At 66.2% G+C, this 227,568-nt stretch carries 206 protein-coding genes, 1 tRNA gene and 2 pseudogenes (2 of these 209 cut by a window edge); 104 read left to right on the top strand and 105 right to left on the bottom strand.

Features of this window, described 5'->3' with window-relative positions:
* The 3 genes from ACVJ6E_RS16900 to ACVJ6E_RS16890 all read right to left on the bottom strand — a co-directional run.
* Positions 1-1,315 carry the 5' portion of an ammonium transporter gene (locus ACVJ6E_RS16900; protein ID WP_120269970.1) on the bottom strand. The gene continues 29 nt to the left of window position 1, outside the view, so the window shows 1,315 of its 1,344 coding nt (coding positions 1-1,315); the start codon lies at positions 1,313-1,315; its stop codon lies off the left edge, out of view.
* A 23-nt stretch (positions 1,316-1,338) separates the two neighbouring features.
* On the bottom strand, positions 1,339-1,677 hold the full coding sequence (locus tag ACVJ6E_RS16895) for a P-II family nitrogen regulator (protein ID WP_120269969.1): 339 nt from the start codon (positions 1,675-1,677) through the stop codon (positions 1,339-1,341).
* Positions 1,678-2,033: 356 nt separating this feature from the next.
* Positions 2,034-2,594, bottom strand: coding sequence for a DUF924 family protein (locus ACVJ6E_RS16890; protein WP_120269968.1), 561 nt, complete (start codon positions 2,592-2,594; stop codon positions 2,034-2,036).
* Between the two features lie 115 nt (positions 2,595-2,709).
* Between ACVJ6E_RS16890 and ACVJ6E_RS16885 the strand changes: the two genes are divergently transcribed.
* On the top strand, positions 2,710-2,943 hold the full coding sequence (locus ACVJ6E_RS16885; protein WP_245165154.1) for a sulfurtransferase TusA family protein: 234 nt from the start codon (positions 2,710-2,712) through the stop codon (positions 2,941-2,943).
* 9 nt (positions 2,944-2,952) lie between these two features.
* Here ACVJ6E_RS16885 and ACVJ6E_RS16880 read toward each other — a convergent pair whose 3' ends face one another.
* Positions 2,953-3,246, bottom strand: a complete 294-nt coding sequence (locus ACVJ6E_RS16880) for a 4a-hydroxytetrahydrobiopterin dehydratase (RefSeq protein ID WP_120269967.1) — start codon at positions 3,244-3,246, stop codon at positions 2,953-2,955.
* Between the two features lie 131 nt (positions 3,247-3,377).
* On the opposite strand from ACVJ6E_RS16880, the gene ACVJ6E_RS16875 reads away from it, so the two are divergent.
* Both ACVJ6E_RS16875 and ACVJ6E_RS16870 read left to right on the top strand, forming a co-directional pair.
* A complete protein-coding gene (locus tag ACVJ6E_RS16875) occupies positions 3,378-3,827 on the top strand; it encodes a low molecular weight protein-tyrosine-phosphatase (protein ID WP_491676490.1) in 450 nt (149 codons plus the stop codon).
* 130 nt (positions 3,828-3,957) lie between these two features.
* Positions 3,958-4,410 (top strand): baeRF12 domain-containing protein, encoded by a 453-nt coding sequence (locus tag ACVJ6E_RS16870; protein ID WP_120269965.1) that lies wholly within the window; start codon positions 3,958-3,960, stop codon positions 4,408-4,410.
* 30 nt (positions 4,411-4,440) lie between these two features.
* Here the strand turns inward: ACVJ6E_RS16870 and ACVJ6E_RS16865 are convergent, their stop codons facing one another.
* Both ACVJ6E_RS16865 and pyc read right to left on the bottom strand, forming a co-directional pair.
* Positions 4,441-5,649, bottom strand: a complete 1,209-nt coding sequence (locus ACVJ6E_RS16865; protein ID WP_120269964.1) for a DNA glycosylase AlkZ-like family protein — start codon at positions 5,647-5,649, stop codon at positions 4,441-4,443.
* A gap of 7 nt (positions 5,650-5,656) precedes the next feature.
* Positions 5,657-9,124 carry a pyruvate carboxylase gene (gene pyc, locus ACVJ6E_RS16860; protein ID WP_120269963.1) on the bottom strand — a complete coding sequence of 1,156 codons (3,468 nt, stop codon included), beginning with the start codon at positions 9,122-9,124 and terminating at the stop codon, positions 5,657-5,659.
* Between the two features lie 821 nt (positions 9,125-9,945).
* Here pyc and ACVJ6E_RS16855 point away from each other — a divergent pair.
* The 8 genes from ACVJ6E_RS16855 (at position 9,946) to ACVJ6E_RS16820 (ending at position 19,233) form a co-directional block, all read left to right on the top strand.
* On the top strand, positions 9,946-13,053 hold the full coding sequence (locus ACVJ6E_RS16855; protein ID WP_208996812.1) for a helicase-related protein: 3,108 nt from the start codon (positions 9,946-9,948) through the stop codon (positions 13,051-13,053).
* Between the two features lie 83 nt (positions 13,054-13,136).
* The gene (locus ACVJ6E_RS16850) at positions 13,137-13,580 is read left to right on the top strand and encodes an RNA-binding S4 domain-containing protein (RefSeq protein WP_120270212.1); all 444 of its coding nucleotides are present in this window, start codon (positions 13,137-13,139) and stop codon (positions 13,578-13,580) included.
* 324 nt (positions 13,581-13,904) lie between these two features.
* Positions 13,905-14,243: a ferredoxin FdxA gene (gene fdxA, locus ACVJ6E_RS16845; protein ID WP_067224455.1), complete on the top strand. Its 339-nt coding sequence runs from the start codon at positions 13,905-13,907 to the stop codon at positions 14,241-14,243.
* Positions 14,244-14,653: 410 nt separating this feature from the next.
* Positions 14,654-15,235, top strand: a complete 582-nt coding sequence (locus tag ACVJ6E_RS16840; RefSeq protein ID WP_067224457.1) for a CarD family transcriptional regulator — start codon at positions 14,654-14,656, stop codon at positions 15,233-15,235.
* Between the two features lie 365 nt (positions 15,236-15,600).
* Complete coding sequence (locus ACVJ6E_RS16835) at positions 15,601-16,470, top strand: RNA polymerase factor sigma-32 (protein WP_371811440.1); 870 nt, start codon at positions 15,601-15,603, stop codon at positions 16,468-16,470.
* 154 nt (positions 16,471-16,624) lie between these two features.
* Positions 16,625-17,704 carry a GDP-mannose 4,6-dehydratase gene (gmd, locus tag ACVJ6E_RS16830; protein ID WP_120269961.1) on the top strand — a complete coding sequence of 360 codons (1,080 nt, stop codon included), beginning with the start codon at positions 16,625-16,627 and terminating at the stop codon, positions 17,702-17,704.
* Positions 17,705-17,707: 3 nt separating this feature from the next.
* The gene (locus ACVJ6E_RS16825) at positions 17,708-18,688 is read left to right on the top strand and encodes a GDP-L-fucose synthase family protein (protein ID WP_120269960.1); all 981 of its coding nucleotides are present in this window, start codon (positions 17,708-17,710) and stop codon (positions 18,686-18,688) included.
* Positions 18,685-19,233 carry a class I SAM-dependent methyltransferase gene (locus ACVJ6E_RS16820; protein WP_120269959.1) on the top strand — a complete coding sequence of 183 codons (549 nt, stop codon included), beginning with the start codon at positions 18,685-18,687 and terminating at the stop codon, positions 19,231-19,233. Before ACVJ6E_RS16825 ends, ACVJ6E_RS16820 begins: the two co-directional genes overlap by 4 nt.
* Before the next feature lie 5 nt (positions 19,234-19,238).
* Here ACVJ6E_RS16820 and ACVJ6E_RS16815 read toward each other — a convergent pair whose 3' ends face one another.
* Entirely contained in the window at positions 19,239-19,952 is a 714-nt protein-coding gene (locus tag ACVJ6E_RS16815) for a carbonic anhydrase (RefSeq protein WP_120269958.1), read from the bottom strand.
* A gap of 182 nt (positions 19,953-20,134) precedes the next feature.
* On the opposite strand from ACVJ6E_RS16815, the gene ACVJ6E_RS16810 reads away from it, so the two are divergent.
* On the top strand, positions 20,135-21,193 hold the full coding sequence (locus tag ACVJ6E_RS16810; RefSeq protein ID WP_120269957.1) for a MaoC family dehydratase: 1,059 nt from the start codon (positions 20,135-20,137) through the stop codon (positions 21,191-21,193).
* A gap of 4 nt (positions 21,194-21,197) precedes the next feature.
* Here the strand turns inward: ACVJ6E_RS16810 and xerD are convergent, their stop codons facing one another.
* Both xerD and ACVJ6E_RS16800 read right to left on the bottom strand, forming a co-directional pair.
* Positions 21,198-22,133, bottom strand: a complete 936-nt coding sequence (gene xerD, locus ACVJ6E_RS16805; RefSeq protein WP_120269956.1) for a site-specific tyrosine recombinase XerD — start codon at positions 22,131-22,133, stop codon at positions 21,198-21,200.
* 19 nt (positions 22,134-22,152) lie between these two features.
* Complete coding sequence (locus ACVJ6E_RS16800; RefSeq protein WP_199681385.1) at positions 22,153-22,296, bottom strand: hypothetical protein; 144 nt, start codon at positions 22,294-22,296, stop codon at positions 22,153-22,155.
* Positions 22,297-22,458: 162 nt separating this feature from the next.
* Between ACVJ6E_RS16800 and ACVJ6E_RS16795 the strand changes: the two genes are divergently transcribed.
* From ACVJ6E_RS16795 to ACVJ6E_RS16785, 3 genes are read left to right on the top strand one after another with little or no spacing between them, the layout of a single operon-like run.
* Positions 22,459-23,079 carry a shikimate kinase gene (locus tag ACVJ6E_RS16795; RefSeq protein WP_120269955.1) on the top strand — a complete coding sequence of 207 codons (621 nt, stop codon included), beginning with the start codon at positions 22,459-22,461 and terminating at the stop codon, positions 23,077-23,079.
* A complete protein-coding gene (gene aroB, locus ACVJ6E_RS16790; RefSeq protein WP_120269954.1) occupies positions 23,076-24,230 on the top strand; it encodes a 3-dehydroquinate synthase in 1,155 nt (384 codons plus the stop codon). Before ACVJ6E_RS16795 ends, aroB begins: the two co-directional genes overlap by 4 nt.
* A 57-nt stretch (positions 24,231-24,287) precedes the next feature.
* Complete coding sequence (locus ACVJ6E_RS16785; protein WP_120269953.1) at positions 24,288-25,643, top strand: HlyC/CorC family transporter; 1,356 nt, start codon at positions 24,288-24,290, stop codon at positions 25,641-25,643.
* Between the two features lie 27 nt (positions 25,644-25,670).
* Here the strand turns inward: ACVJ6E_RS16785 and ACVJ6E_RS16780 are convergent, their stop codons facing one another.
* Complete coding sequence (locus ACVJ6E_RS16780; protein ID WP_120270211.1) at positions 25,671-25,973, bottom strand: BolA family protein; 303 nt, start codon at positions 25,971-25,973, stop codon at positions 25,671-25,673.
* Between the two features lie 134 nt (positions 25,974-26,107).
* Between ACVJ6E_RS16780 and ACVJ6E_RS16775 the strand changes: the two genes are divergently transcribed.
* The 6 genes from ACVJ6E_RS16775 (at position 26,108) to ggt (ending at position 34,282) form a co-directional block, all read left to right on the top strand.
* A complete protein-coding gene (locus tag ACVJ6E_RS16775; RefSeq protein ID WP_185926327.1) occupies positions 26,108-26,734 on the top strand; it encodes a J domain-containing protein in 627 nt (208 codons plus the stop codon).
* Between the two features lie 293 nt (positions 26,735-27,027).
* Positions 27,028-28,014: a cobaltochelatase subunit CobS gene (gene cobS / locus ACVJ6E_RS16770; RefSeq protein ID WP_120269952.1), complete on the top strand. Its 987-nt coding sequence runs from the start codon at positions 27,028-27,030 to the stop codon at positions 28,012-28,014.
* Positions 28,015-28,025: 11 nt separating this feature from the next.
* Positions 28,026-29,918 (top strand): cobaltochelatase subunit CobT, encoded by a 1,893-nt coding sequence (cobT, locus tag ACVJ6E_RS16765; protein ID WP_120269951.1) that lies wholly within the window; start codon positions 28,026-28,028, stop codon positions 29,916-29,918.
* Positions 29,887-30,981 (top strand): esterase-like activity of phytase family protein, encoded by a 1,095-nt coding sequence (locus ACVJ6E_RS16760; protein WP_120269950.1) that lies wholly within the window; start codon positions 29,887-29,889, stop codon positions 30,979-30,981. Before cobT ends, ACVJ6E_RS16760 begins: the two co-directional genes overlap by 32 nt.
* A 335-nt stretch (positions 30,982-31,316) precedes the next feature.
* A complete protein-coding gene (locus tag ACVJ6E_RS16755) occupies positions 31,317-32,351 on the top strand; it encodes an aspartate-semialdehyde dehydrogenase (RefSeq protein WP_120269949.1) in 1,035 nt (344 codons plus the stop codon).
* 155 nt (positions 32,352-32,506) lie between these two features.
* Complete coding sequence (gene ggt / locus ACVJ6E_RS16750; protein ID WP_120269948.1) at positions 32,507-34,282, top strand: gamma-glutamyltransferase; 1,776 nt, start codon at positions 32,507-32,509, stop codon at positions 34,280-34,282.
* 25 nt (positions 34,283-34,307) lie between these two features.
* On the opposite strand, the gene ACVJ6E_RS16745 is transcribed toward ggt, so the two are convergent.
* On the bottom strand, positions 34,308-35,549 hold the full coding sequence (locus ACVJ6E_RS16745) for an MFS transporter (RefSeq protein ID WP_120269947.1): 1,242 nt from the start codon (positions 35,547-35,549) through the stop codon (positions 34,308-34,310).
* Positions 35,546-36,142: a GNAT family N-acetyltransferase gene (locus tag ACVJ6E_RS16740; RefSeq protein WP_158592732.1), complete on the bottom strand. Its 597-nt coding sequence runs from the start codon at positions 36,140-36,142 to the stop codon at positions 35,546-35,548. Before ACVJ6E_RS16740 ends, ACVJ6E_RS16745 begins: the two co-directional genes overlap by 4 nt.
* A 190-nt stretch (positions 36,143-36,332) precedes the next feature.
* Between ACVJ6E_RS16740 and ACVJ6E_RS16735 the strand changes: the two genes are divergently transcribed.
* Positions 36,333-36,821, top strand: coding sequence for a hypothetical protein (locus ACVJ6E_RS16735; protein WP_120269945.1), 489 nt, complete (start codon positions 36,333-36,335; stop codon positions 36,819-36,821).
* A 32-nt stretch (positions 36,822-36,853) separates the two neighbouring features.
* On the opposite strand, the gene ACVJ6E_RS16730 is transcribed toward ACVJ6E_RS16735, so the two are convergent.
* Positions 36,854-37,273 carry a hypothetical protein gene (locus ACVJ6E_RS16730; protein ID WP_067224488.1) on the bottom strand — a complete coding sequence of 140 codons (420 nt, stop codon included), beginning with the start codon at positions 37,271-37,273 and terminating at the stop codon, positions 36,854-36,856.
* Between the two features lie 142 nt (positions 37,274-37,415).
* Between ACVJ6E_RS16730 and ACVJ6E_RS16725 the strand changes: the two genes are divergently transcribed.
* The gene (locus ACVJ6E_RS16725; protein WP_120269944.1) at positions 37,416-38,123 is read left to right on the top strand and encodes an SDR family oxidoreductase; all 708 of its coding nucleotides are present in this window, start codon (positions 37,416-37,418) and stop codon (positions 38,121-38,123) included.
* A gap of 10 nt (positions 38,124-38,133) precedes the next feature.
* Here the strand turns inward: ACVJ6E_RS16725 and ACVJ6E_RS16720 are convergent, their stop codons facing one another.
* A complete protein-coding gene (locus ACVJ6E_RS16720) occupies positions 38,134-39,210 on the bottom strand; it encodes a YeeE/YedE family protein (protein WP_120269943.1) in 1,077 nt (358 codons plus the stop codon).
* Positions 39,211-39,454: 244 nt separating this feature from the next.
* Here ACVJ6E_RS16720 and ACVJ6E_RS16715 point away from each other — a divergent pair, with 244 nt between their 5' ends.
* The 3 genes from ACVJ6E_RS16715 to ACVJ6E_RS16705 all read left to right on the top strand — a co-directional run bounded on the left by ACVJ6E_RS16715 (position 39,455) and on the right by ACVJ6E_RS16705 (position 42,053).
* Positions 39,455-40,309 carry an alpha-1,2-fucosyltransferase gene (locus ACVJ6E_RS16715; protein ID WP_120269942.1) on the top strand — a complete coding sequence of 285 codons (855 nt, stop codon included), beginning with the start codon at positions 39,455-39,457 and terminating at the stop codon, positions 40,307-40,309.
* 65 nt (positions 40,310-40,374) lie between these two features.
* A complete protein-coding gene (locus ACVJ6E_RS16710) occupies positions 40,375-41,325 on the top strand; it encodes a glycosyltransferase family 2 protein (protein ID WP_120269941.1) in 951 nt (316 codons plus the stop codon).
* A 29-nt stretch (positions 41,326-41,354) separates the two neighbouring features.
* Positions 41,355-42,053 carry an RNA ligase family protein gene (locus tag ACVJ6E_RS16705; protein WP_120269940.1) on the top strand — a complete coding sequence of 233 codons (699 nt, stop codon included), beginning with the start codon at positions 41,355-41,357 and terminating at the stop codon, positions 42,051-42,053.
* Between the two features lie 52 nt (positions 42,054-42,105).
* On the opposite strand, the gene ACVJ6E_RS16700 is transcribed toward ACVJ6E_RS16705, so the two are convergent.
* From ACVJ6E_RS16700 to ACVJ6E_RS16675, 6 genes are all read right to left on the bottom strand, one after another.
* Positions 42,106-42,540, bottom strand: coding sequence for a DCC1-like thiol-disulfide oxidoreductase family protein (locus tag ACVJ6E_RS16700; RefSeq protein WP_208996810.1), 435 nt, complete (start codon positions 42,538-42,540; stop codon positions 42,106-42,108).
* A 73-nt stretch (positions 42,541-42,613) separates the two neighbouring features.
* A complete protein-coding gene (locus tag ACVJ6E_RS16695; RefSeq protein WP_120269938.1) occupies positions 42,614-43,006 on the bottom strand; it encodes a GFA family protein in 393 nt (130 codons plus the stop codon).
* Positions 43,007-43,044: 38 nt separating this feature from the next.
* Positions 43,045-44,538 carry a M48 family metalloprotease gene (locus tag ACVJ6E_RS16690; protein ID WP_491676489.1) on the bottom strand — a complete coding sequence of 498 codons (1,494 nt, stop codon included), beginning with the start codon at positions 44,536-44,538 and terminating at the stop codon, positions 43,045-43,047.
* Complete coding sequence (locus ACVJ6E_RS16685; RefSeq protein WP_147421895.1) at positions 44,535-45,317, bottom strand: nuclease; 783 nt, start codon at positions 45,315-45,317, stop codon at positions 44,535-44,537. Before ACVJ6E_RS16685 ends, ACVJ6E_RS16690 begins: the two co-directional genes overlap by 4 nt.
* 166 nt (positions 45,318-45,483) lie before the next feature.
* The gene (locus ACVJ6E_RS16680) at positions 45,484-46,809 is read right to left on the bottom strand and encodes an aspartate aminotransferase family protein (RefSeq protein ID WP_120269936.1); all 1,326 of its coding nucleotides are present in this window, start codon (positions 46,807-46,809) and stop codon (positions 45,484-45,486) included.
* Positions 46,810-46,939: 130 nt separating this feature from the next.
* Positions 46,940-47,551, bottom strand: a complete 612-nt coding sequence (locus ACVJ6E_RS16675) for a 2-hydroxychromene-2-carboxylate isomerase (RefSeq protein WP_120269935.1) — start codon at positions 47,549-47,551, stop codon at positions 46,940-46,942.
* A gap of 129 nt (positions 47,552-47,680) precedes the next feature.
* On the opposite strand from ACVJ6E_RS16675, the gene ACVJ6E_RS16670 reads away from it, so the two are divergent.
* The 3 genes from ACVJ6E_RS16670 (at position 47,681) to ACVJ6E_RS16660 (ending at position 50,403) form a co-directional block, all read left to right on the top strand.
* The gene (locus tag ACVJ6E_RS16670) at positions 47,681-48,559 is read left to right on the top strand and encodes a phosphatase PAP2 family protein (protein ID WP_120269934.1); all 879 of its coding nucleotides are present in this window, start codon (positions 47,681-47,683) and stop codon (positions 48,557-48,559) included.
* A 268-nt stretch (positions 48,560-48,827) separates the two neighbouring features.
* Positions 48,828-49,511 (top strand): YdcF family protein, encoded by a 684-nt coding sequence (locus tag ACVJ6E_RS16665; protein ID WP_120269933.1) that lies wholly within the window; start codon positions 48,828-48,830, stop codon positions 49,509-49,511.
* A 106-nt stretch (positions 49,512-49,617) separates the two neighbouring features.
* Positions 49,618-50,403 carry a lysophospholipid acyltransferase family protein gene (locus tag ACVJ6E_RS16660; RefSeq protein WP_120269932.1) on the top strand — a complete coding sequence of 262 codons (786 nt, stop codon included), beginning with the start codon at positions 49,618-49,620 and terminating at the stop codon, positions 50,401-50,403.
* A gap of 7 nt (positions 50,404-50,410) precedes the next feature.
* On the opposite strand, the gene ACVJ6E_RS16655 is transcribed toward ACVJ6E_RS16660, so the two are convergent.
* The 3 genes from ACVJ6E_RS16655 to ACVJ6E_RS16645 form a co-directional block, all read right to left on the bottom strand.
* A complete protein-coding gene (locus ACVJ6E_RS16655) occupies positions 50,411-50,872 on the bottom strand; it encodes a translation initiation factor IF-3 (protein WP_120269931.1) in 462 nt (153 codons plus the stop codon).
* Between the two features lie 3 nt (positions 50,873-50,875).
* The gene (gene rlmN / locus ACVJ6E_RS16650; RefSeq protein WP_185926347.1) at positions 50,876-52,126 is read right to left on the bottom strand and encodes a dual-specificity RNA methyltransferase RlmN; all 1,251 of its coding nucleotides are present in this window, start codon (positions 52,124-52,126) and stop codon (positions 50,876-50,878) included.
* Positions 52,127-52,483: 357 nt separating this feature from the next.
* Positions 52,484-52,990: an invasion associated locus B family protein gene (locus tag ACVJ6E_RS16645; protein ID WP_208996808.1), complete on the bottom strand. Its 507-nt coding sequence runs from the start codon at positions 52,988-52,990 to the stop codon at positions 52,484-52,486.
* Between the two features lie 394 nt (positions 52,991-53,384).
* Here ACVJ6E_RS16645 and ACVJ6E_RS16640 point away from each other — a divergent pair, with 394 nt between their 5' ends.
* Entirely contained in the window at positions 53,385-53,996 is a 612-nt protein-coding gene (locus ACVJ6E_RS16640) for a sigma-70 family RNA polymerase sigma factor (protein ID WP_120269930.1), read from the top strand.
* 100 nt (positions 53,997-54,096) lie between these two features.
* Here ACVJ6E_RS16640 and ACVJ6E_RS16635 read toward each other — a convergent pair whose 3' ends face one another.
* The 5 genes from ACVJ6E_RS16635 to mnmE all read right to left on the bottom strand — a co-directional run bounded on the left by ACVJ6E_RS16635 (position 54,097) and on the right by mnmE (position 60,083).
* Positions 54,097-54,993 carry a ParB/RepB/Spo0J family partition protein gene (locus tag ACVJ6E_RS16635; RefSeq protein WP_120270206.1) on the bottom strand — a complete coding sequence of 299 codons (897 nt, stop codon included), beginning with the start codon at positions 54,991-54,993 and terminating at the stop codon, positions 54,097-54,099.
* Positions 54,994-55,045: 52 nt separating this feature from the next.
* On the bottom strand, positions 55,046-55,873 hold the full coding sequence (locus tag ACVJ6E_RS16630; protein ID WP_120269929.1) for a ParA family protein: 828 nt from the start codon (positions 55,871-55,873) through the stop codon (positions 55,046-55,048).
* On the bottom strand, positions 55,870-56,553 hold the full coding sequence (gene rsmG / locus ACVJ6E_RS16625; protein WP_097174360.1) for a 16S rRNA (guanine(527)-N(7))-methyltransferase RsmG: 684 nt from the start codon (positions 56,551-56,553) through the stop codon (positions 55,870-55,872). The genes ACVJ6E_RS16630 and rsmG overlap by 4 nt, the downstream gene beginning before the upstream one ends.
* Positions 56,550-58,469, bottom strand: coding sequence for a tRNA uridine-5-carboxymethylaminomethyl(34) synthesis enzyme MnmG (mnmG, locus tag ACVJ6E_RS16620; RefSeq protein ID WP_491676488.1), 1,920 nt, complete (start codon positions 58,467-58,469; stop codon positions 56,550-56,552). Before mnmG ends, rsmG begins: the two co-directional genes overlap by 4 nt.
* A gap of 243 nt (positions 58,470-58,712) precedes the next feature.
* Positions 58,713-60,083 carry a tRNA uridine-5-carboxymethylaminomethyl(34) synthesis GTPase MnmE gene (mnmE, locus tag ACVJ6E_RS16615; RefSeq protein ID WP_120269927.1) on the bottom strand — a complete coding sequence of 457 codons (1,371 nt, stop codon included), beginning with the start codon at positions 60,081-60,083 and terminating at the stop codon, positions 58,713-58,715.
* Between the two features lie 112 nt (positions 60,084-60,195).
* On the opposite strand from mnmE, the gene ACVJ6E_RS16610 reads away from it, so the two are divergent.
* Positions 60,196-62,289, top strand: coding sequence for a thioredoxin domain-containing protein (locus tag ACVJ6E_RS16610; RefSeq protein WP_120269926.1), 2,094 nt, complete (start codon positions 60,196-60,198; stop codon positions 62,287-62,289).
* A 16-nt stretch (positions 62,290-62,305) separates the two neighbouring features.
* On the opposite strand, the gene ACVJ6E_RS16605 is transcribed toward ACVJ6E_RS16610, so the two are convergent.
* The 4 genes from ACVJ6E_RS16605 to hemE all read right to left on the bottom strand — a co-directional run bounded on the left by ACVJ6E_RS16605 (position 62,306) and on the right by hemE (position 66,154).
* Positions 62,306-62,977 carry a GNAT family N-acetyltransferase gene (locus ACVJ6E_RS16605; protein WP_491676487.1) on the bottom strand — a complete coding sequence of 224 codons (672 nt, stop codon included), beginning with the start codon at positions 62,975-62,977 and terminating at the stop codon, positions 62,306-62,308.
* 67 nt (positions 62,978-63,044) lie between these two features.
* The gene (rho, locus tag ACVJ6E_RS16600) at positions 63,045-64,310 is read right to left on the bottom strand and encodes a transcription termination factor Rho (protein ID WP_067224528.1); all 1,266 of its coding nucleotides are present in this window, start codon (positions 64,308-64,310) and stop codon (positions 63,045-63,047) included.
* 341 nt (positions 64,311-64,651) lie between these two features.
* Positions 64,652-65,077, bottom strand: coding sequence for a protoporphyrinogen oxidase HemJ (gene hemJ, locus ACVJ6E_RS16595; RefSeq protein ID WP_067224530.1), 426 nt, complete (start codon positions 65,075-65,077; stop codon positions 64,652-64,654).
* A gap of 51 nt (positions 65,078-65,128) precedes the next feature.
* Positions 65,129-66,154 (bottom strand): uroporphyrinogen decarboxylase, encoded by a 1,026-nt coding sequence (gene hemE, locus ACVJ6E_RS16590; protein WP_120269924.1) that lies wholly within the window; start codon positions 66,152-66,154, stop codon positions 65,129-65,131.
* A gap of 455 nt (positions 66,155-66,609) precedes the next feature.
* On the opposite strand from hemE, the gene ACVJ6E_RS16585 reads away from it, so the two are divergent.
* The 5 genes from ACVJ6E_RS16585 to dnaQ all read left to right on the top strand — a co-directional run bounded on the left by ACVJ6E_RS16585 (position 66,610) and on the right by dnaQ (position 70,398).
* Positions 66,610-67,461, top strand: coding sequence for a pyruvate, water dikinase regulatory protein (locus ACVJ6E_RS16585; RefSeq protein ID WP_120269923.1), 852 nt, complete (start codon positions 66,610-66,612; stop codon positions 67,459-67,461).
* A gap of 40 nt (positions 67,462-67,501) precedes the next feature.
* A complete protein-coding gene (locus ACVJ6E_RS16580; protein ID WP_120269922.1) occupies positions 67,502-68,098 on the top strand; it encodes a Maf family protein in 597 nt (198 codons plus the stop codon).
* Positions 68,095-68,934, top strand: coding sequence for a shikimate dehydrogenase (locus tag ACVJ6E_RS16575; protein WP_120269921.1), 840 nt, complete (start codon positions 68,095-68,097; stop codon positions 68,932-68,934). The genes ACVJ6E_RS16580 and ACVJ6E_RS16575 overlap by 4 nt, the downstream gene beginning before the upstream one ends.
* Positions 68,931-69,518 (top strand): dephospho-CoA kinase, encoded by a 588-nt coding sequence (gene coaE, locus ACVJ6E_RS16570; protein ID WP_120269920.1) that lies wholly within the window; start codon positions 68,931-68,933, stop codon positions 69,516-69,518. Before ACVJ6E_RS16575 ends, coaE begins: the two co-directional genes overlap by 4 nt.
* Before the next feature lie 175 nt (positions 69,519-69,693).
* On the top strand, positions 69,694-70,398 hold the full coding sequence (dnaQ, locus tag ACVJ6E_RS16565; RefSeq protein WP_120269919.1) for a DNA polymerase III subunit epsilon: 705 nt from the start codon (positions 69,694-69,696) through the stop codon (positions 70,396-70,398).
* A 50-nt stretch (positions 70,399-70,448) separates the two neighbouring features.
* Here dnaQ and ACVJ6E_RS16560 read toward each other — a convergent pair whose 3' ends face one another.
* Positions 70,449-71,435 (bottom strand): 2-hydroxyacid dehydrogenase, encoded by a 987-nt coding sequence (locus ACVJ6E_RS16560; RefSeq protein ID WP_067338418.1) that lies wholly within the window; start codon positions 71,433-71,435, stop codon positions 70,449-70,451.
* 262 nt (positions 71,436-71,697) lie between these two features.
* Between ACVJ6E_RS16560 and ACVJ6E_RS16555 the strand changes: the two genes are divergently transcribed.
* Entirely contained in the window at positions 71,698-72,327 is a 630-nt protein-coding gene (locus ACVJ6E_RS16555; RefSeq protein WP_120269918.1) for an SH3 domain-containing protein, read from the top strand.
* Positions 72,328-72,426: 99 nt separating this feature from the next.
* Here ACVJ6E_RS16555 and fabI read toward each other — a convergent pair whose 3' ends face one another.
* The 3 genes from fabI to fabA all read right to left on the bottom strand — a co-directional run bounded on the left by fabI (position 72,427) and on the right by fabA (position 75,317).
* On the bottom strand, positions 72,427-73,263 hold the full coding sequence (gene fabI / locus ACVJ6E_RS16550; protein ID WP_120269917.1) for an enoyl-ACP reductase FabI: 837 nt from the start codon (positions 73,261-73,263) through the stop codon (positions 72,427-72,429).
* A gap of 86 nt (positions 73,264-73,349) precedes the next feature.
* Positions 73,350-74,567: a beta-ketoacyl-ACP synthase I gene (fabB, locus tag ACVJ6E_RS16545; protein WP_120269916.1), complete on the bottom strand. Its 1,218-nt coding sequence runs from the start codon at positions 74,565-74,567 to the stop codon at positions 73,350-73,352.
* Positions 74,568-74,756: 189 nt separating this feature from the next.
* Complete coding sequence (gene fabA / locus ACVJ6E_RS16540) at positions 74,757-75,317, bottom strand: 3-hydroxyacyl-[acyl-carrier-protein] dehydratase FabA (RefSeq protein ID WP_120269915.1); 561 nt, start codon at positions 75,315-75,317, stop codon at positions 74,757-74,759.
* 376 nt (positions 75,318-75,693) lie between these two features.
* Between fabA and irrA the strand changes: the two genes are divergently transcribed.
* A complete protein-coding gene (irrA, locus tag ACVJ6E_RS16535; protein WP_371811442.1) occupies positions 75,694-76,113 on the top strand; it encodes an iron response transcriptional regulator IrrA in 420 nt (139 codons plus the stop codon).
* A 112-nt stretch (positions 76,114-76,225) separates the two neighbouring features.
* On the opposite strand, the gene nth is transcribed toward irrA, so the two are convergent.
* The gene (nth, locus tag ACVJ6E_RS16530) at positions 76,226-77,011 is read right to left on the bottom strand and encodes an endonuclease III (RefSeq protein WP_120269913.1); all 786 of its coding nucleotides are present in this window, start codon (positions 77,009-77,011) and stop codon (positions 76,226-76,228) included.
* A gap of 22 nt (positions 77,012-77,033) precedes the next feature.
* On the opposite strand from nth, the gene ACVJ6E_RS16525 reads away from it, so the two are divergent.
* Positions 77,034-77,603 (top strand): DUF2244 domain-containing protein, encoded by a 570-nt coding sequence (locus ACVJ6E_RS16525; protein ID WP_120269912.1) that lies wholly within the window; start codon positions 77,034-77,036, stop codon positions 77,601-77,603.
* A 43-nt stretch (positions 77,604-77,646) separates the two neighbouring features.
* On the opposite strand, the gene ACVJ6E_RS16520 is transcribed toward ACVJ6E_RS16525, so the two are convergent.
* Positions 77,647-79,455 (bottom strand): VHL beta domain-containing protein, encoded by a 1,809-nt coding sequence (locus ACVJ6E_RS16520; protein WP_120269911.1) that lies wholly within the window; start codon positions 79,453-79,455, stop codon positions 77,647-77,649.
* A 226-nt stretch (positions 79,456-79,681) separates the two neighbouring features.
* Here ACVJ6E_RS16520 and ACVJ6E_RS16515 point away from each other — a divergent pair, with 226 nt between their 5' ends.
* Entirely contained in the window at positions 79,682-80,578 is an 897-nt protein-coding gene (locus ACVJ6E_RS16515) for a methylated-DNA--[protein]-cysteine S-methyltransferase (protein WP_120270205.1), read from the top strand.
* A 7-nt stretch (positions 80,579-80,585) separates the two neighbouring features.
* Here ACVJ6E_RS16515 and mutS read toward each other — a convergent pair whose 3' ends face one another.
* Positions 80,586-83,366, bottom strand: a complete 2,781-nt coding sequence (gene mutS / locus ACVJ6E_RS16510; RefSeq protein WP_491676486.1) for a DNA mismatch repair protein MutS — start codon at positions 83,364-83,366, stop codon at positions 80,586-80,588.
* A 171-nt stretch (positions 83,367-83,537) separates the two neighbouring features.
* Between mutS and ACVJ6E_RS16505 the strand changes: the two genes are divergently transcribed.
* The 3 genes from ACVJ6E_RS16505 to trpB are packed head-to-tail and all read left to right on the top strand — an operon-like array spanning position 83,538 to position 87,738.
* Positions 83,538-85,820, top strand: coding sequence for an NADP-dependent malic enzyme (locus ACVJ6E_RS16505; RefSeq protein WP_120269910.1), 2,283 nt, complete (start codon positions 83,538-83,540; stop codon positions 85,818-85,820).
* 14 nt (positions 85,821-85,834) lie between these two features.
* Positions 85,835-86,527 carry a phosphoribosylanthranilate isomerase gene (locus ACVJ6E_RS16500; RefSeq protein ID WP_120269909.1) on the top strand — a complete coding sequence of 231 codons (693 nt, stop codon included), beginning with the start codon at positions 85,835-85,837 and terminating at the stop codon, positions 86,525-86,527.
* Positions 86,524-87,738 (top strand): tryptophan synthase subunit beta, encoded by a 1,215-nt coding sequence (gene trpB / locus ACVJ6E_RS16495; RefSeq protein ID WP_120269908.1) that lies wholly within the window; start codon positions 86,524-86,526, stop codon positions 87,736-87,738. The genes ACVJ6E_RS16500 and trpB overlap by 4 nt, the downstream gene beginning before the upstream one ends.
* A gap of 82 nt (positions 87,739-87,820) precedes the next feature.
* On the opposite strand, the gene ACVJ6E_RS16490 is transcribed toward trpB, so the two are convergent.
* Positions 87,821-88,399 (bottom strand): XRE family transcriptional regulator, encoded by a 579-nt coding sequence (locus tag ACVJ6E_RS16490; protein WP_158592730.1) that lies wholly within the window; start codon positions 88,397-88,399, stop codon positions 87,821-87,823.
* A gap of 304 nt (positions 88,400-88,703) precedes the next feature.
* On the opposite strand from ACVJ6E_RS16490, the gene ACVJ6E_RS16485 reads away from it, so the two are divergent.
* From ACVJ6E_RS16485 to ACVJ6E_RS16450, 8 genes and pseudogenes are all read left to right on the top strand, one after another.
* Entirely contained in the window at positions 88,704-89,756 is a 1,053-nt protein-coding gene (locus ACVJ6E_RS16485) for a TRAP transporter substrate-binding protein (RefSeq protein ID WP_120269906.1), read from the top strand.
* 3 nt (positions 89,757-89,759) lie between these two features.
* Positions 89,760-90,311 (top strand): TRAP transporter small permease subunit, encoded by a 552-nt coding sequence (locus ACVJ6E_RS16480; RefSeq protein ID WP_120269905.1) that lies wholly within the window; start codon positions 89,760-89,762, stop codon positions 90,309-90,311.
* On the top strand, positions 90,308-91,672 hold the full coding sequence (locus ACVJ6E_RS16475; RefSeq protein WP_491676485.1) for a TRAP transporter large permease: 1,365 nt from the start codon (positions 90,308-90,310) through the stop codon (positions 91,670-91,672). Before ACVJ6E_RS16480 ends, ACVJ6E_RS16475 begins: the two co-directional genes overlap by 4 nt.
* A 38-nt stretch (positions 91,673-91,710) precedes the next feature.
* Positions 91,711-92,094 (top strand): RidA family protein, encoded by a 384-nt coding sequence (locus tag ACVJ6E_RS16470; RefSeq protein WP_067224563.1) that lies wholly within the window; start codon positions 91,711-91,713, stop codon positions 92,092-92,094.
* Positions 92,095-92,102: 8 nt separating this feature from the next.
* A complete protein-coding gene (locus ACVJ6E_RS16465) occupies positions 92,103-92,669 on the top strand; it encodes an MOSC domain-containing protein (RefSeq protein WP_097174371.1) in 567 nt (188 codons plus the stop codon).
* Positions 92,670-92,690: 21 nt separating this feature from the next.
* The gene (locus ACVJ6E_RS16460; RefSeq protein WP_491676484.1) at positions 92,691-93,635 is read left to right on the top strand and encodes a PDR/VanB family oxidoreductase; all 945 of its coding nucleotides are present in this window, start codon (positions 92,691-92,693) and stop codon (positions 93,633-93,635) included.
* 716 nt (positions 93,636-94,351) lie between these two features.
* A tRNA-Arg gene (locus ACVJ6E_RS16455) sits at positions 94,352-94,428 on the top strand.
* 383 nt (positions 94,429-94,811) lie between these two features.
* Positions 94,812-95,026: pseudogene (locus tag ACVJ6E_RS16450) on the top strand (transposase); the annotation flags it as partial.
* A gap of 56 nt (positions 95,027-95,082) precedes the next feature.
* Here the strand turns inward: ACVJ6E_RS16450 and ACVJ6E_RS16445 are convergent.
* Complete coding sequence (locus tag ACVJ6E_RS16445; protein WP_120269902.1) at positions 95,083-95,973, bottom strand: LysR family transcriptional regulator; 891 nt, start codon at positions 95,971-95,973, stop codon at positions 95,083-95,085.
* 156 nt (positions 95,974-96,129) lie between these two features.
* Here ACVJ6E_RS16445 and ACVJ6E_RS16440 point away from each other — a divergent pair, with 156 nt between their 5' ends.
* Complete coding sequence (locus tag ACVJ6E_RS16440) at positions 96,130-97,374, top strand: MFS transporter (RefSeq protein WP_120269901.1); 1,245 nt, start codon at positions 96,130-96,132, stop codon at positions 97,372-97,374.
* Between the two features lie 401 nt (positions 97,375-97,775).
* On the opposite strand, the gene ACVJ6E_RS16435 is transcribed toward ACVJ6E_RS16440, so the two are convergent.
* Positions 97,776-99,074: a DHA2 family efflux MFS transporter permease subunit gene (locus tag ACVJ6E_RS16435; protein WP_199681383.1), complete on the bottom strand. Its 1,299-nt coding sequence runs from the start codon at positions 99,072-99,074 to the stop codon at positions 97,776-97,778.
* A 161-nt stretch (positions 99,075-99,235) separates the two neighbouring features.
* Between ACVJ6E_RS16435 and ACVJ6E_RS16430 the strand changes: the two genes are divergently transcribed.
* Both ACVJ6E_RS16430 and ACVJ6E_RS16425 read left to right on the top strand, forming a co-directional pair.
* Positions 99,236-99,844, top strand: a complete 609-nt coding sequence (locus ACVJ6E_RS16430) for a TetR family transcriptional regulator C-terminal domain-containing protein (RefSeq protein WP_199681375.1) — start codon at positions 99,236-99,238, stop codon at positions 99,842-99,844.
* Positions 99,845-99,863: 19 nt separating this feature from the next.
* Positions 99,864-100,817: a LysR family transcriptional regulator gene (locus ACVJ6E_RS16425; RefSeq protein ID WP_120269899.1), complete on the top strand. Its 954-nt coding sequence runs from the start codon at positions 99,864-99,866 to the stop codon at positions 100,815-100,817.
* On the opposite strand, the gene ACVJ6E_RS16420 is transcribed toward ACVJ6E_RS16425, so the two are convergent.
* The 14 genes and pseudogenes from ACVJ6E_RS16420 to ACVJ6E_RS16355 all read right to left on the bottom strand — a co-directional run bounded on the left by ACVJ6E_RS16420 (position 100,788) and on the right by ACVJ6E_RS16355 (position 113,482).
* Entirely contained in the window at positions 100,788-101,021 is a 234-nt protein-coding gene (locus tag ACVJ6E_RS16420) for a DUF2274 domain-containing protein (protein WP_120269898.1), read from the bottom strand. The two genes, ACVJ6E_RS16425 and ACVJ6E_RS16420, sit on opposite strands and share 30 nt — an antisense overlap.
* A gap of 3 nt (positions 101,022-101,024) precedes the next feature.
* Positions 101,025-102,194: a TrbI/VirB10 family protein gene (locus ACVJ6E_RS16415; RefSeq protein ID WP_120269897.1), complete on the bottom strand. Its 1,170-nt coding sequence runs from the start codon at positions 102,192-102,194 to the stop codon at positions 101,025-101,027.
* Entirely contained in the window at positions 102,191-103,168 is a 978-nt protein-coding gene (gene trbG, locus ACVJ6E_RS16410) for a P-type conjugative transfer protein TrbG (RefSeq protein WP_120269896.1), read from the bottom strand. The genes ACVJ6E_RS16415 and trbG overlap by 4 nt, the downstream gene beginning before the upstream one ends.
* Entirely contained in the window at positions 103,165-103,854 is a 690-nt protein-coding gene (gene trbF / locus ACVJ6E_RS16405; protein WP_120269895.1) for a conjugal transfer protein TrbF, read from the bottom strand. The genes trbG and trbF overlap by 4 nt, the downstream gene beginning before the upstream one ends.
* Positions 103,851-104,711: pseudogene (locus tag ACVJ6E_RS16400) on the bottom strand (type IV secretion system protein); the annotation flags it as partial. The pseudogene ACVJ6E_RS16400 and the gene trbF, both read right to left, overlap by 4 nt.
* A 75-nt stretch (positions 104,712-104,786) precedes the next feature.
* Entirely contained in the window at positions 104,787-105,107 is a 321-nt protein-coding gene (locus ACVJ6E_RS16395; protein WP_120269894.1) for a DUF736 domain-containing protein, read from the bottom strand.
* Positions 105,108-105,689: 582 nt separating this feature from the next.
* A complete protein-coding gene (locus ACVJ6E_RS16390) occupies positions 105,690-106,106 on the bottom strand; it encodes a hypothetical protein (RefSeq protein ID WP_120269893.1) in 417 nt (138 codons plus the stop codon).
* Positions 106,107-106,253: 147 nt separating this feature from the next.
* Positions 106,254-106,817, bottom strand: coding sequence for a TetR/AcrR family transcriptional regulator (locus tag ACVJ6E_RS16385; RefSeq protein WP_120269892.1), 564 nt, complete (start codon positions 106,815-106,817; stop codon positions 106,254-106,256).
* Positions 106,814-107,350 (bottom strand): dihydrofolate reductase family protein, encoded by a 537-nt coding sequence (locus ACVJ6E_RS16380; protein ID WP_120269891.1) that lies wholly within the window; start codon positions 107,348-107,350, stop codon positions 106,814-106,816. Before ACVJ6E_RS16380 ends, ACVJ6E_RS16385 begins: the two co-directional genes overlap by 4 nt.
* Before the next feature lie 119 nt (positions 107,351-107,469).
* A complete protein-coding gene (locus tag ACVJ6E_RS16375) occupies positions 107,470-108,390 on the bottom strand; it encodes a DUF2493 domain-containing protein (RefSeq protein WP_120269890.1) in 921 nt (306 codons plus the stop codon).
* Between the two features lie 323 nt (positions 108,391-108,713).
* On the bottom strand, positions 108,714-109,778 hold the full coding sequence (locus ACVJ6E_RS16370; protein ID WP_120269889.1) for a toprim domain-containing protein: 1,065 nt from the start codon (positions 109,776-109,778) through the stop codon (positions 108,714-108,716).
* Between the two features lie 67 nt (positions 109,779-109,845).
* The gene (locus ACVJ6E_RS16365; protein ID WP_120269888.1) at positions 109,846-111,969 is read right to left on the bottom strand and encodes a ParB/RepB/Spo0J family partition protein; all 2,124 of its coding nucleotides are present in this window, start codon (positions 111,967-111,969) and stop codon (positions 109,846-109,848) included.
* A gap of 179 nt (positions 111,970-112,148) precedes the next feature.
* Complete coding sequence (locus ACVJ6E_RS16360) at positions 112,149-112,520, bottom strand: DUF2958 domain-containing protein (RefSeq protein ID WP_120269887.1); 372 nt, start codon at positions 112,518-112,520, stop codon at positions 112,149-112,151.
* A complete protein-coding gene (locus tag ACVJ6E_RS16355; RefSeq protein WP_120269886.1) occupies positions 112,517-113,482 on the bottom strand; it encodes a zincin-like metallopeptidase domain-containing protein in 966 nt (321 codons plus the stop codon). The genes ACVJ6E_RS16360 and ACVJ6E_RS16355 overlap by 4 nt, the downstream gene beginning before the upstream one ends.
* A gap of 312 nt (positions 113,483-113,794) precedes the next feature.
* Between ACVJ6E_RS16355 and ACVJ6E_RS16350 the strand changes: the two genes are divergently transcribed.
* The 9 genes from ACVJ6E_RS16350 (at position 113,795) to ACVJ6E_RS16310 (ending at position 130,495) form a co-directional block, all read left to right on the top strand.
* Entirely contained in the window at positions 113,795-114,412 is a 618-nt protein-coding gene (locus ACVJ6E_RS16350; protein WP_120269885.1) for a type IV toxin-antitoxin system AbiEi family antitoxin domain-containing protein, read from the top strand.
* Positions 114,405-115,274 carry a nucleotidyl transferase AbiEii/AbiGii toxin family protein gene (locus ACVJ6E_RS16345; RefSeq protein ID WP_120269884.1) on the top strand — a complete coding sequence of 290 codons (870 nt, stop codon included), beginning with the start codon at positions 114,405-114,407 and terminating at the stop codon, positions 115,272-115,274. Before ACVJ6E_RS16350 ends, ACVJ6E_RS16345 begins: the two co-directional genes overlap by 8 nt.
* 58 nt (positions 115,275-115,332) lie before the next feature.
* A complete protein-coding gene (locus ACVJ6E_RS16340; protein WP_120269883.1) occupies positions 115,333-116,565 on the top strand; it encodes a Druantia anti-phage system protein DruA in 1,233 nt (410 codons plus the stop codon).
* A 39-nt stretch (positions 116,566-116,604) separates the two neighbouring features.
* The gene (locus ACVJ6E_RS16335; RefSeq protein ID WP_199681371.1) at positions 116,605-119,433 is read left to right on the top strand and encodes a hypothetical protein; all 2,829 of its coding nucleotides are present in this window, start codon (positions 116,605-116,607) and stop codon (positions 119,431-119,433) included.
* Entirely contained in the window at positions 119,430-120,506 is a 1,077-nt protein-coding gene (locus tag ACVJ6E_RS16330; RefSeq protein WP_120269882.1) for a hypothetical protein, read from the top strand. The genes ACVJ6E_RS16335 and ACVJ6E_RS16330 overlap by 4 nt, the downstream gene beginning before the upstream one ends.
* 21 nt (positions 120,507-120,527) lie before the next feature.
* The gene (locus tag ACVJ6E_RS16325) at positions 120,528-126,089 is read left to right on the top strand and encodes a DEAD/DEAH box helicase (protein ID WP_120269881.1); all 5,562 of its coding nucleotides are present in this window, start codon (positions 120,528-120,530) and stop codon (positions 126,087-126,089) included.
* Between the two features lie 5 nt (positions 126,090-126,094).
* Entirely contained in the window at positions 126,095-128,059 is a 1,965-nt protein-coding gene (locus ACVJ6E_RS16320) for an AAA family ATPase (RefSeq protein WP_120269880.1), read from the top strand.
* Positions 128,060-128,462: 403 nt separating this feature from the next.
* Positions 128,463-129,797, top strand: coding sequence for a hypothetical protein (locus ACVJ6E_RS16315; protein WP_147421894.1), 1,335 nt, complete (start codon positions 128,463-128,465; stop codon positions 129,795-129,797).
* A gap of 14 nt (positions 129,798-129,811) precedes the next feature.
* A complete protein-coding gene (locus tag ACVJ6E_RS16310) occupies positions 129,812-130,495 on the top strand; it encodes a hypothetical protein (protein ID WP_147421893.1) in 684 nt (227 codons plus the stop codon).
* 152 nt (positions 130,496-130,647) lie between these two features.
* On the opposite strand, the gene ACVJ6E_RS16305 is transcribed toward ACVJ6E_RS16310, so the two are convergent.
* The 3 genes from ACVJ6E_RS16305 to ACVJ6E_RS16295 form a co-directional block, all read right to left on the bottom strand.
* Entirely contained in the window at positions 130,648-131,970 is a 1,323-nt protein-coding gene (locus ACVJ6E_RS16305) for a site-specific integrase (protein WP_120269877.1), read from the bottom strand.
* 545 nt (positions 131,971-132,515) lie between these two features.
* Positions 132,516-133,469, bottom strand: a complete 954-nt coding sequence (locus ACVJ6E_RS16300) for a restriction endonuclease (RefSeq protein WP_199681369.1) — start codon at positions 133,467-133,469, stop codon at positions 132,516-132,518.
* Between the two features lie 134 nt (positions 133,470-133,603).
* Positions 133,604-135,457 (bottom strand): heavy metal translocating P-type ATPase, encoded by a 1,854-nt coding sequence (locus ACVJ6E_RS16295; protein WP_120269875.1) that lies wholly within the window; start codon positions 135,455-135,457, stop codon positions 133,604-133,606.
* Positions 135,458-135,662: 205 nt separating this feature from the next.
* On the opposite strand from ACVJ6E_RS16295, the gene nikR reads away from it, so the two are divergent.
* The 6 genes from nikR (at position 135,663) to nikE (ending at position 141,370) form a co-directional block, all read left to right on the top strand.
* A complete protein-coding gene (gene nikR / locus ACVJ6E_RS16290; protein WP_120269874.1) occupies positions 135,663-136,199 on the top strand; it encodes a nickel-responsive transcriptional regulator NikR in 537 nt (178 codons plus the stop codon).
* Positions 136,200-136,266: 67 nt separating this feature from the next.
* Complete coding sequence (nikA, locus tag ACVJ6E_RS16285; RefSeq protein WP_120269873.1) at positions 136,267-137,892, top strand: nickel ABC transporter substrate-binding protein; 1,626 nt, start codon at positions 136,267-136,269, stop codon at positions 137,890-137,892.
* 4 nt (positions 137,893-137,896) lie between these two features.
* On the top strand, positions 137,897-138,841 hold the full coding sequence (gene nikB / locus ACVJ6E_RS16280; RefSeq protein WP_120269872.1) for a nickel ABC transporter permease subunit NikB: 945 nt from the start codon (positions 137,897-137,899) through the stop codon (positions 138,839-138,841).
* Entirely contained in the window at positions 138,838-139,743 is a 906-nt protein-coding gene (nikC, locus tag ACVJ6E_RS16275) for a nickel ABC transporter permease subunit NikC (RefSeq protein WP_120269871.1), read from the top strand. The genes nikB and nikC overlap by 4 nt, the downstream gene beginning before the upstream one ends.
* Positions 139,740-140,558 (top strand): nickel import ATP-binding protein NikD, encoded by an 819-nt coding sequence (gene nikD, locus ACVJ6E_RS16270; protein WP_491676504.1) that lies wholly within the window; start codon positions 139,740-139,742, stop codon positions 140,556-140,558. The genes nikC and nikD overlap by 4 nt, the downstream gene beginning before the upstream one ends.
* Complete coding sequence (nikE, locus tag ACVJ6E_RS16265) at positions 140,555-141,370, top strand: nickel import ATP-binding protein NikE (protein ID WP_120269870.1); 816 nt, start codon at positions 140,555-140,557, stop codon at positions 141,368-141,370. Before nikD ends, nikE begins: the two co-directional genes overlap by 4 nt.
* 87 nt (positions 141,371-141,457) lie before the next feature.
* Here the strand turns inward: nikE and ACVJ6E_RS16260 are convergent, their stop codons facing one another.
* From ACVJ6E_RS16260 to hmgA, 11 genes are all read right to left on the bottom strand, one after another.
* Entirely contained in the window at positions 141,458-142,684 is a 1,227-nt protein-coding gene (locus ACVJ6E_RS16260) for a lipase family protein (protein ID WP_120269869.1), read from the bottom strand.
* A gap of 132 nt (positions 142,685-142,816) precedes the next feature.
* Complete coding sequence (locus ACVJ6E_RS16255) at positions 142,817-143,317, bottom strand: hypothetical protein (protein ID WP_120269868.1); 501 nt, start codon at positions 143,315-143,317, stop codon at positions 142,817-142,819.
* Positions 143,318-143,326: 9 nt separating this feature from the next.
* On the bottom strand, positions 143,327-143,713 hold the full coding sequence (locus ACVJ6E_RS16250; protein ID WP_199681361.1) for a DUF6152 family protein: 387 nt from the start codon (positions 143,711-143,713) through the stop codon (positions 143,327-143,329).
* 13 nt (positions 143,714-143,726) lie between these two features.
* Entirely contained in the window at positions 143,727-144,365 is a 639-nt protein-coding gene (locus ACVJ6E_RS16245; RefSeq protein WP_120269866.1) for a histidine phosphatase family protein, read from the bottom strand.
* A 131-nt stretch (positions 144,366-144,496) separates the two neighbouring features.
* Positions 144,497-145,039, bottom strand: coding sequence for a VOC family protein (locus ACVJ6E_RS16240; protein ID WP_120270199.1), 543 nt, complete (start codon positions 145,037-145,039; stop codon positions 144,497-144,499).
* 121 nt (positions 145,040-145,160) lie between these two features.
* Positions 145,161-145,385, bottom strand: a complete 225-nt coding sequence (locus ACVJ6E_RS16235; protein WP_120269865.1) for a DUF2783 domain-containing protein — start codon at positions 145,383-145,385, stop codon at positions 145,161-145,163.
* Between the two features lie 46 nt (positions 145,386-145,431).
* Positions 145,432-147,048, bottom strand: coding sequence for an FAD-dependent oxidoreductase (locus tag ACVJ6E_RS16230; protein WP_120269864.1), 1,617 nt, complete (start codon positions 147,046-147,048; stop codon positions 145,432-145,434).
* An 85-nt stretch (positions 147,049-147,133) separates the two neighbouring features.
* On the bottom strand, positions 147,134-148,093 hold the full coding sequence (locus tag ACVJ6E_RS16225) for an MBL fold metallo-hydrolase (RefSeq protein WP_067224581.1): 960 nt from the start codon (positions 148,091-148,093) through the stop codon (positions 147,134-147,136).
* A gap of 72 nt (positions 148,094-148,165) precedes the next feature.
* Positions 148,166-148,702, bottom strand: coding sequence for a hypothetical protein (locus ACVJ6E_RS16220; RefSeq protein ID WP_245165619.1), 537 nt, complete (start codon positions 148,700-148,702; stop codon positions 148,166-148,168).
* A 38-nt stretch (positions 148,703-148,740) separates the two neighbouring features.
* Positions 148,741-149,757, bottom strand: a complete 1,017-nt coding sequence (locus ACVJ6E_RS16215; RefSeq protein WP_120269863.1) for a fumarylacetoacetate hydrolase family protein — start codon at positions 149,755-149,757, stop codon at positions 148,741-148,743.
* A gap of 3 nt (positions 149,758-149,760) precedes the next feature.
* Positions 149,761-151,086, bottom strand: coding sequence for a homogentisate 1,2-dioxygenase (gene hmgA / locus ACVJ6E_RS16210; protein WP_120269862.1), 1,326 nt, complete (start codon positions 151,084-151,086; stop codon positions 149,761-149,763).
* Positions 151,087-151,198: 112 nt separating this feature from the next.
* Here hmgA and ACVJ6E_RS16205 point away from each other — a divergent pair, with 112 nt between their 5' ends.
* Positions 151,199-151,642: a MarR family winged helix-turn-helix transcriptional regulator gene (locus ACVJ6E_RS16205; RefSeq protein ID WP_120269861.1), complete on the top strand. Its 444-nt coding sequence runs from the start codon at positions 151,199-151,201 to the stop codon at positions 151,640-151,642.
* A 33-nt stretch (positions 151,643-151,675) separates the two neighbouring features.
* Here ACVJ6E_RS16205 and polA read toward each other — a convergent pair whose 3' ends face one another.
* From polA to ACVJ6E_RS16190, 3 genes are all read right to left on the bottom strand, one after another.
* Positions 151,676-154,690, bottom strand: coding sequence for a DNA polymerase I (polA, locus tag ACVJ6E_RS16200; protein ID WP_120269860.1), 3,015 nt, complete (start codon positions 154,688-154,690; stop codon positions 151,676-151,678).
* A gap of 63 nt (positions 154,691-154,753) precedes the next feature.
* Positions 154,754-155,815, bottom strand: a complete 1,062-nt coding sequence (locus ACVJ6E_RS16195) for an acyltransferase family protein (RefSeq protein ID WP_120269859.1) — start codon at positions 155,813-155,815, stop codon at positions 154,754-154,756.
* A gap of 105 nt (positions 155,816-155,920) precedes the next feature.
* Positions 155,921-156,442, bottom strand: coding sequence for an FxsA family protein (locus ACVJ6E_RS16190; protein ID WP_120269858.1), 522 nt, complete (start codon positions 156,440-156,442; stop codon positions 155,921-155,923).
* A gap of 331 nt (positions 156,443-156,773) precedes the next feature.
* Here ACVJ6E_RS16190 and ACVJ6E_RS16185 point away from each other — a divergent pair, with 331 nt between their 5' ends.
* The 10 genes from ACVJ6E_RS16185 (at position 156,774) to ACVJ6E_RS16140 (ending at position 169,219) form a co-directional block, all read left to right on the top strand.
* Positions 156,774-157,487 (top strand): Tim44/TimA family putative adaptor protein, encoded by a 714-nt coding sequence (locus ACVJ6E_RS16185; protein ID WP_120269857.1) that lies wholly within the window; start codon positions 156,774-156,776, stop codon positions 157,485-157,487.
* A 103-nt stretch (positions 157,488-157,590) separates the two neighbouring features.
* Positions 157,591-158,652: a murein transglycosylase A gene (gene mltA, locus ACVJ6E_RS16180; protein WP_120270197.1), complete on the top strand. Its 1,062-nt coding sequence runs from the start codon at positions 157,591-157,593 to the stop codon at positions 158,650-158,652.
* Entirely contained in the window at positions 158,649-159,236 is a 588-nt protein-coding gene (locus ACVJ6E_RS16175) for a Smr/MutS family protein (protein WP_120269856.1), read from the top strand. Before mltA ends, ACVJ6E_RS16175 begins: the two co-directional genes overlap by 4 nt.
* Positions 159,233-159,604 carry a helix-turn-helix domain-containing protein gene (locus ACVJ6E_RS16170; protein ID WP_067224598.1) on the top strand — a complete coding sequence of 124 codons (372 nt, stop codon included), beginning with the start codon at positions 159,233-159,235 and terminating at the stop codon, positions 159,602-159,604. Before ACVJ6E_RS16175 ends, ACVJ6E_RS16170 begins: the two co-directional genes overlap by 4 nt.
* Before the next feature lie 149 nt (positions 159,605-159,753).
* Positions 159,754-162,582 carry a [protein-PII] uridylyltransferase gene (locus tag ACVJ6E_RS16165; RefSeq protein ID WP_120269855.1) on the top strand — a complete coding sequence of 943 codons (2,829 nt, stop codon included), beginning with the start codon at positions 159,754-159,756 and terminating at the stop codon, positions 162,580-162,582.
* A 79-nt stretch (positions 162,583-162,661) separates the two neighbouring features.
* On the top strand, positions 162,662-164,272 hold the full coding sequence (murJ, locus tag ACVJ6E_RS16160; protein WP_120270196.1) for a murein biosynthesis integral membrane protein MurJ: 1,611 nt from the start codon (positions 162,662-162,664) through the stop codon (positions 164,270-164,272).
* Positions 164,273-164,541: 269 nt separating this feature from the next.
* Positions 164,542-165,546 (top strand): BMP family protein, encoded by a 1,005-nt coding sequence (locus tag ACVJ6E_RS16155; protein ID WP_120269854.1) that lies wholly within the window; start codon positions 164,542-164,544, stop codon positions 165,544-165,546.
* 84 nt (positions 165,547-165,630) lie between these two features.
* Positions 165,631-167,187 (top strand): ABC transporter ATP-binding protein, encoded by a 1,557-nt coding sequence (locus tag ACVJ6E_RS16150; protein WP_120269853.1) that lies wholly within the window; start codon positions 165,631-165,633, stop codon positions 167,185-167,187.
* Positions 167,184-168,278, top strand: a complete 1,095-nt coding sequence (locus tag ACVJ6E_RS16145; RefSeq protein ID WP_120269852.1) for an ABC transporter permease — start codon at positions 167,184-167,186, stop codon at positions 168,276-168,278. Before ACVJ6E_RS16150 ends, ACVJ6E_RS16145 begins: the two co-directional genes overlap by 4 nt.
* Positions 168,275-169,219 (top strand): ABC transporter permease, encoded by a 945-nt coding sequence (locus tag ACVJ6E_RS16140; protein ID WP_208996802.1) that lies wholly within the window; start codon positions 168,275-168,277, stop codon positions 169,217-169,219. Before ACVJ6E_RS16145 ends, ACVJ6E_RS16140 begins: the two co-directional genes overlap by 4 nt.
* A gap of 9 nt (positions 169,220-169,228) precedes the next feature.
* On the opposite strand, the gene ACVJ6E_RS16135 is transcribed toward ACVJ6E_RS16140, so the two are convergent.
* From ACVJ6E_RS16135 to pcaD, 5 genes are read right to left on the bottom strand one after another with little or no spacing between them, the layout of a single operon-like run.
* A complete protein-coding gene (locus ACVJ6E_RS16135; RefSeq protein ID WP_120269851.1) occupies positions 169,229-170,575 on the bottom strand; it encodes a lyase family protein in 1,347 nt (448 codons plus the stop codon).
* Between the two features lie 36 nt (positions 170,576-170,611).
* Complete coding sequence (gene pcaG, locus ACVJ6E_RS16130) at positions 170,612-171,178, bottom strand: protocatechuate 3,4-dioxygenase subunit alpha (protein WP_120269850.1); 567 nt, start codon at positions 171,176-171,178, stop codon at positions 170,612-170,614.
* Entirely contained in the window at positions 171,178-171,897 is a 720-nt protein-coding gene (pcaH, locus tag ACVJ6E_RS16125) for a protocatechuate 3,4-dioxygenase subunit beta (protein ID WP_120269849.1), read from the bottom strand. Before pcaH ends, pcaG begins: the two co-directional genes overlap by 1 nt.
* Positions 171,894-172,304 (bottom strand): 4-carboxymuconolactone decarboxylase, encoded by a 411-nt coding sequence (pcaC, locus tag ACVJ6E_RS16120; RefSeq protein WP_120269848.1) that lies wholly within the window; start codon positions 172,302-172,304, stop codon positions 171,894-171,896. Before pcaC ends, pcaH begins: the two co-directional genes overlap by 4 nt.
* Positions 172,301-173,092 carry a 3-oxoadipate enol-lactonase gene (pcaD, locus tag ACVJ6E_RS16115; RefSeq protein WP_158592729.1) on the bottom strand — a complete coding sequence of 264 codons (792 nt, stop codon included), beginning with the start codon at positions 173,090-173,092 and terminating at the stop codon, positions 172,301-172,303. Before pcaD ends, pcaC begins: the two co-directional genes overlap by 4 nt.
* A 97-nt stretch (positions 173,093-173,189) precedes the next feature.
* Between pcaD and pcaQ the strand changes: the two genes are divergently transcribed.
* Positions 173,190-174,116 (top strand): pca operon transcription factor PcaQ, encoded by a 927-nt coding sequence (gene pcaQ, locus ACVJ6E_RS16110; RefSeq protein ID WP_120269846.1) that lies wholly within the window; start codon positions 173,190-173,192, stop codon positions 174,114-174,116.
* 11 nt (positions 174,117-174,127) lie between these two features.
* On the opposite strand, the gene ACVJ6E_RS16105 is transcribed toward pcaQ, so the two are convergent.
* The gene (locus ACVJ6E_RS16105; RefSeq protein ID WP_120269845.1) at positions 174,128-175,021 is read right to left on the bottom strand and encodes a MurR/RpiR family transcriptional regulator; all 894 of its coding nucleotides are present in this window, start codon (positions 175,019-175,021) and stop codon (positions 174,128-174,130) included.
* 181 nt (positions 175,022-175,202) lie between these two features.
* Between ACVJ6E_RS16105 and ACVJ6E_RS16100 the strand changes: the two genes are divergently transcribed.
* The 10 genes from ACVJ6E_RS16100 to ACVJ6E_RS16055 all read left to right on the top strand — a co-directional run bounded on the left by ACVJ6E_RS16100 (position 175,203) and on the right by ACVJ6E_RS16055 (position 186,758).
* Positions 175,203-176,015, top strand: a complete 813-nt coding sequence (locus ACVJ6E_RS16100) for an N-formylglutamate amidohydrolase (protein ID WP_120269844.1) — start codon at positions 175,203-175,205, stop codon at positions 176,013-176,015.
* Positions 176,015-176,611: a TRAP transporter small permease subunit gene (locus tag ACVJ6E_RS16095; RefSeq protein WP_120270194.1), complete on the top strand. Its 597-nt coding sequence runs from the start codon at positions 176,015-176,017 to the stop codon at positions 176,609-176,611. Before ACVJ6E_RS16100 ends, ACVJ6E_RS16095 begins: the two co-directional genes overlap by 1 nt.
* Positions 176,611-177,933, top strand: a complete 1,323-nt coding sequence (locus ACVJ6E_RS16090; protein WP_120269843.1) for a TRAP transporter large permease — start codon at positions 176,611-176,613, stop codon at positions 177,931-177,933. The genes ACVJ6E_RS16095 and ACVJ6E_RS16090 overlap by 1 nt, the downstream gene beginning before the upstream one ends.
* Before the next feature lie 136 nt (positions 177,934-178,069).
* Positions 178,070-179,119, top strand: a complete 1,050-nt coding sequence (locus tag ACVJ6E_RS16085) for a TRAP transporter substrate-binding protein (RefSeq protein WP_120269842.1) — start codon at positions 178,070-178,072, stop codon at positions 179,117-179,119.
* A 93-nt stretch (positions 179,120-179,212) separates the two neighbouring features.
* Positions 179,213-180,580, top strand: a complete 1,368-nt coding sequence (locus ACVJ6E_RS16080; protein WP_120269841.1) for a glutamine synthetase family protein — start codon at positions 179,213-179,215, stop codon at positions 180,578-180,580.
* Positions 180,581-180,676: 96 nt separating this feature from the next.
* Positions 180,677-182,065, top strand: coding sequence for an aldehyde dehydrogenase family protein (locus ACVJ6E_RS16075; protein WP_120270193.1), 1,389 nt, complete (start codon positions 180,677-180,679; stop codon positions 182,063-182,065).
* Positions 182,066-182,116: 51 nt separating this feature from the next.
* Positions 182,117-183,280 carry an iron-containing alcohol dehydrogenase gene (locus ACVJ6E_RS16070; RefSeq protein ID WP_067224850.1) on the top strand — a complete coding sequence of 388 codons (1,164 nt, stop codon included), beginning with the start codon at positions 182,117-182,119 and terminating at the stop codon, positions 183,278-183,280.
* 168 nt (positions 183,281-183,448) lie between these two features.
* A complete protein-coding gene (trpA, locus tag ACVJ6E_RS16065; protein ID WP_067224626.1) occupies positions 183,449-184,279 on the top strand; it encodes a tryptophan synthase subunit alpha in 831 nt (276 codons plus the stop codon).
* A gap of 55 nt (positions 184,280-184,334) precedes the next feature.
* The gene (gene accD, locus ACVJ6E_RS16060) at positions 184,335-185,327 is read left to right on the top strand and encodes an acetyl-CoA carboxylase, carboxyltransferase subunit beta (protein ID WP_120269840.1); all 993 of its coding nucleotides are present in this window, start codon (positions 184,335-184,337) and stop codon (positions 185,325-185,327) included.
* A gap of 120 nt (positions 185,328-185,447) precedes the next feature.
* On the top strand, positions 185,448-186,758 hold the full coding sequence (locus ACVJ6E_RS16055) for a bifunctional folylpolyglutamate synthase/dihydrofolate synthase (protein WP_120269839.1): 1,311 nt from the start codon (positions 185,448-185,450) through the stop codon (positions 186,756-186,758).
* A 9-nt stretch (positions 186,759-186,767) separates the two neighbouring features.
* Here ACVJ6E_RS16055 and ACVJ6E_RS16050 read toward each other — a convergent pair whose 3' ends face one another.
* Complete coding sequence (locus tag ACVJ6E_RS16050; protein ID WP_208986700.1) at positions 186,768-187,382, bottom strand: TetR/AcrR family transcriptional regulator; 615 nt, start codon at positions 187,380-187,382, stop codon at positions 186,768-186,770.
* A 121-nt stretch (positions 187,383-187,503) separates the two neighbouring features.
* On the opposite strand from ACVJ6E_RS16050, the gene ACVJ6E_RS16045 reads away from it, so the two are divergent.
* Both ACVJ6E_RS16045 and grxC read left to right on the top strand, forming a co-directional pair.
* On the top strand, positions 187,504-188,031 hold the full coding sequence (locus ACVJ6E_RS16045; protein ID WP_120269838.1) for a DUF417 family protein: 528 nt from the start codon (positions 187,504-187,506) through the stop codon (positions 188,029-188,031).
* 3 nt (positions 188,032-188,034) lie between these two features.
* Positions 188,035-188,304, top strand: coding sequence for a glutaredoxin 3 (grxC, locus tag ACVJ6E_RS16040; protein ID WP_120269837.1), 270 nt, complete (start codon positions 188,035-188,037; stop codon positions 188,302-188,304).
* 41 nt (positions 188,305-188,345) lie between these two features.
* Here grxC and coaA read toward each other — a convergent pair whose 3' ends face one another.
* From coaA to hisB, 7 genes are all read right to left on the bottom strand, one after another.
* A complete protein-coding gene (coaA, locus tag ACVJ6E_RS16035) occupies positions 188,346-189,320 on the bottom strand; it encodes a type I pantothenate kinase (RefSeq protein WP_208996800.1) in 975 nt (324 codons plus the stop codon).
* A 98-nt stretch (positions 189,321-189,418) separates the two neighbouring features.
* Positions 189,419-189,742, bottom strand: a complete 324-nt coding sequence (locus tag ACVJ6E_RS16030) for a phosphoribosyl-ATP diphosphatase (RefSeq protein WP_120269836.1) — start codon at positions 189,740-189,742, stop codon at positions 189,419-189,421.
* A gap of 75 nt (positions 189,743-189,817) precedes the next feature.
* On the bottom strand, positions 189,818-190,597 hold the full coding sequence (hisF, locus tag ACVJ6E_RS16025; protein WP_120269835.1) for an imidazole glycerol phosphate synthase subunit HisF: 780 nt from the start codon (positions 190,595-190,597) through the stop codon (positions 189,818-189,820).
* A gap of 99 nt (positions 190,598-190,696) precedes the next feature.
* Positions 190,697-191,428 carry a 1-(5-phosphoribosyl)-5-[(5-phosphoribosylamino)methylideneamino]imidazole-4-carboxamide isomerase gene (gene hisA / locus ACVJ6E_RS16020; RefSeq protein ID WP_067338592.1) on the bottom strand — a complete coding sequence of 244 codons (732 nt, stop codon included), beginning with the start codon at positions 191,426-191,428 and terminating at the stop codon, positions 190,697-190,699.
* Between the two features lie 31 nt (positions 191,429-191,459).
* The gene (hisH, locus tag ACVJ6E_RS16015) at positions 191,460-192,110 is read right to left on the bottom strand and encodes an imidazole glycerol phosphate synthase subunit HisH (protein ID WP_120269834.1); all 651 of its coding nucleotides are present in this window, start codon (positions 192,108-192,110) and stop codon (positions 191,460-191,462) included.
* A gap of 64 nt (positions 192,111-192,174) precedes the next feature.
* A complete protein-coding gene (locus ACVJ6E_RS16010; protein ID WP_120269833.1) occupies positions 192,175-192,699 on the bottom strand; it encodes a DUF2628 domain-containing protein in 525 nt (174 codons plus the stop codon).
* 21 nt (positions 192,700-192,720) lie between these two features.
* Positions 192,721-193,314, bottom strand: coding sequence for an imidazoleglycerol-phosphate dehydratase HisB (gene hisB, locus ACVJ6E_RS16005; RefSeq protein WP_120269832.1), 594 nt, complete (start codon positions 193,312-193,314; stop codon positions 192,721-192,723).
* Positions 193,315-193,480: 166 nt separating this feature from the next.
* Between hisB and pyrF the strand changes: the two genes are divergently transcribed.
* Entirely contained in the window at positions 193,481-194,230 is a 750-nt protein-coding gene (gene pyrF / locus ACVJ6E_RS16000; protein WP_097174403.1) for an orotidine-5'-phosphate decarboxylase, read from the top strand.
* 10 nt (positions 194,231-194,240) lie between these two features.
* On the opposite strand, the gene ACVJ6E_RS15995 is transcribed toward pyrF, so the two are convergent.
* From ACVJ6E_RS15995 to ACVJ6E_RS15985, 3 genes are all read right to left on the bottom strand, one after another.
* The gene (locus ACVJ6E_RS15995; RefSeq protein ID WP_120269831.1) at positions 194,241-195,431 is read right to left on the bottom strand and encodes an aminotransferase class V-fold PLP-dependent enzyme; all 1,191 of its coding nucleotides are present in this window, start codon (positions 195,429-195,431) and stop codon (positions 194,241-194,243) included.
* A gap of 118 nt (positions 195,432-195,549) precedes the next feature.
* Positions 195,550-196,731, bottom strand: a complete 1,182-nt coding sequence (locus ACVJ6E_RS15990; RefSeq protein WP_120269830.1) for an NAD(P)/FAD-dependent oxidoreductase — start codon at positions 196,729-196,731, stop codon at positions 195,550-195,552.
* Between the two features lie 77 nt (positions 196,732-196,808).
* Positions 196,809-198,029 carry an acyl-CoA dehydrogenase gene (locus ACVJ6E_RS15985; RefSeq protein WP_120269829.1) on the bottom strand — a complete coding sequence of 407 codons (1,221 nt, stop codon included), beginning with the start codon at positions 198,027-198,029 and terminating at the stop codon, positions 196,809-196,811.
* Between the two features lie 190 nt (positions 198,030-198,219).
* Between ACVJ6E_RS15985 and ACVJ6E_RS15980 the strand changes: the two genes are divergently transcribed.
* The gene (locus ACVJ6E_RS15980; protein ID WP_120269828.1) at positions 198,220-199,143 is read left to right on the top strand and encodes a LysR substrate-binding domain-containing protein; all 924 of its coding nucleotides are present in this window, start codon (positions 198,220-198,222) and stop codon (positions 199,141-199,143) included.
* A gap of 268 nt (positions 199,144-199,411) precedes the next feature.
* Here ACVJ6E_RS15980 and ACVJ6E_RS15975 read toward each other — a convergent pair whose 3' ends face one another.
* Complete coding sequence (locus ACVJ6E_RS15975) at positions 199,412-199,783, bottom strand: septal ring lytic transglycosylase RlpA family protein (RefSeq protein ID WP_120269827.1); 372 nt, start codon at positions 199,781-199,783, stop codon at positions 199,412-199,414.
* Between the two features lie 186 nt (positions 199,784-199,969).
* Here ACVJ6E_RS15975 and ACVJ6E_RS15970 point away from each other — a divergent pair, with 186 nt between their 5' ends.
* Positions 199,970-202,024, top strand: a complete 2,055-nt coding sequence (locus ACVJ6E_RS15970) for an EAL domain-containing protein (RefSeq protein WP_158592728.1) — start codon at positions 199,970-199,972, stop codon at positions 202,022-202,024.
* A 7-nt stretch (positions 202,025-202,031) separates the two neighbouring features.
* Here ACVJ6E_RS15970 and ACVJ6E_RS15965 read toward each other — a convergent pair whose 3' ends face one another.
* The 6 genes from ACVJ6E_RS15965 to ACVJ6E_RS15940 form a co-directional block, all read right to left on the bottom strand.
* Positions 202,032-203,117 (bottom strand): Re/Si-specific NAD(P)(+) transhydrogenase subunit beta, encoded by a 1,086-nt coding sequence (locus ACVJ6E_RS15965; protein ID WP_120269825.1) that lies wholly within the window; start codon positions 203,115-203,117, stop codon positions 202,032-202,034.
* Positions 203,118-203,124: 7 nt separating this feature from the next.
* Positions 203,125-204,909 carry a SulP family inorganic anion transporter gene (locus tag ACVJ6E_RS15960; protein ID WP_120269824.1) on the bottom strand — a complete coding sequence of 595 codons (1,785 nt, stop codon included), beginning with the start codon at positions 204,907-204,909 and terminating at the stop codon, positions 203,125-203,127.
* Between the two features lie 145 nt (positions 204,910-205,054).
* Positions 205,055-205,495 (bottom strand): protein tyrosine phosphatase family protein, encoded by a 441-nt coding sequence (locus tag ACVJ6E_RS15955; protein ID WP_120269823.1) that lies wholly within the window; start codon positions 205,493-205,495, stop codon positions 205,055-205,057.
* Between the two features lie 11 nt (positions 205,496-205,506).
* Positions 205,507-206,400 (bottom strand): MBL fold metallo-hydrolase, encoded by an 894-nt coding sequence (locus ACVJ6E_RS15950; protein WP_120269822.1) that lies wholly within the window; start codon positions 206,398-206,400, stop codon positions 205,507-205,509.
* A gap of 56 nt (positions 206,401-206,456) precedes the next feature.
* The gene (locus ACVJ6E_RS15945; protein WP_120269821.1) at positions 206,457-206,894 is read right to left on the bottom strand and encodes a DUF6691 family protein; all 438 of its coding nucleotides are present in this window, start codon (positions 206,892-206,894) and stop codon (positions 206,457-206,459) included.
* Positions 206,895-206,897: 3 nt separating this feature from the next.
* Complete coding sequence (locus tag ACVJ6E_RS15940) at positions 206,898-207,341, bottom strand: YeeE/YedE family protein (protein ID WP_120269820.1); 444 nt, start codon at positions 207,339-207,341, stop codon at positions 206,898-206,900.
* A 164-nt stretch (positions 207,342-207,505) separates the two neighbouring features.
* Between ACVJ6E_RS15940 and ACVJ6E_RS15935 the strand changes: the two genes are divergently transcribed.
* On the top strand, positions 207,506-207,820 hold the full coding sequence (locus tag ACVJ6E_RS15935) for an ArsR/SmtB family transcription factor (RefSeq protein ID WP_245165622.1): 315 nt from the start codon (positions 207,506-207,508) through the stop codon (positions 207,818-207,820).
* On the opposite strand, the gene ACVJ6E_RS15930 is transcribed toward ACVJ6E_RS15935, so the two are convergent.
* Positions 207,772-209,865 carry a bifunctional DedA family/phosphatase PAP2 family protein gene (locus ACVJ6E_RS15930; RefSeq protein ID WP_199681359.1) on the bottom strand — a complete coding sequence of 698 codons (2,094 nt, stop codon included), beginning with the start codon at positions 209,863-209,865 and terminating at the stop codon, positions 207,772-207,774. The two genes, ACVJ6E_RS15935 and ACVJ6E_RS15930, sit on opposite strands and share 49 nt — an antisense overlap.
* A gap of 298 nt (positions 209,866-210,163) precedes the next feature.
* On the opposite strand from ACVJ6E_RS15930, the gene pap reads away from it, so the two are divergent.
* Positions 210,164-211,630: a polyphosphate:AMP phosphotransferase gene (pap, locus tag ACVJ6E_RS15925; RefSeq protein WP_120269818.1), complete on the top strand. Its 1,467-nt coding sequence runs from the start codon at positions 210,164-210,166 to the stop codon at positions 211,628-211,630.
* 9 nt (positions 211,631-211,639) lie between these two features.
* On the opposite strand, the gene ACVJ6E_RS15920 is transcribed toward pap, so the two are convergent.
* Entirely contained in the window at positions 211,640-212,506 is an 867-nt protein-coding gene (locus ACVJ6E_RS15920; protein WP_120269817.1) for a helix-turn-helix domain-containing protein, read from the bottom strand.
* A 118-nt stretch (positions 212,507-212,624) separates the two neighbouring features.
* Here ACVJ6E_RS15920 and pobA point away from each other — a divergent pair, with 118 nt between their 5' ends.
* The 5 genes from pobA (at position 212,625) to ACVJ6E_RS15895 (ending at position 219,287) form a co-directional block, all read left to right on the top strand.
* Positions 212,625-213,839, top strand: coding sequence for a 4-hydroxybenzoate 3-monooxygenase (gene pobA, locus ACVJ6E_RS15915; protein WP_120269816.1), 1,215 nt, complete (start codon positions 212,625-212,627; stop codon positions 213,837-213,839).
* A gap of 248 nt (positions 213,840-214,087) precedes the next feature.
* The gene (gene ppk2 / locus ACVJ6E_RS15910) at positions 214,088-215,143 is read left to right on the top strand and encodes a polyphosphate kinase 2 (RefSeq protein WP_120270190.1); all 1,056 of its coding nucleotides are present in this window, start codon (positions 214,088-214,090) and stop codon (positions 215,141-215,143) included.
* A gap of 126 nt (positions 215,144-215,269) precedes the next feature.
* A complete protein-coding gene (locus ACVJ6E_RS15905) occupies positions 215,270-216,559 on the top strand; it encodes an amidohydrolase family protein (RefSeq protein ID WP_097174416.1) in 1,290 nt (429 codons plus the stop codon).
* Between the two features lie 210 nt (positions 216,560-216,769).
* Positions 216,770-218,284, top strand: a complete 1,515-nt coding sequence (locus tag ACVJ6E_RS15900) for a cytochrome P450 (RefSeq protein WP_120269815.1) — start codon at positions 216,770-216,772, stop codon at positions 218,282-218,284.
* A 13-nt stretch (positions 218,285-218,297) separates the two neighbouring features.
* Positions 218,298-219,287, top strand: a complete 990-nt coding sequence (locus tag ACVJ6E_RS15895) for an LpxL/LpxP family acyltransferase (RefSeq protein ID WP_120269814.1) — start codon at positions 218,298-218,300, stop codon at positions 219,285-219,287.
* Positions 219,288-219,306: 19 nt separating this feature from the next.
* Here the strand turns inward: ACVJ6E_RS15895 and ACVJ6E_RS15890 are convergent, their stop codons facing one another.
* Positions 219,307-220,629: a TRAP transporter large permease gene (locus ACVJ6E_RS15890; RefSeq protein ID WP_120269813.1), complete on the bottom strand. Its 1,323-nt coding sequence runs from the start codon at positions 220,627-220,629 to the stop codon at positions 219,307-219,309.
* Positions 220,630-220,635: 6 nt separating this feature from the next.
* Positions 220,636-221,160 (bottom strand): TRAP transporter small permease, encoded by a 525-nt coding sequence (locus ACVJ6E_RS15885; RefSeq protein WP_067224672.1) that lies wholly within the window; start codon positions 221,158-221,160, stop codon positions 220,636-220,638.
* Positions 221,161-221,461: 301 nt separating this feature from the next.
* On the opposite strand from ACVJ6E_RS15885, the gene ACVJ6E_RS15880 reads away from it, so the two are divergent.
* Positions 221,462-223,201 carry a sulfatase-like hydrolase/transferase gene (locus tag ACVJ6E_RS15880; protein ID WP_120269812.1) on the top strand — a complete coding sequence of 580 codons (1,740 nt, stop codon included), beginning with the start codon at positions 221,462-221,464 and terminating at the stop codon, positions 223,199-223,201.
* Here the strand turns inward: ACVJ6E_RS15880 and nagA are convergent.
* The 4 genes from nagA to hemW all read right to left on the bottom strand — a co-directional run.
* Positions 223,189-224,376 carry an N-acetylglucosamine-6-phosphate deacetylase gene (gene nagA / locus ACVJ6E_RS15875; RefSeq protein ID WP_120269811.1) on the bottom strand — a complete coding sequence of 396 codons (1,188 nt, stop codon included), beginning with the start codon at positions 224,374-224,376 and terminating at the stop codon, positions 223,189-223,191. The genes ACVJ6E_RS15880 and nagA overlap by 13 nt on opposite strands.
* A gap of 88 nt (positions 224,377-224,464) precedes the next feature.
* Positions 224,465-225,334 carry a BadF/BadG/BcrA/BcrD ATPase family protein gene (locus ACVJ6E_RS15870; protein ID WP_120269810.1) on the bottom strand — a complete coding sequence of 290 codons (870 nt, stop codon included), beginning with the start codon at positions 225,332-225,334 and terminating at the stop codon, positions 224,465-224,467.
* Positions 225,335-225,358: 24 nt separating this feature from the next.
* The gene (gene phaZ / locus ACVJ6E_RS15865) at positions 225,359-226,987 is read right to left on the bottom strand and encodes a polyhydroxyalkanoate depolymerase (protein ID WP_208996796.1); all 1,629 of its coding nucleotides are present in this window, start codon (positions 226,985-226,987) and stop codon (positions 225,359-225,361) included.
* A 276-nt stretch (positions 226,988-227,263) separates the two neighbouring features.
* Positions 227,264-227,568 carry the 3' end of a radical SAM family heme chaperone HemW gene (hemW, locus tag ACVJ6E_RS15860; protein WP_208996794.1) on the bottom strand. It continues 853 nt past the right edge of the window, so 305 of the gene's 1,158 nt are visible here — the last part of the coding sequence; the start codon falls outside the window, past its right edge; its stop codon occupies positions 227,264-227,266.

Below are 227,568 nucleotides of genomic sequence, written 5' to 3'. Positions count from 1 at the left end.
CCGGATAGGCCTCGATGCCGACCTCGGCCTTGTCGAGACCAAGGGCCTCTTCCTCGGCCGAAGCGCGGATACCGATCGTCGACTTCAGGATCAGCCAGACCACCAGGCTGATGACGAAGGCGAACACGCCGTAGGCGACGATGCCGATGATCTGGACCGAGTAGGACGCATCGCTGTTGGACAGCGGCACGATCAGCGTGCCCCAGATGCCGGCCACGAGGTGGACCGGGATCGCGCCGACGACGTCGTCGATCTTCAGCTTGTCGAGCAGCGGCACGGTGAAGACCACGATCACGCCACCGACGGCACCCACGAACACGGCCTGCCAGACGGACGGGGCGAGCGGCTCGGCGGTGATGGAGACCAGACCGGCAAGCGCACCGTTCAGGGCCATCGTCACGTCGACCTTCTTGTAGAGCACCTGCGTCAGGATCACCGCCACGACCACGCCGGCGGCAGCCGCCATGTTGGTGTTGGCGAAGATGCGGGAGACGTCGGTCACGTCAGCGATGGTGCCCATGGCGAGCTGCGAGGCGCCGTTGAAGCCGAACCAGCCGAGCCACAGGATGAACGTGCCGAGGGTCGCGAGCGGCATGGACGAGCCCGGCATCGGGTGGACGCCATTGGCCGTGTACTTGCCGTTACGGGCGCCGAGCACCAGGGCACCGGCGAGCGCTGCCCAACCGCCGACCGAGTGGACGAGCGTGGAACCGGCAAAGTCGGAGAAGCCCATGCCGTCGAGCCAGCCCGCACCCCACTTCCAGGAGCCGGCGATCGGATAGATGAAGCCGGTCAGGACGACAGTAAAGATCAGGAAGGGCCACAGCTTGATACGCTCGGCCAGAGTACCGGAGACGATCGAGGCCGTGGTGGCGCAGAAGACCATCTGGAAGTACCAGTCGGAAGCGGTCGAGTAGCCCGTGTCGAGGGCATTGCCGCCGACCGCGTCGAAGGCGTACGGGCCGAAGGAGCCGAGGTAGCCGCCGTCGACGCCCGTGTACATCAGGTTGTAACCGGTGATCCAGAACATCAGGCCAGCAATCGAGTACAGCGTGATGTTCTTCAGGCACTGCATGGAGACGTTCTTGGCGCGGACCATGCCGGCCTCGAGCATGGCGAAACCGGCCGCCATCCACATGACCAGGAAGCCGCCGATGAGGAACAGCAGCGTGTTGAAGATATAGGCCGTTTCGGAGGCCAGCGCGAACTGCGGGGCTTCGGGAGCAGCAGCCGCCGTGTCTTGCGCGAAAGCCGTACCAGCCGCCGCGAGAAGCGCAAGCGAGGCCGTTCCGACAAGCTTCAGAGTTGTTTTCATTGGAATTCCCCTGCTCGAATGGATCAAAGCGCGGTGGCGTCGGTTTCGCCGGTGCGGATGCGCTGAACCTGGTCGAGCGCGTAGACGAAGATCTTGCCGTCGCCGATCTGGCCGGTCTTGGCGGCAGTGGCGATCGCCTCGACCACCTTGTCGGCGAGCTCCGAGGTGACCGCGACCTCGATCTTCAGCTTGGGCAGGAAGCTCACGGCGTATTCGGTGCCACGATAGATTTCCGTGTGCCCCTTCTGCCGCCCGTAGCCCTTGACTTCGGTCACCGTCAGTCCCTGAACGCCGATGCTCGTGAGGGCGTCGCGCACCTCGTCGAGCTTGAACGGCTTGATGATGGCCATCACGATTTTCATGCTCGCTTCCGTTCCTTTCCCTGCTTCGCTTCCCCGGCCCGTTGCGGCAGGCGCGTTTCGGCTGGATTTGGCGGACCGGAGGTTGCCGGCAGGGCCTGACAACCGGGCGATCCGTTTAACGCCGGCTCTCAGGTATCAAGGAGCGTGCCAACTCGTGCTGCGGCGCAAAAAAGCACCGGAAAGCAACGTCGGGAATTTCCAGAAAACCAATGTTTACAAATAGATAAATACTAGCCTCGAGATCGCCTGCAACGGGGCGAATGACGCTTTCCGCCCCCACAGGATTTGCACAAAAAATAGCCACATCCGACAACCGAATGTGGCTAAATTATGTGCACAAGTTTTGGGCAATCCGATCAGGCGCTGAAGCCGCCATCAGCCAGATAGGCTGCTTCCGCTGCCGTCGTCTCGCGGCCCAGTGCCAGGTTGCGATGGGGGAACCGGCCGAACCGCCGGATCACGTCCAGATGGATCAGGGCATAGAGATAGGCCTGCTCTTCGCCGTGACGACGGAACAGGTCGACGCTGCGCTCCTGATCGGACATCTCCTCGGAATGCTCGAACGGCAAGTAGAAGAAAGGGCGCGCCGCCTTCGGGAACGCACGGTCGAAGCCGGCGTCAACCGCCGCCCGGGCGATGCGGCGCGCCCGCTCGTCGGACGCAAAGGCCAGCGCATCGCCGCGAAACAGGTTTCGCGGAAACTGGTCGAGCAGGAGCAACAGGGCGAGCGCGCCATGCGGCGTCTGCGCCCATTCGTCCAGGGCCCCGTCCCGCGCCTCTTCGACAAGCGAAGCGAACTGCTCGCGGATCTTCGTGTCGAAGTCATCGTCACGCGTGAACCACTTCGCAGGCCCCGCCGTCCACCAGAAATCCAGAATGTCGATCGCCTCGGGCTTGCCGCTGCTGGTCACGGGCATATTCTCCTGTCTGATTGAGGATCCACCCACCTGGCCACAGGCAGAGGATGGACGAAAAGCGAGGGCACGCGGGCATCATGCCAGCCTGCCCTCTCATATCGGCGGGGAGCGCGCGTTGGACAAGGTCGATCTGGAGCTGGACCTCAAGGGGCTGAAATGCCCGCTTCCGGTCCTCAAGACCCGCAAGGCCATAACCGGTCTGAAGGCGGGTGCACGGGTGCGCGTGCTGTCGACCGACCCCATGTCCGTGATCGACATTCCGCATTTCTGCCAGGAGGCGGGGCACAAGCTGATCGCGCGCGAAACCGATGAGGACGAGGTGCACGTCTTTCTGCTGGAGCGCGGCTGACACCAAAGGTCACCCCTGGGCAAGCGCGTCCATCTTCCGCGCGAGCCGTATATCGAGGTCGCTGAGACCACCCGCATCATGGGTGGACAGAACAACCTCCACCGTCCTGTACACATTGACCCACTCAGGGTGGTGGTTCATTTTCTCTGCAACGAGAGCCACCCGCGTCATGAAACCGAAAGCTTCGTTGAAATCCTTGAAGACGAAGCTCCGGGTAATCGCATCGCGCCCCTCCACCTCACGCCAACCCGACAACTCGGCAAGCGCATCGGAGCGGGCTTCGGGCGACAGTTTCTCGGTCATGGCGATCTCCTGCAGATATGGCGGCAGCCCTCGACAGCTTCTCCCCGCTCAAGGGATCATGCCTTGCCAGCCATGACAACCGCCCCACCCGAACGCCCGCCGGTGGACCATTCGCCCGGCAAGGAGGCCTTGTGACCGCAATCCTGTTCGTCTGCCTTGGCAACATCTGCCGCTCGCCGCTGGCCGAGGGCATCCTGCGCCATCGCGTCGACGCCGCCGGCCTTTCCGCCGACGTCTCCGTCGACAGCGCCGGCACGGCCTCCTGGCACACCGGCAAGACACCGGATCCGCGCTCCATCGCGGTCGCCGCCCGAAACGGCATCGATCTCACGAGTCAGCGCGCCCGACAGGTGGCACCGTCCGACTTCGAGACATTCGACATGATCCTGGCCATGGATGGCGACAATCTCGCCGAACTTCGCACCCGCGCTACTGCCGGATCGCGGGCGGAAATCCGCCGCTTTCTCGATCGTGACGTGCCCGACCCCTACTATGGCGGTCCCGACGGGTTCGATCATGTCTTCCGCATGCTGGACGAAGGGTGCGTCCCCCTCATCTCCGAACTTTCTGGAAGTCTCTGACGCTGCCCCCATTCAAACCGACGACAAGCGTACCTACGTGTCTCTTGGGGCGGGGATCCCGTTCAGGGCTGGCAACCGGCAAGGTGGCCGCCGTCCGGACGGGCCGAAACGTCACGAAAGGAGGCCTGCTATGAGCGGTCTGCGCATCGAGCACGACAGCTGGGTTCTGGTCGGAGATGGCGAGAAGGCACTGTTCTTCCGCAACCAGGGCGACGCGGACTATCCCAATCTCGAGGTCCTGAGGGTCCTGGAGCAGGAGAACCCGCAAACGTCGGATCAGGGAACGGACGCGCCCGGGCGGCGCAGTGACGGCCCCGGCCCGCATCGCAGCGCCATGGAGCCGACCGACTGGCACATGATCGAAAAGCACCGCTTCGCCAGCCGCATTGCCGATACGCTCTACAAGGAGGCGCACAAGGGCCGCTTCTCCAAGCTCGTCGTCGTTGCCCCGCCGGTGACACTCGGCGATCTGCGCAAGGCCTTTCACAAGGAAGTGGCAAGCCGAGTGGTCGCCGAGGTCGACAAGACGCTGACCGGCCATCCGCCCGACGAGATCGAGCGGATCCTTTCCACCAAGAACTGATCGAAGGTTTGTAGCGGCAGCGGCGGCGCGTCAGCCCAAGGGCTCGCGCCGCCAGCCGTCGGCAAATACCACCCGCTCCATTCCGGTGAAGCGGGCCATGCGGGCGAACTCCGCCTCCAGGCGAGCAAGCCGCCCCTCACCCAGCCGCACGCCCGGCTCCGGCCAGAACGCCGTCACGAACAGCTCCCCTTCCGCACGCCGGCAGATCATGTCGACCCGGCCGATCATCCGGTCCTTCTCCATCACCGGATAGACATAGTAGCCGTAGGTGCGCTTGGGAGCCGGAACGAAGACCTCGATGCGGTAGAAGAAGCCGAACAGCCGCTCGGCCCGCTTGCGGTCCCGCAACACCGGGTCGAACGGGCTGAGGGTGCGAATGCGCGCCGGCGGCTCCGGCGCATCAGCCAGCAGGGAGACGATGTCCGGCCGCGCGACGCTGGCGCGCTTCGGCTGGCCGGGACCGAAATCGATCTCCACCGGCAGGACGGACTTTCCGGCCTCCTGCGTGCACCAGGCTTTCGCCTCTTCCGGCGAAACAAGGTCGTAGAAAGCGGCAATCTCACCGGACGTGCCGACGCCCAGCCGCTGCAAGGCTTCGCGGCAGGCCCAGTCAACAAAGGCCTCGTGGTCGACTTCCTGCTCAAAGTGCTCGCGTGGGATCACCCGTTCCGACAAGTCGTAGATCTTGGCGAAATTGTCCCGCGCCGTGACGGCGATCTCGCCGGTCCGCCACAGATATTCCAGCGCCGTCTTGCCCGGCTGCCAGTTCCACCAGCCGGGCTCCTTGCGGATGCGATCCCCATCGAAATCCCGGCCCCGCGAAGGACCGTTCACCCGCACGTGGTCGCGAACCCGGTCGATCTCGCCATGGAAGTCGTGCCCGTGCCAGTTGGTCCAGCGCGCCTTCAGCCGCTCCTTCTGGCGCGCGAAGCGGTGGCGCCAGTAGGGATAGGCACCGGACGGGATCACCGCTGCATCGTGCGTCCAGTTCTCGAACAACGCCCGGTCCCGCTCCAGCAGCCTGGTCAGCTGCGGTTCCCGGTAGGTCTGGTTGCGGGAGAACAGGATCTGGTGATGGGCCCGGGTCACCGTGTTGATGCTGTCGACCTGAACGAAACCGAGCCGGTCGATGAGATCGCACAGCTCCGCCTGCCCGAGGCGCCGCGAGGGGGCATCGGACAGGCCCTGCAGGTGCAGGAACACCCGGCGCAGGTCGGCAGCGGCGATCCTCAGCACCATCGGCGCATCAGCCCTCAGCCTCGAAGACCACCAGCAGGTCCTTCGCGTCGACCTGCTGGCCCGGCGTCGCCAGCACCTCCGCCACCGTGCCCGCACGGTCGGCATGGAGCGCCGTTTCCATCTTCATCGCCTCGATCGAGACCAGCACGTCGCCCGGCGACACGCTTTGTCCCGCCTTCACCGCGACAGTGGAAATGACACCCGGCATCGGCGCCCCAACATGAGCGGCATTGCCGTCCTCGACCTTGCGCCGTGCCGCGGCCCCGGCTGCTCCATGCGCCCGGTCCGGCACCTTGATGATGCGCGGCTGGCCGTTGAGCTCGAAGAACACCTTGCACTCGCCATTCTCGTCCGTCTCGCCGATAGCCTGGGTGCGCACGACCAGCGTCTTGCCGGGCTCCAGGTCGATCATCATCTCCTCGCCGGCCGGAAGGCCGTAGAAATAAACCGGCGTCGGCAGCACGTTGACCGGACCGTAGCGGTCTCTCGCGGCGGCAAAGTCGGTGAAGACCTTCGGATACATCAGGTAGGAGGCGAGATCGGTATCGGAGATCTCGCCGCCGGTCTTTTCCGCCGCTTCCTTGCGACGGGCTGCGAGATCATCGTCAGCAAGCAGCGAGCCGGGGCGCGCGGTGATCGGGGCCTCGCCCTTCAGCACCTTGGACTGGATGTCCTTGGGCCACCCGCCGGGCGACTGGCCGAGATCGCCGCGCATCATCTGGACGACGCTGTCGGGGAAGGCGACGTCCTTTTCCGGAGCCATCACATCGGCCACCGACAGACCCTGCGCTACCATCATCAGCGCCATGTCGCCGACCACCTTCGACGAGGGGGTCACCTTGACGATGTCGCCGAACATCATGTTGACGTCGTGATAGGCCTGCGCCACCTCGTGCCACCGGGTCTCGAGGCCGAGCGAACGGGCCTGTTCCTTCAGGTTGGTGAACTGTCCGCCAGGCATCTCGTGCAGATAGACTTCCGAAGCCGGCGCCTTGAGGTCGCTCTCGAAGGCCCGGTACTGCGCCCGCGCCGCCTCCCAGTAAAAGGAGATCTCGCGAATGGCACGCGCATCCAGCCCGGTGTCACGCGGCCCGTCGCGCAAGGCCGCGGCAAGCGAGCCCAGCGCCGGCTGCGAGGTCAGACCGGAGAAGGCATCCATGGCGGCATCGACCGCATCGACCCCGGCCTCGACCGCGGCCAGCACCGTCGCGGCGGAAATGCCGGACGTGTCGTGGGTGTGGAAGTGGATCGGCAGGCCGATTTCCTGCCTCAGGGCGGAAAACAGGCGCCGCGCCGCCTCCGGCTTCATCAGGCCGGCCATGTCCTTGACGCCGAGAATGTGGCAGCCGGCCCGCTCCAGCTCCTTCGCCAGCTTCACGTAGTAGGCAAGGTCGTATTTCGGCCGCGCCGCATCCAGCAGGTCGCCGGTGTAGCAGATCGTCCCCTCGCACAGCTTGTCCGCCTCGATCACCGCATCGAGCGAGACGCGCATGTTCTCCACCCAGTTGAGGCAGTCGAAGACGCGGAACAGGTCGATGCCGTTCTCGGCGGCGCGGGAGACGAAATCGCGGACCACATTGTCGGGATAGTTGGCGTAGCCGACGCCGTTTGCGCCGCGCAGCAGCATCTGCAGCAGGATGTTGGGTACGCGCTCGCGCACGGCCCTCAACCGCTCCCAGGGATCCTCGGTGAGGAAGCGCATGGCGACGTCGAACGTGGCCCCACCCCAGCATTCCAGCGAGAACAGCTGCGGCAGGCCGCGCGCATAGGAGTCCGCCACCGCTACGATGTCGAAGCTGCGCATGCGGGTCGCAAGCAGCGACTGGTGCGCATCGCGCATGGTCGTGTCGGTAACCAGCGCGCGCCGCTCCGCCTTCATCCAGTCGGCGAAGCCCTGCGGGCCGAGCTCGTCGAGAAGCTGCTTGGTGCCCTTGCGGATCTCGCCCTCATAGACCGGCGCAACAGGCGCAGGCGCATCCGCGAGGGGCTGCGGCCGGTTGCGGGTCTCCGGGTGGCCGTTGACCGTGACGTCGGCAATATAGGTGAGCAGCTTGGTGGCCCGGTCCCGGCGTGTGACCTGGAGGAACAGGGCCGGCGTCTCGTCGATGAAGCGCGTCGTGTAGCTGTTGGCCCGGAAGTCCGGATGACCGATGACGTTCTCCAGGAACACCAGATTGGTCGCCACGCCGCGGATGCGGAATTCGCGCAAGGCACGGTCCATGCGCTGCGCGGCCTCTTCCGCGGTCGGCGCCCAGGCCGTCACCTTTTCCAGCAAGGGGTCGTAGAAGCGGGTGATCACCGCCCCCGAATAGGCGGTGCCGCCATCGAGCCGGATGCCGAAGCCGGTGGCCCCGCGATAGGCGGTGATGCGGCCGTAGTCGGGAATGAAGTTCTGCTCCGGATCCTCGGTGGTGATACGGCACTGGAGCGCGTGGCCGTTCAGCCGGATCTCCTCCTGCACCGGCACCCCGGAGGCCGGCTCGCCGATCATCGCGCCTGCCGCGATACGGATCTGCGCCTTGACGATGTCGATGCCGGTGACCTCCTCGGTCACCGTATGCTCGACCTGCACGCGCGGATTCACCTCGATGAAATAGAAACGGCCAGTGTCGGCATCCATCAGGAACTCGACCGTGCCGGCACCGCGATAATGCGCTGCCCGGCCGATCCTCAATCCGTACTCGCTCAGTTCCGCGCGCTGATCCGCGTCGAGATAGGGAGCCGGCGCCCGCTCAACGACCTTCTGGTGACGTCGCTGGATCGAGCAGTCGCGCTCGAACAGATGCACCAGGTTGCCGTGCGCATCGCCGAGGATCTGCACCTCGACATGCAGCGCGCGCTCCACCAGCTTCTCGAGATAGATCTCATCCTTGCCAAAGGCCGCCTTGGCCTCGCGCTTGGCCGCCGCCACATCGCGCAGCAACGCCTCCTCGTCGCGAATGACGCGCATGCCGCGACCGCCGCCGCCCCAGGATGCCTTGAGCATCACCGGATAGCCGATCCCGGCGGCGAGGCGGCGCACCTCGCCCATGTCGTCGGGCAGCGGATCCGTCGCCGGCATCACCGGCACCCCGGCCTCGATGGCCAGATTGCGGGCCGCAACCTTGTTGCCGAGCCGGCGCATGGTCTCCGGCGAAGGCCCGATGAAGACGATGCCGGCTTCGGCGCAGGCCTCGGCGAATTCCGGGCTTTCCGACAGGAAGCCGTAGCCGGGATGGATGGCGTCCGCCCCGGCCGCCTTGGCGACGCGCAGGATCTCCGGGATGGACAGATAGGCCTCGATCGGACCAAGCGGCTCGGGTAGATGAGGGCCGCGGCCGATCTGGTAAGCCTCGTCGGCCTTGAACCGATGCAGCGCGAGCTTGTCCTGCTCCGCATAGACGGCAACGGTCCGCATGCCTAGTTCGTTCGCCGCACGGAAAATGCGGATCGCGATCTCCGAGCGGTTGGCAACGAGAATCTTCCGAATAGCCAAGTCAGCCCCTCCTCCTGATGGACGACCCGCAGGGCCGTCCGTGCCTTAGCGTCACCGCGTTCTAGCTGCTGCACCGCAACAAGGGAAGACGGCAGGGACGAGAGGCCCGATAGGCCCGGCAAATAGCAGTCGGCAAACCGTCCCGTAATGAAACGAAGATGTTAACGCGCGTCGAGCAGACCGCGGCAACGCACTCGTCGCATCCTCATCATCCAGTCCGCCGCCCGCGCCGTGCCACAACATACGCCAGGAACATATCAGGAACAATATCCAGTCAGCGATTCGGACGGGCTTCGTTCGCGGTTTCGCCGTTTGATGAATTCGGCCCCGTAAATTTTAATGATTCGATTAACGATATCGAAAGCTTTCGAGCCGCCGGCGCAAATTCGTCCGGATCCGAATCGAATGGCGCAAATCCTTGAGCAGATTCACGATTTCGCCCTACATCAGACCGTCTACACAACATCTCGTAGGGAACGAAACCTGAATCTCCCGGAGTCATCGATTCGGTCCGGCTTTGTTCAGGACTCGTTCTGTTCACCCTTTTTCGGGCCTGCCCGCCCCCGATTTTCGAGCCCGTCCAGCGACAGCCGCAAGTCGGCTCGCAATGCCTTCCGCACCCCCTCGCCCCTTGCGGAAAACAGCAGGCGACAGCCCCGCGCAGACTGTGCTACCTCTCAGGTTAACGGGCTTGCGGTCGCCCGAAGCTTCCGCCGCAAGACCTCTCCGGACCCGGGCGCCTTCCCGTCGCGCGGTTCTACTTAGCAACGGATCTCGGCGGCTTTCGCCGTGGCACGGATCGCACAGCACAGCTGCAGCCAATGCTTCATTCCAGACAATCGAGGCCGTTTTCGGCCGGGGGCTACTCCGCCCCCACCTGGACCACGCTGCCGCCGCAGGCGCGCGCGCGGACGGTCACGGCGGTGCTTGGCCCGACCAATACCGGCAAGACCCACCTCGCCATCGAGCGGATGATCGCCCGCGAAACCGGCATCATCGGCCTGCCGCTGCGCCTTCTTGCGCGCGAGGTCTATGGCCGCATCACCGAGCGTGTCGGCGTCGACAAGGTGGCGCTGGTCACGGGCGAGGAAAAGATCATCCCCTCCGATACCCGCTACTGGGTGTCGACGGTGGAGGCCATGCCGCTCGATCTCGTGGTCGACTTCGTTGCCATCGACGAGGTTCAGCTCGCGGGCGATCTGGAACGCGGCCACGTCTTCACCGACCGCATTCTCAACATGCGCGGAACGCTGGAGACCCTGCTTCTCGGATCGGCGACGGCGCGCCCGTTGCTCGAGCGCTTGTTGCCGGGCCTCAACGTGGTCACCCGGCCGCGCATGTCGATCCTGGCCTATTCGGGCCAGAAGAAGATCACACGCCTGCCCGCCCGCTCGGCCGTGGTCGCCTTCTCCTCCTCGGAGGTCTATGCGATCGCCGAGCTGATTCGCCGCCAGCATGGCGGCGCCGCCGTCGTTCTCGGCTCGCTCAGCCCGCGCACGCGCAATGCCCAGGTCGAGTTGTTCCAGAATGGCGACGTGGAGCACCTGATCGCCACCGACGCAATCGGCATGGGTCTCAATCTCGACGTCGACCACATCGCCTTTGCCGGCATCCGCAAGTTCGACGGCTACCAGTACCGCATGCTGACGCCGGCCGAGATGGGCCAGATCGGCGGACGTGCCGGTCGCCACACCCGCGACGGCACGTTCGGTGTCACCGGCCGAGTCGATCCTTTCGACGAGGAACTGGTCGAAGCGCTGGAAAGCCACCGCTTCGATGCGCTCAAGGTGTTCCAGTGGCGCAACCGCGCCCTCGACTTCGACAGTGTCGAGAGCCTGCGCCGCACGCTGGACGAACCGCCGCGCGAACAGGGCTTGACCCGGGCGCCTCCCTCGGCCGACGAGACGGCCTTCGACCATGCCCTGCGCGATGAGGCCATCCGCCGGGTCGCCGCGACGCCGGAGCGGGTTCGCCTGCTCTGGGACGTGTGCCAGGTCCCCGATTACCGCAAGATCGCGCCGGCCAACCACGCCGACCTGATCGCCGGGCTCTATGCCCATCTGACCCGTAACGGGGTCGTTCCTGACGACTGGTTTGCCCGCCAGGTCGCCTTCGCCGACCGCGTCGACGGCGACATCGATACGCTGGCGAACCGCATTGCACATATCCGCACCTGGACCTTTGTTGCTAACCGTGGCGACTGGCTTGCGGATCCCGCCCATTGGCAAGGCGTGACGCGCGGCGTAGAAGACCGTCTGTCCGACGCATTGCACGACAGGCTCACCCAGCGCTTCGTCGACCGGCGGACGAGCGTATTGATGCGACGGCTGAGAGAGAACGCGATGCTTGAAGCGGAAATTACATCGGCAGGGGACGTGCTTGTCGAAGGACAGCATGTCGGACAACTGCAGGGCTTCCGCTTTGCACCGGATCCCTCGGCTGACGGCCCTGACGTCAAGGCCCTGCGCACGGCTGCCCAGAAGGCCCTGGCCAGCGAGCTCACCCAGCGCGCCGACCGCCTTTCGCGCGGCGCCAACGAGGACTTCGCGCTTGCCTCCGACGGGGCTCTGCGTTGGCACGGCGAGATCGTCGGCCGCGTGATCTCCGGCGAGACGGTGCTGACCCCGGGTCTCATCGTCCTGTGCGAGGACAGCCTCGACGCGGCCGACCGCGAGAAGGTCGAGGCGCGCCTCGTTCTGTGGCTGCGCACGCATATCGACACCGTGCTGAAGCCGCTGCGCGATCTGGAGATCGGGGAAGGCCTTGAGGGGCTTGCCCGCGGCATCGCCTTCCGCCTGGTCGAGGCGCTCGGCATTCTCGAGCGGTCCGAGATCGCCGAGGACGTCCGCCAGCTGGACCAGACGATGCGCGCCGGCTTGCGCCGCCTGGGCGTGCGCTTCGGCGCCTACCACATCTTCGTGCCCGCACTGCTGAAGCCGGCCCCGAGCCGCCTGATTGCCCAGCTCTGGGCGCTCAAGCACGGCGAGCCAGACATGCCAGGCCTCTCCGAGCTGCCCCAGCTGTCGGCCTCGGGCCGCACCTCGATCACGGTCGACCCGGAGATTTCCAAAGCGCTGTACAAGGTCGTCGGCTTCCGCGTCTGCGGGCCGCGCGCCGTGCGCATCGACATTCTCGAGCGTCTGGCCGACCTGATCCGCCCGCTTCTGGCCTGGAAGCCGCTGGACGCGGAAGTGGCCCCGCCCGAGGGCGCGGTTGCCGAAGGCGGCGGCTTCACCGTCACGGTGGCGATGACGTCACTGCTCGGCTGTGCCGGCGAAGACTTCTCCGCCGTGCTGAAGTCGCTGGGCTATCGCTCCGAGACCCGCGAAGTCACGCGCCCGGTTGCCGCGACCGCGGATGCCGCAGCGCCCGAGGCACCTGTGAGCGAAACCCCGGTAGTCGAGGCTCAGGCAGAGACGGAAACGTCTGCGGACGAGCAGGCCGCAGCTCCGGTAGACGCCGAGCCGGAAGCGGCAGAAGCCGCCGCAGCTCCTGCGGAGCCGGATGCCGAAGCTCATGCAGAGGCGGCAGACGCGGTCGCTTCGGAGACGACGCCCGCCGAGACTGCCACCGAAACGGTCGCCATCGAAATCTGGCGGCCAGGCCGGCGCGACCGTCGCCCGCAGGGCGCCCAGCGCGGCGGCCGGCGCCAGGAGGCAACAGGTGGCGAAGCCGCCGAAGGCCAGGGCCAGAAGCAGCGGACCAAGGGACGCGGCTTCGGCAAGGGCGGCAACCGCCAGCAGGGCCGGCCTGACCAGCAGCGCAGCGGCGGCGGTGGCGGCAAGGGCCGGAACGAAGGCTCGCGTCCCGACAACCAGCGCCCGCGCGGCACCAGGCCGGAACGCCCGGCGCGCGAGATGGATCCGGATTCGCCCTTCGCGAAACTGGCGGCTCTCAAGGCCGATCTGGAGAAGAAGCCACGCTCCTGACCGCGAACCGGCAGGGCTGACGGAGGACTGCGGCAAGGGTGAGCGACAACGCGACCACCGGACCGGCCACACCGCCTGCGGACATGACGCCGCAGCGGCTCGACAAGTGGCTCTGGTTTGCCCGGATCGTGAAGTCGCGCAGCCTTGCCCAGAAGCTGGTGAATGGCGGCCATGTGCGGGTCAACCGCGACAAGGCTCAGGCGCCGGCCAAGGCGATCCGCCATGGCGATGTCCTGACCATCGCCGTGGCAAACCGGATCCTTGTCCTGAAGGTCCTGGCCCCCGGCACGCGGCGCGGTCCGGCACCCGAAGCCCGGTTGCTATACCAGGACCTGGATCCATCGCCCAACGCATCACCCATCTCCGACGATGGCGAGGATGAGGACGAGAACACCGCGAGCCCGGGTACGACCAAGGCGAGCCCGGCCGGCCGAGACGGTCCGGCGCCCGGCAGGCGCGAACGCGGCAGCGGCCGCCCGACCAAGCGCCAGCGGCGTCAGATCGACCGGCTCACGGACAAGGCCTGAGCCAGCTCAGGTGCTTGCGCGCATTGCCCTGCGACACATGGTCCGTCGGCGCGACGCTTCAATTGCGGAGAAAAATCTTCTCCGGGAGCTATCATCGGCAACATATTCCGAACTTGAAGCCCATCGCCAAACCCGGTACGCAGGCATCAATAACCGCCCGCACACCGGCCGGCGCCCTTCCGGTCTCTCGTCCGGGACGGAAGCCGGCATCCCGCATCGGACTGCATCCGCGGAACGGAGACCGGGCCTCGATCTGACGGCCGCGACACGGCAGCGGCATGGCCTGCCGGTCGGCGGCAGGAATGGCGCCGCGAGAGGACTGCGATGACCTATATCGTCACGGACAACTGCATCAAGTGCAAGTACACCGACTGCGTCGAAGTCTGTCCGGTCGACTGTTTCTACGAAGGCGAGAACATGCTCGTCATCCATCCCGACGAATGCATCGACTGCGGCGTCTGCGAGCCGGAATGCCCGGCCGATGCGATCAAGCCGGACACGGAGCCGGGTCTGGAAAAGTGGCTGGAGCTGAACACGGAATATGCGTCCAAATGGCCTAACCTGACGGTCAAGAAGGACGCATTGCCCGAGGCCGAGGAGTTCGACGGCAAGCCGAACAAGCTCGAGGCCTATTTCTCTCCGGAGCCGGGTTCGGGCGACTGAGACCCGGCCGCCGCCCCGCGCCTCTTGACATGCCCGATCCCCGGAGCGCGCCCTTGGCGCCCGGCTATCCCTGACGACTGCGGCGCCGGTTTCGGCCGGCTGCCGGGTCCCGTTTTGAAATCCACAAGTTTTGTGCTATAGTCTTTTCCTCAGTAATCGAACCAGTGGTCTCCCCTCCACGCGGAGGTTTTTTTATGGTTGCGAACCCTTCGCCACATGCGAAGGGGGGCGGCATCCCTCCTAGAACTGATCCGAGACCAGAGTTCGGTCGGCTGATCATCGAATAACGAACTCCGACGGGTTGTGGCTCGCCACAAGCCCGGTGGACGTGCGTTCTCTCCATGGATGGGCGACGCATCAGGCGCCGCCCCCGGCTTCTGGCCGCAACTGCGCAGGAGTAGCATAGGCGTATGGCAACAACGATGAAGAAAACCGCGCAGAGACAGGGTTTCAAGACCGGTGAGTTTATCGTCTATCCCGCCCATGGCGTTGGACAGATCACCGCGATCGAGGAACAGAATGTCGCGGGATATGCGCTTGAGCTTCTGGTGATCAATTTCGAACAGGACAAGATGACGCTGCGCGTCCCGGTCGCGAAGATCGCTTCCGTGGGCATGCGCAAGCTTGCCGATGCTCCCGCCGTGAAGAAGGCGCTCGAGACCGTTCGCGGTCGCCCGCGCGTCAAGCGCACCATGTGGAGCCGCCGCGCCCAGGAATACGAGGCGAAGATCAATTCGGGCGACCTGATCGCCATCGCCGAGGTGGTCCGCGACCTGTACCGGTCCGAGAGCCAGCCCGAGCAGTCCTATTCCGAGCGTCAGCTCTACGAGGCCGCCCTCGACCGCATGTCGCGTGAGATCGCTGCCGTGAACAAGTGCTCGGACACCGAGGCGATCCGCCAGATCGAACAGAACCTCGCCAAGTCGGCCAGCCGCAAGGCCGCCGCCGCTGCGACCGAGGACGAGGACGGGGAACAGACCGAAGCCGCCTGATGGCGACAACGGCACCGTCCGACACTTCGACGCCCGGCGCCACCCGCGCCGGGCGTTTTCTTTTGGTGCCCGCAAGATGCGGCGCGCCACCGCAACCTGAGACCCGCCAATCAGGTAAACTTATCGCGATCTCGAGGAACTTCTATTGGTCCTGATCGCATACAGGAGTCATGCTTGGTCCAAGAAACGCTGTCACCGATCTCACCGAGGCGGGCGCGTGCATTCCATGCGCCGGCGAGTTGAACCGAAACCGTGGTGACTGCGTATCATATGTCGATAGCAGACCAGTGGCACCCGAGTGGCAGCTGCATCGCCGCCCGGGGCCGGGCTTCCATCAGGGAAGCCGGGACGCGGAGGGACACACCGTGAGTTATCTTTCGGGCAACCGGCGTCAGATTGTCAGGGCCGCGATGAACGCGCCCTATCTCAGCCGCGAAGAAGAGCAGCAGCTCGCCATCGCCTGGCGCGACCAGGGCGACCAGGCTGCACTCGACCGTCTCAGCCTGGCGCATATGCGCCTCGTCATTGCGGTCGCGGCGAAGTACCGCAACTTCGGACTGTCGATGAGCGACCTCATCCAGGAAGGCCATATCGGCCTGCTGGAAGCGGCCTCCCGGTTCGAGCCGGAGCGTGAAGTGCGCTTCTCCACCTATGCCACCTGGTGGATCCGCGCCTCGATCCAGGACTACATCCTGCGCAATTGGTCCATCGTTCGCGGCGGCACCTCGTCCACGCAGAAAGCCCTCTTCTTCAACTTGCGCCGCCTTCGGGCGAAACTCTCCAGCGGCACCACGCGCATCAGCGAGGACGAACTGGTCGAGAAGATCGCCGAGACGATGGGCGTGAAGGTGCGGGACGTAGCGACGATGAGCGCCCGGCTGTCGGGACCCGATACTTCGCTCAATGCCCCCGTGCTCGAATCCGACGGATCGGGCGCGGACCGGCAGGACTTCCTTGTCAGCGAAGATCCGCTGCCGGAGGAAACGGTCGGCGGCGTTATCGATACCGAGCGGCGCACCCGATGGCTGGAAACCGCGCTCGGGGTGCTCAGCGAACGCGAGCTGCGCATCGTCCGCGAGCGCCGGCTGAGCGAGGAAGGCGAGACGCTGGAAGCGCTCGGGCAGAAGCTCGGCATCTCCAAGGAGCGCGTGCGCCAGATCGAGAGCCGCGCCCTCGACAAGCTGCGCGACGCACTGCTGAAGGTGCAGCCGGACAAGCTCGCCTATTGCGGCTGACGCCTGCGCATCGACTGCACAACGCTGTCAAAAAACGACTTCCGTCGCCGCATCTCCCCTCAGGGAAAGCGGCGGCGGTTGCCCTTGTCCCTTACGTGCAGTAGGAGGAACGACTGACAAGCTCGTTCTTCAGGCATCCGCACAGGGACTTCACATGACCGCACCTCGCGCGCTCATCACCGGCGTGACTGGCCAGGACGGCGCCTATCTTGCCCGCATCCTGCTCGACAAGGGGTACGAGGTTCACGGACTGAAGCGCCGCTCCTCCTCGTTCAACACCGGGCGGATCGATCCGCTGATCCAGGACCGGCACGAGGACGGCAACCGCTTCTTCCTTCACTACGGCGACCTCACCGACAGCTCCTCGCTGATCCGTCTCGTGTCGGAGATCCAGCCGACCGAGATCTACAATCTCGCGGCACAGAGCCATGTGATGGTCAGCTTCGAGACCCCGGAATACACGGCGAATGCCGATGCGACTGGCGTGTTGCGCCTGCTGGAGGCCCTGCGCATCCTGGGCATGGAAAAGTCCTGCCGCTTCTACCAGGCGTCCACCTCGGAGCTTTACGGCAAGGTCCGCGAGACGCCGCAGAGCGAAACGACGCCGTTCTATCCGCGCTCTCCCTATGCGGTCGCCAAACTTTACGGCTACTGGATCACGGTGAACTACCGCGAGGCCTACGGCATCCACGCCAGCAACGGCATCCTGTTCAATCACGAGAGCCCGCTGCGCGGCGAGACCTTCGTCACCCGCAAGATCACCCGCGCGGTCGCCGCCATCGAGCTCGGCCTGCAGAAGCAGCTCTATCTCGGCAATCTCGACGCCCGCCGCGACTGGGGTCATGCCCGCGACTACGCCGAAGGCATGTGGCGCATCCTGCAGCAGCCTGAGCCGGACGACTACGTGCTGGCGACCGGCGAGACCCACACGGTTCGCGAATTCGTAGAACGCGCCTTCGCGCGCGTCGGCCGCGAGATCGTCTGGTCCGGCAAGGACGAGGAAGAGACGGGCCGCGACCGGGCGAGCGGCGAGACGCTGGTTGCCATCGACCCCGCCTATTTCCGCCCGACCGAGGTCGACCTCCTGCTCGGCGATCCGACCAAGGCACGCGAGCGGCTGGGATGGAGCCACACGACCGGCTTTGCCGAGCTTGTCGACGAGATGGTGGATGCGGATCTCGAGCTGCTGCGCGTGGAGCGCCATGCCCGCCGCGCCTATGGCCGCGAGGACTAGGCGATGACTGCAGACAGCACCGCCGGTACGCCGCGCCGCATCTTCGTCGCCGGCCATCGCGGCATGGTCGGCTCGGCAATCTGCCGCCGCCTTGCGCAGGAAGAGGCAGCGATCATCACCCGCACCCGTGCGGAGCTGGACCTCACCGACCAGCGTGCGGTCGCGGCCTTCTTCGCCAGCGAACGGCCCGATGCCGTGATCCTGGCGGCCGCGCGGGTCGGCGGCATTCTCGCCAACGACCGGCAACCCGTCGACTTCCTGCAGGACAACCTGCAGATCCAGACCAACGTGATCGCTGCCGCCGCCGACCATGGCGTCCGCCGCCTCGTTTTTCTCGGCTCGTCCTGCATCTATCCGAAATTTGCCGAACAGCCGATCCGCGAGGATGCGCTGATGACGGGCCCGCTGGAGCCGACCAACCAGTGGTACGCGATCGCCAAGATTGCCGGCGTCTACCTTTGCCAGGCGTATCGCCGCCAGCACGGGCTGTCCTACGTCTCGGCGATGCCGACCAACCTCTATGGTCCCAACGACAATTTCGATCTCGCCACCAGCCACGTCTTGCCGGCCCTGATCCGCAAGTTCGTCGAGGCGCGCGAGACCGGCGCCGAAACGGTCGAGATCTGGGGCAGCGGCACGCCGCTGCGCGAGTTCATGCATGTCGACGACCTCGCCGATGCGATCGTGTTCCTGCTCGACGCCTATAACGGCGACGAGCCGATCAACGTGGGCTCCGGCCAGGAAGTCTCGATCCGCGATCTTGCGACGCTGATCGCTCGCGAAGCCGGTTTCACCGGCGAGCTGCGCTTCGACGCAACCAAGCCGGACGGCACGCCGCGCAAGCTGATGGATTCCGGGCGCCTGCACGCGCTCGGCTGGCGCCCTCGCGTGGCGCTGGAGGACGGCATCCGGCAGACGATCCGCTGGTACTTGGACAACCGCGCCGCTCTCGGCGCCGACGGCAGAACGGGCAGCACCCAATGAAAATCGAGAAACTCCACCTCGGCTGCGGCGTGAAGCACATTCCCGGCTTCTACCACGTCGATGCGCTCGACTATCCGCATGTCGACCGCATCGGACCGGTCGAGGACCTGTCCTTCATTCCGGACGGCACCGTCGAGCTGATCTATGCCTGCCATGTGCTGGAGCATTTCGGCCGCAAGGAGTACCGCGACGTCCTCGCCGAGTGGTGCCGCGTGCTGGCGCCGGGCGGCGTCCTGCGGATCGCCGTGCCGGACTTCCGGGCGGCCGCCGAGCTTTATCTCGACACGTCGAACGACATCGCGCTGCCTCAGGTGCTTGGCCTGCTGGTCGGCGGCCAGCGCGACCAGTACGACTATCACAAGATGGTCTTCGACGAGGAAACCCTGTCGGCGACGCTGATCGATGTCGGCTTTTCGTCCACGCGCCGGTGGGACTGGCGCACGACCGAGCACAGCGGCCTCGACGATTATTCGCAGGCCTATCTGCCGCACATGGCCAAGGACACCGGCCGCCTCGTCAGCCTGAACCTCGAAGGCGTGAAGTAAGCCTCTCAGCCTCCGGACGCAAAGCCGGAGGCGAAGATGGTCGGCGCGGCAACGAAGCGCTCGCTTTCCGGATCGAGCACCCGCAATTCGCCCGATCCGATGTCGAACCAGGCGCCGTGCAGGGCAAGGCGCCCCCGCTCTTCCAGGATCTGCACGCAAGGGAAGCTGCGCAGGTTCACCAGCGACTGGCGAATACCGGCATATTCCATCGCCAGCTGCGGATCCTCGTCGCGCTCCAGCTTCAGGCACTGAAACTGTGCCGCCGGCTCGAGCAGCGTCATCCACTTGCCGATGAAATCGCCCGGCGACAGCGGCACCGCATCCTGGTTCAGGAACGCCTTGACGCCGCCGCACTGGCCGTGGCCGAGCACGACGATATGCCGGACCTTCAGGGCCTGGACGGCGAATTCGAGCGCAGCACTGGTCGAATGGTAATCGTTGTCGGGCGCATAGGGCGGAACCAGATTGGCGACGTTGCGCACCACGAAGAGCTCGCCCGGTCCGGCTGCGAACACGCCCTCCGGCGTCACCCGGCTGTCGCAGCACGAAATCACCATCACCTCGGGCTGCTGCCCATAGAGCGCCAGGCGCTCGTAATCGGTGCGATGCGGCCTGTGCGAATGCTCGCGGTAACTGCGATATCCCGCGAGCAACTCCCTGGGAAAGGAGGGAAAGGACGCGGGCTTGCCGTCCTCCGTCCCGTGCTGCTCGTCTGCCATGATCTGGTCCCTCTTCTTGGCGGCGCCGGAAACATGGCTTCCGGGAGCATCAGCCTTGTTAAGCCCTTGTCGCCGCGCGGGCAACCTGCTCGTGAGCCCCGCAACCACCCAAGGTCGTGCTTGCGCAGCCTCCCTCCAGCCTGTCTTATTGCACCGCGAAAAGCGACGCGGGAGGATGCGGCATGACCAAGAGCAAGACCAGCCCAGGCAATTATTTCGAGGATTTCCGCATCGGCCAGGTCCTGCGCCATGCCACCCCGCGCACGGTGACCCGGGGCGACATCTCCCTTTACAACGCCCTCTACGGCTCCCGCTTCGCGGTGCAATCTTCCGACGATTTCGCCCAGCGCATCCGCTATCCCGAGGCGCCGGTCGACGACCTCCTGGTGTTTCACATCGTCTTCGGGAAGACGGTCCCGGACATCTCGCTCAACGCCGTCGCCAATCTCGGCTATGCCGGCGGCCGTTTCCTTGCCCCCGTCTATCCCGGCGACACGCTCTCTGCGGTCTCCGAGGTGATCGGCCTCAAGGAGAACTCGAACGGGCGCACCGGCGTCGTCTATGTCCGCTCCACCGGCTACAATCAGGACGGCACCGAGGTGCTGGACTATGTCCGCTGGGTGATGGTCAACAAGCGCGACCCAGCCAGCCCGGCGCCGGAGGCGGTGGTGCCGGAACTGCCCGAGGCGATCACGCCGGACGCCCTCGGCGATGCCTGCCCGCTGATCGACGCCGAGGCCTGGGACGACGACCTTGCCGGCTCCCCGCATCGCTTCGACGACTACGAGGTCGGCGAGCGCATCGACCATGTCGACGGCATGACCGTCGAGGAGGCCGAGCACCAGATCGCCACCCGCCTCTACCAGAATACCGCCCGCGTCCATTTCAACCAGTTCACGGAAGGCCAGGGCCGCTTCTGTCGGCGGTTGGTCTATGGCGGCCATGTGATCTCGCTCGCCCGTGCGCTGTCCTTCAACGGACTGGGGAACGCCTTCCACATCGCCGGTCTCAATGCCGGGCGCCATGTCGCGCCGCTGTTTGCCGGAAACACCGTCTTCGCCTGGTCGCAGGTCGTCGAGAAGGCCGAGATTTCCGGCCGCCACGATGTCGGCGCCCTGCGCTTGCGGATGATCGCGACGAAAGACCGCCCCTGCCACGATTTCCCGTTCACGGGTCCGGACGGCGCCTACGACCCGAGCGTCATTCTCGACTTCGACATGTGGGTGCTGATGCCGCGCTGAGACGTCAGCTGCGGCGCGCCAGCGGGTGGTGGCCTTCGACCAATGCCGCCAGCCGCTCGTCGAGCACATGGGTGTAGATCTGCGTCGTCGAAATATCGGCGTGCCCCAGCAACTGCTGCACGACGCGCAGGTCCGCTCCATTCTGCAGCAGGTGCGAGGCGAAGGCGTGCCGCAGCACATGCGGCGAGAGCGCTGAGGGGTCGAGCCCTGCCGACACCGCAAGCTCCTTGAGATCGCGCGCAAAGGCCTGACGGGTGAAATGTCCGCTCTCTCCATGCGAGGGAAACAGCCAGCGGCTCGTGGGAAACACGCCTTCCGCCCGCCGGCACGCCACATAGGCACGCATCGCCTCGCGCGCCGCTGGGCCGAGCGGCACCAGCCGCTCCTTGTTGCCCTTGCCGGTCACCGCGATCAGCCGCTCGTCGCGCAGCGCGGCCGAAAGCGGCAGAGACACGAGCTCGGATACACGCAGGCCCGTGGCATAGAGCACTTCCAGCAAGGCGTACAGGCGCAGCGCCCTCAGCCGCGCGGCCGGGGACAGGCCCTCGACCTCACTCGCCGCACGTGCGGCGCCTAGCAACCGGTCGACCTCCTCCTCGCCGAGCACCTTGGGCAGGGCCGCTCGCCGCTTGGGAGTGGAGATGGTGCGTGTCGGATCGTCTGCCCGCAGCCCGTCGGCGAACAGGTGCCGGTAGAACTGGCGCAGGGCAGATAGCCTCCGGGCTTGCGAACTGGCCGCATAGCCGCGCCGGGTAAGGTCGGAGAGATAGGCGGCGACATCCTCCCGCGAGGCGGTTGCCGCAGATGCCTTGCGCGCGTGCAGGAACCCGGCGAAATCGTCGAGATCGCGGCGGTAGCTTTCCAGCGTGTTGGCAGCGGCCCCGCGTTCGGCCGACAGCATCTCCAGGAAGCTCTCGATCAGCAGGGCGTCGCTTGCCATCCCGTCCTCCTGCCCCGGCCTAACGGCCGAAGCCGTCCATCTGCAGCCGCACCGTGATCTCGTGCGGCTCCGGCTCGACGAACGTGCCAAGGGCGAAGACTGTCCCGGCCGCCACGCCGGCCAGCACGATAAGGACGAACAGCAGTCGGAAGATTGTGGGCATTGGCGTTGTATCGGACTGTGGAACGGCCAGCGGATGCCTTCCTTATCGGCCAGTCCCCACCCGCGATGCAAGTGCCCGATGGGTCCCGGCACCGCAAGCGGACTTGACTAGGCGGGCAGGACAAGGGCAAAGCGATGGGTCACAAGGGGAGAGCGCCATCACATGTCCGTCCTGCCGAATCTCGTCGAGGAAGAGCGTGCCGCCCGCCTCGTGACCGGACTTGGCACGCGCTCCATCGTGCTGGTCGGGATCATGGGCTGCGGCAAGTCGAGCGTCGGCCGCCGTCTGGCCCAGACGCTCTCGCTGCCTTTCGTCGACGCGGACACGGAGATCGAGGCGGCTGCGAACCTAACGATCCCGGAGATCTTCGCCCAGCATGGCGAGGCCTATTTCCGTGCCGGCGAGCAGCGGGTCATCGCCCGCCTTCTGAAGAACGGGCCGCAGATCCTGGCGACCGGCGGCGGCGCCTACATGAACGCCGAGACCCGTGCGGCAGTGCGCGAGATGGGCCTCTCGATCTGGTTGAAGGCCGACTTCTCGCTCGTGATGAACCGGGTGCGCCGCAAGCCGAACCGGCCGCTGCTCAACGACCCGGATCCCGAAGGGGTGATGCGCCGGCTTTTGGCGGAGCGCGAACCGGTCTATGCGGAAGCGGAACTCACCATCCAGTCGCGCGACGTGCCGCACGAGGCCGTGGTCGCCGACATCGTTGCCGCGCTCGAAGCGCATTTCGATTTCGCTCCCGCCTTGAGCGAACAGGCTGAAGGAGCATCACGCCCATGACACCCCAGACCGTGACGGCCGAGACCGAGACTGGGGCCCCGTTGCGCGTTCCGGTCGCTCTTGGCGAACGCTCCTACGACATCCTGATCGGCCGCGGGCTGGTGGAGGAAGCCGGTGCGCGCATCGCGGAACGGCTGCCGCGCTCCCGGGTCGCCATCGTCAGCGACGAGACCGTCGCCACCCATCATCTGGAGCGCCTGCAGGCCTCGCTCGAGGCCGCCGGGATCGGCTTTGCCACCATCCTGCTGCCGCCCGGCGAGGCAAGCAAGCGCTTCAGCGTCTACGAGACGGTTTGCGACCGGGTGCTGGAAGCACGGCTGGAGCGCAATGACGCCATCGTCGCGCTCGGCGGCGGCGTGGTCGGCGATCTCGCCGGCTTCGTCGCGGCCAGCGTCCGGCGCGGCATGCCCTTCGTCCAGATGCCGACGACGCTGCTCTCCCAGGTGGATTCCTCCGTCGGCGGCAAGACCGGCATCAACGTGCGCCACGGCAAGAACCTGATCGGCGCCTTCCACCAGCCCGCACTCGTGCTGGCCGACACCGCAACGCTCGACACGCTGCCGCTGCGCGAATTCCGCGCCGGCTATGCCGAGACCGTCAAGTACGGCCTGCTCGGCGATGCGAGCTTCTTCGCCTGGCTGGAGGACAACCACGCCGCCGTCTTCGCCGGCGGGGCGGAGCGCGAGGAAGCCATCGCCATCTCCTGCCGCGCCAAGGCGGCCATCGTCGCCGAAGACGAGTTCGAGACGGGCGCCAGAGCGCTGCTCAATCTCGGACACACCTTCGGTCACGCGCTGGAAGCGATCGTTGCCTATGACGGCACGCGCCTCGTCCATGGCGAGGGCGTTGCCATCGGCATGCGCCTCGCCTTCGACTTTTCCGTGCGTCTCGGCCTCTGCCCGCCGCAAGACCGGGATCGCGTCGCCGCGCACCTTGCCAGCGTCGGCCTGCCCACCCATATCAGCGATATCCCGGGACAGATGCCGCCGGCCGAGAGTTTCCTCGACATCATGGCGCAGGACAAGAAGGTGAGCCGCGGCGCCCTGACCTTCATTCTGGTGCGCGGCATCGGCGAAGCCTTCATCGAGCGCGGTGTCGATCCCGCCGCGCTGCGTGATTTCCTGACGGATGAACTGGCCGGCCGGTCCTGATCGCGCGCGGCCTTCACCGCCGCGAACCCGGCGCCAACACGAGCGAGACGACAACAGATGAGTGACGCAAGCCTCTGGCTTTCCATCCTCGCGATCATTGTCCTGCTGGTCATGTCCGGTTTCTTCTCCGGCTCCGAGACCGCGCTGACCGCGGCCTCACGTGCCCGCATGCTGCAGCTGGAGAAAAACGGCGACCGGCGCGCAACCGTCGTCAGCCGCCTGATCATGGTCCGCGAACGGCTGATCGGCGCGCTCCTGCTCGGCAACAATCTGGTCAACATTCTCGCCTCGGCGCTCGCCACCAACGTGCTGCTGAGCCTGTTCGGCGATGCCGGCGTCGTCTACGCCACCCTGGTGATGACCGCCCTCGTGCTGATCTTCTCCGAGGTGCTGCCGAAAACCTGGGCAATCTCCAATCCGGACAGCTTCGCCATCGCCGTCTCGCCGGTGGTCCGCGTCGTCGTGATCGTCTTCGGGCCGGTCGTCAGCGCCGTCGAAATGATCGTGCGTGCCCTGCTGCGCCTATTCGGTGTCGACGTGTCGGAAAACCGCAACGTGCTCTCGGCCCATGAGGAACTGCGCGGCACCGTCGACCTGCAGCACCTGGAAGGCGGCCTGGTGAAGGCCGAGCGCGACCGTATCGGCGGCCTTCTCGATCTCGCCGACCTGGAAGTGTCGGACGTGATGGTCCACCGCACCAAGATGAACACGCTGAACGCGGACGAACCGGTCGACAACCTGATCCAGGAAGCCCTGGCCAGCCCCCACACGCGCCTGCCGCTGTGGCGCGGGCAGACCGACAATTACATCGGCGTCCTGCACGCCAAGGACCTGCTGCGCGCCCTCGCGGCGGCCGGCGGCGACACCTCCAGCATCGAGATCGAGCAGATCGTCTCTCCGCCGTGGTTCGTGCCGGACACCACGAGCCTGCAGGACCAGCTCAACGCCTTCCTGAAGCGCAAGGCGCATTTCGCCCTCGTCATCGACGAGTATGGCGAGGTGATGGGCCTGGTGACGCTGGAAGACATCCTGGAGGAGATCGTCGGCGAGATCTCGGACGAGCACGACGTGGAGCTTGCCGGCGTGCGTCCGCAGCCGGACGGCTCGATCATCGTCGACGGCGGCGTGCCGATCCGCGACCTCAACCGTGCCGTCGACTGGCGACTGCCGGACGACGAGGCGACCACGATCGCGGGACTGGTGATCCACGAGGCCCGCATGATCCCCGAGGAACGGCAGGCCTTCACCTTCCACGGCTACCGCTTCACCGTGCTGAAGCGCGAGAAGAACCGCGTGACGCGCCTGAAGATCACGCCGCTGTCCAAGGCCGTGGCCGGCTCGGTCAAGGCCGTGTTCGCCGGCCAGGCGGCCGCGACAGCCCAGGCACCGACCCCCACCGTCCAGCCGGGCTGATCCGCCCGGCCCGGCGAAGGGTCTGGTTCAGGCGAGAGACGCCGGTCCGCCACCGCGCGGATCGCGCTCGTCGGGCGTGCGGACTTCAATCGCCAGCGCATGAAGGCCGGCGTCGAAAGCCGGCTTCAGGCAGTCGTTGACGGCCCGGTGTCGCGCGACGCGACTCTGGCCGGCAAGCGCCTGTGCCACCATGCGAATACGGAAATGGGTCTCGCCGCCCTCGCGCCAGCCGCCATGTCCGCGGTGGCGCTCGGATTCGTCGATCACCTCGAGGCTCTGCGGGGCGAAGGCCTCGCGCAGACGCTGTTCGATCAGGTCCCGGATGCTCATGCCTTCCATGTGACAGACTTTTCGGCGCCGTCAAGACCTTGCCGAAGGTGCCCCCCTCCCCCTATTTATGCGGATCGCCGCGGCAAGAGCCGCGCATTCCCGCCCCGCAGATCACGGAAACTGGACCAGGACCGGTGGCTTCGGACATCTTCGACCGCATCCGCATCAGCCCGAAGCGCAGCCGCGCTGCGGAGGAGGAGTTCGTGTGCGAGCGGACCTGCGACTGGGAAGGCTGCGACGAGCCCGGCACCCACAGGGCGCCTAAGGGGCGCCATGCCGATGGCGAGTACCACCATTTCTGCCTCGCCCATGTGCGGGACTACAACAAATCCTACAACTATTTCGCCGGCATGGACGACGATGAGACGCGCGCCTACCAGCGCGACGCCCTGACCGGCCATCGCCCGACCTGGAAGATGGGCGTCAATGCCAAGGCGGCCGGCGAAGGTGCCCACGCCTGGTCGGATGTCGACCCGCGCCAGGCGGCCAAGGCCCGCGCGGAGGCCCGCAAGCGCCCCGGGCGCGGCGGCCGCACGGAAGGAAGCGGCGCCCGCGCGCCCAAGCTGAAGCAGCTGGAGGCACGCGCCTTCGACACGCTCGGCCTGCCGCACCATGCCCGCGACGCAGAGATCAAGGCCCGCTACAAGGAACTCGTGAAGCGGCTGCACCCGGATGCCAATGGCGGCGACAGGTCGCTTGAAGACCGGCTGCGCGAGATCATCAACGCCTATTCGCTGCTGAAAAAGGCCGGCTTCTGCTGAAGCCACCGGACTGCCTTGTCCTTAAGCAGGCTTGCCAGTTGGTCCGGATAGGCTATGAAATCGTAGACCTCCCGGTTTTGAGGATCGCGCCCGGCCCCGCCGGCCTGCGGTTTCCCGTCGCAGGGAGATCCCTTTCCCGGCGCAATTCGCGCCAGCGCCGCCAGCGACGAGGCGTTTTCACTTGGCCGAACGGGGCTCTGGCAATAGGGTCTGGTTCGAATTTCGCGCCGTGGCGGCATCACGGTGCAGTGCGACATCGCGGATCCCGCCGGCGGCGGGCCAGCGGAGGAAAGATGACTGACAAGACCATGCCCGTCGAAAACCTGCCGGATACCACCGTGTCCGTGCGCGAGACCTTCGGCATCGACAGCGACCTGACGGTTCCCGCCTACAAGGAGCCGACCTCGCATACGCCCGATCTCGATCCCGACTATCTCTTCGACCGGCAGACCACCCTGGCGATCCTCGCCGGCTTCGCCCACAACCGCCGCGTCATGGTCACGGGCTATCACGGCACCGGCAAGTCGACCCATATCGAGCAGGTGGCCGCACGGCTGAACTGGCCCTGCGTGCGCGTCAACCTCGACAGCCACATCTCGCGTATCGATCTGGTCGGCAAGGACGCCATCGTCCTCAAGGACGGCCGCCAGGTCACCGAGTTCCGGGACGGCATCCTGCCCTGGGCGCTGCAGAACAACATCGCGCTGGTCTTCGACGAGTACGATGCCGGCCGCCCGGACGTGATGTTCGTCATCCAGCGTGTGCTTGAGGTCTCCGGCCGCCTGACCCTGCTCGACCAGAACCGGGTGATTCGCCCGCATCCGGCCTTCCGCCTGTTCGCCACCACCAACACGGTCGGCCTTGGCGACACGTCCGGCCTCTATCACGGCACGCAGCAGATCAACCAGGGCCAGATGGACCGCTGGTCGATCGTCACCACGCTGAACTACCTGCCGCACGACAACGAGGTCGAGATCGTCCTGGCCAAGTCGAAGCACTACCAGAACGAAGAAGGTCGCAAGACCGTCTCGCGCATGGTCCGCCTCGCCGACATGACCCGGAACGCCTTCATCAACGGCGACCTGTCGACGGTGATGAGCCCGCGTACCGTGATCACCTGGGCCGAGAACACCGACATCTTCAAGGACCTCGGCTTCGCCTTCCGCGTCACCTTCCTCAACAAGTGCGACGAGATGGAGCGCACGCTGGTGGCCGAGTTCTACCAGCGCTGCTTCGGCGAAGAGCTGCCCGAGTCCGCTGCCAACGTGGTGATGAGCTGACCGGCACTCCCATGCGCAATCCGCCTTCCGAGAAGAGCAAGCCCTCGAGCGAACCGCTGAAGCGGGCGATCGGCGACACGATGCGCGCCATCGCCGCCGACGCCGAGCTCGAGGTGCTGTTCTCCTCCGACAAGCCGTCGCTGTCGGGCCACACGGCCCGCCTGCCGGAGCCCTCGCGCCGCCTCACCGCCGACGAGATCGCCGTCACGCGCGGCCTCGGCGACGCCATGGCGCTCAAGCTCGCCTGCCATGACCCCGGCCTGCACCGCAGGCTGGTCCCGCAGGGCGAGACGGCCCGCGCCATCTTCGACGCGGTCGAGCAGGCACGCTGCGAGGCGGTCGGCGCCAACCGCATGCCCGGCGTTTCCGACAATCTCTCCGCCATGCTGGAAGAGCGCAGCCGCAAGGCCGCCTATGCGGACGTCGCCAGCCGCGAGGATGCACCTCTGGAAGAGGCGATCGCCTACATGGTGCGCGAGCGCCTGACCGGCCGGCCGGCGCCCAGGAGCGCGGAACCGATGATCGCCCAGTGGCGCGGCTGGATCGAGGAGAAGGCGGGCGACGCGCTCGACCTGCTCGCCGACCGGATCGAGGACCAGCAGGATTTCGCCAAGCGTCTGCGCAAGGTGCTGACCTCTCTCGAGATGGACGAGGACATCGGCCAGGAGAGCGAGAACGAGGACGGCGAGAACGAGGACGCCGAAGGCCGCAACGAACGCGGCGAGACCTCCGCCGACGGCGAGGAGGAAAGCGGCGAGGACGAGGGTGCGCCGCAGGAGATGGAACTCTCCGGCGAGGAGACCGAGGCGGGCGAAACCGAAGGTCTCGATGGCGACCTGCAGGAACTCACCCAGGACGACCAGGCGGATCAGGCCGAGGAGCCGGGCGAAAGCCGGCGCCGCGAGCTGCCGTTTTCCAACCTGCCGCCGACCTCGGACTACAAGTTCTTCACCAGCCGCTTCGACGAGACGGTTCCGGCCGAGGAGCTGTGCGACACCGCCGAGCTCGACCGCCTGCGTAGCCATCTCGACAAGCAGCTGGTCAACCTGCAGGGCGCCGTCGCCCGGCTGGCCAATCGGCTGCAGCGCAAGCTGCTGGCCCAGCAGAACCGCTCCTGGTCGTTCGACCTGGAGGAAGGCATGCTGGACACGGCCCGCCTCACCCGTGTCGTCACCGACCCGATGCAGCCGCTCGCCTTCAAGCAGGAGAGCGACACCAATTTCCGCGATACGGTCGTCACGCTGCTGCTGGACAATTCCGGCTCCATGCGCGGCCGGCCGATCACCGTTGCCGCGACCTGCGCCGACATCCTTGCCCGTACGCTGGAGCGCTGCGGCGTGAAGGTCGAGATCCTCGGCTTCACCACCCGCGCCTGGAAGGGCGGGCAGTCGCGCGAGGCGTGGCTTGCCGCCGGCAAGCCGGCCCAGCCGGGCCGCCTCAACGACCTGCGCCACATCATCTACAAGTCCGCCGATGCGCCCTGGCGCCGTGCCCGCCGCAATCTCGGGCTGATGATGCGCGAGGGCCTGCTGAAGGAAAACATCGACGGCGAGGCGCTGGACTGGGCGCACAAGCGCCTGCTCGGCCGTCCGGAGGCGCGCAAGATCCTGATGATGATCTCCGACGGCGCCCCGGTCGACGACTGCACGCTGTCGGTGAATCCCGGCAACTATCTCGAGCGGCACCTTCGCTACATCATCGAGGAAATCGAGACCCGCTCGCCGGTGGAGCTCATCGCCATCGGCATCGGCCACGACGTCACGCGCTACTACCGCCGTGCCGTCACGATCGTCGATGCGGAGGAACTGGCCGGCGCCATGACCGACCAGCTCGCCGATCTCTTCGACGAGCAGACGCAGGCGACGTCGCGCGGTGGCCGCGGACGGCGTCGCGCGGCCCGCTGACGCCATGATCCGCCTGCCGGCGATCGGGCTTTCCGCACAGCGCGGCCTCGCGCTGGCGGCCTCCCTGTTCACCGCCCTGCTGGTGGTCGAACCGGCCCCGGCGCGCGCCGTCATCGACGTCCCCTTTCAGGACGTGACGGTCCGCAGCAAGCGGATCGAGGCCTTTCGCATCGGCCGCGCCGACGAGCCGCGCTTCGGCGAACTCACCTTTCTCGGCGGACTGGAGCTGCTGTCCGGCAATCGTCACATGGGCGGCCTTTCGGGACTGGTGCTGAGCCCCGACGGCAGCCGAATGACCGCCATCGCCGACAACGGCCTGTGGTTCACGGCAACCATCGACGCGGAGCCCGACGGGCGGCCGCTTGCGGTTCGCGACGCCCAGCTCAGCGCCATCGTCGGTCCTGACGGCCGGCCGCTGATGGATCGCGGCCGCGGCGATGCGGAGGCCCTGACGCTGCGCCGCAATCCGGACGGTACCGGCGAGCTCTACATGGCGACCGAGCGCTACCACGCGATCTACGCCTTCCCCTACCCGCTCGCCGACCTGCGTACGCCCGGGCGCGAACTCGACCTGCCTCCCGCCCTGCGTCAGCTGCGCCACAACAAGGGCATGGAGGCCATCGCCTTCGCCAATTCCGGCCCGCTTTCCGGCACGCTGGTCGTGGTCTCGGAGCGCGGACAGACCTTCAACTCGAACCTGCCGGGCTTCCTGCTCGGCGGACCGACGCCGGGTACCTTCACGGTTCTGCGACAGGACTCCTACGACGCGACCGACGCGACCTTCCTCGACAATGGCGACATGGTGCTGCTGGAGCGGCGGTTCACCCTGCGCCATGGCGTCGGCATGCGGGTTCGCCTGCTGCCGGCAGCGGAGCTGAAGCCCGGCGCCATGGTGGTCGGCCGCGTGCTGCTGGAGGCGGGCTTTTCCGAGCAGATCGACAACATGGAAGGCGTCGCCATCCACCGGAACTACGCCGGAGAGACCATCCTCACCATCATCTCCGACGACAACCGCTCGATCCTGCAGCGCACGCTGCTGCTGCGCTTCCGCATCGACGGCTGACCCCGCCGCGACGCGCATCCGCAAGGCCATGTTGACAATGGCCGCGCATGACGGCATCTAGACGCCGTCGAGGTCCGGACACTTCCCGTCCGGATCCGCGAGGGATCCCATGCCGAAGCCGTGCGCCCTTTCCAACGCCCCGTTCACCGCGACGAAAGCCGCGAACGGTGTCGCGTGCGCCGGCACGACCACGACGACGACCCGCAAAACGACCGCCTGACGGCCCTCTCGACCCGCGCTCCCCCGGGTCTGACGGGGGACCGAACGGACCTGAGGCTCCCGCAGGGATGGCAGCTTCGGGTTGGCGGGGAGCGGCAAAAGAGGACTGAATAACAATGGCTTACAAGATCGCAGTGGTCGGCGCGACCGGCAATGTCGGCCGCGAGATGCTCGACATTCTGGACGAGCGCGGCTTTCCGGCCCGCGAGGTCGTGCCTGTCGCCTCCCGCCGTTCGCAGGGCGTCGACGTCTCCTTCGGCGACCGGACGCTGACCTGCCAGGCCATCGACCATTTCGACTTCTCGGACGTCGACATCTGCCTGATGTCCGCCGGCGGTACCGTGTCCAAGGAGTGGTCGCCGAAGATCGCCGCCAAGGGCTGCGTCGTCATCGACAACTCCTCGGCCTGGCGTTACGACTCCGACGTGCCGCTGATCGTTCCGGAAGTGAATGCCGATGCCATCACCGGCTTCACCAAGAAGAACATCATCGCCAACCCGAACTGCTCGACCGCGCAGCTCGTCGTCGCGCTGAAGCCGCTGCACGATGCGGCCACCATTCGGCGTGTGGTCGTGTCCACCTACCAGTCGGTGTCCGGCGCGGGCAAGGACGGCATGGACGAACTGTTCAACCAGACCCGCTCGGTCTTCGTGAACGACCCGATCACCCCGGAGAAGTTCACCAAGCGCATCGCCTTCAACGTCATCCCCCATATCGATGTCTTCATGGAGGACGGCTACACCAAGGAAGAGTGGAAGGTGCTGGCCGAGACCAAGAAGATGCTCGACCCGAAAATCAAGGTCACCTGCACCGCCGTGCGCGTGCCGGTGTTCATCGGCCATTCGGAGAGCGTCAACATCGAGTTCGAGCGCCCGATCACGGCCGAGGAGGCCCGCGACATCCTGCGTGAGGCGCCGGGTGTGCTCGTCGTCGACAAGCACGAGGATGGCGGCTACGTCACGCCTTACGAGAGCGCCGGCGAAGATGCGACCTATGTCAGCCGCATCCGCGAGGACGCCACCATCGAGAACGGGCTTAACATGTGGGTTGTTGCCGACAACCTGCGCAAGGGCGCGGCGCTGAACGCCGTGCAGATCGCCGAGGTCCTGGTCAATCGCGGCCTGATCACCCCGAAGAAGGTCGCCGCCTGAGGCCTCCTTTCTTCCGATCCGTTTTCCGCGCGGCGCGGCCCCCTGGGGCCGCGCCGTTTTTCATCCACTCCCCGCAATCCTGACAGGGCTGGCCGCGCCGGACAAAAGCCGACAGACTGCCCGTCCAGAACATCATCCGGGGAGTGAGTGAGACGATGAACAGGACACCGCCACTGGCATCGGCGCGCAGGATCGCCAGCGCCGCCCTTGCCGCCTGCCTCTTTTGGGCTGGGCCCGGCCTTGCCCAGACGGCAGCCCCCTCCGCGCCGCAGCCCGCGCCGATCCTCTCCGGCTCGGACCGTTTCCACCCCGTACTCGCCCGCAGCGGCATGGTCGCCAGCCAGGAGGCGACGGCGACCCGCGTCGGCCGCGACATCCTCGCCGCCGGCGGGAATGCCGTAGATGCGGCGGTGGCGGTCGGCTTCGCCCTCGCCGTGACCCTGCCGCGCGCCGGCAATATCGGTGGTGGCGGTTTCATGCTGGTCCACATGGCCGGTAGCGGCGAGACGCAGGCCCTCGACTATCGCGAGCTTGCCCCCGCCGCGGCCAGCCGGGACATGTTCCTCGATGCGGACGGCAACGCGGATAGCGAGAAATCTCGCTACTCGGGTCTCGCCGTCGGCGTTCCCGGCACCGTTGCCGGCTTCCACGCCGCCCATGCCCGCCATGGCAGCGGTCGCTTCAGCTTCGCAGACCTGATCGCGCCTGCCATCGCGCTTGCCCGCGACGGCTTCCCCGTTTCCGATGACCTCTCCAGCTCCCTGAAGCAGGCCCATCCTCGCCTGTCGAAGGATCCGGCCGCGCTCGCGACCTTCTACAAGCCCGATGGCGGTTTCTATGAGCCCGGCGAGACCCTGCGCCAGCCGCAGCTCGCGGCAACGCTGCAGAAGATTGCCGAGGAAGGCCCGGACGGCTTCTACAAGGGTCCGGTCGCGGAGGCGATTGCCGCGAGGGTCCGCGAAGGCGGCGGCGACATGACCGCCGACGACCTTGCCGCCTACGAGGCGAAATGGCGCACGCCTGTCTCGGGCACCTATCGCGGCTACGAGGTCGTCTCCATGCCGCCACCCTCCTCCGGCGGCGTGCATCTCGTGGAGATCCTCAACATGCTGGAGCCCTTCGACCTTGCCGCATCCGGCTCCGGTTCGGCGGCAACGCTCCATGTCATGGCCGAAGCGATGAAGCGGGCCTATGCGGACCGCTCGGAGTTCCTCGGGGATCCCGACTTCGTCGACATTCCGGTGAAGGGCCTGACCTCCAAGACCTACGCCGCCTCGCGGATGGCCGACTTCGACACGGCGAAGGCGACGCCCGCCGACGGGCTCTCTCCCGGCAAGCCAGCGCCTTACGAAAGCGAGGAGACCACGCACTATTCGGTGGTGGACGGTCAGGGCAATGCGGTGTCGAACACCTACACGCTCAACTTCTCCTACGGTGTCGGCATGATGGCCGGCGACACCGGCATCCTGCTCAACAACGAGCTGGACGACTTCTCCGCCAAGCCCGGTGTGCCGAACGCCTACGGCCTCATCGGCGGCGATGCCAATGCCGTCGCTCCGCGCAAGCGGCCGCTCTCCTCGATGAGCCCGACGCTGGTGTTCCGCGATGGCCGGCTGGTGCTGGCCACCGGCTCGCCCGGCGGCAGCCGCATCATCACCACCGTGCTGCAGATCATCCTGAACGTGGTCGACCACGGCATGAACATCGCGGAGGCGACCGCTGCCCCGCGCATGCACCATCAATGGCTGCCGGACGAAATCCGTATCGAGGAAGGCTTCTCGCCGGACACGCTGGCGATCCTGCGTGAACGCGGCCATACGGTCGAGGAGCGCGCCACCATGGGCTCCACCCAGTCGGTGATGGCGGTCGAGAACGGCCTTGCCGGCGCCTCGGACCCGCGTGTGCAGGGTGCGCTCGCCGCAGGCTACTAGGGAGAGCCGCAGATCGCCGGCGGGCTCAGCCCCGCCGGCGGGCCAGCGTCGCTGTCAGCAGCAGCACGTAAACGCCGCCGAGCAGCATCGGCAGCCCGTTGAGCCCGGCCGTATCGATGGCAAGACCGGAGATCGCCGGCCCGGCAAAACCGCCAACGCCCCACATCACGGCGAACCCGGCATTACCTGCGATCAGCATGGCCCCGGTGAAGCGGCGGCCGAGCTCCATCAGCGCGATGGTGTAGACGCCATAGGCCGAGGATCCCCAGACGAAAAGCATGGCCCAGAGCGGCCACTTGGTTTCGATCAGAACGGGCAACAGGGCGGCACCGGCAATCGTCAGCAGGCACAGCACCACCATGACGAGGCGCGGTCCCCAGCGGTCGGCGACGGTCCCGATGGGCACCTGGAAGACAATGTTGCCGACGATCAGGATGGCAAGCGCCGTGGCCACCGCCGCCTCGTCGAGGCCATGCCCCAGGCCATAGATCGGGAACAGGGTCAGGATCGCCTGATCAAACGCGGCAGCGATTGCGGTCACCACCAGCAGGAACGGGATCAGAGGCGCGACGGTGCGGATCGACCCGGTTTCTCCGGCGGCAAAACGCGGCAGCCGATGGCGGATCGTGGCGATCAGCACCGCACATGTCAGACAGACCGCGATGCAGAGGAAGAACGGCGCGAGCGTTCGCGTGCCGGTAACGGCAAGCGTTGCCGGGCCGAGCGCAAAGCCGCCGGCGAGCGCCGTCGCATAGAGCCCGAGCATGCGCCCGCGGATCCGGTCGGGCGCCAGCTGGTTCACCCACGTCTCGCTCGAGATGTAGAGCCCGTTGATGCCGACGCCGAGCAGGAAGCGCGCCGGAAACCAAAGCCATAGCGACTGTACCATTCCGATCAGCGCGAACAGGACCGCAAGCAGCAGCGCGCAAGCAATCGCCAGCCGCGCCGCCCCGAAACGGATCGCCAGCTGCGGCACCAGGGGTGCGGACAGGATCAGGCCCAGCGCCATCATCGCGGCATTGCTGCCGATCAGCCAGGCCGGCGTTCCCTGCCGCTCCAGGATGAAGGACAGCAACGGATACGTCAGGCCCTGCGCAAGGCCGAACACGGCGATCAGCAACAAGACCACCGCGATCGCGGCCCGGTCGATCGTCTGCGGCGCACCGGGCAGATGCTCTGCCACCTCTGCCACCTGCGGCCGGTCGGGCACCGGGGCGGTCGGCGCCGGGATCAGGTCGGGCTTGTCGCGTTCGTCGATCCCGCTCATGCGCTCCCGTCCGCCCTGCCAAGGTGATGCCGCATCGTCGTGACTGAGGCGAAGCCGAAAATCGGTCGCAGAAAGTCGAGCCGGCGGCGCCCCTCCTCCACGAAGCCGCAACGCAGATACAACGCCTTCGCCCGCGGATTGGTATCGACCACATCGAGCCTTACCGCGCGCTTGCCGGCGCGCCGGGCAATGGCCAGGATCTCGGCAAGCAGCGCGCTGCCGACACCGGCGCCACGTGCTGCCTCCCCGACCGCGATGCCGTCCATCGCCAGCACGTCCTCGTCCTCTTCTTTGTCGAGCAGCGCGAGACCCGCAACCCGGATCGCCGTGCCCATCAGGCTGAAGCGCTCGCGGAAATGCCGCCATTTCGGCTCGAACAGCCCATGCCCGTCGAGGCGATAGCCGGCAATGCCGACGACGCGGCCGTCGATGATGGCGCTGACGCCGCGATCATGCTGCAGATGCGGCGCAAGGAATTCTGCCGCCGCATCCGCCGTTCCGAAGAACGGCCGCAGCTTCTGGAACAGCGCCTCGCAATAGATCCGCGTCGCCGAAAGCTCATCGCCGGGTCGCACATGGGAAAGCACGTTCATCGCCAGCTCCTGTCGCCTTGCCGTAATTTCACCCTGAGGTTGATCGGACAATTCGAGAGGTAATCGCCCTGCCGGGCCTTGCAAGAAAAATCGCATCGCAGGACATGAAACCGAAAGGCTTGCGCCCCGCTTCGCGGAGAATCAGGCTATCGGGGAGAGACGACAGCCTTTTGGGAAAGTGCTTCGGAACATGCCGGATATCGCCCCGCTCCTGGAATTCCTCGCCAGATCGCAGCTTGCCCGCGCGATGGCCGGCTCGGCGGACCTGCGCGAAGCCGCCGCTGCAACCCACCTTTTCGGGACATTGATGCTGATCGGCGCGGTGTTGCCGCTCAACCTGCGGCTGATCGGGTTCTGGCGCTCGGCCCCGCTTGCGGACCTTGCGCGCGTGCTCGGCCAGACGGCTTTTGTCGGCCTGCTGCTCGCCCTGGCCAGCGGCATCGCGCTGATGTCGACGCGCCCTGTCGCGATTGCCGGCGACCCCGCCTTCCAGGCAAAGGCCGTCCTTCTTGCCGCGCTCGCCGTCAATGCCTTGCTGCTGCGGCTGGTTCCGGCCTGGCGCCTGCTGGACCAGGTCGACTCGCGCGGCACTATCTCACGCTTCCGCCTGGCCGGCGTGCTGTCGCTCGTCCTGTGGGGCGGGGTCCTGGCCCTGATGCGCTGGCCCGGCCTGATCTGAGGGCCGCAGACGCCGCCAGGCCGTGACCTGCCCTACTGGGCGCGGCGATAGATGCCGGTATTCACCACCGAACCCTGCCCCGGCACCTCGACGCTCTGCTCCACTTCCAGGCTCTGCCCGTCGTCGGACAGGCGCCGCCGCGCCGTCATCAGGGTGAGATTGCCGCGCTTGGCCTCCGAGGTCAGCGTTTGCTCGTCCTCGAAATAGAGCAGAAGCCGGTCGGCGAGCCCGCTTTCCGACAGCCGCGCCCCCGGCGCTCCCGGCACGCCGGTGATCTCGCCGGAGATCTCCTCGCCGCTCGCCGAAATGATCGACATGCGGATGGTCACCAGGCCGAATTCCTCGTCGATCCGGCAGGTCGCCGCCTGCGGCAGGTCGCTCTGGTCGAATTCGCTCTCGTCCAGGTCGAGGATCCAGGTTCCGAGAAAAGGGCCAATCTGCTCGCTGCTCATCGCTGCATTCCGCTTTTTGACATTCGTGCCGGGATCGTGACCCGGCAACCGCTTGCGCGACCTTGTAGCCGCGTTTACCACCCCTGTCATCGCCCCGCCCCTCCTCCGCCGCCCGCGGAGCCTCTCCAGCCGGAGCCGTCCCATGAGCCTGCCCGCCACCTCCACCCTCGTTCTCACGGGTGCCAATCGCGGCATCGGACTGGAACTCGCCCGCCACTTCCTGTCCGAGGGCGGATGGCGTATCCATGCCGGCTGCCGCGCGCCGGAAAGCGCCGATGCGCTTGCAGAGCTCGCCAATGCTCATCCGGACCGCTTGGTCGTCCATCCTCTCGAGGTGACGGATGCCGCATCGGTCTCCGCCTTCGCGCAGGCGCTCGGCGACACGCCGGTCGATCTGCTGCTCAACAATGCCGGCATGCTCAATCCGCACCAGACGCTCGACGATCTCGATTTCGACGCCTGGGAGCGCGAGTTGCAGGTGAACACGCTCGCCCCCATACGCATGGCGCTGGCGCTGCGCCCGCAGCTGAGGCGCGCCGCCAACCCGCGCATCGTCACGATTTCCAGCCAGATGGGCTCTCTCGCCCGTCCGCGGGGCGGCAGCTACGCCTATCGCAGCTCCAAGGCGGCGGTGAACAAGGCCATGCAGGGGCTCGCGCTCGACCTTCACGGCGAAGGCATCTGCGTCGTCGTGATGCATCCCGGGTGGGTCCGCACGGACATGGGCGGCGCCAGCGCCGAGATCGATCCGCAGGAGAGCGCAGCCGGCATCTTTTCCGTCGCGACCAAGCTCACCCTGGCCGATACCGGCCGCTTCCTGCAGTGGAACGGCGAAGAGCACCCCTGGTAAGGCGGCCGGCTCAGGCGGCGGCAGCCGCCGCCCGCCGCTCCGCCATCCGGTCGACGACGAGATCCGTCAGCCCGGCCGCGGCCCACATGGCAAACAGCGTCGCCCAGGCGGTCAGCGCGAAGATCGACCCGCCGGTGACGCCCGCGCCCACGGCGCAGCCGCCGGCCAGCATGCCGCCGAACCCCATCAGAACGGCCCCGACGATGTAGCGGCGCATCGAGTGGCCGTCATGGAAGCCCTGCAGCCGCCATTCGCCGGCCAGCAGCGCGGCTAGCGCCGCCCCCGCAAAGACGCCCGGCACGAGGCCAATGTCGAAGTCGAGCGCCTCGCCCGGAGGCGTCAGAACCAGCATCAAGGTGTCGGCGGACGGCCCGGTGAAGGTCATGCTCTTCACCGTCATCGGCTCGAAGGCCTGTCCCGCAAGCTGGTAGGTGAACCACCAGCCGGCCGCCACCGTCGCCCCCACCCCGGCAGCCCCGATCCAGCCCGAAAGGGACAGACGGGCGCGAAAGGCGAAGACCATCGTCCCGGCGATGAACAGCAGGCCGATCCAGAGCCCTGCCTCGGGCGGCAGCTTCAGCAACAGCAGCAGATCGAGCGCCTCCCGCCCGCTGACGGTCCACATCCCGGCGATCCGGTCGCGCAGCGGCGAGAGGATGCCGTGGATCGAGGCTTCCGCCGCCACCGCGAAGATCAGTCCCGAGAGTAAGGCGCGAAGATTGCCCGTGGCCGAAAGCACCAGCAGCCGGCTGGCGCAGCCGCGTGCGAGCACCATGCCGATCCCGAACAGCGCACCTCCTGCAATGGCGCCGGACAGAGACCCCCGCGCCGCGAACTGCCGCGCCTCTGACACGTCGAGCGCTCCGGAAAAGATCAGCCATTGGGTCAGCAGGACCGCGCAGGAGAAGGTCACCAGCCACGTCGCGACCTTGACGCCGATGCTGCCGCGGGCAAACTCCACCACCGCAGCTCTCAGGCAGAACCGGCTGCGCTGCGCAAAGGCGCCGAAAGCCATCCCGATCAGCATCCCGCCGAGCGCAGAGGTTTCCGCCTCGCCGAGGGTCTCCAGAAGGCTAGTTATGTCCATTGCCGCGTCTCCGGGTTCTCCGGACACCCGTCCGGCCCTTCCATATTCGCATCCATGAATACATCGAACGCGCCTCGCCGACCTTGACCTTGCTCAAGCTTTCGCGCGGCTTCGCGCGCCGCGCTTGTCCGTTTCGGCGATGCCGACTAACAAGAGCGGATCAGCAAGGGCGGGGCGAGAGATGACAACCGGAGAAAGGCAGCAGGCGGAAGCCGCCGGAGCAAGCGGACAAGACCCGGTCTGCATGCGGATCTGGGGCGGGCTCGGCAACCAGATGTTCCAGTATGCCGCCGGCCATGCGCTGGCGAAGCGCCTCGGCGTCGAACTGCTCGTCGACCCGCTCGATCTCGATTTCGCCCATGCCGCCTTCGGTCTCGACCTGTTCGGCCTTTCCCCGCGCATCTGGCAGCCGGACACCGGCTCCCTGAAGGCGCGGCTGCTCGGCGCGCTGGGGCGCGGCGAGGGCAAGAAGCGGCAGAAGCTCTGGCCGGGGCCGAGCTATTTCCAGAAGGACTTCTGCCACGGCGATGAAGTCTTCTCGCTCGGGGCTGGTACCTATCTTGCCGGCTATTTCCAGTCCGAGCAGTTCTTCGCCGACTGCCGCGAGGAGATCCGTTCCCTGTTCTCGCTCGACCACGTCGCGGCGACCATCGACCCTGCCCGCCTGGCGCTCGCCGACGCCCCCGCCAGCGTCTCGCTGCATGTGCGGCGCGGCGACTATGCCGCCAACGCCAAGACCACCGCCACCCACGGCCTGCTCGGCGCGGAGCACTACATGCGCGCGGCCGGGCTGATGGCGCAGCTGGTGCCGGACGCGACCTGGCTGGTCTTCTCCGACGATATCGCGGCGGCCGACGAGCTGACGCGCGACCTGCCCCGCCGCACCCTGGTCGAGGGACAGAGCCGCGAGCAGGATCTGCACCTGATGAGCCGCTGCGCCCACCATGTTATCGCCAATTCCAGCTTCAGCTGGTGGGGCGCCTGGCTCGGCCGCAACCCGGACCGCCATGTCATCGCGCCGCGAAAGTGGTTCGCCCGCGACGAGCTGCGCCGGGTCTATGTCGACGAACTCTTCCCCTCCGGCTGGATTCTCGTCTGAGAAACAGGTACTCCCCTGACGGAAACAGGCCTCTTGCGGGCCAGGACACGGGGACCTGCGCGCTCATGAAACTCTGCGTCGCCATCTGCACGAGAGAACGGCCGAAGATGCTGCGGGCGTGCCTTGCCTCCGTCTGCGCGCAGTCGGTTCCGGACTGGGTGCAGGCAGAGATCGTCGTGGTGGAGAACCACGACCGCGAGACCTCGCGCCATGTCGTGGAAGAGGTGGCGGCGGAGACCGGCTGGGCCATCCACTACGTGCTGGAACCCGAACTCGGCATTCCCTTCGCCCGCGACCGCTGCGGCACCTTTGCCGAGAGCGCCGGTTTCGACCGGGTGCTCTATATCGATGACGACGAGATCGCCCATGCCGGCTGGCTCGAGACCATGGTTGAGGCGACCCGCGCGCTTCCCGCCGAGGTCCACTACGGCCGCGTTCTCTACACCTGGCCGCCCGAGACCCCCTCCTGGATGGTCCCCGAACAGGTCAACAAGCGCCCGTCCGGCACCGTTCTGACCAAGGCCGAGGGCCACAACACGCTGGTCGAGACGAAGGTGTTCCGCGCGCGCGAGGCCGGCGGCTTCGGCCTGCATTTCGACGGTTCCATGCGCTTTACCGGCGGCAGCGACACGGATTTCTTCACCCGCGTCCACGATGCGGGCGGGCGCATCGTCTGGATCCCGGATGCGCTGGTGGAAGAACTCGTTCCGGTCAATCGCACGACCCTGCGCTGGCAGCTGAACCGCACCTTCCGCGTCGCCGGCAACATCTCGCGCCTGCACGAAAAGCGCGCCGGCAAGCAGAAAGCCGCCCTGCGCAGCCTCTTGAAGGGCCTCGGCCGTATCGTCGGCGGCACCTTCCTGTTCATTCCCGCCGCCGCCAGCTTCGCCGTCTCGCCCGAGGGCGGGCGCCGTCGCGCCTTCAAGGCCGCCAAGCAGATCGCCTCCGGCCTCGGCTCCCTCGCCTATCTCGCCGGCCACCAGCAGCAGCCCTACGCCAAGGTCGATGGCGGCTGACGCCACCGCCGAAGACAGAACCATCGGTCATGAGCGACTTCTTCCGTTTCCCCTCCACTCCGCACCTTGCATGGCTGGGCGACAGAAGCGCACTACGCGATGACAAACTGCTGAGTGCAGAGCAGGCCGATGCCCTGTTGGCTCGACCTGTTGTGGTGGAAGAGAAGCTGGATGGCGCCAATCTCGGCCTGTCCCTGGATGCAGACGGCAACCTGCGCGCCCAAAACCGCGGCCAATATCTCGCCGAGCCCTATGGCGGACAGTTCTCCCGCCTTTCGGCGTGGCTCGGGCAACACGGCCAGGCTCTAAGGAGCGTCCTGAAACCGGATTTGATATTGTTCGGCGAATGGTGTGCGGCGCGGCACTCGCTCGACTACGGCGCCTTGCCCGACTGGTTCCTTGCCTTCGATGTCTATGATGGTGCCAGCGGAAACTTCTGGAGCGCGCAGCGGCGAAATTCGCTGGCCGCGGAAGCCGGACTGACCGTCGTTCCCCGCATCCTCGAAGGACACACCTCGCTGCCCGACCTGCTACGCCTCGTCGCCGAGACCCCAAGCCGCTATCGCGCCGGTCAGCCGCTTGAGGGCGTGGTGGTTCGCCAGGATACAGCGCTGACCTGCGAAGCGAAAGCCAAATTGGTGCGAGCCGATTTCGCTCAAGCTATCGAAGAGCACTGGCGCAGTCGCGCCATCGAGTGGAACTCGGTCGACTATACCCTGCGCGATTGAAGCGGTTGCCCGAGCAGCGATACGACCGTTTCGCTGGCACATGAGCCGGCGGCTAGCCATCAGCAGGCTCTTTCCTGCCCAGCAGCCGCTTTCGAAAGGCGGGATCCGGCAGGGCGCACATGTCGCTGCGCCCGAACAGGGCATAGCGGTTGCGGGCCAGCCATCCGTAGAGCCCGTCGCGCAGCGGCCGCGGCAGCACGAGGAAAACCGCCGTCAGCCGGCCCCAGCCGCCGAAGCTGCGACCGGCATGGATGATGGCTTCGAAATCCGCATGCGCCACGCCACGATCGATGAAAAGCCATGTCGAGGGATCGTCGGGCGCCAGCCCGTAATGCTCCAGCAGCGCAGCGCCGAGCGGGGTCTGTACCGGGCAGATGCGAACCCGTCCCGACCGGTCGAGCCGGTGGATCATCCGTGCGCCCCAGCTGCAGACGGCGCATTCGGCATCCATCACCGCCAGCGGATCCGTATCGTCGAACGGCGGCACGCGAGGATCGCTGCGGAAGGAAAACGGGTCTCTCGCCTGTCGCACCGACATCCGCCCTGCCCCCGGTTGCCCGCTAGTCCTCGGTGCGGCCGTCGTCCGGACGGTCGTGCTCGTAGCGGTGTTTCAGCGGAAACGCCGGCAACCAGGCTTCCCGCCGCACGGTCCACAATTCGTAGGTCGGCGTGAACTGGTCCGGCGCGTCGAGCGCACCGAGATTGATAATCACCTCGTCCTCGCTACGCCCGAAAACGGGCGATCCGCAGCGCGGACAGAAAAACCGGCCCTGATAGTCTGCGGCCTCTCCCTCGGTGGTCACCGCATCCGCCGGAAAGATCGCCGAGGCGTGAAACAGCGAGCCATGGTTCTTGCGACAGTCGAGACAGTGGCACAGACCGACGCGATAGGGGCGCCCCCTTGCCACGAACCGCAGATCGCCGCAAAGGCATCCGCCGGTGTGCTGTTCCATCACCCGTCTCCCATTGTCGGTGCGCCCTGCCCGCCGTCCTAGTCAACCACCAGCTTCAGCGGTGTGCCGGCCGGGATCGCCTGCCCCGGCGGGGTCTGGTTGAGGATCGAGAACAGCTCCAGCCGGCGGGCGGGCTCCACCCCGCTCATGCCGACAGCCAGCCGCTCCGGCGTGTCGCCGGCGTCGGCCCGGATCACCTTGATCCGCAGCGGCCGTAGCCGAGCGACTTCCGTCGGTGTCAGCTGGCGGAAGCTCTTCACCGTCGCCTCGTAGTCGCGGGTGAATTCCTCGCCGCCCGAGCGGGACGCGAAGATGAAGCGGTAGCCGGTGCGCCCGATACGCACCACGGCGATGCGGAAGGACCAGCCCTCGGTCACAGCCGAGGCCGTGACCGCCGCAAGTCCGTTCACCGTCTCCTCGCGCACGCTGTCGCGGATAAGACCGTTGATCCAGCCGCTGGTCATGTAGGCGGTCAGCGAGGGGAAATCGGTCAGGTCCGCGCCGTCGAAGCGCAGCGCCGTACCGTTCGGATTGCTGGCAAGAACCGCCTCCGGCGAGTTCTCGAGAATATAGCCCGGCGGTGCGGTGAAGCTGATGCCCAGCGCCTTGTGCAGGAACGACCGGCCGCGGATATAGCCCTCCAGCGGATCGTCGCCGTAGAGCATGCCGTCGATCTTCGTCAGATACGCATCGCGGTCGCGCTCGCCGAGACCGGGCGCACCGATCTGCCGCGCGGCACGCACTGCCGTCTGCACGCGCTCCGGCGTCGTCGGGTGCGAGGACAGGAAGTCTGGGGCGCCCTTGCCCGCACCCTGTGCGGACTGGAAAGCCGCGAACTGGCCCATGGCCGTGAGGAACCGCGCGGCGGCAAAGGGATCGTAGCGCGCCTTGGCGAGCGTGCGCACGCCGACGGCATCCGCCTCCAGCTCCTGGATCTGCGAGAAGCGGGCGAAGGACAGCTGCGAGGAGACGATGGCGGCCCGCTGCTGGTCCGGGTCGCGCACCACATTGCCCAGCACCCGGCCGGCAAGCTCCGTCGCCTCGGCCCGCTGCTGGCGCTTGATCGCGTGGCTCGCCGTGACATGCGCCATCTCGTGCGCCAGCACCGCCGCCACTTCGGACGTATCGGTCGCCAGCGCCAGGAGGCCGCGCGTCACATAGAGATAGCCGCCCGGCAAGGCGAAAGCATTGACCGCCGGCGAGTTCAGGATGGTGATCCGGTAGCTCTGCGAGGGATCGTCGGACGCCTCGACCAACCGGCCGACCACCTGCGCCACGGCTCGTTCCGCGCCGCGATCCTCATAGACGCCGCCATAGGTCGCCACCACGCGCGGATGCTCGCGCGCGCCCAGATCGTTGGAAATGCCGGGCCGCAACGTGCCGGGTGCCGGCGTGCCGATCTCGATCGGCGACGACCCGGAAAACTGGCAAGCGGAAACGACCAGCGCCGCGGTGAAAACCGCCGCGAGCCGGAGAGGGCGCGCCGCCCGGTGCCGAACCGGACGCGCTGCTGTTCTGGACAAGCTCTTCACCGCTGATCGCCATTCCTGTCGAGCCGCTCGATCTGCGCGGGATGCACCAGTTCGATGGACGGACCGCCCGCCTGCCGCACCATGCCGCGCAGGCGAATAGCTGCCCCGTCAAGGGACGTGACGTCAAGCCCGGCATCCGCGAAGGCAGCCTTGCGCTCGGCGCTGATCGTCGCAGTGAAGTCGCGGCTCCAGCGGCCGCCGAAATTCAGGTAGACCATCGAACGGGTCTCTCCGACAGAAATCACCCGGCCCGCCACCAGCGTATAACGGCCGGTGCGCTCGGACAGCGCCTCCGGATCATGCGCCGACCACACCCGCTCATGCGCCCACTGGCCGGCCTTGCGTTGGCGCGCGAGCGCCTCTTCCTTCAGAAGGTGGGCAAGGCAGTCGCGCGCGGCAAGCCTCGGGGCGACGATGGCCCGCCCCTGCCGCACCAGTTCGCGGGCAAGCCAACGGTCTCCGGGGGTGAGCATCAAATGGCCGGGACGGCGCTGCCAGCGGTCCGTCTCCTCGCCCAGCGCCACGAACCGCACGCCCGCCGCGCCGGTCTCGGCGTTGGAGCCGGCGCCTGGAGGATCATCGACGGCCAGGGACACCAGCTCGGCCTGGCGCAGCAGCCCTCCGGTCGCGGTGCGCCACACATGCGGCTCGCCCGGCTCGGCCCTTGCCTCCACCAGCTCCGTCGCCGCAGCGCCCAGGCAGGTATCGGGGAGCCCGCTTTCGCCGGCATTCGCCGCAGGAACGCTTCCCCAGACGCTGACGCCAGCACCAAGCATCAAGGCGCAAACGACCGCTCCCACGCCGTGAAGCGCGGGCCATGCCGCCATTGCAGTGTCGCTGCGCATCGCCATGGTTGCGGGGCGTGTCTCCCGATCCTTGATCCCGTCGCCGGATTGGTTTCATCTTGCCGCAAATGGTGGCGGGAAGATGTCGCAGGCCTCGCCCTCACGCCGCCAGCGCATCCTCCAGCGCACCGGAGAGTTTGTCGACGATCTCGCCGATCTGGGCGTCTTTCAGGATGAAGGGCGGCGCCAGCAGAACATGGTCGCCCTGGCGGCCGTCCAGCGTCCCGCCCATCGGATAGCAGACGAGCCCGCGCGCGAAGGCTGCCTTCTTCAGCACCGCATTGAGCCGCCGCTCCGGGGCGAACGGCGCCTTGCTCTCCCGGTCCTCGACCAGCTCGAGCCCCAGGAACAACCCGCGGCCGCGAATGTCGCCGACATGCGGATGCTGGCCGAACCGGTCGACAAGAGCGCCCATGAGCCGCTCGCCCATCTCGGCCGACCGCGCGACGAGCCCCCGGTCGACAAGGGCGCTGACCACCGCGTGGCCGGCGGCGGCCGCTGCCGGATGGCCGATATAGGTGTGTCCGTGCTGGAAGAAGCCGGAGCCTTCCTCGATGGCGCGGTAGATGCGCCCGCTCGCCAGCATCGCGCCGATCGGCTGGTAGCCGGCGCCGAGCCCCTTGGCGATGCACAGGATATCGGGCGCGATCCCGTCCGCCTCGCAGGCGAACAGGTGCCCCGTGCGGCCCATGCCGCACATCACCTCGTCGAGGATGAGAAGCACGCCGTAGCGGTCGCAGATCTCGCGGATGCGGCGGAAATAGCCCGGGACCGCCGGAACCGCGCCGAGCGTCGCGCCCACCACCGGCTCGGCGATGAAGGCTGCTACCGTCTCGGGCCCGCGCGCCAGGATCTCCGCCTCCAGCTCGTCGGCAACGCGCAGGCCGTAGGCCTCCTCGCTCTCGCCATCCTCCTGGCCGCGATAGGCGTAGCAGGGCGAGATATGCGACATGTCGACCAGCAGCGGCGCGAACGGCTCCCGGCGCCACATGTTGCCGCCGGCCGACAGCGCGCCCAGCGTGTTGCCGTGATAGCTCTGCCGGCGGGCGATGATGCGCGCCCGCGACGGTTCGCCGTTCTCGATGTGGAACTGCCGCGCCAGCTTGATCGCCGCTTCCGTCGCCTCCGAGCCGCCGGAGACGAGATAGACCCGCTCCAGCCCTGCCGGCGCGTGGGCGATCAGGAGATCGGCGAGCCTCTCCGCCGGCTCGCTGGTGAAGAAGCCGGTATGGGCAAAGGCGATGGCGTCGAGCTGCGCCTTGACCGCCTCCGTCACCTCGCGGTCCGAATGGCCGAGGCAGGAGACGGCCGCCCCGCCCGAGGCGTCGAGATAGCGCTTGCCGGTCTCGTCGATGATGTAGCAACCGTCGCCGGCAACGGCGCGCGGCGGGCGCATGGCGGTATGGCGGGGGAAAATATGAGACATGGCAAGGCGTTCCCGGCGGATCGATCCCGAATGCGGTCCGGCACCATGGGCCCGAACGGGCTCGGCCCGACCGCTTCACGACAATAGGAAGCCCGCGCCGCCTTGGCCAGCCATTCCAGTCACTGCCCAGTCACTGCGTTGCGTGGGTCGCCAATGCGTGATCCATCGCCTGTTCCAGCCGGTCGTTGCCCCAGAACAGCTCCCCATCGGCACAGGTGACGCTCGGCGCGCCGAAGAGGCCGAGCGCCTTGGCTTCCTCGACGCTGGAACGCAGGCGCGCCTTCGCCTCGTCGCCTGCCGACAGTTTCAGGATCTCATCGGCATTCGCCCCGGCGCGCGTGATCAGCGTCGCCAGTATCTTTTCGTCGTCGATCCGCCAGCCCTCGCCGAACTCGGCCAGATAGACGGCGCGCGAGAACAGCGGCACCAGATCCGGTGCCAGCGCGGTGGCAATCCGCGCGGCCTTGAGCCCGTTCTGCGGAAACGGGTCGGGCCGGACGAACGGCAGCCCGGAGGCGGAGCAGATCCGCTCCAGATCGCGCCACATATAGGCGCCCTTCACAGGCAAGAGGTTGAAGGGCGATGTCGTCCACCCGGCCTCGGCGAAGATCGGTCCGAGCAGAAACGGCCGCCAGCGCAGCTCGACGCCGCGTCGCTCCGCCAGATCCTCGATCCGCATGGCCGCCGGGTAGCTGTAGGTGGAGGCGAATTCGTACCAGAACTGGACGACCGGACGGGGCATGGCGACTTCCTCTCCTGAACGCGGCTGCGACCGGCAGCCGCACGCATGGGGCCCGCCCCTTGGACAGGATGGGCCGGATCGCTATAACCCCTCAACCGCCCCAGGTAGACAACCGCAAACGCAGGTTCGATGACAGATACGCCCCCCTCGCCTGCGCCCTCCCCGGCTCCGCCCTCTGCCCGCAAGCAGACGGGTTTCGTCGCGCGGCTCGCAGGTGGAGAAACCCGAGCGCTTGCCCTTGCGGCGACCGGCTGCCTGATCGTCCTGTCGCTCTTCTTCCTGGCCTTTCCTGCCGTCGATATCGCCGCCTCGCGCCTCTTCCACGACCCGGCCGGCGGTTTCGTCCTGTCGCAGACCCCCTTCCTGCAGCGGCTGCGCGAACTCGGCCCCTTCCTGGTCAAGCTGATCGCCATCCTGTGCGTCGCGATCCTGCTGTGGCCCTTCGTCGTCGCGCCGCTGTCGCGGCGCCTGCCGCTGCGCGCACCGGTCTTCCTGTTGTCGACGCTGATCCTCGGCCCCGGCCTCCTGGTCAATGCGGTGCTGAAGAACAACTGGGGCCGCCCCCGGCCCAATGCGGTGGACCTGTTCGGCGGCGATGCGCCCTATGTCCGCGTCTGGCAGATGACGAACCACTGCGACACCAACTGCTCTTTCGTGTCGGGCGAGGCCTCCTCCAGTCTCTGGCTGGTGACGCTGGCTTTCCTCGCGCCGCCGTCCTGGCGCCGAGCGATCCTCGCGGTCGTCCTGCCGCTCGCCGTGATCCTGTCGGCCAACCGCGTCGCCTTCGGCGGTCACTTCCTCTCAGACACGCTGATTTCATGGTGCCTGACGCTGCTGGTGATCCTCGGCGTGCATCATCTTCTCTGGCGCGTACCGGGCGCGGAGGCGCGCGCCGCCCGCTGGCGCAGCGCCTATGACGGGGCCGCCGATGCGGTCCGTGCCCGCGCGGTCGGCCTGCGGCAGCGCCTTGCCGCCTCCCTGCGCGCTTTCGCCGCGATGATGCGCTAAGGCCAGCGGCAGGCTCCCTTTTGCGCCCTTGGCGACGCCGCGTTTCCAACATTTTGCTGCCGCGAAGCTCTGGCATGGAAAAATGTCGGCACCTGCCGGCGGAACTCCGCCCCCATCCCCGCACCCTCGTGCGCGCGGGGGTGGAAAATCCGGCCGGCTTGCGCCTTAGTTAGCCGAGAGACGCATGCAAGCGATTCGCCCTCTTGCATCCGCCCGCCAGGCGGATATCAGACCGCGTGAAAGGAAGGCCGAGGGGCAGGCTCAGCCGATGAGTTCGCAGGACGATCAGCACACCGCGGCCGAGGGTACGGCCGGGGCCGACCGGTCCACGGCCGGGCGTTCCCGTTCGCGCGGGCGACGGCTGCTGCGCATCCTGGTCTGCGGGTTCCTCGTCGCCGGTCTTGCCTTCTATGGCGGCTCCTTCCTGCGCTTTGCGGCCACCGTCGCCGGCTACCAGAACAACGACGCGGCCCGCGCCGACGCGATCGTCGTGCTGACCGGCGGCAGCGAACGGGTCAAACACGCGCTGAACCTCCTGCAGGCCGGCAATGCCGAACGGCTGCTGATCTCCGGCGTGCATCCCGAGACCACCCCGAAACAGATCGTCAGTTCCACGGCGAGCGACCTGTCGCTGTTCTCCTGCTGCGTCGATCTCGACCGCAATGCCAACAACACGCTGGAAAACGCGTCCGAGACCGCGAAATGGGCCCGGGAAAACGGCTTTTCGCGCCTGCTGGTGGTCACCAGCGCCTATCACATGCCCCGCGCCCTGCTCGAGCTGAACTCGACCATGTCGGATCTGGATCTGGTGCCCGTGCCGGTGCAGACGGCGGATCTCGCCTTCGATCGCTGGTTCGAAGATCCCCGCACAACGCTGCTGCTTGCCCGCGAGCACCTGAAATATCTGCTTGCCTGGGCGCGTATCGCGGTTATGGAAACGTCGGCGCCCTGATGGCACCGGCCTCGCGACTTGCCAGCGAAGCGGTCCGCGCGGCACCATGGCCGCAAGGTGCCCGTGTGCGGGCCCGGTCAGCCCGTCCCGCAACCGGTTGAGATCGATGCTGCTTCTTCGCTCGCTTGTGTTCCAGGTCCTGTTCTACCTCAGCACCTTCGTCCTGATGATCCTCGGCTCGCCGGTCTTCCTGCTGCCGCGCCGCCTCGGCTGGCCGCTGGTGCCGTTCTGGGCAAGGGTCGAGCTGTTCCTGCTGAAATGGATCGTCGGCATGAAGGTCGAGTACCGCGGCCTGGAGAACATTCCGCAAGGGGGCTACATCGTCGCGGCCAAGCACCAGTCGGCCTGGGAGACCTTTGCCCTTTTGCCGCTCTTCCCCTCGCCCACCTACGTGCTGAAACGGGAGCTGCGCTACATCCCGATCTTCGGCTGGTACACGGCGAAATTCCGCCAGATCCCGGTGAACCGGGGCAAGCGCTCGGCCGCGCTTGCCGCCATGACGGAGCGTGCCCGCGAGGCCGTCGCCGAGAACCGCCAGATCCTGATATTTCCCGAAGGAACCCGCAGGGGTGCCGGCGAGGAGCCGCGCTACAAATACGGCGTCGCCCATCTCTACCGCTCGCTCAGCGCACCGGTCCTGCCCGTCGCGCTGAACTCCGGCATCTTCTGGCCCCGCCGCGGCTGGTGCCTCTATCCTGGAACAGTGGTGGTGGAATTCCTGCCGCCGATCATGCCGGGCCTCGACATCGAGACGTTCCATGCCCGGCTCGTCGAGCAGGTGGAGACCGCCTCCGACCGGCTGATCGACGAGGCTGCAGCCGAGGCGCCGGCCTCTCCGGTCGTCCGCCGGGCGCAGCAGCGCCGCGCCGCACGCGGTCTTCAATCTGCGTGAGGAATGATCAGGGCCGGGTCGAAGCGCCGGAAGACGGCGGCACGCGCCAGCAGCCGGACTGGCGCCCGGCGATCAGCCAATAGACGAAACCGGCCATGAAGCCGGTCGCCGCGGCGATCAGCGTCCCCGGCCGGATGTCCGCATGCGGGCCTCCCGGCCCCTCGCCGGACCACCACAGGAAGGTGGCAATGGCGCCGCCTGCCGCCAGGTGGAAGACAACCCCGCGCAGTCGCATCAGCTCTGCAATGGCGATCGCCACGAGCGCCGGCACGAAGGCCAGGCCGCCGATCACGCTCGCACCCACCAGCGACCAGCCGAAGGTCATGCCGACCACCACCGGATCTCCCGACGGATCCGCGAGCCCGCGCAGCAGGCCGAAGGCAACGAAGGCCGCCGCCGCCAGAAAAGCGAGGATCAGCCCCAGCACGATGCGGATGGACTGGGCCAGCAGCTGCCCGCCGTCGACCATCGCCTAGCTCGCAGCCGCAGCGGTTTCCGCCGCTGCCCGGTCCCGGGCGCGCATGCGCTCGGATTCCGACTTGAGCTGGCCGCAGGCCGCGAAGATGTCGCGGCCGCGCGGCGTGCGGATGGGCGAGGCATAGCCCGCCCGGTTCACCACCTCGGCAAAGGCCTCGATCTGCTCCCAGTCGGAGCATTCGTAGGGAGAGCCCGGCCAGGGATTGAACGGGATGAGGTTGATCTTCGCCGGAATGCCCTTGAGCAGGCGCACCAGTTCGCGCGCATCCGCGAGGCTGTCGTTGACGCCCTTCAGCATCACGTATTCGAACGTGATGCGGCGGGCATTGTTCAGCCCCGGATAGGCCCGGCAGGCGCCCAGCAGCTCGGCGATGTTCCACTTCTTGTTGATCGGCACCAGCTCGTCGCGCAGCTCGTCGCGCACCGCGTGCAGCGAGATCGCCAGCATGCAGCCGATTTCCGCGCCGGTGCGCTCGATCATCGGCACCACGCCGGAGGTCGACAGGGTGATGCGGCGCTTCGACAGCGACAGGCCCTCGCCGTCCGAAGCGATCAGCAGCGCCTTCTTGACGTTGTCGAAGTTATAGAGCGGCTCGCCCATGCCCATCATCACGATGTTGGTGACGAGGCGCCCCTCGCTCGGCACGGCCGCTCCCGCGGGTGTCTCTCCCTTGGGGAAGTCGCCGAGCCGGTCGCGGGCGACCAGGATCTGGGCAAGGATCTCTTCCGCCGTCAGGTTGCGCACCAGGCGCTGCGTGCCCGTATGGCAGAAGGTGCAGGTCAGCGTGCAGCCGACCTGCGAGGACACGCAGAGCGTCCCGCGCCCCTCCTCGGGAATATAGACGGTCTCGATCTCGACCGGACGGCCGGCTCCGCGCGGGGGGAAGCGGAACAGCCACTTGCGCGTGCCGTCGCTGGAGATCTGCTCAGACACCATCTCCGGGCGGCGGATGCTGAAGGCCTCGGCCATCTTCGCGCGAAGGTCCTTGGCGATGTTGGTCATGTCGGAAAAGTCCGACGCTCCGCGCACATAGAGCCAATGCCACAGCTGGGCGACGCGCATGCGCAGCTGCCGTTCGGGCACACCGATGCCGGCCAGCGCTTCGGCCAGCTCCGTGCGGTCGAGCCCGATCAGCACAGGCTTGTCTCCGGGCGCTTGCGCCACGGAAGGGACCTGCGCGGCCACGGAAGCTGCCGGGGCGTCCTCGGGCGTGCTGGTTGCGGTGTCGTGCTGCATCAGGCTCATGTCGTCGGTCCGTGATGACGTGGGTTTGCCGGGGCGCCCTGAAAGGATGCGGTCCGCCCGCCCTCTTCCGCAAACGCCGAAAAGGCGGCACCAAGCTGGCTGCCGCCGGTGCTGTCCGGTCCTGATCTGCTTCCGCCCCATGCCGGAGCCGAAGACCGCAGTCCGGAAACGCCCGAACCGTCCCGCCCCTTAGCTAAGGGCGAGACGGTTCGTGTTTCGGGGGTCTTATACAGCAAGCCGGGCCGTTTGTGAGCCCCAAAGCGCATGCACCCCGCGCGGAGCGGGGTCGCTCCGAAGGGGTATGCTGGCTCGGAAGGGCCCGGCCACCGGCCGGACATCCTGGCTTGCTTGCAGGCGCTACTGGCAGGCCCTGTCCGCGGCGGTGACCGCAGCCGTGATGCCCGACAGGGAGAACTCGTAGGTGGTCTGCGTACCGCGCGCCGAAACGCCGGTAACGACCATGCCACGACCGGCCTTCATCGCGGCGACGAGCTGGCGCTCTTCGGTCGCGTTGGCCATCCAGGCGCCGTCGTTCTTCGTGAACATCGTGAACTTCTGGCCGTCCACGTCGACGGAAACCGACGACTGTTCCTTGAAGGCGTAACCGACGATCACGCTGGGCTCGTTGTTGACGTTCTCGCCAGGCCGGTTCGACACGAAGAAGAACACATCTCCGTGATTGCGATCGCTCGGCGAGAGCTTGGTCGGCTTGGACAAGGCATAGCACACCTTGCCCTTGGAACCGCCATAGGAGTAGGCGTCCCAATTATTGTGCTGACTGACAAGAGTCGGCGTCTGGGCATGCGCCGACGCGCCCGTGAGGACGAGTGCCAGAAGAGCCGGGAAGAGCGTTCTTGCTTGCATCATCTCCTAAACCGCTACTGCTAACTATCCGGAATGGATCGAATTTGCTGAGCAATCGTCACCTTGTCTTAAGGTTATCGCCCAGCAGGTTACGAAAGGGTTGATAAACTCGAAAAGCCGACAGGCAGCTTCGCAAACCCGCTACGATCACTGGATGGCGCACGCTGGCCGCACAAATCGGGCAAGAGTGTGACACTTTTGCCAAGCTGTCCTTACCCCTTCCGGGGATTGACGAAACCGCCCTGCCCGGTCTGATGTTAGGAGGAGGCGTCCGGCCGGCATATGCACATCGACGCAATGCCCGACATCCGCTATTTGGACAGTAGCTATCGGAACCCCTGTCGCAGCACACAGACCCGGACGAAGAAAGACAGATGAGTCAGGCCAACCCGACATGTCGGATGCGTTTCGGCCGGATGCGGACGGGAGTAGCGTGCGCGTGACCGGCGACGACCGTTTCTCCCGGCTTATCGAGCGGGTTGCGCTAGACCGCGACCGCACGGCCTTTGCCGAGCTGTTCGATCATTTCGCGCCGCGCCTCAAGGCCTATCTGATGCGCCTGGGGTCGGAGGCCGCCACCGCCGAGGAACTCACCCAGGAGGTGATGATCACCCTCTGGCGCAAGGCGGGACTTTTTGACGCAAGTCGCGCCACTGCCGCAACCTGGCTGTTCCGCATCGCCCGCAACCGGCGGATCGATTCCCTGCGCCGCGACCGCTCCGCCCTGCTCGATCCCGAGGATCCGAGCCTGCGGCCGCCCGTGCCGGAAGACCAGGACGAGGAGCTCGATGCGCGCACCCGCGAGGACCGCGTGCGCGAAGCGATGAAGGAGCTTCCCGAGGAACAGGCGGACCTGATCCGTCGCGCCTTTTTCTCCGGCCTGTCGCACAGCCAGATCGCCGAGGAGACCGGCCTGCCGCTCGGCACCGTGAAGTCGCGCATCCGTCTCGCCTTCACGCGCCTGCGCCGCATCCTGGAAGCCGACGACGCAATCGATACGCAATGACCCCGCACAAGCCTATGCGGGGTCATTAATTCTTCTTTGAAATCAGATATTTATCTGAAAATCACTTCTTCGGGAGCGGGTCGAACCGCTTCCGAATCGATCAGCCCTGAACGCCGAGCAACCGGCAGATTTCGTCGAGCTGTTCGAGCGAGGCATACTTGATCTTGAGCTCGCCCGCGCCCTTGTCCTGCTTGTGGGCAATGGCGATCTTCAGGCCCAGCGTATCCGTCAGCCGCTTTTCCAGCGCCTTGGTATCGGCATCCTTCTCCGGCTTCGCCGCCTTGCCGGCATTCGTCCGGGAAAGCGCCTGCGGGTCCTGTGCGAGCTTCTCCGCCTCGCGGACGTTCAGCCCCTTCTCGACAATCAGCTCGGCCAGGGCGGCCGGGTCCTGCGCCGTGATCAGCGCGCGCGCATGGCCGGCGGTCAGCAGGCCCTCCGCGAGGTAGTCCTTGACCGAGTTCGGCAGCTTCAGCAGGCGCAGCGTGTTCGCCACATGGCTGCGGCTCTTGCCGATGACCTTCGCCAGCTCGCTCTGGCTGTAGGAGAACTCCTGCACCAGCTGGTCGTAGCCGAGCCCCTCCTCGATAGGATTGAGATCGGCGCGCTGGACGTTCTCGATGATCGCCAGCTCCAGGGCTTCCTGGTCGGTGACCTCGCGCACCACCACCGGCACCATGTGCAGGCCGGCGCGCTGCGCGGCCCGCCAGCGGCGCTCGCCGGCGATGATCTCATAGGCATTGTCGCGGCCCGCCACCGGGCGCACCAGAAGCGGCTGCACGATGCCCTTTTCGCGCACCGAGCTGGTCAGGTCTTCCAGGTCGCTTTCGGTAAAGGTCTTGCGCGGGTTGCGCGGATTGGCGGTCAGGAACTCGATCGGCACCCGGCGCGTGTCGCGGGGCGGACGCGGGTCCGCCGGCGGCTCCGTTCCCACTTCGCCGATCAGCGCGGCGAGCCCCCGGCCCAGCCGCTTCTTCTTTCCGCTGTCGTCATCCGCCATCGTCATTGCCTGTTCTTGTTGTCGGCCGCCGAACCGTTGCGCATCCGAATCGTCATGCGGCAACGCCGCGCAGCGTACGCTCGCGCTGAATGATTTCCGAGGCCAGACGCAGATAGGCCTGGCTGCCGGAGCATTTCAGATCGTAGAGCAGCGCCGGCTTGCCGTAGGACGGCGCCTCGGACACCCGCACATTGCGCGGGATGATCGTGTCGTAGACCGCATCGCCCATGGTCTCGCGCACATCGGCGACCACCTGGGCGGAAAGGTTGTTGCGGCTGTCATACATGGTCAGGACGATGCCGTGGATCGACAGTTCCGGGTTCAGCGCCGCCTTCACCTGCTCCACCGTGCTGAGCAGCTGGCTGAGACCCTCCAGCGCGAAGAACTCGCATTGCAGCGGCACCAGGATCGAGTGGCTCGCGGACAGCGCGTTGATGGTCAGAAGGTTGAGCGAGGGCGGGCAGTCGATCAGCACATAGGTGAAATCCGCAGGCGCGGCCTGACGCCCCTGCCCTGCCAGCTCGGAGATCGCCTTGCGCAGCCGGTGCGCCCGGTCGGAGCGGCTGGCGATCTCCAGCTCGACGCCGAGCAGATCCATGGTCGACGGGGCGACCCACAGACGCGGCACCGCCGTGTCCTGGATCGTTTCGGCCAGCGAACAATCGCCGATCAGCACGTCGTAGGTGGAAAGGTCGCGGTTGCGCCGGTCGATGCCGAGGCCGGTCGAGGCGTTGCCCTGGGGATCGAGATCGATCACCAGCACCCGCTCGCCGATGGCCGCAAGCGCCGTTCCCAGATTGATGGCCGTTGTCGTCTTGCCGACGCCGCCCTTCTGGTTGGCAAGCGCGAGGACGCGTGGAGACTGAGGAAGCATGCTCATCCGGTCTGGCCTTTCCCTGTCGCGCCGCGTGGCCTTAGCCCCGAGATCATGAGGAGCCGGCTGTCGGGATCGATGAGGCTCTCCCTTTCTACCAGATCGAACTCCCAAGCGTGAGCGGCACGCGCGACCTCGTCGCGGAAATTTTTTCCTTTGTGGAAAATCGCAGGCGCGCCGTGATTCTGGAAGGGCTCCGTATAGGCCAGCAGCTCGGAAAGATCGGCCAGCGCCCGCGCCGATACCGCGTCGATCTCGCCCGCAAGCTCTCCCGACACGTCCTCGATCCGCGAGGCATGCACCGTCGCCGGGCAGCCGGTCTCGCGGATCACCGTGCGCAGGAACGCGGCCTTGCGGCTGTTGCTCTCGATCAGGTGGACATGCGCCCCGGGCAGACGCTCCATCTGCACCATCGCCGTTACTAGCCCGGGAAAGCCGGCGCCGCTGCCCAGATCCGCCCAACGCGCTGCGTCGGGCGCCATCGCCACCACTTGCAGGCTGTCGGCCACATGCCGCCGCCAGGCCTCCGGCAGGGTCGAGGGCGCCACCAGGTTCTGCGCCTTCTGCCAGTGCAGGAGCAAATTCACGTAAGTGGTCAAGCGCTCCACTGTTTCACGTGAAACTTCGAAAATTCCGTGAAGCACTTCCGGGCCGTCCTCGACGGCGAGCCGCGCCGGCCGGCTCATGCCACGGCCTCCCGGCCACCGGCACGCGACACCGCTTTCTCCGCCTTGCGCACATGCGACAGCAGCAGCGTCAGCGCTGCCGGCGTCACCCCGTCGATCCGCGCCGCCTGTCCCAGCGTTTCGGGCCGAGCGGCCTCGAGCTTCTGCCGCGCCTCATTGGACAGGCCCTTGACCAGCGCATAGTCGAGGCCCGCCGGCAGCATCAGGTCTTCATCCCGGCGCAGCGCGTCGATGTCGGCCTCCTGCCGCTTGAGATAGACCGCATAGAGCGCGTCGATCGCCACTTGCGCGCCGATCTTCGGATCCAGCGCACCGATCTCCTGCGGCCACACGCCGGCCAGCTTGTCGAGGTCGATATCGGGATAGGACAGCAGCTCGAAGGCCGAGCGGCGCACGCCGTCCTGGTTGATCGGCAGGCCCGCGCGCCTCCCCTCTTCCGGGGTCACCACCAGCCCAGACAGCACCTCGCGCGCCCGCGCCAGGTCCCGGCACTTCGCCTCGAAGCGCGCAGCGCGCTCGGCCGACACGCAGCCGATCTCCATGCCGATCGGCGTCAGGCGTTGGTCGGCATTGTCCGCCCGCAGCGACAGCCGGTACTCGGCGCGCGAGGTGAACATGCGATAGGGCTCGTTGACGCCGCAGGTCACAAGATCGTCGATCATCACGCCGAGATAGCCCTTGTCCCGGCCGAAGACGACCGGTGCCTTGCCGCCGGCCTTCAAGGCCGCGTTCAGCCCCGCGACAAGGCCCTGCGCGGCCGCTTCCTCATAGCCCGTGGTACCGTTGATCTGGCCGGCCAGGAACAGCCCTCCGACCCGGCGCGTTTCTAGCGTGCGGCCCAGCTCGCGCGGATCGATGTGATCGTATTCGATGGCATAGCCCGGCCGCAGCACGGCGACGTCCTCGAGCCCGGGAATGGTCCGCAGGAATGCAAGCTGCGCATCCTCCGGCAGCGAGGTCGAGATCCCGTTCGGATAGACGGTCGGATCGTCGAGCCCTTCCGGCTCCAGGAAAACCTGATGGCCATCGCGGTCGCCGAAGCGGACCACCTTGTCCTCGATGGAGGGACAGTAGCGAGGCCCCCGGCCGACGATCTCGCCGGAATACATCGCCGAGCGATGCAGGTTCTCCCGGATGATGTCGTGGGTGCGCAGCGTCGTGCGGGTGATATGGCACGAGACCTGCGGCGTGGTGATCGCCTCGGTCAGCTCCGAAAATGGTTCCGGATCCGAATCGCCCTTCTGCTCTTCCAGCCGGTCCCAATGGATCGTGCGCCCGTCGAGACGCGCCGGCGTGCCGGTCTTGAGCCGCCCCAGTTCGAACCCGTGCGAGAGCAGCGAGGCAGACAGCAGGTTCGAGGGCGCCTCGTCTGCCCGGCCGGCAGCGATCTTGCGCTCGCCGATATGAATGACACCGCGCAGGAAGGTGCCCGTGGTCAGCACCACGGCGCCCGCGATGAGCCGTCGCCCGTCCGCCAGCATCACCGCGCTGACATGCCCGCCCGCCGTGGTCAGTCCGGCCGCCTCCCCTTCGACGACCTCCAGATTGGCGGTCTCGCGGATCGCCTCCTGCATCGCCTCGCGATAGAGCTTGCGGTCGGCCTGGGCTCGCGGCCCGCGCACGGCCGGTCCCTTGCGCCGGTTGAGCAGGCGGAACTGGATGCCGGCGCGATCGGCCACCCGGCCCATCAGCCCGTCCAGTGCATCGACCTCGCGCACCAGATGCCCCTTGCCCAAGCCCCCGATAGCCGGGTTGCAGGACATCACGCCGATTGTGGAGAAGCTGTGGGTGACCAGCGCCGTGCGTGCGCCCATCCGCGCGCTTGCGCTCGCGGCCTCGCAGCCGGCATGACCGCCACCGATGACGATCACATCGAAGACAGGCTCGGCGGCGGATCCGCCCTTCATCCTGGTCATGTGTTTTGGCCTCTGCCCGAGCCGGCAAAAATCGGGCCCGGGATCTCAGGGCGGCAGCGGAGAAGAAGGCCCGCGACCTCGCCCTTGCGTGGATAACTCGTGAGGCTGGTGATACCCGAAAACCGGCGCGCCGGTCAAAGACAAGCAGCAATGCAAGCTCGCTTCGGCCATCCGTTTCGGATGAGTCTTCATTACGGTTTTGAATCGATCCTCGATTCCTGCTGTTTCACGTGAAACGCTCGTTTACTTCCCGATACAAAATTCGCGGAAAATCACGTCCAGCAGGTCCTCTACACCGACACGGCCGGCAATTCGTCCGAGCGACTCCCCGGCCCGGCGCAGGTCTTCGGCACGGATTTCCAACGACCGCCGCTCGACCAACGCATCTCCCAAAGCCGCCAGGCACACTTCCAGATGCCGCCGGTGCCGCTCCCGCGCAGCCAGCGGCTCGTCCAGCCCGCCGACATGCGCGGCGGCAAAAGCTGCCAGCGCGGACATCAATGCGTCGACCCCTTCGCCGCTGCGAACCGACAGGCGGAACGCTTGCTCCCCGGTTCCGGCGTCCGGCCAGATCTCTCCCGCATCGGCCTTGGTCTCGATCCGCCACAGCGCGGTCGAACCCTCCGGCGGACCCGTCACCGTACCCGATGCATCCGTCTGCGGCGCCACCAGCCACAGCAGCAGGTCCGCATCCCCGGCGCGGGCCAGTGCCCGGCGAATGCCCTCGCGCTCGACCAGACCCGCCTCCTCGCGCAGCCCCGCCGTATCGACCAGCGTCACCGGATAGCCGTCGAGGTCCATATGCACCTCGATGACGTCCCGGGTCGTGCCTGCCTCCTCGGTGACGATGGCAACGTCCCGGCGCGCAAGCGCGTTCAGCAGGCTCGACTTGCCGGCATTCGGCGCGCCGAGCAGCACCACCTGCACGCCGCTGCGCAGCCGCTCGGCCCGCTGCGACCGCTCCAGGTGCCGGGCGATTTCGACCCGCAGGCGCGCGACCTCTTCCCACACCGCGGCCGAAACATCGTCCGGCACATCCTCCTCGTCGGCAAAATCGAACTCCGCCTCGATCAAGGCCCGCGCCCGGGTCAGCCGGTCCCGCCAGCCGTCGTAGATGGCGGCCAGCGCGCCCCCGGCCTGGCTCATCGCCAGACGCCGCTGGGCCTCCGTCTCGGCTGCAATGAGATCGGCAAGGCCCTCCACCTCCAGAAGATCCATGCGGTCATTGTCGAAGGCCCGGCGGGTAAACTCCCCCTGCTCTGCCATCCGGCATCCCGGCACCATGGCTAGCATCTCAAGAACGGCGGCGACCACGGCCCGCCCGCCATGGCAATGGAGTTCGGCAACGTCCTCCCCGGTAAAGCTGGCCGGCCCGGGAAACCACAGCACCAGGGCCCGGTCGATCACCGCGCCATCGGCCGGTCGCCGGAGGTCGCGCAAGGATGCCCGCCGCGGGGCGGGACAGGCACCGCAGATCGTTTCGAGGGCGAATCGTGTGCGCGGGCCGGAAAGCCGGATTACCGCGACGCCAGCCGGCACCGGCCCGCTGGACAGGGCGAAGATCGTATCCCCGCCTGCCCCGCTTCCGAGGGTTCGAATCCCTGCCTCATCCATCGGCTTTCCCTTGGCTCCCGGCATCGACTGACCTAGCTTTCCAGACACGAGATGGCGAGTGCGCGTCGGACCTCCGACGCATCACGCTCATGCCCTGATATCGGAGAGGTCCATGACCGACAACCGTCTGGCCGACGCCACCAGCCCCTATCTGCTCCAGCACAAGGACAATCCCGTCGCCTGGCGGCCCTGGGGACCGGAGGCGCTGGCCGAGGCCCGCGCCACGGACAAGCCGATCCTGCTCTCCGTCGGATATGCGGCGTGCCACTGGTGCCATGTCATGGCGCACGAGAGCTTCGAAGACCCGGACGTGGCGGAGGTGATGAACCGCCTCTTCGTCAACATCAAGGTCGACCGGGAGGAGCGCCCGGACATCGACCAGATCTACATGAGCGCCCTGCATGCCCTCGGCGAACAGGGCGGCTGGCCCCTTACGATGTTCCTTACCAGCGAGGCCGAGCCGTTCTGGGGCGGGACCTATTTCCCCAAGACCGCCCGCTGGGGCCGGCCGGGGTTTACCGATGTTCTCGAAGCCATCGCCGGCATGTACCGAACGGACCGGGGGCGAATCGATACCAACCGCAAGGCCTTGATGGACCACCTCCGCAAGGCGCCGCTCGGCGCGACCGCCCGCCTGCCGGCGGACCTGCCGATCACCGCCGGGCAGCGTCTGGCCGGTCTTTACGACAAGACCCATGGCGGCATTCGCGGTGCACCGAAATTCCCGCAAGCCTGCGTCAGCGAGCTCGTCTGGCGCACAAGCCTGCGAACCGGCGACGCCGAGACCCTGCGCACCTGCATCCTCACGCTCGAGCGCATGAGCAACGGCGGCATCTACGATCATATCGGCGGCGGCCTTGCGCGCTACTCCGTCGACGAGCGTTGGCTGGTGCCGCATTTCGAGAAGATGCTCTACGACAATGCGCAATACGTCTCCCACCTTGCCCGGGCGCTCGCCCTCCCCGGTCTGGCTCCGCCGGTCGCCGAACTGTTCCGGACCCGACTCGACGAGACGGTCGCCTGGCTGCAGCGCGAGATGATGAACGGCCCGGCCTTCGCCGCCAGCCTCGATGCCGACAGCGAGGGCGAAGAGGGACGCTTCTATGTCTGGACGCCCAACCAGGTCGCCGCAGTCCTGGGCGAGACCGAAGAGGCCCTGCTCTTCTGCGAAGCCTACGACATCACCGCTCCGGGCAACTTCGAAGGCTCGAGCATCCCCAACCGCCTGATACCGCCGGAGGACGACGGGGGCAACGTGCTCACACGCTTCGCCCAGGCCCGCCATACGCTTCTCGCCGCGCGCGAGACACGGGTGCGCCCCGGTCGCGACGACAAGGTTCTGGCCGACTGGAACGGGCTGATGATCGCGGGCCTTGCCGAGGCCGAGTACATCTTCCGCATCGCCGGTGTTTCACGTGAATCCTGGCGACGGCTCGCGCTCGGAGCCTACCGGTTCGTCATGGAGGAGATGCGCGACGACACCGGACGGATGGCTCATGCCTGGCGGGATGGTCGAAGCACCCGGCCCGGTTTTGCCAGCGATCTTGCCATGATGATGAAAGCCGCGATCACGCTGGCCGAAACCTCGGCCTCCATATCGGAGGCGAATCGGTTCCTGGCCGACGCGAAGGACCTCGCCGCGCAGCTGGATCGGGACTTTGCCGCCGAAGGTGGCGGCTATTACCTGTCGTCCGTGGATGCCGGCGACGTCATCCTGCGCCCCCTCTCCCCGATGGACGAGGCCGTGCCGAATGCCAATGGCGTTGCCGCAGAAGCGCTGCAGCGTCTTTGGCATCTGACCGGAGACCAGGATGCGGAGGCCCGCTCCGAAGCCATCGTAACGCGGTTCGGATCCGAGATCGCCGGCAATGTCTTCGGGACCGCAAGCCTGCTGAGCGCCATGGACACCGGCGTCAATGCGTTGCTGGCGGTCCTGGTCGTGCCCGTAGAGGGCGATGCGTCGGATGGTGCGATGGCCTTGCGCCGCGCGGTGGCGGGTCTTGCCGACCCCGCCGTCCTCCGCCTGGAGGTCCCGACCGGTCATCCCTTCCCCGCTGGCCATCCGATGGAGGGGAAGAGCGCGAAAGACGGCCGACCTACGCTCTATCTCTGCCGGCAGGGCGCGTGCAGCGCGCCCGTGACCGAGGCAGCAGATATCGAGGCGGCGCTCATCCAGCTCCTGGTACCGAGAACAAGAGCCTTTTAGGAGACGTGCCAGCCGGTCATATGCCCGCCTGCATTTCCCGCCACCGCTCCGCCTTCAGGCGATAAAGCACATGGCGCATCAGCGGGTGCCCGATGGGAAGGAGCGGGTGATCGAAGTCGCCATGCTCGTCCCGCTGCATGCCGAGACGGTCCATCACGCGCCTTGAAGGAGAATTCGTCACCGTGGTGAAGGAGACGATCTCTTCAAGGCCCAGAGTTTCGAAACCGAATCGAAGCCAGGCACGGGCCGCCTCGCTCGCATAGCCCATGCCCCATGCCGACCGGGCCAATCGCCAGCCGACCTCGACGCACGGCGCAAAGGGCACCGCGTAGCGTGGCCGGCTGAGCCCGACGAAGCCGATGAAAGCGCCGCTCTGCCTGACAACCACCGGCTGGAAGCAGAACCCGTCCTCGCGGCTTCGCTGGCGCGCAGTCTCGATCAAGGCGTCGCTTTCCTGCCGATCAAGCACGGAGGGAAAATAGCGCATCACCTCCGGATCCGCGGTCATGGCTGCAAAGGGCTCCCGGTCTTCGTCGGTCCAGGGCCGTAGCAGCAACCTCTCCGTCTCGATCACCAGGCTGCCGTCGCCCGGACGCAAGCGTGTGAAGTTCGTCATCGTTCCATCTCCGAATCGACCTGATTCACGTGAAACATGCGGGCCTTGAAAAGCAACACCCGCGGAAGCCATTCGGCATCCGCGGGTGTTTCACGTGAATCTTTCAAGATGGCGCGGGGCCGTGCCCCACCCCGCTCCGTCAGGTGTTCATGCTGTCGAAGAAATCGTCGTTCGACTTGGTCTGACGCAGCTTGTCGAGCAGGAACTCGATGGCGTCGACGGTACCCATCGGATTGAGGATACGGCGCAGGACGAACATCTTCTTCAGGTTCACCGGCTCGACAAGGAGCTCTTCCTTGCGGGTGCCCGAACGCTGGATGTCGATGGCCGGGAACACGCGCTTGTCGGAGATCTTGCGGTCCAGGATGATCTCCGAGTTGCCGGTGCCCTTGAACTCTTCGAAGATGACCTCGTCCATGCGGCTGCCGGTATCGATCAGCGCGGTCGCGATGATCGTCAGCGAGCCGCCCTCCTCGATGTTACGGGCCGCACCGAAGAAGCGCTTCGGGCGCTGCAGCGCGTTGGCATCGACACCGCCGGTCAGCACCTTGCCCGAGGACGGGACGACGGTGTTGTAGGCGCGGCCGAGGCGAGTGATCGAGTCCAGCAGAATGACCACGTCGCGGCCGTGCTCGACCAGGCGCTTCGCCTTCTCGATGACCATCTCGGCCACCTGGACGTGACGCACCGCCGGCTCATCGAACGTGGACGACACCACTTCGCCGTTCACCGTGCGCTGCATGTCCGTCACTTCCTCCGGCCGCTCGTCGATGAGCAGCACGATCAGGTAGCATTCGGGATGGTTGGTGGTGATGGACTTGGCGATGTTCTGCAGGAACACCGTCTTGCCGGTCCGCGGCGGCGCGGTGATCAGCGCGCGCTGGCCCTTGCCGAGCGGGGCGACCAGATCGATCACGCGCGAGGAGAAATCCTTGCTGGTCGGGTTCTCGACTTCCATCTTCAGCCGCTCATCGGGATAGAGCGGGGTCAGGTTGTCGAAATGGACCTTGTGGCGCGCCTTCTCGGGGTCTTCGAAATTGATCTTGTTGACCTTGAGAAGCGCGAAATAGCGTTCGCCTTCCTTGGGGCTGCGGATCTCGCCTTCGACCGTGTCGCCCGTCCTCAGCGAGAAGCGACGGATCTGCGACGGCGAGATGTAGATGTCATCGGGGCCCGGCAGATAGTTCGCGTCCGGCGAACGCAGGAAACCGAAACCGTCCTGCAGCACTTCGACGACACCCTCGCCGATAATGTCGACGTCCTGGGCAGCCAGCTGCTTGAGGATGGCGAACATCAGCTCCTGCTTGCGCATGGTGCTGGCGTTCTCGACCTCATGTTCCTCGGCGAAAGCAAGGAGTTCGGTCGGCGTCTTGATCTTCAGATCTGAGAGTTTCATTTCCCGCATGGGCAATGGATGGTCTTCTGCTAGAGGGGTGGAGAGGTAGATGCGTGTGATCCCGCGCCGCATATGGGCAACCCGGATCATCAGGAAAAGGGAATGGCTGCGGGTCGACAATCGGAGCTGTCGTTCCGACCTGGTGCTTCTCCAGTTCCGGTTTCGCACGCGGGTCAAGACCGCCGCTCCGGAACTTCGCCAACACCATGCCCGCAGGATGTGAGGTTGACGGAATCTACATTTTTAAATTCGTCAGGGCAAGCACCATTCGTCGAGTGCTCGCAATATTGTCACGTCGGGCGCAAGACTAACCCTCTCCGCCCGACGCAGGGTTATCACAGCTTAACCGCTCAAAACGGCTTGATCACCACCAGAATCACGATCAGCACCATAAGTACGGTCGGCACTTCGTTGACGATCCGATAGTGGCGAGAGCTGTGCGTGTTGGCATCCGCGGCAAATTGGCGCACGCAGCGCGCAAGGTAACCGTGCAATCCGCTCATCACGAAAACCAGCATCAGCTTGGCATGCAGCCAGCCCGACGAGAAGAACCCGCCCTCATAGGCAACCCACAGGCCGAAGATCCAGGACGAGATCATAGCCGGCGTCATGATCGCCTTGAGAAGGCGCCGTTCCATGACCTTGAAGGTCTCGCTCTGCGGCGTGCCCGGCACTGTCTCCGCGTGATAGACGAAAAGCCGCGGCAGGTAGAACATCGCGGCCATCCACGCGATGACCGAGATGATGTGCAGAGCTTTCAGCCAGAGATAGAGCATCGATCATCCGTTTCCAGAGGGAATTCTGCCAGGGCCAGGCCCTGGCAGCCGTCAGGACGCTTCGAGAGGATCGGGAGCCTGACGCACGCGTTCGATCATGCGCGCGACGTTCTCCGGATCCGCGTCCGGTGTCACTCCATGCCCCAGATTGAAGACGAGCGGACCCTGTCCAAGTGTCGCAAGCACCTGGTCGACGCCCTCGTCCAGCGCCCGGCCACCGGCCACGAGCCGCATCGGGTCGAGATTTCCCTGCACCGGAACCAGCTTCTGGATCTCGCGGGCAAGCCCGCCCGGCACGGTCCAGTCGAGGCCGACCGCATCGACGCCCGTTCCCGCGATGTAATCCGCCAGCCGCGAGCTTGAGGCTTTCGGGAAGCCGATGATGCGCGCGCCCGGCACGGCCGCGCGAACGCCGTCGACGATTGCCCGCGTCGGCGCGATCGACCAGCGGCGGAAACCCTCGTCATCCAGGACGCCCGCCCAGGTGTCGAAGATCTGCACCGCGTCGGCGCCGGCCTTCAACTGCCGCACCAGATAATCGATGGAGGCGGTGACCAGCTGGTCGATGAAGGCTTGCATCAGCTCAGGATCGCGATAGGCGCCGATCCTGGCGGCCGTTTGCTCCTGGGTGGTGTGACCGGCCACGGAGTAGCAGGCGACCGTCCAGGGGGCTCCGCAGAAGCCAAGCAGCGTCACCTCGTCCGGGAGTTCCCGGCGCAGGCGCGCCACGATCTCGATGACGGGGTCGAGATGCCCGACCGCGCGCCTCTGATCGAGATTGCCGACGAGCTTGTCGCTGAGCGGTTCCAGCACCGGTCCGCGCCCTTCCTCGAAGCGAACGGGATATCCGAGCGCATCGGGAACCACGAAAATGTCCGAGAAGAGAATCGATGCGTCGAAGCCGTAGCGCCGGATGGGCTGCAAAGTGACTTCCGTTGCAAGCTCTACGTCGTAACAAAATTCAAGAAAGTTAACTCTTTTTGAACGGGTGGCACGGTACTCGGGAAGATACCGGCCGGCCTGTCTCATCATCCAGATCGGAGGCGGCCAGAGCCTTTCGCCGGCCAGCACCTGCATGATCCGTCGCGACGCCGTCTGAGACACGAGACCCCCTTTAAAAAAGAAAAGAATCCTTGAAAGAGGATTCTGTTGTTTTTGTTTGGCACTGGACAACCGGGATTATCGGTTGTCGACACGGCTCCACATGACCTGTTCGCTCACTGCCTGTCGAGGGGTTTCGGGCATAAGCCCTTTTCCCCATGATGGTGATAACCCGGATTTCGCTTTCAAATCAGACGACTGAAGCTTTGTTAACCATCTGTTAACCTTTAAGGCACGGTCGAACAATCTGGGGACGGGCGAAGAACAATCCGGTTTTCCCCGTTATGGGCGATCCTTCCGTCTCCGGCTCTTGCCCGCCTGTGCAGTGTTGATTGTTTTCGCGCTTCGGGCATGGTTTTGCGGGTCCGGCCTCGAAAGGGCCTGTTTGACCACACTAACCAGCACAAACGCCGCGGGCAGGGGATAACAGCTTGGGTAAGACTCGTAACTTCTTCCACCTGCACATGGTTTCGGACTCCACCGGTGAAACTTTGATGACGGTGGCACGCGCCGCGACGGCCCAGTACGAGGACGTGCAGGCGATCGAGCATGTCTATCCGCTGGTGCGTTCGACGCGGCAGCTCGACCATGCGCTCGACGAGATCGAGCATGCGCCGGGCATCGTCCTCTACACGCTGGTCGACCCGGAGCTGGCCGGCCGCCTGGAGCAGGCGGCGCGGGCTGCCGGCGTTCCTTGCGTGAACATCCTCTCGCCGGTCTTCGCGGTCTTCCAGTCCTATCTCAATGTCCGCCTGACCGGCCGTATCGGCGGCCAGCACGCGCTCGATGCCGACTACTTCCATCGCATCGAGGCGCTCAATTTTACCATGCTGCATGACGACGGGCAGATCCCGGACAATCTCGACGAGGCGGATGTGGTGCTTCTGGGCGTCAGCCGCACCTCGAAAACGCCGACCTGCATCTATCTGGCCAATCGCGGCATCAAGGCGGCGAACATTCCCATCGTTCCAGACATCCCCCTGCCCCGCCAACTCGGCGAGCTGCGCCGGGCGATGGTGGTTGCCGTGGTCGCCTCGGTGGAGCGCATCCAGCAGGTGCGGCAGAACCGCATTCTCACGCTGAACGCGGGCGGCTTCGAGAACGAGACCTATGTCGACCGCCGGGTGATAGCCCGTGAGATCGCGGTAACGCGCAAGATCTGCGCCGAGCACGGCTGGCCCCTGATCGATGTCACCCGCCGCTCCATCGAGGAAACCGCCGCGGAAATCATGAGCTTGTACCGGGCTCACAAGAGCACTCTGGCAAACGGCGGCGTGGCCTGATATCGCCTGAAGCGGCCTTCAACAGCTTGCGGATGGGTTCATGACCGACATCATTCTCGCCAGCGGCAGCCGGATCAGGGCCGAGCTGCTCGCCAATGCCGGCCTTGCCTTCCGGGTCGACCCGGCACAGGTGGACGAGCGCGCCGTCGAGGCGCCGCTGCTGGAGGCCGGCTTTCCTCCGGAGGACATCGCCCGGGTTCTGGCCGAGGCCAAGGCTCAGGAAACGAGCGCCCGCAATCCCGGGGCCCTGGTCATCGGCGCCGACCAGGTGCTCGAGTTCGACGGCCGCCGCCTGACCAAGCCCGAGGATATGGAGGCGGCCCGCCGTCAGCTTCTCGCCATGTCCGGCAAGCGCCATCAGCTGCATTCCTCGGCCGCGATCGCCCTCAACGGCGAGACCGTGTGGTGCGGTACCGCGACCGTGCACATGAAGATGTGGCCTTTCGGCCCGGAATTCGTCGGCCGTTATCTCGCCGCCACCGGCGATATCGTCCTGTCGAGCGTCGGCGCCTATCAGCTCGAGGGGCGCGGCGTGCAGCTCTTCGAGGCCATTGAGGGCGACTATTTCACCGTGCTCGGTCTTCCGCTCCTGCCGCTGTTGAAGCAGCTGCGCGAGATGGGAGCAGTCGAGACATGACGCGCCGTGCCGCGATCACCGGCTATCCCGTCAGCCATTCCCGCTCGCCGCTGATCCACAACCACTGGCTCGCCCTTCACGGCATCGATGGCACCTACGAGCGCATCGCCGTGGCGCCGGATGAAGCCCATTGCTTCTACGAGTCTCTTGGCGACCAGGGTCTCGTCGGCTGCAACGTGACGGTGCCCAACAAGGAGGCGGCTGCCGAGGTCTGCGCGACCCTCGACGAGGCGGCCCGCGCGATGGGCGCGGTCAACCTGTTGTGGGTGGAGGGAGACGGCCGTGTGCACGGCGCCAACACCGACGGCCTCGGCTTTCTTGGCAATCTCGACCAGATGGCGCCCGGTTGGGACGAGGGCCTGCGCGAGGCGGTGGTCCTGGGCGCCGGAGGGGCGGCCCGTGCCATTGTCTGGGCCTTGCTATCGCGCGGTGTGAAAACCGTGACAATCGTCAATCGCACAAGGTCGAAAGCCGAAGAACTCTGCGCCCGTTTCGGGTCCGACTCGAAGGCTGCCGACTGGGGAGAACTCACCAGTCTTCTGGGGAGCGCCGGGTTGCTCGTCAACACGACCTCGCTCGGCATGCAGGGCCAGCCGCCGCTGGAGATCGACCTCTCCACGCTTCCCGTCTCCGCGCTGGTGACGGATGCGGTCTATGCGCCGCTGGAAACGCCGCTGCTTGCGGCGGCACGGGCCAGGGGCAACCCGGTGGTCGACGGGCTCGGCATGTTGCTGCACCAGGCGGTGCCTTCCTTCGAACGCTGGTTCGGTGTGCGCCCGCAGGTGACCGACGAGCTGCGCGCCCTTCTGCTCGCGGATCTGGGAGTGGCTGCGTGATCGTCCTCGGCCTCACCGGCTCCATCGGCATGGGCAAGAGCACGACGGCGCGCATGTTCGCCGAGGCCGGTGCCGCGGTCTACGACGCGGATGCGGCCGTACATCGGCTCTATTCCGGCAAGGCGGCGCCGCTGATCGAGGCCGGGTTTCCCGGCACCGTCGTGGACGGCACCGTCGACCGTGTCCGGCTCGGCGAACGGGTGATCGGCAAGCCGGACGAGATGAAGCGGCTGGAGGCGATCGTGCACCCGCTGGTGCGCGAGGCGGAAAACGCCTTTCTTCAGGATGCCGCGCGCCGGGGCTGCCGTGTCGCCGTACTCGACATTCCGCTGCTGTTCGAGACGGGCGGCGAGCGCCGCGTGCGGGCCGCCGTCGTCGTCACCGCCTCGGCCGAGGTCCAGCGCGAGCGGGTGCTCGCCCGCCCCGGCATGAGCGAGGCGCGCCTCGAAGGCATCCTCGCCAAGCAGATGCCGGACGCGGAAAAGCGTCGCCGGGCTCATTTCCTCATCGATACGGGTAAGGGGCTGGAGCCCGCGCGCCGCGCGGTCGGCGCGGTCCTGCGGGCCGTCGCCGCCCTTGCCTGAGGAAAAGCGCGCGCACAAACCGCGCAAAAGCGGTTGATCAACCGGGTATCAGCTGGGGAAAACCGGTGGGTGACGGCATGTCGCCATGCGCCTTGCTGTCGCGGCCGGGCCTGATCTGAGACACTGATATCGGCCGCCTTGCGGGCCGGCCGGCACGAAAACGGGGACCTCAACCTTGCGGGAAATCGCCTTCGATACGGAAACGACCGGCCTTGATCCCAGGAACGGCGACCGCCTTGTGGAAATCGGCGGCGTCGAGCTGATCAACCACGTGCCGACGGGCCGCACCTATCACGTCTACATCAATCCCGAGCGCGACGTGCCGCTGGAGGCGTTCAACGTGCACGGGCTGTCGACGGAGTTTCTGGCCGACAAGCCGAAATTCGCCGAAGTCGCGCAGGAGTTCCTGGATTTCGTCGGCGACGCGGTGCTGGTGATCCACAACGCCTCGTTCGACATGGGCTTCATCAACATGGAGCTGTCGCGCGTCGGCATGGGGCCGATCCCGCCGGCGCAGGTGCTCGACACGCTGGCGATCGCCCGGCGCAAGCATCCCGGCTCGCCGGCCTCGCTGGATGCGCTGTGCTCGCGCTACGGCATCGACAATTCGCGCCGGACCAAGCACGGCGCGTTGCTCGACTCCGAGATCCTGGCAGAGGTCTATATCGAGCTGATCGGCGGCAAGCAGGCGGGCCTTGCCTTCAGCGCCGAGGAGGAAACGCGCACGGACACCGTCGTCCATGAGCGCACGCGCGCCCAGCCGCGCCCCGTGCCGCTGGCGCCGCGCCTCACGGCGGCCGAGATTGAGGCCCATGCCGGCTTCATCTCGGGCATGGGCGACAAGGCCCTGTGGAAGCGTTACGAGCCCGGCGAGGCCTGAAGACGGCCATCAAAAGGACGGGCAGGGACGGGTTCCCCCGTCCCTCATCCTCACAGCATGGACGGCAGGACGCGATCCGGCGGACGGTGGCCGTCCATGAAGGTCTTGATGTTGATGATGACCTTCTCGCCCATGTCGACGCGGCCCTCGACCGTTGCCGATCCCATATGCGGCAGCAGCACCACCTTGTTGGAGGCGACCAGCTTCGGGTTGACCGCCGGCTCGTGCTCGAACACGTCGAGGCCGGCACCGGCGAGCTGGCCGGCATCGAGCTGACGGATGAGGGCGGCCTCGTCGATCACCTCGCCGCGCGCGGTGTTGACGATATAGGCTTCCGGCTTCATCAGCTTCAGCCTCCGGGCCGAGAGCAGGTGATAGGTCGCCGGGGTATGCGGGCAGTGGATGGACACGACGTCCATGCGCGCCAGCATCTGGTCGAGGCTTTCCCAGTAGGTCGCCTCGAGCGACTCTTCCACCGCCTCGGAGACCCTCCGGCGGTTGTGGTAGTGGATCGACATGCCGAAGGCCTTGGCGCGCCGGGCCACGGCCTGGCCGATGCGGCCCATGCCGATGATGCCGAGCCGCTTGCCCCAGATCCGCCGGCCGAGCATCCAGGTCGGCGACCAGCCGCTCCACTCGCCATGCTCCAGCACCTTGATGCCTTCGGCGATGCGGCGCGGCACGCCGAGCATCAGCGCCATGGTCATGTCGGCCGTGTCCTCGGTCAGGACGCCCGGCGTGTTGGTGACCGTGATGCCGCGATTGTTGGCGGTGATGACGTCGATATTGTCGACGCCATTGCCGAAATTGGCGATCAGCTTGAGATTGGGGCCGGCCTGGGACAGGACGGCGGAGTCGATGCGGTCGGTGACCGTCGGCACCACCACGTCGGCCGTCTTCACCGCCTCGACCAGCTCGGCCTGGCTCAGCGGCCTGTCGGCTTCGTTGAGGCGCGTCTCGAACAGCTCGCGCATCCGCGTCTCGACGACGTCGGGCAGTTTGCGTGTCACGACGACCAGTGGCTTCTTCCTGGGCATGCTCCTCGCCTTTTCGCGCTCTGTTGAGGGCTCCTTAACCCTACCTGTCCGAAATTGCGTCGTCGTCGCCGCAGCGGCCGGGCCGACGCTTCAGTTCTCATTACCAGATGGTCCGGTCAAAACAAGGGACCGGAGTGCGCGATGGCGCCGGATGGCGGGCTCAATGCGGCCCTGCCTTGAAAATGTGCGATTCTCGGTCTTTCGCTGAACCCGCCGCGCGGGCAGCGGCGATACGGATGTCGAGGGAAAGGACAGGAACCCCATGCGAGGACTGGCAAGGCGGTGCAGCGATCACGACAGGCAGCTGGCGGACGACGCCGGCCGGTCGCACGCGCGCCCTGCGCCGCCCCGCATCCGCAGGCCCCTCACCCGCGTGCTTGCCGCCGCGAGCCTCTGCCTGCTCCTGCTGGTGCAGGTGCTCGCCGGACCCGGTGCAGCCCTTGCCCAGAGCACCACAAAGGGCCCGAGCGGCTTTCCCGTGCCCCGTTTCGTCAGCCTCAAGTCCGAGCGCGTCAATGTCCGCGTCGGCCCGACGCTGGAGCACCGCATCGGCTGGACTTATGTCCGCGCCGGCCTGCCGGTCGAGATCGTCCAGGAATTCGAGAACTGGCGCCGTATCCGCGACTGGCAGGGCGAGGAGGGCTGGGTGTTCCATTCGCTGCTCAGCGGCCGCCGCACGGCGCTGGTGACCCCCTGGGAACAGTCCGGCACCACGCCGCTGCGTGCCGAGCCGCGCTCCGATGCCCGCCTCGTCGCCGAGCTGGGGCCGAACGTTTTGGCCAATGTCGGCAGCTGCCGTGAGGGCTGGTGCCGGATCAGCGGAGAGAAGTTCGCCGGCTGGATCGACCAGACGCGCCTGTTCGGCGTCTATCCGGACGAAACGTTCGAATAAGCTGACTTTCTGCAAGATACTGGAATACAAAGAAAAACGGCGGCCACGCTTTTGCGAGGCCGCCGTTTTCGTTTCCTTGTTCGGACGCGAAAGCCGGTTTCAGACTTCCTCGATCTGGCGTGCGGCCTGGGCCTCGGCTTCCTGCGTCTTCAGCGCGTCGAGTCGGGGCATCGACACGGTGTTGTAGCCGCTGTCGACGAAATGCACCTCGCCGGTGACACCGGAGGACAGGTCCGACAGCAGGTAGAGCGCGGAGCCGCCGACCTCGTCGATGGTGACGGTGCGGCCGAGCGGCGAGTGCTGCTTCTGATAGTTGAACATCACCCGCGCGTCGGAGACGCCGGAACCGGCCAGCGTGCGCACCGGGCCGGCGGAGATCGCGTTCACGCGAACGTTCTGCAGGCCGTAATCCATGGCGAGATAGCGCACGGAGGACTCAAGCGCCGCCTTGGCCACGCCCATGACGTTGTAGTTCGGCATCACCTTGGTCGAGCCGCCATAGGTCAGCGTCACGATCGAGCCGCCGTTCGGCATCAGCTCGGCCGCCCGCTTGGCGATCTCCGTGAAGGAGAAGCAGGAGATCAGCATCGTGCGGGTGAAGTTCTCCCGCGTCGTGTCGGCATAGCGGCCGCGCAGCTCCGACTTGTCGGAAAAGGCGATGGCATGCACGAGGAAGTCGATGCTGCCCCACTCGGCCTTCAGCGTCTCGAACACCTGGTCGACGGTCGCGATGTCCTCGACGTCGCAGGGGATCAGCAGATTGGCCCCGACGCTGTCGGCCAGCGGCCGCACGCGGCGGCCGAAAGCCTCGCCCTGATATGTGAAGGCGAGCTCCGCCCCCTGTGCCGCGAGCGCTTTGGCGATCCCCCACGCGATGGAGTGATCGTTCGCGACGCCCATGACCAGACCGCGCTTGCCCTTCATAAGCCCGCTCATTCCCAACTCCTTCAGAGAAGCGGACGGGGCCTTGCCCCGCTCCGCCCGGTCCAGCCGTTGCCGGCCGGATGTGATTTGCGTGAAGATCAGCCGTTGTAGCGGCGGAAGACGAGCGTGGCGTTGGTGCCGCCGAAGCCGAAGCCGTTGGACATGATGGTGTTCAGGCCCGCATTGTCGATGCGCTCGCGCACGATCGGCACGTCGGCGAAGATCGGGTCGAGCTCCTCGATATGGGCCGACGGCGCGATGAAGTCGTTCTGCATCATCAGCAGCGAGTAGATCGCCTCATGCACGCCGGCTGCGCCCAGCGAGTGGCCGGAGATCGCCTTGGTGGCCGAGATCCGCGGCAGGTCCTTGCCGAACACGCTGCGCATCGCCTCCACCTCGCGCTCGTCGCCCACCGGCGTCGAGGTCGCATGCGGATTGATGTAGTCGATCGGCTCGCCGACATTGGCCATGGCCAGCTTCATGCAACGGGCAGCGCCCTCGCCCGAGGGGGCGACCATGTCGTAGCCGTCGGAGGTCGCGCCATAGCCGACGATCTCGGCATAGATGGTCGCGCCGCGCGCCTTGGCATGCTCGAGCTCCTCGAGCACCAGCACGCCGCCGCCGCCGGCGATCACGAAGCCGTCGCGGTTCTTGTCGAACGGACGGGACGCGTTGTAGGCGCTGTCGTTGTACTTGCTCGACATGGCGCCCATGGCGTCGAACAGGTTCGACATGGTCCAGTCGAGATCCTCGCCGCCGCCGGCGAAGACGATGTCCTGCTTGCCCCACTGGATCAGCTCGGCGGCATTGCCGATGCAGATGTTGGTGGTCGCGCAGGCCGCGGAGATCGAATAGTTGACGCCGTGGATCTTGAACGGGGTCGCCAGCGTCGCCGAGGTGGTCGAGCTCATCGCCTTGGGAACGGCGGTCGGTCCGATGCGGCGCGGGCCCTTGTCGCGGGTGATGTCGGCCGCTTCGACGATGGTGCGCGTCGACGGGCCGCCGGAGCCCATGATGATGCCGGTGCGCTCATTGCTGATGTCGCTCTCTTCGAGACCGGCATCGGCGATCGCCTGCTGCATCGACATGTAGGTCCAGGCCGCGCCCGGTCCCATGAAGCGGGTCGTGCGGCGGTCGAGCACCTCGAACGGGTCGACGGTCGGGGCGCCATGGACCTGGCAGCGGAAGCCGAGCCGCGCATAGTCCTCGGCCGGAACGATGCCGGACTTGCCTTCGCGCAGGCTCGCCGTCACTTCCTGGGTGGTGCCGCCCAGCGACGACACGATTCCCATTCCGGTTATCACCACCCGCCTCATCGCGGTCTCCCATGCTGTCTTTCGGATCCGGTCGCAGAAGCCGGTCCGGTATCATTCAAAATGTCGACCCTCGGCGCGGTCTCGCCATGCAGCAGTGCTGTCCGGGGGGCGCCTGGCCGTTTGCGCGGCCGGGCATGCCTTCACCAGATAGGCGCTGCCGCGCCGGCGATCAATCGTCCGCGTCGGGTCTCACTCGGCCTTGAACAGGCCGACCTTCAGGTCCTTGGCCTGATAGATCGTCTCGCCGTCCGCCTTCAGCCAGCCGTCGGCGATGCCGAGCACGAGGCGGCCGCGCCGCACGCGCTTCAGGTCGACGCCGTACTCGACGAGCTTGGTTTCCGGAGTGACCATCTTGGAGAACTTGATCTCGCCGGTGGAAATCGCGCGTCCGCGGCCCGGCTCGCCGAGCCAGCCGAGGAAGAAGCCGGTCATCTGCCACAGCGCATCGAGCCCGAGGCAGCCCGGCATGACCGGGTCGCCATGGAAATGGCAGGGGAAGAACCAGAGGTCGTCGCGGATGTCGAGCTCGGCGCGGACCTGACCCTGGCCGTGTTCGCCGCCATCCTCGGAGATCGAGGTGATGCGGTTGAACATCAGCATGGGCGGAAGCGGCAGCTGCGCATTTCCGGGGCCAAACAGCTCGCCGCGTCCGCAGGCAAGCAATTCATCGTAGGAGTAGCTCGATTGCCGCACGTTCTTCCCATTCCCGCAGGTTGATCGGTTGTCCCGTATGCGCAAGGCGGCCGCCATTGGCCGTCCTCGGACCGGGATCTGGTTCTGCCGCGCTTACTAACATAGCACCTTGCGCTCCGGAAACCCGTGAAGTGGCTTCCGGAATGAGCTTTTTCGCACTCCTTTAGGTCGACTTGCCACATTTTCTGCCCCAAGCGACCGTTCGGGCCGTCATTTTGACCCTTTTTCTGGCCACCTTGGCTGCGGCGGACAGGGCGAAGCTTGCAAATCGGGCGCGATCCGTGGCAGAAAACTGCCATGGAACTTGCGTGCCGGTGGGGGCAGTCCCCACATGAATGGCAGGCAAGGTCCCCGGCAGGGACGCCGATGACGACCGAAAACCGGTTCCCCGGCGAGCCGGGATGCAACGAGAACGGAAAGCGAGCGGGAAGACGTGGGCGAACTGCACCGGCATCGTGAGGTACAGGAAATGCTTCGTTCGGCTGGTTTGAGGCCGACCCGTCAGCGCGTTGCGCTGGCCGAACTCCTGTATTCCAGGGGTAACCGGCATATCTCCGCCGAGCTCCTGCACGAAGAGGCCGAAGCCGCCAACGTTCCGGTGTCGCTGGCCACCGTCTACAACACGCTGCACCAGTTCACCCAGGCCGGCCTGCTGCGCGAGGTCGCCGTCGAGGGCACCAAGACCTATTTCGACACCAACACCGACGACCACCACCACTTCTTCATCGAAGGCGACAACAAGGTGGTCGACATTCCCGGGTCCGGCGTGTCGATGGCTCGCCTTCCCGAGGCGCCGGAAGGCATGGAGATCGTCCGCGTCGACGTGGTGATCCGCCTGCGCCGCAAGGACTGAGCCGCGCGGCCTGCCGCTTCCCTCTTGAAATATCCGTGATTTGTGACAGGCCGAACGCGGGCGTGATCGCCCGCGGCATTTGCGTTGTCGTCCGGGGTCTGCCTTGCCCTATCTACGCTGCAGGGCGGCGCGTGTTTTCCGGGCTCTTGCACAGATCGGCGATCAGGCATTTCTCGCAGTCCGGCTTGCGGGCCTTGCAGATATAGCGGCCATGCAGGATCAGCCAGTGATGGGCGTGCAGCAGGAATTCCGAAGGCACCGCCTTTTCCAGCGCCTTCTCCACCTCCAGCGGGGTCTTGCCCGGCGCCACTCCGATGCGGTTGCCCAGACGGAAGAGATGCGTGTCGACCGCGATGGTCGGCTGGCCGAAGGCGATGTTCAGCACCACGTTGGCGGTCTTGCGTCCGACGCCCGGCAGCGTCTCCAGCGCCTCGCGGTCCTGCGGCACTTCGCCGCCGAAGCGGTCGATCAGCAGCTGCGACAGGGCGATGACGTTCTTCGCCTTGTTGCGGAAGAGCCCGATCGTCTTGATCGCCTCGCGCAGCCGGTCTTCGCCGAGCTCGACCATCTTCTGCGGCGTGTCGACGGTCTCGAACAACGGCCGCGTCGCCTTGTTGACGCCGACATCCGTCGCCTGCGCCGACAGGGCCACGGCGACCAGCAGCGTGTAGGGGTTGACGTAGTGCAGCTCGCCGGTCGGCTCCGGATTGGCGGCGTGGAAGCGCGCGAAGATCGCGTAGAGCTCGTCCTTGCTGTAGCGCGGACGTGCCGCGCGGCGGGGCTTGGCCGCCTTCGGCTTGGCGGTGGCTTTGGTCGCTTTTACGGCCTTTGCGGCCGATGTGCCGGCCTGTAGGGCGGGCTTGCGCGACTTGCGGGGATCGGGCTGGTTCGCGGTCATTCCTCCTCTATAATCATCGCTCATGACGAGCGGCAATCCGAAAACCGAGCGGCCCGATCCGCAAGACCTGGCCTCCGATCCGTTGCATGCGGATCCGGACAGGCCTTTCTTCGCGGCCCTCCTGACGCCCTACCGGTCGCTCGGGCCGGAGGGCTTCCGCATTCTCATGCTGGTGGTCTGCGCCATCTGCCTGAGCGCCGGCCTGTTGTTCCTGTCGCTCGGCGCCTGGCCGGTCTTCGGCTTTCTCGGCCTCGATATCCTGCTGATTTTCTTCGCCTTCCGCTGGAACTACCGGGCGGCTCGAGCTTATGAGGAGGTGCAGGTCTCGCGCACCGAAATCCGCATCCGCAAGGTGCTGGCCTCCGGGCGCGAGCAGCTCTACTCGTGCAACCCGTTCTGGGCGCGCCTGCATGTGCGCGAGGAGGAAGACGAGGGCGTCGTGCGCATCACGCTGACCGCCCGCGACATGTCGGTGGACATCGGCGGCTTCCTCAATCCGGAAGACCGCACCAGTTTCGCCGGTGCCCTGCGACAGGCGGTGGCACTGGCCCAGGCAGGCGGACCGAGGCCCGACCTGCCGGCGACCGCCTGAACGTCCCTTTCCCGTCTTGCGGCGGCAAGCAGCGGCTGCCGGATCAGAAGATCCGGCAGAACTGCGGAGGCATGCCCGGCCGCTGCCAGGTGACCGTGTTGCCCGTGCCGGTCAGCGCGTAGCCGCGCCCGACATAGTTCAGCTCGCCGCCGCCGCCCGAGCGGTCGGGCAGCGTTACCGGCGAGAGGCCGCGCTCGCGCACGGTCGCGGTGCGGCGGTCATTGTCGATCGTCACGTCCAGATAGGCGCCGCTGTCGCAATCGTAGGAGAGCGGCAACACGTCTCCGGCCGGCGGCAGCGGTTCGGGCGGCAGATATTGCGGCGGCGGCGCCGGCTGGTAGACCGGGCCCGGCTCCGCATCCGCGCGGCCCGGCAGGATCGTGACCGTGCGCGTGCCCCCGCCCGCCAGGTAGATGCCGAGGCACCGTCCGCGCAGGTTCGAGACCAGCCAGGGGTGGCCGGCCAGCGTGTCCTGGATCATCCGTCCGCCCGGCGGCACTTCCGCCTGGGTCTGGCGCAGCCCGTCGAAATCGAGCCAATGCACCACCACCGGCCGGTTGCGGTCGTTGACGAAGATCATCCGCGCGGGCTGGTCGCTGGGCACCGAGGTGATCTCGCCTTCCTCGAAGCAGCTGAGGCTGCCGGCGCCGCCCGCCACCGGCAGGCCGCGGGTCGTCTCCGGGGCCGGCGTTGCCACCACCGGTGCCGGGGTGGCGCAGGCCTGCTGGAAGCTGCGCACCGGCTGGGCGCTGCCCGACAGCGACACCCGGTAGCGCCAGTTGCCGGAAATGCCCACGTCCAGCGTCTCGCCGCGGATCATGCCGGTCCAGATCGGATCGTCCGCCGCCAACGTCACCACCGGCTCGGACTGGCCGGCCTCGTTGTTGGCGCTGGAGCCGCGCCCGGTATAGCTGCGCGATACGTCGCGGGCCGACAGCTGGACGGAAACCTGCTGGTTCTCGACAAGCGGGTCCGCGGTCGCGGCGAGCTGCATCTCGATGCGGTTGGAGCCGCGCCGGCAGCTCGCCCGGAGCGCCCGGTCGTCGGTCTGGCGCTGGCCGTAGACCAGCTGCAGCTGGTCGCCGCCGGCATCCTCGACATACCAGGTCCGCCCCTCGAACAGCGGCAGCTCCTGCCGGATGCCGGCCTGGCTCTGCGGCTGATCCGCATCGCGGGCCTCGTCGCGGCCGGGGCTCTCGTTCGCCTGGGCCGTCGCTGCAGCCTCGTCCTGCTGTCCTTGGGCGTCCTCGGCGGCGGTCGTGCGGGTCTCTGTGGTGCCCCGCGCCTCGTCGCGGCTGCCGCGCAGGCCGTCGTCCCCGCTCCCGTCGACGGACGGGCGCCGGATGCCGCCCGAACGCGGCGGCGCGCTCGGCCCCTGCCCGGACGGAACCGCCTGGCGCACGCCGTTTCCGCCTGCATCGGCCTGGCGGGACGTCGCGCCCTTCGTGGCCAACGTCACCTTCCAGTCACCGCAGATGTCGACGTCGTCGCGCAGGATCCGCCCGTCGGCGAGCACCAGCCGCAGCGAGCGCCGGCAGTCGATCTGACCGTCGTTCTTGGCGTCTCCCTCGACTTCCACGAAAACGCGCGCCTGCGAGCGGCGGCGCACCTGCATCGCTTGGCCGTCCATCTGCACTTCGCGGATCGCGGTGTCGTCGTCGGTCTGGATCATTACCAGCCGGCGCTGCACGCGTGGGCTGGACTGGCCGCCGGCCTCCTGTCCGCTGCCTTGCGCATGGACCGGCAGCGGCGTCAGCGCGGCGGCGATCAGCGCCGTCAGGCCGGCGGCAAGGGCCGTCCTGGCGAGGAGGCGGGTCGCGGGCAGGCAGGCAGCGGGGCGAAACTGGTGCATCGGCAGGTCCGTGTCTTTCTTCGCAATCGGCGCCGGGCGCCGTTCAACGCCGCACAGTGGCCCGCGTTTTTGACCGAAGCAAGACGCGCTGTCCTGGCCCGGCCGTCGCAAATCGGGTGGCGATGCGTTTCTCTCGCGACTAGGCTCCCGGGTTCATGACGAGGGTCGCATGAGCGGCCGGACAGCGAGCGTGACGGGAGATCCGGCAATGACGGTGATGCGCAACATGGACGAGGCCCTGCCGGCGGTGCCTGCGGCCAGCCTCCCCGAGGCGGCGAAGGACTACGACACCGTCCGCCGCACCCTCAAGGTGATCACCGAGACCTGGCGCGACCAGCCGGCGCTGGAGACCCTGGCGGCGGAAGCGGGCCTCGACCCGATCCAGCTGCAGCGGGTGTTCTCGCGCTGGGCCGGCATAACGCCGAAACAGTTCATCCAGGCGATCACCCTCGACCACGCCCGCGCCCTGCTGCGCCAGTCGGCCACCGTGCTCGACACCAGCTACGAGGTCGGCCTGTCGGGGCCCGCGCGCCTGCACGATCTCTTCGTCACCCACGAGGCGATGACCCCCGGCGTCTACCGGGCGCGCGGCGAGGGCGTCGAGATCCGCTACGGCTTTCACCCCTCGCCCTTTGGCCTCGCGCTTGTCATGGCGACGGAGCACGGCCTTGCCGGCCTTGCCTTCGCCGATCCGGGCGAGGAGCGCGCCGCGCTGGAGGACATGACCGGCCGCTGGCCGCGCGCTGCCTATATCGAGGACACGGCCTTCACCGCGCCGATGGCGCAGCGCATCTTCGCGCCCTCGCAATGGTCGGCGGAGCAGCCCCTGCGGGTGGTGCTGATCGGCACGGATTTCGAGATCCGCGTCTGGGAAACCCTGCTGCGCATCCCGCTCGGCCGTGCCACCACCTATCGCGACATCGCCGAGCGGCTGGGCAAGCCGACCGCCTCGCGCGCCGTCGGCCGGGCGGTCGGGCGCAATCCGATCTCCTTCGTCGTGCCCTGCCACCGGGTGCTCGGCAGCACCGGAAAGCTTTGCGGCTACCACTGGGGCCTGACGCGCAAGCGCGCGATCCTCGGCTGGGAGGCCGGGCTCGCCGGCCCCGTGCTGGAAAGCGTGTAAAGGCGGCTCAGGTCTTTTTGCGCGCCTGTTTCAGCTTGTAGAGCGCCTCTAGCGCCGCACGCGGCGTCAGGTCGTCCGGGTCGATGGCATCCAGCGCCTCCAGCACCGGATCGGGCGCGGCTTTCGCGGCCGGGGCGCTCGGTCTCGGCGCTGCGGCGGCGAACAGCGGCAGGTCGTCGATCAGCTGCTCGCCCGGCGCGCGCCGATCCTGTTCTTCCAGCTGCGCCAGCACCGCCCTCGCCCGCTCGATCACCACCGGCGGCAGGCCGGCGAGCTTCGCCACCTGGATGCCGTAGGACCGGTCGGCGGCGCCGGCGACGATCTCGTGCAGGAACACCACGTCCCCCTGCCATTCGCGCACCCGTACCGTGGCGTTGGTCAGCCGCGGCAGCCGGCCCGACAGGGCGGTCAGCTCGTGATAATGGGTGGCGAACAGCGCCCGCGAGCGGTTCACCTCGTGCAGGTGCTCGATCGCCGCCCAGGCGATGGACAGCCCGTCGAAGGTCGATGTGCCGCGGCCGATCTCGTCGAGGATCACCAGCGCCCGCGCGCCCGCCTGGTTGAGGATCGCCGCCGTCTCGACCATCTCCACCATGAAGGTCGAGCGTCCGCGCGCCAGGTCGTCCGCCGCGCCGACGCGCGAGAACAGCCGGTCGACCACGCCGATGCGGGCCGAGACCGCCGGCACGAAGGCGCCCATCTGCGCCAGGATGGCGATCAGCGCGTTCTGCCGCAGGAAGGTCGACTTACCGGCCATGTTGGGACCGGTGATCAGCCAGATGCGGCCGCCTGCCTCGCCCTCGCTCGGCCCCAGGTCGGCGTCGTTGGCAACGAAGCTGCCGCCGCCCTCGCGCTTCAGCGCCTGTTCGACGACCGGATGCCGGCCGCCGCGAATGTCGAAGGCCAGGCTGTCGTCGACCACCGGCCGGCACTGGTTCTCCGCCTCGGCCAGGTGCGCAAGGCCCGCCGCAACGTCCAGCACCGCCAGCCCGTCGGCGGCGCCCTTGATGGCCTCGCCCGCCTCGATCACCGCCTCGCACAGCCGGCGGAACACTTCGCTTTCCAGCGCCAGCGCCCGCCCGGCCGCATTGGCGATGCGGCTTTCCAGATCGGCCAGCTCTGTAGTGGTGAAGCGCATCGCGCCGGCCATCGTCTGCCGGTGGATGAAGCGCGCCGGATCGGCGGTCAGCTTCTCCGCATGGGTTGCCGGCACCTCGATGAACCAGCCGAGCACGTTGTTGTGCTTGATCTTCAGCGCCCGGATCGCCAGCTCGTCGGTCAGCGCGCCCTGCAGCTGGGCGATCACCTTGCGGCTGTCGTCGCGCAGCCGCCGCACCTCGTCGAGATCGGCAAGATAGCCCTCGGCGACAAAGCCGCCGTCGCGGGCAAGCAGCGGCGGCTCGTCCACCAGCGCCCGCTCCAGCTCGCCGGCAAGCTCGGCCGGAGCTGCCGCGATCCGCGCCAGCGCCACACCCAGCTCCTCGCCTTCGCTGCTTGCGTCAGCGAAGAGGCCGGCGATGTCGCGTGCCGCACCCAGACCGCTGGCGATGGCCAGCAGGTCGCGCGGACCGCCGCGCTGCATGGCGATGCGCGACAATGCGCGTGCCATGTCGGGCACGGCCTTGAGGCTTTCGCGCAGCCGCTCGCGCAGGTAGGTGTCGCCGACCAGCCGCGCCACCGCGTCCTGCCGCTTGCGGATCTCCTCCACCTCCGTCAGCGGCCCGGCCAGCCGGGCGGCCAGCAGCCGCGAGCCGGGGCCCGAGACGGTGCGGTCGATCACCGACAACAGCGATCCGGCGCGGTCTCCGGCGAGCGTGCGCATCAGCTCCAGGTTCGCCCGCGTTGCCGGGTCGATCAGCATCCGCCGCGAGGTCGCCTCGTGCGAGGGCGGGTCGAGCGGCGGGCGCTCGCCATATTGCGTGCGCTCGACATAGGCGATGGCGGCGGCCGCCGCCGTCATCTCCAGCCGCGAGAAGGTTCCGAAGGCCTCCGGCGTCGCCACGCCGTAATAGCGGGCCAGCCGATCGCTGGCGGTCGCCCCGTCGAACAGGCTGCGCGGCACCGGCGACAGCGCCGCCCCGGTCTCGGTGAGCTGCCGGCGCAGCTCCGCATCGTCGAGCAGCACGTCTGCGACGATGATCTCGCGCGGGTCGATGCGGGCAAGGTCCCCGGCCAGCTGCCGCGCATCGCTGGTGGCGACGCGGAAGGCGCCGGTGGAAATGTCGGCCCAGGCGAGGCCGTAGCTCGCCTCGTCCTCCAGCGATCCGGTGCGCGCCCGCGCCAGCGTCAGCAGGAAGTTGTTGCGCGCCGCCTCCAGCAGCCGGTCCTCGGTCAGCGTGCCCGGCGTCACCAGCCGCACCACTTCCCGCCGCACCACGGACTTGGAGCCGCGCTTCTTCGCCTCCGCCGGATCCTCGGTCTGCTCGCATACCGCGACGCGGAAGCCGAGCGAGATCAGCTTCTGCAGATAGTCGTCGGCCGCATGCACCGGCACGCCGCACATGGGGATGTCCTCGCCCAGGTGCTTGCCGCGCTTGGTCAGCGTGATGCCCAGCGCCCGCGAGGCCTCTTCCGCGTCCTGGAAGAACAGCTCGTAGAAATCGCCCATGCGGTAGAACAGCAGGCAATCGGGATTGGCCGTCTTGATCTCCACATATTGCGCCATCATCGGCGTCATCGCGGAGAGGTCCGGCGCGGGGGACGTTGCGCCGGAGCGCTCCGGCACCGAGGCGTCGTCGCCCTCGCGGAGCTGTGCTGTCGTGTGGGATATCTGCATGTCGTCGGCCATGCGGCAGACCCTAATGCGGCGGCGTGCGGGACGGAAGAGCCCGCGGACCTGCCTGCGCAGATCCTCCCCGGTTTCCGTCGCCGTGGGGCCCACCCGGCTTGAGCCTTGAATTCTCCGGGGATATGGTCTCCGTCCGCCGCCGTGACGGCGCAATGATTTGGAGGAAACCGCATGCCGACGACGGACAAATCGGGCAAGAGCAACGTCAGTTTTACCGATCAGGAGGCATTGCAGTTCCATCAGCAGGGCCGCCCGGGCAAGCTGGAAGTCACCCCGACCAAGCCGATGGCGACCCAGCGCGACCTGTCGCTGGCCTATTCGCCCGGCGTTGCGGTTCCCGTGCGTGCCATCGCCGAGGACCCCTCGCGCGCCTTCGACTACACCACGCGCGGCAATCTCGTGGCGGTGATCACCAACGGCACCGCGATCCTTGGCCTGGGAAATCTCGGCGCGCTCGCCTCCAAGCCGGTGATGGAAGGCAAGGCGGTGCTGTTCAAGCGCTTCGCCGACGTCGATTCCATCGACCTTGAGATCGACACGGAAGAGGTCGACGCCTTCGTCAACTCCGTGCGCTATCTCGGCCCGTCCTTCGGCGGCATCAATCTTGAGGACATCAAGGCGCCGGACTGCTTCATCATCGAGCAGCGCCTGCGCGAGCTGATGGACATTCCGGTCTTCCACGACGACCAGCACGGCACCGCGATCATCGCCGCCGCCGGCCTCATCAACGCGCTGCACCTGACGGGCCGCGAGCTCGCTACCACCCGCGTGGTGTGCAACGGCGCCGGTGCGGCCGGCATCGCCTGCATCGAGTTGATCAAGGCGATGGGCGTGCCGCATGACAACGTCATCCTCTGCGACACCAAGGGCGTGATCTACAAGGGCCGCACGGAAGGGATGAACCAGTGGAAGTCCGCCCATGCGGTGGAGACGGAGGCGCGCAGCCTCTATGACGCGATGAAGGGCGCCGATGTCTTCCTCGGCGTGTCGGCCAAGGGCGCCTTGACCGAGGACATGCTGCGGGCGATGGCGCCGAACCCGATCATCTTCGCCATGGCCAACCCGGATCCGGAAGTCACCCCGGAAGAGGCCCATTCCGTGCGCGACGACGCCATCGTGGCGACGGGCCGCTCCGACTATCCCAACCAGGTCAACAACGTCCTCGGCTTCCCCTACATCTTCCGCGGTGCGCTCGACGTGCAGGCGACGACGATCAACGACGAGATGAAGGTCGCCTGCGCCCATGCGCTGGCCGAGCTGGCGCGCGAGGAAGTGCCGGACGAGGTCGCCGCCGCCTATCGCGGCAACCGTCCCAAGTTCGGCCCCGAATACATCATCCCGGTGCCCTTCGACCCGCGCCTGATCTCCACCATTCCGCCGGCGGTTGCCCAGGCGGCGATGGACAGCGGCGTCGCCCGCCGGCCGATCGTCGACATGGAGGCCTACCGCCACCAGCTCTCGGCCCGGCGCGATCCGGTCGCCGGCACCCTGCAGCGGATCTTCTCCAAGGTGCGCCAGCAGCCCAAGCGCGTCGTCTTCGCCGAAGGCGAGGAGGAGCCGGTGATCCGCGCGGCGGCGAGCTTCGTCGCACAAGGGCTCGGCGAGGCGATCCTGATCGGCCGCGAGGACGAGGTGCGCGAGGTCGCGGCCAGCGCCGGCGTCGATCTGGAGCGCGGCGGCATCCGCATCCTCAATGCGCGCCTGTCGACCCGCAATTCCGACTATGCCGAGTATCTCTACTCGCGCCTGCAGCGCCGCGGCTACCTGCTGCGCGACTGCCAGCGGCTGGTCAACAACGACCGCAACTACTGGGGTGCCATCATGGTGGCGCGGGGCGATGCCGATGCCATGGTCACCGGCCTCACCCGTAACTATTCGGTCGCCCTCGACACGGTGCGCAGCGTCATCGACACCAAGCCCGGCCACCGGGTGATCGGCGTGTCGCTGGCCCTGTGCCGCGGCCGCACCGTCCTGGTCGCCGACACGGCGGTGATCGACATGCCGACCTCCGAGGAGCTGGCCGACATCGCCGAGGAGGCCGCCCATGTCGCCCGCCGTCTCGGCTACGAGCCGCGCATCGCCATGCTCGCCTATTCCACCTTCGGCCATCCGCGCAGCGAGCGTTCGGAAAAGGTCATCGAGGCGGTGAAGATCCTCGACCGGCGCCGCGTCGACTTCGAATATGACGGAGAGATGGGCGCCGATGTCGCGCTCAACATGGACAAGATGGCGGCCTATCCGTTCTGCCGCCTGACGGCCCCGGCCAACGTGCTGGTCATGCCGGCGTTCCACTCGGCCTCGATCTCGACCAAGATGCTGCAGGAGCTCGGCGGCTCGACGGTGATCGGCCCGCTGCTCGTCGGCCTCGACAAGCCGGTGCAGATCCTGCCCATCGGCGCCAAGGACAGCGACATCGTCAACATGGCGGCCATCGCCGCCTACAACGTGACGTGACCGGGACAACGGCCATGAGCGCGCGCGGTCTCGTCAAGATCTGCGGTCTGTCGACCGAAGAGACGCTCGATGCCGCGCTTGCAGCCGGGGCCGACATGATCGGCCTCGTCTTCTTCGAAAAGAGCCCGCGCAACGTGTCGATGGAGGCTGCCACGCGGCTTGCCGGGCGCGCGCGGGGCCGGGCGGAGATCGTGGTGCTGACGGTCGATGCGGACGATGCGCTGGTGGAGGCCATCGTCTCGGCCGTGCGACCCGACTGGCTGCAGCTGCACGGGCACGAGAGCCCGGCGCGCTGCGCGGAGCTGAAGGCGCGGCACGGCATCAGGATCATGAAGGCGCTGGGCATCTCGGCGGCTGAGGACCTTGCAGCGGCCGCGCCCTATGTAGCCCATGTCGACCGGCTGCTCTTCGATGCCAAGCCGCCGAAGGGTGCGGTGCTGCCGGGCGGCAACGGCGTCAGCTTCGACTGGCGCCTGCTCAAGGGCCTTGACCTCGGCGTTCCGCTCATGCTTTCCGGTGGGCTGGATGCCGCGACGGTCGGCGAGGCGATCCGCATCGGCGGGATCCGCGACGTCGACGTCTCCTCGGGCGTGGAGCGCGCGCGGGGCGTCAAGGACACGGAACTCATCAGGGCGTTCGTCGCGGCTGCACGCCGGGCGGTGCCGGGCGCGGCGTCTGACGCCGCCGAACAGGGACGCAGCGCATGACGATCCAGCAGAACACCTTCCGCTCCGGTCCGGACGAGCGCGGCCATTTCGGCATTTTCGGCGGCCGCTACGTCGCCGAGACCTTGATGCCGCTGATCCTCGATCTCGAGCAGGCCTACAAGGATGCCAAGGCCGATCCCGCGTTCCAGGCCGAGATCGACAATCTCAACACCCATTACACCGGCCGGCCCTCGCCGCTCTATTTCGCCGAGCGCCTGACGGCCGAGCTCGGCGGCGCGAAGATCTATTTCAAGCGCGACGAGCTCAACCACACCGGCAGCCACAAGATCAACAACTGCCTCGGCCAGATCCTGCTGGCCCGGCGCATGGGCAAGACCCGCATCATCGCCGAGACCGGCGCCGGCCAGCACGGCGTCGCCACCGCCACCGTCTGCGCCCGCTTCGGCCTTCCCTGCGTCGTCTACATGGGCGCCACGGACGTCGAGCGGCAGAAGCCCAACGTCTTCCGCATGAAGCTGCTCGGCGCGGAGATCGTCCCGGTCACCGCCGGTGCCGGCACGCTCAAGGATGCGATGAACGAGGCGCTGCGCGACTGGGTGACCAATGTCGCCGACACCTACTACCTGATCGGCACCGCTGCCGGTCCCCATCCCTATCCGGAGATGGTGCGCGACTTCCAGTCGGTGATCGGCGCGGAAACCCGTGAGCAGATCATGCAGGCCGAAGGCCGGCTTCCGGATGCCATCGTCGCGGCCGTCGGCGGCGGCTCCAATGCCATCGGCCTCTTCCATCCCTTCCTCGACGATCCGCAGGTTGCCATCTACGGCGTCGAGGCGGGCGGCAAGGGGCTGGAGGGCGAGGAGCACTGCGCCTCGCTCAACGCCGGCAAGCCCGGCGTGCTGCACGGCAACCGTACCTATCTGCTGCAGGACGACGACGGCCAGATCCTCGAGGGTCACTCGATCTCGGCCGGCCTCGACTATCCGGGCATCGGGCCGGAGCATTCCTGGCTGCGCGACACCGGCCGCGTCACCTATGTGCCGGCGACCGACAATGAGGCGATGGATGCTTTCCAGCTGCTGACCCGCGTCGAGGGCATCATCCCGGCGCTGGAGCCGGCCCATGCGCTGGCCCAGGTGATGAAGCTGGCCCCGACCATGGACAAGGACCAGATCATCGTCATGAACCTGTGCGGGCGCGGCGACAAGGACGTGTTCACGGTCGGCAAGCTGCTCGGCTTCGACCTGTAAGCCCTCTTGGGCGACCCTTGAAAAAAGGCCCCGGCGAGGAGATCGCCGGGGCCTTTTGTATGTCCGCTCGGTTGGCGCCTTCTCAGGGACCGCTGACGGCGATCAGCACGCAGGTGTTTTCCTCCAGCCGGCGCACCTGGTGGCGCAGCGGGCCGGGAAACTGCACCGAGTCTCCCTTGTCCAGCACGATGTTCTCTTCCGGGAAGGAGATCTCCACCCGCCCAGAGACGACGAACAGCAGCTCCTCGCCCCGGTGCTCGGCCTCGGGCTCCTCGCGCAGCTCGTCCGGCGGATACATCAGGAACACTTCCAGTCCCGAGCTGCCATGGCCCTGGGTCAGCAGCCGCATGTGATAGCTGTCGTCGCGGGCGGTCAGCTCGCCGCGCGCATCGGCGCGGGTGACGAAGACCAGCTTGTGCTCCTCCGCCGCACCGAACAGCTGGGCAACGGACACTTCCAGCGCTGTCGCGATGCGCAGAATGATGGCGATGGACGGCACCTTGATGCCCCGCTCGACCCGCGACAGGTAGCCCTTGTCGAGCGTTGCATCGAGCGCCAGCTGCGACAGCGACAGGTTCTTTTCCTGCCGCAACGTCCTGATCGCCCTGCCGAGACCGATCCCGGTCGGCAGGGTCAGCTTTTCCGCCGCTTCGCGTGCCATCGAAAACGTCATCCTCTCCTGCCGGGCGCCGCCGCCTCCTCGCGGGGGCTGTCCCGGCCCGGTCACTATACTTGCACCCGGCCGGGAAAACAGACGCAGCGGTTTGCGCGCGAGGCCGGGCAAAATCACGAGCTTTGTCCTATAGGCAACGATGCCCGGGGCGTCCAGAGGGCGCTTCCCGGTAAATCTGGCATGTCCCTTGCTCATATTGCCGCATCGGCCGTGAAAACGCCCGGCGGTCGATTTTCTGGTTGCCTATTAGGCAACGTTGTCTACAAATCGGGCATGCAGGGGAACAACCCACATGAAGATCACTGGACTTCTGCGTGGAGCCGCGATTGCGCTTCTGGCGACGACCGCATTCGTGACCGGGGCAAAGGCCGAGGATGCCAAGGTCAAATGGAAGATGGCGGGCACCTTCTCCAGCTCGTTGCCGCAGCTCGGCACGCTCGGCAAGCGGCTGGAGGCACAGATCGCCAAGGTGTCCGGCGGCAGCATCGAGATCCGCTTCTTCGAACCCAGCGCCCTGGTGCCGCCGCTCGAGACTTTCGACGCGGTTTCCGTCGGCGCCATCGACGCGGCCTTCTCCACCCCCGGCTTCTGGGGCGGCAAGGTGCCCGCGCTCCAGGTCTTCGCGGCCCTGCCCTTCGGCCCGTCCTCGCCCGAATACATGGCCTGGTTCTATTTCGGCGGCGGCAAGGAGATCTTCGACGAGATCTACGCGAAATACGGCATCAAGTCGGTGATGTGCGGCATGCTGGCGCCCGAGGGCTCCGGCTGGTTCCGCAACGAGGTCAAGAGCGTGGAGGACCTTGCGGGCCTCAAGCTGCGCTTCTTCGGTCTCGGTGCCAAGGCGCTGGAGAAGTTCGGCGTCTCGGCCCAGCTTCTGGCGGCTCCCGACGTCTATCCGGCGCTCGATCGCGGCGTCATCGACGGCCTGGAATTCGTGCAGCCGGCCATCGACCTCAACATGGGCTTCTGGCAGATCGCCAAGCACTACTACTTCCCCGGCTGGCACCAGCAGTCGACCTTCTTCGACCTCATGATCAACAAGGACCGCTGGGACGCCTTGAGCGAGACCCAGCAGGCCCAGATCGAGGCGGTGTGCGGCGACAACGTGCGCTACGGCATCGCCGAGGGCGAGGCGATCCAGCTGCCGGCGCTCAAGGAGCTGCAGGAGAAGGGCGTGCAGCTGCACCGCTGGTCGGACGAGGATCTGGCCAAGCTGAAGGCGGCGTCCGACGAGGTCATCGCCGAGCAGGTTGCGGCCGATCCCGACTTCAAGCGGGCCTACGAGAGCTTCTCCAGCTTCCGGGCGGACTACGCCACCTGGAAGGAGCTGGGGTACCTCAAGTAAGCCATGACCCTCCTTCTGGCTTCGGCCCATTTCCTGAAGGCGTTCGCGCGGCGGTTGGGACAGGCGGCGGCGTGGTTCGTCGTCCTCCTGATCCTGACCGTCGTCGTGGATGTGATCACGCGCCGCTTCGTGGTGCTCGGCTCGACCAAGCTGCAAGACCTGGAGTGGCATTTCCATGCCGCTCTGTTCCTCTTCTCCCTCGGCTATGCCTATGTCGAGGGCGAGCATGTGCGCATCGACGTCCTGCACACCCGCTTCGGCGAGACGACCGTCGCGGTCATCGAGCTGATCGGCGCGCTGCTCTTCGTCGTGCCGTTCTGCGTGATCGTCCTCTATTACGGCTGGACCTTCGTGGAGCGCTCCTACCTGCTCGGCGAAGCCTCGGCCTCGCAGACGGGCCTCACCCATCGCTGGATCATCAAGTCGGCCCTGCTCATCGGTTTCGCCACGCTGCTCTCCGCAGCGCTGGGCGTCATCGCCGAGCAGATCGCCCGGCTGATGGGGGCCGCGCCCCCGCCGGCACCTCCCTCCCGGCACGAGGAGGTGGGCCTGTGAGCACGTTCGAAGTCGTTCTGCCGCTGACCATGCTCGGCGGTCTGGTGCTGATCCTGTTCTCCGGCTTTCCGGTCGCCTTCTGCCTTGCCGGCGTCGGCCTTGCCTTCGCCGCCCTCGGCGGCGCGTTCGACATGTTCTACCCCATGCAGCTCTTCCTCATCGTCAGCCGCATCTGGGGGTCGATCGCGGAGAACCTCGTCCTCGTCGCGATCCCCATGTTCATCTTCATGGGGATCATGCTGGAAAAGAGCGGGGTGGCCCGCCACCTGCTGGAGATCCTCTCGGTGCTGATGCGCCGGGTGCCCGGCGGACTGGCGCTCGCCGTCGTCCTGATGGGCACCATCATGGCGGCGACGACCGGCATCGTCGGCGCCTCGGTGGTGATGCTGGCCATGCTTGCCCTGCCGGTGATGGTCGACCGGGGCTACGACAAGGGCATGACCTCCGGCGTCATCGCCGCCTCCGGCACGCTCGGCATCCTCATCCCACCCTCGATCATGCTGGTGGTGATGGGCGACATGCTGGCGATCCCGGTCGGCGACTTGTTCGCCGGCGCGGTCATTCCCGGCCTGCTGCTTTCCGGCCTCTACCTGGTCTTCATCGTCGTCATGGCGCTGATCCGGCCGGACCGCATGCCCCGGATGGCAAAGCCGGGGGACGAGGCCGCTGCCGACATCTGGATGTTGGTGCTCAAGGGCTTTGTGCCGCCCACATTGCTGGTGGTCTTCGTGCTCGGCTCCATCGTCGGCGGCCTTGCCACCCCGACGGAGGCCGCCGGCATCGGCGCCTTCGGGGCAACGCTGCTTGCCCTGTTCAACGGCCGGCTGTCCTTCCGCCTCCTGCGCGAGGTGGCACGCGGCACCGCGCTCACCAATGCGATGATCTTCGGCATCTTCTGCGGTGCGACGCTGTTTTCCTACGTCTTCCGCGAGCTCGGCGGCGACGATGCCATCATCCATGTGATCGACCTGCTCGACCTGCATGACTGGACGCTCGTCGTCCTGCTGATGGCGATCATCTTCCTGCTCGGCTTCTTCTTCGACTGGCTGGAGATCACCCTGATCATCCTGCCCGTCTTCCGGCCCATCGTCCTGTCGCTGGACCTCGGCGACACGGTGCCCTCCGACCAGCTTCTGCTATGGTTCGCCATCGTCGTCGCGGTCAACCTGCAAACCTCCTACCTCACCCCTCCCTTCGGGCCGGCGCTGTTCTACCTTCGGCAGGCAGGCCACGCCCATCTCACCCTGGGAGACATCTACAAGGGGGTGATCCCCTTCACGCTTCTCCAGCTCACCGGCCTCGGGCTTTGCCTGCTGTTCCCGGCGCTGGTTCTCTGGCTGCCCGGCGCCCTCGGTTACTGAACCAGGCACCGGGCCCGGCCCAACCCGAAAGGAAACGCATGTCCCGTACTGTCATCGCCCCTCCGTCCGTCACCGTTCCCGGCGTGCCGCTGTCGCCGGCCGTCGCCTATGGCGATCTCGTCTTCGTCTCCGGCCAGCTGCCCATCGACCCGGCGACAGGCCAGCTGGTGGAGGGCGTCGAGGCGCAGACGCAGGCCTCGCTCGACAACCTCAAGACCGTGCTGGAAGCCGCCGGCGCCTCGCTCGCCTCGGTGCTCAAGACGACGGTCTTTCTGAAGAACATGGACGATTTTGCCGCCATGAACGGCGTCTATGCCAAGGCCTTCCCGAGCGAGCCGCCCGCCCGTTCGGCGATCGAGGTCGCGCGCCTGCCCAAGGATGCGCTGGTCGAGATCGAAGCCGTCGCCGTCCGGGTGAAGTGAGGTCCGCCATGGCAAGCGAAGCACCCGAAATGATGGAAGCCTTCAGCCACCCGGCCGCCATCGACGCGCTGGGCCGGCAGGGCGGCGTCACCGGCTGGACCGGCGAGCTGCTGCACATCCACATCGCGCCGGAAGCCAGCTTCGAGATGGAGGAACTGGACGAGGCGGTCTGCGTTGCCGGCCGCGGCATCGAGGGGGACCGCTACTTCCTGGGCACCGGCACCTATTCCGCCCGTCCCGACGTGCGCGAGGTGACATTGATCGAGCAGGAGGCGCTGGATGCGCTGGCCCGCAACGATCCCCCGCTCCAGTCCGGCCCGGTGGTGCTGGAGCCGGTCGACCACCGGCGCAATCTCACGGTGCGCGGCGTGCCGCTGAACCATCTGGTCGGGCGGCGCTTCCGCGTCGGCGAGGTGATCCTGCGCGGCGGCCGGCTCAACTTCCCGTGCAAGTACCTGGAGACGCTGCTGGGCATGGAGGTCTTCTTGCCGCTCTACAACCGCTCCGGCCTCAATTGCGGCATCGAGAAGGGCGGCACCATCCGCCCCGGCGACACCATCGAGATGCTGGACTGAGCCATGGTCGCGAGGCTTGTCATGAAGCTCCGGGTCGCGGAGCTGCGCCGGGATGCGGGCGATGTCCTCGCGATCCGTCTCGAGCATCCGCGCCGGCCGCAATTGCCGGCGTGGACCGCCGGGGCGCATGTCGATGTGCATGTGCCCGGGCTCGGCGTGCGGCAATATTCGCTCTGGGGCGACCCGGACGACCGCAGCCACTACCTCATCGCCGTGCGGCGGGAGGAGGCCGGGCGCGGCGGCTCCGCCTGGCTGCACGCGGCGCTGGCGCCGGACGCCTTGCTGACGGTCGCCGCCCCGCGCAACCATTTCGAGCTGCCGGAGGTGCCCCGCCGCACGCTTCTCGTTGCCGGCGGCATCGGCGTCACACCGCTGCTGGCGATGGCGCGCCGGCTTGCTCACCAAACCGCCCAACAGAATGCCGACTTCGCCTTCCACTATTGCGCAAGGTCGCGCGCCGCCGCCCCGTTGCTGGACGAGGTCGCGGCCGTCTGCGGCGACCGTCTCGTCACCTGGTTTCCGGACGAGGGGCGCCGGTTCGATGCGTCCGCTGTGCTCGCGGCCGAGCCTGCCGAGGCCGACGTCCTCGTCTGCGGCCCGCCGCGCCTGGCCGAGGCCGTCGAGGCGGCGGTGGCGGCGCGCGGCTGGCCGGCCGAGTGTTTCCATACCGAGCGGTTCGCCGCGCTCGATCCCGGCGAATTCGTGCCCGAGCCCTTCGAGGCGGTGATCGCCTCCACCGGCGCGGTCCTTCCCGTCCCGGCGGAGCGCAGCCTCGTTGCCGTGCTGGCGGAAGGCGGCATCGAGCTGCCGACCTCATGCGAATCCGGCGTCTGCGGCTCGTGCGAATGCGGCTATCTGCAAGGCGAGGTCGTCCACCGCGACGTGGTGCTCGACCCCAGGCGCCAGAAAACCCGGCTGATGCCCTGCGTCTCCCGCGGCCGCGGCCGCATCGTCCTCGATCTGTAGAAGGGCGCTCGCCCGTTCGGCACGAGGACGCAGTCCAGCAGGGAAAGCGCGGGATCCAAGCGTTCCTGCCCGGCGCACCAACGAGGCGCTTGCGGTCTGTTTCGGTGCATCGACCGCCCGCACCTCACCGGCCGGTCTGCAATCCAGCCGCTGAGGGCCGATCCCTCTCCCCTCCGCCGGCGGGTCGCCGAAGTAGATGGCAGCGGCAGAGGCGGACTTGAGGTCTCTGCGGGTCTCCGCCAGTCATGCTGGCGGCCTCCCGTCTTCCTGTAGCGGGCAACCGGAGCTGATGGACGGCGGCAGATCGGCAGCCTGCCGGCTGGCCGCGTCTTCCGGCCTTTGCCGGCCGCTCTGCCCGGCCACGGCAGCCCGCCTGCCGACCTTGCCGCTGCCTGCGCGCCGTGGCGGCGTGCCACCGGTTATCCCGTGCGGCGGGAGGGGCCAATTCGCTGGTTGAAGCGGCTGGCGCGATCCTGTAAGAACGCTTCGCATCCCCGGTGTCGAACTGGCACCGCGTCCGCGGGTCCACCCCGCCGGAAGCACCCGTAGCTCAGCTGGATAGAGCGCTGCCCTCCGAAGGCTGATGTCAAGGGGCTGGGCGACAAAGAGGAGACGAAAAGAGATAGTTAGAACAAGGATTTGCGAGGCCCTCGTTCTGATCTTTCAACTCGCGAAAAGTTCACGTAAGCACTGCGTAAGCAGTTGCGACACGGCAAGCACCCGTAGCTCAGCTGGATAGAGCGTCGCCCTCCGAAGGCGAAGGCCACAGGTTCGAATCCTGTCGGGTGCGCCATTTCTCAAAAGTTTTTGAAACCGAGCACTGCTAAAGGTGTGCGTTGCGGCCTGTTGGCAAGTGGGAGCAAAGCTATCCGGTGCAACACCTTTGAGGCTAGCCCGAATCCCTGATGATTGTTGGGTTGATAGGACGGGCAGCTATCATGCTTTTGTCGAAGACCAGCTTTTCTAAAGATCAATCGCGACGGCATCGGGCATAGGCTCACGCGGTCGTCGTGACGTCGTCATGGGAACCTCTACGAAGCTGTTATCTTAACGCTTCAGCCGAGCTCCTCGCCGGCCCATGCCAGGCCGTTTCGACATTGTTGCCGTCCGGGTGGAGACTAAATAGCTTCTAGATTTGTAGACGCCTTCTTCCCTAATTGTCAGGCAAGGAGGCCTATGGGCAAAGGCAATTTCAGCGAAGATTTCAAGCGTGACGCGTCGCGTCAGATCACCGAGCGAGGATATCCGGCTTCGGAGGTGTCGCAGCGTCTGGGGATGAGTGCCCATTTGCTCTACACGTGCCGCAAGAACTACGGGTCGGAGGTTCCAAAGATGGGGATCAGGCCGATGAGAACCGGCAGCTGAAGCGGGAGCTAGCGCGTGTCATCCAGAGCGTGTCATCCTAACATTCGTCCCCAATCCTTCTCCGGACGTGGATCGTGCTGGATTATCGCTCAGTAAACAGATGTTTGCCCATGAAGTCCACAAAAGCCCGAAGTTTGGAGGACATATGACGGCTCGACGGCCACAAAATACGGAATATGCCCTCGTGGTAGGCATGCTCGTTAAGCACCACCTTGAACTCGCCACTCCTTAATTGCCCTTCGACGGCAAAGTCAGGGAGGCAGGCGATGCCGAGGCCTGCCGCCACCATATCGATCAAAGGCTCAATAGTATTCGCTACCGCAGTGCGCGGGAGGTCGATGTCGATCGGTTGGCCATCTCTGAGAAGCGGCCAGCGTTCCAGCTTTCCGCTCGATGCGAATCGATGATGAAGACAAGCATGGTTCTTGAGATGCTCAATCTCGGAGGGCATTCCGTTACGGTCGATATAATCGGACGAACATACCAGTATGAGGCGGAACGGCCCCAGAGTGCGTGTCATTAGGCGCGAGTCTTTAACTTCACCCGCGCGAATGACTGCGTCAAAACCCTCTTCAATCACGTCGGTGAGCCGATCTGTGAAATCAAGATCGAGGTCGATCGCGGGATAAGCCTGCATGAAGGCAGTAAGTGCCGGCATCATTAACATGCCAGCGAGTGGCAAGCTTACGCGCATTGTACCGCTTGGCGTGGTCCGCGCTTTGGAGACTTCCATCTCGGCGATTTCCAGCTCGCATAAGATGCGCCGGCTGCGTTCTAGGAAGCACCCACCCTCCGGGGTCAGCGTGACCGTGCGTGTAGAGCGATGAAGAAGGCGCACGCCAAGATGCTCTTCCAGCCGTGCGATCGCTTTTCCCACTGCGGATGAAGACAGGCCCAGCTGTCGTCCGGCGACGGTGAAGCTGCCCGAGTCCGCTGCTTGGACGAAGATCCTCAAGGTTCCAAGCGTATCCATCTGAACACCATTTCCGAATTATATTCCGCATTGTTTGGAATTGTAGCGCAATTGTCCGCACTCAGCATCAGATAGATGATAGGCCACAGCGATGGGGTGGGGCTGATACGACCCACCTCTCACCGCTATCAGTACAATCAGCGGCAAAGGCTCCCTATGACTTCGACAGATCAGGCATACAAAGCTCCGATCGACTGCTTCCCAAATTCTCCAGTGGACGCTGAACCGCAGGAGCAACTGCCAACGGTGAAGCTTTTAGCGCTCGCGCTCGCCACCTTCGTCACTGTATTAACGGAAGCGCTCCCCGCGGGCATTCTGCCGGCAATGAGTCGAAGCTTAGCTGTTTCGGAAGCCTTGATAGGTCAACTAGTTACCGTCTATGCCGCCGGGACGTTGCTTACGGCAATTCCTCTAACAGCGGCTACGCAAGGCTTTCGGAGGCGGCCGGTATTGCTAATCGCAATTGGCGGCTTCGCCGCAGTCAATCTGGTGACGGCTCTGTCGACAAGCTATCCTCTAACCATCGTCGCACGGTTTATTGCTGGGGTTTTTGCCGGTTTATTGTGGGCGCTCGTCGCCGGCTACGCCGTACGAATGGTTCCCGACCACCTCAAGGGACGGGCAATAACACTAGCGATGGTCGGAATCCCTTTAGCTCTTTCAATTGGAATCCCAGCATTCACTTTTCTGGCCTCGGTCACGGGATGGCGCGAGGTCTTTGGCCTGTTGAGCTGTCTGGCGGTGATCCTGTATGTATGGGCAGCAAGGCAACTTCCTGATTTCCCCGGCCAAGCGAGTGAGCAGCGGCTTTCCCTAATGGATGTGGTCAGAATACCGGGAATACGCGCTGTCTTACTCGTCACTTTCGCATTCGTGCTTGCTCATAACACGCTCTACACATACGTCGCACCCTTCCTAAAGCCGTCCGGGCTAGGCGACAGTGTTGATATCATACTTTTGATTTTCGGCGTAGTTGCGCTGGCGAGTATCTGGATCGTCGGCACTTTCATCGATCGCTGGCTTCGCGAACTAGTACTTGGCAGCACAATGCTATTCCTTGCATCCGCACTCGTTCTCGGCCTTCTAGGCACGAGCGATACTGCGGTAATCATCGGCGTCGGGATGTGGGGACTGGCCTGGGGCGGTGCCGCTACGCTATTTCAGACTGCCTCGGCAAAGGCCGCTGGAGAAGCCGCCGATATCGCACAGTCCATGATCGTCACCATCTGGAACCTTGCCATGGCGGGTGGTGGCATTGCTGGTGGACTACTTTTAGAGAAGGCCGGTGTCGGGGTACTTCCGTGGACGCTGATTGGTATACTTCTGTTCGCCCTGACAGTCGTTTGGGTCAGTCGACGTCACGGCTTCGCTCCGGCGGCGCGACGTAATTTGTCAGAGTGAACGTATATGGCGAAACGTGCCACCTGCGATGACGCATTCCCTTGTTCAAGCTCGCTCCTCATTTCATGCACTACCTGAATCGTGCGGCAGCCCGACGGTTCTACCCCAGTCCATTCTTGTGATCTCTGAAGCAGATGGGGTGCGGAAGGCAAGCGTTTGCTTAGGTGTCCGGCAGTCGAGGACCTGCCACATCCTCGAAACCGGAAACGACAGCTTCCGCTTCAAGAGCAGCTCGGCGCACGCGCCATCAAAACTGAGGGAGAACCAGACCCTTGACCGCAACAGATCCCGGCATCACTTGAAGTGTAGGCACGTCTCGTGTTCCACATCGAACGGAAGGTCCAAGATCTTCCTGCATCAGTTTACGAAGACGCCTGAGTTGATGCCGCGGGACTCAATGCTCACCTTCCTTGGCGAGGCGCCGCGATGCGTGTCGCAGCCAGCAGTGCGCCGACCGAAACGAGGATCAAAGCGCCGAACGCGACCTGATAAGCCGGCCCCAACGGAGCATCGCCCAGTTGCTCAATGACCGCCACGATGGCGATCGCGCCCAATGCCCCTCCGATGCGCTGACTTATGTTTATCAAGGTCGCGGCGTCACCGGTCTCCGCCTCGTCAACTTCGTTATACGCCGCGGTAATCGCCGGCATTTGGGCCAAAGCCAGCCCCGCTCCGCGGACAACGAGAATAATTGCGATGCCCGCAGTGACTAGCGGCCCTGACGAGACGAACGGGATTGTCGTCAAAATCAGCAATCCAGCCCCGGTCAGTGATACCCCTCTTGGTCCGTAGCGATCGGTGAACGATCCGGCCGCCGGCAGAATGCAGGCGGACCCGAGACCCATAGCCATGAGCATGAAGCCTGCTTCCGTCGGAGTCTGACCCAGGCTGCGCTGCAAGAAGATCGGCAGAAGGAGCAATCCGCCGTACATGGCGGCGCCGGTCAATCCCGCGGTCAAGACTGGTGCCGCGAAACCCGAACGCGAAAGAAGAGTGACATCAATCAGGGGAGCGGGAGTTCGGAGGGCGTGGATGACAAAGATGGTCGTCAATCCAATCCCAAGGCTCAAGATGGCGGCGGACGACATACTGATACTGCTCGATCCGATCTCCGCCGCACCATAAAGCAGCAGCGGGAGACCGAAACCGGCGAGGGTCAATCCGCGAAGGTCTATTTGAGCGTTCGGCGACGTCTCCCCGGGCGGCACCAGGCGCGCGGCGCCGATCAGGGCGACGCCACCCACCGGCACGTTGATCAGGAACAGCCACCGCCAAGAAGCTGTGTCAATCAGGGCACCTCCGAAAGCTGGTCCCAATGCTGGCCCAAGGGCGATGGCGAAACCCACGACCCCCATGAGCCGACCCAACTGGCGTCGTTCGGCGGTGGATGCCAAAACCGCTTGTCCGGCGGGCACCATGAGGCCCGCAGCCAGCCCCTGAAAGCAGCGCGCAACAATTAAATGCGTCACTGTTTCCGCCAGCGCGCAACCGATCGAGGCGAGTACAAAAGCCAGGATGCTGCCCTTCCAAAGGCGACCATCTCCAAATCGTCGACTCAGCCAGCCGGTAAGTGGCAGAGAGACGGCGAGTGCTATCAAGTAGCCGGTGGCGACCCACTGAACAGACGATAAGGGCGCGCTCAGTTCAGAACGGATTGTTTCTAAGGCCAGGTTGGCGATGGTTGAATCAAGCATTGCCATGAAAGCGCCTGAACCAGTGATGGCAGCGACGATCCAGAGGCGGCGCGGAATCTTGGGAGGCGATAACAACATGGCGTTCAGCTCTTACAAAAGATGACGACGGAGATTCGTTGTGATACACTTGTATCATAACGAATCGTTGTAAGCGAAGCCAGCCGCTAATGCCACGCACTGTCGATCACCACGAACGACGTTCCATAATCCTAAAGGCCTTTATGCGTGTCGCCGCGCGCGAGGGCTTGCATTCTGTTTCATTGCGCGCCGTTGCCGCAGAAGCGAATATTTCACTGCGATCGGTGCAGTATTATTTCGATACTAAGGCAGGGCTGATGCAATCGGGCCTTACCGCTCTGGAGAAGACCAGCAATGAACGATTAAGGGCCAGTCTTCTCGCGCTGGGGCCGGGCCCCAGCGCGCGCGCCACGCTTGAGGCGTACTTCGCCGTTGCACTCCCTACAGATCATGAAAGCCGCCAGTTTCATCTGCTCTGGACGTCCTACGCGATGCTCGCGATGACCGACCCGGAAATTTCCGACCGGACATTCGTGAATGGTCCCGACCGGCAACAGGAGCGGATCGCTTCGCTGTTGGAAAAGGGCAAATTCGATGGTGAATTTCCTGGCTCAATCGATCCCGAGATCGAAGCAAAGATCATTATATGCCTGATACATGGTCTAGGAACCGCCGTTCTCGTCGGCCAGGAGACAGCAGAAAGCGCGGTTTCGAGCTTTCGGCATTACCTCGACCGCTTGGCAGAGAAAAAATTCTAGACGAGTAGATCGGATCGCGATGAAGATTGGTCAGCTTCGCTATCTAATTGCTGCGGCAGAGAATGGAAGTTTTCGGCAAGCTGCCGAAGCTTTACGTGTAGAACAGTCCAGCATCAGCCGTGCCATCAGTCAGCTTGAGGATGAACTAGGCGTCTCATTATTCGAACGGAGATTCACTGGTTCATACCTGACGGATGCTGGAAAACGCCTGCTTCGCGAAACGAAGCCAGCTTTGGAGCAACTTGATCTCGCCGAAAAGATGGCGGCGGTTGCTGGCCGAGCAGAGGTTGGCGTGGTCCGCGTCGGCATTCTCACCTCACTCGCCGGAGGCTTCCTGCGTGAACTTGTTAGCTGCTACGCAACAGAGAATCCAACCATAACAATCGACATTCGAGATGGCGGCCGTGACGAGCATGTTGCCGCTATCAGACGGCGGCGATTGGATGTGGCATTCGTGACTGGACATTGCGAGATCGCGGGCTGTCAGGCGTCGCCACTTTGGGAGGAGCGTGTCCATGTCGCCTTGCCAAAAACTCACGTTTTGGCCGGCAGTCGGCAAGTCGAATGGCAGCAACTGAGGAGTGAGTGTTTTATCGTCAGTCGGTCAGCGCCCGGACCAGAAGTGCATGATTATATCATTCGCCGGGCGGCGGACTACAGTACTTATCCCAAAGTTCTTTATAAAGCAGTCGTCCAGGAGACGTTGATGAATCTTGTGAGCCTCGGACAGGGGATCACGCTGGTGTCTGCTGCCTGGGCCGACGTGAAGCTTCGCAATCTCGTGCTGCGTCCGTTGGTTGACCCCGCCGACATGGTTCCTTTCAGCGCCGTCTGGTCTCATCAGAATGACAATCCCGCGCTGCGCCGCTTCATCAGTGTTGCTCATACGTTAGCTGGACGTGTTCGACGCGGAACTTCTGATTGGGCGCCCAAGGAAATGAATTCACACCTCTCGGGAGCACGCCTTCCGTAGGCGAGCAAAAACTCGATCCGTTGCCATGAATCGCTGAAGCATGGGCGCGATCAGTTTCGCCGGTTCGGGCGCTGCCTGTCCGGTTTCGCGCGCCATCACGGCGGCATAGTCGAGAAGATCGCGGTGTACGTCAGATGGAAGCTCCACACTCAGCTTGACGGGTTTGTTATCTGGAACGGATGAGAGCTTCAGCTTGGCTGTCATGGCTCAGCCTCCATAGGGTTCAAGGATGAGATCGCGGGTGACCATGACACGCACCGGGAAGCCCGGCCGGATCGTTAGCGTCGGTGCGACCTGCAACTGGCGCTGGACGTTCTGCTGGCCTGCATCGTTGAACGTGTCCTGCGCGCCATTGCGGATGGCCTGAATCAGACGGTCGTCGTCATCCATGGTGAGTTCGGCCCCGGCCGAAAGCAGGGTCGAGAGGCCGGCCGCCTTGGCCAGGTCCCACCAGTGATAATCGACCCCGTCTTCAAGTCCGGCATAGCCTTGGGTATCGGCGCCAGGCTGGCGTTCAAGAACGATCGAACGGCCGTTGGGGAAGATCAGCCGGTTCCAGACGAGAAGCACACGCCGGTCGCCGAAGGTGACGTCGTTGCTGTACTCGCCGATGATGCGCGTACCCTGCGGGATCAGCACCATGCTGCCGGTGGGACTGTCGTAGATGTGCTGGGTGACCTGTGCCGTTATCTGACCGGGACGGTCGGCGCGGATTCCGGTAGTCAGCGCTGCCGGAATGACGGACCCGGCCTGCAGCACGAAGGGCGATGCCGGTGGGATGACGCGGTCGAGTGCGACGGTACGCCGGTCCACCGGGGCGTTGAGGAAGGCGAGATCGTTGTTCTGTGTGGCGCCCGGTTGGTTGCCGAGATTGAGCCCAGCAAGGTTTGCCGCTGATGTTTCCCGCGCCGCGCCAGGTGCAGTCTGGAAGAACACCCGGCTGGTGCGCGCCGCTTCCTCTTCGGCAAGCCGTCGTTGTTCCTCCGGATCGACGGCTGGCGCGTTGATCGCTGGCGGCGGAACCGGCTGTCCACGCTCCTGGGCGTCGAGGATCGGACGGCCGAGGTCGCCGGGAAGAGGTGGACCAAGCACGGGACCAGTGTAGTCGCTGGGCAGGTCGTTCAATCCATCGGCGGTATTGCGGTTCTCGGTCGAATAGAGCTCGCCTCCGCCGGTTCCGTTGTCCGGCGTCTGAAGCGCGTAGATCAGGGCTCCACCCACACCGAGCGCTCCGACCAGACCGAGGCCCGCGAGAGCCCGGCGCGAGAGCCGCGTCACACGCGGCGGGGTTCCGCGGAGCCGCATCGGTTCGGCGGTGTCGGCGGACGGTGCTTCGAGCGGGACATCTTCCTCCCTGGTGTTATCGATGTCGCTCATGATCCGGGCCTCCCGTCGGTACGCACGATCCTGACGGTCTGCTGACGGTCGCCTCCGCCAAGCCGCAGCTCGGCCGCCGCGAAGATACGATCGACGATCAGGATGTTTCGATAGATGCGGGTGTTGACGATCTCCGGCTCGCCGTCCGCACCGAGGACGAAGAGCGGCGGCATCTCGCCCTGCACGATCCCGGCGGGGAAGACGATATAGACCCGCCGCCCGTCGTCGAAGACCGAGACCGGCCGCCAGGGCGGGCTGTCGCCCTGCAGTCCGTAGCGATAGTGGCGCGCCGACGCGACCGGGATACTCGGTGTTGTCGGCGTTGCGCGCTGTGTGGCGGGCGGCGGGGGATAGGCCCAGGCGACAGCGGGCATGTAGGGATCGTCGCGCGACCGCAACTCGATCATGTAGGTCCTGCGGTCGGTGGTGATGACGAGATTGGTCACGATGTCTGGCCGCGTCGGTTTGACGAGGATATGGACGCGGCGCGACGTTCCCGCACCGCTCTCCGTGTCACCGATGATCCAGCGAGCGGTGTCGCCGGCGGCGATCGGTCCCGCCCCGGTCAGCGCCTCGCCCGGTTCGAGCGCGATGTTGGTGATCTGGCCGGGCGCGGCATAGACCTGATAGAGCGCTCCCTCGCTCCAGGGATAAATCTGGATGGCGTTGTAGTAGCCTTCCCGGCGGGGCTCGACGCGCGCGGCCGCATTGGCGTTCTCCACCTGGCCGGTCGGCGTCGCCGCATCCGAACCACCTCGTGCAACGGTCCAGGTCGGCGGCGTGTGAAGCGGACGCGGACGCTCGTCGGCCTCGGGTCTTTCGACCCTCGGCAGCGGCGGCACGCTGTCATCGTAGCTTATCTCCGGCGGGCGATAGGTGGCGCATCCGGCGAGCGCCGATGCGGAAATCAGCACAAGCGGCAATGCGGCTATATGGAAAACCGGGAACGCAGATTTGCGGGTGATCGTGCTCATTGACCCATCTCCCGCGACCAGTTGATGGCATTGACGTAGATGCCGAGCGGGTTGGCGCGAAGCCTCTCGGCGTCGCGCGGCGGCTGGATGACGATGGTCAGGATTGCGGTCCATCTCTCGGTCGTCGAGAGCTGGCCGTTCTCGTAGAGCCGTTCCGTCCAGGCCACGCGGAAGGAATTCGGCGAGGCGCGGATGACGCTGGAGACCTCGACGGCAACTTGTTGCTCGCCAACTCGTGTGAAAGGGTCGTTGGCGCGCGCATAGTCATTGAGTGCCAGCGCGCCGCGGTCGGTGGTGAACTCGTAAGCGCGCAGCCAGTTCTGGCGAACGATGATCGCGTCGGCCGGGATCGCACGCACCTGCTCTATGAAGCGGGCCAAATGGAATGCGATTTGCGGATCGCTCGGCTCGAAGCTGGCGTCGGCCGGTCCGACCGCATGGGCCTCGCCGAGATTGTCGACCTCGACGACCCAGGGCACGACATTGCCGGTGGTGGACTGCCAAACCAGGGCGCTTGCGAAGCCGCCGGAGAGGATCAGGCAGCCGAACGCCATCAGACGCCAGTTGCGGGCTTGCACGCGGGCGGAACCGATGCGTTCGTCCCAGACCTGGGCCGCGCGTTGATATGGCGTCACCGGTTCGGGGGCTTTGCCGTAATGGGTGGTGGATCGTTTGAAGAAGCTCATGAGCGATTCCCCTCGGAAAGATTGACAGAACTGGCGCCGCCGTGGCTGTCGCCGGAGCGCACGGCATGCGCGGCGGCCTGGACGCCGTGGGAGAGACGCTGCGAGCGCTTCATGCGCTTCGCCCAGTCAGGCGCGCCGTCCGTTGGTGCGGATGGAACTGCGGCGGAACCCGCGGCGCTGGCGGTATTGCCCAAGGTTCCGCCGGTCGTCTCGAAGGCTGACCGGGCGCCCGACTGAAAACTCTGTCGCATAGCGCCGGAAGCATTGGATGCGGCGCGCCGCAACGGCGACGCGGCAGCTTTCGCGCCGGTGCTCGCAACCGCACCGAGACCGGAGGCGACGCCGGCTGCGCCGGACTGACCGGCCGATCCGAGACTATAGGCAGTCGCGGCTCCACCTGCGGCCGATGCGCCGCCGCGCGCGGCGGCGGCCGTGCCGGAGAGTGCCATGCCGCCGCCTCTCGCTGCGAGACCCGCAGCACCGGCACCCGCCAGGGCAGCGCCACCAACGGCAAGCCCGGTTCCGACCGCAGCACCCGCGCCGAGTTGTGGCCCTCCGGAAACGATGCCATTGGCGATGCCCGGCCCGAAAATTCCGAGGCCAAGCAGTGACAGTGCCGCGAGCACCACGGCCATGGCCTCGTCGATCGTCGGCGTGACGCCGCCGAAGCCAGCGGTGAACTGTGAGAACAGGGTCGAGCCGATCCCGATGATGACAGCGAGGACCAGCACCTTGATGCCCGACGAGATCACGTTGCCGAGCACACGCTCAGCCATGAACGCGGTCTTGCCGAAGAGGCCGAAGGGGATGAGGACGAACCCGGCGAGCGTCGTCAGCTTGAACTCGTTCTGCCGGATGATCAGGCGTAATCGGCCTTGATGGAAGGCAAGAAAGGTCCCGCCCGGCTTTACCGGGCGGGAACCTGTCGGGCCTCACTCGCCGTTGCGGCGGGTGGGACGGGACCAAATGAGGCTGTACCCGTCGTCCTCGTCGTCGAAGAGGTTGGCATAGATCGGAGCGGTGAAGCTCGGATCGTCGAGCTTGAGGCCGAGATAGTCGCGGCCCTCGTTTGACTGTTTGGACCATGCGGCCCCGATTTCGGCGCGGCCGACCAGGACGCGGTGGCTGGGCGCGTTCTCGCTGGTCTGATTGGTTTCAGGGACGATGCGAACGTTCTTTGTCTGCACGTTTAGGGTGACGATTTCGCCGGTGTATTCGTTACCGGACTTCTTAAAGGTGCCGATGGTCGCCATGGTAGTTCTCCTTGATCACTGGGTTCGAGCCCGCACCATTGCGGCCTCGATGGCGATCGGAGAGGCCGGAGGCGATCGACGGCGCATCGCTTGCGACCGCAGCGTCAGCGAAGGATGGCGATCCGGCGGGTTTCTTGACTCGCGAGGAATGGCGGCGCAGCCGGCAGGGGAAGAAACTTGACGCATGTCATTGCGTCATGGGCGATCGAGGCGCAGCCGGTCTTCGGCCAGATCAGCCCATTGAAGAGGCCGTTTGGAGCGGTCGGCTCACAGGGATCGTTCAAGGAGGGAATGGCAGCTCTGAGTGCCCCGGGTTATGTCCGGCGAAGGCACGGAAGTCGTCTCTGCCCTGCCGGCCAGTTCGTTGCATACCTAGCGATGCAGTCCGATGCGAAACCAAAGCCAATGTGAGTTCGACACCGGTCGCGCTGTTCGGGGCAGACTACGCCATGCCGTCCGGGCATGCCGGTTCTCGACCGAAATCGTCGATGCGTTCCGCACCGAGTCTCTGCTTCGCTCAGCCTTCGATACGGGCGCGGCAACAGATCTCGGCCCCTGTCCTCGCTTCGCCTGCAATGGCATTCAGATGCTGGCAGGCGTCTGTCCGACAGGCCCGGACGGGGTCATTGAGGTCACGCGCACGAACGCCGTGATGCCGACCGCCACCGCACCGACCACGGAGAAGACGGTCTGCCAGGTCTCCGCCGGCATGAGATGTTTGACGATGCCGTGGGTGGTAGGTGCGACGAAGGCGAGCGCAACGGCGAGCTTCACCCACATGGGCCGCGCGAACAGGATGAGGAACTGCACAAGGCCGAACAAAAGGACTGCGCCGACAAGTCCGACAAGGACGCTGCCCGGCAGGCCTGCACCGGTCTGATAGGCCCACAACGCTGCCGCCACTCCGGCGAACGCGGGCAAGGCATAGATGGCGAGCGTGAACAGCAACCAACTGAGGACTGCAATTGCCGTGATGGTTCCGAGGATAGCAACAATCATGGTGGCATCTCCGTAAGACGAGGTTTGAATGGTCGCGCCTCCACCACCACCATGACGCAATTCAGCAGTATAGCACACTCGTCGACGAGCCTAACGAGACCAATCATCCAACGGCATAGGGCCCTCCGCCGTCGCTGGCTGTCGCGGTCAGGTCTCCATTCCTTTGAGCAACTCCGTGAGCGTATTGTCGTAATCGTCCTTTGCGCCCGAGACGGCGGAGTTTGACCTATCGCCCATCGCGGCTGCGATAGCCGCGCCATGCGTGAAATCAACAAGTATGTTCAGCCAAAGTCTGGACCGCGATGACGGCAATCCGGCTTCTACCAGGAGTTGGTCAATGTCATCGGTTATCCGCTGTGCCTGCCGGGGAAAGACTGCGGGTTGCCTGAAGATGAGCAATGTAAGGCCAGGGTAGCTTATCACGCGGTCATGATAGGCATTCAGAAGCGATCTGATCCGGTCGTGAAACGTGCCAGCGGCTGGCGTGGAAACCTCTGCATAGACATGTTCGGACAAGGCGTCGATCAAGCCGTCGCGATCTCCGAAATGATGGTAGATGGTCATCGGATTGACCCGAAGTCGGTCGGCAAGCGCCCGCATCGTGAAGGCCTCGACGCCGCCGGTATCCAATAGTTCGAGCGCGGCCGTCAGAATCTGCTCGCGCGAGGCGGGCGCCTTGTCCCGATGCGGGCGTCCTCGCGGACGGGTCATGTGGCGATCCGGTAGCGTGACTGGACGAGACCGGAGGCGAAGCTCTTGGTATCCTCATGCGTGAGCGGTATGTCCGAGGCGGTGGCGCCGAAGAGACTGCGGCCCTCGCCAAGCAGCACCGGAACCTGCGTGATGGTCATGTCGGCGATCAGCCCCGCGCGCAAGAACGACTGGATGACCTTTCCGCCATCGACATAGACGCGCCGGTGCCCCTCGGCTTCGAGCATCTCCATCACCTGTTGAGGCGATTTGTCTGAAATCCGCACCTTGCCGGCAAGGTCTGCCGGTAGGTCCTGGTCTTTCAGCGACGCTGAGAGGACAAGAACCGGGCGTGTGTAGAACCACGGGCGTTCATCGCGCATTTTTTCGAACGTGCCGCGACCCATAACGATGACGTCAATCTTCTCGATAAAATCGTCGTATCCGTGATCCTCCGCCGGTTCGTCGCGCTCCAGCAACCAAGCTATGTCCCCGTCCTTGCGGGCGATGAAGCCGTCCAAACTGGTCGCGATGAAAACGTGCCCGGTGATCATCTCAATCTCCTTATTTATACGTTGTATAAATACCTATCGCTCGGACCTTTGCAGGTCAAGGTGCCGCGTCGGTGAAACGGCCTGATGCCGAGCAAATATGGCTACGTGCAAATGGCGGTTCATTCGAACCGCCAGACCGGGATACCGAGCTTCCTCGCCTTGTCGGCAAGGTTTTCCTGGATGCCGGTGCCGGGGAAGACCAGGATTCCTATCGGCAGGATGTCGAGCATCTGGTCGTTGCGCTTGAACGGCGCGGCGCGGCCGTGCTTCGTCCAGTCCGGCGCGAAGCCGATCTGAGTGACGTTGCGGTGATCGGCCCAGCGGGCGGCGATCTTCTCGGCGCCTTTTGGCGACTTGCCATGCATCAGCACCATGTCGGGGTGCTTGGCATGGACCTGGTCGAGCTTGTCCCAGATCAGCTTGTGATCGTTGAAGTTGGCGCCACCGGAGACGGCGACCTTCGGACCTGCGGGCAAAAGCACCTCGCGGTTGGCGCGCTTGCGCTCCGCGATGAAGTCCCGGCTGTCGATCATGGCAGAAGTCAGTGCGCGATGGTTGACCTGCGAGCCGGTGCGTGGCGACCAGGGTGAGCCGGTAGTGCGCAGATAAAGCTCGGCGGCGCGGTCGCGGAAGACCTCCAGGCTGTCGCGGCGTTCGATGAGGCTTTGCCCGATCTCGATGAGGCGTTCGAGCTCGACGGCCTTGATTTCGGAGCCGTCCTGTTCACGCTGCCTTTGCTTCTGCGCCTGTTCGTTGTCGTCGAGCTTGCGTTCGAGCCGGTCGGCCGCACGGTGGAACATGTTGACCGTCGACCAGAGCAGATCGTCGAGTTCGCCATCGAGGGCAGTATCCGCCATCGTGGCGATCAGGGCGTCGAAGATGTCGGAGACGGCGCCGGCGATGACGTTGTCCTCCGGGACGAGGCGCGGGTCCGGGCCGTGGCCGTCGTGGCGGTAGCCGTGAAGTTCCAGTGCGTTCAACGCGTGCTCGGTCGGCGAGGATTCGTGATGGGGTTCGAAGGTGTCGTCGTCGAGTGTCATCGGGTGGCTCCCTTTGTCGGTTGGCCGCGCCCGCCGCGGCCTTCATGGCGCCGAAAGACGGCGGGCGGGCCGGGCCTGCATCCTGGAGCGGCAGCGCAAGGACCGGAGAGTCAGCGGAGGATGGCGAAGGCCGGCGATTTTGTTTCGCGATGGAAAGGCCCGCAGGGCCGCCGGAAAATCGTTGGCCGTAGCCATTGCCGGACCGGGCCGCCTGCTGTCCGGTCGCCCTCTGAAGAAGGCCGGGGCGCGGCCCTGTCCGACATCCATAGGAGCCGTTGACAAAGGCTCCGACGTCACCGCCATAGCCCGCCCCGCAACCCCGTTCAGGCGGACAGAACAGACTCCATGAACCTGGCGACATCCTGCGGGGCGAGTTGGACCCGGATCGACGCCCGGAAGGCGTCGAGACCACGTAGGCGCAGATCCTCGTTGAGATCGCCCAGCATCGGCGAGAGTGGCAGCGCCTCTATGCCGAGCGCGTCTGCCCGTTCGACGAGCGTGTCCCTTGCGCCGTCGCCTGCCGGATCGTCATCGTGCACGATGTAGAGCCGGCGCAGCGTGTCGGGGAACAGGATGGCGGCAAGATGGGCTGCCGAGAGCGCGGCTGCCATGGGCATCTCGGGCACGACACACCGCAGCGACAGCATGGTCTTGATGCCTTCGCCGGCAGCCATGACCTCGCCCGCCACGCCAAAGCGCACTGCATGACCGAACAGATCGCCCATTGCCCGCCGCGGTGTCTCGATCGGGGCTTTGCCGAGGGTCGCCTCGTTGAACCCGTTCGGATCGAGCCAGGTGCGATGCGCGCCAGTCTGGTGACCGTCGAGATCGGTGACCGAAGCGATCAGGGCCGGCCACGTCTCTGTCGGGCTATGCTCGTCGGGCCGGTAGTAGCAGCGCGGATGAAACCGCAGCGACCCGGTTCCGTGCAGAGCCGTAATGCCGCGTTTACGGAAATACGATTCCGCCAGTGTGCCCGCAATCGGCTGCGCCATGGAGAACAGACGTTTGGCCGCCAGTAGTGAACCCGTTGGTGCGGGCGATTTGCGTCCGTGTGATGATGCCCGAGCCGGCTCCGGGTGCGGCAGGGCCAGGAAGCGACGGGCTTCGTCGGCCACGTCCCTGAATTCCGTCAAACCGCAGCTCTCGCAAATGACGTCGAGCAGGTCGCCATGCTCTCCGGTTGCGGCATCGGTCCATTTGCCCGCTGCGCCCTTGCCGGAGTCGGGACCGGTTAGGCGCACGAACATCGAGCGGCCCGGCGCGTTGCGCACATCGCCCACCATCCAGTAACGGCCCTCCCGCCGTCCGGCAGACAAGTATTCGCGGCACACCGCCTCGGCCTGCCGGGCGAGACGCTGCGCGAGTTCGGATGCGTTCTCCGGCATCGTGTCCTCCGAACGAAAAAGGAGCCGCCATCGCTGGCGGCTCCTGACAGTGCAGTTGGCTCCTTGGTTATTCGGCCGCGGTCGCGAGGCGTTCGAGCGCGACCGAGTCATCCTCGGCCATGTCCTCGTCTTCGGCCATGGCCGATTCGCCGCCGTTCGCCGCCGTTTCTTCGACCGTCGTATCGGTGCTCGCTTCGACGAGATCGGTGGCGTCGGTTTCCACGGCCTCCGGTGCATCGCGGCCCGGCGTGCGCAGCGGCTCCGGGAGCCACCTGGTTTCGGCCAGCAGCGCCTCGGCCTGTTCCGCCATCTCGGCCTTCTTCAGGTGCTCGATCCGGTCGGCGTCGCGCTGGCCTTTGGCTTCAGCGACGGCTTGGAGAATGCGGGCCTTGGTGACGCGGCCAAGGAACGCGTCGATCGTCGGCCGCCACCCAGCCGCAGCCATGTCGAGTTCGACAGCTTGCGCCAGTTGGTCGGCGTGATCGAGCGCGCGCGGCCGCCGGTTCCAGGCTTCGTGCACGGCGTTGACCGACAGGCTGACGACATGGGCGAAGAGCATCGCCTGGCTGTCGCCATCCCACTCCTGGAGCGCGTTCCAGAGATTGGCGGAGTCCTTCGGCAGGACCTTCGTCCAGGTCTCGTGCCGGGCGCGGATCGCCTCGGCCGAGGCGCTGTCGTTTAGCCCCGGCGCCTGGGTACCGAAGCCGACGCTCTTCAGGTCCAGTTCCAGGCAACTGTCCGACCCATAGTGATAGAAGACCTTGAGCGTCAGCGCGTGGAGCGCCGCGTGGAAGGCGACCTGCGGCTGCTCGCCGAGCGCGTGCCGCAAGCAGAGAGTGCGATGAGCGGTCAGCTCCGTCATCAGCCGGTCGGAGATTGGCGACAACCCCTCGTCCTCGGGCTCCGGCGCGGAGGTATCGGCCTCAGTCTCATGATCCTCCTCGCCGTCTTTGCCGCCGACGACGCCAGGGCCCTGGCCGCGATCGTCCTCCTCGGCCTCCGTCTCGACCGGCCGTTCGTCCTCGGGGCGGACATAGCCGCGCTCGACGCGGAGCCGCCCATCGGGCGCGATGCTGATGAACGCGCCCGCCCGTCCGATCTCGTCGGGATCGAACGACAGCGGCCGCCCCGCAAAGGCCTCGAGCGCCGTTTCCAGCTCGCCGAGCCGTTCATCGACATCGTCCGGCAGTTCGTCGGCGTCCTCGTGCTCGGCGACCAGGCGATCGTATTCGGCCTGCAGGGAGTCGTGCGTGGATTGCTCCTCGGCCGTGAGCGGCACGGGCTCGCCGCGTAGCTGACGAAGGCCGAAAGTATGGCCGTAGGCGAAGTCCGGTGCGACCTCGATCCACTTCCAGCCTTCCACAGCGATCGCCTTGGATTCCGCCTTCAGCTTGGCCGCGACCATCTCGTCGACCAGCGCCACGTCCTGAAGCCATCCGCCGTCGTCGCCCTGGAACAGATCGCGAAGCACGGTGCCGCCAGCCTCGATGTAGGCATCGACGCCGATAAACTCGGCGCGCTTGTCAGACGCTCGCACCGCGCCCTCGGTCAGCATGCGGCGGATGACGTAAGGCTGCTTGTTGTAAGACGCCTTCAGACGCTCGAACACCTGTTCCTGGCGCTCGTGGTCGCCCGAGACGTTGAAGGCCATGAGCTGGTCGAGCGTCATGCCGTCCTCGGCGTAGATGTCGAGCAGAGCCGGCGAGACCGTGGCAAGCTTCAGCCGCTGCTTGACCACGTTGACCGAGACGAAGAACGCGGCGGCGATCTCCTCCTCGGACTGGCCCTTCTCGCGAAGCGCAAGGAAGGCGCGGAACTGGTCGAGCGGATGCAGTGGCGCGCGCTGGACGTTCTCGGCCAGCGAGTCCTCCTCGGCGATGCCGCCCTCCCGGATCACGCAGGGCACCGGCGCCGTCTTGGCGAGGCGCTTCTGTTTCACCAGCAGTTCGAGAGCGCGATAGCGCCGTCCGCCGGCGGGGATTTCGAACATGCCGGTCTCGGCGCCGGTTTCGTCGACAACGGCCCTTACGCTCAGCCCTTGCAGCAGCCCGCGCCGGGCGATGTCCGCCGCCAGCTCCTCGATCGACACGCCGGCCTTGACGCGCCGGACGTTCGACTGGCTGAGCACGAGCTTGTTGAAGGGGATATCGCGCGAAGACGACAGGGCGATTTTCGTTGCAGCAGTAGCCATGGGGATTTGCTCCGCGACGGGCGCCGAGAGCCTCTCTCTCAGCCTCCAACCCGTCACGAAGCGAAGCGCCGCCCTCTTACTCTGAGGACGGCGCCGCCTGCCGGCGATCCGGAGACGCGCAGACCCGGAGATGCGGATGTGCGCATCCCCGGCTCTGCGGATTTCAGGAAGGAAGGCATTCACCCGCCATCACGAAAAGGCTGCGCCGCGCGATAGAGGATACGTTCGGCCGCGCGAATGCTCCCGGCCTTGCGGGCCGCTTCCGCCCAGACCGAGATCGGGAAATCGCCGGTGAAGTGGATGTCGCGCTCGATCCCAATGCGGAAGGGCAGGCGAATCGAAGTCAGTTCCTCAAGCGAGAAGCTGCCGAGCTCCGGATAACCGATGTCGGCGAGGCCGAAGAGCGTATCGCCGTCCGCGTCGAGCTCGGTCGCGAGCCAGACGCCTTCGCCCAGCGGGTTGAAGAACTTGACCACCGGCATGTGGTCGACATCGCGCTGCCGACCATTGGCAAGCAGGAGATCGCGTTGGTCGTCGGTCAGGAGGATCATGCCCCCCTCCTGTCGAAAGAGAGATCTTCCTCATCGCGCCGCCGCTGCTCGTCTTCAGGCAGGAAGGCCAGAAGCCAGTCGGCGGCCTTGCTCGCCTGGCTGGCGGCGCGGACGATGGCGCGATTGTCCTCGCGCAGCACCTCCAGCCAGGACCCGATGTAGTCGGCATGCCGAACCGTAGGCTCGATGCCGAGCGACGCGCAGCAGAAGGCGGCGTTGATCTCGGCGATCAGTTCCTCGAAGGCATATTTCTTCGATCCGAAGGAGCCGGAGAGGTCGCGGCTGAGCCGGTGGGGCGCGCCGCTGGCGTGACCGAGTTCGTGCAGCGCCGTGCGGTGCCAGTTGATCGGCTCGAAATAGGCCTGCGGCGGCGGCACCTGCACATAGTCATGCGCCGGGACATAGAAAGCCCGGTTGCCGCCGATGCGGAAATCGATCCCCGTCGCCGCGATCAGCGCCTCGACGCGCGGTTCGATTAGTCCTGTCGGCACCGGTGGCGCGGCGGCCGCTACGTCCTCCGGCAGGTTCTCACACTGGTCGGTATTGAAGACGGTGAAGCGTTTGAGGAAGGGGATCGCCTGCGCGTCCTCGCCGGCCTCACGCGCACGGCGCTTTTCGTCCTCCGGCACAAAGCGGTCGGCATAGACCACGGTGGTGCCGCGTTCGCCCTTACGGACATTGCCGCCCAGCGACAGAGCCTGGCGGAAGGTGAGCCAGCTCTGGCCGAAAAAGCCACGTTCGATTACCGCGCCCCAGAGTAGCAGCACGTTGATTCCGGAATAGGTTCGGCCGGTCGAGGCGTTCTTCGGCAGGCCGAGCGGCGCCTTCGCCGCCGCCGTGCCCCATGGCTGGACCCAGGGCACCCGGCCGGCTCCCATCTCGGTGATGATCTTGTCGGTGATCTCGGAATAGAGATTGGCCCGGTCGCGCTTGACGCCCGATTTGCGGTTCTGTCTGGACATCGCGGTTCTCCGCGACGGGCGCCAAGGGCCTCTCCCTCGGCTTTCAACCCGTCACGGCAAACCGGTCCGCACTATCACTCTCGGGGCGTTGCGGGGTGTCCCCCGCAGAAGGGGTCGGTCGAGACTACAGGCTCGACCGCAGGGGAACGCTTTCCCCTCCCGGGCTTTCCACGTCGCGGTTCATACGCTTCCAATCAGCGGCACGGTGACTTCCAATCAGCCGATCCAACAACCTCGTTGGTCTTTTCCTTTACTGCCCTATATGATACAAAACCTCACACCATGGATGTTGAAGTGCGAGAGTATGTATCTATGCCTCAGGCCCGGTCCCAGCGCGAGATAGCCCGCGATCTCCTCGCGGCGCGTGGGATTCTGCGCCTTGCGGAACTCAGGGATGCCGGCGTGACCGCCGCAACCGTCAGCCGTATGGAAAAGGATGGCGAGGTCATCCGACTGGCGCGCGGGCTCTATCAGCTTGCCGACGCAGAACTCGACGCAAACCATAGCCTTGCCGAGGCGGTCAAGCGTTTCCCCAAGGGCGTGATCTGCCTCGTCTCGGCGCTCGCCTTTCATGGAATAACTGATCAGCTTCCCAGGAAGGTGTGGATGGCGATCGGCCGGAACGACTGGACGCCGAAGCCGAGCGACATGCCGATCCGCGTGTTGCGTTTCTCGGACGATCTGCTTGCCGACAGCGTCGAAACCCATATGATCGAAGGCGTATCGGTAAAGGTGTTCGGCGTGGCAAAGACCGTTGCTGACTGCTTCCGGCATCGCGGCAAGATCGGTCTTCCTGTCGCGCTTGAGGGCCTGCAGGAATCCCTGCGTCAACGTAAAGCCACGCCGGCCGAGATCGCGAGGGCCGCGGATACAGGTGGGGTCGGCACGGTGATCCGCCCCTATCTGGAGGCGCTGACAGCCAATGGCTAAGGAGATCAAGAACATCGGCGCCTCGGTGCGCGCCCGGCTCCTCAACCTCTCCAAGGCGAACGGACAGAGCTTCGATCTGGTGCTCACGCGCTTCGCGCTGGAACGCCTCCTGTTCCGGCTCAGCCAGTCACTCCATGCCGAGCGCTTCGTGCTGAAAGGGGCCATGCTGATGATGAGCTGGTTCGACGATCCGCACCGCGGAACGCGCGATCTCGATCTGCTGGGTTTCGGCGACCCGAGCGAAGCCGCGATACTGGCGACATTCCGGGACATCCTCGCTCAGAACGCCGAAGACGGCGTCGTGTTCGATCCGGAGACGCTGCGTGTCGACCGCATTCGCGAGGAACTCGACTATGGCGGTCTCCGGCTACGCGCCATCGCCTCGGTCGGCGGCGCCCGGATCAACCTCACGATCGACATCGGCTTTGGCGATGCGCTGGAGCCCGGAGCGGAAGTCGTCGACTACCCCGTTATGCTCGATCTGCCCGCGCCGAGACTGCGCGCCTATGCGCGGGAGACGGTCATCGCCGAGAAATTCCAGGTGATGGTGGCGCTGGGCCGGGCCAACAGCCGGATGAAGGACTTCTACGACATCTGGCTTCTCAGCCGGTCGTTCACCTTTAACGATGATAGGCTAGCCCGCGCGATTGCAGCGACCTTTACGCGCCGCGAAACGGTGATCCCGACCGAGTTGCCGGATGCCCTGACGCTGGAATTTGCGACCGATGCACAGAAGCAAAAGCAGTGGCGAGCTTTCGTTGAGGATGTAGACTTCAATGCACTAGATTTATCGGCGGTCGTTGAAGACCTTGCCATCTTCCTCTTGCCGCATGCTTCGCGGGCTAGAAAACTGATTTCTTGAAACGTCGTAATATGTACGCGAAAAAAGACATTGCAAATTTCGGGGGGCACAACTGAGAATGTCAAAAAGCAAGGGAAATGTCGTTAGCATTGCTTCTCGTGAAGCCCACATTAAACGAAAGCTGCGCCGACATCTGCATTCACTAGGTTTCGAGAAGTCTGAAGAAGGTGCGCTTCGCATTGAAGGGTCCGGAAAGGACATTGTTCGTACGCTACACCGCGCGCAGCGGCAAGAGCGGCTCCATCTAAACCGCGAGTTCATTGCCGCCAAGGCCGAGAAGCTGTTGAGGCATTTTGCGTCTGGCAAGGAAATTGATCCCGATAGAATTTCGCCGGTACTCGAACGTGTATCAGCGGGGACTCCGCAAGGTGATCTGTTTCGCCTCGCATCGCTGACATGGTCGGTTCCAGTTTCAAATGGCTTCGGCAGGCGGCTGCGGTATCTCGTCTGGGATGAAAACAATGGCAAGCTCATGGGCCTCATTGCCATCGGAGATCCGGTCTTCAACCTCGCGGTGAGGGACAAGCTCATTGGTTGGGATACCCATGACAGAAGCGCCCGGCTCGTCAACGTGATGGATGCTTACGTTCTTGGAGCCATCCCCCCCTACAACGAATTGCTGGGCGGGAAACTTGTAGCCTGCCTGCTTCGGAGCCGAGATTTATATGACGATTTTGCGCGCACCTATGGCGGTTCCACCGGAATAATCTCGAAAGAGGAGAAAAAGGCGCGTCTGCTCGCTGTTACCACATCGTCTTCAATGGGGCGTTCGTCGGTCTACAATCGCCTCAAGCTCGGGGGTCAACAGTATCTGAAATCTATCGGCTATACGGGTGGATGGGGACATTTTCACATCCCGGATCGGTTATTTGCAGAATTGCGAGATTACCTGCGCGATATCGACCATACCTATGCAGACCAGCACCGTTTTGGCCAAGGACCAAACTGGCGTCTGCGAACCACAAGAGCAGCACTTTCGGCGCTCGGTTTCAAAGAAGATATGCTGCGACACGGAATTCAGCGCGAGGTCTTCATTTGTGAACTTGCCAAGAACGCCGCCAAGATATTGCGCACAGGAAAGGGGAAGCCTGACGTCGAAGACCTACTCACTGCCAAGGAAATATCCGAGTTGGCGCTCGAGCGGTGGATGGTGCCTCGGGCCGAGCGCATGCCTAAATTCAAGGACTGGAATTCAAACGACATTGTCGATCTCTTTGGTAATCAGACCCGCATGCTCCGCAACCAGCTAAAAAGCTCTGATTTGTTCAAGGAAACGGCCTCGAGGTCATAGTTGGTCATGGCTGTGCCTTTGGACCAATGGCAGGAGCGAATGGAGCAGCATTTTGCGGCGCTTGCAGAGCGTCGCGCGGCGTCCGGCTTTCCTATTTTTGCTCTGGAGCACGGTCTGGATGATGGTAAATTGGAGGAGATTGCCGAGCAGCTACGGGCGCGCCTGAACACCGGACTGAGACTAGCTCCACACTGGTTGCTCTGGACAATCTATGCGGCAGAGAGGGGATATACTTACGAAGGCGGTGAATATTGGCAGTCCTTCGAGGATGTTACACCCGGCTGGGATTCCCGAGACAGGTATCGGGTTACGGCGTGGTTCTCGAAATTCCAGTCAACCTACAATGGCGTAGTTCCTTCCGGACCGTGGGCGTCGCATTTCAGCATAATCGCCTGGCCGACCACCCATGCAGTCTTACCCCGCTATTTGCAGCAGCAGTTTGCCCGGACATTATATGATTTGCGATTCACGCTTGCGCGGCTGACGACGATCGAGCCTGCGGCAATTGGCCGTTTGATAGCCACAAATGTCTACTACGCGTCCACACGTTTCGAGCAGTTTCTCCAGCAAGAGGAACTGGTCGGCCGTATCGTCCTTGCGCTTCTGCACCAAGATCCACGTGAAGGTGAAGAGCCGCTTCTGCCCGCTACGCTCGATCGGATCGTTGCCGATCTCGAGCAGATGCGACATGCTCGCGGTTGGCTAAGAGAGGCGAGTCGCGTTGTAGCTGACCGCTTCAAAGGCATTGGTCGGGGCGCCGCGCCTCCATCTTCCGGCGAAGGCCAGGCTTCAGTAGAACAGCGGCTGCAGGAAACTAGGCCTGATATTCGGCCCGATTTGCGCTTGCGATATGCCGGCGACGGGCGTTGGACGCTCGTGATTGATGTCCCCAATTTCAAGGGGATTGCCGCGCTCAATCCGGATATCCGGCAGTTTCTTCGGCAGACCCGCTCGAAGTTGAATGGCGATGATGTCAGACGGCCGGCGGGCTGGGTCCTTTCCGGCAACCGCCGTGCGGTCCTCAAGGCTTGGCCTGACCCGTCTAGGCCGTTGGTCAGTTTCGAGTCTCCAAACGGAGTCGTCGATCATCTTCTTGAGAGCGAATGCCGAATGAGTCCGGGTCCGATCTGGCTCTTCCGCATTGGCGCTGATGGCATCGCCCGCGAAATTGCTAGCCGCCTCATGCGACCCGGTTATGATTACATCCTGGCGTCGCCCGATGAATTTGAAGACCTGCAAGATGGCATGACACGTTGTGCCATCGAATGCAGCGATATCTGCGCTATTCGAGTATCTGTGCCTTCCGATGTGTCCAGCGCATACATGCAGTGGCTGCGGATACGGAATCTCGAACTTGCCCGAACCGTCCGTGTCTGGCCTGCCGGTCTGCCCGGACGAAAATGGGATGGAGAAGGGCGTAGCGAATGGCTGACAACCGAGAGCCCGTGTTTCGGAATCGTTCCCGATCACCCAGTGGACTCCTACTTGGTCACACTCAACGACGGCGCGGCAACGGCCTTCCAGGCCGGAGAACCGGGAGAACCAACCTTCATTCAGTTGCCGCAACTGGCGGCGGGGACACATCGGCTCAGCGTCAAGGCGCGCCGCAGTGCGGCTCTGGATGGACTCGGGGCGCCGCCCACGCATGAGGGTTATCTGGAACTCAGGGTACGCGAACCTGAACCGTGGACCCCCGGGACGACCTCGCATGTGGGACTCGCGGTCATGAGTAACCCGCATGACGCCACACTGGACGTGTTTTGGGAAAATGAGTTGGACCTCACGGTTTTCGGACCCGAAGGCCGTCAGGTCATCCCGCATGTAAGCCTTGAGGATGCTAAAGGCGTGGAGATCTACAGCGCCCAGGTCTGTCCACCGATGGACCTGCCGATCTTCCCGGAAACTTGGAAGAAGCGATTTCTGGAGTACCTGCGGCGGGAAAATGCGGAGTGGCGCTACCTTGAAGCCGCTTCTGGCCTTCTCACTATCGAGGGGCAGGAACTTGGGCGATTCGTCGTCCGGTTCGATCATGATGCACTGCCGGTCCGCTGGGTGCTGCGTCATCGAGGCGAAGCCGTTTCGCTTCGGCTTGTCGACGACACGGGGCAAGAATACGTGGAACCGAAATGTCGATTTTTCAGCTTGGAAACGCCAACTCGAATCGAGCGCGTCGACGCTGGGAGTGCCCTTACGGGATTCGATGTTCAGCCCCCAGGCGGGCTGTTTATCACCCAAAACGGTAAGTTCCGGGACTTGGTCATCGTGAGCACCGGGCTGTCCGACATCGGCCTGGAGGGCTTGGGCGTTCAGCCTGTCTACGACAGTATTGCCGATAGTCCCAAATCTATAATCAAGCATATGAGAATATTGCGCTACTGGAGGTCAGCGCGGCTCGCCGGTTTTCTTGCTAACGCGCGGCGGGCTCAGGTGGTGATTGGCCTGACCACTCGCCTTTACGGCGCCCTGGCCGGGCGAGACTGGGGCCGAGCCGAGGCCGCTTTCATGAGAAGCAATGATCGGGAAAGAAGTTTCGATCATCTGCAATCGTTGCTTGATCACAGGGGTGGTTTTCCGGCCGTGCTGCGCCGCGATGCCGTGAGCATCGAGGGCGGAAGAAGGGCGATCGCAAGCTGGTATGCCGAGTTGGCTGGGCGCTATGGCGTTTGCTCCGATCAAGCGCTTTGCACCCTGGCGGTCGACATAGCCAGCCGGCCGTACGAGGTGCCGCGCCTTTACCGTGACAGGCTGCCGACACTTCTCAAACGCATCATGGCGAAGCCACTGTTGCTGCGCGGCGCTCGGGTTGTCGCGCTCAGCCACGCCAGCGCGGACAATCGACCCGCAGAATTGCTGCCGAGGTGGGAATGACGATCACCGAACTCACGCCGGACGAGGTTCTAGGCTACTGCCGGGCTTCGCTTGGAATGGGGAGCGAGCCTTCTGAGCTTGACGACATTCTGCTGGCCGGCCTCTTGCGTCGCGCAGCAGGAATACACTGTCCATGTTCAAGGTCCGCGCTGCGTGCTGCCCTCACGGAAAGTCTCGTATACTTGCAACCGGATCGCGGCGCACTTGCTGATCTGCTGGACAATCTGATAGAGGCCATGATCGTCGCCGGCGACTTGTTGGAGCTACCCGACGTCGCGACCGATGATCCTGAGGTCAAGGGAACTTGGGTATTTGCAGCGCCACCATCTTTTGTAGCTCGCCGGACCGGAAGCATCTTCCTGACCGGAATCGCTCCCGATCAGGACGCCGCCCTGCCGGAACACCTGGCCCGGCGCGTGATCCGCTCTCACGTGACGCAGTTTATCGTGCCCGAACCCGGCGAGGATCTGATCGATCAATTGACCGCGCACGGGTTGCATCAGTTATCTGAGGCGGTCTGGCTCCGATCGCCTAAGGCGCAAGCCCCGGAACAACTGGTCCAACGTTTCGAAAACCAACTGGCATCTCAGCCGACGTGCGGCCCGGTATCCGGTCTCGAAATACTCGATCGGGATACCAAGGTCACTTACTATCGCGGCCGATGGAACACACCGCGTGGTCAGACCGGAACATTCGTCGCCCGCCGACCGCAGGAGTTCGGAGCGCCGCTCTGGAGCTTTGCCGAACTCATTGACGGCACGCTGAAGCGCATCGTTGATCTTCCCCCTAAGCATTATCGTTGGCGCGGATGCGACGCCGCGTGGCATCTACAAATGGCGATCGACCACCGTGCGGGGCAGCCACAGCAATACCAGCGCAGTTCGACAGATGCCGGTGTCCGTTTCGATTTCTTTTCGCCGCTGCCACTCTGGGCGCAGCGCCGATTGATGGTTCTCGGTCACGAACGTCCACGCAGCAGCAGCTTGCTTGCGTACGAGATCCCCGCGGCAGAGGCGGCAGAAGAAGAAAAAAACCTTCAGGAAAACTTGTGGCTGGTGCCAACGGACGCGTAAGAATGTGGGAGGGGGATAAGTATGCAGACAATTAAAGAAACCATAGAGAATCTGCACGGCTCGCTGAGTGACTACATCGAGGCGACCTACCACATCAGTGCCCCGTCGTTGATTGCGCAGCGGCAACGCCTTCTTGAACGTGACGGCGTAATTCATCGCGTCCCTTATCTTGAGTCGACGCCCAAATACCAAACGGGCGATACATTCGGCTCAATGATTGGACTGCCGCCGGCCGCGCAGACGCTCTTTTCACGATTGAGTTCACCGAGCGATGACCTTCCCCGGTTGATCTACGACCCTCCCTACAAGCATCAGGCCGAATCGCTTCGTCACAATCTCATCGACGGAAAAAACCTGGTCATTATGACCGGGACTGGTTCGGGAAAGACGGAATCCTTCCTTCTTCCGATCCTGGGCAAATTTGCGCAGGAGGCGCAGACGCGTCCTGGCGTCTTCGCCGAGCAGCCGGCGATGCGGGCGCTGATCATGTATCCGATGAATGCGCTCGTGAACGACCAATTGGGACGCCTTCGCGCATTGCTGGGCGATCCGCGTCTTGTCAGGACGTTCAAGGAGTGGTGCGGCCGCCCGCCTCGATTTGCCCGGTATACAAGCCGCACCCCGTATGCGGGCATTCGCACGTCGAAGAAGGATTCGTCACGACTGCAAGCCTTCGACAGCTTCTACGTCGATGTTCTCCGGCGTGCGGATAGCGACGATGCGGATGAGAAGGCACAGGCTGTAGAATTGCTAACCGCCTTGAAGGATCGTGGCAAATGGCCGGCAAAGCCCGACCTTGAAGCCTGGTACGGGCAAAAGGGCAGCGCCTGGCAAGACCGGAAGACGGGAGATTTCGTCAGGGCGGTTACGCTACCGGACGACTCCGAATTGCTGACGCGACACGAAGTCCAGGCCGCGCCGCCTGACCTGCTCGTCACAAACTATTCAATGCTCGAATACATGCTCATGCGACCGGTTGAGCGGCCAATCTTTGACAGGACGCGTGAGTGGCTTGCTGACAATCCGGATGAGACCTTTCTGGTGGTGCTCGACGAAGCGCACCTCTATCGCGGCGCCGCCGGCGCGGAAGTCGGATTGCTACTAAGACGGCTGCGCGACCGGATCGGCGTCCCCGAGGAACGTTTCAGCGTCATCTGCGCGACAGCCAGTTTCAAAGATGCGGAATACGCTCCGGCGTTTGGATCGCAGCTCTCAGGCATCCCGGCTCATACCTTCGTTCCAATCGAAGGCACGCTTGATCTCAAGGAAGGTGCCGGGAAGGGAACCTTGGCTGACGCCGAAGCCCTATCCGGGATTGATCTGAATGCGTTCTACGAGGCGGATACCGACGATGCCAAGCTGGCATTACTCACGCCGTTGCTCGACTATCGATGCGTCACGGGTGCGGATTCAACAGAACGCGGGCTCTTCGATGCGCTAAAATCGTTTCCTCCGATGTGCGCGTTGATCAACGCGACGATGAAGGAAGCCCGGCCGATCGCCGAACTTGGCACCTTTCTGTTTGCCGATGATGTCCCGTCCAAAATGGCCGACGAAGCCGTCACTGTCTTGATGGCGCTCGGTAGCATTGCGAGGCCGGAGCCAAACCTGCCCGGACTGCTGCCTTGCCGCATACATAACTTCTTTCGGGGCCTGCCCGGTCTTTGGGTTTGTATGGACCCGGACTGCAGTGAGCTCTCGGAGAGTCAACGTGATGGCATCTGCGGGAAGATGTACGCGCAACCGTCAGAAGAATGCGGTTGCGGGGCTCGGGTGCTTGAGCTGTTCACCTGCCGAAACTGCGGAACCGCTTACGCTCGCGCTTATACCGACGACGTCGATTCACCTCGTGCTCTCTGGTCCGAGCCGGGAGAGCAGTTACGCATGGCGAGTGGCGAGACAAGCCCGTTGCTGCCTATCGACTTGCTTCTCGAGCAGCCTGCGCACGACGATGGCGCGGAACCTGCCGACTACGATCTGGAAACAGGACAACTGAATCCGCTCTCCCCCGGACCCCGCATGCGAACGGTCTTCATCCGGCAGGACCGGCTCACCGATACGGCCGACGACGAGAATGAGAACGATACCAGTTTCGAGTCGCGCGGCCAGTTCACGCCGTGCGCCGTTTGCGGCAAGACCGCGCGCTTTGGGCGAAGCTATGTGCAGGACCATCAGACCAAGGGCGACCAGCCCTTTCAGGCGTTGCTAGCCCGACAAATTCAAATTCAGCCCCCTGGGCCACAGGAAGCTACACCGTTTGCTCCGCTGCGTGGCCGCAAAGTGCTCGCTTTTTCGGACTCCCGGCAGGTGGCAGCTCGTCTGGCGCCAAATCTACAGATGTATTCCGAACGGGATTCTCTCCGCCCCCTGATCATCAGCGGCTTCAATTGGCTCAAGGAACAGGATGCAGTCCGCCCTCACCTGAACCTCGACGACTTATATTTTGGTGTGTTGCTCGCCTCCAAACGCCTGAACGTGCGCCTGCGTCCGGAAATGAGGGGAGGAGAAAACTTTGATGCTGAAGAAGTTGTAGACGAGGCGGTCCACCAAGATGATCTGGATGATCCGTCGACCTTATTGAGCCTGCTGCTGGAAATTCGGGCACACCGCCCTCCGGAGTCGCTGCTTAGCAGCATGCTGACCACCTTGACCGACAGGTTTTGGGGAATGGAACCCTTGGCGCTCGCAACGTTGAAAGAAAGCGATCGCCACACAAAGAAAATACTGGGCCTACCGTCGATACCCGGGGTCGCTGAAACCGATGAGGTCAAACTGGCGCTCGCGCGCTACTGGCTGCGGTGTTGGAACAACAACGGGTTCAGGCTGGCGCAGATGCCAGGCGCCTGGATCAATCGCCCGCCGTCAGAAGGATTTCGGGTCAAGCCTCGAAACCCGAAATCAAAGATCAAAGCGATCGAATCCGTCATTGAGGATAAGGCCGCGAGGAAGGTCTTTTGGGATAGCTGGTCGCCGGAGTTGCTCAAGTGGTTCACACAATCGGTGGAGAGTGGGTATCGTTGCCTGAATGGCAGTGAGCTTTCGCTCCAATTTGATGGCGAGTGGGTGCATTGCTCGAGTTGCAAGTCGGTCCATCGTCCTATCCCGGGCATTGAATGCTGTCTGGACTGCAGAAGTGATACCGTCTCTGCCCTTGATCCGGACGCCGACCGGGTCTTCCTTGCGCGCAAAGGCTTTTACCGGAAACCGGTTACGCAGGCCCTTGAGGACCCGCCGCGGCAGCCGATGGCACTCATTGCCGCTGAGCACACCGCCCAGCTCAACGCACCGCAAAACGAAGATGTGTTCTCCAAGGCGGAAGAGAATGAGCTCCTATTCCAGGATATCGTGCTGAGCGGAACCGGCCTGGGCGGGCGTTCCAGCGCGATCGACATTCTGTCCAGCACGACGACGATGGAAGTCGGTATTGACCTCGGGGCCTTGTCGGGCGTGGCCCTGCGGAACATGCCACCCGGGCGAGCCAACTATCAGCAGCGGGCAGGCCGCGCGGGCCGCCGCGGCAACGCTGTGGCCACAGTCGTCGCGTTCGGGAGCGCCGACAGCCACGATGAGCACTATTTCTCCCGGCCCGACGAGATGATCCGGGGAGATGTCGTCGACCCGAAGTTGACATTGGACAACCCTGAGATCGTGCGCCGTCACATCCGCGCGTTCCTTTTGCAGAACTATCACCAGGATCGTCTTCCGATCATCGACCCGGACCAGCCACACGACCTGTTTTCGGTTCTGGGAAGCGTTTCCGGCTTTCGAAAGGCGGATTCACCTTTGAATCGGGACGACTTCGCCGCATGGCTTGCCGACAACGAGGAGACCTTGCGCGCACGCATAGCCGGCTGGATTCCGGAGCAACTGTCCGACGAAGATCGGGCCTTTCTCCTCGGCGGGTTCGTCAATGATTGCCTTCAAGCTGTGGATGAGGCCATCGCTCCTGGTCCTGGCGAGGAGGATGAGAGTGAAGATGGAGACCATGAAGCCGGGGGCGATGAGGACGCGGCCGAAGAGGGAGAAGAACGGCCGCAGCAAGCGTCCAGTCCAGGTAAGATGCTGGACCGGCTTCTTTATTGCGGGAAGCTTCCCCGATACGCGTTTCCGACCGATGTTGCGACATTTCATGTTTTCGATCGCGATCGATCGTCGAGGCATCGCCACATCATGAAGTTCGCGCCCTCTCAGGGCTTGCCGATCGCGCTTTCCCAATATGCTCCGGACAAGCAGGTCTGGATTTCGGGCAAATGTTATACGTCAGGTGCCATCTACTCGGTCATGAAGGACGATCGCTCTCAGGCATGGGAGAACAAGCGTCTCTACATGGAATGCAGCGATTGTGGTTTTGCCCGGACGTTCGACACGGGCGAAGTCGTCCGCAACGACACGACTGATTGTGAGGCCTGCGGCGGTGAAAGCACATTTGGTCCCGCTCGCTACTGGATGCGGCCGCCGGGCTTCGCGCATCCGGTGAGCGTCGAAGAGATGACGTCGCCTGATGAGATCCCGGAAACCAGCTATGCCACGCGCGCAAAATTGACGATGGGCACGCCCGGAGACGATGAGGGCTGGACCGAAGCCAACGAGCGCATTCGTAGCCTGAAAACCCGGCGGCATCTCTTGGTGTCGAATACCGGCCCGCAGCAGGAGGGATATAACTACTGTGTCAAATGCGGGCGAATAGAAGCGAGCAACACACCCTCGCCGATTCTGGCGGCGCCGCATCGCAAGCCTTTCCCGGACGATGACGACAAGCTCATGTGTGACGGAATCGGACCGACCCGCCACCTAGTGCTTGGGACAGATTTCATCACGGACATTGCTCTGTTCTCAATGCGGGTGACCGCGCCACTCAAGCTGAAGCCGGGGCACTATTCGACGGATGTCGCGTTGCGAACTGTCAGCGAAGCACTTGCGAAGGCGGCTTGCCAGATTCTGGAGATCGAGCCTGGCGAGTTGATGGCCGAGTATCGGCCGGCGCTTACCCCGGCCGGCAAGAGCGGTTTGGAAGCAGAGATCTTCCTCTATGACACGCTTCCTGGCGGCGCCGGTTTTGCGAGTCAGTTTGCAGATCGGGGACTTGAGCTGTTTCAGCGCGCACTCCACTTGCTGAAAACCTGCCCCGAAGACTGTGACGGTTCGTGCTACCGCTGTTTGCGGAGCTTCAAGAACAAATTCGAACATCGCCTGCTCGACAGGCATGTCGGAGCTGAACTGCTGGAATATCTGCTGACAGGACAGAACCCCGGATTTAGTGCTGAACGCCTCAAGCGATCTACAGCCTTGCTGCTGAACGATCTCCTCCGGCGCGACGAAGGGTTGGCGACATTCGAGGCTGGCCTAAAAATCACATATGGGAATGGGAAATCAATCACAGCTCCAATTCTAGCTGAATGCAAAGGGCGGAAGTTCGTCATTGCGCTTTCGGGGCCATTGACGACAGGTCATCCCGCTGATCCGGCGATAGCTGAATTTCGCGACAGCGGCACTGAATACCAGGTCATTGTCGAGAATGAACTTGTCATACGGGGGAACCTTCCAACCGCAACGCGCACCATCTATCAGCAGATCACCGGTTGAAGTAGATGATAGAACTGGTTGGCGTCGGCGAAGGGAAGGAACACGAGGCAGCACTGCATTTGCGTAAGCAACTGCTTGCCGTATGGCCCGACCTCAGCCAGCATCCCGACGATCATGTGAAGATCTTCGTTGGGCTCAAGCTTTACGGACATCCGATCGAAGACATCGACCTTTTTGTGGTAGGGCAGTTCTCCGAGCCACGCGAGTTTGGCATCGAGTTCAAATTCTATCCCCGCGAGGGGGAGCCTTTCGTTCCGCGGCGCGCTTCGGTGCGCAACTTCGCCCTTGTCATTGAGGCCAAATCACACGACGCGACGGGTGTCAGATTCGACGACAAGGTTGCTTCGGTAAAGTATCCCAGAGGTTGGGAGTGCGTGACCGAGAAGGCCCGGCAGCAGGTATTCGAGCTCAAGAAGTACCTTGCGCGGAACGGTGTGCCGAAGATTTATCTCCAGGATCTGATTTTCTTTTCCGGACTGCGTGAACCCGACCTACCCAAACGGCCGCACAACTGTTTCGGCATCGATGCGAGCTTCGAACGCATTCTGAACATTTTGGGCCAGGTGTCGTCTCCGGCGAACAATAACCGCCGAGTAACGCTCAGCTTTGGCTCGGAGGAGATCTTCGCTTCAATCTTCTCGCCGGAGACCACTTTGCTTCAAACCATGGAGCCCACGCCGCTCGACCGGCGGCGCATGGACCGCATTGTTAAGGCTGCACTGCCCGAGGCCTGGCTCGATGACCTAACACATAAGCAAATTGTAGTCCGTGGCAGGGGCGGCGTTGGGAAGACCGTCATCCTTCTTCAGATGGCGTATCGTGCCTATGACAGTAATCGGATGCGGTCGCTCGTGCTGACATACAACAAAGCACTCGTCGCCGACATGAGACGCACGATGGCACTGCTCGGTGTACCTCACCAGATCGAAAAGGGTGGCATTCGGATTGAAACGGTGCATGCGTTCGTCGGCCGTCTGGTGCATGAACTCGGCATCATCAAGACGTACGATAGCTTTTTGGAGCGTTACGAGGAACACAAGGAAACTCTCCTGGACTATATTCGTAACGGAGCGCTTTCCCGTGATGACCTTGAGAGCGTCCTCCAGGACAACGCCGATGATTTCGCCTGGGACGCAATCTTCGTCGATGAAGGGCAGGATTGGCCATCCAATGAAATCGAGATCCTGCGGGCAGTCTATCAACCGGACCGCATTGTTGTGGCCGACGGAGTCGATCAGTATGTGCGGGCGTCCGTAGCGGATTGGTCATCGGGGCTTGCACGGGATAAGTTGCGGCCGCGCCGGTTGCGGCGGTGCTTGAGAATGAAGGCCAATCTCGCGCATTTCGTAGCCGATTGTGCTGATTCCCTCGGCCTTCAGAACTGGGACCTCGAACCAAACCCAGACGCCAATGGAGGACGGGTTATCATCGTTGAGGGTGACATGGCCGGTCAAACTGCGTTGTTGGATCGGATATTCGGGGAGGCGGCGAAACTCGGAAACTACCCCGTCGATCTGCTTGCCTGCGTTCCGCCATCGTTGGTGGTCCGCGATGGTGAAGATATCTACTCGGTTCCGGGCTGGACTATCCGTCAGAACGGAGGCGCCGTCTGGGACGCATCATCGTCTGACGTCCGGGAAATTTATCCAACGGAACGCGATGCTCTGCGGATCGTGCAATACGATTCCTGCCGCGGTCTCGAAGGTTGGACCGTGATCAACTACGCCTTTGATGATTTCTATGATTACAAATACCAACAATGGTTGGCATCGCCGCCGGATCTTGGGGGGTTATTCGAAACGAAGGATGATCTTGCGGCGGCTTTTGCCGCGCAATGGACGATGATCCCACTGACCCGAGCGATGGATACACTGGTCATCAACGTGTCGAAGCGGCCCTCGGTCGTGAAAGATGCGCTCATGAAGGTGTATAAGCGCAGATCTGATTTTGTTGAATGGGTAGGGCTGTAATTTGAGCTCCGCCCCCGCTGCGAACACTCATACCATCCAGATAATGGTAGGTACCGCGAGAGCGAATATCTACGCGTATTGCCCAAGCCTGCATCCCATTGTCGTCAATCTCGCTGAATGCGACGATTGCGGCGGCAGCGCAGCGCTTCCAACTTCTACGCGACAATGAAAAAGGAAGAACTCGTAGATGTCTCTCCACTTGGATCGCGGCAATTTCGTGTTTGCACGCACATCATTGGCAGCCGTTGTTGGGCGTGCTGCGCCTATAAGAAAGCGTTTGCTCACAAGTTCGTGCGAGGAGATTGGTGAATGACAGGAGATCGCACGGCGACCGTCACGAGAGGTAGTAGCCGCTTTGAATCGAGATTAACATACTGGTTAGTACATTCGGGTCTGGCAACATATGACCGTTGATGTTCAAGCACGAGTATCCGAAATCGAAGCGGCGTACCGGTTAGCCGATGGATGCTACCTTTTGGGGAGCTTGGAGCGAGGCGTCACCGTCTATAATCAACAGGTCCGCGCTCATAATCTTGCATGGGCATTGTGGGAGCGACGGAAAAGCTATCCGATCAAGAATATCGCTGTAGTCGGTGGCGGCATTGGTGGTCTCACGATGGCCGCGTGCCTTCTATCTCTGTTTGAGCCGACTACAAAAGTCACTATCTTTGAGAAACTGTGGGATTTGAGCCCGATTCAGCAAGGCGCTGACGGGCGTTGGCTACACCCCAGAATTTATGATTGGCCATATTTCGGGAGTCGGGCGCCGGGTGCGTCTCTACCTGTGCTCAACTGGTCTGAAGGGAGGGCATCAGACGTCGCCCGGACCATTTTGAACGAGTTCGGCCAGTTTTGCGATGGTTTCGCAGCGGACGGTGACCGTATCTCTGTCTACCTAGGACTCCGCAATTTCAAGCTGAACGTCGGTGACAAAACCATCGACTACGTCGGCACGCGATCGAAAAGAACCGGATCCTTTTTCGACTTGGATCAGCCCGAAGGTGGCACATCGACGTTCGACTGTATTGTTCTAGCCAGTGGCTTCGGCCTTGAAAGTGGGGCCGATGAGTTCCCTGTGTCATCTTATTGGCGAAATGATCAGTTGGCACAGCCGGCGCTCAACGGAGCGCACCACCGCTATCTTATTTCTGGATTTGGTGATGGCGCTTTAGTCGACCTTTGTAGGCTGACTGTCGAACGTTATCGCCAGGATACGATCCTGTACGAGCTGTTTAGGGATGATCTTGAACCCTTAGAGGAGGTTTTCAGGAATGACATCTCTAAGATTGGTGACGACGCGAACATATATGAGCTTCTCACCGGATACGATCAAAACCGGCTCGTCCGCGCGAAACAGGAGATATCCAACAGGGTGCGCAAAGACACATCCGTTGTCCTGCACATTGCTGGCAGAGATGGAAAGATTGCGCGATTCTCAGAAATATTTGGTCGGCGGAGTTCGGTTCTGAATCGGCTGATGACGTTCCTCTTGTATCGATGTGGAGCGTTCTCGCTGAGTTTCGATGAGCCGAGCGAATTTGCCTCGAAAAACGGCATTGCGCGCGACCGCGTGCTTTGCCGCTACGGGGCAGACACCTTACAGCATCTCCGTGATATAATCGCGGATTATACTGATTTGGAGACTCGCCTGACGGAAATGAAGGATAGTCGGAAACAGGTGACTAGACGCCTTTGGCGGCCAGGTGTGTTCCCGAACCCCTGCTCAAGAATCGATTAGAAAAGGATCTCACCATGGCGGAAAATCTCTATAAGCACCCCGAACCGGTGCCGCCCGCCTCCCAACTGGCTGTTTTGCCTTTCTTGGCGGCCGTGGACGGCTACCTCCGCGAAGACGGCGATGTTCCCGGTCTTCGGATTACGATGCATCGCGCAGTGAGTCGTGAGGGAGATGGATATCTCCAGCAGGTTTGCGCATACCTTCAGGAATCCGGAGTCAATGCCAATGGTACCGTAGGCCGGTTTTTTCCGGTAAATGATCGTATCATGGGGGCCGCTTATGGCTCGGGAAAGATCTGGCGCACACACCACTACGACAGTGTGGAGGCGCTCCACACCGACCTTCGCGACACCGAAAAAGGTGATCTCAGCAAGATTCCAGTGTCCTACCTCGCCATTCCGTTCTTAGGCCCCCAAGACCAGGTTGTGCTGATCCTTTATGCGGACTGCAACCAATTGAACTTTTTTGCAGACGACGAGCGTGTTGCTAGACTTGTTGCTATGAGCAACGGCCTTTGCAGGCTGTTTGATTGGCTTCAAAGGGAGCCCTTCCCCGCGCTGCGAAACTTTCCGCTTCAAAAGGGTGAACCTATTACCGGTAAAACCGAGCTCTACAACATACACGAAGCGCTGCCGACTCTGGCGGCGCCAAAGTTCGCGGAAGTCTTCTCCTTCAACTATGAGGCTGCCATCGCATGAGTTCGAATGGCTCGGTACTAAGGGATTGTGATTGACTGAAAGCCTTGGCTTTGAGCGGATTAAGCGAAGGCCTTCTGGCCGCTTCCCGCCGTGCTCCCATTCGCTGACAACACCTTTTTGGGCGACGATCCTACGCTGGAACAACCTGTTGTCTACCTCGCAGGTCCTGAACTTATAAGCATTTGCTCGATGGCACTTTCCCGGGACCGTCGATCGAGAGTGTAGGTGTTTCGCCTGAACTTGACGCCTTCGAGCAGGGCCTTCACGTAACCTGACACCGTGTCCACGGCCATGATGAGCGTTGAGTCGAGCGTGTGGACATACTTGCTCGTGACCGACCCCTTTGCATGCCCGATGAGCGCAGCGATCGTGATCTCGGTGAAACCCAGATCGTTCGCGATGCTCGCGAAACTGTGCCGCAGTACGTGAGGCGTCACATCCCAGAGCGGCGTGTCCTTGAACAGTTTCTTCCAGCTCTGCGGGAAGTTGCCGACGGCGTTATCGATCCCCTGGCCGGGAAAAACATAGGTGCCGGCTCTCCCCGGTCGTTCCTTCTCCAGATATTCTACGACTGGCAGGCCAACAGGGCGAACCGAGGAGCCTTCCTTGCTATCGACTAAGCGCAGGCAGCTACCTTCAAGATCGACCTCGCTCCATTTGAGGTTGACGATTTCTCCGCGCCGGCAGCCGGTCAGCGTAATCAGCCTGAGGATCTCGGCATGTATCCTGTAGCGGTCGCTTTGCTGAGCCTGACGAAGGATGTCTCCCAAAGTACGGTACTCAGCTTCGCTGAGGCGACGCTCGCGAACCTGGTATTTCGGTTTGCGGAGACCATGCGTGGGATTGTGCTCGATCACCCCAGCCTCGACTGCGTATGAAAAGATGCCGCCAAGCAGACCCATCGTCCGGATCGCGGTGCCGCGGCCGCCGCGGACAATGGCCTTGCCGCGGAGCTTTTCGGTCTTCATGGTCACGCGCGTCTTGCCGCCAATGATGTCCTTCATCAGATTGTTCATGTCCGGCTTGGTAATGTCCCGCACACGTCGTGTCCCGAGAAGGGGAATGATGTGCCTGCGGATGCGGCCGACATCGGTGGCGATGGTGGTGTCCTTCTTCGGCCGGCCGCCCTTTCCCAGGATGAGGCCGGCTTCCATGTCGGCGATGTACTGCTCGCAGAGCTGCTTGATGGTCAGCGCCTTGCGATCTTCCTCGCGCTCTTCAGCAGGATCGCCGCCATGGGCGACCTGTCCAAGCAGGGCCTTGGCTTCGCGGCGTGCAGCCTCGGGCGTCCATACGCCATGGAGGCCGATCGTGTAGCGGCGTGAGCGACCACGGGACCGGTACTGGACGATGTAGCTGCGCTTGCCCGAGGGATAGACGCGAAGACCGAAGCCGGGAAATTCGTCGTCCCAGACGACGTGGCCTTTGCTCTGCGGCTCGACGGCTTCTACAAACCGTTTGGTCAGTTTGGTCATGCTCCCGTCCCTCGGAAACCCCGATTTCGAGTAAGCACCACGCAAGCACGCGGGCGGAAATCAAGGCGTATTCTCGGATAGAGACTTCGGAGCTCCGATTCTGAAAAGCAATATATTTCAGATGCTTAGAGTGTCCTGGCGTGCCCTATCGTGCAATTCGGATGGGTCCTTAGACCAGCTCCGAAGGCAGAGGTCACAGGTTCGAATCCTGTCGGGTGCGCCAGTTCCTCCTTCAGTCAAATTTTGGCTCCACTCCTGAGGATGAAGTGGCCCCTATCGTGTTGCGCGCTCCGCGCGGGGCCGCAAATAGGTTTAGTATACCCCAAAATTTAATTCGTGATTTTTGCAGAAGCCGTTCTTGGCGTTTGTCGAGGAGTACAGAAATTACGCTTTGATCAGCGGAAAGGTGCTAGTTCGACCCCGGACCCAAGTAGGCCCGATTTACGAGGCAATGGCATTCTCTCAGGGAAGGTTGTTCTTTGGGGGGCGATGCATCGATCAAAAATAAAATTAGAAGAATGATCAATCAGTATTTTGAAGATATTTCAATCATTTCCCATTGGGCCCGGCACATAAATACGACGAAGCGGAATAATCCTCTGCGTTGAAGGGGCGAACTTGGTGTAGTGGCGATAAATTAGGTCTGCGAGTTCAGGACCATCGATCAAACGCAGGTTCGGCTTCATCTGTTCATACGTCCGTGCCTCGTTGGAATACCCGCCAAGAGTGACGAACATTCCGAATTCGCCGTGGGCGATAGCGCCGTCGAGCTTTTGAACGTCCGGACGTCCAATCGTGCTGAACGTCTGTTTGCACTGGACCTTGATAAGCGGTGGTTCGAAGCCGAGCTCATCGCGGTGAGCGATCACATCCACACCGCCATCGCCTGTCTTCCTCGTCACCCGCGCATGGTATCCCATTGCCACGAGCAGGCTGGCTACAAAATGCTCAAATTCTTCGTCGTTGATCGCGGACTTCAGTCGCTTGAGCACATAGTCGTCAGTGTTTTCGGCAACTTGTTCGGAAACCGTTTCCGCGCCTTCGTCGTCAAGCGCCGCAACTTCTTCAACATTGCCTGCAAATGCGCTGAGGAATTCGTCGGCATTGTTGGCGACCTGGAACAGCGTTAAAGCCGAGCCGATTTCATGCAAAGCAGACTGCGAAAATGCAGCGCGTGACAAGTGCGCCACCCACCGCACGCTTCGACGCTGCAGTGTTGCTTCGAGGCGTGCATTTGGCTGGAAAGTGCAGGGGCCTTCTACGATGCCCAGATTAATCGTCCGGTCGTTCTTCGACGGGTAGATCACTCCGTCACCGGGCTGGATTTCATGCGCAAACCGGAAAAGAACGCCCGCCCAAACCGGAATGGCTCCTTTCTTGGCGCGCGGGTAGGCCTCCAGGAGCTTTGCCTTTATCGCTTCGCGATTGTTCGGGAGGTCCAGGACATTGCCTACCTCACGCCAACCCAGCCCGACGAAGCCGTCTTCGATCGGTGCCATGCCGACTTCACGTGGCATGTGTATGCCCCAAAGGGTCTTAGGTTCCATTCAGGCAAACTCTCGATACAAATGTTCACACTCAGAGTATCTTTGCTTCGTGCCGTATTCTCAATCCGTTTGCAAACTTGTCCCCCTCACTCCGGCCGGATGCGAAGGGCCCGCAGGGCGTTGAGGATCACGGCGACGTCGATCGCCTCCTGCAGCAGGGCGCCCTGCACCGGCGTCAGGTAGCCGAAGGCGGCGGCGATCATGCCCAGCACCGACAGGCCGATGCCGGCGACGACGCTTTCCAGCGCGATCCGCCGGGCGGCGCGGGCGATCTCCATCCCGGCGCCGAGCCTCTCGATCCGGTCGACCAAGAGCACCACATCCGCCGCCTCGGCCGAGGCCGCCGCCCCGCGCGCGCCCATGGCAACGCCCACATCGGCCGCCGCCAGCGCCGGCGCGTCGTTGACGCCGTCGCCCACCATCATCACCGGGCCGTGCTTGTGCTCGCTCAAGACCAGCAGCACCTTCTGGTCGGGCGACAGCCCGGCGCGCAGCCCGTCGAGGCCGAGACCTTCCGTCACCTGCTCGGCCACGTCCGCCCGGTCGCCGGTCGCCAGCAGGATCCGCTCGATGCCGCCGCGCCGCAGCCCGTCCAGCATCGCGCCGACGCCCTCGCGCAAGGGGTCGGACATCACCAGATGCCCGGCCATCCGCCCGTCCACCGCCACCGCGACGACCACCGCCCCGGCGGCGGCGTCGGGCAGCGCGCCGCGCGGCTTGCCCGCGCCCTCGCCTGCAACTTCACCCGCGACGAAACCGTGGCCGCCGACCACGACCGCGCGCCCGGCCACCTGTCCGATCACCCCTTCGCCGGCCCGCTCCACCACCTGCAGGGGCACTTCGAGCGCAAGGCCCCGCTCGCGCGCGGCGGCGACGATGGCCTGGGCGACCGGGTGTTTCGAGGCCTGGTCCAGCGAGGCGGCAAGGCGCAGCAGCTCCGCTTCGCCCAGGCCGTCCTCGGCCTCGATGGCGACGATCTGCGGCCGCCCGTCGGTCAGCGTGCCGGTCTTGTCGAGGATCAGCGTGCGGATGCGCGCCATGGTCTCCAGCGGCCCGGCGCCCTTGATCAGCACGCCGAAATGCGCCGCCCGCGACAGGCCGGCGACCAGCGCCACCGGCACGGCGAGGATCAGCGGGCAGGGTGTTGCCACCACCAGCACGGCGACGGCGCGGATCGGGTCGCCCGTCGCCCACCAGGCGCCGAGCGCAATGACCAGCGTCACCGCCAGAAAGCCCAGCGACCAGCGGTCGGCGAGCCGCGACATCGGCGCCTTGGAACGCTGCGCCTCCTCCACCAGCCGGACGATGCCGGCATAGGTGCTTTCCGCCGCGCGGCGGGCGGCGGTCATGTCGAACGCCTCGCCCGCATTGGTCGCCCCGCTCATCGCCTCATGGCCCTGCGACAGGCGCTGCGGCAGGGATTCGCCGGTCAGCGCCGAGGTGTCGAGGAAGGCAGTTTCGGAAGCGAGCGTGCCGTCGACCGGCACCACGTCGCCCTGCCGGATCAGCAGCCGGTCGCCGGGCTGGATCTCATTGAGCGGCACATCCTCCAGCGCGCCGCCGCGATAGCGCGTCGCCGTGCGCGGCACCCGCGACAGCAGGTCGTGCATCTCGCGCCGCGCCCGCCCTTCGGCAAAGCTTTCCAGGAAGGTGCCGCCCGAATACATCACCGCGACGACGGCCGCCGCCAGCGTTTCGCCGAAGGTGAGCGCCGCGCTCATCGACAGCGCCGCGACGATGTCGAGGCCGACCTCGCCGCGCCCGATGCTGCGCGCGATCTCGACAACCAGCGCGACGAGCGCCGGCACCACGCCGGCGAACCAGACGATGCGGGCGATGTCGCCCTGGTCCGCGACATATAGGACGAGCCCGCCGGCCAGTCCGGCGACGGCAAGGATCAGGATCGCCGTCTTGAAACGGTCGCTCGCACTGCTCTCCACACTCTATCCCCTGGCTGGCGCGGCCGGCCGCCATGGCCCCCTTGCGCGTGGCTGGCGGCATCATTGCGCGCGCCGGCGGGTCCGTCGAGGCCGCGCGGCGTCGCAGACCTGTCGCAGACAGGTCGTTTGCTGACGCCTTCGCGGGGCAGCATCGCCCGTTCGCTTCTGCTATGGTCGCGCCGCTTGGCGGAACGGACAAGGTTTCATGGAACGTATCACGATCACGGTCGACGGGGATTTGTTGCGGCAGATCGATGCCCTCAGCGAGAAGCGCGGCTATGCCAGCCGGTCTGAGATCTTCCGCGACATGGCGCGCGAGGCGCTGGCCCGCGAGGCGATCGGTCCGGACGGGGAGCTGGACAACGACCGCCCCTGCTACGGCGCGCTTACCTATGTCTACGACCACGGCATCCGCGACCTGCCGAACCGACTGACCGACAACCACCACGCCCATCACGCGCTGTCCGTCGCCACCACCCATGTGCATGTCAGCGCCGAAAACTGCCTGGAAGTGTCGATCCTGGCCGGCACCGCGGGCGATTTGCGCCGCTTCGCCGACAGCGTGACCAGCCAGCGCGGCGTGCGCCACGGCAGCCTGCATGTCTTTCCCGCCGCCCCCGGCGAGACGCTGCTGGTGCGCGGCCAGCCGCACACGCATGACCACGATCACGAGCACCATCACGGGCACGATCATCCCCATCACGATGGTGATGTGCCGGAGAGCGACCCCGTCAAGCCTTGACCGCACAGGGCAGTATGATGTTATTGAAATAACTCATACTGTGATCCTCCTGCCCTGAAAGCGACCGATGTTCGAGGTTTTCCGCGGCGCAGCGCGCGTCCTTGCCCGCTCCGCTCTCCTTGCCTGCCTGATTCTCCCCTCGAGCCTAGTTTCCTTCTCGTCGGCGCCCGCTGCCGCGGACGGGCTTGACCTCGCCTTTTCCTGGCCGCTCAATGTCGGCCCGCTCAATCCGCATCTCTATTCGCCGAACCAGATGTTCGCGCAGAACATGGTCTACGAGCCCCTGGTGCGCTACCGCGCGGACGGCACCGTCGTGCCTTGGCTCGCGGCCTCCTGGGACGTGTCGGAGGGTGGGCGCGTCTATACTTTCGCGCTGCGCGAGGACGTGACCTTTTCCAACGGCGAGCCCTTCGATGCCGCCGCCGCCAAGGCGAATTTCGACGCCATCCTCGCCAACCGCTCCCGCCATGCCTGGCTGGAGCTCGCCAATCAGATCGTCTCGGCCGAGGTTGCCGGTCCGCATCTTTTGCGGCTCACCCTCAAGGACGCCTATTACCCGGTGCTGCAGGAACTGGCGCTGCCCCGCCCCTTCCGCTTCATCGCGCCCTCGCAGTTCGTCGCGGGCGGCACGAAGGACGGCATCACCGCTCCCGTCGGCACCGGCCCCTGGATGCTCGCCGAGACCTCGCTCGGCGAGCGCGACGTCTTCACCCGCAACGAGGCCTATTGGGGCGAAAAGCCCGCCTATGCCTCGGTCACCGTCAAGGTCATCCCCGATCCCAACACCCGCGCCATCGCCTTCGAGACCGGCGAGATCGACCTGATCTACGGCAGCGACGGGCCGATCTCGCCCGACACGTTCGAGCGTTTTCGTTCCATGGGCGAGGCGGCCGGCATCACCGCCGCCCTGTCGGAACCGCTGGAAAGCCGGGTCCTGGCGCTCAACACCAATCGCGGGGCGACGCGCGATCTTGCCGTGCGCCGGGCGATCAACCACGCGGTCGACAAGGACACGATGATCGCGACCGTGCTCTACGGCACCCAGCGCCGCGCCGACACCCTGTTCGCGCCCAATGTGCCCTATGCCGATATCGGCCTAGCGCCCTACGCGTACGACCTCGACGAGGCGCGGCGCCTGCTGGAAGAGGCCGGCTGGACGGCGGCGACCGACGGCGGCATTCGCGAGAAGGACGGCGCGCGGCTCAGCATCGAGCTCTGCTTCGTCGGCACGGATGCGGTGGCCAAGTCGATGGCCGAGATCATCCAGGCCGATCTGCGCCGCGTCGGCATCGAGGTCCTGCTCACCGGCGAGGAGGAGAGCAGCATCTACGCCCGCCAGCGCGACGGCCGCTTCGGCATGATCTTCAACCGTACCTGGGGCGCGCCCTACGATCCGCACGCCTTCGTCAGCTCCATGCGCCTGCCCTCTCATGCCGATTACCAGGCCCAGCTCGGCCTTGCCGACAAGGCGGAGATCGACGCGATGATCGGCCGGGCGCTGGTCAGCACCGACGAGACGGCGCGCCAGCAGATCTACCGCGATCTCCTCACCCGCCTGCACGATCAGGCGGTCTACCTGCCGCTGACCTATGTCACCGCCATCGCGGTGGCGCGCCGCTCGGTCGGCCCGGTGCCCTTCGGCGCCATGTCGAGCGAGATCCCCTTCGACCGCCTGATCCCGGCGGCGGACTGATCCGATGGCCGGTTTCATTCTCCGCCGCGTCCTCCTTCTGGTGCCGATGCTGCTCGGCGCCTCGCTGGTCATCTTCCTGATGCTGCGGCTGGGGCCGAGCGATCCGGCGATGGACTATCTGCGCCTGTCCAAGGTGCCGCCGACGCCGCAGGCGCTGGAGGATGCGCGCATGATGCTCGGCCTCGACCGGCCGATCATGACCCAGTATCTCGACTGGCTCGGCAAGGCTGTGCGGCTCGATTTCGGAACCTCCTATGCCACCCAGCGCCCGGTTCTGCCCGACCTGCTGCACTTCCTGCCGGCAACGCTGCAGCTGGCCGGTGTCGCGCTGGCGCTCACCATCGCCCTGTCGGTGCCGCTCGGCATCTGGGCGGCCCGCTACCGCGAGCGCTGGCCGGACCACCTGGTGCGGCTCATCGCCTTCGTCGGCGTGTCGATGCCGAATTTCTGGCTCGGTTTCCTCCTGGTGCTGCTGTTCTCGGTCCATCTCGGCTGGCTGCCGGCGATGGGGCGCGGCGGGCTTGCCCATCTGGTGATGCCGGCGCTCGCCATCTCGTTCATGTCGCTCGCCATCAATGCCCGGCTGCTGCGCGCCAGCATGCTGGAAGCCGCCGGCCAGCCGCATGTGCGCTACGCCCGGCTGCGCGGCCTGCCCGAGCGGCGGGTCGAGCGCGCCCATGTGCTGCGCAATGCCTGGCTGCCCGTCATCACCGCCATGGGCATGCATGTCGGCGAGATGATCGGCGGCACCCTGATCATCGAAAGCATCTTCGGCTGGCCGGGCGTCGGCCGCTACGCCGTCTCGGCGATCCTCAACCGCGACTATCCGGTGATCCAGTGCTTCACCCTGGCCATGGTCGCCATCTTCATGCTGTGCAATCTCGTGGTCGACATCGTCTATGCGCTCGCCGACCCGCGCATCCGCCTGTCGGCGGAGGGGGTGGAATGACCGACCTGCCGCTCTCTGCCCCGTCCCCTGGCCCCTCAGCGCGCCCTTCCCGCCGGCTTCTCTCCCGGCTGGCCGCGCCCTTCTCGGGCCGCTGGCCGGTGCGCATCGCCCTCGCCGTCGTCGTCCTGCTGCTGGTCGCGGCGGTGGCCGGTCCCTGGATCTCGCCGCACGATCCGGATGCGATCGACCTGACCCAGCGCCTGCAGGGCGCCGATGCCGCCCACTGGCTCGGCACCGATCATCTCGGCCGCGACATCCTCTCGCGGCTGATCGCCGGCGTGCGCGTGTCGCTCGGCGTCGTCGCGCTGACGCTGGCGCTCATTCTCGTGCTCGGCATCGTGGTCGGCGGCGCCTCCGGCTTCATCGGCGGGCGCATCGACCAGCTGATCATGCGCGTCACCGACGTGTTCCTCACCTTCCCCACCCTGGTGCTGGCGCTGTTCATGATCGGCATGCTCGGCACCGGCCTCGTCAACGTGGTCATCGCCATCGCCCTGTCGCACTGGGCCTGGTATGCGCGCATCGTTCGCGGCATCGTCCTGTCGCTGCGTCATCGCGACTACCTGCTGGCCGCCCGCCTTGCCGGGGCCAGCCGGCTGCGCATCTTCGCCGCGCACCTCCTGCCCGCCACCTTGTCGCAGCTCCTGGTGCTCGCCACGCTCGATATCGGCCACATGATGCTGCATGTCTCCGGCCTCTCCTTCCTCGGCCTCGGCGTCGCGCCGCCGACCGCCGAATGGGGCGTGATGATCGGTGATGCGCGCCAGTTCGTCTGGACCGCGCCGATGCTGATCTTCTGGCCGGGCCTCGCCCTCTTCGTCTCGGTGATGGCGTTCAACATCCTGGGCGATGCGCTGCGCGACCGTCTCGACCCGCATCTGAGGGCGGACCATTGTCACTGAATCTCGCCCCCACACCCTCATCCGCATCCGGCCTCCTCTCCATTGAGGGGCTGACGGTCGCCGCCGGTTCCGGCTCCGGTGCCGACGGCGCGGTCCTGGTCCGCGACCTGACGCTGGAGGTCCGGCGCGGCCGCGTCCTGGCGCTGGTCGGCGCCAGCGGCTCGGGCAAGTCGATGACCTGCATGGCCGCGCTCGGCACCTTGCCGCCCGGCACCAGGGCGCTGTCCGGCCGCGTCCGTCTCGATGGTGCCGAGTGCGCGCCCGCCGCTCTTCGCGGCCGGCAGGTCGCGACGATCCTGCAGAACCCGCGCAGCGCCTTCAATCCGGTGCGCACCATGCGTGATCATGCGCTGGAGACGCTTGCCGCGCTGGGCCTTTCCGGGCCCGATGGCGAAGCCCGCATTGCGGCGGCGATGGCCGAGGCCGGGCTCGACGAGCCCGCCCGCATCCTGCCGCTGCATGCCTTCGAGATGAGCGGCGGTATGCTGCAGCGGATGATGATCGCGCTGGCGCTCCTCGCCGACGCGCCGTTCCTCTTCGCCGACGAGCCGACCACCGATCTCGACCTCGTGGTGCAGATGCGCATCCTCGAGCTTCTGGAGCGTCTGGTTGCCGCGCGCGGCCTCGGCGTCCTGCTCGTCACCCACGACATGGGCGTCGTCGCCCGCCTCGCCGACGATGTCGCGGTGCTCGATCAGGGCCGCCTGGTCGAATGCGCGCCGGTCGAGGAGGTGTTTCAGGCGCCGCGCCATCCGGTCACCCGGATGCTGGTTGCGGCGCATCTTGCCCTTTACGGACTGGAGCTTGCCCCATGACGCTGATCCGCGCCGATGGCGTGTCCCGGATCTATCGCAGTGTCTCGCTGGTCGGGACGGGCGCCGCGCGCACGGCGCTGGACGGCGTCTCGCTTTCAGTCGCAGCCGGCGAGACCGTCGCCCTGCTCGGCCGCAGCGGCTGCGGCAAGAGCACGCTGGCGCGCCTGCTCTGCGGGCTGGAGCGGCCCGACGGCGGCACCGTCGCCTTTCGCGGCACGCCGCTGGACCGTCTCGACCGGGCCGGCCTGCGCCGGTTCCGCCGCGAGGTGCAGATGGTGTTCCAGGACGCACCTGGCGCGGTCAATCCCCGCTTCGATATCCGCTCGATCATCGCCGAGCCGTTGCGTTATCTGACCTCGCTCGATGCTCCGGCCCGCGCCCGACGGGTCGACGAACTGCTCGAAATGGTCGAGCTTCCGGCCTCGCTTGCCTCCATGCTGCCCTCGCAGGTCAGCGGCGGCCAGCTCCAACGCGTGTGCATCGCCCGCGCCCTCGCCCCAGAGCCGGCCCTCGTCGTCCTCGACGAGGCGGTCTCCAATCTCGACCTGCACCTTCAGGCCGCGACGCTGGCGCTGCTCAAGCGGCTTCAGCAGGCCTCCGGCATCGCCTGCCTCTTCGTCACCCACGACCTGCGGCTGGTTGAGCGTTTCGCCGACCGCACCATCGTCATGCAGCGGGGACAAGTCGTCGAGGAGACGGGGACAAGTGCTTTGGCCGAGCTCCGCCATCCCGCCTCGCTGGAGCTCAAGGCGGCGATCCTGCCGCCGCTCCCGGCACGCGTGCGCCCCGTGAAGGTCGCCGCCGCCGGCTGATCGGCGGGATTGCGACGGCGCTCGCAAGTTTTCGGGAAATTGAGACGGAATTTCGCAAAATCCGTCTCGAAAATTCCCGAACGGATTTTATCTTTTGGAACAAGTGTTTGACGCCGGTTTTCCGGCAAAGCGGTCCTCGGTCCAGGCCAGCAGTTGCGGCGTCAGCGCCGAGCCCGGTTCGACCAGGCTGACATGGGTGAGCCCAGGATATTCCCGGTAGTCGATCGCCTGGCCGGCGGCGCAGCGCCGCGCGACATAGCCATCCTGCAGCCTCGGATCGATCACCTCGTCGGCCAGACCCTGCGCCAGCAGCACCGGCGCGTCGATGGCCCCGTTCGGGTCGTTCTGCGCCAGCCGCTCCCCGAACGGGCCGTCTGAAATCGGTTGCAGGAACAGCCCCTGATCGGGCAGCAGCCGGGTCAGGGCGAGCGACCAGGCGGTGCGCCAGTCGAGGATGCAGCGGCGGGATATGTCCTTGGCCACCATCGCGTGGAAGCGGCTGATATAGGCCTCGCCAATCTCCGGGTAGAGCCGGTGATAGGCGGTGTAGAGATAGGCCGTGATGATCTCGCCGAAGCTGCTGCGGGCGCCGTAGCCGATCATGGCGGCAAGCTCGGTCGCCGGCGCCATCGCGGCGACCCCGGCGATCTTCAGGTCCGGCGCGTCCGTGCCGGCCCGCATGCCGGTCCACAGCGCTGCATGGCCGCCCTGGGAATGGCCCCAGACGACGACGCGGTCGCCGAGCTGCCAATCCGCCATCTGTCTGGCGGCATTGACGGAATCGAGCACCGAATAGGCCGCGACCTGCCCGACCAGATAGGCGTGATGTCCCGGCGTTCCCATGCCCGCATAGTCGGTCGCCACCATCGCCCAGCCGCGCTTGACCACCTCGTCCATGCCCGGCGTGCCGCCGAAGGGGGCGGGCGAGATGGAGGGCGCGCAGCCCCGGGCGATGCCGGTGGTGCCGTGCGCCCAGGCGATCAGCGGTCGCGGTCCTTGCGCGGGGATATCCGGCAGCACGACGATTGCGCTTGCGACCGTCGGCGAGCCGTCTTCCAGGCGGCTGGTATAGAGGATACGCCAGCCCTTCGCCCCGGCCGGAATGTCGGTGTCGTAGGCTTCGCTGCGCAGGAGCATGCCCGGTTCGGCGGGCACGGTTTCGGGCGGGGTGTAGAAGGCGTCGGGCCGATCCGGCAGGGTCAGCCACCAGCCCGCCGCCAGCGCGATGAGTACCAGCAGGCCTAGCCCGCCCAGCCACCGGCCGACCGCGCGGCCTCGCCCGCCCTTGCGGGCGCCGTTCTTCTCGTCCTGCATCTGTCCCCCTGCCCCAAGCCGGTGCAACGCACCATCCTTGTCACGACGGCAAGGCACAAGGCAATTGTCACATGCAGCGGTCCATCGTGGCGGCGGGGATTTCCGGCCTCCGCCCGCTCGGGACCGGCCGGATCAATCCCCGGTGAAGGCGAGCATCCGTCCGCAGACCAGCGCAGCGGTCCACAGGATCAGCGACAGCGCCCCGGCAAGCCGCAGCCGGGCCGACGAAAGCTGTGCCAGCCGGTCGGCCATGTCGCCATCCGCCGCACCTTTTGCCGCCGCCCTGTGGGTGACGAGGGCCGAGCCCGCTCCCAGCAGGACGAGGCCGATCTTGGCGAGGAACAGCGGCGCGCTGGCGTAGTCGGCGGGCGCCGAGAGAAACAGCAGCGCGCCGGTGACCAGCGCGAGCGCCAGCCCGCCGGCAGCAACCGGCACCAGTGCCCGGGCGAGCCCGGCCAGGGGAACACGGCCGCGCCACAACCCGAGGAGCCGCAGGTCCAGCGGTACGATGGCGCCGAAAAGCAGCGACAGGCCAATCACATGCAGCGTGTTGACACCGGCATAGCCCCAGCGCGAGACTCGCATCCACTCGGCCAGCGGCAGCCCCGCCAGCAGGTCTACAAGCGTCTGCATCGGGGCGAACTAGTCGCGGCCGGGATAGAGGTCGTAGCTGCGTCCGGAGATGCTGATCCGCTCCGCCTTCATCAAGCGGTCCTCGATATTCGCCGAGGGCTCGCCGATGAAGGTCGCCTCGACGCCGGGCGCCAGGTCGCCGTCCTTCAGTCCGGCGCGTTCGTTGCGCCACGGCTGCCCGACCTCGACCTGCCAGCTCTCGCCTTCCGCGTCGACCGTCAGCACGCCGTGGGGGTTGCCGAGCCGCGCCTCGCTGATCACGCCGGTCAGCTCGATGTTCTTCCCCGTCGTCCAGCGCCAGCCGTGATGGGCGAGAGCGGGGATAGCAAGGGTTGCGGCAACGCCGAGGCAAAGGGCGGCGGTGAGGGCGCGCCGGGTCATTGTGCTCAAGCTCATTGGGTTCTCCTCGTCATGATCCCCCGCCCGGGGCGGTAAGGGCAATGCGGCCGATCACCGTGAACAACTCGCCCTCCTGCCGGCCGACGATGATCTCGCCGGACGCGGGATAAACGCCGCTCAGGGCCGTGATGTTGACCTGGTGGGTCACGAGGACAGCGACCGTTCCTTGCGGCAGGGCACGGATCGCGGCCGCAAGGCGCTGGGTCTGGCTTTCCGCTTCGCGCCTGTCGGCGAAGAAGGAGTTGAGGTCCGGCAGTTCCTGCGGTTCGCCGAGGCCGAGAAGCGCGGCCGTCTCCCGCGCGCGGCACCACTGCGAGGTCAGGACCTGTTCGACCGCGATGCCGCGTTCGCGAAAGGCGGCGCCGATGGCCCTGGCCTGCGCCCGGCCGCGGTCGTCGAGATTGCGCTGGGTGCTGCAGTCGCCGAGCCGGAAGCCGGCGGGGTCGCCGGTGCCGGGGGCGAGCGCGTGCCGCATCACGGCGATGGCACCGCGGTTCGAAGAGAGCGCCGCCCAGGCCTCCGCCTCGCCGCTCGCCCGCGCCGCCTCGATGGCGGGCCCGGTCAGCACCAGCAGGGCAAGGAGCGCGAGGACAAGCCGGCGAAACCGGCCTTTCGCGTGGCCTGTCGCAAACGGGAGCAAGTGGATCATCGTCCGGTCCGCTGTCGGTCTGGCGAAAGGGGGATACCTTGCGCCAGACCCAGCAGTTAGGGCGGCCGGTGCGCCCGTCAAACCGGATCGCCGCGCGGAGCGGCGATCCGAAGGCGAGAGACGGGTTATCCTCAGGCCTTGCCGAGTTCCTTGGCATGCAGCCAGGCGGCATGCTGGGGCGCCCGCTTGGTCTTCGACCACTCCTCGAGCATCTCCCACTTCACCGCGTCGAGCTTCTGCAGCATCTCTTCCTCGGCCGGATCCGGGCATGCCAGCTCGATACGGTGGCCGTTCGGATCGAAGAAATAGATCGAATGGAAGATCGAGTGATCGGTGACGCCGAGCACCTCGATGCCGTTCTTCTCCAGCCGCTCCTTGTAGGCGACCAGCGTGTCGCGGTCCTTCACCTTGAAGGCGATGTGCTGCACCCAGACCGGGGTGTTCGGGTCCCGGCCCATTTCCGGCTTGGTGGGAAGCTCGAAGAAGGCGAGTACGTTGCCTGCGCCGGCGTCGAGAAAGACGTGCATGTAGGGGTCCGGCTCATGGGTCGAGGGCACCTTGTCCTCGGCGATGGCCAGCACGAAGCCCATGTTCAGGTTGTCGACATACCAGTTCACGGTCTCCTTCGCGTCCTTGCAGCGATAGGCGACGTGGTGGATCCGGTCGATCTTCAGGTCCGGTTGGACAGTCATTGCGGGCACTCCCGTTTTCATCGTTGAAACGGAACGCCCCGTCCGCGTTCGGCAGGGTCGCAGCAGCCACGGGCCCCTCAGCCGCAGGCCGCTGCGGAAAGGATCAAGCGCTTGATGCGCCTTGCAGTCTGGCGGCGGCAAAGGCTGCGCGCAGCACGTCCCGGTCGCCGATATGGTTGGCCAGCACCAGCACCAGCCGGGCGTTCAGCGCCTCGCTGTCCTCGCGCGACAGCCCCTCGTGCAGTGCGAGCAGCTCGGCATAGAAGCCGTCGGGATCGGGAAGGTTGGGGCCAAGTCGCAGGCCCGTCTCCTTGGTGGTTTCGCTCATCTCGAGTTTCCTTGAGTTCCGGCCGGTTCCGGCCTCAATCCCCGGCTTACTTTCCGTCTCTGGCGGTGGCGATCCGCAATGCCCGCGTCACCTCGCCGGCATCGAACGTCTCCCAGCGGGCCGCCACATGCTGGTCGGGCCGCATCAGGTAGACGGCGCTCTTCGCCTCGCCGAGATAGCGCGCGGCCAGCGCGCCGGTCGGATCGTCGGCGGCCGACAGTGCCACCCGTTCGACCGGGATGCCGTCGACCGTGAGCGTGCCAGGTGCCTCCACGTCGATGGTCACCAGCTGGAAGCGGTCGCCGAGCCGGTCGATCAGCCATCCGCCGGCAACCGGTGCGTCGCTCGCCGGTGCGCCCGGCCGGGTGCGGGCCGGCATCGCGGCGCAGTTCGGGCCATTGAGCGGCGAGCCGTCATAGGTCGCCGGCAGCGACAGGCGGCCGGAATTGACCAGCGGCCGCGCGAAGGCGTGATGCTCGGCCAGCTCCAGCACCGCGTCGCGGAACACCCGGCTTGCGTGGCTTTTCGGCGTGATGAAGTCGGTCGAGCGCGACGAGTTCAGGATGTTCTCGTCCGCGGCGAAGACACGCTCGGCATCGTAACTGTCGAGCAGGGCCTCGGGCGCGGTGCCCTCGACCACGAGCTTCAGCTTCCAGGCCAGGTTATCCGTGTCCTGCAGGCCGGAATTGGCACCCCGCGCGCCGAAGGGCGAAACCTGATGCGCGCTGTCGCCGGCGAAGATCACCCGGCCGTGGCGGAACTTCTCCATCCGCCGGCACTGGAACGTGTAGATCGACACCCATTCCAGCTCGTACTCGATATCCTCGCCCAGCATCGCCTTCAGCTTCGGCGCGATGCGCTCCGGCTGCTTTTCCGCCTCGCGGTCGATGTTCCAGCCGAGCTGCAGGTCGATGCGCCAGACGTCGTCCGGCTGCCGGTGCAGCAGCGCCGACTGGCCGCGGTTGAACGGCGGATCGAACCAGAACCAGCGTTCGGTGGGAAAGTCCGCCTTCATGACGACGTCGGCGATCAGGAAGTTGTCCTCGAACACCCGGCCGCGGAAGTCGAGATCCAGCATGGCGCGGGTCGGCGAGCCGGCACCGTCGCAGGCGACCAGCCAGTCGGCGATCAGCCGGTACGGCCCCTCGGGCGTTTCCACGGTAAGCTCGACGCCATCGGCAAGCTGCGCGACCGCGCTCACCTTGTTGCCGCCACGCAGCTCCAGAAGCCCCGTGTCGCGGCCGATTTCCAGCGCCCGCTCGACCAGATACTGCTCGAGATAATACTGCTGCAGGTTGATGAAGGCCGGCCGCTTGTGCCCGTCCTCGGGCAGCAGGTTGAAGTCGTAGACCTTGCGCTCGTCGAAGAAGACCTTGCCGAGGTTCCACACGACGCCCTTGTCGACCATCTTCTGGCCGCAGCCGAGCCGGTCGAGGATCTCCAGCGGCCGCTTGGCGAAGCAGATCGCCCGCGAGCCCCAGCTCACCTTGTCGTTCTCGTCGAGCACGGTGACGGCAACACCCTGCTGGGCAAGGTCGATGGCCAGTGCCAGGCCGACCGGCCCCGCGCCGATCACCACCACCGGATGGCGCGTCGGCTCGGCGGCGTCCTGATCGCGGCAGCGGACATAAGGGTAGAGCGGCGTTTCGAAGATCTTCGTCATGTGACCTCCCGGGGCGACCTTGCATCGGAAAAGGCCGCCGCGGACCGCGCGCCTCCCGGCACGCATCCCGCGGCGGCGGGTGTCGTCAGCCCTGCAGGGCTTCCCACATGTCCTTGTCGCGCTGGGCCGTCCAGATGCGCGGGGTATCGATGCCGAGCGCCTCGTCATAGGCGCGCGCCACGTTGAACGGCAGGCAGTGCTCGTAGATGGCGTAGGACGAGAACTTCGGGTCGCAGGAAGCGCGGGCCGCGTCCCAGGCTTCCTTCAGCGAGCCGCCGCGCGTTGCCACCTGCGCCACCGGACGGAAGGTCGAGGTGACGAAATCGGCGGTCGCGTCGAGCGCCGCGTTGACCATCTCCTTGCCGACCAGCGCATCGCCTCGGCCCGGCGCGATGGCGTCGACGTCGAAGGCGCGGATGCGCTCGAGCGTGCCCGGCCAGTCGCGGAAATGCCCGTCGCCGCAATAGCAGGCGGAGTGGTACTCGACGATATCGCCGGTGAACATGACGTTCTGGTCCGGCACGTGGATGACGATATCCCCGGCCGTATGGGCGCGGCCCAGGAAGCTGAGGTCGACGCGGCGCTTGCCGAGGAAGACGCTCATCTTGTCGGTGAAGGTGGTCGTCGGCCAGGTCAGCGGCGGAATGTCGGCGACATTCTCGTAGCCCTGGAACAGGCGCGGGAAGCGCATGAACTCGGACTCGCGGTCCTCCGCGCCGCGCTCGGCGACCATCGAGCGGGCCTTGTCGCTCATGATGATCGTCGGCGCCTGATAGGCGGCCGCGCCCAGCACGCGCACGGCGTGGTAGTGGGTCAGCACCAGATGGCTGATCGGCTTGTCGGTGACCTCGCGCACCTTCTCGATCACCTTGCCGGCAAGGCGCGGGGTGGCCTGCGCCTCGACGATCATGACGCTGTCATCGCCGATGATGACGCCGGTGTTCGGATCGCCTTCGGCGGTGAAGGCCCACAGGCCCTCGCCGATCTCGGTGAAGGAGATCTTCTTCTCGGCCATGTCGCCCTGGGAGGCGAATTTCTTGCTCACGGGAGATAATCCTCTTGGTTTGAACGGGTTGGGTCGGCGGAAGCACGGCCGCTCCCGCCGAGGGAGCGGCTCTCAGCCGGCCTCCGCGGCGATGATGTCGAGCTGGTCCTTCAGCGACTGCGCCTCGCCGTCCATCGGCGTGACGATGTCGTCGATGACGGCACGCCCGCCTTCCTCGATGACGAGGAAATGCGCCTCCTGGAAGCCCTGGTACTCCGCCTCGGAGCCGAAGCAGGTCAGGGCACGGAAGCGGGCGACGACGCGCGTCGCCCCGTTTTCCTGACCGGCCGGCGCGATGGAGACGTCCTGCAGCGGGCAGCCGTCCTGCGCGTTGACGACGACATCCCAGTCGAGCGGGGTGCCCATCTCCTTTGCCGATGGCGTGTCCGCCGCCTTGCGGTAGCGGGCAGCCAGATCGGCGCTGTAGAGGCTCGCAAGGCGCTCCTCGGAGAAGTAGTCCTGGAAGTCCTGCGGCGGATCGGCCCAGTTGGCCTCCGCTGCCGCCATGACCGCGCGCACCGGCTCGGTCGCATCGGCGGCCAGCACCGGCGTTGCCGCCGTGCCAAGGGCTAGAGCGGCGATTGCCGCAAGCATCCGCACAGTCTTCATCACGAACTCCCTCCCTCGATTGGCGCCCGTGCGGGGCCTCAGGCCTTCTCGTATTTCTCGACCGTCTGCTCGATGGCGCCGAAGACCGAATGGCCGTCCGCGTCCTGCATCTCGATCCGCACCGTGTCGCCGAAGCGCATGAACGGCGTCTTGGGCGCGCCGTCCTCGATGGTCTCGATCATGCGGATCTCGGCGATGCAGGAATATCCGACGCCGCCTTCGGCAACCGGCTTGCCCGGACCGCCGTCCATCTTGTTCGACACTGTGCCCGAGCCGACGATGGCGCCGGCCGACAGCGGACGGGTCTTGGCTGCATGGGCGATCAGGGTCGGGAAGTCGAAGGTCATGTCGACACCGGCATTGGCCCGGCCGAAGGGCTGACCGTTCAGGTCGACGCGCAGCGGCAGGTGCACCTTGCCGCCGTCCCAGGCCTCGCCCAGCTCGTCCGGCGTCACCGCGACCGGCGAGAAGGCGGAAGAGGGCTTGGACTGGAAGAAGCCGAAACCCTTGCCGAGTTCGGCCGGGATCAGGCCGCGCAGCGACACGTCGTTGACCAGCATGACCAGGCGGATGGCCGCGCGGGCCTCCTCGGGCGTGGCGCCCATCGGCACGTCGCCGGTGATGACGGCGACCTCGCCCTCCATGTCGATGCCGAAGGCCTCGTCGGCCATGCGGATCGGCTCGCGCGGGGCGAGGAAGGCGTCCGAGCCGCCCTGATACATCAGCGGATCGGTCCAGAAGCTCGCCGGCATCTCGGCATTGCGCGCCTTGCGGACCAGCTCCACGTGATTGACGTAGGCCGAACCGTCCGCCCACTGGTAGGCGCGCGGCAACGGCGACAGCGCGTCGTGCTCGTGGAAGCGCAGGCTCGGCACCGCGTCATGCTCGAGGCTCTCGGCGAGCGTCGCCAGCTTCGGTGCGACTTCGTCCCAGTTGTCGAGGGCGGCCTGCAGCGTCGGCGCGATGTGGCTGGCCTCGGTGCAGCGGGTCAGCGACGAGTTGACGACGACGAGCTTGCCGTCGCGGCTGCCGTCGCGAAGTGTAGCGAGTTTCATGGCTTAGTCCCAGTTGCCCTCGAGGGTGCCGTCGAAGCGCTTTTTCAGCTGCGACCAGCAGTCGAGGTAGTTGTCCTGCAGGGTGTCGAGTTCCGCCGCGAAGCGCGTGAGGTGCTGCGGGAAGCGGGTCTCGAACATGAACGCCATGGTGCCCGTCAGCTTCTGCGGCTTCAACTCGGCGCGGCTCGCCTTCTCGAAGCCGTCGGCATCGGGTCCGTGCGGCAGCATCATGTTGTGAAGGCTCATGCCGCCGGGCACGAAGCCTTCCTCCTTGGCGTCGTAGCGGCCGTAGATCAGCCCCATGAACTCCGACATGATGTTGCGATGGTACCACGGCGGGCGGAAGGAATGCTCCGCGACCATCCAGCGCTCGGGGAAGATGACGAAGTCGATATTCGCCGTGCCTTCCTCGCCGGACGGGGCGGTCAGCACCGTGAAGATCGACGGATCGGGGTGATCGAACAGGATCGCGCCGACCGGCGAGTAGGTGGTGAGGTCGTACTTGTAGGGCGCGTAGTTGCCGTGCCAGGCGACCACGTCGAGCGGCGAGGCGTCGAGCTTCGTCTCGTGGAAGCGGCCGCACCACTTCACCACCAGCCGGCACGGACCTTCCTTGTCCTCGAACCAGGCGACCGGCGTCTTGAAGTCGCGCGGGTTGGCAAGGCAGTTGGCGCCGATCGGGCCGCGGTCCGGCAGGGTGAACTTGGCGCCGTAGTTCTCGCAGGCATAGCCGCGCGCCTTGCCGTCCAGCAATTCGACGCGGAACACCATGCCGCGCGGGATCACGCAGATCTCCTTGGGCACCACATCCATCACGCCGAGCTCGGTGGCGATGCGCAGCCCGCCTTCCTGCGGCACGATCAGCAGCTCGCCGTCGGCGTTGAAGAAATACTCGTCCACCATGTCGGTATTGGCGACATAGACATGGCTCGCCATGCCGGCCTGGCCGTTGACGTCGCCGGCCGTGGTCATGGTGCGCATGCCGGTGAGGAACGTCACCGGCGTCTCGGGGATCGGCACCGGGTCCCAGCGCAGCTGGCCGAGCGCCAGCGAATGGTCGTCGACCGCCGGCGCGCTCTTCCACTCGGGCAGGGAGACGGGCGAGAAACGGCCGGAATGCTTGACCGACGGGCGGATGCGATAGAGCCAGGACCGCTCGTTGGTACCGCGCGGGGCGGTGAACGGCGAGCCGGACAGCTGCTCGGCATAAAGACCGTAGGGTGCGCGCTGGGGCGAGTTCTGCCCCTGTGGCAGGGCACCGGGCAGGGCCTCGGTCTCGAAATCATTGCCGAAGCCCGGCATATAGGCCGGGGTGTTCGAAAGCGTCATGCCTGATCCCTCCTGATCCAGACAGTTGATAGTTGCATGTGTAACTGTTTTGTCTGAAACTATCAATGTGCGAACAGCCTGTCGGCTGATTTTGTCCGAAAAGGGGGTCGCGATGACCGGACGCCTGCTGCTCGACGAGTTTCTGCCCTACCGCCTGGTCAGGGCGTCCGAACTGGTCAGCCGGCGTTTCGCCGCCCGCTACCGGGCCACCTACGGCATCAGCCGGCCCGAATGGCGTACTTTTGCCATCCTCGGTCAGCTCGGCAACACCACGGCGACCGAGATCGGCCGCCGCTCGACCATGCACAAGACCAAGGTGAGCCGCGCGGTGGCGGCGCTGGAAAAGCGCGGCTGGCTGTCGCGCGCCACCGACGAGGCCGACCGCCGCGCCGAGCAGCTGGAGCTGACGGAGGAAGGCGCCAAGGTCTATGGCGAGCTGGTGGCGCTTGCGCGCTCGTTCCAGGCCGAACTGCTGCGCGACCTCGGGTTCGAGGCCGCCGACCGGCTCGACGCCGGCCTTTCGGCGGTGGAGAAGCGGTTCATCCGCGAGGGGTGAGCCGCGCCCGCCGGGCGGGCGCGGGCCTGGGCGTCAGTGCGCCTCGTCCCAGTTGTCCGCCGCGCGGGCGTCCACATGCAGCGGCACGGACAGGGTGACCGCCGGCTCGGCCGCCGTCTCCATGACCTCGCGCACCAGGGCGATGGTGGGGTCCACCTCCGCTTCCGGCACCTCGAAGATCAGCTCGTCATGCACCTGCAGCAGCATGCGGGCGGCAAGCCTTGAGGCCGACAACCGGTCCTCCATCCGCACCATCGCCCGGCGCAGGATGTCGGCGGCAGACCCCTGGATCGGCGCGTTGATCGCCGCGCGCTCATAGAAGGCGCGGTGGTTCGGGTTGGAGGTGTTCACCTCCGGATAATGCGCCCGGCGGCCGAAGATCGTCGTCACGTAGCCATTGGCATGAACGAACTTCTTCGTCTCCTCCATGTAGTCGCGAATGCCCGGGAAGCGCTTGAAATAGGTCGAGATGTACTCCGCCGCCTCGCCGCGCGGGATGCCGAGCTGGGCGGCGAGACCGAAGGCGGAGATGCCGTAGATGATGCCGAAATTGATCGCCTTAGCACGGCGGCGAACCATCGGGTCCATGCCCTCGATCGGCACGCCGAACATTTCCGAGGCGGTCATCGCGTGGATGTCCAACCCTTCGGAAAAGGCCTGCTTGAGCTGGGAGATGTCCGCCATGTGGGCAAGCACGCGCAGCTCGATCTGGCTGTAGTCGGCCGAGACCAGCTTCATGCCCTTTTCGGCGACGAAGGCCTTGCGGATCTTGCGGCCCGCTTCGGTGCGGACCGGGATGTTCTGCAGGTTCGGCTCGGACGAGGACAGGCGGCCGGTCGTCGTCGCCGCCAGCGCGTAGGACGTGTGCACGCGCCCGGTCTGCGGATTGACGAAACCGGGCAGCGCGTCCGAATAGGTGGACTTGAGCTTGGAAAGCTGCCGCCATTCGACGATGCGCGAGGGCAGCTCGTGCCCTTCGGCTGCCAGGTCGTCGAGCACGGAGACCGAGGTCGACCAGGCGCCGGTCTTGGTCTTCTTGCCGCCGGGCAGGCCCATCTTTCCGAACAGGATGTCGCCGAGCTGCTTCGGGCTGCCGATGTTGAAGCTTTCGCCGGCAAGCTCGTGGATCTCGGATTCCAGCGCCGCCATGCCTTGTGCGAAATCGCCGGACAGGCGCGACAGCATCTGCCGGTCGATGGAGATGCCACGCTCCTCCATGCGGGCGAGCACCGGCACCATCGGCCGCTCCAGCCGCTCGTAGACGCCGGCCATGTGCTCCGCCGCAAGCCGCGGCTTGAGCACCTGCCACAGGCGCAGGGTGACATCCGCATCCTCCGCCGCATAGGCGGAGGCCTTGTCGAGCGGCGCCTTGTCAAAGGTGATCATCGACTTGCCGGAGCCGGCGACTTCCTTGAACGGGATCGGCGTATGGCCGAGCCAGCGCTCGGACAGGGCGTCCATGCCGTTGCCGCCCTTGCCCGCATCCAGCGCATAGGAGAGCAGCATCGTGTCGTCGAAGGGAGCGACCTCGATGCCATGGCGCTTCAGCACCAGCCAATCGTATTTGAGGTTCTGCGCGATCTTGAGGACGCCGGGGTCCTCCAGCAGCGGCTTGAGCACGGCGAGCGCCTCGCTCATCGGGATCTGGCCGGGGATCAGCCCGCCGCCGCCCAGGAGGTCGCCCTCGCCGTCCACATGGCCGAGCGGGATGTAGCAGGCGCGCCCGGGCTGCGTCGCCAGCGACACGCCGACGAGATCGGCCTGCATGGCATCGAGCGATGTGGTTTCCGTGTCGACCGCCACATGGCCGAGCTCGGTTGCTTCCGCCACCCAGGCCTTGAGCCGGTCGAGATCCATCACCGTCTCGTAGCCGGACGGGTCGACCTTCTGGGCTACGGCCCGTTCGGCAGCGGCCTCGGCAACCGCCTGCGGGCGCCACAGCCCGCCCTCGCTTGCCGCGGCAGCAGCGGGTGCCGGCGCCGTGCCGACGGTCGGCGCTGCGCTGCCGGGAGCGGCGCTCTCCGGCTGGGCCCCGGGGCCGCCCTCCATCATCCGGCCCTTGCCGTCCGGCTCGTGCCAGCCGCGCACGACAAGGTTCGCCGGCTCGACGCCGGCAATGTCGAGGCCGGTGACCTCGCCGACCCGGCGGGTCAGGGTGGTGAACTCCATCGCCTTGAGGAAGGCGATGGCGCGGGCGCCGTCGAGCCCGTTGACGGTCAGCGCCTCGACCGGCTGCTCGACCGGCACGTCTTCCTTCAGCGTCACCAGCTGCTTGGAGATGCGCGCCTGGTCGGCGAAGGCGATAAGGTTCTCGCGGCGCTTGGCCTGCTTGATCGTGTCGGCCTTGGCCAGCAGGGCTTCCAGGTCGCCGAACTCGTTGACCAGCAGCGCGGCGGTCTTCAGGCCGATCCCGGGCACGCCGGGCACGTTGTCGACGCTGTCGCCCGCCAGCGCCTGCACCTCGATCACCTTGTCCGGACCGACGCCGAATTTCTCGAACACCTCGGCCTCGCCGAAGATCTTGTTCTTCATCGTGTCGATCATGCCGATGCGCGGACCGATCAGCTGCATCAGGTCCTTGTCGCCGGAGGCGATGGTGACGCGCGCGCCCGCCGCCGCCGCCGCACGGGCATAGGTGGCGATCAGGTCGTCGGCCTCGAAGCCTTCCTGCTCGATGCAATGGACCGAAAAGGCGCGGGTGGCCTCGCGGATCAGCCCGAATTGCGGGATCAGGTCCTCCGGCGGCTCCGGGCGCTGGGCCTTGTACTGGGGATAGATCTCGTTGCGGAACGTCTTCGCCGAATGGTCGAAGATCACCGCCATATGGGTCGGCTCGTCGCCCTTCTCCGGCGTCAGCCCTTCCTGCAGCAGCTTCCACAGCATGTTGCAGAAGCCGGAGACCGCGCCGACCGGCAGGCCGTCGGACTTGCGCGTCAGCGGCGGCAGCGCGTGATAGGCGCGGAAGATGAAGGTGGAGCCGTCGACCAGGATCAGGTGGTCGTCGGCGGTGAGGGCGGAGGCGGCTTCATTCGACATGGCGCGGATCATGCCCGCGTTGGCCGCGCGAGAAAAGCCTGCTTCTCGCGCCCTGCCCCGCTTATTTCACCTGTCTCATTCCGCCGCCTGGGCGACCGGGCGACGCGGCGGGTCGCGCTCCAGCCGTGCCCAGCCGGGCCGGCGGAACAGGAACCAGCCATAACCGGTGCGTTCGATCATCCACAGCAGCACCAACGGGGCGATGACGCCGGCGGCGGTGACGATCACGGAGATCGTGCCGATATCGGGAATGATGCCTGTCTTCAGCAGCACGACGCGGGTAACCGCCATGGGGAAGAAGAAGGCGAGATAGATGACGATGGAGTTGCGCCCGCAATAGGCGAGCGGCGCGGACGCACCCGCCTGGGTCAGCAGCGCCGAAGTGACGATCACCGCCAGCGCGCCGGCGGTGCCGAGCGCCAGGCTGACCAGGGGCAGGTCGGCAAGGCCGTTGAACACCAGGAGGCCGTTGACGACGCCCCAGGCCAGCAGGCCGGCGATGCCCACGGTCATGTTGCGGCGGGCCCAGTCGGCAAGGGCGAAGGCCTGGGTGGCGAAGATGTAACCGGCGTAGAAATAGACGTAGCGCGAGCTGAACTCGTCGATCAGCACCGAGCCGGTCGAGATCGGGGCGATCTGCAGCAGGGCGGCTGCGGCCAGCACCAGCTGCCACGGTACGCCGCGGTCGTGCAGCACCTTGGTGACCACGAACATTACCGGCAGCATGTAGATGAACCACAGCGTGCCGAAGGGCTGCACATAGGCGAGAAGATATTCGCTGAAAACGCTGCCCCAGCCGGTTTCGGCGGCCATCGGCGGCGCCTTGACCACGAACTGGATGGTCAGCCAGAGCACGTAGAAATAGGCGAAGTGGACGACCTTGCGGTCGAGATAGCGGCGCCAGGGCCGGTCGATGACCAGCGCCAGGAACAGGCCCGAGATCATGAAGAAGTCCGGCATGCGGAACGGGCGGGCGAATTCCACCACCAGTCCCATCCAGCCTTCCAGGCCGGCGGATTTCTCGACGCCCAGCGTCGAATGCATCATCACGACGAAGATGATGCAAAGCCCCTTGGCCGTGTCGACCCAGTCGACGCGCCCGCTGGCGGCGGCAATGTCCCTCTCCCGACCGGTCATGTCGTCCAGCCTCCTGCTTGTCTTCCCCGAGCGGGCACCTTGCAGAAAGCGGGTATATCGCGGGTTAACCCGATCTCACGATTTGGTGAGGCGGCTCGCCGCGCGTCAGGAACGGTCGTTCCGGCCGTCGCCGATCTCTCCCCGCCACGGCGAGGAGCCGTTCGGTCCGCCCTTGCCGTTGTCGTCGAGGTCCGCCCAGTCGTCGCGGTCGAGATCGACCACGCCCTCGCCCTGGCTTTTCCGCCGGGCACCGGCCCGCACCACGGTCACCTGCGCGTTGCGCACCATGATCCGGGCGATGGCCGCCCGCAGCGGCGGCACGAAAAGCAGCAGGCCGAGCGCATCGGTAAGGAAGCCGGGGATCAGCAACAGCACGCTGGCGACGACGATCAGCGCGCCCTGCATGATATCCTCGCCGGGCACCTGGCCGCGATCCATCTCGGCGCGCACGCGCCGCAGCAGCGACAGGCCCTGCAGTCGAAGCATCAAGCTGCCGGCGACCGCCGTCGCGATGGTCAGGAGCACCGTCGGCACCGCGCCGATTTCCGAGCCGACCTCGATGAAGACGAGGATCTCGAGAAGGGGGAGGCCGATGATGGCGAGAAGGATGAACAGTCCGATGGGCATGGCGTGCGTGACAGTGTCCCGTGGGGTTGCGCGTTCAGGTTCCGTATCCCGCGCACTCGCGATGCCGTCGCGGGAACATCGCCCTCAGTTAGGGACCAAATGACGCGAATGCGAGCTTTATGTGCTATCGGACGACGAAAACTGCGTCCGACACTTGTGTTGGAGGCTGGATGTTGGTTCAAGGGGGCTTACATAAGCTACGATGGGCGATGCTGCGGCTTGCCCTGCGGGGCCGCCGGTATCGGCCCGCCGCGGATGCCGCAACAAGCCAGACGGGCGGAATGCCGTGACCGCGTCTGCGACGCACCCGGCCGGATGTGAAACGGATCATATGTTCAACGACATCACCACTATCATCTTTCTGGTCCTGGCGGTCGTGATCTTCTTCAGGCTGCGCAGCGTGCTTGGTCGGCGCACCGGCAACGAGCGCCCGCCCTTCGATCCCTATTCGGCGCCCGAGCGCGACAACCGCGCCGGTGCCCCGGCCCAGGACGACAACGTCATCCCCTTGCCCGGACAGACGGCCCCCCAGGGCGGCCCCTCCCAGGCGCCGGCGGCCGCGACCCTCGACAAGGTTGCGCCGGAGGGAAGTGCCCTCAACCAGGCGCTGCGGCAGATCCTGTCCGCCGACCGCTCGTTCGAGCCGCAGGGCTTCCTGCAGGGCGCCCGCGCGGCCTACGAGATGATTGTCACCGCCTTTGCCAATGGCGACCGCAAGATGCTCAAGAACCTTCTCTCCAAGGAGGTCTACGAGGGCTTTGTCGCGGCGATTTCCGACCGGGAGTCGCGGGGCGAGACGATCGAGTCCACCTTCGTCGGCATCGAAAAGGCGGACATCGTCGAGGCGGCGCTGAAGGGCACGACCGCCCAGGTCACCGTCAAGTTCCGTTCGGAGCTGATCTCCGCCACCCGCGACCGCAACGGCGCCATCGTCGACGGTGATCCCAACGCGGTCAGCGAAGTCACCGACATCTGGACCTTCGCCCGCGATACGACGTCGCGCGATCCCAACTGGCGTCTGGTGGCGACCGAATCGGTCGAGTAACTTGCGTGCCGCCGGCCGGATGGCCCGCGCTGCCGGCCTGGCGGCGGCACTGCTTGCCGGCATCGCTGCGGCGGGCCCGGCTCTGGCGCGCGGAAAACCCCTCATGCTGTCTGCGCCCCTGACTTTCGCGGAGCTTCCCGGCTGGGCCGGCGACGACCACCGCGCAGCCCTGGCTGCGTTCCTGCGCCATTGCCGGGACCGGGCGGCAGATCTCCCCGCCGACCTGGCGCGGCTGTGCGCGCCGGCACAGGCCGCCTTCGACAGCGGCGGGACGCAGGCGGCTCGCACCTTCCTGGAACAGCACTTCGAGCCGCGCCGCATCCTCGCCGACGGCTTCGTCACCGGCTATTTCGAGCCCGAGTACAAGGGTTCGCGTCACCGGGGCGGCGGCTACGACACGCCGCTTCTGGTTCGGCCGCCGGAGCTTGTGCCCCTGGCCGGCCGGCCGGCGCCGGAGGGATTGCCCAAGGATGCGCCCTTTGCCTTTTCCAGCGGCAACGGCCACCTGGTCGCACCGCCCGACCGGGGGGCGATCATGGACGGGGCGCTGGCCGGCCGGGGCCTCGAACTTGTCTGGCTGGCCGACCCGGTCGATGCGTTCTACGTCCATGTGCAGGGCTCGGCCCGCATTCGCCTGCGCGAAGGCGGCAGCCTGCGTGTCGGCTATGCCGGCAAGACCGGGCACCCCTACAGCGCCATCGGCCGGGTGATGATCGAGCGCGGCCTTGCCGAGCCCGGCACCGTCACCATGCAGGTGCTGCGCAAGTGGCTGTCCGAAAACCCCGACGAGATCGACGGGGTCCTGCGCCGCAACCGCTCCTACATCTTCTTTCGCGAGGTAACGGAGGCGGGCGAGCACGAGGGACCGGTCGGGGCCGCCGGACTGCCGCTGCTGCCCGGCCGCAGCCTTGCCGTCGATGCCGCGCATCACGCCTATGGGGCGCTGGTCTTCGTTTCCGCCGATCTTCCCTCCGGCCCGGAGGGCGCGCGCGAAGCTTTCCGCCGGCTGATGATCGCCGAAGACACCGGATCGGCCATTGTCGGCCCGGCGCGGGGCGACATCTTCTTCGGCTCGGGCGAGGAAGCTGGAGAACAGGCCGGCCGCATCCAGCACCGGGCGGACATGGTGCTGCTCGTGCCGCGCGGGCGGGAGGCAAGGCCGTGAGCCGGCGCCGTGGCCGCCAGCCGTCGCCCGAGGAACGGCGCCTGTGGGAGCAGGTGACGGCCGATGTCGATCCGATTGCCCCGCGAGGGCGTGCGCGCGCCGAGGCCCCCAGCGCCGAGCCGGACGAAACGCCTGCCCCGGTGCCGACAGCGGCCCTGCCGGCCGGCCCTGCCTCATCCGGCGCATCCGCGCTGCGCCCGCCCGCCCCGCCGTCTCCTCCGCCGCTGTCGCCGCTCGAGCCGCGCCAGCGCCGCCGCATCGCCCGCGGCACCCGCGCCATCGACATGCGCATCGATCTGCATGGCCTGACCCAGGCGGAGGCGCATGTGCGGCTGCGCGGTTTCCTGTCCTATGCCCAGTCGAGCGGCGCGGCCCTGGTTCTCGTGATTACCGGCAAGGGCGCGCCGGGCGGCAGCCCGGTGGCCGGCGAGCGCGGCATCCTGCGCCGCGTTGTGCCGCAATGGCTGTCCTTCCCGGAGTTCCGCCCCTTGGTGGTGGGTTTCGAGGAGGCGCATGCCGCCCATGGCGGCGGCGGCGCGCTCTATGTCAGGATCCGCAAGAGCGGAAAGTGGGGGGGACGATGACGCCGTTCGGTGCGAAGCTGCGCGAGCTGCGCAAGAAGCGCGGCATCACCCTGTCGGAAATGGCCGAGGCGCTGGGCGTTTCGGCGGCCTATCTGTCGGCGCTCGAGCACGGCAAGCGTGGCCGCCCCACCTGGTACACGGTGCAGCGGATCATCGCGTTCTTCAACGTCATCTGGGACGAGGCGGAGGAGCTGCAGCGCCTCGCCGAGATCTCCGATCCGAAGGTGTCGATCGACACGGCCGGCCTCCAGCCCGAAGCGACGGAGCTGGCCAATTTGCTGGCGGCGAAAATTTCCGGCCTGTCGCGCGACAGTCTGGCCCATCTGTTGCATCAACTGCGCGTCGCGGCGGCGCGGGACCGGATCTAGGGTCCCGGGCACGGACTTTCGTTCTCTTGCTGCGCCCCTTGAGCGGCGCGGGCGGCAGGCGTAGGGTCCGCAATCGCTGCCGCAGGCAAGGCGTCACGCCGGCATGGTGCCCGCGCGACGCTGCGGCAAGAAGGACTGCGCTGGAAGTGATGACGCCGAAGACCCCCGTCCGTAACGCCGACCCGTTCGCCGATCTGATCGACGCCGATGCCCTGCGTCACCGGCTGACGGCGCTGACCGCGGCGAGCGACGGCGACGGTTCCGATCTCACCGTTCGCGGCCATGTCCTCAACGAGCTGAAGACGGCAATGCGCGATGCGCGCACCCGCGTGGAGGAACTGCTCTTCGCCGATGGCGGCGGCACGCTCTGCGCCCAGCGGCTGAGCCATGTGCAGGACGAGATCTTGCGGGTGATCTTCGATTTCGCCATCCACCACGTCTACCGGGTCAAGAACCCGTCCGCGGCCGAACGCATGTCCATCGTCGCCGTCGGCGGCTATGGCCGGGGCACCCTGGCGCCGGGCTCGGACGTCGACCTGCTGTTCCTGCTGCCTTACAAGCAGACGCCCTGGGGCGAGCAGATCGTCGAATACATTCTTTACATGTTGTGGGATCTCGGCCTGAAGGTCGGCCACGCCACGCGCAACATCGACGAGTGCCTGCGCCTCGCCCGCACCGACATGACGATCCGCACCGCGCTGCTGGAAGCGCGCCATGTGTGGGGCGAGGAGCCGCTGACCGACGAACTGATCGAGCGGTTCGACAAGAGCGTCGTTGCCGGCAGCGGCCCGGAGTTCATTGCCGCCAAGCTCGCCGAGCGCGATGCCCGCCACACCCGGCAGGGCACCTCGCGCTATCTGGTCGAGCCCAACGTGAAGGAGGGCAAGGGCGGCCTGCGCGACCTCAACACCCTGTTCTGGATCTCCAAGTACTTCTACCGCGTGCGCTCCGGCTCGGGTCTGGTGAAGGCCGGGGTCTTCACCCGCTCCGACTTCCAGCGCTTCAAGAAGGGCGAGGACTTCCTCTGGGCGGTGCGCTGCCACCTGCATTTCCTCACCGGCAGGGCGGAGGAACGCCTGTCCTTCGACGTCCAGCGCGAGATCGCCGTCCGCCTCGGCTACACCCAGCATCCGGGGATGAAGGACGTCGAGCGCTTCATGAAGCACTATTTCCTGGTCGCCAAGGATGTGGGCGACCTGACCCGGATCTTCTGCGCAGCGCTGGAGGAGCAGCATGCCAAGGCGCCGCAGCCGCTATCCAAGCTGATCGACCGCATCGCCTCGCGCGCACGCCGCCAGATCCAGACCGGCACGCCCGACTTCGTCATCGACAAGGGGCGCCTGAACACCGTCTCGGATGCGGTGTTCGAGAAGGATCCGGTGAACCTGATCCGCCTCTTCGCGATTGCCGACCGTCATGCGGTGATGCTGCACCCGGAAATGCTGAAACTGGTGCGCCGGTCGCTGAAGCTCATCACGACCCAGGTGCGCGAGGACCCGGAGGCGAACCGGCTGTTCCTGCAGGTGCTGACCTCGCGCAACGATCCCGAGACCGTGCTGCGCAAGATGAACGAGACCGGCGTGCTCGGCCGCTTCGTGCCCGACTTCGGCAAGGTCGTGGCGATGATGCAGTTCTCCATGTACCACCACTACACGGTGGACGAGCATCTCATCCGCTCCATCGGTGTGCTGGGCGAGATCGAGCGCGGCGAGGCCGGCGAGGACCATCCGCTCTCCACCGATCTGATCAAGACGATCCAGAACCGCAAGGTCCTGTTCGTCGCCATGTTCCTGCACGACATCGCCAAGGGCCGACCGGAGGATCACTCCATCGCCGGTGCGCGCATCGCCCGCCGCCTGTGTCCGCGCCTCGGTCTGACGCCATCGGAGACGGAAACCGTCGCCTGGCTGGTCGAGCATCACCTCGACATGAGCACGATCGCGCAGTCGCGCGACCTTGCGGACCGCAAGACGATCGAGGATTTCGCCCGCGAGGTGCAGAGCGTCGAGCGGCTGAAGCTTCTGCTGATACTCACCGTTGCCGACATCCGCGCCGTCGGGCCGAATGTCTTCAACGGCTGGAAGGGTCAGTTGCTGCGCACGCTCTACTACGAATGCGAGCCCGTGCTGACCGGCGGCCACAGCCTGCTGCCGCACGACATGCGGGTCGAGGCGGCCAAGCGCGAACTGGCCGAGGCGCTGGGCGCCTGGCGCAAGGAAGAACTCGGCGCCTATCTGGAGCGGCATTACCCGGCCTATTGGCTGCGGGTGCCGCTGGAGCGCAAGATCGCCGACGCCGAGATGATCCTCGCCGCCGACCGGGCCGGAACCGGCTTTTCCTCGCGCGTCGTCACCCACGCCTTCGAGGGGGTGACCGAGATCACCGTGCTGGCGGCCGACCACCCGCGGCTGCTGTCGACCATTGCCGGGGCCTGTTTCGTCGCTGGCGCCAACATCGTCGATGCGCAGATCGACACCACGACCGACGGTTTCGCCCTCGACACGATCTACATTTCCCGCGAGCTGCCGGGAGATGACGACGAGATCCGCCGTGGCGAGCGCGTCTGCCGGCTGATCGAGAAGGCGCTGCGCGGTGAGGAGCGGCTGCCCGACAGCGTTGCCCGCAAGGCGGCATCGCGCGGCCGGGTGAAGGCGTTCCGCGTCGAGACTGAGGTGCTGGTCAACAATTCCTGGTCCAACCGCTACACGGTGCTGGAAATCTCGTGTCTCGACCGGCCCGGCTTGCTCTATGACCTGACGCGGGCGATCTCCGGCCTCAATCTCAACATCAATTCAGCTCATATCGCGACCTTCGGCGAGCGGGCGGTCGACGTGTTCTACGTCACCGACCTGACCGGCCAGAAGATCGGCAATATCGGCAGGCAGGACGCGATCCGCGAACGTCTGCGCGAGGCGGTCGAGGGGGAGGCGGCGGAAGAGCCGATCCGCCGCCGGCCGCGCCGCGCCGGCATTGCCTGATGAGACTTCCGAACGACTGCCTGCGTTCGACATGCCTTCCCGTCCCCTTTGAACGGAACTTCCGCCCATGGCCGGCTCGATGAGTCTCCTGCGCAACTTCGTCACCGTCGGCGGCGCCACGATGGCGAGCCGTGTCCTCGGCTTCGTCCGCGATGTGATGATCGCCGCCTTCGCCGGCGCCGGTCCGGTGGCGGATGCCTTCTTCGTCGCCTTTCGCCTGCCCAACCTGTTTCGCCGGCTGTTCGCGGAAGGGGCGTTCAACTCCGCCTTCGTGCCGCTGTTTGCAAGGGCGGTGGAGGAAGGGGGCGATGAGGGCGCGCGCCGCTTTGCCGGCGAGATCATGGCCGCGCTGCTGTGGACGCTGCTGGCGCTGACCGCCATCGCCTTCATTGCCATGCAGGGGCTCGTCTTCCTGCTCGCTCCCGGCTTTACCGAAGACCCGTCGAAGTTCGACCTTGCGGTGCTGCTCTCGCGCATCACCTTCCCGTATCTTTTGTGCATGTCGCTGGTCGCGTTCCTGTCCGGCATCCTCAACACCTATCGGCGTTTCGCCGCCGCCGCGTTTGCCCCCGTGGTCCTCAACCTGGTGATGATCGCCGTCCTCACGGGCATCTGGTATGCGGGACTAGAGCCGGGTACGACGCTCGGCGTGGTACTGGCCGGGGGGGTTGCGGTTGCAGGTTTCGCCCAGCTGGCGCTGCTTGTCGTTGCCGTGCGCCGCATGGGCTTTTCGGTGCCGTTCCGACGTCCGCGCCTGACCGCTGGCGTGCGCCGGCTGTGCAAGCTCGGCGTGCCGGGTGTGCTGGCCGGGGGCATTACCCAGATCAACATCGTTGTCGGCACCGTGATCGCCTCGGCCCAGGCCGGCGCCGTCTCCTATCTCTATTACGCCGACCGCATCTACCAGCTGCCGCTCGGTGTCGTCGGTATCGCCATCGGCGTGGTGCTCCTGCCTGACCTGTCGCGCTCGCTGCGCGCCGGGGAGGACGGCGAGGCCAACGGCACGCTCAACCGGGCGATGGAATTCGCCCTCGCCCTGACACTGCCGGCGACCGTCGCGCTGATCGCGGTGCCCGAGCCGATCGTCTCGGTGCTCTTCCAGCGCGGCGAGTTCGGCGCGGAGGCGGCCAGCGCGACCACGGCCGCCCTGATCGCCTTTGCCTTCGGCTTGCCGGCCTTCGTGCTCAACAAGGTGTTCTCGCCGGGCTTCTTTGCCCGCGAGGACACGGTGACGCCGATGTGGTTCGCCGGCATCGGCATGGCAGTCAACGTGATCGGCGCGCTGGCTCTGGCGCCGATCCTCGGCCATGTCGGCATTGCGCTGGCCACGTCGCTGGCCGGCTGGGTCAATGCCGGCCTGCTGGGCGCGGCCCTGTGGCGGCGCGGCCATTTCCGCATGGACCGGGGCGCGCGCCGAAGGCTGCCGCTGTTGGCGCTTGCCAGCCTTGCGATGGGCGCCGGCCTGCTGCTGGGCGACTGGTTGATGGCGCCGCTGATCGGCGCACCTTCTGTGCTGGTGCGCTTTGTCGCCCTCGGCCTGCTGGTGCTGGCCGGCATGGTGCTGTTCGCTGGCTTCGTGCAACTGACCGGCGCGGTCGATCTGAAGGGCTATGTTGCCCGCGCCAGGGCCGCCAGGGCCCGCCGCCGCGCGGCTCCCCCGCCGCAGGCGCCGGAAGACCCGCTCGGATAGGCTGCAGGGCGACCTGCGGTGCAAGGTCAGGGGGAGGCCGGTTGCCGCGCGAAAAAGCGAAGCCGGCTCAATTTTTGACCAAACGATCAAAATTTGTCCATTTGTTCAAGAAAGCGCTGCGGCCGGCATCTGCCTCCATTGTGGGCGTGCCTGGAATGTGGTCCAATTTGCCCCGCCGCGCGAAGAGCCGCCCACGCGCCTTCGCCGGTCGATGCACACCGGCCCGTGCCTGTCGCGCATGAGCGCCGCATCCTGCGAGGGGGAGTCAGATGACAATCAACGATCATTTCGCCTGGACGCGACGGGCCGTCCTCGGACTTGTCGCATCGCTTGCCGTCATGGCGGGCGGCCTGCCGGCAATGGCCAAGGACAAGCCGTTGAAGGTCGCGGCGATCTACACCGTGCCGGTCGAGCAGCAATGGGTCGGACGCATTCATCAGGCGCTGCAGGCGGCCCAGGCGCGCGGCGACGTGACCTATACCTACTCCGAGAACGTCGCCAACACGGACTATGAGCGCGTCATGCGCGAATACGCCGAGGGCGGCATGGACCTGATCATCGGCGAGGCCTTCGCCGTGGAGCGCGCGGCCCGCAGCGTGGCGGCCGAGTATCCCGACATCGCCTTCCTGATGGGCTCGTCCTTCGGTCCGGCACAGCCGAACTTCGCCGTCTTCGACAACTGGATCCACGAGCCGAGCTACCTGACGGGCATGATCGCCGGCAAGGCGACCAAGTCGAACGTCATCGGCATGGTCGGCGGCTACGCGATCCCGGAGGTTAACCGCTTGATGAACGCCTTCATGGAAGGCGCGCTGGCGGTCAATCCGGACGTCAAGTTCCTCGTCACCTTCATCAACTCCTGGTACGACCCGCCGAAGGCCAAGGAGTCGGCCTTCGCGATGATCGACAAGGGCGCGGACATTCTCTACGCCGAGCGCTTCGGCGTCTCTGATGCGGCCAAGGAGAAGGGAATCCTGGCCATCGGCAACGTCATCGACACGGCCGGCGACTATCCCGGCACGATCCTCGCCAGCGCCCTTTGGCACATGGAGCCGACCATCGACCGGGTGATCGAGGCCGTGGCCACCGACAGCTTCGAGCCTTCCGATTACGGCCAGTTCTCCTTCATGTCCTATGGGGGCGGCAGCTTCGTCGTCGACGAGAGCCTTGCCGATGCGGAGGCCGTCAAGGCTGCCCGCGAGAAGGAGAAGGAGATTCTCGACGGGCTGTTCCGCGTCAACGTCAACGACGCCGAGCCCAAGTCGACGATGTGATCATCTGATCGCGGCCCGCCCCCTGTTCTCGGCACGAGATCGGGGGCGGGCCGTCCTTTTGTCCAGCCCTGCCCCGGAGTGGAGATGAGCGACCCGCTGCACGCACGGCCGCACGAGCGCAAGGTCGTGCTGTCGCTTGCCGGCATCACCAAGCGCTTCGGCGCGATGACCGCCAACGAGGCGGTCGATCTCGACCTGCATGCCGGCGAGATCGTCGCGCTGCTCGGCGAGAACGGCGCCGGCAAGACCACGCTCATGAACATCCTGTTCGGCCATTATGTTGCCGACGAGGGGGAGGTGCGCATCGCCGGGCCGGATGGCGGGCTCGTGCCGCTGGAGCCCGGCTCGCCCCATGCGGCGCTCAATGCCGGCATCGGCATGGTGCACCAGCATTTCGCGCTGGCCGAGAATCTCACCGCCTTCGAGAACATCGTGCTCGGCACGAGACCGTTGCTGTCGCCCTCCACCTCCTCGCGCGCCGACCGGCAGCGGCTGGAGGCGTTGATGCGTGACAGCGGGCTGACGGTGGATCTCGACCTTCGCGTCTCGCGCCTGTCGGTCGGCGAGCAGCAGCGGGTGGAAATCCTCAAGGCACTCTATCGCGATGCCCGCGTGCTGGTCCTGGACGAGCCGACTGCCGTGCTGACGCCGCAGGAATCCGAAGGCCTGTTCGCCACCCTGCGACAACTGGCCGGCAACGGCCTCGCCATCGTCTTCATCTCGCACAAGCTGGCCGAGGTGCTCAGTGCCTCCGACCGGGTGGCGGTGCTGCGCATGGGCCGCAAGGTCGCAGACCTGCCGACCGTCGAGTGCGACCGCCAGAAGCTCGCCGAGCTGATGGTCGGCCATTCGCTCTCCCAGAGCCGGCGCGAACCGCGCGCGCCTGGTGATGTGCTGCTTGCGCTCGAAGGCGTCTCCGCCGGCACCGGCCGCGAGGCGGTCAGGGACCTGTCGCTGGCCCTGCGGTCGGGAGAAATTCTAGGTGTTGCCGGTGTTTCCGGCAACGGCCAGACGATGTTCGCACGCCTCGTCTCTGGGCTGGAGCGGGCAACCTCCGGGCGCATCCTGCTCGCCGGAAACGACGTCACGGCGCAGGACGCGCGCGCGATGATCGCCGCCGGCATCGCCCGGATTCCGGAGGACCGCCACCGCGATGGCATCGTCGGGGCGATGAGCGTCGCTGAGAACCTGGTGATCGAGGAGATCCGGTCCGCCCGCTACCAACGCTTTGGCTTCCTCGATTTCTCCGCCATCGCCGCCCGCGCCCGCGAGGCGATCGCCGCCCACGACATCCGCTGCCGGGGCGGTTCCGCGATCTCGCGGCTGCTGTCTGGCGGCAACATCCAGAAGATCGTGCTGGCCCGCACGCTTGACGCCGAACCGGCGGTGGTGCTGGCCGCGCAGCCCTCGCGCGGGCTCGACATCGGCGCCACCGGCGAGGTGCATCGCCGCCTGCTCGCCGCCCGCGCCCGCGGCGCCGGCGTCATCCTGATTTCCGAGGATCTCGACGAGCTCTTCGCCCTGTCCGACCGCATCGCGGTGATCCATCGCGGCCAGCTGAGCGCGGCGCGCGATGCCGACGAGCTCGACCGCGCCACCGTCGGCCTGATGATGGCCGGCCACGCGGAGGAGGCCGCATGATCCGCTTCGAACCGCGCGAGACCGTCTCGCCGGTCCTGCGCGCCGGCGTACCGGTTGCCGCGGCGCTGGCGGCCCTGGCGCTGGCGGCCCTGCCGATCATGGCGGCCGGCGCGCCTGTGCTGCAGGCCTATGTGCTGATGGCGAAAGGCGCCTTCGGGTCGTTCTTCGCCGTTTCCGAGTTGCTGTCGCGGGCGACCCCGCTGATTCTGACCGGCCTGGCCGCCGCCCTCGCCTTCCGGGCGCGGCTGTGGAACATCGGCGGCGAAGGCCAGCTCTATGCCGGCGCGCTGGCCGCCGTCGCCGTCGGCTCCGGCGCGATCTCCGCCCCGCCGGCGGTGATGATCCCGCTTGTGCTGCTGGCCGGTGCGATGGCCGGGGCGATGATGATGCTGGTCCCGGCTCTGTTGAAGTTAAGGCTCGGCGCCGACGAGGTGGTCACCACCCTGCTGCTCAACTTCGTTGTGGTGCTCTTCGTGCAGATGATGCTGGAAGGGCCGATGAAGGATCCGATGGGCATGGGCTGGCCGCAATCCGAGCCGATGGCGGACGCGGCGATGCTGCCCAAGCTGTTCGACCGCATGCGCGTCCATGCCGGGCTGATCGTCGCGCTCGTTGCCGCACTGCTGGCCCATATCCTGCTGGCGCGCACGGTCTGGGGCTTCGAGATCCGTGCCGTCGGCGAAAACCAGGAAGCGGCCCGCCATGCCGGCATCCCGGTCACCGCGACCTTCGTCCGCGTCGCTCTCCTCAGCGGCGCGCTTGCCGGGCTTGCCGGCGTCGGCGAGGTGGCCGGCCTCAAGGGCTATCTCACCGCCGACCTGTCGCCCGGCTTCGGCTATGCCGGCATTGTCGTTGCCATGCTGGCCGGCCTGTCGCCGCTCGGCGTCGTGGTCGCGGCGCTGTTCATCGCCGGCGTCTTCGTCGGTGCCGACAGCATGAGCCGGGCCATTGGCGTTTCCAACTATCTGGCCGACCTGGTGGTCGCCACATCGCTGATCGCCGTGCTCGTCTCCGGCCTCTTCGTGCGGTTCCGCGTGCGGCTGGTCGGACCGGGGCGCAAGGCATCCGCCGGCAAGGACACCGGGGCATGATGGAAATCCTCGACATCCTCGTTTCGGCGAATTTCTGGGCGGCGGCACTGCGGATCGCCACGCCGCTGATCTTCGGCGTGCTCGGCGCGCTCCTGTGCGAGCGTGCCGGCGTCCTCAATCTCGGTATCGAGGGCATCTTCACCGCCGGGGCCATGGCCGGCTGGATGGCTGCCTGGCTCGGCGCCGGCCTGTGGGGCGGTGTGCTGGTTGCCGCGCTCGCCGGTGCCAGCTTCGGCCTGCTGCATGCGGTGCTCACCGTGCCGCTGGGCCTGTCCCAGCACGTCTCGGGCATCGGCGTGACGCTGTTCGCCACCAGTCTCAGCTATTACGCCTACCGCACGGCGCTGCCGGACGTCACCTCGCCGCCGCGCATCACCGCCTTCCAGCCGCTCGATATCCCGGTCCTGTCCGACCTGCCCTTCCTCGGTACGGTGCTGTTCCAGCAGACGGCGCTGACCATGTTGGCGCTGGTGATGGTCGTGGTGGTCGGCTTCGTGCTCTACCGCACGCCGCTCGGCCTTGCGATCCGCGCCGTCGGTGACAATCCGGCGGCGGTGGAGGCGCAGGGCCTGTCGGTGATGGTGCTGCGCATGGGCACCGTGGTCGCCGGTTCCGCGCTGATGGCGCTGGGCGGGGCGTTCCTGACCATGTCCGCCTTCGACGCGTTCTTCTTCGGCATGGTCAACGGGCGCGGCTGGATCTGCATCGCGCTCACCGTTTTCGCCTCCTGGCGTCCCGGCAAGGCGCTGATCGGCGCGCTGTTGTTCGGTGCGTTCGACGCCTTCCAGGTGCGGCTGCAGACCGAGGTCGGTGCCTTCGTGCCCGGTCAGGTGTTCCTGATGCTGCCCTACCTGCTGTCGATCCTGGCGCTGGTCATGGTCGCCCGCAAGGCGGACTACCCGCGCGCGATGCTGAAGCCTTATTTCAAGGGCCAGCGCTAGGCGTGACCGTCAGTCGCCGTGCGCAAGCGCGGCGATCTCGGCCAGCATCTCGTCGGTCATCGCCGCGGCCGCGCCCGAAATGGACGACGGGTCGGCCAGCGCCTGCCAGTCGAGCGGCGCATCGCTCAACTTCGACAGCGCCTCTGCCAGCGTGCCGCCCTCGGCGCGCACCAGGCCGGCAGCCTTCTTCACCAGATCCTGCGCAGCCGCGCGGCCGACATGGGGCAGCAGGGCGAAGGAAAAGCGCTCGGCGAGCGACAGCCCGCCGCCGCCGCCGGTGGCGGTCGCCGCCATCCGCGTGGCATCGGCCTCCATGCCTGGGGCAAGCGCGCATGCACGGCGCAGTGCCGCCCCGGTTGCCAGCATCACCTGGGGCAGAACCAGCCACTCGCCCATCCAGGCGGCGCCGTCCCGCTCCTCGCGGTGCAGGGCATCGGCGGAAAGCGCGGCCGCCTGTGCGGCGGCAAAGCGTGCGAGCGCCACCAGCGCCTCGGCCCGGACCGGGTTCTGCTTCTGCGGCATGGTCGAGGAACCGCCGGCCTCTGCCAGCCGGATCTCGCCGACTTCCGAGCGGGCGAGCAGGATCACGTCCTCGCCGATCTTGCCGAGCGCCAGCGCGATCTCGCTCGCTTCGCGGGCGATCCGGCGCAGCGGCTCCCGGTCGGTCATCCAGGGAAGGGAGGGCGCAAGGCCGAGCTCGCGGGCAAGGGCACCGGCCAGCTCCGCGGCGCGTCCCGGCACGTCCATCGCGCCGAGATCGCCGGAGGCTCCGCCGAGCTGCACGACCAGCGCCTCGCGCCGCAGCCGGGCAAGGCGCCGCCGCGCCTTTGCCAGCGGCAGGGTCCAGATCGCGACCCGTAGGCCGAAGCTGACGGGCGTCGCGATCTGGCCGCGCGTGCGGCCGGCCATCGGCGTTGCCCGGTGCCGGGTAGCCAGCGCGGAAAGCTGCGCCACGATGTCCGCAAGCCGCGCCTCGAACAGCGCAAGCGTGCGGGCGAGGCGCAGCATCAGGCCGGTGTCGACGATGTCCTGCGAGGTCGCGCCGAAATGCAGGTAGTCGGCCGCCGGCCGCGACAGCTTCTGCCGCAGGGCCGCCACCAGCGCGGGTACCGGGACGCCGGCCGCGGCCGTTCCGGCGGCAAGCTCCGCAGATGTCGGCAGGAGGCCTGAGAGCTCCCGGTCGATGGCGTCGGCTGCGGCTTGGGGGATCAGGCCGGCGCTTCCCTGAAGGCGGGCGAGCGCCCGCTCCACCTCCACCATCGCGGCGATCTCCGCCTCGGCGGAGAACAGTGCTGCGGTTTCGTCGTCGCCGAACAAGCCGGCAAGGAGCGGCGAAACGAGGGGGATGTCGGCCATGATGCGCCTGTCCTGTCGCCCGGTGGCTGCCGGGGCTCAGATGTCGAAGAACACCGTTTCGTTTTCACCCTGCAGGCGGATGTCGAAGCGGTAGAGCGGCAGCCCGTCCTCGGTCTTGCCGTCCTCGGTGGCGATCAGCGTTGCCACCGCCTCCGGCTCGAGACGGCGCATGTCGGGATCCTTGGCCAGCGCCTCGCGATCTTCGGGAAAATACATGCGCGTGTGCAGGTGGATGTTGATGCCGCGGGCGAAGATCAGCACGGCCACATGCGGGGCGTGGCCCTCGGCATGCTGGCCTGGCCGCACGGTCCTGAAGCGGAAGGTGCCGGTATCGAAATCCGTCGTCGCGCGGGCGAAGAGGCCGTATTCGCCGACCCGGCCCATGCCGTCGGCCTGCCAGATCTCCAGCATGGCGTCGCGCACCGGAGCGCCCGAGCCGTCGCGCACCAGTCCCTCGATGACGATGGCCTCGCCGGTGTTGCTCTCGATCACCGGCCCGGGCTGGTTCGGCAGCGCCGGTCGGCCGATCGCCTGCGGTGCGGTGCCGATATGGACGTAAGGTCCTGCCGTCTGGGAGGGGGTTTCCTTCAGCCGGTCGTTCATCACAGGCCCTCCGTCCGGTTCTCGAAATGGGTTTGCCGCCGCCCGCGCAGCACGATGTCGAACCGGTAGGCGAGGCAGTCGAACGGTTCCTGGTTGCGCAGGTCGAGCCGCGCGACAAGCCGGTCGATGGCGTCCTTGTCCGGGATCGTGTTGACGATCGGGCACAGCGGGATCAGCGGATCGCCCTCGAAATAGAGCTGGGTGATCAGCCGCTGGCTGAAGGCCTCGCCGAACACCGAGAGGTGGATATGCGCGGGCCGCCAGTCGGAGCCGTTGTTCGGCCACGGATAGGGGCCCGGCTTGATGGTGCGGAACAGGTAGCGCCCGTCGGCATCGCTGACGCAGCGCCCGCAGCCGGAGAAATTCGGGTCGAGCGGCGCCAGGTAGCCGTCGCGCACATGGGCGTAGCGCCCCGCAGCATTGGCCTGCCAGACTTCGATCAGCGCGTTGGGTACCGGTCGGGCGTTCTCGTCGAGCACCCGCCCGAAGACGTAGATGCGTTCGCCGAGCGCGTCGCCCGTGGTTGCCGCATTGCGGATCAGGTCATGGTCGAGCGGCCCCAGCGGCGTATGGCCGAGCGCCGGCCCGGTCTGCTCCAGGCTGGTCTGCTCGAGCGCATGCAGCGGGCGGACCGGTGCACGCAGGACGGTGCTCTTGTATCCCGGCGACAGCGGCAGCGGTTGCTGCGAGCGGTCGCGCCGGTAGAAGGCGGTGGTCACGGCTTGTCTCCTCCCGGCCCGTCTTGGGGCGTCTCGATTTCGGCGAAGGCGGCACGGGCGATGCGGATCGCCCGGTTTGCGGCCGGTACGCCCGCATAGATTGCCACATGCAGCAAGGCTTCGCAGACATCTTCGCGGCTTGCGCCGGTGCGTGCGGTGGCCCGGCAATGCATCGCCAGTTCCTCGTCATGGCCGAGCGCGGCGAGCAGCGCGATGGTGATCATCGAGCGCTCCCGCCGGCTGATCGTGTCGCGCGCCCAGACCCCGCCCCAGGCGCCACGGGTGATCAGGTCCTGGAACGGCCCGTCGAACGCATCGCGGGCGGCCTCGGCGCGCGCCACATGCGCCTCGCCCAGAACGGCCTTGCGGGTCGCCATGCCCGCCTCGAAGGGATCCTGTCCGCTCATGCCGTCACCCGCTCCACCAGAGTGTCGATCAGGTCCGCCACCCTGTCCGGCACCTCGATGCAGGGCAGGTGGCCGACGCCGGCGATTTCCTCGCATGTTGCGCCGGGAATGGCGGCGGCAAGCGCACGCAGCGTCTCGGGCGGCGTCGCGCTGTCCTCGCTGCCGGCGATGCACAGGGTCGGGACCGCGATGCTGCCCGCGTGGTCGCGGTAGTCTGCATCGCGAATGGCGCTGCCGAGCGCGATGTAGCTGTCGGCCGGCGTGTGCACGAGCATCGTCCGCCAGCGCAGCAGCTCGGCCGGACGCCCCTCGCGGAAGGCGCGGGAGAACCAGCGCTCCATCGTCGCATCGCCGATGGCATCCATGCCGCCTGCGCGGATCGCCTCGGCGCGGCCGTTCCAGATCTCGGGCGTACCGATCTTCATGCCGGTATTGGACAGGATCAGTCCGGCGACCCGCTCGCCATGGCGGATCGCTACCGACTGGGCGATCAGGCCACCGACCGACAGGCCGACGATCACCGCCTTTTCGATGCCGTAGCTGTCGAGCAGCGCGACCAGATCGTCGCCATGGTCGTCGATGCTCATGCCGATGCCGCCCGGCGACAGTCCGTGTCCGGCCGTGTCGTAGCGCAGCAGGCCCCAATCGTCCGGCAGACGCGCGAGGAGATCGTCCCAGATGCGGAAGTCGGTTCCGAGCGAATTGGAAAAGGCAAGGACGGGAGCTGCCCCGCGTCCCGGCCGGAAGGCCGCGTTGAGAATGCGCCCGTTTCGTGAGACCGCCTGCACGATCCATCCTCCCTGGCTCTGTGGAGCTTCAGGATGGACGCGGCAATTGGTAATGTAAAATGAGAATTTTGCCGTTTTGTATAACCGGAGGTGCGAAATGCCAGTCGGAGCAGGGATCAAGCTGCGCCATCTGCAGGCCTTTCTGGAGGTGGCACGGCTGCGCAGCCTGACGGAGGCGGCGAGCGCCCTGAACGTGACCCAGCCGGCCGTTTCCAAGACGCTGAAGGAGCTGGAGGCGCTCGTCGGCGTCAGCCTGATGGAGCGGGGGCGTTCGGGGGTGACGCTGACGGCGGAAGGCGAGATCTTCCGCCACTATGCCGGCCTGTCGGTCGCCGCGCTGGGTGAAGGGCTCGACGGCATCGACCAGGTGCGCATGGGCTCGGAGCGGCAGCTGCGCATCGGCGCCCTGCCGAGCGTTGCGGCGAGCATCGTGCCGCTGGCTGCCGGGCGCTATCTGGAGCGTGGGCGCGGGGCCACGCTCGATATCGTCACCGGGCCGAACGGCCATCTCCTCGACCAGCTGAGGACCGGGGCGCTGGATGTGGTGATCGGGCGGCTCGGCCAGCCGGACGCCATGCAGGGGCTTGCCTTCCAGCAGCTCTACAGCGAGCAGGTGGTGCTGGCCGTGCGTCCCGGCCATCCGCTGATCAGCGACCCGGACCTTGCCCGCCTGCCCGAGTTTCCGGTGCTCTATCCGAACCGCAGCGCGGCGATCCGGCCGTTGGTGGAACGGTTGATGGTGGCCAACGGCATTGGCCGCCTGCCCCGCCGGATCGAGACGGTGTCGAACGCCTTCGGCCGGGCCTTCACCCGTTCCAGCGACGCGGTATGGATCATCTCCAACGGCGTCGTCGCCAACGACCTTGCCGAGGGGCAGTTGGTGGCCCTTGCCGTCGATACCCGGATCACGCTGGGGCCGGTCGGCATCTCGACCCGCGCCGCGGAGGCGCATACGCCCGACCTGCTCCTGTTCATGGCCGCCATGCGCGAGGCGGTCGACCAGCGCGGCCTTGCGCGGGGCTGATCCGCAGCCTGTCAGCCGGCCGTCGGCGGCTCGTTCTTGGGCGGGCCGGCCCGCTTGCCGTCTTCCTCGTCGCGATAGGCCTCCAGCGCCGACATGCGCCGTTCGCTGCGTTCGGGATCGCGCGCGGTGACGCCGGCAACCAGCGTTTCGGCGATCACCATCAGGGCGGCGGAGGAATCCCAGGGTGAGGGCACGGAGATGCGGGCGGGCAGCACATGGGTCGCGACGCTGGCGATCGGCGACAGCCAGCTGTCCGTGATCAGCACCACCGTCGCCCCGCGCTTGGCCGCGGCGGTCGCCATGCGGACCAGGTCGGCCTGATAGCGGCGGATGTCGAAGACCACCAGCACGTCGCGCCGCCCGATATCCAGCAGGGCGTCGCGCCAGTTGCCCTCCTGTCCGGCCATATGCATGACGCCGCAACGCAGGATGCGCAGATGCGCGGCCATGTAGCGGGCCAGCGCATCGGTGAAGCGGCCGCCGAGCAGGTAGAGCGTGCGGCGTTCGTCGGACAGCAGCGAGACGACGGCCTCCAGCTCGGCCGCCGGTAGATGGCGGAAGGTCTCGCCGATATTGGCGCGCACCGCCTCGGCGACGGCACCGATCCCCGCCGCGGTGGCCGCACTGCCCGCCTGCGTGCCGTCCTTGGCCTTGGCCAGCGGCGATTTAAGCTGGTCCTCCAGCTCCGTGCGCAGCCGGGTCTGGAGCGCTGCATAGGTGCCGCAGCCCATGCGCGCGGCAAAGCGCAGGATCGTCGGCGAGCTGACACCGGCGGCGCTGGCGAACTGCGCGACCGTGCCCAGTCCCAGCATCGGGTAGTTGGCGAGCAGGGCGAGCGCCGCGCGGCGCTCCGTCGCAGTGCATTCGCCAAGTCTCTCGCGGATTTCTTCGGCAAGGGATGTCATGGTCGTGAGGCCGCCTCCCCGGCCGGGTGCCGCGCCGCCGGGGCGGGCGCTCTCGGAAACCCGATTGACATCGGTCCAGGGTATGTATCAAATCATACAGAAAGCGGAATTCAACGCAATTCTGTAACAAATAGAACAGGATTTGCGGTTTTTCGCCAAGGTAACCGGCTGGGGGACAGGGATGGAGCCGACAGCGGCACGCGACGGCGAGCTATTGCCCGGTGACACGGCGCCGGCGGGCACGGTCGTGGTCGCGGAGAATGCCGGCGGCCGCGGCAAGATCATCCTTCTATGCGACCACGCCTCACGCCGGCTGCCGCCGGAATACGGCGATCTCGGCCTGGACGAGGCGGCGCGGCGCGCCCACATCGCCTGGGATCCCGGTGCGCTCGGCGTCTCGCGGCATCTGTCGCGGCGGTTCGATGCGCCTCTCGTCTATCCCGACCTGTCGCGGCTTGTTCTCGACTGCAACCGCGATATCGCAGCCCACGACCTGATCCCGGCGATCAGCGAGACGACCGAGATCCCCGGCAATCGCGACCTGGGCGCGGCCGAGCGGGCCCGTCGCATCGCCCTTGCCCACACGCCTTTCCATTCCCGTATCGAAACGCTGCTCGACGCGCGCGCGGCCGCCGGCCTCGACAGCATCGTCGTCTCGGTTCACAGCTTCACGCCGCTCTACAAGGGCTTCGACCGCCCCTGGCCCGTCGGCATCCTGTCCAATCGCGACCGCAGGGTCGCCGAGGCGATGCTGGCCGATCTTGCGGCACAGGGCATCGCCGATCTCGGCGACAACGAGCCCTATGCGCCGGGCGACGGGGTCTACTACACGGTCGGCCGCCACGGGGAGGCGCGCGGCCTGCCCTGCGTGATGATCGAGGTGCGCAACGACGAGATCGCGGACGACGCCGGCGAAAGCCTGTGGGCCGACCGTCTCGGCCGCGCGCTCGATGCCGCGCTGGCGCAGCTCGCGGCGGAAGGGAGGTCCGGATGATGACCTCCCTGATGCGCGGCTATGTGAGGGTCGTTGACGCGATCAACTACCGCCTTGGGCGGGTGGTGATGTACGGCCTCTTCGTCATGGTCGCCGTGCTGTTGTGGTCGTCGATCTCCAAGACCTTCTTCCTGCCGTCCCTGTGGACGCTGGAGGTCGCCCAGTTCGCGATGGTCGCCTACTACATTCTCGGCGGGCCCTATTCGATCCAGCTCGGCTCGAACGTGCGCATGGACCTCTTTTATGCCGGCTGGTCGGTGAAGAAGAAGGCCTGGTTCGACGCGTTCACGGTGCTGGTTCTGATCTTCTATCTTGGCGTCCTGCTTTATGGCGGCGTCGGTTCGACCGCCTATTCTCTGGGCCATTTCGGCACTGAACCCTTCGTCTTCCTGAAGGATCTGGCCGTCGCCTTCATCACCGGCGGCCCTGACGCTGCGGCCGAGGTGATCGGCCATGTCGAGCGCAGCCCGACCGCCTGGCGGCCGGTGATCTGGCCGATCAAGGCGATCATGTGCCTGGGCTTCCTCTTGATGCTGCTGCAGGCCGTCTCCGAGCTCATCAAGGACATCGCGCGCATCCGCGGAGAGGAAATCTGATGTCCTATGAGATGATCGCGCTGCTGATGTTCTCGTCGATGATGCTGATGCTGCTGACCGGTCAGCGCGTTTTCGGTGCCATCGGCGGCGTGGCGGCCGTCGCGGCGCTGGCGCTGTGGGGCACCGGCGGGTCCGACATTCCCTTCGCCTCGGCCATGAAGCTGATGAAGTGGTACCCGCTTCTCACCCTGCCGATGTTCATCTTCATGGGCTATGTCCTGTCGGAATCGAAGATCGCCGACGACCTCTACAAGATGTTCCATGTGTGGATGGGGCCGGTCTCCGGCGGTCTCGCCATCGGCACGATCGGCCTGATGGTGCTGGTCTCGGCTATGAACGGCCTGTCCGTCGCCGGCATGGCCATCGGCGCCACCATCGCCCTGCCCGAGCTGCTGCGCCGCGGCTACGACAAGCGCATGGTCACCGGCGTCATCCAGGCCGGGTCCTCGCTCGGCATTCTGGTGCCGCCGTCGGTGGTGCTGGTGCTGTACGCAATGATTGCGCGTCAGCCGGTCGGCCAGCTCTGGCTCGCCGGCGTGGTGCCGGGTCTGATGATGGCGACGATGTTCGTCGTCTACATCTATGTCCGCTGCCGCATCACGCCCTCGCTCGGCCCGGTCCTGCCGGTGGACGAGCGCAACGTTTCGGGTGCCGAAAAGATGCGCCTGCTCGGCGCCGGCATCCTGCCGCTGGTGATCTTCGCGGCGATGATGGTGCCCTTCGTCAACGGCTGGACCTCGCTGGTCGAGAGCTCCGCGATCGGCGCCATGACCGCGTTCGTCGCCGCCGTGCTCAAGCGCCGGATGACCTGGAAGGTGTTCGAGACCTGCCTGCGCCAGACGCTCGCGATCTCCTGCATGTTCATGTGGATCATTCTTGCCGCGCTCGGCTTCGGCGCCGTGTTCGACGGTCTCGGTGCGGTCAAGGCGATCGAGACCCTCTTCACCGAAAGGCTCGGCCTGTCGCCCTGGATGATCCTGATCCTGATGCAGGTGTCCTTCCTGGTGATGGGCACCTTCCTCGACGACACGGCGATGCTGGTCATCGTCGCGCCGCTCTACGTGCCGCTGGTCGCCGCGCTCGGCTTCGACCTCGTGTGGTACGGCGTGCTCTACACGGTCACCACCCAGATCGCCTACATGACCCCGCCCTTCGGCTACAATCTGTTCCTGATGCGGGCGATGGCGCCTCCGGAAATCACCATGCGGGACATCTACGGCTCGATTGCGCCCTTCGTGCTGGTCATGATCCTCGCATTGGCATTGATAATGGTCTTCCCGCAGATCGCCCTGTGGCTGCCCGACTACATCTACGGCCGCTGATCCGGAAGATCAGACGAGATCCCTCACCACCGCAACACAAGGAGCTTCGCCACCGGACACCGAACGCCGCGCCACCACAACAATCAGAAAGGGCGCGCTCTTGCATCTCTTCAACGAATCCAAAGGGGAATGAGACATGACCAACAGACGCGACTTTCTGAAGAAGGCAGGCCTTGGCACCGTCGCCGCTGCCGGCGCCTCGACGCTGGCCGCTCCTGCCGTGCTCGGCCAGGCGCCGATCAAGTGGCGGTTGCAGACCTATGCGGGCGCCGCGCTCGCCGAGCACGTGATCAAGCCGCATATCGACGCCTTCAACAAAGCGGCCAACGGCCAGATGGAGATCGAGCTGTTCTTCGCCGATCAGCTGGTGCCGACGGGCGAGCTGTTCCGCGCCATGCAGCGCGGCACGATCGACGCGGTGCAGTCGGATGACGATTCCATGGCCTCGCCGACGGAAGTGACCGTGTTCGGCGGCTACTTCCCCTTCGCCAGCCGCTATTCGCTGGATGTGCCGGTGCTGTTCAACCAGTACGGCCTGAAGGAGATCTGGGAAGAGGAATACGCCAAGGTCGGCGTCAAGCACATCTCCGCCGGTGCCTGGGACCCGTGCCACTTCGCCACCAAGGACCCGATCCGCAGCCTTGCCGACCTGAAGGGCAAGCGCGTCTTCACCTTCCCGACCGCGGGCCGCTTCCTGGCCCAGTTCGGCGTGGTGCCGGTGACGCTGCCCTGGGAGGATATCGAGGTCGCGGTGCAGACCGGCGAACTCGACGGCGTCGCCTGGTCGGGCATCACCGAGGACTACACGGTCGGCTGGGCCGACGTGACCAACTACTTCCTGACCAACAACATCTCCGGCGCCTGGGCCGGCTCGTTCTTTGCCAACATGGACAAGTGGAATGAGCTGCCCGACCATCTCAAGACCATGCTGCAGCTGGCCATGGATGCGTCCCACTACTATCGCCAGTGGTGGTACTGGGGCGGCGAGGCGAGCCTTCGCGTCAACGGCACCAAGATGGAGCTGACCTCCATTCCGGACGCCGAGTGGGCCACCGTCGAGGAGGCCGCCGTGAAGTTCTGGGACGAGATCGCTGCCGAGTCCGAGATCAAGGCGAAGGTCGTGGAGATCTTCAAGAAGTACAATTCCGACATGCAGAAGGCCGGGCGGCCCTACCGCTACACCTGATGCCGGCGGGCCGGGGCGGCGTTCGTCGCCCCGGCCTCCCTTTCCCGACCGCGCCCGCGCTTTCGCCCCGCTTAACCGAAAATGATGGTTCCAATGGCTGGCAATCTTTCTTTCGACGCTCTCAAGGCCGCCGTCGCCGACGGCGCCATCGACACGGTGCTGGTCTGCGCCGTCGACATGCAGGGCCGCCTGATGGGCAAGCGCTTCCATGCGCGCAACTTCATCGAGCACTCCTTCGAGGAGACCCATTGCTGCAACTACCTGCTGGCGACGGACCTCGAGATGTACACGGTCGAAGGCTATGCATCGACCAGCTGGGCCGGCGGCTACGGCGACTATGTGATGAAGCCGGACCTGTCGACCCTGCGCCCCGTGCCTTGGCTGGACGGCACGGCGATGGTGCTGTGCGATGTTCTCGACCATCATCACCACGAGGCGGTGCCGCATTCGCCGCGCGCCCTGCTCAAGGGCCAGATCGCCCGTCTCGATGCCATGGGCCTCGAGGCCAAGATGGCGACGGAGCTGGAGTTCTTCCTGTTCGAGAAGAGCTTCGACGATATCCGCCGCTCGGGCTTCCGCGATCTGGAACCGATCTCGGCCTATAACGAGGACTACCACATCCTCCAGACCACCAAGGAAGAGGAGGTGATGCGCCCGATCCGCAATCACCTTTATGCCGCGGGCATTCCGGTGGAGAATTCCAAGGGTGAGGCCGAGGCCGGCCAGGAGGAGCTGAACATCCGCTATGCGGATCCGCTCGGCTGCGCCGATCACCACACCATCGCCAAGCATGCCACCAAGGAGATCGCCTGGCAGCATGGCCGCGCGGTGACCTTCATGCCGAAATGGCATCATGCCCGCGTCGGTTCCTCGTCCCATGTGCATCAGTCGCTGTGGAAGAAGGACGGCTCCAGCGCCTTTTTCGATCCGGATGCGCAGCACGGCATGTCCCAGCTGATGCACCACTACATGGCGGGCCTGATCCGCTACGCTTCGGATTACACCTGGTTCCTGGCGCCCTATGTGAACAGCTACAAGCGCTTCCAGAAGGGCACCTTCGCGCCGACCAAGACCGCATGGTCGGTCGACAACCGCACCGCCGGCTTCCGGCTGTGCGGCGAGGGCACGAAGGGCGTACGCGTCGAATGCCGCATCGGCGGCTCGGACCTCAACCCGTATCTGGCCCTTGCCGCGCAGCTTGCGGCCGGCATTCGGGGCATCGAGGAGAAGCTGGAGCTGGAGGCGCCGGTGACTGGCGATCTCTATCAGTCGCGGAGGCTGAAGGAGATCCCGCGCACCCTGCGCGCGGCGACCGAGACCCTGCGCAAGTCGAAGATGCTGCGCGAGGCCTTCGGCGATGCGGTGATCGACCATTACGTCCGCGCGGCGGAATGGGAGCAGGAAGAATTCGACCGCGTGGTCACCGACTACGAGCTGGCCCGCGGCTTCGAGCGCAGTTGAGGATTTCGGCCCGCCGCAGCGGGCCGGATCCACTTGGAATATCTTGCAAACATGCAGAGGCAGGCCGCCAGCGCGGACCTGCCCGAAAGGTGTGACATGTCCGACGTGATCAAGCTGATTTCCCCGGTTGACGGCTCCGTCTATGCCGAGCGTCCCGTGGCGAGTGCTGCCGAGATCGACCAGGCTGTGGCCGAGGCCCGCGCCGCGCAGGCCGCCTGGGCGGCCACCCCGCTGTCCGAGCGCTGCTCGGCTGTGCTGGCCGCCGTTGCCGCGCTCGAGGCGATGAACGACGAGATCGTGCCCGAGCTGGCCTGGCAGATGGGCCGGCCGGTGCGCTATGGCGGCGAGAAGGGCGGCACGCGCGAGCGCACCGACTACATGGTCAAGATCGCCGAGGAGTCGCTCCGGGCCCGCCACCACACGGACCGTCCGGGCTTCACCCGCTACGTGCGGCCGGAGCCGCTCGGCATCGTCATGGTCATCGCGCCGTGGAACTACCCGTTTATGACCGCGATCAACACCATCGTCCCGGCGCTGATCGCCGGCAACGTGGTGATCCTCAAGCACGCGGCGCAGACGCTGCTGGTCGGCGAGCGGCTCGACAAGGCGTTCAAGGCGGCGGGCCTGCCCAAGGGCGTCTTCCGCAACATCGTGCTGAACCACGGCCAGACCGAGGCGCTGCTCGGTTCGGGCCGCATCGACCATATCAACTTCACCGGCTCGGTCGCCGGCGGCCGCGCCATCGAGAAGGCGGCAGCCGGAACCTTCGCCACGCTCGGCCTGGAGCTCGGCGGCAAGGACCCGGCCTATGTCCGCGAGGACGCCGACGTCGCCTTCGCGGTCGAGAATCTGGCCGATGGCGCCTTCTACAATTCCGGCCAGTGCTGCTGCGGCATCGAGCGCGTCTATGTGCACGAGAAGCACTATGACGCGGTGGTCGAGGGTCTGGCGGCAGCAGCCTCCGCCTACACGCTCGGCAATCCGCTCGACGAGGCGACGACGCTCGGCCCGATGGCGCAGGCGCGCTTTGCCGCCCATGTGCGAGAGCAGACCGCCGAGGCGCTGCGCAAGGGCGCCAAGGCTCTAGTCGACCGCGCGCGCTTCCCGCAGGACAAGGAAGGCACGCCCTACCTGATGCCGCAGGTGCTGGTCGACGTCGATCACCAGATGTCGGTGATGCGCGAGGAGAGCTTCGGCCCGGTTGTCGGCGTGATGAAGGTGCGCTCCGACGAGGAGGCCATCGCGCTGATGAACGACAGCCCCTACGGCCTGACCGCCTCGATCTGGACCGCCGACGAGGAAGCTGCCATCGCCATCGGCGACCGCGTTGAGACCGGTACGATCTTCATGAACCGCTGCGACTATCTCGACCCGGCGCTGGTGTGGACCGGCGTCAAGGACACCGGCAAGGGCGCGGCCCTGTCGGAAATCGGATACCTGTCGCTGACGCGGCCGAAGTCCTTCCACCTGCGCGCCCGCTCGTAACGGCGCGCAGCCATCTCCGCTTCGCATTCCTTCCTGTCAGGATCTGAGGACATGACCACCACCCCGTCCGCCAACTGGAACTATCCGACCTCCGTGCGCTTCGGCGCCGGGCGCATCAAGGAGCTCGGCAAATGTGCCGCCCTGCTCGGCATGAAGCGGCCGCTCCTCGTCACGGACCCGGGCCTCGCCCGCCTGCCGATGACCGCGAACGCACTGGAACTGCTGCGCCAGGCCGGCCTGGAGCCGGACATCTTCAGCGACATCAAGCCGAACCCGACCGCGTCCAACGTCGAGGCGGGCGTTGCCGCCTACCGGGCCGGCGGTCATGACGGCGTCATCGCCTTCGGCGGCGGCTCCGGTCTCGATGCGGGCAAGGTCATCGCCTTCATGGCCGGCCAGACCCGGCCGATGTGGGATTTCGAGGATATCGGCGACTGGTGGACCCGCGCCGATCCGGACGGCATCGCGCCGATCCTCGCCGTGCCGACCACCGCCGGCACCGGTTCCGAGGTCGGGCGCGCCGGCGTCATCACCAACGAGGAAACACACACCAAGAAGGTCATCTTCCATCCGAAGATGCTGCCCGGTATCGTGATCTGCGATCCCGAGCTGACCGTGGGCATGCCGCGCTACTTCACCGTCGGCACCGGGATGGACGCCCTCGCCCACTGCCTGGAGGCCTATTCCTCAACCTTCTACCACCCGATGGGCGACGGCATCGCGGTCGAGGGCATGCGTCTCGTCTTCGAGAACCTGAAGCGCGTCGCCGAAACGCCGGACGATCTCGTGGCGCGCGGCCACATGATGTCGGCCGCCGCCATGGGCGCGGTCGCCTTCCAGAAGGGCCTCGGCGCCATCCATGCGCTGTCCCATCCGGTCGGCGCCCTCTACGACACCCATCACGGCATGACCAACGCGGTCTTCATGCCCTATGTGCTCGACTTCAACCGCTCGGCCATCGCCACCAAGATCGATCGGCTCGCCGGTTATCTCGGTATCTCCGGCGGCTTCGACGGCTTCCTGCAAGCGGTGCTCGACCTGCGCACTGCGCTCGATGTGCCGCATACGCTGGACGGTCTGAAGGTCGACGGCGCCAAGGCCGCTAAGATCGCCGAAATGGCCATCGTCGATCCGACCGCCGGCGGCAATCCGATCGAGCTGACCCTCGAGGGCGCGGCCGAGATCTTCGACGCGGCACTCACCGGCCGCCTCTGAGGCAGGCGTCGGCGGTCGCCGACGCTTCGCCAATTGACAGGGGGGTACTCCGCCCCCTACATCCCCACTGGCTTTCGCGGGCAGGAATGGCCTGCGAAAGCCGCGAGCGGCCGGCCTCGACGGCAGGCCGGCGCCGGCAGGACAGATGACAGGGTGGGACCGGGCAAGATGAGTGACACGCGGATCGACCGCCGCTTCGCGGCATTGCAGGCGGCGAACCGTCCGGCGCTGGTGACCTTCGTTACCGCCGGCGATCCGGACCTTGCCACCTCCCAGGCGATCCTCGATGCGCTGCCGGCCGCGGGCGCCGACGTCATCGAGCTCGGCATGCCCTTCTCCGATCCCATGGCCGAAGGCATTCCCGTGCAGCTCGCCAACCAGCGCGCGCTGGCTGCCGGGCAGACCATGGACAAGACGCTGGACATGGTGCGCGCCTTCCGCCGCCACGACCAGGACACGCCCATCGTGCTGATGGGCTACTACAATCCGATCTACGTGCGTGATCCCGCCGTTTTCGTCAAAACGGCGGTCGAGGCAGGCGTCGACGGGCTGATCATCGTCGATATCCCGCCGGAGGCCGACGACGAGCTCTGCCTGCCGGCCATGGCCGCCGGCCTCAATTTCATCCGCCTGACCACGCCGACGACTGACGACAAGCGGCTGCCGGCCGTTCTCGCCAACACGTCGGGTTTCGTTTATTACGTATCGGTGACCGGCATCACCGGTGCCACCATCGCCAACCGCGATCGAGTGACCGAGGCGGTCCGCCGCATCAAGCGCCATACCGCGCTGCCCGTGGCGGTCGGCTTCGGCGTCAAGACGGCGGAGGATGCCGAGGTGATCGGCCGCGACGCCGATGGCGTCGTCGTCGGATCGGTGCTGGTGGAAGCGGTGCGCACGAGCCTCGACGGCGAGGGCCGGGCGACGGATGCGACGGTCGAGGCTGTGGCCTCGGTGGTGCGTTCGCTCGCCGAGGGTGTTGCCCGGGCCCGCGGCTGAGCCGCATCGGCCGCATGACGGCCGGGAACATGCAAGACAACGGACGGTATCTGCCTTGAACTGGATCAACAACGTCGTTCGCCCGAAGATTCGTGGCCTGCTGCAGAAGCGGGACGTGCCGGAGAACCTCTGGATCAAGTGCCCCGAGACCGGCGAGATGGTCTTCCATCGCGATCTCGAGGCGAACCAGTGGGTGGTGCCGAATTCCGGCCACCACATGCGGATTTCCGGCACCCGGCGGCTCGAGCTGTTTTTCGACGGCGGCACCTTCGAGAAGGTGAAGACCCCCGAGGTCGTGGCCGACCCGCTGAAGTTCCGTGACGAGAAGCGTTATACCGACCGTCTGCGCGATGCGCGGGCCAAGACCGGTCTCGACGACGCCGTGACGGTTGCGACCGGCAAGCTGCGCGGCATGGACATGACCGCCGCCGTGCAGGACTTCGCCTTCATGGGCGGCTCGCTGGGCATGGCCGCCGGCGAAGCGGTGCTGACCGGCATGCAGACGGCCGTTGCGCGCAAGACGCCCTTCGTGCTCTTTGTCGCCTCGGGCGGCGCGCGCATGCAGGAAGGCATCCTGTCCTTGATGCAGATGCCGCGCACCACGGTCGGCGTGCAGATGCTGCGCGATGCGGGCCTGCCCTACATCGTCGTCTTCACCAACCCGACGACCGGCGGCGTGACCGCGTCCTACGCGATGCTGGGCGACGTGCACATGGCCGAGCCGGGCGCGCTGATCGGCTTTGCCGGTCCCCGCGTCATCGAGCAGACCATCCGCGAGAAGCTCCCCGAGGGCTTCCAGCGCTCCGAGTACCTGCTCGACCACGGCATGGTCGACATGGTCGTGCATCGCCACAAGCTGCCGGAGACCATCGCCCGCGTCTGCTCGATCCTGATGAAGGCCGAGGTCAGCCTGCCGGACGAGGAAGAGCTGATGACGCCGCCGCGCGAAGCCGACGAGGCCAAGGTCTCGGCGGAACTCGCCCAGGGCCGGGAGACCTCTGCGGTCGCCGACAGCGGCAGCCGCGAGGCCGACGGCGAGAGCCGCTGACGGAGCTGTCGCAGGCGCGACACGGGCGGACGCAGCAACGCTTGCCGCGTCCGCGCATGATCCCGTAACCATGATGGCTGCTGCAGCCGCGGACCTTCCCGCGGCAGGACGGGCAGGACAATGGACCAGGTAACAGCGATCCTCGACCGACTTCTGGCGCTGCACCCGCGCGAGATCGACCTGTCGCTCGGCCGCATGGAGCGTCTGCTCGATGCGCTGGGGCGGCCGCAGGACCGTCTGCCGCCGCTCGTCCACATTGCCGGCACCAACGGCAAGGGCTCTACCACCGCCTTCATGCGGGCGATCCTGGAGGCCGCGGGCCTCAAGGTCCATGTCTACACCTCCCCGCATCTGGTGTCCTTCAACGAGCGCATCCGCCTTGCCGGCCGCATCGTTTCCGACGCGCGGCTGATCGAGGCGCTGGACACCTGCGAGCAGGCCAATGCGGGTGCGGAGATAACCTTCTTCGAGGTCACCACTGCCGCAGCCCTGCTGCTCTTTGCCGAGGAGCCGGCGGATGTGCTGCTGCTCGAGGTCGGCCTTGGCGGCCGGCTCGATGCCACCAACGTCGTCGACGCACCGCTCGCGGCCACCATCACGCCGCTGTCGATGGACCACGAGCGCTATCTCGGCGAGACGCTGGCCGACATCGCGGCGGAAAAGGCCGGCATCCTCAAGCGCGGCTGCCCGGCGGTGATCGCACCACAGCCGGACGAGGCGCTTGAGGTGATCTCGCGCATCGCCGCGCGACTGGGCGCGCCGCTTCAGGTTTTCGGGCAGGATTTCACTGCCTTCGAGGAAAACGGCCGTCTCGTCTACCAGGACGAGGAAGGTCTGATGGACCTGCCGCTGCCGCGCCTGTTCGGCCGGCACCAGATCGTCAACGCGGCGATGGCCATCGCCTCGCTGCGCGCTGCCGGGCGCCTGCCGGCGCCGGAGGCCATCGAGGCCGGGCTCCTGGCCGTCGACTGGCCGGGCCGCATGCAGCCGCTGACGGAAGGGCCGCTGCTCGATCTCTGCCCGCCGGGCAGCGAGCTCTGGCTCGACGGCGGCCATAATCCCGGTGCCGGGATCACCATTGCAGAGGTGATGGCGGAGCAGGAGGAGCGCCGCCCGCGGCCGCTCTATCTCATCTCCGGCATGCTCAAGACCAAGGATCCGGTCGGCTTCTTCAGCCCCTTCGCAGGGCTGGCGCGCGAGGTCGCCTGCGTGCCGCTGACCACCACCGATGCCGGCCGCGATCCCGCCTGTCTTGCCGGCTCCGCGCGCGAGGCCGGCCTTGCGGCCGATGCCCATGCCTCGCTTGTCGACGCGCTCGCCCATGTGCGCGAGCAGGCCGCCGGGGACGACGTGCCGCCGCGCATCCTGATCTGCGGCTCGCTCTATCTCGCCGGAGAGGTCCTGGCCCGCAACGGCATGAAGCCGGTCTAGGGTTTCCGGCTAGTTCCCGGATCCTGCGGTCGCCAACCGGGCAAGGTTGGCCATCGCCGCGTCGCGCGCGCCTTCCATCCGCTCGCGCCCCGCTCCGCTGCGCGCCATGACCCGCAGTCCCACATAGACCGACAGCAGCATCGTCGCCGTCGACTGGATCTCCGGCGGCGCAAGCTGCGGTGCGAGTGCCGCGACCGCCTCCGCAAGTGCCCGTTCCAGCTTGTCGAAGCCGCGCGACACCATCGCCTGTGTTTCGGCGTCCTCGCTCGCCTTGTCTGCCGAGGCGTTGCAGAGAAAGCAGCCGCGCCGGTCTCCCTGGCTCCAGGCCGCATCGATCGGGACGGAGAGGAAGGCCGAGACTCCCTCCATCGGCGCGACCGCCCGCAGATCGTCTGCCGCGCCATCGACAACCAAGGCTTCGTAGCGGGCAATTGCCTTCAGATACATGGCGTGCTTGTCGCCGAAAGCGGCGTAGAGGCTGCCCTTTCGCAGGTCGGTTGCCTGCATGATGTCGCGCAGGGATGTCCCTTCGTAACCATGCTCCCAGAACAGCGACATGATCTTCAGCAGGATTTCGTCCTCGTCGAACTCCCGGGGTCTGCCCATCGCGGTGGTGTCGCGCATTCGTGATTTCCTGTTTGTTGACCGATTGGTCACAAAGTCACATGTTCACCGCAGCTGACCCGCGCCGAAGTTTCGCGGCCACAAAATGACCTATCGGTCAAAAATAGAAAGGAACGACGAGATGTCCAATAGCACTTTATCCCATGAGACGGTTCCCGGCGCTGCCGGAGCGGGCGAAACGATCGGCCGCATCGGTCATGCCGGACTTCGGGTCTCCCTGGTGTTGGTCCTCGGCTGGATCGGCGCGATGAAGTTCACTGCCTACGAAGCGGGTGCCATCCAGGGGCTGGTGTCGTCGAGCCCCTTCATCAACTGGCTGAACGGCATTCTCGGTGTCCAGGGCGTGTCGAACCTGATCGGAACGATCGAGATTCTGACCGCGTTGGCGCTGGTTCTCGGCATCTGGTCCGCCCGCATCGGCGCGCTTGGGGCCCTGATGGCTGCCTCAACCTTCGCGCTGACGTTGACTTTCCTGTTCAGCGCGCCCGGCTGGGAGCCGAGCCTTGGCGGCTTTCCCGCCCTGTCGGTCGTGCCGGGCCAGTTTCTGCTGAAGGACGCGGTCTTGCTCGCCGGCGCCCTGGTTCTGCTGGGTGAAGCGCTGCAGCGTCTTGCCCGGACAGGTGCGGCCGATCCGCTTGCGAGGACCTGATCCATGGCCGATATCACGATCTATACCAAGAGTTACTGCCCCTATTGCCGGGCCGCCAAGGCCCTGCTTCGGGAACAAGGCGCTCGTTTCAAGGAAATCGAGATCTCCGACGAGGAGGCTCTGCGCCGTGAGATGATCGCCCGGTCCGGACGCCACACCGTGCCGCAGATCTTCATAGGCCGGCGACATGTCGGCGGTCATGACGACCTCGTCGCGCTGCATCGCCGCGGCGGCCTGAAGCCCCTGCTCCTGCAGGCGCAGGCGGCGGGCTGAGCAAGGTTCCGGAGCGGCCCTTTGCCGGGCGGCTCCGGCCCCTAGAGCTTGCGCAGCCGCACCTCGTTGATCGCGTGGGTATCGGCCTTGCGCAGGATCAGGTCGGCGCGCGGTCGCGTCGGCAGGATGTTTTCCCGCAGGTTCACGAGGTTGATCTCGTTCCACAGGCCTTCGGCGATGGCCAGTGCCTCGTCGTCGCCCACCTTGGAATACTTGTTGAAGTAGGAGCCGGGATCGCGGAAGGCGGTCTCGCGCAGCCGCATGAAGCGCGACACGTACCACTCGTGCAGCACGTCCTCCTCCGCGTCGATATAGATCGAGAAGTCGAAGAAGTCGGAAACGAAGGGCACTTCCTTGCCGTCGCGCGGCAGGTTGGTCGTCTGCAGGACGTTCAGCCCCTCGAGGATCAGGATGTCCGGCCGGTCGACCGTGACGAACTGCCCTGGCATCACGTCGTAGTAGAAGTGGGAATAGACCGGTGCGCGCACATGCCGCCGCCCCGCCTTCAGATCCGACAGGAACTTCAGCAGCGTCGCGCGGTCGTAGCTTTCTGGAAAGCCCTTGCGCCGCATCAGGCCTTCCGCTTCCAAGACCGCGTTGGGATAGAGAAAGCCGTCGGTGGTGACGAGATCGACCTTCGGGCTTGCCGGCCAGCGGGCCAGCAGCGCCTGCAACAGGCGCGCCGTCGTCGACTTGCCGACCGCGACCGAGCCGGCGATGCCGATGACGAAGGGGTTCTTGACGTCGTTTCGACCGAGAAAGCGCGAGGTGGCGCGGTGCAGCTGCTGGGTCGCCTCCACGTAATAGGCAAGCAGCCGAGACAGCGGCAGCAGGATCGATTCCACCTGGCCGATGGAGACAGGGTCGTTGAGCGACTGCAGGCGCCGGACCTCCGTCGCCGTCAGCGTCATCGGGGTGTCGGCCCTGAGCTTTGCCCATTCTGCCTCGGTAAAGACCCGGTAGGGCGACAGATCGTCCTCAGTGAACCTGTTGAGGCTGTGTTCCATGGCGACCATGCAATCCTCGATCCCGCCGGATGTCCGGCCGTTCGCTCGGGAGGCCCGGGGATGATCCCGCGGGTCGCGCCGGGCAGTCCGTCGCAAGGCCCGTCCCGTCAGTCGGGCTTCCGCGACGCCTTCTCCTCCAGGCCCGTCTGCGCCGTGCGGCGCTCCAGTTCTGCCATCACGTCGGCCAGCGGCACGTCGCGCGCCTTGAGCAGCACCAGGAGGTGGTAGAGCAGGTCGGCGGCCTCGCCGGTCAGCTCGCGCGCATCGCCTGCCACGGCCGCGATCGCCGTTTCCACCGCCTCCTCGCCCACCTTCTGGGCGATCTTCGCCGTGCCCTTGCCCATCAGCTTGCGGGTGTAGGAGCTCTCGTCCTCGCTCCGGGCACGCGCCGCGATGATGCGGTCAAGGTCGGTCAGTGTGAAGCCGGTCATTGGTCGGACGTCTCCTGCGGCCCTGCGCCGCCCGGCTGGGGCTTTGCATGCGGGCCGGTGTGGCGGGCCAGGGTATCAGGCCGCGTCGAGCCGCATGGGGATGCCGGCCCGGGCCATGTGTTCCTTGGCCTCGCGGATCGTGTGGGTTCCGAAATGGAAGATCGAAGCGGCGAGCACCGCCGTCGCATGTCCGTCTCGCACGCCTTCGACCAGATGGTCGAGCGTGCCGACGCCGCCGGACGCGATCACCGGCACCGGCACCGCATCGGCGATGGCGCGGGTCAGCGCCAGGTTGAAGCCTGTCCGGGTGCCGTCGCGGTCCATCGAGGTGACCAGCAGCTCGCCGGCGCCCAGCTCCACCGCCTTGCGGGCGAACTCGACGGCGTCGATGCCGGTCGGCTCGCGCCCGCCATGGGTAAAGATCTCGAAGCGCTCAGCCTCTCCGGGCGCGTTGACCTGCTTGGCGTCGATGGACACGACAATGCACTGGGCGCCGAACTTTTCGGCCGCCTCGCGGATGAAATCGGGGTTCTTCACCGCCGCGGTGTTGATCGACACCTTGTCGGCGCCGGCCACCAGCAGCTTGCGGATGTCCTCGACCCGGCGCACGCCGCCGCCCACGGTCAGCGGCATGAAACAGGCCTCCGCCGTCCGCCGCACCACGTCGAAGATCGTGTCGCGGTTCTCGTGACTTGCGGTGATGTCGAGGAAACAGAGCTCGTCCGCGCCGGCCGCATCATAGGCCTTCGCGGCCTCCACCGGATCGCCGGCATCGACCAGATTGACGAAGTTCACGCCCTTGACGACGCGGCCGTCCTTGACGTCCAGACAGGGAATGACACGTGCTTTCAGCATGTTAGGCGATTACCCGACGTATTTCGCGGTCGCAGCATACAGCTCCCGTACCGCCCTGCAAAGCCGGGAAAGCTTGCAAGGGTGTCGGGATCCGGCGGCTTACCCAGCGGCAAGGACCTTGAGGGCTTCGGTGGGATCGAGACGGCCGTCATAGAGCGCCCGGCCCGAGATCGCGCCTTCCAGCACCGCGCAATCGGGTGCGGCGAGGCGCTTCACGTCCTCGATGGAGGCAAGACCGCCCGAGGCGATCACCGGGATCGAGGTCGCGCCGGCCAACTCCAGCGTGCCGTCCCAGTTGATGCCGGCGAGCACGCCGTCGCGGTCGATGTCGGTATAGATGATCGCGGCAACGCCCGCGTCCTCGAAGCGGCGGGCGAGCTCGATGGCCGACAGTTCGGACGTCTCCGCCCAGCCCTCGACCGCCACCTTGCCGCCGCGTGCGTCGATGCCGACGGCAACCCGGCCCGGGAAGGCCTTGCAGGCGGCCTTGACGAGATCGGGATCGCGCACCGCCACCGTGCCGAGGATCACTCGGGCGATACCCTTGGCGAGCCAGGCTTCCACATGGGCAAGGGTGCGGATGCCGCCGCCCAGCTGCACCGGATTGGTCGTCGCCTTCAGGATCGCGTCGACCGCATCACCGTTGCGACTCTCGCCGGCGAAGGCGCCGTCGAGGTCGACCACATGGAGGTAGCTGAAGCCCTGCGTCTGGAAGCTGAGGGCCTGTGCGGCCGGGTCGTCGTTGAAGACAGTGGCCTGCGCCATGTCGCCGAGCTTCAGGCGGACGCACTGGCCGCCCTTCAGGTCGATGGCGGGAAACAGGATGGGCATGGGTGGCGTTCCGTGTCGTGATGGCGGCCGCTTACGGCGCCCACTCGATGAAATTGGCGATCAGCGCAAGGCCGAGCCGCTGGCTCTTTTCCGGGTGGAACTGGGTGCCCACCATCGTGTCGCGCCCGACGATCGCGGTGATCGACCCGCCGTAGTCGGCGGTTGCGATGACATGCGCCGGGTCCGCCGCCTGCAAGTGGAAGGAATGGACGAAATAGGCGTGGAGGCCCTTCTCGCCCGTCTCGATTCCGGCGAGCAGCGGATGATCGGCGAGCTTGCGCACCGTGTTCCAGCCCATATGCGGGATCTTCAGCTCCGGATCGTCCGGCGTGATCGCGGTGACGTCGCCGGGGATCCAGCCGAAACCCTCGGTCGTCTCGAACTCCAGGCCGCGGCTCGCCATCAGCTGCATGCCGACGCAAATGCCGAGGAACGGGCGCCCCTTTGCCTCCACCGCCTCGACGAGTGCGGCCTCCATCCCGTCGACCGCGCGGATGCCGCGCCGGCAATCGGCAAAGGCGCCGACGCCCGGCAGCACGATCCGGTCGGCGCGCGCGACCACGTCCGGATCGGCGGTCACCCGGATGGTCGCACCGTGGCCATGGGCATGCGCTGCCCGCTCGAAGGCCTTTTCGGCCGAGCGCAGGTTGCCGGAGCCGTAGTCGATGATGGCGATCAGCATGGGGTCGTTCCGTCAGGCAGAAATGCGGGAAAGTCGAAAGATGCGGCGCCGCCTCGGCGGTGGGTCAGCTTCGATGCGGGGCAACGCTCAGGCCCACGACGCGCTCGGCGCCGATCCGCGGTATGGGGTAGCCGGGTCGATGCGGTGGCGGAGCGTCCGGTTGCGGAGCGCTGCCGCCGGCCTGCAGGTCCTGTGCCTGGCGCTGATGGGCGGCGAGCCGTGCGAAGAAGCGGCGCTCCGCCTCTTCGCGCCCCTGCGCCTCGACGACGGTGACGAAGCGCCAGCCGCGCCGCTCCAGCGTCCAGCGCCACAACCCGCGCGCCTCGAAGGCGAAGAGGATCGACAGCCCCGCCATGGCGATGCCGGGCATCGGTCCGCCGATGAACCGCGATGCGAGCTCCAGGGCGAGGCCGGCAACCAGATAAACGAGCAAAACCAGCCAGAGCCGCTTCACCAGCAGCCAGGGGAGGGTGAAGAGCAGCGCCAGCCAGCTGAAGCCGTCGCGGATGAAGACCGTGCGCTGCGCCTCGGCCTCGCCCATCGTCTCGGGCGAGGAACCGGGCGGGATCAGCACCATGTAGATCGCCATCTGTCCCTCCGTCCGGCGGCCTCAGCCGCCGAGCTGGCCCTTGGTCGAGGGCACGCGCCCGGCCTGCCGCGGGTCCGGCTCGATCGCCTTGCGCAGCGACCGCGCCACGGCCTTGAAGCATGTCTCGGCGATGTGGTGGCAGTTGCTGCCCGTCAGGTTGGCGATATGCAGCGTGATGCCGGCGTTCATCGCGAAGGCGCGGAAGAACTCCTCGAAGAGCTCCGTGTCGAAATCGCCGACCTTGTCGCGCGGGAAGGTTACGTCCCAGACGAGAAAGGGGCGGCCCGACACATCGAGGGCGCAGCGGGTAAGCGCCTCGTCCATGGCCAGGTGGCAGTCGGCGTAGCGGGTGATGCCGGTCATGTCGCCGAGCGACTGGCGCAGGGCCTGTCCGAGCGCGATGCCGACATCCTCGGCGGCGTGATGGAAGTCGATATGGGTGTCGCCGCTGGCACGGATCGTCATGTCGATCAGCGAATGCCGGGACAGCTGTTCCAGCATGTGGTCGAGAAAGCCGACTCCGGTCTGCACCGAATAGGCGCCGGTCCCGTCGAGGACGATCTCGACGTCGATGTCGGTTTCCTTCGTCTTGCGCGAGATCTTCGCGGTGCGCATGGGCGAGCCTGTCCTTCTGTGGCCGGCCTGCTGCCGGCTGCGAAGCCTTGTAACAGGACGCTTGCCGCAATGAAATACCTGCGCGCGCGGCGCCGCGATCTGGTCAAGATCGCCCTGCACGGGTAAGACGGAAATTCGACACTTGCAACGTTCCGGAGACCTGCCGATGCAAAGCGCTGCCCTTCCGCTGGACGAGGACCCGTCCCCTTTCGCGCCGGCGAGCGCCCGCGACCGCCTGATTGTCGGCCTTGATGTGCCGACGGTGGAGGAGGCACGCGCCATCGTGCGCGAGACCGCGGGTGCCGTCGGCACCTACAAGATCGGCATGCAGCTGCAGTTCGCCGGCGGCCTGGAACTGGCCGCGGAACTGGCTCGCGATGGCCACAGCATCTTTCTCGACGTCAAGCTTCTCGACATCGACAACACGGTGATGAAGGCGGTGGAGAACATCGCCCGCATGGGCGTGCGCTTCGTCACCATTCACGCCTATCCCAAGGCGATGCGCGCGGCCGTTGCCGGGCTTGCCGCGGCCGGTGGCGATGTCTGCCTGCTCGGTGTTACCGTGCTGACCTCGATGGACGAGGACGATCTGCATGATGCCGGCTATGCCGGTGGCGTCGACGACCTGGTGATCGCCCGCGCGGCGGATGCGCGCGCCGCCAACATGGGCGGTATCGTCTGCTCGCCGCTGGAGGTCGCCTCGCTGCGGAACGTGGTCGGCCCGCGCCTCGTCACCGTGACCCCGGGCATCCGTCCGGCAGGGTCCGAGGCGGGAGACCAGAAGCGCATCATGACACCGGCCGACGCGATCTCGGCCGGCGCCGACTATCTGGTGGTCGCACGCCCGGTGATCATGGCCCCCAACCGCCGCGCCGCGGCGGAGGCCATCGTCGAGGAAATCGGTCGGGCGCTCTAAAATCGGCCTGTCAGCGGGGCTCTCTGAGCCCTGCTGCCAGGCACTCGACTGCGGCCTGAACGCCGCCCGCGCCATGCGGTACGCCGAGCGCCTTCAGCGCCAGCTCCAGCACCCCGAGCGTGCCCAGCACCGTCGGCGCGTTGACATGCCCCATATGGCCGATGCGGATGCCCTGGCCGGCGATCTCGCCGATGGTGCCGCCGATGGTGACGTTGCAGGTCTCCTGGCACCAGCGCCGCAATGCGGCCGGGTCGAGCCCGGGTGTCAGCACCACGGTGACCGAGTTGGAGCGCTGGGCCTCCTCCAGGATGTTGAGCTCCATCGCCCCGCCCTCGGCCCATTTCGTCACGCAGGCGCGCACCGCTGCTGCCAGCAGCGCATGGCGGCGATGGGCGGCGTCCAGCTCTTCCCCCAGCAGCAGGTCGAGAGCCTGGCGGAAGGCGAAGAGCAGGTGCTCCGGCGGCGTGCCGCAATATTTCTGGTAGTGCTCGCTGCCCTGCCGGAACGTCCAGTCCCAGTAGAATGTCTTCAGGTCGGCCGTCTCGTGCGCGGCGAGCGCTCTGGCATTGGCAGCGACAAAGGCGAGGCCCGGCGGGGTCATCAGTCCTTTTTGCGCGCCGGTGACGGTCACGTCGACGCCCCACTCGTCCATCTTGTAGGGCACGCAGCCGAGCGAGGCGATGGTGTCGACCATGAACAGCGCCGGATGGCCTGCCGCATCGATGGCCTTGCGCAGGGCGGCGATGTCGTTGAGCACGCCCGAGGCCGTGTCCACCTGCACCACCAGCACCGCCTTGATCTCATGCGCGGTGTCCGCGGCAAGACGGGCGGTTACCGCCGCCGGATCGACGGCGCGGCGCCAGTCGCCCGGCAGCACCTCGACCTCCAGGCCGGTCATCTTCGCCATCTCACCCCAGCCGCGGGCGAAGCGGCCGGAGTCCAGCACCAGCACCCGGTCGCCGCGCGACAGCGTGTTGGTGACCGCCGCTTCCCAGGCGCCATGTCCGTTAGCAGCGTAAAGGAACGCCTTTCCCGTGGTGCCGAAGACCTTCGGCAGGTCGGCGAGCAGGCTGTCCGTCAGCCCGACCAGCGAGCCGGTGTAGATGTCGATTGCCGGGCGGTGCATGGCCCTGAGCACTTCGTCCGGCACGGTGGTCGGTCCGGGGATCATCAGGAATTCGCGGCCGCTGGCGAGCGTCATGGCAGGCTCCGGAGAGGTTGCGCGGCTGGGCAGCCCGGAATGTGAGGGCGAGCCCGCCGCGCTGGCGGGTGGGATCGATCCTTCCCGGCCGCGCATGACAGGTGCGGCCCGGCGAGGATCAGACCACGTTCTTTTCCAACACCGGGCGCCCTTGTGCAATCCGCTCGTGCGACAGCGCACCAAGATCGAGGCTGCGCCAGGCGCCATGGAGGATCAGTTCGGCAATGCCGCGGCCGACCGCCGGCGACTGCTGCAGCCCATGGCCGGAAAAGCCTGTGGCAAGATAAAGGCCCGGATGGCCGTCGACCGTGCCGAGAATGGCGTTGTGATCGAACAGGTTCATGTCGTAGTGGCCTGCCCAGGCCTGCCCCGGCCGGATCGCCTCGAAGGCCGGAACGCGCGTAGCGAGCACCGGCCACAGGTACTCGTCGAAGAAATCGTGCTCGACGTCGAAGTCGCGGGTGTCCGGGTCGCGCTCCTGCGGCGGGGCGGAACCGCACAGGAAGCCGGTGCCTTCGGGCCGCACGTAGCTGCCCGTCGGGTCGATCAGCAACGGACAGCCGGCAACGGTCTCGCGGCAGTCGAAGGTGAAGATCATCCGCTTGCGGCTTTCCACCGGCAGGTCAATGCCGAGCTGGCGGGAAAGGCGGGCAGCCCCTTCTGCCCCGGCGGCATTGACCAGCTTTCCGGCCGAGATGGTGCGGCCGTCCGACAGCTGCAGGCGGAACCCCTCGCCTTCGCGCGCAGCGTCCAGCACCTCGGCCGCCAGATAGGGCACGCCGAGCGCGCGTGCCTTCTTGCGGAAGGCCTGCATCAGGCCGTAGCCGTCGAACCAGCCTTCGCCGGTTCTGCCCCAGCAGCCGGCGGCGATGTCCTCGACATTGAGCCAGGGAAAGCGGGCGAGAAGCTCGTTCGGCTCCAGGAAGGCGATATCCGCGCCCATGCGGGTCTGCAGGGCGTGGTTTTCCTCCAGGATGTGCCGCTTGTCGGCGGTCGCCAGGAACAGGTAGCCGCCTTCGTGCAGATCGATTGCGGGCCGCTCGTCGCCGACGGCCAGCCGGGTGCCGATCTCGCGCAGGAACTCGATGCCGTAGAGCGAGATGGCGATATTGGTCGGCTCGGAGAACTGCTGGCGGATCGAGGCCGCCGACAGTGCCGAGGCGCAGGTCCGATAGGACGGATCCTTCTCGATGACGACGACCCGGCCGGTGAAGTCCGGGTCCATGGCAAGGTGGCAGGCGATGGAGGAACCCATCACCGCACCGCCGACGATCGCGACGTCGAAAGTCTCAGCGCTCACGTCGATGCCCGTCCTGTGGCAAGCGGTTGGCTCTAAAAAGAGGGCGGGAGCCATCGGCCCCCGCCCTTTTGGACTGATCAGAAGAACGCCTGCAGGCCGGTCTGGGCGCGGCCGAGGATCAGCGCATGGACGTCATGCGTGCCCTCGTAGGTGTTCACCGTCTCCAGGTTCTGGGCGTGCCGCATGACGTGGTACTCCTCCTGGATGCCGTTGCCGCCGTGCATGTCGCGGGCCTGGCGGGCGATGTCCAGCGCCTTGCCGCAATTGTTGCGCTTGACGATGGAGATCATCTCCGGCGCGACGCGGCCCTCGTCGAACAGGCGGCCGACGCGCAGGGAGGCCTGCAGGCCGAGCGCGATCTCGGTCTGCATGTCGGCGAGCTTCTTCTGGAAGAGCTGGGTCTGGGCCAGCGGCTTGTTGAACTGCTTGCGCTCCAGGCCGTAGTTGCGGGCCCGGTGCCAGCAATCCTCGGCCGCACCCAGCGCACCCCAGGAAATGCCGTAGCGCGCGCGGTTGAGGCAGCCGAACGGGCCCTTCAGGCCGGCGACGTTCGGCAGCAGCGCGTCCTCGCCGACCTCGACATTGTCCATGACGATCTCGCCGGTGATCGAGGCGCGCAAGGACAGCTTGCCGCCGATCTTCGGTGCGGACAGGCCCTTCATGCCCTTGTCGAGGACGAAGCCGCGGATCGCTCCGTCATGGGCGTCGGACTTGGCCCACACGACGAAGACGTCGGCGATCGGGGCGTTGGAGATCCACATCTTGGAGCCCTTCAGCCGGTAGCCGCCGTCGATCTTCTCGGCGCGGGTGCGCATGCCGGCCGGATCGGAACCGGCATCCGGCTCGGTCAGGCCGAAGCAGCCGACGAATTCGCCGCTGGCGAGCTTCGGCAGGTACTTCTTGCGCTGCTCCTCGCTGCCATAGGCGTAGATCGGGTACATCACCAGCGAGGACTGGACCGAGTTCATCGAGCGGTAGCCGGAGTCGACCCGCTCGATCTCGCGTGCCACCAGGCCGTAAGCGACATAGGAAGCGTTGGCGCAGCCATATTCTTCCGGCAGGGTGATGCCGAGCAGGCCGAGCTCGCCCATCTCGTTGAAGATCTCGCGGTCGGTCTTCTCCTGCGAGTAGGCCTCCAGCACGCGCGGCATCAGCTTGTCCTGCGCATAGGCGCGGGCCGTCTCCATGATCAGGATCTCGTCCTCGTTCAGCTGGTCGCGCAGCAGGAACGGGTCTTCCCAGGCGAAGCGGCCGCCGCCGGTCGGGTCGGACTTGTGAACGGATGCGTGTGCGGTCATGGGTCTGGTCTCCTCCGGTCCGCCTGCGGTCCGTGCCGCCGGCGGAGAGCGTCTTGTCGTCGGGGCCGGCACCGGTTTGCGGCGACCGGACCCCAGGAAAGGGGTGAATGTCAGGGCGCGAGTGTCCGGTCTGTCGCTGCCGGCGAAAAGTGATATGTTGTCCCAAGTTCATGAGCGAATGGAATAGGGTTTGAAACGAGGCTTCGTTCCACATGCCGACAGCCTGATCGCATTCGAGTGCGCGGCGCGGCACGGCAGCTTCACCCGCGCGGCGGAGGAGCTGCATCTCACCCAGGGTGCGGTCTCCAAGCAGGTGCGCCATCTGGAGACCCGGCTGGGCGTCGAGCTGTTCAAGCGCGTGCGCCAGCGCATCGTACTGACCGATGCCGGCCGGCTTTATCTCCACGACGTGCGCGGCGCGCTGGAAAGCCTGACCGCCGCCACGCGGCAGGTCATGTCCTTTGCCGGCAACGAGGACGTGCTGAACCTCGCCACCTTGCCCTCCTTCGGCACCCGCTGGCTGGCACCGCGCCTTGCCGGTTTCATCGCGGCTCACCCTACCGCCAGCCTCAACGTGACGGTGCGGCTGCGGCCCTTCGACTTCGCCAAGGAGCCGTTCGACGTGGCGATCCATTACGGCGATCCGGTCTGGGCGGGGGCGGTCGCCGAACCGCTGTTCCGCGAGGACGTGATTGCGGTCGCCTCGCCGGCCTTCCGGGCGCGCCATCGCATCCGCCGGCCGCAGGACCTTGCCCCGCTCCTTCGCCTGCACCAGTCGACGCGTCCGCTCGCCTGGCGGCAGTGGTTCGAATGCGCCGGAGTGGAAACGGAGCTTGCCTTCCAGGGGCCGCGCTTCGAACAGTTCGTGATGATGGCGGAAGCCGCCGCCAACGATCTCGGCGCAGCGCTCGTTCCGCGCTTCTTCGTTGCCGAGGAGCTGGCGTCCGGGCGGCTGGTCCAGCTGTTCGACACGGTGTTGCGGCTGCCGTCCGCCTATCACCTCGTCTACCCGGAAGACCGCTCGTTGCGGCCCGTTGCCGCCCGCTTCCGCGACTGGTTGATGGGGGAGGTCGCCGCCGCCGGCGGCGGCGACAGGCCGGTGCTGCCGGGCTGAAGAGCCGGTGCGCGTCAGGCGGTGCGCCGGCCCATGTCGTTTGCCATGAGGCGCGCAAAGCCTGCGGATGTCGGGGCTACGAGGAAGCCACTACGCCAAATTTCGTATTTGCATAGTGCGCGAATCCTGTTGGTATCAGGCTGTCTTCGTCAAGGAGATGCGGCGGTCCTGGCCGTGGGGTTCCCCCCTCCCTCCTCACGGTCAGGACCATTTTTCCTGCCGCTTCGGACCAGCTCTTCCACGCTTTGCCGGACTGTACCGCGCGGCCTTAGCCGCAGGACGCCTCGGCTCGCCCGGCGACCGTCACGCGCACCCGCGTCACCCCCTTGTTGATGAACTTCAGCTCGCGCGCCGCGCGCCGCGAAACGTCGATCACCCGACCGCGCACGAAGGGCCCGCGGTCGACGATGGTCAGGGTCACCTTGCGGCCGTTCGACAGGTTCTCCACCTGCACCCGGGTGCCGAAGGGCAGCTTGCGATGGGCCGCCGTCAGGGCTTCCGGGTTGGCGCGCGTGCCGCTGGCGGTTCGTCCTGTCAGCTCGTACCAGGAGGCCCGGCCGCATTCGGCGACCGCCGGCGAGGCACCCAGACCGGCGCAGGCGAGCGCGACTAGAAGATGGGTCCGAGGCTTGCGAATCATTTCCGGCGGTCCATATTTCAACCTTGAAGTTTTTACGGGGGCTCAAGGCCTCCAGACAGTTTTTCAACGAGTATGTTCGGCAATGGCCATTTTTCGTGACTTTGTTGTGGCAAGCACCGACAATTGGACGCATTGCCGTTACGGATTCTGCGATGGCGGAGCAACGGCGTGGGGGCGGACCGGATGATGGCAGGCGACGCGGCACGACCGGGGATGACATGGCCGGTGGAGGGGCTGCATGCTGCGATCATCGCCGCGTCCAAGGATCCCATCTATTTCTGCACTCCCGACTACATCATCCGCGAGGCCAACGAGCCTTACGTCGCGATCGGCGGCCTGACCCGCGAACAGGCTATCGGCCGCACGGTGCAGGAGGTCGCAGGCCCGGGCGCCTTCCCCCGTCGCGCCCCCTATCTCGAGTCGGCTCTGTCCGGCCGCGTTGCCGTGCTGCAGGACTGGGTGATGGTGCCCGGCCAGGGCCGCCGCTTCTTCGATGTGCGCTACCAGCCGGTGCACGATGCGGCGGGGCGGCTGCTTGGCGTTGCCGCCTATGGCCGCGACATCACCGACCTGAAGATGGCCGAGCAGGTCCTGCGCCTTTACGAAAGCGCGGTCACGCAGATGTCGGACCGCCTGTCGGTGGTCGACCGTAACTACCGCTACATCCTCACCAACGAGAGCAATGCGCGCTGGCATGGCTCCACCGCGGAGAGCTTCCGCGGCCGCTCGGTCGTCGAGGTCGTTGGCGAGGAGCGTTTCGCCGCGGAGATTCAGCCCTGGCTCGACCGCTGTCTTGCTGGCGAGACGGTGGAATACGACTTTCAGGACTTGGCTCCGGACGGCGCGCCGGTCGTCATGGATGCGCGTCTTCAGCCTTTCCGCAACGGCGACGGCGAGATCGAGGCGGCCGTCGTCACCCTGCGCGACGTCACCGAGACCCGCCGCCTGTCGGAGCGGCTCGAACGTCTGGCGCTGCAGGACGATCTCACCGGGATCGCCAATCGCCGGTCCTTCGAGACCGGACTGGAGCGACGGGTCGCGGCCTATCGCAAGGGCGGCGGCGGGTTCAGCGTCGTCTTCATCGACCTCGACGGGTTCAAGCTGGTCAACGATACCGCCGGCCATGGTGCCGGCGACCGGTTCCTGCAGGATATCGCCCGGCTGCTGCGCCAGTCGGCCGGCGAAGGGGTCGAGGTTGCCCGCATCGGCGGCGACGAGTTCGGTCTGATCATCGACACGGGCGAGACGGTCGCCGCCCATGCGATCTGCAGCCGCCTCCTGTCCGCCTTCGAGGGCTATCGGCTTGCCTGGGAAGACATGCAGTTTCGTAGCAGCGCCAGCATCGGCATCGCCTCTGTCGCGTCGGAAGACGACGACGCCACGCGCCAGGCCGTAACCGTTGGCCGGGTGCTGCAATGGGCGGACTTTGCCTGCATGCAGGCCAAGGCGGCCGGCGGCCACCGCATCGTTGCCCATGACCGGGCGGAGAAGACCGGCGACGACCGCAAGGTGGAGATCCATCATCTCCTCGCGGTGGAGCGGGCGATTGCCGAGAACGGTTTCCTGCTGCACGCCATGACGATCGTCGATCTGGCCAGTGGCGCGCCGGCGATGCAGGAGGTGCTGCCGCGGGTCGCCACCGGCAATGGCGACCTGCATGGCCCCTCGATGATCCGCGCCACCGCCGAGCGCCACGGATTGATGCGGGCCGTGGACCGGCTGGTGCTCAATGCAGTGCTTGCCCGTCTGGAGGCGGGTGATACGGACGGGCTTCCCATCGCTGTCGATCTGTCGGCGGAAACGCTGCACAGTCCGGTCTTCGCCTGTCAGATCATCGACCGGCTGGAGCGTGCGCCGGGGGTGTCGCAATCCCTGGTATTCGAGGTTTCGGAAGCGGCGCTTGCGCGCATGAAGCCGGAGGCGTGGAACCTGATGGCAGACCTGAGGGCCATCGGCTGCCGTATCGCGCTGGACCATTTCGGCCGCGGCGTTGCCGGGTTCACCCAGCTGCGTGCCAATGCGTTCGACCTGATCAAGATCGACCGGTTGCTGACCGCCGGGCTTGCCGGCGACCCGGTCAAGCGCGCCGCCGTCTCGGGGGTCGTCGGCCTGGCGGAGGCGCTGAGCCTGCCGACGGTCGCCGAATACGTCAACGAACCGCTGCACCTCGACATTCTGAAGGGACTCGGCGTTACCTATGCGCAGGGCCGGGCAGTCTCGCGGCCCGCCGCCTGGTCCTGATCCCTCATCACGCCGGCCCGCTCTCCTCGAAGGTCTCGCCGGGGAACCGCGCCTGCGCCCTAGCCAGCAGCACCGCGCGCGCCTCTCCCTCAAGGGCGGAAAGCCGCGCCCGCCAAACCGTCTTCAGCCAGCGTTTCGGCAAGCTGCCGGCCCCCGGCATCGCGTCGATCCGCTCCTGTACCGAACCGAGCCAGCCGGCTGCCTCCCCGCGCCGCCGGAGGCGCAGAAGCGCCTGTGCGACCGCAAGTCCGTAGCCCGGGTTGAGGCGCGCGTAAGGGTCGGCAAGGGCGCTGGCGACCGCCTCTGCCACGGCCGTTTCCGTTCCTGCGCCCTGTTCCGCGGTCTCGGCCATCGATGCGGCAAAGTCCGCGAAACGGGCAAGATCGGTGGGGGCATCGTCTGCGATCAGCCCGCGTTCGGCGCAAAGCGCGGCGAGATCGCGGGTGAAGCCTGCAATCAGCTTGCGGGCGATGTTCAGCGTGTAGAGATGGTCGTGACTGGCGTGGGACGAGGCGAGCGTGAGCACGCGCACCCGCTCCGGCAGGTCGCGGCTGCTCAGCGCCACCGCACCGGCCGTATCCGTCGCATCGAAAATGCCGAAGACCAGCGTCAGCTCGGGGCCTGCCCCGGCGCATTGCAGGTGCTCGGCCATGTCGGGCGCGTTCGCCATGGCCGGATGCCGCACGGCGCCGCTTTGGCTGCCCGGCCGGCCGAGCACCAGTTCGGGCCCGAAGGCGAAGGCCCGGCCATCGCCGCGTCGCAGCGCCGCGGCAAGCGCGCCATAGGCACCTTTCGAGGCGCCGTAATGGATGATCCGTGCCGCGCCCGAGGCTTTTGCGGCCTGACCGATCGCATGGTCGATGGCCGCCTCGCAGCCGAGATACCAGACGGGATCGGGGCAGTTGAGAAACAGGCAGGCATGGCGGGTGTTGGCGAACAGCCGCTCGAGGCCGAAGCGGCCCGCCGGCACGCGCACCTGCGAATAGACCACCGCAAGGCAGTCGCTGCCGCCGTTCGGCGCCGGGAGATAGCGCCAGACGAGGCCGCTTTGCGCATCGAACCCGTCCTGGCCGGGCGGGATGGTCTCGTCCATCGCTGCCTCAGATCTCCGGACCGATCCAGAAGTCGGCCTTGGTCGCCTTGCGCGGCTTTCGCGCCTCGGCGATATGCGCGGTGCGCGGATCGAGCGTGGCGAAGGCCTCGTACTGGGTCAGGAACACCTTGCCGTTGAGGTGGGTGAGGAAGTCGGTCCGTTGCAGCCGGTCCATCACCGGCCCCTTCACCTCCGACAGGTGGAAGCCGACCCCGGCGCCGGCGAGCCGGCGGCTGATCTCCTCCAGGCTTTCCAGCGCGGAGGCGTCGATCTCGTTGACCGCCGTGCACATCAGCACCACGTGCCGCAGCTGCGGCCGCTCGGCCACCAGCTCGGTCAGCCGGTCTTCCAGGAACCGGCTGTTGGCAAAGAACAGGCTCTCGTCGACCCGCAAGGTGAGCACGGTTTCGCCGGTGATCACCTTGTGCCGGTTGATGTTGCGGAAATGCTCGGTCCCCGGGACAATACCGACGATGGCCATGTGCGGCCGGGCGCTGCGATAAAGATGCAGCGCCAGCGATACGCCGACGCCGACGGTCACGCCGGTCTCCACGCCGAGGGCGAGCGTTGCCAGGATGGTTGCCGCCATCGCCGCGAAGTCGCTGCGCGAATAGGCCCAGACCCGCCCGAGAGCCTTCAGGTCGACCAGCGACAGCACGGCGACGATGATCGTCGCCGCCAGTGTCGCCTGCGGCAGTTCGGAGATCAGCGGCGTCAGGAACAAGGTGGCCAGCGCGATGCCGATGGCGGTGAAGGCGCCGGCGGCCGGCGTTGCCGCGCCCGCATCGAAATTCACCACAGAACGGGCAAAGCCGCCGGTGACCGGATAGCCGCCGGAAATGCCGGAGGCGATATTGGCCGCACCGAGCCCGATCAGCTCCTGGTCCGGGACGATGCGCTGGCGCTTCTTGGCGGCCAGCGTCTGTGCGACGGACACCGATTCCACGAAGCCGATCACCGAGATCAGCAGCGCGGGCACCACCAACTGGCCCCAAAGCTGCGGGTCGAGCGATGGCAGCGCGGGCGCCGGTAGGCCGGAGGGAATGTGCCCGACCAGCTTCACGCCCTTGTCGCCGAGAGAAAAGGCATGGGCCGCCAGCGTCGTCGCGGCCACCGCCGCCACCGGGCCGGACTTGGCGATGATGTCGGCAAGCCGGGGCCGCAGGCCCATCCGGATCAGCGCAGGCTTCAGCCCGCTGCGCACCCAGAACAGGAACAGCGTGACCGGCACGCCGACCGCCAGCGCATACGGGTTCACATTGGCGAGATTGGCTGCGAGCCCGCCGACGATCTCCACCATCGTGCTGCCTGAGCCGCTGATGCCCAGGATGTGCTTGAGCTGTCCGGCGGCGATGATCAGCCCGCTCGCCGTGATGAAGCCGGAAATCACCGGGTGGCTCAGCAGATTGGCGAGGAAGCCGAGGCGGAACAGGCCCATGGCGATCAGCATCGCCCCGGACAGCATTGCCAGCACGATGGCCGCGCCGAGATATTCGGCCGTGCCTTGCGCTGCGATCTCGCCCACCGCCGAGGCGGTCATCAAGGACACCACCGCCACTGGCCCGACCGCCAGCGCCCGGCTGGTTCCGAACAGCGCATAGGCAACGAGCGGCAGGATCGAGGCGTAAAGGCCCACTTCCGGCGGCAATCCAGCGAGCAGCGCATAGGCGAGCGACTGCGGGATCAGCATGATCGTCACGATCAGCGCGGCGATCAGATCGTCGGTCGCCGTGTCGCGGTTATAGGCGCGTCCCCAGTCGAGGATCGGCAGGTAGGAGGCAAGGCGTGTCATGTCGAAGCCGGAACCGCGTGTCGCAAAAGGAAAGCGCGCCGCCCGCTGGCGGGCGGCGCAACCATGAAACCCCGCTCGGCGAGCGGGCGAAAGGCGTTTGTCCGGCTGGCCGTGCGGCCGACCGCTGTCTCAGCCGGCCGACGTTTTAACCGGGAAGACCGTGATCGGCGATCTGGCGCAGCGCCGGGGCAAGACCGGACAGGTCGTAGCCGGCATCGCCGGCCATGCGCACCAGCTCGGCGGCATCGCGCTCGCCCGCCTGGGACAGGGCCCACAGGTTGATCGAGCGTGTCCCGGTACGGCAGAAGGCGAAGACCGGGCCGCTGGCCGCCTCGAGCACCTCGTGGAAGGCGCGGATCGTGTCGGGCGTGATGCCCTCGCGCCCCGTGACCGGCAGGGCCGTGTAGGCAAGGCCGGCCTCGGCGGCGGCGCGGGCGATCTCCGCCCCGTCCGGCTGGTCGGGGGCCTCGCCGTCGGGACGATTGTTGATGATCGCGACGAAGCCCGCGTCGCGGATCGCGGCGACATCCTCCGGCTGGATCTGGAACGATACGGTGAGGGTGTCGTCGACCCGGGCGCTTTGCATTCTTCCTGTCCTTACAATCCGTTGACCGGCACCTTGAGGAAGGTCCGGCCACTGTCATCCTTGGGCGGCAGTTTGCCGGCGCGCATGTTTACCTGTATCGAGGGAATGATCAATTTCGGCATGTCGAGCGTGGCATCGCGTGCCTGGCGCATCGCGACGAATTCCTCCTCGGTGACGCCGTCGCGCACATGGATGTTGTGCTTGCGCTCCTCGCCCACCGTGGTTTCCCAGCGGATCTCGCGGCCGTTCGGGCCATAGTCGTGGCACATGAACAGGCGCGTTTCCTCGGGCAGCGACAGCACCTTTCGGATCGAGTGGTAGAGCTCGTGCGCATCGCCGCCTGGAAAGTCGGCCCGCGCCGTGCCGCCGTCGGGCATGAACAGCGTGTCGCCGACAAAGGCGGCATTGCCCATCACATGGGTCATGCAGGCCGGGGTGTGGCCGGGCGTGTGCATGGCAAAGCAGGTCATGCCGCCGACCGTGTAGGTGTCGCCGTCGCGGAACAGATGGTCGAACTGCGAGCCGTCGCGCTGGAACTCGGTGCCCTCGTTGAACACCTTGCCGAACGTGTCCTGCACGAGCCTGATGTTCTCGCCGATGCCGATGCGCCCGCCCAGCTTCTCCTGGATATAGGGCGCGCCCGACAGGTGGTCGGCATGGACGTGGGTCTCGATCAGCCAGTCGACCGTCAGCCCGTTTTCGCGGACGAAGTCGATGATCCGGTCTGCGGATTCATAGGAGATGCGTCCCGCTGCATAGTCGATGTCCATCACGCTGTCGACGATGGCGCAGGCCTTGGACCCCGGGTCCTGGACCACATAGGAGATCGTGTTGGTCTGCGGGTCGAAGAAGGCGGTGACCTCGGGGCGGGTCGCCGGGTCGAGCGGATAGGTCGTCTCGGTCATGTGTCGTGCTCCATCGGTCGCGGATCGTTCCTGACGGGAGAGGAAAACAGGGTGGTTCAGGCCGGCAGCGGCGTGTGGGTGCGGCGGGCCTCGAAAAGGCGCACGGCGCCGATTGCCGCCACCAGGGCGCCGGCGAAGGCGAAGGGCTCGATCCTGCCGAGGCCGAGCGCCGGCATCACGCCGCCCGGGCAGAAGCCGGCGATGCCCCAGCCGATGCCGAACAGGGCCGCGCCGCCCAGAAGCCGGGCGTCGAGCGTGGTGCGGAGCGGCAATGCGAAGGCGGATGCCAGCACCGGCGCCGGACGGGTGAGGACCAGCCGGTAGCCGAGCATGGTGACCACCAGCGCGCCGCCCATCACGAAGGCCAGCGAAGGATCCCAGCTGCCGGCGAAGTCGAAGAAGTTCAGGACCTTGGCCGGGTTGGCCATGCCGGACAGCAGGAGCCCGGTGCCGAAGACGAGGCCGATGAGGAAAGCGGAAACGATGCGGATCATCGGTCAGGCTCCGAACACGTGGCGGACGAGAAAGACGGTGATGGCGGTGGTTGCCATGAAGGTCAGAGTGGCGGCGATCGAGCGCACCGAGAAGCGCGCCATGCCGCATACGCCATGGCCGGACGGGCAGCCGTTGGCATAGGACACGCCGACGCCGGCAATCAGGCCGCCGGCCACCAGCATCGGCAGCGACACGGGCACCTCGATCTCCGGCAGGCTGCCGGTGGCGGCGAAAAGGACCAGCGGCGAGGCGATCATGCCTGCAAGAAACGCCAGGCGCCAGCCGCGCTCGCCGAGCGCCGCCAGGCCGCCGGCATAGGGCGGAAGCAGCCCGCCGATCATGCCGCTGATGCCCGCGATGCGTCCCAGCAGCGCCATGGTCAGCACGGCGGCGAGGCCGATCAGCATGCCGCCCAGGGCCGAGGTAAGGGGAGTGAACTCGCTCATGTCGACGTCTCGCCAAACGGTGATTTTCAGGATCTTCCGAGGATGTGAGTCGCGACTTCTGTCAATGGCACTTTGGCACAGTTGCACTCACTCACCCATACGGGCTTCCTCGGATTGAAAATATATGCGAGCCAAATAAATTAGCAAGCATGAATATTCAAGATATGGAAAGTAAGGCTGACGAGGCCGCTGCCTTGCTCGCCTCCATGGCCAACAGCCGCCGGCTTCTGGTCCTGTGCCACCTCGTGCGCGGGGAATACAGCGTCGGCGCGCTGGCCGAACGGGTCGGCCTCAGCCAGTCGGCCCTGTCGCAACACCTTGCGAAGATGCGGGTTCAGGGCCTGGTCGAGGCCCGGCGCGAGGGCCAGACGGTCTATTACCGTCTGGCCGGCCAGGAGGTCCTGGCCGTGCTCGAGGCGCTTTACGGCATCTATTGCGGTGTGGACGCGGCACCCGAAGACGGTTCCGGCGGCGCCTGACCCGGGCGCGGCAGGTCCACGGCCTCGCCGCCCAGTGCCACCGTCGAACCGTCGCTGCGCATCTTCAGCACGACCCCCGGCAGCCCGTTCAGCGGGTTCTCGTCCGCCTGCGGCAGGTCGCGGTCGGCGCGCGGCGCCGACAGCTCGTTGAGCGGGCGCAGGATGCGTTCGTGGATCAGCGAGCCGACCCGCAGCGGCAGCCTTTCGCCGGTCTCCGTCACGATCTCGAAGCGCGTCTGCCAAAGCCGCAGGACCCAGCGCCCGCCATCCGCGCTTCCCTCCGTGGCGCTGGCGTCCTCGTCCTCGTCGCGCCGCACCAGCACCAGGTCGGCGCCGCGTCCGTTCTGGATGCGCGGCAGCGCGGGCAGGTCTTCCGGTGCGGTCTGCCCGGTCAGGAAGCCGGCAAAGGTGGTGAGCGACCAGCCCGGCGCGGGCCGGTAGCCGTCCTGCGCCAGCGCTTCGGCCAGCGCCTCAGGATCGCCGCTCCATTGCAGGATCAGCGGTTCCTCGCGCTCGCCGCTCAGCTCGATCCGGTGTGCCGGGATCTTTTCCCAGCCTCCGGACAGCCACTCCTGGCTTGTCAGGGTCTCGACCGGCTTGGTCGGGCGGTACATTTCCCGTGCCCGTTCGAAATCGCGCGAGACATGGACGCCGCCGACCACCGCCAGCGTCACGACGGTCAGGGCCGCCAGCGACCAGCGGCCGATCTTCTCGTTGTGCACCGATCCGAAGACGAAGGCGAAGGTCGCGACCATTGCCGTGCCGAAGGTGATGCCGCCGACCACGTCGCTCATCCAGTGGGCGCCGAGATAGATCCGCGAGAAGGCGACCGCGCCGATCAGCGGCACGGCCAGCGAGAAGATGCCGGCCTTGATCAGGGGCGAGCGGTCATGGGCGACCAGCACCGCGATGATGCCGAACAGCACCGCCGTCAGCGTCGCGTGACCGGAGGGGAAGGACAGCGCGTCGGCGCCGGTATAGATCTCGATCGGCCGTTCGCGCTGGAACAGCATCTTGAACAGCGGCACGAAAATCGCCGCGCTGGCGATCGCGATCATCAGGCCGGTGGCCCGCCGCCAGGCCTTGCGTGCGAACAGATAGGCGATGACCACCGCCGCCACGGCCGCGATCACCACCCCGTCGCCGAGCATGGTGATGAAGGTCATGATATCGTCGCCGACCGGCGTGCGCAGGTCCTGGAACAGGTTGCGGATCGATATGTCGGCGCGGTTCAACCCGTTGTCGGGCGAGATCGCCGCCGCCAGCGCCACGAACAGCGGCACGGTGACGATCAGCAGCAGCGCCGAGACGATCATGCCGGCCGAGCGCGGATGCGCCGGGTCCAGCATCTGCGCGAGCCAGAGGCTGAAGCGGTCGCGCCGCGAGCCCAGCCATTCGACCACCTTCAGCCGGCTGCCGGCATAGAGCGGCAGCACGATCAGGATCAGCCAGCGGGCGATCATCACCGCGACGAACAGCAGCACCAGGAGCACGCCGAGCACGGTCGCAAGCCGGCCACTGATCTCGCCCAGCGCGCTGAAGGCGGTGCCGGCGATGACGCCGGGGCCCAGATGCACGATGGCCCAGACGATGGCCGATGTGACGTTGATGAAGGTGAAGCGACCGACCGGCATGCCGACCATGCCGGCAATCCCCGGCACGATGGCCTTCACGCCCGGCACGAAGCGGCCGATGAACACGCTCTTGCCGCCATGCAGCAGGAAATAGGCCTCGCCCCGCTCCACCAGCGTCCGGTAGCGGTTGAACGGCCAGACCGACTTGATCCGGTGCTTGTAGACATGCCCGACCCAGTAGGAGATCGCGTCGCCCGCAATGGCGCCGAGCGTCGTCCAGAGCAGGATCGGCCAGGGGTCGAGCTTGCCGAGCCCGACCAGCGTTCCCGCGCCCACCAGAACTACGGTCGAGGGCACGAACATGCCGATGATGAACAGCGCCTCGCCCATGGCGATCGTGAACACGACCACGTTGGCAAGAAGCGGATTCTCGCCGATGAAGGCGACAAGCTGATTGAGAAGGTCGGTCACGAGACGCGGCCCGGCATGAACTGTTTCCTGGCTGGCGCGGGCGGAATTCCCCGGCGCGGCCCGCTACATGTACGTCCTGCGGCCGGGTTCGCCAATCCTCGGAAGGAGCATTTTTCCCGTTCCGCTCCGCAGCTTGGCGCACAGCATATGACAGGCGCCATCCCTGCGACTATATGAGGCGCCCGTTCGCCGCGTGCCGGGACGGACCGCCGGCCATTGCATCGCGGCGGCATGCGCGGCACCTTGATGGCCGCATGCGGCACGCGCCCGGCGGCATGACAGCAGGAGAGCAGCGCCCGTGTTTCAGTCGGCTTCCCTTCCCCTCGATCTCTCCCGAACCGATTTCGACGCGCTCGAGCCGAAGCTTCGCACCGAGCTTCTGGCCGCCCAGCGCGAGGTGATCGAGAAGAAGCCCTTCTCCGTGCTGGTGGTGATCGCCGGCGTCGACGGCGCCGGCAAGAACGACGCCATCGCCCGCCTGCACGAATGGCTCGACGTGCGCTACGTCACCTGCAACGCCTATGACGAGGAGACCGAAGAGGAGCGCGGCCGCCCGGACCTGTGGCGCTACTGGCGCGACCTGCCGGCGCTGGGTGAGACCTCCGTCGTCGTCTCCTCCTGGTACAACGAACCGCTGCGCTGCTTCGTGCAGGGCGAGATCGGCGAAGCCGAGTTCGAGCGGCGGCTCGCCCGGATCAACCGGTTCGAGGGACTGCTGGCCAGCGAGAACGTGCTGGTGCTGAAATTCTGGTTCTCGCTCACCGCGGAGGCGCAAAAGCGCCGGCTCAAGGGGCTGGGCCGCAAGGACCGGGCCCGCCGCATCCTGGCCGAATGGGCCGATATCGCCCATGCCAGCGGCGCCCAGGCCGCGTTCGAGCGTGCCGCCCTTGCCACCTCCACTCCGGCCGCGCCGTGGATCGTCATTCCCAGCGACGATGCGCGGGCCCGCGATCTTGCGCTCGGCCGGTGCGTCGAGATGGCGATCCGCCGCCGGCTGGAGGCGGCGCCGAGCGATCCGCTGGCCCTGCCCGCCGTCGTCGCCCGGATCGAGCGGCGCAGCGCGGTCGAGGCGGTCGACCTGTCCTCGCGCCTGTCGAAGCACCGCTATCGCACCGAACTCGACCGCCTGCAGGGCGAACTGGCCCGCCTCGTCGACCGCAAGGCATTCCGCGACCGCTCGCTGGTCGTCGCCTTCGAGGGCAACGATGCCGCCGGCAAGGGCGGCGCGATCCGCCGGGTGATTCGCCCGCTCGATCCGCGCCGCTACCGCGTCCACCGGATCGCCGCGCCCAGCGAGGAGGAGCACGCCCATCCCTGGCTGTGGCGGTTCTGGAACCGGCTGCCGCGCCGCGGCCACGCGGCGATCTTCGACCGTTCCTGGTACGGGCGGGTGCTGGTGGAGCGGGTCGAGGGCTTCTGCAGCGAGGCCGAGTGGGTGCGTGCCTACAACGAAATCAACGAGTTCGAGGCCGAGCTCACCGATGCCGGGGCCATTGTCGTCAAGTTCTGGCTGGCGATCAGCCGGCAGGAGCAGCTTGCCCGCTTCAAGGAGCGGGAGGAGACGCCCTACAAGCAGTTCAAGATCACCGACGAGGACTGGCGCAACCGGCTGAAATGGGACCAGTACGCCGAGGCGGCCGGCGACATGGTCGACCGGACCTCGACCAGTTTCGCGCCCTGGCATCTCGTCGCCGCCGAAGACAAGCGCTTCGCCCGGGTCGAGGTGCTGCGCCATCTGGTCGGGCGGCTGGAGGACGCGCTGTAGGGCGCGCGCTCATTCCACGCCGGAGGTGAAGCTCCGGCGAAACGCCCGCGGCGACAGGCCGGCCGCGGCGGAAAACACCCGGGAGAAATGCCCCGGATCGGCAAAGCCCAGCCGATAGGCGATGTCGGCGATCGCGCCCTGCGTGTAGGCCAGAAGCCGCCGCGCCTCCAGCATCTGCCGTTCGCGCAGCACTGCGGAGGCCGGTTGCCCGAGCGCCTGCCGGCAGGCACGGGTCAGGTGCGGCGTGGTCACCGCGAGCGCCGCCGCATAGGGCTCCAGGGCGTGCCACTCCCGGTAATGCGCGTCGACCAGCGCCTGGAAACGCGCGGCGAGCCGGATGGCGGCACTGCCCGCCCCGGCCCGCGGCTCGGCCTGCGGATCGGCCTCCAGCAGCCTCAGCGCCCAGATGAAGGTCAGCGTCGCCAGCGCGGCCAGCGCCTCGCCGCGATTCGCCCGGCGGCCCTGCTGCTCGGCCAGAAGCGCCTCCAGCTCGGGCGGTGCGGTGCGGGCCTGGCCGATGCGAACGCCCAGCAGGTGCCCTTGCGGGTCGATGCGTGCGCGGATCGGTTCGAACACCGCAACCGGCAGGGTCAGCACCGTGCCGGCGCTGCCCGGCAGGAAACGGAACCCGTGTGCGACGCCCGCCGGCATGTTCAGGAAACTGGCCGCCCCGAGCGTGCTCTCGCCCTCCTCGCCGATCAGCACCCCGCCGCCGCGCTCGATCCAGAACAGCTGGTGCAGAGAGGGGTGCCGATGCCGCGCGATGCGCCAGCGGCGCGGCCCGCTGCGCACCGACAGATGTTCGATATGCAGCGTATCTGGGAGGCCGGATCCTTCCGGTTCCCCATAAAGTTCATAGTCGGGCAGAGACGGCAATGTTCGATTCATCCCTGTATTTGACCGAATTCTGCATTCCCTTGTCCAGCGCTTCGCGCCCATTCTCGACACAAAGGCACGCCGTTTCGCAGGCCGATCTCGTCGAGGACCCTTGCGCATGACCCCCGCTCTCTCCGGCCAGAAGCCTGTCGATGTCCCTGCCCGCACCGGTGTCGTCATCGTCGGCGGCGGACCTTCCGGCCTGCTGCTGTCCCAGCTGCTGCATCTTGCCGGCGTCGACAACGTGGTTCTGGAGCGCCGCTCGCGCGCCTATGTGCTCTCGCGCATTCGCGCCGGCGTCCTGGAACAGGGCACGGTCGATTTGCTGCGCAAGGCCGGTGTCGGCGCCCGCATGGACCGCGAGGGGCTGGTGCACGACGGCGTCGAGATCGCTTTCCACGACCGACGCCTGCGCATCGATCTCGCCGATCTGACCGGCGGGCGCACCGTCATGGTCTACGGTCAGACCGAGGTGACGGCGGATCTTTACGCCGCGCGCGATGCCATGGGCGGCGCGGTGGTGCACGAGGCGGAGGACGTTGCCCTGCACGATCTGGAAGGCGCGCTGCCTTTCGTGACCTTCCGCCTCGGCGAGACTGTCCACCGTATCGATTGCGATTTCGTCGCCGGTTGCGACGGCTTCCACGGCGTCTCGCGCCAGTCTATCCCCTCCGACCGGTTGCGGCAGTTCGAGATGGTCTATCCGTTCGGCTGGCTCGGCCTGCTCGCCGACGTGCCGCCGGTGCATGAGGAGCTGATCTATGCCGGTCACGAGCGCGGCTTCGCGCTCTGCTCCATGCGCTCGCCGACCCGCAGCCGCTACTACGTCCAGTGCGGGCTGGACGAGCGGGTCGAAGACTGGTCCGACGACCGCTTCTGGGAGGCGCTGGCAGCGCATCTGCCGGCCGATATCGCGGCCCGGCTGGTCACCGGACCGTCCATCGAGAAAAGCATCGCGCCCTTGCGCTCCTTCGTCGCCGAGCCGATGCGCTTCGGCCGGCTGTTCCTTGCCGGAGATGCCGCCCATATCGTGCCGCCGACCGGCGCCAAGGGGCTGAACCTTGCCGCGTCCGACATCCACTACCTGTCGGAAGCGCTGATCGCCCACTACCGGCAGGGCGACGAGGGCGGCCTTGCCGCCTATTCCGACCGGGCGCTTGCAAGGGTCTGGAAAGCCGAGCGTTTTTCCTGGTGGATGACGACGACCCTGCACCGCTTTCCGGACAAGGGCGAGTTCGGCACTCGCATGCAGCAGGCGGAGTTCGACTATCTCGCCTCCTCCCGCGCGGCGCAGACGACGCTCGCCGAAAACTACGTCGGCCTGCCCTACTGAAGCCTCCCCGCTTTCGGTTGCCGGCTCTTTTTTCCGCCCCCGCCGCCCGGTTTGACTAGGGTCAAGGCGGCGCAGGCCCGAAGCCGCAGGATGGTCTTGCAAGAGATCCGCCTTGCGAGCGGATGGCGGCTGAGGAGGCGGGCGTGACGGACGGCAAGCGACAGGCAGCAGAGGCGAGCGGCAACACCAGCGCACCGGACGGCGCGTCTGTCCCCGCACCCGAGGCCGACGGCGCGATCGGTGACAGCATGGCCGAAGGGCTCTCCCTGGAGCGGGTCGCGGCCGTGCAGGGACGCGAGCTTGCGGCCGTTCAGGACATCTCCGGACACGAAGGAAACGGCGGCGCCGAGGGCCTTGCCGCGATCCTCGACGGGGCCTCGCCGGACGATGCCGGCCTGATGCGGAGGGCGCTCGGATTGCCCAAGCCGCCGGGCACACCGCGCCGGACCAGCAACGAACTTGCCCCCGACTGGCGCGAGGGAGGCTATCCTTACCGCTTCAAGATGCTGCGCCGCGACTACGAGCGCGAGAAGTTCGTCCTGCAGACCGAACTGCTCAAGCTGCAATCCTGGGTCAAGGATGCCGGCCAGCGGGTGGTGATCCTGTTCGAGGGGCGCGACGCGGCCGGAAAGGGCGGCACGATCAAGCGCTTCATGGAGCACCTGAACCCGCGCGGCGCCCGGGTGGTGGCCCTGGAGAAGCCGGACGAGGTGGAGCGTGGGCAATGGTATTTTCAACGTTACGTCAAGCACTTGCCGACGCTCGGCGAGATCGTTCTGTTCGACCGGAGCTGGTATAACCGGGCCGGCGTCGAGCGGGTCATGGGCTTTTGCAACGAGGAGGAATACCGCGAGTTCCTCCGCCAGGTGCCGGAGTTCGAGCGCAATCTGGTGCGCAGCGGAACCCATCTGATCAAGTTCTGGTTTTCCGTCAGCCGCAAGGAACAGAACCGCCGCTTCCGCGAACGCAACGTCCATCCGCTCAAGCAGTGGAAACTGTCCCCGGTCGACCTCGCCTCGCGCGACAAGTGGGACGACTACACCAAGGCCAAGGAAGCGATGTTCTTCCACACCGATACGGCGGATTCGCCCTGGACGGTGATCAAGTCGGACGACAAGAAGCGGGCCCGACTGAACGCCATGCGCTACGTGCTGCAGTCGATGCCCTACAAGGACAAGGACGCCAAGCGCATCGGCCGGGTCGACGACCTGCTGGTCGGACGCGCCACCGTCCTCTCGGAGCGCGGCGAATACGATCCGCGACACGGCTGGGACGCCCCGGAAACCGGTGAGGGGCTGCGCTGAGGCGCAGCCGCCAGCTTCCGCAAGCGGCGAGCATGCAAGGGACGCGCTTGAAACGGGCGCGGTTGGGACCGAAACTGCGGCGAGCCCGCAACGGACCCCGCCCCTGATTCCCGGAAAAAGCCGCCCATGTCCTTCGATCTTCTCGTCAAGAACGCCAAGCTGCCCGACGGGCGCGAACGCATCGACATCGCCTGCCGGGACGGCCGCATCGTTGCCGTGGAGCCCGGCATCTCTGGCGAGGCGGGCCGCGTCATCGAGGCCGGCGGCCGGCTCGTCTCCCCGCCCTTCGTCGACAGCCATTTCCACATGGATGCGACGCTGTCGCTTGGCCTGCCGCGCATGAACGAGAGCGGCACCTTGCTGGAAGGCATCGCCCTGTGGGGCGAGCTGAAGCCGCTGCTCACCGTCGAGGCGGTGGTCGAGCGGGCGCTGCGCTACTGCGATCTGGCTGTTTCGCAAGGGCTTCTGGCGATCCGCAGCCATGTCGACGTCTGCGACGACCGGCTGACCGGCGTCGAGGCGTTGCTCGAGGTCCGCGAGAAGGTCGCGCCCTATATCGACCTGCAGCTCGTCGCCTTTCCGCAGGACGGGCTCTACCGCTCGCCGACAGCGGAACGCAATCTTGTCCGCGCGCTCGACATGGGCGTCGACGTGGTCGGCGGCATCCCGCATTTCGAGCGGACGATGGACGACGGCGCGCGCTCGGTGCGGGCGCTGTGCGAGCTCGCGGCCGCACGCGGCCTGATGGTCGACATGCATTGCGACGAGAGCGACGACCCGATGTCGCGCCATATCGAGACGCTGGCCTGCGAGACGCAGCGCCTCGGCCTCCATGGCCGCGTTGCCGGCTCGCACCTCACCTCGATGCACTCGATGGACAATTACTACGTCTCGAAACTCCTGCCTCTGATCGCCGAGGCACAGGTGCATGCCATCGCCAACCCCTTGATAAACATCACGCTTCAGGGCCGCCACGACACCTATCCGAAGCGCCGGGGCCAGACCCGCGTGCCGGAAATGCGCAAGCACGGCATCAATGTCTCCTTCGGCCACGACTGCGTCATGGACCCCTGGTACTCGATGGGATCGGGCGACATGCTGGAGGTCGCGTCGATGGGGCTGCACGTCGCGCAGATGATGAGCCGCGACGAAATGCGCTATGCTTTTGAATGCGTTACGACCCACCCGGCGCGCGCGATGGGGCTGGAAGGCTACGGGCTTGCGCCGGGCTGCAACGCCGACTTCGTGCTGCTGCAGGCGGCCGACACGATCGAGGCGATCCGCCTGCGGGCCCGCCGCCTGGCCGTCGTGCGCCGCGGCAAGGTGATCGCGCAGAGCGATCCCGCGACCACGCGCCTGTCGCTCGAGGGACGGCCGGAAATCGTCGATCCGGCAGCCTACGCGCCCGGAAAGTAAGGGAGTCCGACGGTTTCCCTTGTTCTCGAATTTCGAGACGGATTTTGCAAAATACCGTCTCAATTTCGTGCAATTTCGAGACGGGCCTCTCGAAATTGCCCAAAGGCCGGACTTGGAGCCGGTCGCCGGGTTTGCGATAAGGGAGGGACGAAACGGCCCCGTTCGGACAGCGCTCCGAACAGCACCCCGGACAGGACCTGGACAGCACCCATGCAGCGACCGACAGGAACCATCGACGGGGATAGCGCGGCAGCCCCCGGCGAGGACAGGGCCGGGGATAACCCGGCCGGCGGGTGCCCGGTCGCCGGCCATGGCGCAGCCTCGCCCGCTGCCGCCGATGCATCAGCGCCGGGCGTCTACGTGCCGCCCTTCCCGCTGCGCCCGACCTCGCCCCCGCCGATCTGGAAGCTGATCGGCCTGGCCCGCCGCAACTTCCTCTCGGTCTGGCCGACCACGGCCTTCGCCAATCCCTGGCTGCGCGTCGCCGTTCTGCGCAAGCAGATCTTCGTCTGCAACAGCCCGGACCTGGTGCAGGAGGCCTTCGTGCGCAAGCACGACACGTTCGAACGCAAGAGCGCGCAGATGCGCCACGCACTGGAACCGCTGCTCGGCGACGGCCTGTTCATCTCCGACGGCGAGACCTGGCGCCGCCGCCGCCAGATCGTCGGCCCGATCATCCACGCCTCCAAGGTGCGCGACTTTTTCCCCGTCATGGCGGAGACCATCGCCGAGCGCCGCGCCGCCTGGGCGGCAGCCGGTCCCGGCGCGCCGGTCGACATGCTGCAGGAGATGGCGCACCTGACGGCGGAGATCATCTGCCGGACCATCTTCGGCCGCCAGCTCGGAGGCGACTACGCCGCCGAAGTGGTCGAGAGCTTCACCGACTACCAGCGCCACATCGACCAGATCGACCTGATCTCGCTGCTCGGCCTGCCCGACTGGCTGCCGCGCCGGCGCGGCCGCGCCATCCGCCGCGCGGTCGCGCGCATCGACAAGGTGCTCGACGAGATCATCACCAGCTACGAGGCGCGCCGGAGCGACGGCGAGACCTCGGTCATCGGCGGGCTGCTGGAGGCCCGCGACGAGGACGGCAAGCCGCTGTCGCGCGAGGCGATCCGCAACGAGGCGGCGGTGATCTTCATGGCCGGCCACGAGACGACGGCCAACACGCTGGCCTGGGCCTGGTTCCTGCTGTCGCAGGCGCCTTGGGCGCGCCAGGCGCTGGCGCGCGAGCTCGACACGGTGCTGGACGGGCGCATGCCGGAATTCGCCGATGTCGCCCGCCTGCCCTATACCCGCGCGGTGATCGAGGAGACCCTGCGGCTCTACCCGCCGGTGCCGATCCTGGCCCGCGAGGCGCTGGCCGACGAGACGGTCGGCGGCGTGCGGACCCCCAAGGGCTCGCTGGTCATGGTCGTGCCCTGGCTGCTGCACCGCAATCCGAACCTGTGGCCGCGCGCCGACAATTTCGAGCCGGAACGCTTCCTCGGCGCAACGCGCGGCGGCCAGTCGAAATTCGGCTATGTGCCCTTCGCCATCGGCCCGCGCATCTGCGCCGGCCTCGCCTTCGGCCTGACCGAATCGATCCTGTCGCTGGCGATCCTGGCGCAGGGCTTCGATGCGGAGCTGGAGCCGGGCACCGACGTGCAGCCGGCCTGCCGGCTGACCCTGCGCCCGGGCGAGACGCTGCCGATGCGCCTTCGGCCGCGCGCCTCGCGCACGTGAGGCCGCCCCGGCGATGACCGCCGTTCGCGGCCGCAGGCGCATCCCTCCGGTTGCCTTCGAGGAAACCCATGCGCGCGAGGTCGCGGGCGAGCCCTGGCGCCGGGAACCGGTGCTGGGGCCGGTCAAGCGCGCCTTTCACGAGGCGCTGCGCCGCCTGCCGGTGGGCTTCGGCCCGCGCCTTGGCCACGCGCTCGCGCCTGTCGTCCAGCATATGGAGCGGCGGCGGCTGTTCGCCCGCCGACTGGCCTGGACGCTCGCCCGGCTGCATCCGCGCGCGCCGCTGACGGCCGCCGAGCACACGGCGGCGGTACGGCGCTGGTGGCAGGGGACGGGCGCGATCATGGCCGAATACGCAACGATCGAGCGGCTGCGCGAGGCCGGGCGGCTGGAGGTCGTGGATCCGCACGGCACGCTGGCCGGGCTACCGGCGGACGCGCCGGTCGTCTTCGCCTGCGTGCATCTGGGGCCGTTCGAACTGTGCTTCGAAAGCGTGCTCAACACGTTCGGCCGCGAGGCGGTCGGCACCTGGCAGCCGGAGCCTTCGCTGACGTCCAACCGCATCCTGCACGACCTTCGCACCCGCTACGGGCTCTATGTCTTTCCGCCCGGTCAGCGCTCGGCGCGGCACCTGCACAAGATGGTGGTGGGAGAGGGCTTCGACGCGATCCTGTTCGTCGACGAGGTGCGCGAGCGGCAGATCCACCTGCCCGCCTTCGGCCGGCCGCTGCCGGAGCGGGGCAACGCCTCCGTCGCGATAAAGCTGGCCCTCAAGACCGGGGCGCCGGTGGTGCCGATCCATGTGCTGCGCTCAGGCGCGGCGCGGTACCGCGTGCATGTCGGTGCGCCGCTGGATTTTCAGCGGGAGGGCGCGCCGGACAGCGCCATGATGGCCGGGATTGCCGCGCTCGACCGCCATTTCGAGCCGATCGTCCGGCAGAACCTCGACCAGTGGTACATGCTGCCGGAGCTGCGCCTGCCGGACTTCGACCCGGCAAAGGTCTGAGCGGGGCCTTGCAGCCCCGTCAGTAGAGCAGGCGCACGAGGGCGAGCGTCAGGCCCGGGAACAGCACCAGGATCGCCACGCGGACGATGTCGCTGGCGATGAACGGCACGACGCCGCGGAAGGTCTGCGACAGCGGCACGTCGGGCGCCATCGAGTTGATGACGAAGAGATTCATGCCGACCGGCGGCGTTATCAGCCCGACCTCCACCACGATCAGCACGATGATGCCGAACCACAGGGCGAACTCTTCCGGCGGCAGGCCGAAATCCAGCGCAGAGACGATGGGAAAGAAGATCGGGATCGTCAGCAGGATCATGGACAGCGAATCCATGATGCAGCCGAAGACGAGGTAGCAGACCAGGATGATCAGCAGCACGGTCCAGGGATTGAGCCCGAGCTCGCCGACATAGGCGGCCGACTGCTGCGGCAGCTGCGAGAAGGCGAGAAAGCCGTTGTAGACGCTGGCGCCGAGCACGATGAAGAAGATCATGCCGGTGGCGCTGGCGGTCGACAGGAAGGATTCCACCAGCCCCTTGCGGTCGAGCCCGCCATTGAGGAGGGCGACGATGCCGGTGCCGGCCGCGCCCACAGCGGCGCCTTCGGTCGGCGTGAAGATGCCCGAATAGATGCCGCCGATCACCGCGACGAAGATCACCATGACCGGCCAGACGGCGATCAGCGCGGCGATCCGCTCGGCGCCCGTCGCCTTGGCCTGGCTGCCGGCGCTGTCCGGGCGGAAGCGCACATAGAGCGAGACGGTGAGCATGTAGCCGAGGGCGGCGAGAAGGCCCGGAATGAAGGCGGCGACGAAGAGCTTGGCGATGTTCTGCTCCGTCAGGATGGCGTAGATCACCAGCACGACGGAGGGCGGAATGAGGATGCCGAGCGTGCCGCCGGCGGCAAGGCAGGCGGTCGAGAGGGCGCCGGAATAGCCGCAGCGCCGCATCTCGGGCAGGGCGACCTGGCCCATGGTCGCGGCGGTGGCGAGCGAGGAGCCGCAGATCGCGCCGAAGCCGCCGCAGGCCGCGACCGCCGCCATCGCGACGCCGCCGCGCCGGTGGCCGACCATCGTCTCGGCCGCGCGGAACAGCGCCCGCGACATGCCCCCGCGCGTGGCGAACTGGCCCATCAAGAGGAACAGCGGAACGATGGACAGCGAGTAGTTGGAAAAGGTGCTGTAGACCAGCGACTTGAGCTGCGCCAGGATCGGCACCGTGCTCCCCGTTACCAGCGTCGTTCCGGCAATGCCGACCAGCAGCATCGACAGGCCGATGGGCAGGCGCAGGAAGATCATCAGCAGCAGGACGGGAATCGACCACAGGCCGTATTCGAGCGATGACACGTACGGTTACTCCCGGCCGGTCGCGGCCGCAGGCGGCGCGAGGGTCTCGTCAAGGCTGCGCCAGACGGTGTAGGCACAGACCAGCACGGCGAAGGCGGCGCCGACCAGCGAGGCGGCATAGGGCCACCACAGCGGAAACTGCAGGATGAAGGTGGTCTCGCCATAAGCCTGCTTGTCCAGCATGCCGAGCCACAGGCGCCAGCAGATCAGGCCGCTGGCCAGCGTCATCAGGATATTGGCGATGAGATCGACGCCCGCGTTGACCCTGGGGCCGAAGCGCGCCAGCAGCAGGTCGACGGTGACATGGCCGCGCTTGAGCTGGCACCAGGGCAGGAAGGCGAAGATCGCGAAGGCGGTGCCCGCTTCCACCAGCTCGTAGTCGCCGGGAATGGGGCCAAGGCCGACGGAGGTCAGCGCGCGGCCGGTGATCGACACGACGGTGGCGATGGTCAGCGCGACCAGCACCGCACCGCCGGCAATCGCCAGCCAGGCACAGAGCCGCTCCAGCAGCCGTTCGACGGATTGACGCATCAGCTATCGGTCCTCCCCAGCGCGAGCCCGGCGCCGTCGGCGCAGACTGCCCGCTCCCTTGCGGTCTCTGCCCGTCCTGCTCTTAGCGGCTGGCGCGGGCGGCGACAACTCCCGCCCTCAGGCAGGCGCAACCGGCAAGACCGACAGGGTGGGCCATGCAAAAGGTAATGTAAAATGAGATTTGGATGAGTTTCCATAACCGCTGGTGCGGCCGGTCGGCCCATGCTTGCCTCTCCCGTCCGGCTCGGCTCAACTGCGGGCCGTTGGACAAGCGATTTGGGCCTGAAGGGAGTGTCCGGGAGTGGCGAGACGCGCGCGCAATATCCTTTTCGTGATGTATGACCAGCTGCGCTTCGACTATCTCAGCTGCGCCGGCCATCCGCACCTCAAGACGCCGAATTTCGACCGGCTGGCGGCGCGCGGAGTGCGCTTCACCAATGCCTATGTGCAGTCGCCGATCTGCGGCGCCTCGCGCATGAGCTTCTACACCGGGCGCTATGTCGGCTCGCACGGCGCGGCCTGGAACAACTATCCGCTGAAGGCGGGCGAGGTGACGCTGGGCGACCATCTGCGGGCACGCGGCATGGACGCGGTGCTGATCGGCAAGACCCACATGAAAGTCGACGATGCCGGGCTCGACCGGCTCGGCATCTCGCGCGGCGGCATCATCGGCACGCGCATCGCCGAATGCGGCTTCGATGCCAGGGTGCGCGACGACGGGCTGTGGGCGGAAGGTCCGGACGGGCCGTACGACGCCAAGCCCTCGCCCTACAACGAATTCTTGAAGGCGCGCGGCTACGACAGCCGCAATCCCTGGCACGACCATGCCAATTCCGGTCTTTCGCAGGAGCGGGACGCGGACGGGCGCGGCGACATCGAGAGCGGCTGGCTGATGCGCAATGCCGGGCTCGCGGCGAATGTGCGGGAAGAAGACGCCGAGACGCCCTGGCTGACCGATGAGACGCTGGCCTTCCTCGCCGAGCGGTGCGAGGAGCGGCGGGCGGTCCCCTGGCTCTGCCACGTTTCCTACATCAAGCCGCACTGGCCCTATATCGTGCCGGCGCCCTATCACGACATGTACGGCCCCGAAGACGTGCTGCCGGCCGTGCGCGACGAGCGCGAGCGGGCCGACCCCAATCCGGTCTTCGAGGCCTTCATGCAGAGCCGGGCCTCGCGCAGCTTTGCCCGCGACGAGGTGCGGGAGGCGGCGATCCCCGCCTATATGGGCCTGGTGCGCCAGTGCGACGACCAGTTCGGCCGGCTGCTCGACGCGCTGGAGGAAAGCGGCGCGCTGGACGACACGATGATCGTCGTCACCTCCGACCATGGCGACTATCTCGGCGATCACTGGCTTGGCGAGAAGGACCTCTTCCACGAACCCTCCGTGAAGGTGCCGCTGATCGTCTACGACCCTTCGGAAGAGGCCGATGCGACCCGCGGCAGCACCTGCGGCGCGCTGGTCGAGGCGATCGATCTGGCCGCCACCTTCGTCGACCAGGCGGGACGCCGGGACGGCGAGGTGCCGGACCTGCCCGGCCACATCCTGGAAGGACGCTCGCTGTTGCCCTGGCTGCATGGCGAAAGGCCCACAGACTGGCGGCGCGCGGCGATCAGCGAATACGACTATTCCTGCACGCCGATGGCCGACCGGCTCGGCGTCTCAGTCAAGGATGCCCGGCTCTTCATGGTGTTCGACGGGCGCTACAAGCTGATCCACGCGGAAGGCGGGCTGCCGCCGATGCTGTTCGACCTGGAAAGCGATCCGTCCGAATTCAACGATCTCGGCCGCGATCCCGCCCATGCCGGCGAGGTGGCGCGGCTGCGCGGCCTGCTGGCCGACTGGGGTCTGCGGCTCAGCCAGCGCACCACGGTGAGCGACAAGCAGATCCTGGCGCGGCGCGGCGGGGCGGGCGGGCGCACCGGCGTGCTGATCGGCGTCCACGACGAGGCCGATGCAAGCGAGGAGGCCCTCGCCTTCTATCGCGGCAAGGTGAAACCCATGGCTCGGTCAGAGCAGGATGAGACGGATCAGGCCGAATAGAGCCGGCTGCCGGCGATCCAGGTGGCGCGCACCCGCAAACCGGCGTCGAGCTCGACGAAATCCGCGTCGAAACCGGGCAGCAACCGGCCCTTGCGCTCGGCAAGGCCGGCGGCCTCGGCCGCATGCAGCGAGACCATGCGCAGGGCCATCTCCAGCGGCAGGCCGATGGGCCCGGCGAGCCGGCGCAGCGAGGCGGACATATCGATATCGGCACCGGCTAGCGTGCCGTCGGCCAGGGTCAGCCGGCCGAGCCCTTCGCCCATCGGCTCGCGGGCGATCTCGCGGCCGTTCAGCGTGAAGGAGCTGGCATCGGTGCCGAGCGGGGCCATCGCGTCGGTGACGACGAAGAGGCGGCCGGGGCCGGCCTTGCCGCGTGCGGCGATGCCGATCACCGGATCGGCGACGTGCAGCCCGTCGACGATGATGCCGGCCGACAGCGCGCCGGTGGCCAGCGCCGCCCCCGCAAGGCCGGGCGCCCGATGACCGAGCGGGCTCATCGCGTTGAAGAGATGGGTGACGAGGCGCGCGCCGGCAACGGTCGCGGCCAGCGCGGTGGCGTGATCCGCATCGCTGTGGCCTAGGCTGACCATGACGCCGGCATCGACGAGCCGGCGGATCGTCTCGCTCGGCACGATCTCGGGCGCCAGCGTGACGAGAAGCAGCGGCAGGCGGCGGGCGGCGTCGATGAGCTGTTCGGTATCGGCCTCGGCCATCGGCCGGATCAGCTCGGCCGCATGGGCGCCCTTGCGCGAGGGGGCGAGATGCGGCCCCTCCAGATGCAGGCCGAGGCAGCCGGGCACGCTGGTCGCCGCGCCGATGGCGGCGCGAATCGCCCGCTCGGCCACCTGCGGCGTGTCGGTGATCAGCGTCGGCAGGAAGGCGGTGGTGCCGAAGCGGCGATGGGCGGCCGCGATGGCGGCGATGGAATCACGGTCGGTCGCGGTGTTGAACTGCACCCCGCCGCCGCCATTGACCTGAAGGTCGATGAAGCCGGGCACCAGCATGTCGCCGGCCGCCTCGATCCGCTCGGCATCGCCCGGCAGGTCGTGGCCGCGCACGATGCCGGCAATGCCGCCGTTTTCAACGAGAAGCGCGGCATCCTCGTGCCAGCGCTCGCCGTCGAAGATCTTCCTTGCAGAAATCGCCAGGGGGCGCCGGGGAGTCTCGTCAGGCATGGTCCGGGCATCCCGCGTCGGGGCCGGCCTGTCGCCGGCGGGAGGGTCGTTGCCGCTTTTTGCGTCAGCCGTCCGCGGCGCGCAAGCGTCAGGCGGCGAAAAACGCGCGCCTCGCCATGCGCACGGCCCCGTCCAGCGCATCGCCCAGCGGCTCGGCAAGGAGCGCGGCAAGGGGCGGTGCAAGACGCGGCGCATAGAGAGGGGCAAGGCCGCCCATCAGCACGATGCGCTCGCAGCCGGGAAAGACAAGGGCGGCGAGCATTTCCTCCACCTCCCTGGTGAAGGCGGCAAGCAGGGCCTCGGCCTCGCTGTCGCCGGCCTTCGCCGCGGCAAAGACCGCCGGGGCGTGGCGGGCGAAATCGGCCTGGCGGGCGGACCCGGCAAAGGCGACCATGCGGGCGGGATCGTCGCCGAAGGCGGCAAGCAGCATCTCGGCAAGCCTTCCGCGCGGGCGTACCCCGTCGCGCGACAGCAGCGCCGATTTCAGCGCCTCGCGGCCGAGCCTGGCGCCGCCCCCCTGGTCGGCGAGATGCACGCCCCAGCCGCCGACGCTGCGGATCTCCCCGTCCTGCCTGGCGAGAAAGGCCGAGCCGGTGCCGAGGATCGCCATGATGCCGTCATGGGGGCCGAGTGCGCCTTCCAGCGCGATCTCGCCGTCGCCGACGAGCTCAACCTGCGAGAAGGGAAGGGAGAGAAGCGAGCGGCCGTCGCGGCCGAGCTGGCGGGCGCCGGCAAGGCCGAGCAGCGCCGGACAGGCGGAGAGCGCGCCGGCCGGCAACCCGGCCTCGGCGAGCGCGCCTTGCGCCGCTGCAACGATGTTTGCGGCGGCCTGCTGCGGATCGGTCGCGACATTGGCCGGACCGGCGAGACCGCGCGAGACGATCTCGCCGTCGGGACCGGCAAGGGCGGCGCGGCAGGTGCTGCCGCCGCCGTCGATGGCGATGAGCCAGGAGCTCATGTCAGTGCGCTCACTGCCCTCGGCTCAGTGCGTGGCGGGCTGCTCGGCGAGCTTGCGGGCCTGCTCGATCCAGCCGTCGCGGTCGATGCGGCCGCGGAAGTCGAGCCGGTTGTCGAGCGCGGCGATCTGCTCGTCGGTGAGCGCGGCGATCTGCCAGTAGTGGAAGATGCCGGCGCCGTTGAGCGCGGTCTGCAGCTTCGGCCCGACGCCGGAAATGGCCGTGAGGTCGTCGGCGACGCCGCGCGGCTTGGCCAGCAGGACCTCTGCCAGCGGATCGGAGACCGGCTTGGTCTTGGTCTTTTCAGGGGCCTTTTCCGGGGCCTTTGCGGGGGTCTTCGCCTCGGCGGGCTTCTCGGCGACGGGAATGGTCACCTCGGAAGAGGCCGACTTCACCGTGTCGGAAGCCTTGGGAGCCGTGGTCGGCAGATGCGCGTGGCTGCGCATGAAGTCGAGGATGCGCGGGGCGATCTCCGAGCGGAAGCGCGAGCCGTTGAACACGCCGTAATGGCCGACATCGGGCTGCATGTAATGGGCGCGCATGTCGGGCGAGAGATTGACGCACAGATTGTGCGCCGCCATCGTCTGGCCGCGGCCGGTGATGTCGTCCTTCTCGCCCTCGACGGTGAGCAGCGCCGAGCGGCGGATCGCGCCGCAATCGACCAGCTCGCCGCGATGGCGCATCTCGCCCTTGGCGAGCGCATGGCGGATGAACACGGTCTCGACCGTCTGCAGGTAGAACTCCGCCGTCAGGTCCATCACCGCGAGATACTCGTCGTAGAAGTCGCGGTGCTTCTCGGCATTGTCGCCGTCGCCGGAGACGAGATGCTGGAAGAACTCGTGATGCGCGTTGACGTGCCGGTCGAGGTTCATGCTCATGAAGCCCGAAAGCTGCAGGAAGCCCGGATAGACGTCGCGCATGAAGCCCGGCTGCGGGAACGGCACCTTCATGATGACGTTGCGCTCGAACCAGTCGATGCTCTTGTTCTCGGCCAGATCGTTGACGGCGGTCGGGTTGATCCGCGTGTCGATCGGCCCGCCCATCAGCGTGACGCTGGCCGGCGCGCAAGGATCGTTGTGCGCTTCCATCACCGCCGTGGCGGCAAGCACCGGTACCGAGGGCTGGCATACGGCCATGACATGGGTGTCCGGCCCCAGGAAGTGCAGCATCTCGATGACGTAGTCGATGTAGTCGTCAAGATCGAACCGGCCGTCGGTGAGCGGCACCATGCGCGCATCGATCCAGTCGGTGATGTAGATGTCGGCGCTCGGCAGCATGGTCTCGACCGTGCCGCGCAGCAGCGTCGCATAGTGGCCCGACATCGGCGCAACCATCAGGATGCGCGGGCCCTTGTGCTTGCGCTCGCCGAGCTTGCGGTCGAAATGCAAGAGGTTGCAGAAGGGCTTCTTCCAGACGATCTCCTCGCGCACCGGCACCTTGACGCCGCTGACGGTGGTCTGGGTGAGGCCGAACTCCGGCTTGCCGTAGCGCCGGGTCATCCGCTCGATCATCTCGCAGCCGGCGGCGACAGAGCGCCCGATCGGGGTGTGGGAGAACGGATTGAGCGGGTTCTGGAAGTACAGGCGCGTCATGTCCGCGGTCGCCCGCAGAGGACTCATCGCCGCATGATTGAATTCATAGACCTGATAGAACACGTGACCGACCTCGCAATCTCCGTGAGGCAGTGCAGCATGGCCGCCTGCCTTTTTTCGCATTGCAAAATAGTATGACAAAGATTAACGCCGCTTCAACCTGTACGGAGGTCCACATGGGCTCAGGCGGTGCGGGGATACCGGACGTAGCGGTTCAGGCGAGGAAAACTTCTCCCGTCTGTTCCGAAAACGCGAGGCAAGACAGGATCTTGCCAGAAGCGGCCACGCGGTGGAAAAAAGTTGCGGCGACCGCTTTTTTTCAGCGGATCCCGTCAAAAATCACGATGCGAGATCGGCAACGACGGCGTCCAGCACGAGGCAACCGGCCGGCGTGACGCGCATCCGTGTGCCGTCGAGTCGTTCCACCATGCCGTGTTCGACGAGATCGGCGACACGCCGCGGATCGATCCGGCGGTCGGAAATCGCCTCGAAACGGGCAAGGTCGACGCCCTCCACCAGCCGCAGGCCCATCAGCAGGAACTCGTCGCCCTGCTCTTCCTGGGTGAGGGCAGTGTCCTCCACCAGCCCCTCGCCGCGCGCCTCGACGGCGGCAAGCCAGGTCTCGGGATGGCGCTCGGTGGCGG

The sequence above is a fragment of the Stappia sp. G46H5W genome (genome assembly GCF_058448995.1).
The sequence above is the reverse complement of the archived record's forward strand: the minus strand, read 5'-3'. Positions and strand labels throughout refer to the sequence as shown.

Coding starts and splice junctions, on each gene's coding strand:
- ACVJ6E_RS16085 (WP_120269842.1), top strand. CDS start 178,070: ATGACCAACAGACGCGACTTTCTGAAGAAGGCAGGCCTTGGCACCGTC.
- ACVJ6E_RS15905 (WP_097174416.1), top strand. CDS start 215,270: ATGTCCTTCGATCTTCTCGTCAAGAACGCCAAGCTGCCCGACGGGCGC.
- nagA (WP_120269811.1), bottom strand. CDS start 224,376: ATGCCTGACGAGACTCCCCGGCGCCCCCTGGCGATTTCTGCAAGGAAG.
- ACVJ6E_RS16820 (WP_120269959.1), top strand. CDS start 18,685: ATGAAAATCGAGAAACTCCACCTCGGCTGCGGCGTGAAGCACATTCCC.
- ACVJ6E_RS16880 (WP_120269967.1), bottom strand. CDS start 3,246: ATGACCGAGAAACTGTCGCCCGAAGCCCGCTCCGATGCGCTTGCCGAG.
- ACVJ6E_RS16755 (WP_120269949.1), top strand. CDS start 31,317: ATGGCTTACAAGATCGCAGTGGTCGGCGCGACCGGCAATGTCGGCCGC.
- ACVJ6E_RS16080 (WP_120269841.1), top strand. CDS start 179,213: ATGGCTGGCAATCTTTCTTTCGACGCTCTCAAGGCCGCCGTCGCCGAC.
- ACVJ6E_RS16045 (WP_120269838.1), top strand. CDS start 187,504: ATGTCCAATAGCACTTTATCCCATGAGACGGTTCCCGGCGCTGCCGGA.
- ACVJ6E_RS16390 (WP_120269893.1), bottom strand. CDS start 106,106: ATGATTGTTGCTATCCTCGGAACCATCACGGCAATTGCAGTCCTCAGT.
- pyrF (WP_097174403.1), top strand. CDS start 193,481: ATGCAAAGCGCTGCCCTTCCGCTGGACGAGGACCCGTCCCCTTTCGCG.
- ACVJ6E_RS16245 (WP_120269866.1), bottom strand. CDS start 144,365: ATGATCCACTTGCTCCCGTTTGCGACAGGCCACGCGAAAGGCCGGTTT.
- ACVJ6E_RS16560 (WP_067338418.1), bottom strand. CDS start 71,435: ATGCCCAGGAAGAAGCCACTGGTCGTCGTGACACGCAAACTGCCCGAC.
- ACVJ6E_RS16170 (WP_067224598.1), top strand. CDS start 159,233: ATGACGCCGTTCGGTGCGAAGCTGCGCGAGCTGCGCAAGAAGCGCGGC.
- ACVJ6E_RS16370 (WP_120269889.1), bottom strand. CDS start 109,778: ATGCCGGAGAACGCATCCGAACTCGCGCAGCGTCTCGCCCGGCAGGCC.
- ACVJ6E_RS16470 (WP_067224563.1), top strand. CDS start 91,711: ATGTCCCGTACTGTCATCGCCCCTCCGTCCGTCACCGTTCCCGGCGTG.
- ACVJ6E_RS16220 (WP_245165619.1), bottom strand. CDS start 148,702: ATGAAGACTGTGCGGATGCTTGCGGCAATCGCCGCTCTAGCCCTTGGC.
- ACVJ6E_RS15900 (WP_120269815.1), top strand. CDS start 216,770: ATGCAGCGACCGACAGGAACCATCGACGGGGATAGCGCGGCAGCCCCC.
- ACVJ6E_RS16335 (WP_199681371.1), top strand. CDS start 116,605: ATGGAGCAGCATTTTGCGGCGCTTGCAGAGCGTCGCGCGGCGTCCGGC.
- ACVJ6E_RS16605 (WP_491676487.1), bottom strand. CDS start 62,977: ATGGCTTCCGCGGGTGTTGCTTTTCAAGGCCCGCATGTTTCACGTGAA.
- ACVJ6E_RS15995 (WP_120269831.1), bottom strand. CDS start 195,431: ATGACGCTCGCCAGCGGCCGCGAATTCCTGATGATCCCCGGACCGACC.
- ACVJ6E_RS16665 (WP_120269933.1), top strand. CDS start 48,828: ATGAGTTCGCAGGACGATCAGCACACCGCGGCCGAGGGTACGGCCGGG.
- ACVJ6E_RS16140 (WP_208996802.1), top strand. CDS start 168,275: ATGATGGAAATCCTCGACATCCTCGTTTCGGCGAATTTCTGGGCGGCG.
- ACVJ6E_RS16480 (WP_120269905.1), top strand. CDS start 89,760: ATGACCCTCCTTCTGGCTTCGGCCCATTTCCTGAAGGCGTTCGCGCGG.
- ACVJ6E_RS16320 (WP_120269880.1), top strand. CDS start 126,095: ATGATAGAACTGGTTGGCGTCGGCGAAGGGAAGGAACACGAGGCAGCA.
- hisF (WP_120269835.1), bottom strand. CDS start 190,597: ATGCTGAAAGCACGTGTCATTCCCTGTCTGGACGTCAAGGACGGCCGC.
- ACVJ6E_RS16185 (WP_120269857.1), top strand. CDS start 156,774: ATGTTCAACGACATCACCACTATCATCTTTCTGGTCCTGGCGGTCGTG.
- ACVJ6E_RS16215 (WP_120269863.1), bottom strand. CDS start 149,757: ATGAAACTCGCTACACTTCGCGACGGCAGCCGCGACGGCAAGCTCGTC.
- ACVJ6E_RS16855 (WP_208996812.1), top strand. CDS start 9,946: ATGCTTCATTCCAGACAATCGAGGCCGTTTTCGGCCGGGGGCTACTCC.
- ACVJ6E_RS16360 (WP_120269887.1), bottom strand. CDS start 112,520: ATGATCCTCCTGACCGACGACCAACGCGATCTCCTGCTTGCCAATGGT.
- ACVJ6E_RS16250 (WP_199681361.1), bottom strand. CDS start 143,713: ATGAGCTTGAGCACAATGACCCGGCGCGCCCTCACCGCCGCCCTTTGC.
- ACVJ6E_RS16090 (WP_120269843.1), top strand. CDS start 176,611: ATGTCCTATGAGATGATCGCGCTGCTGATGTTCTCGTCGATGATGCTG.
- ACVJ6E_RS16440 (WP_120269901.1), top strand. CDS start 96,130: ATGACTTCGACAGATCAGGCATACAAAGCTCCGATCGACTGCTTCCCA.
- ACVJ6E_RS16610 (WP_120269926.1), top strand. CDS start 60,196: ATGACCGACAACCGTCTGGCCGACGCCACCAGCCCCTATCTGCTCCAG.
- hmgA (WP_120269862.1), bottom strand. CDS start 151,086: ATGACGCTTTCGAACACCCCGGCCTATATGCCGGGCTTCGGCAATGAT.
- ACVJ6E_RS16645 (WP_208996808.1), bottom strand. CDS start 52,990: ATGCAAGCAAGAACGCTCTTCCCGGCTCTTCTGGCACTCGTCCTCACG.
- ACVJ6E_RS15970 (WP_158592728.1), top strand. CDS start 199,970: ATGGCAGGCGACGCGGCACGACCGGGGATGACATGGCCGGTGGAGGGG.
- ACVJ6E_RS16525 (WP_120269912.1), top strand. CDS start 77,034: ATGACGAGCGGCAATCCGAAAACCGAGCGGCCCGATCCGCAAGACCTG.
- ACVJ6E_RS16310 (WP_147421893.1), top strand. CDS start 129,812: ATGGCGGAAAATCTCTATAAGCACCCCGAACCGGTGCCGCCCGCCTCC.
- fabB (WP_120269916.1), bottom strand. CDS start 74,567: ATGAGGCGGGTGGTGATAACCGGAATGGGAATCGTGTCGTCGCTGGGC.
- ACVJ6E_RS16640 (WP_120269930.1), top strand. CDS start 53,385: ATGTCGGATGCGTTTCGGCCGGATGCGGACGGGAGTAGCGTGCGCGTG.
- pcaQ (WP_120269846.1), top strand. CDS start 173,190: ATGCCAGTCGGAGCAGGGATCAAGCTGCGCCATCTGCAGGCCTTTCTG.
- ACVJ6E_RS16430 (WP_199681375.1), top strand. CDS start 99,236: ATGCCACGCACTGTCGATCACCACGAACGACGTTCCATAATCCTAAAG.
- ACVJ6E_RS16505 (WP_120269910.1), top strand. CDS start 83,538: ATGCCGACGACGGACAAATCGGGCAAGAGCAACGTCAGTTTTACCGAT.
- nth (WP_120269913.1), bottom strand. CDS start 77,011: ATGACCGCGAACCAGCCCGATCCCCGCAAGTCGCGCAAGCCCGCCCTA.
- ACVJ6E_RS16815 (WP_120269958.1), bottom strand. CDS start 19,952: ATGGCAGACGAGCAGCACGGGACGGAGGACGGCAAGCCCGCGTCCTTT.
- ACVJ6E_RS16850 (WP_120270212.1), top strand. CDS start 13,137: ATGACGCCGCAGCGGCTCGACAAGTGGCTCTGGTTTGCCCGGATCGTG.
- ACVJ6E_RS16260 (WP_120269869.1), bottom strand. CDS start 142,684: ATGCAGGACGAGAAGAACGGCGCCCGCAAGGGCGGGCGAGGCCGCGCG.
- ACVJ6E_RS16340 (WP_120269883.1), top strand. CDS start 115,333: ATGTCAAAAAGCAAGGGAAATGTCGTTAGCATTGCTTCTCGTGAAGCC.
- ACVJ6E_RS15870 (WP_120269810.1), bottom strand. CDS start 225,334: ATGAGCTCCTGGCTCATCGCCATCGACGGCGGCGGCAGCACCTGCCGC.
- ACVJ6E_RS16385 (WP_120269892.1), bottom strand. CDS start 106,817: ATGACCCGTCCGCGAGGACGCCCGCATCGGGACAAGGCGCCCGCCTCG.
- trpA (WP_067224626.1), top strand. CDS start 183,449: ATGAGTGACACGCGGATCGACCGCCGCTTCGCGGCATTGCAGGCGGCG.
- ACVJ6E_RS15960 (WP_120269824.1), bottom strand. CDS start 204,909: ATGACACGCCTTGCCTCCTACCTGCCGATCCTCGACTGGGGACGCGCC.
- ACVJ6E_RS16165 (WP_120269855.1), top strand. CDS start 159,754: ATGACGCCGAAGACCCCCGTCCGTAACGCCGACCCGTTCGCCGATCTG.
- ACVJ6E_RS16730 (WP_067224488.1), bottom strand. CDS start 37,273: ATGAGCAGCGAGCAGATTGGCCCTTTTCTCGGAACCTGGATCCTCGAC.
- ACVJ6E_RS16230 (WP_120269864.1), bottom strand. CDS start 147,048: ATGACGAAGATCTTCGAAACGCCGCTCTACCCTTATGTCCGCTGCCGC.
- ACVJ6E_RS16795 (WP_120269955.1), top strand. CDS start 22,459: ATGTCCGTCCTGCCGAATCTCGTCGAGGAAGAGCGTGCCGCCCGCCTC.
- nikB (WP_120269872.1), top strand. CDS start 137,897: ATGGCCGGTTTCATTCTCCGCCGCGTCCTCCTTCTGGTGCCGATGCTG.
- ACVJ6E_RS16395 (WP_120269894.1), bottom strand. CDS start 105,107: ATGGCGACCATCGGCACCTTTAAGAAGTCCGGTAACGAATACACCGGC.
- fdxA (WP_067224455.1), top strand. CDS start 13,905: ATGACCTATATCGTCACGGACAACTGCATCAAGTGCAAGTACACCGAC.
- aroB (WP_120269954.1), top strand. CDS start 23,076: ATGACACCCCAGACCGTGACGGCCGAGACCGAGACTGGGGCCCCGTTG.
- ACVJ6E_RS16050 (WP_208986700.1), bottom strand. CDS start 187,382: ATGCGCGACACCACCGCGATGGGCAGACCCCGGGAGTTCGACGAGGAC.
- ACVJ6E_RS16635 (WP_120270206.1), bottom strand. CDS start 54,993: ATGGCGGATGACGACAGCGGAAAGAAGAAGCGGCTGGGCCGGGGGCTC.
- ACVJ6E_RS16745 (WP_120269947.1), bottom strand. CDS start 35,549: ATGAGCGGGATCGACGAACGCGACAAGCCCGACCTGATCCCGGCGCCG.
- ACVJ6E_RS16520 (WP_120269911.1), bottom strand. CDS start 79,455: ATGCACCAGTTTCGCCCCGCTGCCTGCCTGCCCGCGACCCGCCTCCTC.
- pcaC (WP_120269848.1), bottom strand. CDS start 172,304: ATGAGCGGACAGGATCCCTTCGAGGCGGGCATGGCGACCCGCAAGGCC.
- ACVJ6E_RS16720 (WP_120269943.1), bottom strand. CDS start 39,210: ATGGACATAACTAGCCTTCTGGAGACCCTCGGCGAGGCGGAAACCTCT.
- ACVJ6E_RS16055 (WP_120269839.1), top strand. CDS start 185,448: ATGGACCAGGTAACAGCGATCCTCGACCGACTTCTGGCGCTGCACCCG.
- ACVJ6E_RS15975 (WP_120269827.1), bottom strand. CDS start 199,783: ATGATTCGCAAGCCTCGGACCCATCTTCTAGTCGCGCTCGCCTGCGCC.
- ACVJ6E_RS16350 (WP_120269885.1), top strand. CDS start 113,795: ATGCCTCAGGCCCGGTCCCAGCGCGAGATAGCCCGCGATCTCCTCGCG.
- ACVJ6E_RS16865 (WP_120269964.1), bottom strand. CDS start 5,649: ATGGTGCTGAGGATCGCCGCTGCCGACCTGCGCCGGGTGTTCCTGCAC.
- ACVJ6E_RS16515 (WP_120270205.1), top strand. CDS start 79,682: ATGGACGAGGCCCTGCCGGCGGTGCCTGCGGCCAGCCTCCCCGAGGCG.
- ACVJ6E_RS15940 (WP_120269820.1), bottom strand. CDS start 207,341: ATGAGCGAGTTCACTCCCCTTACCTCGGCCCTGGGCGGCATGCTGATC.
- ACVJ6E_RS16715 (WP_120269942.1), top strand. CDS start 39,455: ATGCGGATCTGGGGCGGGCTCGGCAACCAGATGTTCCAGTATGCCGCC.
- ACVJ6E_RS15955 (WP_120269823.1), bottom strand. CDS start 205,495: ATGCAAAGCGCCCGGGTCGACGACACCCTCACCGTATCGTTCCAGATC.
- ACVJ6E_RS16155 (WP_120269854.1), top strand. CDS start 164,542: ATGACAATCAACGATCATTTCGCCTGGACGCGACGGGCCGTCCTCGGA.
- xerD (WP_120269956.1), bottom strand. CDS start 22,133: ATGGCAAGCGACGCCCTGCTGATCGAGAGCTTCCTGGAGATGCTGTCG.
- ACVJ6E_RS16435 (WP_199681383.1), bottom strand. CDS start 99,074: ATGGCAATGCTTGATTCAACCATCGCCAACCTGGCCTTAGAAACAATC.
- ACVJ6E_RS15965 (WP_120269825.1), bottom strand. CDS start 203,117: ATGGACGAGACCATCCCGCCCGGCCAGGACGGGTTCGATGCGCAAAGC.
- ACVJ6E_RS15985 (WP_120269829.1), bottom strand. CDS start 198,029: ATGACCGCACACGCATCCGTTCACAAGTCCGACCCGACCGGCGGCGGC.
- mutS (WP_491676486.1), bottom strand. CDS start 83,366: ATGGCCGACGACATGCAGATATCCCACACGACAGCACAGCTCCGCGAG.
- ACVJ6E_RS16630 (WP_120269929.1), bottom strand. CDS start 55,873: ATGAGCATGCTTCCTCAGTCTCCACGCGTCCTCGCGCTTGCCAACCAG.
- grxC (WP_120269837.1), top strand. CDS start 188,035: ATGGCCGATATCACGATCTATACCAAGAGTTACTGCCCCTATTGCCGG.
- ACVJ6E_RS16465 (WP_097174371.1), top strand. CDS start 92,103: ATGGCAAGCGAAGCACCCGAAATGATGGAAGCCTTCAGCCACCCGGCC.
- ACVJ6E_RS16010 (WP_120269833.1), bottom strand. CDS start 192,699: ATGGCGATCTACATGGTGCTGATCCCGCCCGGTTCCTCGCCCGAGACG.
- murJ (WP_120270196.1), top strand. CDS start 162,662: ATGAGTCTCCTGCGCAACTTCGTCACCGTCGGCGGCGCCACGATGGCG.
- nikA (WP_120269873.1), top strand. CDS start 136,267: ATGTTCGAGGTTTTCCGCGGCGCAGCGCGCGTCCTTGCCCGCTCCGCT.
- ACVJ6E_RS15945 (WP_120269821.1), bottom strand. CDS start 206,894: ATGATCCGCATCGTTTCCGCTTTCCTCATCGGCCTCGTCTTCGGCACC.
- ACVJ6E_RS16375 (WP_120269890.1), bottom strand. CDS start 108,390: ATGACACTCGACGACGACACCTTCGAACCCCATCACGAATCCTCGCCG.
- rlmN (WP_185926347.1), bottom strand. CDS start 52,126: ATGAGCCTGATGCAGCACGACACCGCAACCAGCACGCCCGAGGACGCC.
- ACVJ6E_RS16740 (WP_158592732.1), bottom strand. CDS start 36,142: ATGAACGTGCTTTCCCATGTGCGACCCGGCGATGAGCTTTCGGCGACG.
- mnmG (WP_491676488.1), bottom strand. CDS start 58,469: ATGACCAGGATGAAGGGCGGATCCGCCGCCGAGCCTGTCTTCGATGTG.
- trpB (WP_120269908.1), top strand. CDS start 86,524: ATGACGATCCAGCAGAACACCTTCCGCTCCGGTCCGGACGAGCGCGGC.
- hemE (WP_120269924.1), bottom strand. CDS start 66,154: ATGCAGGTGCTGGCCGGCGAAAGGCTCTGGCCGCCTCCGATCTGGATG.
- ACVJ6E_RS16345 (WP_120269884.1), top strand. CDS start 114,405: ATGGCTAAGGAGATCAAGAACATCGGCGCCTCGGTGCGCGCCCGGCTC.
- trbF (WP_120269895.1), bottom strand. CDS start 103,854: ATGAGCTTCTTCAAACGATCCACCACCCATTACGGCAAAGCCCCCGAA.
- ACVJ6E_RS16580 (WP_120269922.1), top strand. CDS start 67,502: ATGACCGACATCATTCTCGCCAGCGGCAGCCGGATCAGGGCCGAGCTG.
- ACVJ6E_RS16300 (WP_199681369.1), bottom strand. CDS start 133,469: ATGGCACCGATCGAAGACGGCTTCGTCGGGCTGGGTTGGCGTGAGGTA.
- ACVJ6E_RS16800 (WP_199681385.1), bottom strand. CDS start 22,296: ATGCCCACAATCTTCCGACTGCTGTTCGTCCTTATCGTGCTGGCCGGC.
- ACVJ6E_RS15935 (WP_245165622.1), top strand. CDS start 207,506: ATGGAAAGTAAGGCTGACGAGGCCGCTGCCTTGCTCGCCTCCATGGCC.
- ACVJ6E_RS16415 (WP_120269897.1), bottom strand. CDS start 102,194: ATGAGCGACATCGATAACACCAGGGAGGAAGATGTCCCGCTCGAAGCA.
- ACVJ6E_RS16105 (WP_120269845.1), bottom strand. CDS start 175,021: ATGACATCCCTTGCCGAAGAAATCCGCGAGAGACTTGGCGAATGCACT.
- polA (WP_120269860.1), bottom strand. CDS start 154,690: ATGATCCGCGCCATGTCGAATGAAGCCGCCTCCGCCCTCACCGCCGAC.
- ACVJ6E_RS16785 (WP_120269953.1), top strand. CDS start 24,288: ATGAGTGACGCAAGCCTCTGGCTTTCCATCCTCGCGATCATTGTCCTG.
- nikR (WP_120269874.1), top strand. CDS start 135,663: ATGGAACGTATCACGATCACGGTCGACGGGGATTTGTTGCGGCAGATC.
- ACVJ6E_RS16315 (WP_147421894.1), top strand. CDS start 128,463: ATGACCGTTGATGTTCAAGCACGAGTATCCGAAATCGAAGCGGCGTAC.
- rho (WP_067224528.1), bottom strand. CDS start 64,310: ATGCGGGAAATGAAACTCTCAGATCTGAAGATCAAGACGCCGACCGAA.
- ACVJ6E_RS16695 (WP_120269938.1), bottom strand. CDS start 43,006: ATGGAACAGCACACCGGCGGATGCCTTTGCGGCGATCTGCGGTTCGTG.
- ACVJ6E_RS16840 (WP_067224457.1), top strand. CDS start 14,654: ATGGCAACAACGATGAAGAAAACCGCGCAGAGACAGGGTTTCAAGACC.
- hisH (WP_120269834.1), bottom strand. CDS start 192,110: ATGCTGATCGCCATCATCGACTACGGCTCCGGCAACCTGCGCTCGGCC.
- ACVJ6E_RS16355 (WP_120269886.1), bottom strand. CDS start 113,482: ATGTCCAGACAGAACCGCAAATCGGGCGTCAAGCGCGACCGGGCCAAT.
- ACVJ6E_RS15950 (WP_120269822.1), bottom strand. CDS start 206,400: ATGACCGAGACGACCTATCCGCTCGACCCGGCGACCCGCCCCGAGGTC.
- cobT (WP_120269951.1), top strand. CDS start 28,026: ATGCGCAATCCGCCTTCCGAGAAGAGCAAGCCCTCGAGCGAACCGCTG.
- ggt (WP_120269948.1), top strand. CDS start 32,507: ATGAACAGGACACCGCCACTGGCATCGGCGCGCAGGATCGCCAGCGCC.
- ACVJ6E_RS16150 (WP_120269853.1), top strand. CDS start 165,631: ATGAGCGACCCGCTGCACGCACGGCCGCACGAGCGCAAGGTCGTGCTG.
- hemJ (WP_067224530.1), bottom strand. CDS start 65,077: ATGCTCTATCTCTGGCTGAAAGCTCTGCACATCATCTCGGTCATCGCG.
- hisA (WP_067338592.1), bottom strand. CDS start 191,428: ATGCCCATCCTGTTTCCCGCCATCGACCTGAAGGGCGGCCAGTGCGTC.
- ACVJ6E_RS16780 (WP_120270211.1), bottom strand. CDS start 25,973: ATGAGCATCCGGGACCTGATCGAACAGCGTCTGCGCGAGGCCTTCGCC.
- gmd (WP_120269961.1), top strand. CDS start 16,625: ATGACCGCACCTCGCGCGCTCATCACCGGCGTGACTGGCCAGGACGGC.
- ppk2 (WP_120270190.1), top strand. CDS start 214,088: ATGGCCGAAGGGCTCTCCCTGGAGCGGGTCGCGGCCGTGCAGGGACGC.
- ACVJ6E_RS16500 (WP_120269909.1), top strand. CDS start 85,835: ATGAGCGCGCGCGGTCTCGTCAAGATCTGCGGTCTGTCGACCGAAGAG.
- ACVJ6E_RS16710 (WP_120269941.1), top strand. CDS start 40,375: ATGAAACTCTGCGTCGCCATCTGCACGAGAGAACGGCCGAAGATGCTG.
- ACVJ6E_RS16705 (WP_120269940.1), top strand. CDS start 41,355: ATGAGCGACTTCTTCCGTTTCCCCTCCACTCCGCACCTTGCATGGCTG.
- ACVJ6E_RS16810 (WP_120269957.1), top strand. CDS start 20,135: ATGACCAAGAGCAAGACCAGCCCAGGCAATTATTTCGAGGATTTCCGC.
- ACVJ6E_RS16070 (WP_067224850.1), top strand. CDS start 182,117: ATGACCACCACCCCGTCCGCCAACTGGAACTATCCGACCTCCGTGCGC.
- ACVJ6E_RS16460 (WP_491676484.1), top strand. CDS start 92,691: ATGAAGCTCCGGGTCGCGGAGCTGCGCCGGGATGCGGGCGATGTCCTC.
- fabA (WP_120269915.1), bottom strand. CDS start 75,317: ATGGCGGCCGCCTTGCGCATACGGGACAACCGATCAACCTGCGGGAAT.
- ACVJ6E_RS16365 (WP_120269888.1), bottom strand. CDS start 111,969: ATGGCTACTGCTGCAACGAAAATCGCCCTGTCGTCTTCGCGCGATATC.
- ACVJ6E_RS16485 (WP_120269906.1), top strand. CDS start 88,704: ATGAAGATCACTGGACTTCTGCGTGGAGCCGCGATTGCGCTTCTGGCG.
- ACVJ6E_RS16735 (WP_120269945.1), top strand. CDS start 36,333: ATGCCGGATATCGCCCCGCTCCTGGAATTCCTCGCCAGATCGCAGCTT.
- fabI (WP_120269917.1), bottom strand. CDS start 73,263: ATGAGCGGGCTTATGAAGGGCAAGCGCGGTCTGGTCATGGGCGTCGCG.
- ACVJ6E_RS16870 (WP_120269965.1), top strand. CDS start 3,958: ATGAGCGGTCTGCGCATCGAGCACGACAGCTGGGTTCTGGTCGGAGAT.
- ACVJ6E_RS16890 (WP_120269968.1), bottom strand. CDS start 2,594: ATGCCCGTGACCAGCAGCGGCAAGCCCGAGGCGATCGACATTCTGGAT.
- ACVJ6E_RS16325 (WP_120269881.1), top strand. CDS start 120,528: ATGCAGACAATTAAAGAAACCATAGAGAATCTGCACGGCTCGCTGAGT.
- trbG (WP_120269896.1), bottom strand. CDS start 103,168: ATGAGCACGATCACCCGCAAATCTGCGTTCCCGGTTTTCCATATAGCC.
- ACVJ6E_RS16095 (WP_120270194.1), top strand. CDS start 176,015: ATGACCTCCCTGATGCGCGGCTATGTGAGGGTCGTTGACGCGATCAAC.
- ACVJ6E_RS16655 (WP_120269931.1), bottom strand. CDS start 50,872: ATGGTCGACGGCGGGCAGCTGCTGGCCCAGTCCATCCGCATCGTGCTG.
- nikC (WP_120269871.1), top strand. CDS start 138,838: ATGACCGACCTGCCGCTCTCTGCCCCGTCCCCTGGCCCCTCAGCGCGC.
- nikE (WP_120269870.1), top strand. CDS start 140,555: ATGACGCTGATCCGCGCCGATGGCGTGTCCCGGATCTATCGCAGTGTC.
- ACVJ6E_RS16305 (WP_120269877.1), bottom strand. CDS start 131,970: ATGACCAAACTGACCAAACGGTTTGTAGAAGCCGTCGAGCCGCAGAGC.
- ACVJ6E_RS16190 (WP_120269858.1), bottom strand. CDS start 156,442: ATGCCCATCGGACTGTTCATCCTTCTCGCCATCATCGGCCTCCCCCTT.
- ACVJ6E_RS16420 (WP_120269898.1), bottom strand. CDS start 101,021: ATGACAGCCAAGCTGAAGCTCTCATCCGTTCCAGATAACAAACCCGTC.
- ACVJ6E_RS15885 (WP_067224672.1), bottom strand. CDS start 221,160: ATGCGTCAATCCGTCGAACGGCTGCTGGAGCGGCTCTGTGCCTGGCTG.
- coaA (WP_208996800.1), bottom strand. CDS start 189,320: ATGGTCGCCATGGAACACAGCCTCAACAGGTTCACTGAGGACGATCTG.
- ACVJ6E_RS16255 (WP_120269868.1), bottom strand. CDS start 143,317: ATGCAGACGCTTGTAGACCTGCTGGCGGGGCTGCCGCTGGCCGAGTGG.
- ACVJ6E_RS16030 (WP_120269836.1), bottom strand. CDS start 189,742: ATGACCGGCTTCACACTGACCGACCTTGACCGCATCATCGCGGCGCGT.
- mltA (WP_120270197.1), top strand. CDS start 157,591: ATGCTGTCTGCGCCCCTGACTTTCGCGGAGCTTCCCGGCTGGGCCGGC.
- ACVJ6E_RS16135 (WP_120269851.1), bottom strand. CDS start 170,575: ATGGCCGACATCCCCCTCGTTTCGCCGCTCCTTGCCGGCTTGTTCGGC.
- ACVJ6E_RS16725 (WP_120269944.1), top strand. CDS start 37,416: ATGAGCCTGCCCGCCACCTCCACCCTCGTTCTCACGGGTGCCAATCGC.
- ACVJ6E_RS16145 (WP_120269852.1), top strand. CDS start 167,184: ATGATCCGCTTCGAACCGCGCGAGACCGTCTCGCCGGTCCTGCGCGCC.
- pobA (WP_120269816.1), top strand. CDS start 212,625: ATGACCCCCGCTCTCTCCGGCCAGAAGCCTGTCGATGTCCCTGCCCGC.
- ACVJ6E_RS16425 (WP_120269899.1), top strand. CDS start 99,864: ATGAAGATTGGTCAGCTTCGCTATCTAATTGCTGCGGCAGAGAATGGA.
- ACVJ6E_RS16825 (WP_120269960.1), top strand. CDS start 17,708: ATGACTGCAGACAGCACCGCCGGTACGCCGCGCCGCATCTTCGTCGCC.
- ACVJ6E_RS16075 (WP_120270193.1), top strand. CDS start 180,677: ATGTCCGACGTGATCAAGCTGATTTCCCCGGTTGACGGCTCCGTCTAT.
- ACVJ6E_RS16490 (WP_158592730.1), bottom strand. CDS start 88,399: ATGGCACGCGAAGCGGCGGAAAAGCTGACCCTGCCGACCGGGATCGGT.
- ACVJ6E_RS15895 (WP_120269814.1), top strand. CDS start 218,298: ATGACCGCCGTTCGCGGCCGCAGGCGCATCCCTCCGGTTGCCTTCGAG.
- ACVJ6E_RS16680 (WP_120269936.1), bottom strand. CDS start 46,809: ATGTCTCATATTTTCCCCCGCCATACCGCCATGCGCCCGCCGCGCGCC.
- rsmG (WP_097174360.1), bottom strand. CDS start 56,553: ATGAGCCGGCCGGCGCGGCTCGCCGTCGAGGACGGCCCGGAAGTGCTT.
- hisB (WP_120269832.1), bottom strand. CDS start 193,314: ATGCGCACCGCGAAGATCTCGCGCAAGACGAAGGAAACCGACATCGAC.
- ACVJ6E_RS16445 (WP_120269902.1), bottom strand. CDS start 95,973: ATGGATACGCTTGGAACCTTGAGGATCTTCGTCCAAGCAGCGGACTCG.
- mnmE (WP_120269927.1), bottom strand. CDS start 60,083: ATGGATGAGGCAGGGATTCGAACCCTCGGAAGCGGGGCAGGCGGGGAT.
- ACVJ6E_RS16555 (WP_120269918.1), top strand. CDS start 71,698: ATGCGAGGACTGGCAAGGCGGTGCAGCGATCACGACAGGCAGCTGGCG.
- cobS (WP_120269952.1), top strand. CDS start 27,028: ATGACTGACAAGACCATGCCCGTCGAAAACCTGCCGGATACCACCGTG.
- ACVJ6E_RS16205 (WP_120269861.1), top strand. CDS start 151,199: ATGACCGGACGCCTGCTGCTCGACGAGTTTCTGCCCTACCGCCTGGTC.
- ACVJ6E_RS16895 (WP_120269969.1), bottom strand. CDS start 1,677: ATGAAAATCGTGATGGCCATCATCAAGCCGTTCAAGCTCGACGAGGTG.
- ACVJ6E_RS16100 (WP_120269844.1), top strand. CDS start 175,203: ATGGAGCCGACAGCGGCACGCGACGGCGAGCTATTGCCCGGTGACACG.
- ACVJ6E_RS16380 (WP_120269891.1), bottom strand. CDS start 107,350: ATGATCACCGGGCACGTTTTCATCGCGACCAGTTTGGACGGCTTCATC.
- ACVJ6E_RS16235 (WP_120269865.1), bottom strand. CDS start 145,385: ATGAGCGAAACCACCAAGGAGACGGGCCTGCGACTTGGCCCCAACCTT.
- ACVJ6E_RS16675 (WP_120269935.1), bottom strand. CDS start 47,551: ATGCCCCGTCCGGTCGTCCAGTTCTGGTACGAATTCGCCTCCACCTAC.
- ACVJ6E_RS16670 (WP_120269934.1), top strand. CDS start 47,681: ATGACAGATACGCCCCCCTCGCCTGCGCCCTCCCCGGCTCCGCCCTCT.
- ACVJ6E_RS16195 (WP_120269859.1), bottom strand. CDS start 155,815: ATGACCGGTCGGGAGAGGGACATTGCCGCCGCCAGCGGGCGCGTCGAC.
- ACVJ6E_RS16660 (WP_120269932.1), top strand. CDS start 49,618: ATGCTGCTTCTTCGCTCGCTTGTGTTCCAGGTCCTGTTCTACCTCAGC.
- ACVJ6E_RS16575 (WP_120269921.1), top strand. CDS start 68,095: ATGACGCGCCGTGCCGCGATCACCGGCTATCCCGTCAGCCATTCCCGC.
- ACVJ6E_RS16330 (WP_120269882.1), top strand. CDS start 119,430: ATGACGATCACCGAACTCACGCCGGACGAGGTTCTAGGCTACTGCCGG.
- pcaG (WP_120269850.1), bottom strand. CDS start 171,178: ATGAACGACCGGCTGAAGGAAACCCCCTCCCAGACGGCAGGACCTTAC.